Raw genomic sequence first — 230686 nt, forward strand, 5'->3', positions numbered from 1 at the left:
GTCTGTGCCATAGAGTTCGTCGAGGGCACTCGCCATGCGCCCACCAGCACTGTCGAGGGTTTCGGGTTCGGCGCCGAGAATCAACCGCCAGCGCATCGCCGGGGTGAACCGCAGGTCGGCCAGGCCCAAGGCCGCCAGCCTAGCCCTCGCTGCCACGTCGGCCCGGGCGTTCGCCTCTATCTGCTCCGGCGCTATCATCAGGGTTGCGTCGATCCGCCCCACCTGGGCTGACAACCGGTCGAGGAATTGTTCCCGCTCTGCGGGGGCCACCGTATCGAAGGCGCCCCGCAGCGTGGGGAGGGCCTGCACAAACATGGAATCGGACAGGGACGACACCCGGTCGACAATTCCGTCCATGATGGGGTGGTCGTACCAGAGCCCGCGGGAAGCGGCCAGGAACCCAACCAGTCGACGGTAGCTAGTTTGCCGCGCCTGGCTGCCAGCAGTGTCGATCCAGCTGCCCACGAAGGCTGCGGAATGCTCGTCAGGCATGATGGCGCACGCCGCACCTTGCATGAGCGGTGAACCGTCAACCTTGACCTTATGAATCGCCGCCTGAATACTCACGGAATGGGTTTCCATGAGTCCCGCGGCAAACCCCAGCATGCGGGCGTGTTCCAGTTCGTCGGAGCCGGCAATGCCGGCGATTTCTCGCACCACAACCCCGCCGAGGATTTCGCTCACCTTGGTGCAATAGTCACGGGTGCTATCCCGCAACAGCTTGGCGGCCGGCTCCCGGCCCCCGGCAACCCCGATGAGAATGTCGATGGCGTTAATGGCATCCTGGAAATTCAGCCGGGCAACCAGGGTGTTTTCCACTAATTGGGTGGCCTCGCAAAGCGCATCGTCAGCCCCGATGCTTGCGGCCTTGCGGAGCACGTCGATCGTGCTGGCTGGGTCGCCTGCCGCGGTGGCCAGGTCGGCGGCCAGCATGGTTTTGGCTGCTTGGGCCAGGTTGACTCCCCAGGCGGCCCGCATGCCCAGGGTGGCGGCAGTGCTGGAATCAAACGTGCAGGTCGCCGAGTAGGAGCGGGATTCGAATCCTCGATTCATTCCGGTTACCCGATCCCGTTCATAGGGCACATCCAGGACGGCGAGCTGCGCTAACACCAGGTGTCGTTCAAAATCCTTGCCGCCCTTAAAGGGGTCGATTTGTTTGGTGATGGTTGCGGTGCGTTCCTTGGACGGCAGGCCGAGCTCGGCGAGTTTCGCCCGAACTTGTTGCTCTAGTACCGGCACGGGTGCGTCCGGGGGAAGGTCACCGGTCACATCGCCCACCATGACTTTTTGCAGCGCTTGGGCGACGATGCGCCCCCGGCCGGTGACGGATCCGTAAGAGAATACCGTGTTGAGGGCCTCAAGCACTTCCCGCCTGCCGGGATTGGGCAGGCCACGCAGGCGGGCGAGGTCGTGGGCGCAGCGGATGGCTTCGGCGATTTCCCCGGTGCCGGCGGGTTCGCCCTGGGTGCGGCATTCCCGCGCCACGTCCACAATGACATCGTTAATAAGATCCGTCACCCCGGCCGAGGTGATGCCGAGCATGCGTTGCTGCCAGTAGGGGTCCCTAATGCCGGAGGCGTACCCCGACCGGGAATCCAATTGGGCAAAACTATAGCGGACGAGTGACATGTTCACCGGGGAGACGGTGGCGGGCACCTCAGGCTCGCCGTCCAAAAGCCCAAGGCAGTGGTAGGAGCCCACTACCACCAGGGTTTTCTCCCCCAGTTCGGCAAGCCGCGCCCGCATGTGTGCCTCTCGGCGCGCATGGTAGGGGTCAACGTCCGGTTTGGCCAGGCGGGTACCTACCCCGACGGCGAGGGCGGCCCGGCGGACGTCTTGCCAGCGGGCGCCGACGGCGAGGGTTTCAACTTTGGTGTCCCAGGCTTCGGCGCTGACGAGTTTGTCCACGTCAACGGATGGCTGCAGGTCCGTATCGGTGGCGACTGAATCAGCGGCGGCTGGTTCGTCGGGGTCTGTGGGCGGGGGTGCGCCGACCGGCAGGTCGATGAGGTGGATGGGAACATTGTTTCGATGCGCCCAGCGCATGATTGCAAGTTCGGGTGAAAAGTCGGCGAAGGGGTAGAAGCCGAGTTGGGTGTTTTCGGCGGCCACGGCCAGGGCGATGGGCGCCTTGGTGTCGTCGTGGACGATCCATGGGAGCATGGGTTTGGTGTCAGCCGGCATTTCCACGGCGATCGCTTCTGGTTGGAGGGCTTCGGCGGCCTGCACCACGGCATGGGCGCAGGCTGGCGAGTGGTGGCGCACCCCGAAAATGTATTCTTTTTCGACCACTCGTTCGAGTTGGTCGAGGATGTGTTGTTCGGTCATTGGGCCATCACATCTTCCCGACGATCCCAGAGAAGTTGCCAGACCTTCGCATCGGCGCGCTTGATGGCGGGTTCTTCGTCGCGGCGGCGGACGCGGCCGCGTTCGCGGCGGCTGCCGGGGACATTGGCGCGGCGGCGGACGACGGAGTCCCAATAGGCTTGCAGCCGGGTGGCGTCTTTGTCGTCGTCTTTGCGGACTGCGCCGAGCAGGTGCCCGGGAATGAGACTAACGGCAGATTCATTGAGGGGGAAGTAGACGGAGCTTAATGCGATGGAGGAGGAGATGGCGACGGCTTCGGCGGTGGACATGATGCTGCCGGGTTTTTCGACCGCCCAGCCTTCGGTGGTGAGCCCCTGGCGGAGGTCCCGGAAGATGGTGACGAGGGTTTCCACGACCATGGTGTCGACGGTACCTTGGGCTTGTGCTTTGTCGATGGCTTGTTGGGTTTTGGTTTTTACGAGGTTGACTTCTACGTTCCGGTCGGCGATGGGGTCGATGTGTTCGAAATTGAAGCGTCGTTTGAGTGCGGCGCTCATTTCGCTGACGCCTTTGTCCCTAAGGTTGGCGGTAGCGATGACGCAGAATCCTTCGCGGGCGGCTTCGGAGTGTTCGCCGAGTTCGGGTATGGCCATGCGGCGTTCGGAGAGGATGGGGACGAGTGCGTCTTGGATTTCGGGTTGGCATCGGGTGATTTCTTCGATGCGGGCAACTTTGCCGGTGGCCATGGCTTGAAGGACGGGTGATGGGACGAGCGCTTCGGTACTGGGCCCGTGGGCTAGCAGCATGGCATAGTTCCAGCCGTAGCGGAGTTGGTCTTCGGTGGTACCGGCGCTGCCTTGGACGGTGAGTTCGCTGGAGCCGCAGATGGCGGCGGCGAGGAGTTCGGAGAGCATGGATTTTGCGGTGCCGGGTTCGCCTACCAGCATGAGTGCCCGGCTGCCGGCGAGGGTGACGACGCAGCGTTCAACGAGTGCCTGGTCGCCAATGAATTTGGCGGTGATGTCCATTCGGGCTGGTAGTTCGGGGTGTTCGGTTTTGGCGTCTTTGTCTAGTCGGAGTCCAGTTTCGCCGCAGACGAAGGTAACGACGGCGCGGGGGGTAAGCAGCCAGCCTGGGGGCTTGGGCCCTTGGTCGTAGGCGGCGAGGAAGGCTAATTCGGTTGCGTATTGTTCTTCAGCAAGGAGGACTTGGTGTTTGGCGTTCATGGTTTATCAGGGTACAAGAGTGCGTGGACACCTCTGACACCAGATTTAGAACATGAGTGCTATCGCTTTGCGATGTCGACAAGCGTGGGCTGCCAAATACCCAATGTATTTGGCGCGCTTCAATCTGCGAGGTAGACGCGATGAAGCGTTGATTCGCTAAGACTTATTCAGCTGCTGGGAAATGGGGCTTGGCCACCCAGGTTATTAATAACGCATGGCTCTTCTTTAGGAGTTAAGGTGGGCGGCGTGTTTTTCTGATTTGCCGTCTGCTGGTGCAGGGATGGTTTCTAGCGGTTGAATAGGCTTCGGGGTATTGGATTGCTGGGATTTGGGGAGGGGGTGTGTTTTAGGTTCGGGAAGAAGCATTTTGGGGCTGCATATCATCTACGTGATGAATGTCACATCTTTAATATTTTTGGGGTGACGGCGTGTAGTGAATGAAACCTAGTTGATATGGGAATCTTCATACATAAGAAGTCCGATGCTTATTGATAATGCTATAGCAAAGAATGAGCAATGTATGAGTGCCCCGAGAGTTTTATGTAGTTATTTCCTGATGGGAAGCTAGTAACTACGCCAAGGTTGGTTTTAGCTGGCAATGGTGGGTGGTTGGCCTGCTATCTTACTTCATAATATTCTTTGAAACTTTGGTTGAATGACCCGTCCTTGGAGGCTCGTGATGCTGTGCCGGCAGATTATTGTGGTGTACTGCCCTAGATTTTCTTGTGGTTTGACCAGTATGAGTGTTCGAAGGCTTTTGGGGTAAACACCACTCTTTCTGATTATTTTTCTTTCCTTATTTATCTTAATTTTTCTCTTTCAAACATTAAAGGTGCGTTGTTATGCCTGTTTTGCCGTTGAAGCCGTTTCTTCTCTATCAGCAAAATGAGTTCAGGATTGGCGGGAACCCGGCTGAGGTGTTCGAATTCGCCCGTAGGTGGCGGGTGTTTGCCGAAAACGCTCTTACTACAGCCGCGTCACTCAGGATGATTAATGATGGTGGGTTTTTGGGTGATGAGGGCGATAGGTATCGGGAGCTGATCCATGGTGAGTTTCCGAAGCACCTGACGATCACGGGTGAGGCCCATGGTGGGGTAAGCACAGCCGTGACCAAATACGCGGAAGCGCTCACTACGGCGCAAACCCAGATGAATGCCCTGACAGCCACTGCTGCGATAGATCACACCGCGGTACAAACCGCAGTCACGAACTATAACCTGTGCGAAGCAAACATGATCCGGGCTGCTGCTACGGCGAAACTAGCTACTGCTACAGCGGTGGCGACAGCTGCGGTGCCGGGCGTGAATGCTGTCACAGCGAGTACCGCCACGGCAGCCCAGTCAGAACTGGCCGCGGCCCAAGCAGCGTTCGAAGCAGCCAAGGCAGAACACCTGCGGGCGACTACTGTGTTTGATGCGGATGTTGCTAAGGGTGCGGGGATTAAGGCCACGCTCAGTACCGAGGTGCAGGCCACGGTTACTGCGATTAGGTCGCAGGCCAGGAAACGGTTTGAGGAGAACCCGAATTGGGTGGAGGAAAAATGGGAGGCATTCAAAGACTGGGTATCGAAGCATGCAGATCTGTTGCGTGATATTTCGAATGCTCTGCAGTCTATTGGTGGTCTGCTAGTATCAAGTCCGATTTTCGGGATGCCGTTAAAAACCCTAGGGTTGGAATTAAAGGGGTTGTTATGTTTGACGGGGAATTGTTCGTGGCAAGAGTTTGCTTCGGATATGACTACTTTCCTGCCTAGAGGGAAAATACTCGATGCGTTAAAGGGGACAAGACCGGGGAAAGCGCTGTCTGAGGCGTTAGGGGCGGCGAAAGAGAAGTTGGGGCTGAATGGGCCGAAAAACCTGTGTCGGGGAAATGAGTGCAAACTCCCCGGTATGGAGCCGGTGGATATGGCAACAGGGGCCATGATTGATTCCGCCACCGATATCCATATTGGTGGCATGTTGCCGATGGTGGTGGCTAGGAACACGGATTCTGGTATGGATACGAGTAGGGTGTTTGGCCCTGGGTGGAATACGACGTTGGATTGCCGGATCGAAATCCTCCCAGGCCAAATCCTGATGATGACACCGGATGGTGCGCTCCTGGAGTTTCCGCCCGCCCCAGTGGACGGGGGTCCGAGGTGGGAGATGCGGGCCGCCCGTGGCGACTGTGTTTCGTGGACGGGGCGTACCGGGTGCGTAACATCCAAAAAGGCGTTACTTATGTGTTTGGTGTAGCAGGTAGTGAAGCACAAGGCGGGGAGCCGTGTTACCGGCCCGAGGGCCCCGTGCCGGATTATACGATCACAGGGGACGCCCCAAAGAATTACGTGTACTGCCTGGATGAGGAAACCGGGGAGGTGATCCGCAGGGAACGAACCATCGAGGATGAATCACATGATAATGCGGTAGATGAAGACCATAGTGATGGTGTAGCGGATAAAACTCATGCTCATGGCAGGGACAATTCCACCTCTGATACCCATGATTCTGCTGACGATCAGGTTAATTCCACTAACCCCCAGAATGATTCCGATACCAATGCTGATGCTGGTGGTCCTGGTGTGTGGGAGGCGTCAAACTCGTTCGTGAACATGCTATCCCCTGGTTCGGTAGCTGACACGTTTAACCTGGGTGTTGAGGTTCAATTATCCACGGTTATTCATCATTCTGGTGCGTGGATCGAATACAACTACGAACAAGAAACCGGCCACCTGGTTACAATGCGCCGAAGTGACGGCACCGTGTTGGAATTCAAATGGCACAACCGGATCAGCAGGCTGTTATCCATCTGGGTCAAGAACGAGGAAACCCACCCAGGAGAGGAGCCCTTCCGGCTGGCATCCTATAATTATGATGGTAAGGGCCGCCTACTGAAAGTCATCAACTCCGCTGCTGGGGCACTACGGTATTTTTATGATGATGAGCATAGGCCTACTCGGTGGACGGATAGGAACGGGCACTCCTACCACTACCGATTCGACGACCAGGGCCGGGTTATTGCCCAGGTAGGCACTGGGGGCATGTTCCCCAACGTAGCTGTCTGGTTAAAAGATACTGGTGATGACGCCCCAGAAGACGGCACAGTGTGCGTCGCCTTAGAATGCGCGGGTAAGTTCCACGGTAACCCGGCAGAAATCGGCGACACATGCATCAACGAATACTTCGACCGGCTGGGCAAACTGCCATTAGCGAATCTTCTGCGGGAGAAAGGCCTTCAAGGCGTTGGGCTTACCGGCCGGGGTAGGACAAGCACCAGGGATGATAAGCCATGGGCTCTTCCCGAGGAGCTTTTGCGTGACGAGTTTCTAGGGGATATTCGGCCCACGGTGTACCGGTCGACACCGGCTGGTGATGTGTGGCGGATCATCACCCCGGAAGGCGTGGTGACCGATCGGGAATACGACCAGCACCACCAAATTGTGAAAGAAATCTCGAACACTGGGGTGGTGACCACCATCGGCCGGGACGAATACGGGACCATCACCCGCATTGATTATGGTGACGGAACCACAGAAACTATCACCCCTGGTGCGTGGGGCGAACCTCTGCAAATCACCAGCCGGGATGGGCTTACCACCGAATACGAAGTAGATGCCGCCGGCATGGTCACCAGCATCACCGACCCATTAGGAGTGGTGACTCGGTTTGAATACGACTGGCGGGCAACAGGTATCGTACCTCAAGCCACGATCACCCCCAGCGGATTGGTACGCAGTATGGAGTGCGATAACGCCGGTCGGCCCGTAGCTTCCACCGATCCCGCAGGCAGAAGATCATCCGTCACGAGGGATGTGCGCGGGTTGGTGACAGAGGTGATCGACCCCGTAGGAAACGTAACCACGATCGAGTACTCGCCCGAAGGGTGGGTGACCAGGGTTGTGAACCCTGATGGGAGTTGGCGGTCCGGCACCTATGACGGGGAAGGAAACCTTACCCAAACCATGAACGAGACTGGCGCTACCACTACAACCCGATACACCGTGTTCGACAAAGTAAGTAGCGTCACCTTGCCGAATGGTGGCATCACACGGTATGTGTATAACACGCAGATGGAGCCCATCATGGTGACGAACGCGGATGGGCACACCTGGCAGCTGCACTATGACCTAGACGGCTCCATTATTAAAGAGGTGGACTACAACGGCCTTATCACCCAGTCACACACCACCCCGGACGGGCAACGGTTAGACACTATTACCGGTGCGGGGACTGTGACCACCATGTTTGACCCCTATGGTCGTATGACAGAAACCTTTGATGATCAGGGAAACACTACAACCTACCAGCGGGATGCGTTAGGGAAAATCACGAAGGTCACGAACCAGTGGTGTACCACGGATTACTCCTATGACGAGTACGGCAGGTCGCTGACGGAGACCACTACCTTGTATTCGGGTGAATCGCACACCATGGCATTCACCTACGGGAGGTTAGGCGGCGTGGAAGCGATCACCCACATGCTCCCGGACGGGAAACAGGTGTTGGAAACCCCCATATTTGATGATGAGGGTGTGCTGCGGAACAGCACCTACACGCTAGGAAACACAGAGGTAGCATCCTTATCGTTCGGTGTGGACGATACGGGCAGGCGCTCCTGGGCGCACGTGGGTTCTCTTGTTCGGTCGTTTGATTATGACCAAAACAGCCGCCTGGTTAGGGACCAAGTGCATGCTCTCACACCAGAAAACAACAGCAGTAATAATAGTCATGGGGTTGGTCCTGTCAATACTGCCACTGGCTTGAATGATGCTGGATCTGCTGGTTCTTCCCAGCATCAGGATGAGTACCATGCTGTGGGTGTGATCGACCGGGTATTCACATGGCGTGCCGATGATGTCATCACCCAGATCACGGACCGGATTCGGGGTGTGGAAACCTCCTATGACGTAGACCCAATGGGCAGAGTCACACGCGTTACCCACCAACAAGCCGGTGGCACTGCCACGCAGAACATGCCCCAGACCCGGGAGAAACGTGCAGGAAGGGAGGAGTCGTATTCGTACAGTCAGGCTGGTGTGCTCACGAAACTCCACCCGGATACTGCTACTAGGTGGGCGGATGATGTGGATACCTATGGTGGCACCATGCCCCACCAAGTAGGCCGCACCAAATTCACCTACGATAAAGCGGGCAGGGTGACCCAGACGGTGACGAAGCGGTTGTCGAAGAAACCCTTGGTGAAGCATTTCTACTATGACAATGGTACCCAACCCGTAGGCTACGAAGACTCCGATCACCCAGGAGTAGGCTGGCGATATTTGTACGATGGGCTATGCCGTAGGGTTGGGAAAGAACAAATCAACACCACAACAGGTGAAGTCACAAGCCGGGTCATGTTCCTACACGAAGGCGACGTGCTCTTCGGCGAATACCATGCGGTCAACACCATGAACCCACACATGGTAGGCAGTGCTGTATTATGGCCTACCGACCCTGGTACCGGGGAGATCCTAGGCCAGATCACCATCAACACCACTGGTTCCATGACCGGTCAAGATGGTGGGAATGGTTATTATCCTGGTGGGAATGGTGGCAGCACGGGTGCTGATAATAGTGCCGATGATCCCTACTACCAGCACAACAATCCTCATGGTGGTTATAGCGATGGTCTTTATCACCACGATGATTCCACTACTGGTGATGGTGCTGGTGGTGTGTTGGGGTGGCCGCAGCAGCGTGTGGATGCGGTGTTTTACTCCATGGTGTGTGACCTCGCTGGTGCCCCGAAGGAACTCATCGACCCTATGACAGGTGAGGTGGTTGGCTATGCCACTTACACCTTGTTCGGGAAACGGCATTGGGCAGGGATGGTGAGCACACCGTTGTTGTTTACCGGCCAGTACGAAGACACCGAGTCAGGGTGGGTGTATAACCGGTTCCGTTACTATGATCCGCATGCTGGGGTGTATAATGCTCAAGACCCACTCGGACTACTCGCCAACCTTGGTACGACACAAGGATACGTCACCAACCCCGTTATCTGGGTTGACGTTCTCGGGCTTCAATCATGCGAGAATAACAGGGAGAATAATGAGCTGTGGGAGAAACTTGAGAGGGAGCGGGGACAGCACGATGGAACCGTTCCCATGGACCACATTGTTGGCGGTAGGGTCAGAGATAATGTGGTTTCTGGATACCATTCTTTCGAAAAGCGAACTGAAGTAGCAAACATGATCAAAAATAGAGAAGCAGAACTCCCGCCTGGTGGTAAAACATTTTTCCCTGAGTTTAAGGATGGTGATGAAGGGCTGAAGGAATGGCTTAGTGGTGATGGTGGTGCTAATAAAGGGGTGGTTGATGACATTATTTTCCATCCTGACCGGGTTGAACCTAACGGACGTTGGGGTACTGTTTTATATAAAAAGGTCACCCTACCTGAAAATGCCATCGTACCTGAAGAATTCAAACCTAACTCCGGATCAAGAACAGTGGAGTTAGCTGTCTATATTGGTAAGGCTCGTACAATTCCTGAGAGTCAACTGCAGCCGGGTCAACTGCAGCCTACTTTTAAAATCAACAGTGTGTTTCCAGTCCAAGGTGACGGTGTTACAGAAGTGCTGGCAGATGGTACAATTGCAAACAGAGGATTTCCTTTAAAAGATCTAGGTGATGGTAATGGCTAAAAGTTTGTCTCAGCGAGTTGCTGATGAAGCCCGTCCACCTGCGGTGTTGGGGCGGTATCCAGGGATGCGTGATTATTATACTGAGGTGCTTTTGGATGACTTAGTAGAGTCCGGTGCATGGCTTGATCTGGAACTTAAAAGGCCGTTTTTGGCTACATGGGTGAATGATGAGGATTTTGACAATCCTGATTGGGAAGATCCTATTATTGGTCGCACTCAGAAGAATGTGCGTAAGTTCGCAGCAATGGACCCGGTAGTTGATTTGGAATCGCTACGAGGAATGAAGGTGAAAGTCTTTTACGATGATTAACACAGCCCAGGGTTGTGTGATAAGTTAACGAACTACTCCCTGTTAGTGAGACTCATGGATAATGAGTAACTAACAGGGGGTTATTGCTATGTTGATTAACTCATTAGACGACGCCCGCAGAGTTGTAGCCGCATCAGAGAGTTTGAATCTTTGTATGGCGAAGTTGAATAAGTGGGGGTTTGAGTCGTCGACACAGTTTTATGTGGTGGCGATTCCTGGCCAGGCTAATCCAAAGTCCACCAATATTGTTAATAAGAGTGACGGTAAAATATATGCCAGTCCAGTTGCAGATTATAAGATGTTTGACTAGTTTGGCCATGATGGTATGCAAGTAGTAGAGAGCATACTAAGTAGGAGCAAGAAGGCATTGTTCTATGAGTGGTCACGCACAATGTTAGAAACACAACCACCATACCCAGAAAAAGACTAGCCGTCCCATACCCCGAAGCTTATTCAGGCATATTTATGGGCGTAATCGCAATGATGAAGCTTATTCAGTCACTGGGGAAATGTGGCTTGTTGGTGGTTGGTAGAACATTATCTTGCATATCACATTAATCGCCCGGATGATTATGTTTCGGGGAGTCTGCAGGGATGGATAGTGTCCGCTAGATCTTCAGGTGGGCAATGGATCATTGAAGCTTATTCAATCATTAACGCATGGACGAGCATTTCAACGGCTTCAGGGGTCGTGTGGTCGATGAACAGGGAGGCGTCACCGCCGAGTGTGGCGATGGCTGTCATGTCTGTTTCAGACAGTTCGAAGTCGAAAATGTCGAGGTTTTCGGCCATGCGTTCGGGGCGAACGGACTTGGGGATGACGATGATGCCACGTTGAATGAACCACCGGAGCACCACCTGCGCCGTGGTTTTGCCGTATTGGTCGCCAATTTTCGTCAAGACCGCATTGGTGAATAGTTGGTTTCGCCCTTCGGCGAAGGGACCCCACGATTCCAGGATGGTGCCGTGCTTGGCCAGGAATTGTTGCTCCTCAGTGCGCTGCAGGAAGGGGTGGGTTTCTACCTGGTTGACTGCAGGCACGATCTGGTTGTGGAGCACCAAGTCCAGGTAGCGATCAGGCGCAAAGTTAGAGACGCCGATCGCGCGGGCGCCGCCTTCGGCATAGATTTTTTCGAGGGTGCGCCACGAACCATAGACGTCACCGTAGGGTTGGTGAATGAGATAAAGGTCGATGTAGTCCAGGCCTAGTTTTGTGCGGGATCGTTCGAAGCCGCGGCGGGCGCCGTCGTCACCGGCGTCGCTGATCCACAGTTTAGTGGTGACGAAGATCTCGTTTCGGGGGATGCCGCTGCTGGCGATGGCGCGGCCGACGGCTTCTTCGTTGAAGTATGCTGCGGCGGTGTCAATGTGACGGTAACCTGCAGCGAGGGCGTCGCTGACAACGCGTTCCGTTTCCGCGGGATCTACTTGGTACACCCCGAATCCTAATTGGGGAATCTCTACGTTATTATTAAGGGAAATTTGTGGGATGGCCACTGTTGCTCCTTGGGTTGGGCACAAAAACAAATATCAGACCGGTGGTCTTTATCCTAGGGTAACAGAGGTAGTATGTTAGTGAGGTTTCAGGAGGGATTGTGCCGGAGAGTTTTCGCCGCGCCCACACCGATGAGCAGCGCAAAATCCGTTCGGAAGTAATTTTAGACACAACGCGCCGCATGCTGGCGACCACGCGGGTTCCTGATCTTTCGCTCAATGCGATTGCCCGCGAGGTTGGCTTGGCCAAGTCGAATGTGCTCCGCTACTTCCACTCCCGTGAAGCAATCCTGCTCTCATTGTTGACGACGGAATATACCACCTGGGTCACCAATGTCACGGCCGCCGCCAATGACTGCACGAGCCCGGAAGCGTTGGCCGCGGTGCTCGCCCAGAAGGCTTGCGCCCAACCGCTCTTCCCCCCGTTGCTGAGTGAACTCACAAATACCCTGGAGCATAACATCACCGTTGATGATGTGGTGAATTTTAAAACACAGATCCTGCACCAGGTGAAGACTTTAACGGATTTTGTGCATGAAACCTGTCCTGAGCTTTCGGAATGCCCCGACCTTCCGCTCATTGCCGGCATCCATGCCCACATTTGCTACGCCTGGGGTGTGGGGCACCCCGCCCCCACTCTCGTGCAAGCCTCCGCAACGAACAGTGCCATCCCTTCGCATGCGGGGCAGCAGGAGGATATCATGCGGGAACTCATGACGGCCCACCTTCAGGGGCTCAGCGCCCCACCCACACACCGGGATGGGGCGAACTAGGCAACCCCTGGTTATTCGTCGGCGGCGTCGGCAACCTCGGTAGCTTCGGCGGCATCAAGGTCATTCGCGTCATCCGCATCGTCGGCGGCCTCCACGGTGCCGGTCGCAAGCAACTGGACGAACCCGGCCTCGTCCAGGATCGTGAGCCCCAGATCGCGGGCTTTCTGTTCCTTCGAACCGGCCTTCTCCCCCACCACCACATAGTCGGTTTTCTTTGACACCGACCCGGAGGCCTTGCCACCCCGGGAAATAATGGCCTCCTTGGCGGAATCGCGGGTGAAGCCCTCCAGGCTGCCGGTCACCACCACGGTCAGGCCAGCCAGCACCTGCTCCGGCCGATCCGAGGCATCGTCCTCCACGGTGACGCCGCTTTTCGCCCACTGGTCCACAATGTCGCAATGCCACTGGACCTCAAACCAGTCCTTGAAGCTTTGCGCCATGACCAGGCCCACCCCCTCGGTTTCGGCAATGTCTTCCACCGTGGCCGCCCGCAGCGCATCGAGACTCCGGTACCGGGACGCTAACGCCCGGGAAGCGGTGTTGCCCACCATGCGGATGGACAACGAGGCCATCACCCGCCATAAATCCGTGTGCTTGGCGGTCTCTAAATTCTTCAACAGTTTTTTGCCGGTGGCGTTGAGCGTGCCCTTCTTCGTCGTGTAAATGCTGGTGCGCAATAGGTCCGCCTCGGTCAGATTGAACAGTCCTCCCTCATCCACCAGCACCCCGGAACGCACCAGGTCTTCAGCAGCCTTCTCCCCCAACGCCTCAATGTCGAACCGGCCCCGATCAGCCAGGTATTTGATGCGGGCGGCCACCTGCGCCGGGCATTTCTGCGAGTTAGGGCACCGCCAGTCCACGTCCCCTTCCCGCTGGGGGGCGAGCTTGGTGCCGCAGCTGGGGCAGTTTTCGGGGAACACGTATTCGCGTTCGGTGCCGTCGCGGCGCTCCACGACCGGACCCAACACCTCGGGGATGATCTCCCCGGCCTTGCGGATCACCACGGTGTCGCCAATGAGCACACCTTTGCGTTTCACCTCGGTTTGATTGTGCAGGGTGGCGAGCTCCACAATACTGCCGGCCACCGACACCGGTTCCATGACCGCGTACGGCGTGACCCGTCCGGTACGACCCACGCCCTCGTGAATGTCCAGCAGCTTGGTTTGGACCTCCTCTGGCGGATATTTGTAGGCAATGGCCCAACGGGGCGCCCGGGAGGTGGCGCCGAGTTGCCGCTGCTCGGCAATGCTGTCCACCTTCACCACCAGGCCATCCATTTCGCACACCGCATCGCCCCGATGCTTCTCCCAGTAGGCGACCTGCTTATGCACCTCGTCAATGGTTTTCACCAGCTTGGTGTAGTCGCTCACGGGCAGGCCCCACGCGGCCAACGCCTCGTAGGCATGGTATTGGGATGCGGGGGTGAACCCTTCGGTGGCCCCAATGCCGTGGCAGAGCATGCGCAGTTTCCGGCGGCGCACGGCCTCCACGTCTTTTTGACGCAGCGAGCCCGCCGCGGCATTACGGGGGTTAGCAAAGGGCTTACCGCCATCCTTCTGGCGTTGCTCGTTGACCTCGGCGAAATCCTCCACTGCGATAAACACCTCACCGCGCACCTCTAACAGGTCGGGAATGGGAAACTCCTCGGTGGCGGTAAGTGTATGCGGCACATCCTGGATGACCTTGGCGTTTTCGGTCACATCTTCGCCGATGCGTCCATCGCCGCGGGTGGCTGCGCGTTCCAGCACCCCGTTACGATACACGAGGGCCAACGACAGGCCGTCAATCTTGAGTTCGGTCACGTACTCCGGGGCGTCGACCCGCTGCAACCACTCGTCGAGCTCCTCCTCGTCGAATACGTTATCGAGACTGAGCATGCGTTCCAGGTGCTCCACATTCTCGAACGATGATTCGACCGGGGCACCAACTTGCTGGGTGGGGCTATCCGGGGTGGCGAGCTCCGGGTGATCCGCCTCTAATGCCTCTAACTTTTTGAATAATGCATCAAATTCCGCATCAGTGATTTCGGGAGTTTGATTGTAATAGAGCTCCCGGTGCCGGGTCACCTCGGAGGCAAGACGCTGCCATTCCTGGTGAATTTCCTGCGTATCCGTCGTTTCTGCTGGGGTATTAGTCATAGTGATGAGTTTAACCACCACGATTGACACACATCCACCATCCACCCGTCGTAAGTCGAACTTATTTTCTAAATTTTTGGTGTGTGATCGTTGACGCTACCCTCATGTCCGCTGCGTGTTTTAAGGTGGTAAGCAATCAACCGATCACTCAGCTAGGACCATGTTCATGGATAGTCTCACCCAGCCTTTCAACCCACTCAAGGTTTTAAGCTTCGATTTAGAAACCACATCAGCGAACCCGTTCGAAGCCCGCATTGTCACCTCCGCCCTCGTACACATTGACTCCGGCGGAGCCCACCCCCAAGAATTTCTTGCCGACCCGGGCGTTCCCATCCCCGAGGCCGCCACCAAGGTGCATGGTATTACCACGGAATATGCTCGGGAGCACGGCAGCCCCCACGCGGATGTGCTTGCAGAAACCATCGCCGCAATCAGAAAAGCGTGGACGGATGGGTACACACTCATCGTATATAACGCATCATACGATTTAACGGTGCTGCATTCGCTGGAGCCGGGGTTTCTGATAACCGGACCGGTCTATGACCCATATGTGATGGATAAACTCCTCGACCCCTACCGACGTGGTAAGCGGACCCTCACCGCATTATGCGAGGAATACCAGGTGCGATTAGAGAACGCACACGAGGCAACTAGTGACGCCCTAGCCGCGGCGCGGATCGCGTGGAAGCAGGCCAAGAAACGATTCGCGTCACAAATCAGCCCCCAAACCATGGAGCAGCTCATGGAGTTTCAGGCGGTGGGCTACTACCGGTCGCAGAATGATTTCAAGAAATATTTACTCGGCCGGGGCAAGGACGCGAGCGACGTGAATACCGCCTGGCCGCTGCAAACCCCCTAACTTGCTTGACGACGCCCAAAGGAGCCAACCCCCACCAGGGAAAACCCGGTGGGGTAAAGGCTTTTGGCATTTCATTCGGCTGCCGAAAAACGTGATCCAATTTCCCAAACAGCGGAGGGAAGTAAACAACACTCCAACAATTCACAATCTATTGATGCAGCCATTTCCAGAAGACCCTGGAAACCCCTGCTAAATTGATAGAAACGACTCGACACAGAGATCTAATCCGTCATGTGATCGAACGATCATAGCCCATTTAAAAAGTGGTAGATCTTATGTATCCCTTGCAGACCCCCAGAAACAAGGCCATTCAGACGATCACATAATACGAAGAATAATGTTCGTCAACCACCACCCGAACCCTATTTTCCCAGCAACTGAATAAGCTTCAGTTAAGAAGATATTTTATTCATCATCTGCTTTTAGTTGCATTGATGATTCTGTTGAATCTTCAGTTTCAGAAGCAGAAGAGAGATCTCGATTGTCTTTGATAGGAGAAGTAGAAGAATTAATTTTGGGACGTACAACTCTTACCCAAAATTCTCTGGCACATGCACCAATAAAAAGGCCAGCTCCGGCTGTCAAGGCAAGCGCACCCACATCCCAACCATTATCAGTCTCATCATCTGAGACGATCTGAAGATTCTCTACCATTTTAGACAATGTTCCATCACTACGACGGGAACCACCTGAACCTAAACTGCTGTTTGTGATCAAAACTCCATCATTATCAAGTTTTGGTATGGAACCTGAGACCCTCCAAAAATCATCGCTTGACATAGATCAAACCTCCACTTTCATTTAACTTAAAACTTGCTTACCGATAATACTTCAATTATTTAGTATCGAGATAACTTGGACGAGAATAACCTAAATTTGTGTGCCCTCATAGGGGGTAGATGGCGCATATTTGAAAGTTAAGTGGGACTTAGTCAAAATCTCAGATTAAGGACCCATCCTTTAGGAAAATGATTATAACACATAACAGTTATTGCTTATCTCATCATTAAATTATCTCTATTATCCGGGGAGCCTACTAAGTTACTAGAGAATATGATCAAATTCCCAAGGTTATTAAGACACATACTTTTCTCTGAAAACCAAAGAAAAACAAGGTAAATGACAAACTTTCAGTCATTCACTGCCTACCGAATCAGTCTCCATTGTTCGTGGCTCCGGTTCGTGAGCGTTTTCCGGCGTGGGCTTGGTGATTATCCAGTCAATATTGATGGAGCTTTCAGCATTACCCAGCAGATCACAAAGGCAATCGCTGCCCTCATATTATACGGTCCAGGACATAAAGCTCCCTCGCTTCAGTACATCCCCTCTGAAAAGATGGCACTTCGATCACCCATCTTTTCACTTCTTGGCGACATACGCCGCATAGGCATTCATTGCGTTCTGTAAACATTAGGGCTGTGGTGTGTTAGAGAATCACTCCACCCCAATACTCCTTCACGCCTACCACATTTAAAGATCCCCCACGTCCCGCACCAGGATTTCATCCGCCACCCGGGCGCACGCCAGCGCCCGAGCCACCGAAACCAGATCGCCGGAGGTGAACTCCCGGGCGTTCGTCACATCCACCAGCTCCGGGATTATGGCGCGATCCATGCGAAGCTCGTCGAAAAGCTGTGCGATTTTTATGGCCACATCGCGGGCATCATCAACGTCATCACCCAGCGTCACGCAACCCAGGGAAACCCCGATGCCCGCATCCAACGTGGCCGCGCAACCATCGAGAAGTTCGCTGCCCACCAGCGCGGATTGGGGCACGATAATGGCGTCGGGCTGCGCGATGCGGGCCACGTCGAAAAGCGGGCGGGAACCGCTCCCGAGGAGACGCCGCCCCGGCAGGGATTCGAACACATAATGCAACCGCTCCCCCAGTTCTTTTACCGGGATTGGCCGCAACACATCAAAATCGTTCGTGCCCGCTATCTCACCACGGTTCAGGGCGGCCAAGAGCGGCTCGTTGACCTGGATGTTCACCTCGCCGTGAAACCTGCGCCGCAGCCGGGACGCATGCTCGGCCAGGCCATAGGTCACGATCTCGGTGAGGTCGTGCAGCGCGCCGGGATCCGTCACCGCCAAATGCCCATTAGACAGCTCCACCTGGGCGGCCAAGCTCCACGGACCCAACGCCGCCACCTGCACCGTAAAACCCGACGAACCCCATTCGGCCTCCAACAGGTCAAGGTCCCGCTCCGCCTGATCCCACAGCCGCCGGGTTATGAGCTGCGGCCTAGCCTCAAACCGCCAACTTCGGGGGCCGGCAGCCACCGGCGCATCCGGCAATAACGCGCACGTGGCACCAACCGCATCAGACATGATGCCCCGGGCCGGCAACCGCGGAATCGCCCGCACATCACCGGTCTCGCCGGCAATCACATCCGCCGCGGCCACCATGTCCGTCCCCGGCATCACCCCCAGCGCAAACGCAACCATCAGACGCTCGCCGTGCCGCAGATCGTCCCGGACCCCAACACGATGTCACCGCCCGGGTCCGGCAGATACAGCACCGCGGCCTGGCCCCGCGCCACACCCTGGAGCGCTTTCTTCAGCTCCAGGCGCATGAAATCCGCCTCCCGATCCACCGTCACATGGCAGGGAACCACCGACCCGTGCGCCCGAACCTGCACGTCCGCATCAAAACTGCCATCCATCATTGGGTGCAGGTACTTCAACCGGTCCGCCTCAATCACCCCCACCGACAAGTCCCGGCGCGACCCAACGGTCACCGTGCCGGTTTGGGCGTTGATGTCCGTCACATAGCGGGGCTGGCCATCGGCGGCGGGTTGTTTGATGTCGAGTCCTTTGCGCTGCCCAATGGTGTAGTTCCAGGCGCCGTCGTGTTCCCGGAGTTTGTTTCCTTCGGTGTCGACGATCATGCCCGGCCGGAGCCCGATGCGTTCGCCGAGGAAGGCTTGGGTGTTTCCGTCGGGGATGAAGCAAATGTCGTAGGAGTCGGGTTTTTTAGCGACGGAGAAGCCCATGGCTGCGGCTTCTTCCCGGATTTTGGGTTTGATGGTGTCGCCGACGGGGAACATGCAGTGGGCGATTTCGTGGTGGCCTAGGACACCCAACACGTAGGATTGGTCTTTGTTGGGGTCGACGCCGCGGCGAAGGTAGCCGTCGCCGCCGTCGGCTGGTTGGGTGAGTCGAGCGTAGTGGCCGGTGACTACAGCGTCGAAGCCGAGGGCGATCCCCCGCTCCAGGAGGGCTGCGAATTTGATTTTTTCGTTGCAGCGGAGGCAGGGGTTGGGGGTTTCGCCGCGGGCGTAGGAGTCGACGAAGTCGTCGATGACGTCGGTTTTGAACCGGTCGGAGAAGTCCCACACGTAGAAGGGGATGCCGAGTTTGTCGCAGACGCGGCGGGCGTCGGCGGAGTCTTCGAGGGAGCAGCAGCCGCGGGAGGATTCGCGGACGGCTTGGGGGTCTTGGCTGAGTGCCAGGTGGACGCCGACGACGTCGTGGCCGGCTTTGACTGCGCGGGCGGCGGCTACTGCGGAGTCGACGCCGCCGCTCATTGCTGCGAGGACTCGCATGGGTGGTGCCTTTCTGTTGTTGGTGGCTTAGGTTAACTCGGGGTTAGAAATTGCATCGTAATATATTTGCACATGGGTAGGAAACGGCGAAATGCGAACACAGGTTCAAACAGTTCTCGGGCGGGTTCTATTCCCGGCGCATCGGTTGGTACTGGTCGGGGCGCTAGTCGGGGTGGGGGTTCGGTGGCGGGTCCGGTTGCTGGGCGGTATGTGACGTCGACGGGTGAGGTGGAGTTGCGGCCGGACCCGTATGTGGCTGATGGGTGGGAGGTGTTTGTCAATGGGGTGCCGTCGAGTCATATTTCGGCGGATCCGTTGCGGTTGGAGTATGAGTATATGCGGTGGATTGCTGCTGGTTGTGAGGCGGTTATTGATTCGCGTTTGGATGCTTCCAGGTTGCGGGTGACGCATTTGGGTGGTGGGGCGTGTTCGTTGGCGAGGTATTTTGCAGCCAGGTATCCGTCGGCGCGGCAGACGGTGGTGGAGATTGATGCGGAGTTGGCGCGGTTGGTGCGGGAGTGGTTTGATTTGCCGCGGGCTCCCCGGTTGAAGATTCGGGTGGGGGATGCGCGGGCGGTGGCGGATGGGTTTCGTCCTGGGAGTCGGGATGTGGTGATTCGTGATGTGTTTGTGGGGGCGGTGACTCCCCGGCCGGTGACGACGATGGAGTTTTTGGCCGCGGTGCGGCGTGGGTTGGGGCCGTCGGGGTTGTATGTGGCGAATTGTGGGGATCATGCGGATTTGCGGTTGGCGCGGTCGGAGTTGCGGACCATGGCTACGGTGTTTGCGCGGGTGGGGGTGATTGCGGATCCGCCGATGTTAAAGGGGCGTCGTTATGGCAATATTGTGTTGTTGGCGTCGGATGGTGGGTTGCCGGTAATGGGTGATGGGGTGTCTGCGCAGCTTACGAAACAGTTATTGGCTGGTGCGGTGCCGGCGCAGTATCGGGATGATGCGTGGACGCGGGCGTTTATGGCGGCTGGGGGCAGGGTGCGTTACGACGACCCGGGGGTGGGTTTATGTCATGAGTTGTAATGTCTAATGCAGCGCGGGCGATAGGGAAACTGATTGAGTTAATGGAATCTTTGTGAAGTTATCAGCCTCGGTTATTGGCCATGTGTTGCGGGGGTATTTCCGCTTACACCATATTCGCCGTTGAGGTTGGGTGCGCTACACCCGTTAGTGATCGAAACCTTAAGCGATCCCGGTGTTTTGGTTAATGATTTGGTAATGTTTTTGACTGATTAACTTCGCTTTGGCATTCGGGTGTTTTACCTCGGAAAGGGATTTTTATGAGAAATCTAGCATCATGCGTAGCATTGTGCACGGCATTGGCGATGCCGTTGGTGGTGACCCCAGCGGTATCGGCGCAGCAGACCAGCGCGGCACCGTCTTCGGCGGCCGCTGCTGCATCAACGTCTGCTGCGGCGCCAGCGTCGGCTGAGCCTTCTGCGGCGGCCACGTCGGCAGCGAAAGCGGCGGAGGAGCAGGGGTCGAATGGTTCCTCGTTGAGTTCGGATAGCGGGTTGCAGCCCAATACTAACGCTACTCCGGGGGCTAATTTCACCGGCCAGAAGTCGCAGATTGAGGAGAACCCCTCTTGGATTCTTTCCGAGAACAAGTTTGCGGATAAGGCGTGGGCTGGGGATTTGGATCGGTATTCTAAGTACACGGATTCCCAGGGTCGTAAACGGGTGGTGGCTATGGCTGCTACTTCCCCGTCGATGAATAATGCCAAGATTCCGTTGGGGATTATTCGGGCGAAGGATGCGAACCGCCCCACCATGTATTTGCTCAATGGTGCCGGTGGTGGCGAGCAGTCGACGAACTGGATGACGTTTGATTCGGCTATCCGGTTCTATCTGGATCGTAACGTGAATGTGGTGGTGCCGATGCGTGGTGCCTTCACTTACTATATTGACTGGTATGACAAGAAGGGTGCCAAGGGCGAGGCCTATATTGATGGCCCCCAGAACTGGGAGACCTTCCTGACGAAGGAGCTGGCGGAGCCGATCGAACAGACGTTGGGCAGCAATGGTCAGCGCGGCATTGTGGGCTTGTCGATGTCGGCCACTTCTTCGCTGTTGTTGGCTGCCCGTAACCCCGGGTTCTACAAGGCTGTGGGCTCGTATTCGGGTTGCGCATCTACGTCGCGTCCGATCCCGTACATGTTTGCTTCGATCACGTTGCAGCGTGAGGGTATTTCCCCGCGGCAGGTGTTTGGGCCCATGGGTGGCTCCTATAACACGGAGCATGATGCGTTGGTGAAGGCTGAGGGTCTGCGGGGTTCCGCTATCTATGTGTCGAACGCTACCGGTTTGATGTCGCAGAATGAGACGTTCAATAAGTTGCGGAAGGAAGGCGCCGAAAGCGCTGCCGCCGCTAATACCTCTTCTGACATTGTGGTGCAGGGTGGCCTGATTGAGGGCGCCACGAACGCTTGTACCCATGATTTGCGGGCAAAGCTGAATGGTTTGAACATTCCGGCGGACTACAAGTTCCGTAACACTGGTGTGCACACCTGGTACTACTGGTTGGATGATATGCGGGAGTCTTGGCCGACCTTCGCCCGTGGCTTCGGGTTGGAGAACGAGTTGGCTTCGGTGCCGGATAAGTCCAACTATCCGGATCCCCAGAAATAATTGAAGACAGCAATATTCCCCGCGAGACTTTTTGTCTGGCGGGGAATATTTTTGGTTGGGTTATGATGCCATGCCGGCGCGTTGGGCCATGGTGACCGCTTTGGCCAGGTGGTTGATTAAATATTCGACGTCTTCTTCGGTGGTGGTGTAGCCGAGGGTGAGTCGGAGTGTGCCCCGCGCTAGTTTTTCGTCTACTCCCTGGGCCAGCAGCACCCGTGATGCCCGGTTGACGCCGTTGGCGCAGGCGGAGCCGGTGGATGCGGCGATGCCGGCGGCGTCGAGCATCATGATGAGGCTGTCGCCTTCGGCGTTGGGGAAGCTGACGTTGAGGTGTGTGGGGAGCGCGAATTCGGCGGGGGTGTTGATGCGCGCGCCGGGAATGGTGGTTACGGCGTCGATAAGCTGCTGTTTGAGCTTTGCGACGCGTTGTGCTTCGGCCGCCATGTCGGCGCAGGCTTCTTCCAGTGCCGCGGCCAACCCCACGGCGCCGGCCACGTTCACGGTGCCGGAGCGAATGCCGCGTTCTTGTCCCCCACCGTGGATCAGGGGGTGTGGCGCCGGGGAGCGTTTGGCCAGGAGCAGGCCCACGCCGCGGGGGCCGCCGAATTTGTGGCCGGATGCCGCCAGCGTTGTGGCCCCGAGCTCGTGGAAGTTCACCGGGAGTTTCCCCACCACCTGGACCGCGTCCACGTGTACTGGGGTGCCGGTGGCGTCCGCCCGGGCAATCACATCAGGCAGGGGTTGGATGGCCCCGGTTTCGTTATTCGCCCACATGCATGCCACGACCGCGGCGGGGGTTTCGAGGAAATTGTCGGGGTCGTGGACGAAGCCTTCCGGGGTGACCGGCATGACGTCGAGTTGGGCGCCTTGGTCGGCGAGGTAGCGGGCGGTTTCGTAGATGGCGGCGTGCTCAATTGCGGTGCTCACCACCCGGTTGTGTTGTTCTTTCCGGGCCTGCCACTGCCCCACCAGGGCAATGTTGTCGGATTCGGTGCCGGAGGCGGTGAATATCACTTCGATGGGTTCGCACCCCAGGAGGGATGCGACGAGTTCCCGGGCGTCTTCTAATACTCGGCGGGATTTACGCCCCACCTGGTATTGGCCGGCCGGGTTGAGTAGTCTACTGGCGTTCAGCCATGCCTCGCGGGCGACGGGCCGCATCATTGTTGTTGCGGCATGATCAAAATAGCGCATGGTCGCGGTGGTTGTTATTTCCGTTTTGCCAATTCCTCCACTATGAGGGGCACTATTTCGTGCAGGTCACCCACCACACCTAGGTCGGCAATGTGGAAGAATGGGGCATCATCATCGTTGTTGATGACAATGATTTTTTTGGCGGTTTGCATGCCTGATGTGTGTTGGATGGCGCCGGAAACCCCCAGGCCAATATACACGTCGGGGCTGACAGTCACGCCGGTTTGACCAATCTGGTAGATCGGATCGTACCAGCCCAGGTCCACAACATCGCGGGTGGCGCCGACGGCACCGCCGAGCGCGTCGGCGAGGGCTTCGACTTCGGTGTGGAAGTTCTCTTCCGAATCCACGCCCCGGCCGCCGGCCACCACAACCTTGGCGTTGGTCAAATCCGGCCGGTCTCCCTTGACCGCCGGCACGAACTTGGTGACGGTCACGTCTTTCTCCGAGGCTGCCGGCAGTTCGAATGTGCTGACCACACCGGCCCCCGGGTGGGTTTCGCCGGCACCTCGGTGGCGCCGTGCCGCATGGTGTAGATGGGGCTGCTGCCGCCCACCGCGGTGGACACTTCGATGGCGTCGCCGAAAATGCTCATGAGGGCGGTGAGGTCGCTATTGACCTGCACCACGTCGCACAGCACCCCGGAGGCGAGGCGGGCGGCCAACCGGCCGGCGATTTCGTTGCCGGTCACGCCCGCACCCACCAGGATGGGCCCGGGGGCGCCGGCCGCAAGCATGGAGAGCGCGTCGGCGGCGGGCAGCACGACCCGCTGGGCGGTATCGGCCCCGACGGCGGCAACGATGGCGTCCGCGCCCAGGGCGGCCAGTTGGGACACCAATGGCTCGTGGGCACCTGCCGCACCAACAACCACGGCCGTCACGGATTCGAACACCTTTGCGGCGGTAATGAGTTCCCCGGTGATGGGAAGTACCTGGTCGCCATCATATTCGACCAGAACATATGCGGTAGACATAATGTGGGTTTCTCCTAACTACTTCTGATCGGAAATGAGCTTTTCGGCCACTAAATAATCCACGATTCGGGTCGCCGCGGCGGCCGGCTCGTCCCGGATGATTTCCCCCTGGGTGCGGACCGGCCGGGTCACGGCCGCAGTCACCGCGGTGGAGGCGTACCCCAACCCCACCTGCTGCGGGTCCACCCCAATATCCGCCAACTCCAGCTGGCGGATCTCCGCCTTCTTCGCCGCCATGATGCCCTTAAAATTCGGGAATCGGGGCTTATCCGCCTGGTCGGTCACCGACACAATGGCCGGCAGTGGGGCCTCAATGTTGAAATGCCCTTCGGCGGTCTCCCGCACCCCCTTGACCACACCGCTTTCAATACTCACCGAATTGCAAGCAGTCAGCGCTGGCTGATTCCGGTACTCCGCCAGCACCCCGGTCAATGCGCCAGTGCCAGCGTCGGAAGACGCCACCCCGGAAATAATCAGAGACACGTCGGGGATCTGCTGTAGCGCATTGGTGAGCGCCCAGGCGGTACCAAGGATGTCGGATCCGGCGAGCGCGTCGTCGATAAGCAAAACCGCATCGTCGGCCCCCATGGCCAAGGCTTTGCGCAATGCTTCCTCAGAACCTGCAGGGCCGGCGCTTAACGCAACCACCGTGAATTCTGGATTAGCTTCCCGAAGCCGCAGCGCCTGCTCCACCGCGAATTCATTAATTTCATCAATAACATTATCCGCGGCCTCCCGATCCAGGGTAAAATCCGCCGTCAGGCTTTTCGTCGACCAGGTATCCGGCACGTTCTTAACCAGCACCACAATTGCCGGCATGGGCAGTCACTCACCTTTCGTAATAAATTGTTTCTGTGCAGAGTTTAGCGGAGAACCAGCACTAACCTATCACTAACCGCTGACGCAACACCCAATTCTTGAGGATTTTAGTCACATCACGCTGCCGAAACACCCCATTCGAACACGGTTATTTATGCATGCAATAAATTCCGGCCGCACCAAACCACACCACGCCGCATCATGGTATGGGCTGGCCCGCAGGCGGCTCCCCCACCACCCGGGCTTCGCACACCAATGCCACCCCGGACCGGCCGATCCGCGTACACACCACCGCCATTGGCCGCGACCCGGAAAGCCGTAGCTTCTGCCGCAGCCGATCCGGGTCCACATCCACGCCCCGCACTAAAATCTCCACCGACCCGCAATCATGGCCCCGCAGCACCGACCGTAGCTTCTTCAACGGCACCGTCTCAAGATAGGGGAACCCGCTCATACCCGCCGGAATCCGATCACCCGTGAGGTAAGCAATCCGCTCATCCAAGAGCCACAGGTTTTCCCTATGAGCGTAGTGGCGCACCAGCCCGGCGCGAATGACCGCCCCATCGGGGTCGATGATGTAGGTGCCGGGCTCCCCCACCAAGGTGTCGGCCCCGGGATCGTCACGGTCGGTGAGGATGTCCATGGTGCCGTCGCGGATGATGACAGCTTCGCGGTGGAGTCCGTCGGCGAGCGCCGGGCTGTACAGGCAGGCTTCTTTCACCCCACCATCGACGCTGACGAGGCTGACCAGGCCGTCCCAGCCGGTGAAGTCGATGCCGGGGGCGCATTTGATGGCCATGGAAGTGCGCGGGTAGGTGGCGATGATAGTGGCAAGCGGTGGGAGGAGTTCGTCGGGGTTGGTGATGCGTCGCCCCTGGTGGCGGCGGGCGGGGTCGGCGATAATGGCGTCGGCGGCGCCGGGGATGGTTGCGGGGTGCCTGGCGTCGGCGACGTAGAAACCCCAGACGGGTTGGGGTTTGTTCGCAGCGTTCGCTGTGGGAAAGGTGGCGCCGAGGTTGTGGCGGGCCATGATGACTCGTGACGGATCGAGGTCGCTGCCGAAGTATTGGATGCCGGCGGCGACCAGTGCGTGGCCTTCAGTGCCGATAGAGCAGGTGATGTCGTGGATGCGGGCGCCCGGGCCCAGGGTGCGGGCGAGGCGGGCTGCTCGCACGCGGGCGACAGGGAGTGGGGTTGCTTGTTGGGCGGATTCGTGGCAGACGATCCAGTCGGCGGGGAGCTGTTTCCGGGCGGCGGTGTGGCGGGCGCGGCCGAGTTCCATGGCTGCACGACCGTATTCGCCCAGGTGTTCGCGTAGGTAGGTGGCGTCGGTGAGGGCGTCGCGGGGAGCGAAGCTGCGGGTTGCCAGGTGACAGGTGATGTCCGCGTTGTGGGCGATGAGGTAGTGGACTTCGTCGATGCTGTAGCTCACGGTGGTGGTGTGATGATGGGGGGTTAAAAGCGTTTTGGTGGGGTGTAGGTGAAGAATTCTTGGTAGCGGGGGTCGTGGATGGGGTCGCCTAGTACTGGGTCCATGCTGGGGTTTTGGAGGGTGTCGAGGAGGGATTTGACGGTGGTGTGTTCGCTGAGGAAGAGCATGTGGGCCCAGGTGGGTATGACGAGGCGAAGCAGGCCGGCGCGCCACCCGTCGAGGATGAGAGATGGGGGGAACCAGCCGGTGGAAGATACTTCGATGGAGTCGTCGTCATCGGGTTCTTGGTCGTGGGGCAGGGCGGCAACAAACGAATAGAGATCGAACTGGTGTTTGTCCGTTTCGGGGCTGACCCAGCGGGAACAAGGGGTGAGGAGGTCGGTGCGGGCGACGAGGTTGTTTTGCAGCAGCAACTGCGAGAAGGACAGGCAGTGGGATTCGAGCGCGAGCCGGTCGTCGTGGAATGGGGTGGCGTCGGCAACGAGGCGGCCATCGGCGTGGGAGGCTAAGAGGGTGCCGGATTCTTCGAAGAGTTCCCGGCAGGCGCCGAGGATGAGGGCGCGGGCGCGGAACCTGTCGGTTTTCAGGCGTTTCGCCCATACGCTGAGGCTGGGCCCGTACCAGGTGGGGTCGGTTTCAAAAATGTCGTGGGTGAGGGGTTCGAACACGAGTGGGGCGTTGGATTTGCCGGTTTGGGGTTGGGCAAGGGTGAAATCACGGGGGTCGACGCCGCCGCCGGGAAACACCGTGGCCTTGGGGAACGTGGGCATGGAGGAGACACGTTCCTGCACGTAGACTTCGAGACCATAGGCGCCGTCTCTCACTAGGAGGACGGTGACGGCGAGTTTATTGCCGCGATACCCCTCGACGAATCGTGCCACTTGTGTTTCGACCTCCCGATCATGTTTTTACCAGCATACCTAACCCAGGTGAGGGTTTGTTATGGGCATGATAGTTGTCATGATTCGGTGGGTTTGTTTCATCGACCACGCTTTCCGGCCAGCCACACCGCCGGCACATGATACCGCCGATGCGCCGGGTCGGCGGCCAGCAAGCCAAGTATCGGTCACCGCAGCTACCATGGCTGGCCAGTTGGCCGGCTACCGGTGGGCGAAGAATCGGCCGCCCACGTGATCGACCTGGATGGGCTGGTGGAAGGCGGCATTGAGGTTATCGCTGGTCAGCACCTGGTCGATGGGGCCGGTGGTAACAATGCCGCCCTGGTCGAGCAGGAGGGCGTGGGTGAAACCGGTGGGGATTTCTTCCACATGGTGGGTGACCATGACCAGGGTGGGGGCATCCGGGTCGGTTGCCAGTTCCCCAAGGTAGGCAACGAGGTCTTCCCGGCCGCCCAGGTCCATGCCGGCGCTGGGCTCGTCGAGAAGCAACAGTTCGGGGTTGGCCATGAGGGACCTAGCGATGAGGACTCGTTTGCGTTCGCCTTCGCTGAGGGTTCCCCAGGTGCGGTCGGAAAGATGGTCGGCGCCCACCTGGGTGAGCATGCCGGCGGCCCGATCCAGGTCTTCGGAATCGTATTCTTCCCGCCACCGACCCAAAATGGCGTATCCTGCGGAAACCACCAGGTCAATGACTTTTTCGCCGGTGGGGATGCGACTGGCAACCGCACTGGAGCACATGCCAATAGCCGCCCTGAGGTCGCGCATGTCGGTGCGGCCGATGCGTTCGCCTAATAGCCAGATGGTGCCGGTGGAGGGGAATTCCTCGGCGGCGGCGAGTCGCATGAGGGTGGTTTTGCCGGCACCGTTGGGTCCGACGATGATCCAGCGCTGCCCAGCAGCCACCTGCCATGTGATGTGGGAAACAAGCGGGCGTTGATTGCGGATTAAGGAAACATCGTCAAATTGGATCAAAATATCAGGTTGCGGGGGTGTTAGTTCATTGGTGGGGGTTGAATTATTCATAGCATCCATCTTGTCGTAAGAATTTTTTTGCTGTGGAACTGACACAAGTTAACTACGCTAGTAAGGGCGTAGAAAAACTTTATACCCCTGTTGGCTCCCCCATGGTTCCCCCATGTGCGGGCATCATGTTGATAAAACGTGAATGGAAACACATTTCGCCGGGGCGTAGCAACAGGCATACTGGACTTAAAAGTTTTGAATGCAACACAAGTAAATAATGTGTAAAACCATATCCCCCTACTCATACAAAGGAAGCGTCAGTATTGTGACTGGAAGACTCGCTATTGAAGACGTTCGCCCGCAACTTTCTGCCGGTACCTACCCGTCGAAAGCGGTGGTTGGTGAACTTGTGCCGGTCAGCGCGCAGGTATGGCGGGAAGGCCATGATGCCATTTCCGCCACTCTCACCATCACGGGGCCTAAAGATTCGCAGATTGCGGCGTCACCACTGCATATCACCATGCATCAGGATGAGTTCAATGAGGATCTTGTGCATGCGTTTTTCATCCCGGATGTCATGGGGACCTGGACATTCCAGGTTGATGCGTGGAGTGATCCTATGCGCACGTGGCGGCATGCGGTCACGAAGAAGATTGAGGCGGGGCAGTCGGAAGAAGAGCTCGCTAACGATCTAATACATGGTGCGGATCTGTTTGATAAGGCCGCCAAGGGGGTTCCCGATAAGTCGCAGCGCAAGGTGTTGCAGGCTATTGCTAAAGAGCTGCGCACCCATAAGGAGCAGCTGCGGACCCGGGTAGCGCCGGCACTGTCGGAAACCACGTTGAGCATTTTGGCGGAGCACCCGCTGCGGGAGTTACTGACTACGGGACAGCCAAATGCGGTGTTGGTGGAGCGCCGGGATGCGTTGGTGAATTCCTGGTATGAGTTGTTCCCCCGGTCGACGGGTGGGGTGGATGCGGATGGGAATCCGATCCATGGCACGTTTGAGACCACGGCACGGGCATTGAACCGGGTGGCGAAGATGGGGTTTGATACGGTGTATTTCCCGCCGATTCACCCGATCGGTGAGGTGCATCGGAAGGGGAAGAATAACTCGCTCGTGCCGGAGCCTGATGATGTGGGATCCCCGTGGGCTGTGGGTTCGGCCCAGGGTGGGCATGATACCGTGCACCCACAGTTGGGGACGATTGATGATTTTAAAACCCTGTTGCAGTATGCGAAGAAGCTGGGGTTGGAGGTTGCGATTGATTTGGCGTTGCAGGCGGCACCGGATCACCCGTGGGCGGTAGAGCATCGGGATTTCTTCACGTCGCAGCCAGATGGCACGATCGCGTATGCGGAGAATCCGCCAAAGAAATACCAGGATATTTATCCGCTAAATTTTGATAATAATCCCACGGAGATCTATGCGGAGATCTACAAGATGGTGATGTTCTGGGTGGAGATAGGAGTGACCACGTTCCGGGTGGATAACCCGCACACGAAGCCAGCAAATTTCTGGCAGTGGTTGATCTCCAAGGTGCATGAGACGAACCCGGATATTATTTTCTTGGCGGAGGCGTTTACCCGCCCGGCGCGGCTGTATGGGTTGGCGAAGGTGGGGTTCTCCCAGTCGTACACGTATTTCACGTGGAAGACTTCGAAGTACGAACTGACCCAGTTCGCCGAGGAGATTGCGGCGATGAGTGATGTGTGCCGGCCGAATCTGTTTGTGAACACGCCGGATATTTTGCACGCATCCTTGCAGTATGGTGGGCGCGCTATTTTCGCCATTCGGGCGGCGCTAGCTGCCACAATGTCGCCGCTATGGGGCGTGTATTCGGGCTATGAGCTGTTTGAGAATCAGGCGGTTGCCCCGGATTCGGAAGAGTATTTGGATTCGGAGAAATACCAGCTGCGGCCCCGGGATTTCGAAGCAGCGCTGAATAATGGTGATTCTTTGGAGCCATATATTGCAACGTTGAACAAGATCCGGCGGGAGCATCCGGCGTTGCAGCAGTTGCGGCAGATTCATTTCCACTACGCCCCGAACGACAACATCATTGCGTACAGCAAGGTGGATCCGGTGACCGGTGATGCGATTTTGGTGGTGGTCAATTTGGATCCGCACCACGACCAGGAGACGGTGCTGGAGTTGGATATGTCACAAATTGGGCAGTCGCCGGATGCGTCGTTTACGGCCCATGATCTTGTGACCGGCCGGGACTTCCCGTGGTATGCCCGGACGTTTGTCCGGCTCAGCCCGTGGGGTGATGTGGCCCATATTTTGCAATTGCCGAAGGTTGAGGGCGCAGCGTTAGCGAAGATCCGCGAGCGGGCTGTCAACGACTATCGCGCCTAATTTTGAGCTTTTCGACGCTAGGACGGCGTCGAAAAGCTCAATAAGCGGTGTATCTCACGTAAATTTTTCGTCCAAAATATGTGGTGGCTACGGTAGCGTGAAGGGTGAAGCGTGGCCAAAACATACCGAATTTTTTCTATTAGAGAGGCTTGGTTACATGAGCTCCCCTATCACTGACCCGAACCACCCGTTGTATTTCAACGACCACAATCGGGCCCTGCTAACCCAATGCCGGCATTATGATCCGCATTCGATCTATGGCTGGCACCCCATGGAAGAAGGCGGCGCGGTGTTCCGCACCCGCCAGTTAAACGCTAAAAAAGTGGAACTTATCACACCCGATGGTGGCAGCATTGAGCTGGAGCCGTTGGGGGATGATATTTTCGGCACGGTTTTGACCGGCGAGAACACCGGTGGTGGCCATAAACTCCGCATCACCTGGAATAATGACATCACTACCGAAACGTATGACCCCTACAGCTTCTGGCCCACCCTGGGCGAGTTGGACATGTACCTGATTCGTGAGGGCCGGCATGAGCGCCTGTGGGACGTATTAGGGTCGCATGTGTGCGAGATCGAGACCGATAATTTCGGCCCGGTGAAGGGCACGCGTTTTGCGGTGTGGGCGCCGAACGCCGCGGGTGTGGCGGTTATTGGTGATTTCTGCGGTTGGAACCCGAACCAGTTCCCCATGCGCAGCCTGGGGAGCTCCGGTATTTGGGAGATCTTCATCCCCGGCGTGGGCGAGGGTGAGGTGTATAAATATGCCATCCACACGCAGGAGGGGTGGCGGTTGGACAAGGCTGACCCGTTGGCCCGCCGCACCGAGGTTCCGCCCCGCACCGGCTCCATTGTGACCGAGTCGCACTACGAGTGGCAGGACAAGGAGTGGCTGGAGAAGCGGGACAAGGCACAGCACGATGTGGAGCCCATGAGCATCTACGAGGTGCATTTGGGATCGTGGCGAGACGACCTGGGCTATAAGGAGCTTGCCACCGAACTGGTGGCGTATGTGAAGGAGATGGGCTATACGCACGTCGAATTCCTCCCCGTTGCCGAGCATCCGTTCGGTGGTTCGTGGGGTTATCAGGTTACCGGCTACTACTCCCCCACCGCCCGCTGGGGCACCCCCGATGAACTGCGTGAGCTTGTCGACGCGTTCCACGCGGAAGGCATTGGCGTCATCATGGACTGGGTGCCCGCCCACTTCCCGAAGGATGATTTCGCGCTGGGCCGGTTCGACGGCCGGGCTGTCTATGAGCACCCCGACTGGCGGCGGGGCGAGCAGAAAGACTGGGGCACCTATGTGTTCGACTTCGGCCGCAATGAGGTGCGTAACTTCCTGGTGGCCAACGCCCTCTACTGGCTGGAAGAATTCCACATGGATGGCCTGCGGGTGGATGCTGTGGCATCCATGCTGTACCTCGACTATTCCCGTGAAGACGGCGAATGGTTGCCTAACCAGTATGGTGGGCGGGAAAACCTGGATGCGGTGCAGTTCCTCCAGGAAATGAACGCCACCGTACATAAGTATCATGAGGGTGTGCTCACCATTGCGGAGGAGTCTACCTCCTGGCCGGGTGTGACCGCCCCCACCGAATACAACGGTTTGGGCTTCAACCTGAAGTGGAACATGGGGTGGATGAACGACACCCTGGAATATTATTCCAAGGATCCGGTCTACCGCCGCTACCACCACAACGAAATCACCTTCGCCATGGTGTACGCCTACTCGGAGCACTATATTCTGCCGTTCAGCCACGACGAGGTGGTGCACGGCAAGGGCTCCTTGTGGGAGCGTATGCCGGGCGATACCTGGAACAAGGCTGCGGGGCTGCGGACCCTCTATGCGTTCATGTATGCGCATCCGGGCAAGAAGCTCCTCTTCCAAGGCCAGGAATTCGGCCAGGTGATGGAGTGGAACGAAAGCCGACCCGTCGAATGGGGCAATCTGACCGGCTGGGAGGGCGAATTCCATGTGGGTATTTCCCAACTGGTGAAGGATTTGAACACTCTCTACCAAGAGAATCCGGCCCTGTTCACCCAGGACAATACGCCGGATGGTTTCGCCTGGACCAAGTCGGATGATGCGGAGAATAATATTTTGTCCTTCGTCCGCTATGGTTCCGACGGGGAGAAACTGTTGTGCGTGTTCAACCTGGGTGGCACCTCCCAACTGTCTTACAAGCTGGGGGTTCCTGAATCCGGTTTCTGGAAGTGCATCATGAACACGGATCTTGCCACCTATGAGGGTGCGGATAACAAGCTGGAGCAGGAAGTTGCTGCCTGGGATACCGGGTGGGATGGTTACGATCATTCCATCACCCTGCACATCCCGGCCATGAGCGCCCAATACTACCGCTGGGAAAATAGCTAGCCACAGGGTAGAATAAGTTCTTGACGCCGCTCCCGCCGTTCGACCACGATGGTGGGGGCGGTTGTCGTTAGGAAAAAAGGGGCACGTGACCTGCGGCGTCGATAAGCACTAGCAGCGTTTTGTGATCGCCGAATAGTTCGGGTAGGTGTCAAAGTCCACCGACACATTGCTCACGTCCGCTTTCCACCCCACGGCCTCTAGGGGGAAAAACAGGGGGATGGCCGGCAATTCTTCTAACAGCACCCCGTGTGCTTTCTCGTAATCCTTGACCGCGGCCGCCGGGTTTGTCGCCTTGTCGGCCTGCTTTAATAACTCGTCCACCTGGTCGTTGGAGTATTCCGTATCGTTCGACGCCCCATCGGTGGCGAAATTGGGCTCCAGGTAGCTGCGCACAGACGGGTAGTCGGCCTTCCACCCGGTGCGATATGCCCCGTCGAATCGGACGGTGCGGAAGTCATAGCGGAACCGGGCGAAATCCGCCCCTGCCACCGGAAACGATTGAATCCCTAAATTTCTACGCAGTTGATCCGCCACCGCCGTCGCCCACCGTTGGTTGTCGGAAATGTCGAAGGAAAAATGCACCGGCACCTGGTCGGTAAACACACCATATGTGGCATCGGCCTGCGCCCACAGTTCTTTCGCTTTCTTCACGTTCAGGCTCAGCACCTCCCGCTGTTTCGCACTGGTATTCGACCCTGGTACTTTTGGTGGCACGAACCCGGTTGCTGGCGCATACGAGCCCCCCAACTCGGTTCTCGCAATGCTCTCCCGGTCGATCGCCATGGATAGTGCCCGCCGGCGCAGCACCCCCTCTTCCCCGGTAAAATGGGGTGTTTGGGCGTGGATACTCAATTCGATCACGGACGCGCTGGGCTGCACGATCGCCCGATCGCCCAGGTCTTTCCGGTAGTTTTGGAAACCCGTGGGGGAAAACGCATCCACCATGTCGAGATCGCCCGCAAGCAGATCCTCGTAGGGTTTGGTACCCCGGCTGTACATGCTGAGCTGCACCCCATCGTTGACAGCCGCCCGGGGCCCCTGGTAGTGGGGGTTTTTCACCAGCGTGAGGGAATGCTGCGTCACCCACGATTCCAACACATATGGGCCGGAACTGACCGGCTGCTTCGCATAGTTTTTCGGCGGTTTCTTCTCCAATGCCACCGCGGGCAGGGGGCTAAACGCCGGGTGGGAAAGCCGCATCACAAAATCCGACAGCGGATTTTCCAACTCTATGGTGAACGTGGTGGGGTTTTCCACCTTCAGCCCCCGCAGCGGGGTGACCGCTTCCGCATCGTCGTGGTAGCCCACAATGGGGCTAAGCAAGTAGGAGTTGGCGTTCTTTTCAGCCACCACTTTATTCCAGGCGTCCACGAAGCTGGTGGCGGTCATGGGGGACCCGTCGGAAAACACCAGGTTGGGCCGCAGTGTGACCCGGTACAGGGTGGGTTTTATCTGTTTGATCTCTTGCGCTAAATCGTTCCGAATCTTATTGGAGCTATCCACATACACCAGGCCGGAATAGATCATTTTAGCGACCCGCAGGTTGGCGCCGCTTTGGCTAGTTCCCGGCAGCAGGGCTTCCCCCGGCTCGTCCCCGTTGGCATGAATAATGCAGCGTTGCGACGAGGCTGCGGAGGAAGTGCATGCGCTCAAGCCCAATGTGGCAAGGGTGCTGATGGCGATGCCGAGAGCGACAAGTGTGGTGGAGGTTTTCTGCATGGTGGTGTTAAAACAGGGCGCTGGCTAATTTTCCGCGAGCGGCCAGCACTCGGGGGTCGGTGGGGTCAAAAAGGGCGAAGAGTTCTAAAAGCCGATCCCGAATTTCGGGTTTCCGATCGGGCGCCGCCGCCATGAGCGCCAGCAGCCGGTCGAAAGCAGACTCGGCGTCACCAGCTGCGGCCTCCGCGTCGGCGGCGGCAAACCCCGCCGCCACATCCGTGAGATTGGCGTTAGCCTCCGCGATCGGGTCGGTGTCACCAGCATCAGTAAGCCGGCCGAGCAGGCGGGCATTATCGCGGGCGGCCCGGGCGGCGGCGTTCTTGGGGTCCTGGGCCAAAATCCCCTCGTACACACTGATGGCGGTGGCATAGTCACCTTCGGCCATGGCCTTCTCGGCGGGAATGAACCGTGGATCCTCAGGCTCCGCCGCCTCATTGTCGGCCGCCCCCGCCAACTCCTCGGCGGGAATACCGGTAAGCTGCCCAGCCACAGCATCTTTCACCGCGGCAACCCACTGGGTGAGGGCTTCTTTCGGTTGGCCGCCAGCGAAGTTAGCGATAGGCTGGCCGGCGGCAATGGCCACCACGGTGGGCAGCCCCTGCACCCCAAACATGCGGGCAATATCGGGGGTAGCATCAGCGTCGGCATACCGGAATACAAACGAATAATGACCGGCCTCGGCCAGGTCGGTGAAGTCGGCGCGTAACCGGTTGGAGTCCTCGCTGCGGGGGGTGCCAATCAACACAATGACCGGCACCTGGGCGGAACGCTTCAGCAGCTCATCCTCCACATTCTCCATGGTTAACGTGAGGGCAGCGGCCACACCCGTTCGGGTGCCTCCCGGGTTGCCGGCACCCCCCTGGGCGGCCTGGGCGCGGGCCTCCGCTTTGGCCTTCACCTCACCCAAATCGATCGCCCCGGCAATGAACCTATGGGGGGTGTTAGGAGTAGTCATGCTTCGTCAACCTCGTTTCTGCAATTCGCATCATGGACACCACACCACACTAAAGGGGCAGTTTACCGCTAAACCCCGGCGCATGCGTGGTTATTTTCGGCCACCCCCACCGCCTCGGCGTCGACAAGCTTGCATGCTAGCTGTCAGACTCAGCCAAGTGCCGCTCCACAGATTCTACCTTTGCGCGGAGCTGTCCGGTATACCCGGGGCGAATATCGGCCTTAAGCACCAACCCCACCCGCGGCGACACGGCAAGCACCGCCTCGGTGGCGCACTTCACCACGGACATGACCTCGTCCCACTCGCCCTCGATGAGGGTAAACATGGCATTGGTTTCGTTCGGCAGGCCGGATTCCCGCACAATTTTAATGGCGGCCGCAACAGCCTCACTCATCTCAGCCTGGGCGTTAGGAACTTCGGTGGGGGCAACGGAAAACGCAACAATCATAGTTCCCTATCCTAACCACGTCAGAAAAGCTCACACATTCGCCCCCATTTGGTGCCGACTGAGGTTACGATGATAGATATGAGTAATGATATTTCCGCCATTGACATCCCCCACGAGCTAGTTATTTGCCTGGACCATGTGGGTATCGCAGTCCCGGATCTGGATGCCGCAGTCGAGTTTTACCGCAGCGCTTTCGGGTGGGTGAACCATCATCAGGAAACCAACGAAGAGCAGGGTGTGACCGAGGCCATGATCGGCCCGAAGCACCTGAAGGAAACCGACGGCATGATCCAACTGTTGGCCCCGCTCAACGAGAACTCCACCATCGCTAAATTCATTGATAAAAAAGGCCCCGGCCTGCAACAAATGTGCCTGCGCACCTCCGACATTGAGGCACTCAGCAAGCACCTGACCGAGCAGGGTGTCCGACTGCTCTACCCCGCCCCGAAGGTGGGCACCGGTGGGGCAAAAATTAACTTTGTACACCCGAAAGACGCCGGCGGGGTGCTCCTGGAACTGACCCAGCCCGCCTAACGACGCTTAACGACGCTCCCAGCAGGCCTTATGCCAGTGGCGGCGGTCCTCAGCACCGCGGCCGGCATCCTTAGGCCATGCAACAATATGTGCCACGCCCGGGGGAATGTTCTGATTACACCCCGGGCATACGTATGTCTTCACCGCGGCATGCGACCCCATGGTTCGCACTAAATAAATTTCCCCCCGAGTCCAGGCCGGACCTTCCATCTCAAGCATGCCCATGAGCCCCGACCCGTCCGGTGGGAGCCGCCGCAGCGTGTCATCTAACCGCCGATTCTTCCTACCCATGAGCCTTAAAACAACCGCAATTCGTCCGATTCGATCCCGCGCAGCGCATCATAGTCAAGCACCACGCACCGTATACCCCGATCCTCAGCAAGGGTGCGGGCCTGCGGTTTGATTTCCTGGGCGGCAAAAACACCGGCCACCGGGGCCAGGATCGAATCCCGATTCAACAACTCCAGATAGCGGGTGAGCTGCTCCACCCCGTCTATACCACCCCGGCGTTTCACCTCTACCGCCACGCTGCCGCCACACTCGTCCTTGCATAAAATATCAACCGGTCCAATGGCAGTAGGATACTCCCTACGCACCAAGGTGTAACCCTCGCCCAAGGTGTCAATGTGCTCGGCCAATAGCTCCTGCAGGTGGGCCTCCACGCCGTCTTTCACCAGCCCTGGATCGTCCCCCAGCCGGTACGACAGGTCGGAATGCACCACCTCAAGGGTGATACGCAACTGCTCGCCCTTTTTATTTTCCACCACCCAATAGGCGGCATCGTCAGAATCCTCATCAATGGTTTCCGTTAGCGTGCACGGTGGGGTCATCCAATTCAATGGTTTATATGCGCGGTCATCGGCGTGAACGGACACCGAACCATCGGCTTTGACCAACAAAAGTCGGTCCGCCGAAGGCAGGTGGGCTTCCAGGCGGCCGACATAATCAACAGAGCAACGAGCAATAACTAGGCGCATGATGACTTAGACTAGTCGAAACTTAAGGGTAGGGGGCAAGGCTCGCATGGTAATTTTTATTACTCTCCGCCATCTAGATGTGCCGCATACGCCGCCGCGCCTCGCTGGGGCTCATCTTATCTAGGCGGGCATTGGGAGCGGATTCGATCCAGGACACAAAGGCCATGGTGGCGTGCTTGGACATTTGTGCCTCATAATCCTTGCCTTCATGCCGGAATTTCACGATGGGTGTGCCATCAAACAGGAAAGACGCCTCTTCCTCCGTGTAATCCCGCTGACCGTCTAAGGTGAGGTGGGATCGGTGGAAAATGACGTCTGGGAAGGGGCTGAGTGACCGGAATTGGTAGAATTTCAGCTCATTATTGGATTCGTATCGGAGGATGCCATTGCGCCAGCCATGGTTTCCCACCGCTGGTAATCGTCGTAAAGTCACATTATTGCCATTGGAGCGGAGGGTGAAAAATCGGTACGCCCCGAGGAGCACTAGGACCAAACAAAACGCCACTATAATAGCCATGAATGTGTAATACATCTTCGTACCTCATAACTCCCTTATAAGTTTCAGTCTTGCTGTAGGCTCTCACCATTGTTCTTATCTAAAACACAGAAAATGGGGTTAGTTCGGTATTCTACCCCCTAGGGGGAATTTCAGAAAATTTATCACCCTGTTACCATTTCGAGACCAACTAAAAGATTGCCCCCACGACGCAAAAGACGCCACCGGCCCCACCAGCAGCGAAGAATCACTCTCCCACTTCTGGAGGGGCCAATGGCGTAATATTTATGCGGTTATCAGGATTGCGAACTACGACGTATCGCCATGAGTTCTGCGGCACCCCGAGCATGCAGGCTTTCGTCATCGGTGTCCAGCATCGCCTGGGCGGCATCGGCATCCACCTCATCCGCCCACACCGCGTATTCGGCCAACACCGTGACCTTGTCCTTAGCAACGGACAAAAACCCGCCCTGAACCGCGGCCACCAGGGCATTGCCCTCGATGGGTCGGATAATCACGGCGCCGCTGTCACCGAGTTCGGCAAGCATGGGTTCATGGCCCGGGAGCACGCCGATCTCGCCTTCCGTGGTTTGTGCCACCACAATGCTGGCCTCACCACGCCACATCATGCGTTCCACCGACACCAATTCCACAGTAACGCTAGCCATGGCACTCCCCTACTTCTCGGTCAGCTTCTTATACGCAGCTTCCACGTCTTCGAGGCCACCCAAACCATTAAACGCCTGCTCCGGGTAGTGATCGAAATCACCATTACAGATGCGTTCGAAGGCATCAATGGTTTCCGACAGGGGCACATACGAGCCAGGAATACCGGTGAACTTCTCGGCAACGAAGAAGTTCTGGCCTAAGAACCGCTCCAGCCGACGGGCCCGCTGCACGGTAATCTTGTCCTCTTCCGACAACTCGTCCATACCCAAGATGGCGATGATGTCCTGGAGTTCCTTATTCTTTTGCAGAATATTAATCACCCGCTGCGCCACCTCATAGTGCCGCTCACCCACAATGCCGGGTTCGAGAATCCGGGACGTCGAGGTCAGCGGGTTCACGGCCGGATAGATGCCCTTGGAGGCAATGCCACGGTCCAATTCGGTGGTGGCATCCAGGTGAGCGAAGGTGGTAGCCGGCGCCGGGTCGGTGTAGTCGTCGGCGGGCACGTACACGGCCTGCAGCGAGGTAATCGACTTGCCTCGGGTGGAGGTAATGCGCTCTTGGAGCACACCCATTTCATCGGCCAGGGTGGGTTGGTAGCCCACGGCGGAGGGCATGCGGCCCAGCAGGGTGGACACCTCGGAGCCGGCCTGAGTGAACCGGAAGATGTTGTCGATGAATAACAACACGTCCTGGTGCTGCACATCCCGGAAATATTCGGCCATGGTCAGGCCGGACAGGGCTATGCGCATACGCACTCCCGGCGGCTCATCCATTTGGCCGAACACCAACGCGGTGTCCTGCAGCACGCCCATTTCTTCCATTTCGAGGAAGAGGTCGGTGCCCTCACGGGTGCGTTCGCCCACGCCAGCGAACACGGAGGTGCCGGAGAATTCCCGGGCGATACGGGTAATCATTTCCTGAATGAGCACGGTCTTGCCCACGCCAGCGCCGCCGAACAGGCCAATCTTGCCGCCCTTCACATAGGGGGTGAGCAGGTCGATGACCTTAATGCCGGTTTCCAGGATTTCGGTTTTGCCCTCCAACTGGTCGAATGGGGGCGGGTCGCGGTGGATGCCCCACTGTTCGCCGTCCCGACCAAGGCCGGGTTCGTCCAGGCAATCGCCCAGGGCGTTGAACACGTGGCCTTTCACCACATCGCCGACGGGCACGGAGATGGGGCGGCCAGAGTCGGTCACCACGGCACCCCGCACCAGGCCGTCGGTGGGCGCCATGGAGATGGTGCGCACCAGGTTATCGCCTAGGTGCTGGGCCACCTCAAGGGTAATGGTTTTTGCGACTGCTTCGAGGGTGATCTCGACAGTCAGCGCGTTATACAGTGCCGGCAGCTCGCCGCGCGGGAATTCCACGTCGACGACCGGACCAATGACGCGCACGACACGGCCGGCGACGGACGCCTGCTTCGTGTTCTGCTCTGGAAGAGCTGTGGTCATAATCTAGTCACTTTCTCCGCTTTCGGCGAGCGCGCCAGCGCCACCGACAATCTCGGTAATTTCCTGAGTAATCTGGGCCTGACGTGCCTGGTTGGCAATCCGGGAGAGGTCTTTCACCAATTCCGTGGCGTTATCGGTTGCCGACTTCATGGCGTTACGCCGGGAAGCCGACTCCGAGGCCGCCGCCTCCAAAAACATGGCAAACAGGCTGCGCGACACGTATTTGGGCAATAATGACGCAATCAGGGTATCGGCATCCGGTTCAAATTCGTAATCGGGTTCCGCATCGCTGCTGCTGGAGGCATCAAGGTAGTCCTCACCTTTCGGCAACTCTTCGGATTCGATCACGGGTTCGATTGGTAGCAATTGGTGTACTCGGGGGGTTTGGGTCAGCATGGATTCGAATTCGGTGTACACAACATGCACAGAATCGAAGCCTTGTACTGCTTTCCCCTCCGGGCCGGTCAGCCCAGGCCGATATTTGGCGGTGCCTTCACTGCTGGCGAGGAAACCATCAATGAGGTGCCGGCGCACATTATGGGTATCTTTCCACGAGGGGTCTTGAGAGAACCCGGACCATGAACCAACAAAGGGTTCGCTGCGGAAATTATAGTATCCCACACCCTTATTGCCGGAAACGTAGCGAACTACCTCATATCCGTGGTCTTCGAGGTTTTTCTCCAGCTCGGCTGCCTTTTTGAAAATGTTGTAGTTATAGCCACCGCACATGCCTCGGTCGCTGGAAATCACCAGCACCGCGGCCCGTTTTGCGTTTTCCCGTTCCCGCAGCATGGGGTGATCGAGAGAACTTGCCGACGCCAGTCGTTCCATCACATTGTGGATCTCGGTGGCGTACGGTTCGGCTGCTTCCACCTTGGCTTGTGCCTTAGTGATACGTGAGGTGGCAATGAGCTCTTGGGCCTTGGTGATCTTTTTGGTGGAATTCACCGATCGGATCCGGCTGCGTAGCTCGCGCAAACTAGCCATGGGTCACCCGCATCCTTCCGTGGTGTTGCTGGGTAAGAAGCATCGACATCATGTTCTTACTTCTTCACCTTGAGAGTTTGCTTCTTAATCTCATCCTCGGACAAGGCATCCACGTCAAGGTCGTGGACAACCGGGGTGCCGTCAGTGGTTTGGAAGCTGTGCTTAAACTCCTCGGTCTTTTCCACCAGAGTGTTCTGCGATTCTTCGGATAGCGGCTGACCGCCCTTGATTTGTTCGAACACTTCCGGGGCCTCAGCCTGCAAGTAATCCTGCAATTCAAATTCGAAGCGGCGGATGTCTACCACGGGCACGTTATCGAAGTGACCTTCGCTGGCCAACCAAATGGAGATGATTTGGTGCTCCACGGTTTGCGGGGAGTTTTCGGCCTGCTTGAGCAGTTCCACCAGGCGGGCACCGCGGTCCAGCTGGGCTTTCGACGCGGGGTCCAGGTCAGAGGCGAAGGTGGCGAAGGCTTCCAGGTCACGGTAGGCGGCCAGGTCCAGACGGAGCGAGCCGGACACCTTCTTCATGCCCTTGGTTTGGGCAGCACCGCCCACACGGGAAACGGACACACCAACGTTAATGGCGGGACGCACACCCTGGTTGAACAGGTCGGATTCCAGGAACACCTGACCGTCGGTGATAGAGATCACGTTGGTCGGGATGAAGGCGGACACGTCGTTGGCCTTGGTTTCAATGATGGGCAAAGCGGTCATGGAACCACCACCCATATCGTCGGAAAGCTTGGCGGCACGTTCCAGCAGGCGGGAGTGCAGGTAGAACACGTCACCGGGGTATGCTTCCCGGCCCGGCGGGCGACGCAGCAGCAGGGAGATAGCACGGTAGGCTTCGGCCTGCTTGGTCAGATCATCATAGATGACCAGCACGTGATATCCCTGGTACATCCAGTGTTGGCCGAGTGCCGCACCGGCGAAGGGGGCCAGCCATTTAAAGCCGGCGGAGTCGGATGCGGGGGCCGCCACGATGGTAGTGTATTCCAGGGCGCCATGATCTTCTAGGGTTTTCCGCACTGCGGCGACGGTGGAACCCTTTTGGCCGATGGCAACATAGATGCAGCGAACCTGCTTGGTTTTATCACCGCTTTCCCAGTTGGCCTTTTGGTTCAAAATGGTGTCGATACACACGGCGGTTTTGCCGGTCTTACGGTCACCAATGATAAGTTGGCGCTGACCCCGGCCAATGGGGGTCATAGCGTCGATGGCTTTAATGCCGGTTTGCATCGGCTCGCCCACGGGCTTACGCTGCAACACCGATGGTGCTTGGAGTTCCAGCACCCGGTCTTCTTCAGCCTCAATGGCACCCAAACCATCAATGGGCTGCCCCAGTGGGTTAATGACGCGGCCGAGGAATTTATCGCCGACCGGGATGGAGAGGACTTCCCCGGTTCGTTTGACCTCGTCGCCTTCTTTGAGGGTTTCGTAGTTACCTAAAATCACAACGCCGACGCGATCCGTGTCCAAGTTTTGCGCGACGCCAATAACCCCACCGGGGAACTCAAGTAGCTCATTTGCCATGACTGATGGGAGCCCAGACACCTGGGCGATGCCATCAGCCGTGGAAAGGACCACGCCGACCTCCTCACGGGAGGCCTCCGCGGAGTAGCTTGAAGTGTAGTTCGCAATCGCGCTACGGATCTCATCGGAGGAGATCGTAAGCTCCGCCATGTTCTTCCTGCTCTCGGTTGTTTCTTCCAGCAATTTCTTCTAGTTAATGTATGGTTCGTGTATTACACGAGTTGGGCGCGCAGTCGGGCGATTTTACCCGAAGTGCTGCCATCAATGACTTCATAACCGACTCGAATAATTGCACCACCAATGAGGCTGGGATCAACCTCGGTGTGCAAACTCATCGGATACGCGTAAATGCCTTCCAGCTTGGTGGCCAGTGTCTGGTGTTGTGCTTTTGTTAAAGCATTTGCCGAGGTTACAACTGCTACCTTGTGGCCGCGAAGTGCGGCGGCATACTCCGATAGGGCATTCACATCGTCGATGGCATTACGTTCAGGGCGGCCAATGACTTGCAGTGCTAAGGCTTCCGTTACCGCGGTCACCTTGCCGTACAGCACTTTTGCCAGCAGATCTCGCTTTGCGACGGGATCCGCACTCTGGTCGTCAAGCAGTAGGCTCAATTCTGGTTGTTTGAGTAGCAACCGGGACAGGCGAAAGAGTTCTTCTTCTACCTGCTCTAATTGGCCTTGGTGCTCGGCGGCCCGCAATAGTGCTCGTCGTCCCAGCGTCACCAGTCCGGTGCGCATTTCCTTCGGAGTCGACCACACCTGGCGAGCTGCCATAATGAGCAGCTCTAAGGTGTACTGGGACACTTTTCCGGCAAACACAGCAGAGACAACTTCTGCGCGCTGTTCTTCAGCCAGAGAGGCTTCGGCAATGGTGATGCGTAATGCCCGATCCCCATCGAGAAGCTCAACGACGTCAAACAGCTCAGCGCCAGTCTGTGCGGCTACGGCAACTGGCTTTTCCTTATTTTTCGACGTGGTGTCGAAATACTCGGAAACAGTTTCCAGCGCTTCGCGGCTTGCTGCGTGCATGTATGCCTACTTTCCTGCTGACTTAGCAGAGATGGAATCAAGGTCGTCGAGGAACCGATCAATACTGCCGGAGCGTTTCACGTTCTCTGACAATTGTTCCCCAACCAGAGCCTCAGCAAGACTGATGGCGTTCTGCCCCATCTCACGACGCAACTCCGCCACAACCAGCTCGCGCTGGGCAGCCAGGTGCTTTTCGCCATTTTCGATAATGCGTGCACTCTCTTCAGTTGCTTTTGCCTTCATCTCGGCTTCAATCTGCTTGCCCTTTTCTTGGGCGGCTTCGCGGATTTCGGCGGCTTCGATGCGGGCGTCGGCAAGCTTTTTGTTGTACTTTTCGAGCACAGCCTTGGCTTCATTTTGAGCTTTTTCGGCGTTTTCAATGCCACTCTTAATGAGCTCTTCTCGCTCGGCAAGTGTTTTCAAGAAACTTGGGAGCACCAGTTTCCAGAACAAAAGTCCAACAACTAAGAGTACGACGATGGACCAACCAATATCGTAGGTCGTCGGCAATAGCGGGTTAATCGCACCACTGCTACTGCCTTCGGCCAGATAACTGATCATATTCGTCATGAATCTCGTACTTTCGTGTAGTGGCAGTAAAGGTGGTTTACGTGAACATGTAACCAGCGGCCAGGCTGATTAGGGCGAGTGCCTCAACGAAAGCGATACCCAAGAACATGGTGGTACGCAGCGTACCGGCCATTTCCGGCTGCCGTGCCATACCTTCGAGCGCCTTACCGACTATGATGCCAATGCCGATGCCGGGGCCAATGGCGGCCAGACCATAGCCGATAGTTGCGATATTGCCGTGCGTAGCGGATTCAGCGGCTTGCGCAAGGATCAGTTCATTCATGAGAATGTATTTCCCTTCTAAAGTGCCCCTAAGCATTAAGGGCGATGAGTGTGTGAGTTTTTGAGGTTAGTGTTCGTCCGCATGCAGCGATAAATCGATATACACGGCCACCAGCAGGGCAAAAATATACGCTTGGAGGAAAATCACCAGACACTCAAAGAGTGTGAATGCAATACCTGCCGCCAAGGTGACTGCAGATAATGCCGTCCAACCATTCAGTTGCCAGAAGAACAGGTTGGTTGCGCTAAACAGCAACACCAGAATGATGTGCCCAACCAGCATATTGGACAACAAACGGATAGTCAGCGTAGCGGGACGCAGAATAAAGGTGGAAAGAAATTCCAGCGGAATAACAAGCAGATGGAGAGCCACCGGAAGGTTGGGAATAACCACCGAACTCTTCATGTACTTAAAAAAGCCATACCGCTTTACACCTGCATAGATGAAGGCGATATACCCAAACAAAGCCAAAATTAATGGCATACCAGCACGCGCATTGGAGGAAATGTTTAGGAATGGAATGACCGAAGAGGAATTGAGGAATAAGACAAGGAAGAAAGTGGGCACCAAAACGGCGAGGAATCGGCGGCCTTCCTTCTTACCGAGAATTTCTTCCGCAATATGAATTCGGACAAAGTCGAGCATGATCTCCGCGACGTTTTGTAAACCACTAGGAATAATCTTGGGTTTACGCATCGCCACGACGAAGAAAGTGATCATAATCGCAGCCACCAACAACCGGACCAACATAATACGGTCGAGGGAAAACCAGCCACCGGTAATGGTGTCTTCCCAAATGAATTCGTTGGCCGATTCACCCGGGAAAAACTCCCCTATTGAGGGTGCGTGAAACTCCCCCTCCAAGGATAATGTTGTAACGCTCAGCGTTCTCTCCCGTGTTCGGGCCGCAAGAATTCTAATGAAAGATTCTCACGGTGCGATGGATGTCTGTAAACTCACTGCAACCACCACGGACTCCGTCGCACATCAGCATGGCGGCCACAGGGGATTATGCTTGGAATACCCCTTGATAGGAAGCAGATATTCCTGATGAACCCACCGATTAGAATAGCAGCATAAATCCGATATTTCCCACATAATCCCCGATAAAAATCACCCCCACGATACTCACCCCACATGAACAGGCACGAACCCTAAAAAGTGACCTGGGACACAGGTAAAAACGGGGGTGATTGACTACCCCCGTTTTTTGAACTATTCACCTCAATTTTCGGCCATAACCACCCCGGGCAACCAGCCAAAGATGACTTGATCGCTACCCCATAGGGCCATAAACTTACCTTGCAATTGTGTTACAAAACCGTAATCAATTCCCTACATCACCCATCATCGCCACCCCCCTTATTCCCCACCCATTAGGGGTTAGCCTTTCGATGGAGTAGAAATTTGCTGAATGAAAATTGTCGACTCTTCCCCCACAAGTATAGTGAATGCGCCATGCTTTCATTCCCGCCCCAATCCAGAATTTAGAGCATTTGATACAGTCCGATTACGCGAATAATTGGTGGTTGCAGGCCTGCAGCTTTGGGCGTCGTCAAGCATTAATAATGCATAATTACCACATTTATGCAGATAAATATGTCACGCGGGACGTCATCACTCCGTACGCTTCGGTTACCAACACCACAATGAGCGTCATCAGCAAGGTGACGAAAAATGCCGCATGCGAGTAAAACTCCAGGTCCCGGATCAGCACAAGTACCAGGAACACCACAATGATCTTCAGCAGCCACGTGCCAAGCACCACCGCCCCAGTGGTTGTCGGCGTAGTTGATGCGGTAAACAACATGCTCACCACCGTCACCAGAAGGAATCCCCCAGCCATGGCGGCACCGATGAGTACCCCCCATATTCCCGGTAGCCCTTGGTAACCACCCCAGCTCATGAGCGAGATGATGGTCACCACCAGCAGGGCGAACGAACCCAGCCGCAATGCACGCACTAGTGGACGTCGGTGATCATCGAAATCATGCTGGTCACGTTCTTGTAGCCCTAAATCATTTTTGCTAGTCACAAACGGCAATCCTACCCAACCCCAGGGTATTCGTTGAAACCGATCGTGCCCCACCATAATTTCTACGAGGTTTCCGGAGCCTCATCTAAAGTTTCCTCACCACCCGGCATATTACGGTTCGACTTGTCATAATGTGGTGCATCATGGTTAGCCACCCTATGCGTCGCACTAGGCCGCGTCACCTCGCGGTTTACCGTCTCACCGGCTACCACAGCATGGTTCGCCACCCCGGAATCCATAGTCTCAAGAGCCGCCGGCCCGGAATCCACCACCTCGTGAGCCACCGGAACTTCCGGGGCCGTCGAAACCTCCGGGGGTGGTTTCTCCCGGTGAAGTATGTGAGGTCGGTGGCTAATCACCCGCCTGGGCCGCGGCGGCAACTCTGCCCTGGCCCGCTTCACCGGCCCGCGGGTGGCCAAGGTAGCGAAAATCAACGCCACCACAAGGCCGATGGTAGCCCACAGCGGCGGAACCATGGAATACGCAACCGCCCCCACGGCCACCACAAACACCCATGTGTACAGCAGCAACACCACATTCCGGTGCGAATGCCCCAACGTTAAAAGCCGATGGTGCAGGTGTTTTTTATCCGCGCTAAACGGCGATTGCCCTTTACGCACCCGACGCACCACCGCCATCACCAGGTCCAGCAGCGGTATCGCCACCGCCGCGAGCACCACAATGATGGGCGATAATAACGCCACCATGTCCACCGCCCCATACAGCCCCATGTTGATTTTGCCGCTCGCCGATGTTGATGCCGCAGCCAGCAGAAACCCGATGAGCATGGAGCCGGAGTCACCCATGAAAATCCGGGACGGCTCAAAATTATGTGGTAGGAAGCCGGCACACACGCCCACCAATCCTGCCGCGATGATCGCCGGCGGGTATGCGGACACCATGCCACCCTGATCGTGCAAAATCGTGAGCGAAAACAGGAGAATCGACCCGCCGGCAATCATGCCCAGACCGGCCGCTAACCCATCGAGTCCGTCCACAAAGTTAATGGCGTTAATCAAGGTCACGGTGAACAGCACCGTAATCACCACCGACCAGAATTGGTCGAGCAGCACCGTGGTGCCATCGCCGAAGGGTATATAAAGCAGCGTCCAGTTCAGCCCCAACATGCTCATGATGAGCGCACCCAAGAGTTGGCCGATGATCTTCGTGAGGGCGTCGAGCTCCCACAGGTCGTCGATAGCGCCCAGCATGACGATGATGACCGCACCACCGACAACCGCGTTCATTTCCGGGGTGATGGGTTGAAAACCGCGGGTGAGGGCCGGCAATTGGTCGGCCAGGAACACTGCCCCAATGAACCCGGTAAACATGGCCACCCCACCCATGCGAGGCTTGGGGATGGTGTGAACGTCACGGTCGCGGATTTCGGTCATCCAATTTGACCGGACCATGAGATACCGAATGACCCCGGTGGTGAGGTACGCCAGCGACAAGGCCACCAGCAGCACAAGTCCGAGTTCCCGGAGGGGGACGCCTGCACCCGCACCCATTTAGCGCGAATTCTCCGGTGTGCGGGCTGCTGGGGTGAGGGTTTCCGGGGCAACGCCAAGCACGTCGGCGATGCGGGTGGCGGGGATGGCACCCTCGCGCAAGAGCCGTGGTTGGTCGCCGGAAACATCAATGATGGAGGATGCCACCCCCACCGAGGTTTCCCCACCGTCAAGGTAAACGTTGACCTTATCGCCCAATTGTTCCTCCGCCATGGCCGCGGTTGTTGCCGGGGGCTGACCGGAAATGTTCGCGCTAGACACCGCCATGGGACCGGTTTCGCGCAATAATTCGATGGCGACGGGGTGGAGTGGCATGCGCAGCATGACCGTGCCGCGGGTGTCCCCCAGGTTCCACATCAGCGAGGGGGCTTGCGGCACCACGATTGAAAGACCACCGGGCCAGAAGGCCTCGATGAGGGTGCGAAGCTGGTCATTATAGGAATGCACCAGGCCCCGGGCGGTATCCCAACTGCCGACCAGCACCGGCACGGGCATATCCGGGCCCCGATCTTTGGCGGCCAACAGCCGGGCCACCGCGTCGTTGTCGAAGGCGTCGCACCCTAACCCATAGAGGGTGTCGGTGGGAAGTACCACGAGGCGGCCAGATTTCACGGCGCCCACGGCGGCCTTAATGCCCAGGCTACGAATTTCTCCGGTATCAGTGCAGCTATAGATCCTGCTCACAGTAGGTTTCCTTATGTCACATCGTGGTGGTTATGGTCTTCGCTTTCGCGGCTATAATTCTCACAGCTTAGTCCGTACTGTCACAAATCGCCGTCACAAACCGGGGTTGCCCCGCCCAATCCTGGTGCTGCGTTACCTGGCGCAGCCCCGCTTCTGCCACGAGCTTTACGACGTCCGGCCCGGTGGTGTCGTCGTGTTCGCAAGCGAACACTCCCCCCGGCGCGAGGAGGCGCCGGGCTGTGGGAATGAGCCGGGTGATGACGTCCATTCCGGTGTCGCCGCCGAAGACTGCCATGGGCGGGTCGGCATAAACCTCTGGTTGGAGGTCGGTGGTGTGGGGTACGTAGGGCGGGTTGGTGACTACCGCCGTCGCTTTCCCGTTCAGGTGTTCGAGTAGGGTGGGGTTGGTGGCGTCGCCGGCAATGATGGTGACGCCGAGGGGGTCGAGGTTGGTGTGGGTGTAGGTGAGTGCTTCTGGGGAGAGTTCTACCGCGTAAATGTTGGCGTCGGGGCGGGCGTGGGCGAGGTAGTCGGCGATGGCGCCGGAGCCGGTGCAGAGGTCGATGATGAGCGGGTTGGGGGTGTTGCCAAGGTGGGTGGCGACCCAGTCGGCGAGTTGTTCGGTTTCGGGTCGGGGGATGAATACTCCGGGTCCGACGGTGAGGGTGAGGGGGCCGAAGGGGGCGGTGCCGAGGATGTGTTGGAGGGGTTCTCGGTGGGCGCGCCGGCTGATGAGTTCGGCATAGTCGTGGTGGAAGGTGGCGGGGAGGTCGGTTGGTGACATGAGCCGCACGGTGAGTGGGTCGGTGCCGATGAGGTGGGCGGCGAGTGTGTGGGCGTCGTGACGTGGGGAGGCCACGCCGGCTGCTGCCAGGGTGGCCTCCGCTACGCGCAGTATTTCGTGCACGTGTGTGAACCTGTTCTTATTCGGCTTCGAGTCGGGCGGCACGTTCCGCGGTTCGGAGCGCGGTGAAGAGGTCTTCCATGTCGCCGTTGAGCACGGAGTCGAGGTTGTTTGCCTTGAATCCGATGCGGTGATCGGAGATCCGGTTTTCCGGCCAGTTGTAGGTGCGGATTCGTTCGGATCGGTCGAGGGTGCGGATTTGGGCTGCTCGACCTTGGGCGGCTTCGGCTTCGGCTTGTTCTTCCGCTAGTGCCTGGAGTCGGGCGGCCAGCACTTGCAAGGCGCGGGCCTTGTTTTGGATCTGGGATCGCTCTTTTTGGCAGGTGACGACGATGCCGGTGGGCAGGTGAGTGATGCGGACCGCGGAGTCAGTGGTATTGACGCCTTGGCCGCCTTTGCCGGAGGATCGGTAAACGTCGACACGGATGTCTTTGTCGTCGATTTCGACGGCGGCGATTTCGTCGGGTTCGGGGTAGACGAGAACACCGGCGGCGGAGGTTTGGATTCGGCCTTGGGATTCGGTGACGGGTACGCGTTGGACTCGGTGTACGCCGCCTTCGAATTTGAAGACGCTCCAGGCGCCGTCGCGGGACGGTTGTTTGGAGCGGATGGATAAGGTCATGTCTTTGACTCCGCCCAGGTCGGATTCGGATAGACCAAGCACTTCGGTGCTGAATCCGTGTTTGTCGGCGTAGCGTTGGTACATGCGTACGAGTTCACCGGCGAAGAGGGCTGCTTCTTCCCCGCCGGCGCCGGCTTTGATTTCCATGACGATGTCGTCACCGTCGTGGGGGTCGCGGGGGGCGAGGAGGTCGGCGAGTTTTTCTTCGAGTTCGACTACTTCGCCGGCGAGGCGGTCGGCTTCGGGGGCGAATTCGGAGTCTTCGTAGGCCATTTCTTTGGCGTCGGCAAGGTCGGCGCGGGCCTGTTCCAGGGCAGTGTTCACCTTCATGATGGGCTGCAGTTCCGAATACCGTTTCGATAGTTTTCGAAACAGTGCTTGGTCCCCCACGGTTTCCGGATCGGACATTTGGGCTTCGATGCCTTGGTATTCCGAAACGATGTCGTCTACTGCCGAAACCTGATGAGATTGGCTAGCCATCGTGTTTTTTAGTCCTCCCCATTGCTCATGAAGGCTCGCTGTGCCGCCACTTGGGCGAGGAATTCCCCGTTGGTCTTGTACTTTTTGAGCTGCGCGATCAATGTGTCGATGGCTTGTTGGTTATCAAGCACGGACAGGATGCCGCGGAGTTTGTGCATGACCCGGGCTTCTTCGGGGGCGAGCAGTAGTTCGTCTTTGCGGGTGCCGGATGGTCCGATGTCTACTGCGGGGAAGACGCGCCGTTCCGCGATTTTGCGGTCGAGTTTGAGTTCGGCGTTGCCGGTGCCTTTGAATTCTTCGAAGATCACGGTGTCACCGGCGGAGCCGGTTTCGACCATGGCGGTGGCGATGATTGTGAGCGATCCACCGTTTTCGATGTTTCGGGCGGCACCGAGGAATCGTTTCGGCGGGTAGAGGGCGTTGGAGTCGACACCACCGGAGAGGATTCGGCCGGATGCGGGGGATGAGTTGTTGTAGGCGCGACCCAATCGGGTGATGGAGTCGAGGAGCACTACTACGTCTTGTCCTTGTTCCACCAGGCGTTTTGCTCGTTCGATGGCGAGTTCGGCCACGGCGGTGTGTTCTGCCGGTGGGCGGTCGAATGTGGAGGCGATGACTTCGCCTTTGACGCTGCGCTGCATGTCGGTGACTTCTTCGGGTCGTTCGTCAACAAGCACAACCATGAGGTAGCATTCGGGCCGGTTGGTGGCGATGGCGTTGGCAATGTTTTGCAAAATTGTGGTTTTGCCGGCCTTCGGGGGAGATACGATGAGTGCGCGTTGACCTTTACCAATGGGCATAATGAGGTCGATTACGCGGGTGGTGAGGATACCAGGTTCGGTTTCCAACCGGATGCGTTGGTTGGGGTAAAGCGGGGTGAGTTTGTTGAACTCGGGCCGGTTTTTAGCTTCCTCGACGGTCATGCCGTTGACAGAGTCGACTCGGGCCAGGGGGTTGTATTTTTGCCGGTTGCGGCCCCGATTGTTGTTGTACCGGTCGTTGGTGTCGGTCATGCGGACGGAGCCGGTGATGGCGTCACCGGAGCGGAGACCGAGGCGGCGCACCATTTGACTATTGACGTAGACGTCGGCGGGGCCGGCGTGGTAGCCGGAGGTGCGAACGAATGCCACGTTGTTGTCGACCACGTCGAGGATGCCGGCGACGACTTGGAGTTGATCGTCGCGGTTGTCTCGGCTGTTTTGGTTATCCCGGTTGTCGTTGCGATTGTCGTTGTCGTAGTTATCGTTGTCTCGGTCACGGCCGCGTCGGTTACGGCGGCCGCGTCGGCCCCGGCGGTCGTCGTCCCGATCGTTACGATCATTGCGATCGTTTCGGTCGTAGCGTTGACTTCGATCGTTACGGTCTGTCCGGTCGCTGCCCCGGTCGAAACGGTCGTGGTTGTCGCCGGAATCAGCCTCGGTGTCGGCGTCGCCGCTGGTGGTTGCGTTGTCACTGGTGTTGGCATCATCAGTGTCGGTTCGGGAATGTTGCCGCCGTTCGTTGCGATCGCCCCGGTTTTCGCGTTCTTCCCGGCGGGCCCGGTTGCGTCGGGCCCGGCGTTGGGCGGAGCGGGATTCGTAGCGGGTCTCCCCCTCGGTGTCACCATCATGGGTGTCTTCCGATGTGGTGTTGGTGTCTGCTGTGTCGTCGCCGGCCCGGCCATCACCTGGGTGTTCGGTCCGGACGGCGCGGCGCCGGCGGGGTTTATGGTCTTCCGAGGCCTCAAGCGCGTTGTCCGCTTCTGCCGCTGGGGCGTCGTCGACAGGCTTGGTGTCTTTCCGACGTGGGGTGCGGGTTTGCCGGGGCTTTGCGGCGTTGGCGTCGGCCGCCGGTGCGGGACTGTCGCCGGAAGCGTTGGTGATGGCGGCGATGAGCGCCCCTTTGCGCAGGGCGGATACGCCTTTAAGTCCGAGGTCGGCTGCGAGTTTGCGCAGCTCGGGTAGACGCATTGCAGCGAGATTTCGCGGTGCGCCGTTATCTGTTGTGGTCACAGATGTCCTTTCATTTGCTTCACCAGCTGGTTTGGTGCGCTGTATCGTCGAAGAGTGGCGGCAGTGTTTGTTTTAGGGCGTGCCAGTAACGATGTGGCTAAAGCTGGAAGCTCCCATGTGTATTTTTAGGTCATTGGTCGTGTGGGTACACGGCCGTCCGCGGCTTGGGGCGGAAAGGTGTTTCCACCCAAGCGTCATGAACTTCCTGGGTTTTCCGGTGGCCCGGTGAGCGGTTGGCTAGCGCCGTTGTGTCGGCCGGTGGGCAGGTGGGCGCTCACCAGCAGGGTACGCAGAAAACTTTTGTGAACGCGTTGTCGTTCTTTTTCACGGACTTTCTCCACCGGGCGGCGGACCGCTTATAGGCAAGCGGGGCTGGGGCGGAGCGGGATTATGTCGAGCATACGCCGTATGTGTAGTTAAAGAACGGCAAGTGATTGCGTAGGAACGTTCTGGCTAATAGTGTAGCGCACCTTAAACCGCAGGTAAAAAGTGCCTGGTTTTCGTTGGGGTATTTTCAGTATTTATGCTGTGTTAGCGGCGGGTTTGGTGGGTGGTCACGTTGTGGTTATTGGGATTTTTACTAGAGTTTGTAGCATGCTTTCGACGATGCAGGATTTACCGCTGAATCTTTCGCGGATTCTCACTTATGGGGCCACGGTGTTTGCCGATTGTAAGGTAACCACGTGGGAGTCAGGGGCGATGCAGGAAACAACGTTTGCGGAAATCGCGGCGCGGGCTGCGGCATTGGCGCATGCGCTGCATGGGTTGGGGATCACCGGCGACCAACGGGTAGCAACGCTCATGTTTAACTGTGCGGAACATGTGGAGACATTCTTTGCGGTGGCGTGCAAGGGAGCAGTGTTTAACCCGCTCAATAAGCAATTAATGAACGACCAGATTGCGCACATTATCAACCATGCGGAAGACGAAGTGATCATTTGCGACCAGCGGTTGGCGAAACAATTGGGGGCGATTTTAGCGCTGGGCTGCCCGACGGTGAAAACCGTGGTGTTTATTGGGCGGGCCGATATTTCCGCCGCGGCACGGTTCATTCCGGACCCAATCACCTGCGTGTCGTACGAAACCCTCCTCGACGGGCAGTCGACGGTCTACCATTGGCCGGTACTGGAGGAAACCACGGCGGCGGCATTATGCTATTCAACAGGCACAACCGGCGCACCCAAGGGGGTGGCGTATTCGCACCGGTCCATATATTTACAGGTGTTAAGCCTGCGGACCACGGATTCCATGGCGATTGAGACTGGCCAGTCGTTTCTTTGTTGCGTGCCGATTTATCACGTGTTGAGCTGGTTTGTGCCCATTGCCGCATTCATGTCGGGGGCACCCCTGGTGTTCCCCGGCGCGGACGTGTCCCCGGAGGGGTTGGCGAGCCTGATTGCTGCATGCCACCCGCGGGTGGCCCATGGGGTGCCGACGATTTGGATTCAGCTCATGGTGCACTATATGCGCACTCCCCCGGAGCGCATGAGTTTGCAGGAGATTTTTTCAGGCGGTTCGGCGGTGCCGCCGATTCTCATGAAGTTATGGGAGGAGCGTTATGGTGTGGATATTGTGCACGTGTGGGGCATGACGGAGACGTCCGCGGTGGGCACGGTGGCGCGCCCCCCGGCGGGGGTTTCGGGGAAGACGCGCCGGGCGTACCAGATTAGCCAGGGCCGGTTTCCGGCGTCGATAGAGTATCGGGTGGTCAATGATGGGGAGATTGTGGCGCAGTCGGACCGGAACCAGGGGGAAATCCAGGTGCGGGGTAATTGGGTAACCGGGTCGTATTATCATTCGCCGGCGCAGGATGGTGCGGGCGCGGCCGCGGTGTTTCGGGGGGCAGAGATTAATGATGAGGAGGTTATTGAGGAGCATTTTACGGCGGATGGGTGGCTGCACACTGGGGATGTGGGTTCGGTGTCGGCGGATGGGTATTTGACGATTCATGATCGGGCCCGGGATGTGATTCGGTCTGGTGGGGAGTGGATTTATTCGGCATTGTTGGAGAATGAGATCATGGCGGCGAAGCCGGTAGTGGAGTGCGCGGTTATTGGTTACCCCGATAAGAAATGGGGTGAGCGGCCGTTGGCGGTGACGGTGGTGGCGGATGGCGTGCCGCGTGATCGAGACACGGCGGAGCAGTTGCGGGATCATTTGCGGGAGAGTTTTCCGTCGTGGATGCTGCCGGAGTATTGGACGTTTGTGGATTCGATTGATAAAACGTCGGTGGGTAAGTTCGACAAGATTGATTTGCGTCAGCATTTAGCAAATGGTGAGTATTCGGTGATTGCGCTGGTGGGGCCGGGTCAGTCGACGTAGAATCGTCGACAAGCACTTCAATTCGTTAATGTTTAGGTATTATGCGCAGTCGACTTCCATTTCCTACGTTACGGACCGCACCCACCGAATTTTTTGAAGAAAAACGCGATGATCTTGGGGTGTGGCGGCTTCAGGATACGTTCGGCCGGGTCGCCCGGGACCTCAGGGTGTCGCTCACTGACCGGTGTAATCTTCGCTGCACTTATTGCATGCCTGCCGACGGCCTGGAGTGGATTCCCCGCCCCAACACGCTTGACGACGACGAAACGATTCGACTCATCACCCTTGCGGTGACCATGCTTGGTATCCGGCAGGTGCGGTTCACCGGTGGGGAGCCGCTGCTTCGGCGGGGTCTGGAATCCATTATTGCCGCTACCGCCGCGCTCACCGCCGACACGGGTGAGCCTGTGACAACCGCGCTGACCACGAATGGTTTGGGCCTGGATAAAAGCGCCGCCAAATTGAAGGCGGCCGGGCTGCACCGGGTCAATATTTCCCTCGATACTCTCGACGCCGACCAGTATGCCGCCCTCACCCGGCGGGATCGGCACCGTGATGTGCTGGCCGGCATCGACGCTGCCCTTGCGGCCGGGTTGACGCCGGTGAAAATCAACGCGGTCATTATGCCTGGTGTGAACGAGACCGCCATTCTTCCGCTGGCCGAATATTGTCTCGACAGGGGGCTGCAACTGCGGTTTATTGAGCACATGCCGTTAGGGCCGCGGGATAGTTGGGATCGGAAGACGCTGGTCACCGCCGAGGATATTATCCGCCGGCTCCGGGACCGATTTACGCTGGTTGCGTCGTCGAAGCCGCGGGGGGCGGCACCGGCCCAACTGTGGGATGTGACCGGGACTACCGCGTCCGGGCCGGTGAGTGGGCAGATTGGGGTGATTGCCGCGGTCACGCACCCGTTCTGTGGAGATTGCGACCGTACCCGGCTCACCACGGACGGGATGATTCGGAGCTGCTTGTTTTCGCATGAGGAGACGTCGCTGCGAGACATGATGCGCGCGGGAGCATCGGATGCGGAGCTCGCGGCATCTTGGGTGCGCGCAATGTGGCGGAAAAAGGCTGGTCATGGTATTAATGATCCGCGATTTGTGCAGCCGAGTCGCACCATGTCCGCCATTGGTGGCTAACATCAAAAAAGAGCAATCATCAACCCGGTGGTTGGAACGCCTACAACCACCCCACACCATATGTTATAGGGAGATTTTATGGCACAGGATCATTCGTGCGACCATCATGGTGTTCCGTTTCGGAGCCTATCCGACCACCTGGCGGCGGTACTTGCGGTGGGGAAGCCCACCGCCACCCGGACCGTGGCGACCGAGGAGTCGGCGGGGCTGGTTCTTGCCGCGGATGCCCGGGCGAATCTGCCGGTGCCGCCATTTTCCAACTCGGCCATGGACGGGTTTTTAGTGCGGGCGGCCGACCTGCCGGCGGGTGATAGCCCGTGGGAGTTGCCGGTCAGTGGGGATATTCCCGCAGGTCAAACCCCGGTTGATGTGGCGCCGGGGACTGCGGTGCGCATCATGACGGGCGCCCCCACGCCGGTGAACACAGAGGGGCTCATGGTGGTGCCGGTGGAGGACACTAATGTTCCGGCCGGCGCGGTGGCCCTACCGGATAAGGTCGTGATAACCACCGCACACCATGATCGCACACATATTCGACACCGGGGGGAGAATTGTCAGGTGGGCGACATCATTGCCCACACCGGGACGGTGATCGACGCGGGGGTGATCGCTTCCCTGCTGTCCACCGGGGTGACCTCGGTGGAAGCTTATGATCGGCCGACGGTCGCGGTGATTTCCGCGGGTGACGAGCTGGTGGCGTCGGTCGATTCGGTGGATCAGCTGCGCCCGGGAACGATCCCGGATTCGAACCGGCCGATGCTGGCGGAACTGCTGCGGGAGCAGGGGGTTGCGAAGGTCCGGTCGGTGGTGGTGAACGATAATGCGGCCACGTTCCGCAAGCAGCTTGATGCGTTGAGCCGGGAATGCGACCTGGTGGTGACGTCGGGCGGGGTGTCGGCGGGCGCGTTCGACGTTGTGAAGGAAGCACTGACGAACCCTGCCGCCTCGGGCGCGACGGACATGTGGTTTGGGCCGGTACAAATCCAGCCGGGGAAACCGCAGGGCCTGGGCCGGGTGAATGGCACACCCGTGATCTGCCTGCCGGGAAACCCGGTGAGTTCGTTCGTGTGTTTCTACCTTTTTGTCATGCCGCTGGTCCGGGTGCTGTCGGGCATTCCCCCGCAGGCTGCAGCGCAGCAGGCTCGGCTCATGCTGCCCTCCCACGATCACATCAAGGCGCCCAAGGGTCGGGACCTGTTCATTCCCTGCGCAATCGATTGGACGGAGGGTGATGTGCACCCGGTCATTCCCGGCGGCATGGGGTCGCATTTCGTCGCGTCGCTGGTGGGGATTTCCGCCATCATTCACCTGCCGCTGGACCATGGGAAAACCCAGCCCGGCGACCTGGTACCCGTAATATTGTTGAAGGTTTAGCTCATGAAGTTTACGCATTTGACCGAATCCGGTGCCGCCCACATGGTGGATGTGTCGGCGAAGCAGCCCACAGTGCGCACGGCAACCGCCCGCGGAGAGGTGGCATGTTCCCCCCAGGTGCTGGCCGCGCTGCGAGATGGGACGGTCCCCAAGGGGGACGTGCTGGCGGTGGCCCGGGTGGCGGGCATTGCCGCAGCGAAAAAAGTGCCGGACCTGCTGCCATTGGCGCACACCATCGGGGTGCACGGCTGCCAGGTTGACCTGGAGATTTGCAAGGACCATGTGACTATTAGCGCCACGGTCACCACAGCGGATCGCACCGGCGTGGAAATGGAGGCGCTGACCGCGGTGACGGTGGCCGCGCTGACGGTCATCGACATGGTCAAGGGGGTGGACCGGTCGGCGGTGATTCGCCGCTGCGGCATCACGGCGAAATCGGGGGGCCGGTCGGGCGACTGGTCCCGGGAGCTGCCCTAACCAATGGAGAAGGCAGCGCCGAAACTTGCCGCCATCGTGTTGGCGGGCGGCCGGAGCACCCGCATGGGCCGCGACAAGGCGCAGGTGGTGGCGCATGGGGAGCGCCTGATTGACCGGCTGCTACGCCAACTGCCCCCGCGGGTGCTGCCGGTGGTGGTCAGCCCGGCCGCACTGGGGGTTTCCTGCCCGGTGGTGTGCGAGGATCCGCCGCATTCGGGCCCGGTGGCGGGCGTGGCCACCGGTGTTGCGTGGATTGCGCACACTCATCCCACAATCTCACTCGTGACGGTGCTGGCGGTGGACGCCCCGGATTCGCCGCTCCTCATTCCGCAGCTTGCCGACGCCCTCCGGCAGGCCGGCCCACAAACGGATGCGGTGGCGGTGCTGGCAGACGGCTATATTCAACCCCTGGGAGTGTTGTGGCGGCTCGCCGCCCTCCATGCGGCATTAGCACGGGTGGGCGATTTCACCAAGGCACCGCTGAAGCGACTCCTGCGGGGGGCAAACATCGTCACCATCACCCCCACAGGCGGAATTGAACGGGACTATGACACCCCCGAGGAACTCCAAAACCTACCCCCGGCCGTGCCGATCGTACCCGCCGGCGAGACTCAATAGTCCGGTGACGCCGGCATCGGTGAGAATGCTCCACGCGCGCTGGGACCGCACCCCGGACTGGCAGAAGAGGACCGCCCCGTCGGGAACCCCGGCCGTGCAGCCGGCCTCCAGGTCCGAAAGGGGAACATTGATCGCCCCCGGCAGGGTGCCGCGCCGGTATTCGTCCGCCTCCCGCACGTCGATAAGCACCCCGGTGGGCGTGTCGGTGATGGGCACCCGCAGGCTGTGGCGGGGCGGTTCGGCGACGACGCGGGCGGCAACATCGGGGTCAGCGACGAGGGGAATGTACTCCCACCTGCCGGAAAGCCCATCATAGTAGCCGATGGTGCCGCGCAGGGGGTCGCCGATGCCGGCGATGAGTTTCAGGGTTTCCATGGCCATGGCGCTGCCCACCACCCCCACGATGGGCCCAAGCACCCCGGCGTGGGCGCAGGACGGCACGGCGCCGGGGAGCGGCGGGGTGGGGAACGCATCCTCGTAGATGGGCCCATGACCTGCGTGGAACACGGAGAGTTGCGCCTCGTATCCGAGAATGGACGCCCACACGTGGGGAATCCCCAGCCGGGCGCAGCGGGCGGAGATCACGTAGCGAATGTCGGTGGTGTCGGTGCCATCAACCACCACATCCACGCCGGCGAACAGGCGCTCGGATTCCTCCCAGGTGAGCCGGCCATTGTGAGTACGAATGCGCACCTCGGGGTTCAGGTCGGCCAGCACCTGGCGGGCGGATTCCACCTTGGGGCGGCCCACCTGACTGGTGGTGTGAATGACTTGGCGGTGCAGATTGCTCACGTCCACGGTGTCGTCGTCGATGATGGTGATGGTGCCCACTCCGGCGGCGGCCAGGTAGAGCAGGGCTGGGGAGCCTAGGCCGCCAGCGCCGACACAGCACACGTGCGCGTCGGCAAGCCGTTGCTGCTGTTCCGGCCCGAAACCGGGGAGGCTGAGCTGGCGAGCATACCGGGCATTCCCGTGCGAGGTCGGCATTTAATCCACACCCACCCACTGGATGCTGCCATCCGTTAGCTCCTGTTCTTTCCACAGCGGCACGGTGGCTTTCACCAGGTCAGCCAGGTCTGCGGCGGCGGCGAAGGCGTCCTGGCGGTGGGCGGCGGCGGCAATCACGACAAAGGCGACGTCCCCGATGGCCAGCGGCCCCACCCGGTGCGCAACCCACACCCTAGCTCGCTCGTGTTTTCGAATTATTTTCATTGCGGCCTCCCGAATGGCGTCGGCCGCGGTGGGGTGCGCGGTGTAGGTGAGGCGGCGCACCTGCTGACCGCCATCATGGTTGCGCACTACCCCATCGAAGGTGACGACCGCCCCCATGGCATCAGTGCTGACCTGGGGCCGGGCCGAGGCCGCCAGGTCTTCGAGGGGTGTTTCGGTAATGATGGCGTCGATGACCACACCCGTGTGGGCGGCAACGTAATCGGGATCCGGTGAGGCGTTAATGGACATGGGTTCCTTCCAGCATTCCAACGAGCGAATCAATGATGGGGTCGAGCACTTTAATGCCGTCCCGGCAGGCGGACACGGAGCCAGGCAGCGCCATCACGAACGTGCGCCCCACCGTACCGGCAATGGCCCGGGAGCACACGGCGAGCGGAGTGGCGTGCAGCCCGGTCTGCCAGAATTGCATGGCAATGCCGGGCAATTGCTTGGTGAGGTATTTGGCGAGTTCGTCCACGGTTCTATCGTCGTCGCTGAGGCCCGTGCCGCCGGTAGTGAGTACAACCTGCGGCAACGACGCAATATCACCGAACAGTTGTGCGAAATGGTTGGGGATGTCGGCGTCCGCCACGATCACGGGTTCCGGGGTGTCGAAGCTCCGGCTGGTCAGCCATGTGGCCAGCGTTTTTCCCGACTCGTCTTCGTAGACGCCTTGGGCCGCGCGGGTGGATGCCACAATGACCAGCCCCCGGCGCGGCGCGGCGGCCTGGTTGTGGTAGTCGTCGTAGTCGTTGTGGTCGGCGGGGTGGTCGTGTTTGCCCATGATGGTTGTCTTTCTTCAGTTGTGAGTGGTTGGTGCGAAGATTAGTTATACACCAAGGTTGCGCATATGGTGGTGCATAATAAGTGCCATGGATATTCATTATTTCGCTGCGGCACGGGCGGCCCGCGGGTTGGCGCACGAACGCATTACCACTACGGCCGCGACACTTGCCGAGCTTGTCGACGAGTTGGGGCGCCTGCCGGGCGCGGGCACGACGGATTCGGGGTTGTCGTTGGCCCAGGTGTTGTCCCGGTGTAGTTTTTTAGTGGATGGCCGGCACGCCAATATGGATACCGCGATTAGTGCGGCCGAGCGGGTGGATGTATTGCCGCCCTTCGCCGGCGGTTAATAGCTAAAACCTCTTTGCTAATTTTACGCAATCGGAGTAAAACCTATCGAGCCAGGCTTTCCCATACGTTATCCAAGAGGGGGCAGATGACGTCCAGAACGTCAGTGACTCCGCCGACGGAGCTGGGGGCGTTGATAATGAGGGCGGCGTCGGCGTTTCGGCTGGTGAGGCCAACATAGCCGCGGGAAAGGCCGGCGAGCTTGGTGGATTGCAGACCCTGGACCAGGATGTGACGTTCGAGGCCCTCCAGTCGGGTGTCGATAAATTCCAGGGCCGCCTCTGGCGTGCGGTTCCGGGGTTTAAGCCCGGTTCCGCCAGCGGTGAGGATCACGCGGGCCCCATCGGCCAGGGCTTGGCGAATCGCCTCAGAGACCGTATCAAAGCCTTCGGGAATAGTTACGGCACTTGCTACCGGCGCGCCGGCTGCCGCCAACCTTTCCCCCACAATAGGGGTGATCTTATCTTGCTTTTCGCCGTTTGATACACGGTCGGACACCAAAATGAACGCACTATGCATTGCTGCACTCCTGTTACTTTCTATAATATTTGAGCAATTCTACATTTCATGAGCCCTGCTTAACGAGTTTTTTGCCCTTAATAGGCCCATGATAGTAGAAAAATATCATTGTGGTTGAATGACCCAAATTTTACCATGAAGAAATTACCGAAAAACCAGACTTTCTAGCTTTTACACGGTAAAATCTACAGAAAAGACGAAGCGTCACATGACATCTTCGTGTTTTACCCCCATTCACAAGCCATGATATATCCCCCTTCATCACTATTTGAGTTTTGATAAGAACACCCTACAACCACCTACAAGGAGCGTTACATGACTTCCCTTGATACATCTGGGAAGGTTATTCAGGGCTGGGATCCCGAAACCCCAGAAAACTGGGACAAAAAAATAGCCTGGCAAACCTTGATCATCACCACCGCGATCTTATTCTTGGCGTTCGCCACGTGGTACCTTGTGTCAGCCATCGCCCCCATGCTGAATCGCATTGGTTTTCATTTCTCCAAGGGGCAGTTATATTGGATCGCCTCAATCTCTGGGCTTTCCGGCGGGCTTTTCCGTCTCATCTTCATGTTCTTGCCACCTATCGTTGGCACCCGGAAACTTGTTTCCATTTCTTCTTTCCTGTTTGTCATCCCCATGCTGGGATGGTTCATGGCCGTGCAAGACACCAGTACCCCGTTCTGGTGGTTCATGGTCCTTTCGTTCATCGGCGGTATCGGCGGCGGCGTGTTCTCCGGATTCATGCCCTCTACCGGGTATTTCTTCCCCAAACGCATGGCCGGCACCGCCCTGGGTATCCAGGCCGGTATCGGTAACTTCGGTGTTTCCTTTATCCAATTGGTTGCGCCCATGATTATGGGCGTCAGCCTTTTGGGTTTGGGTGCCTTCGCCCCCCAGAAAACCAGCGAAGGGCTGGTGTGGGTGCATTCCGTTGCCGCGGTCCTCATCCCGTGGGCTATTGTCTTGGGTATTGTCGGCTGGATCATGCTCAAGGACGTGCCTATTAAGGCGAATTTCCGGCAACAAATCGACATCTTTGGCAATAAAAACACCTGGATTCTGACCATTATTTACCTCATGACCTTTGGTGCGTTTTCCGGGTTTGCCGCCCAGCTTGCCCTGCTGATTAACAATACTTTCGGTGTGGATTCCCCGTTCAAGGATGAGTACATTAATCTTCCCCGCGGCGCAGCCTACGCGTTCTTAGGCCCACTGATTTCGGCACTAGTTCGGGCCGCCTGGGGTCCATTATGTGACAAGTTTGGTGGGGCGATCTGGACGTTTATTTCCGGGGTGGGCATGACGGTCTTTACCGCCATTGCCGCACTGTTCCTCAAGCCGTCCGACCCGAATGAGTTCAACTGGTTCTTGGCCGCCATGCTCATCATGTTCTTCTTTACCGGCATAGGGAACGCGGGCACATTCAAGCAAATGCCCATGATTCTCCCCCGTCGACAAGCAGGCGGCGTGATCGGCTGGACCAGTGCGATCGCCGCTTTCGGCCCGTTCATTGTCGGCGTGCTGCTCTCTGCCATGGCCCCCACCACATTCTTCTGGGGTTGCGTCGTGTTCTTCGCCTTCGCTACCGCACTGACCTGGATTTATTACGCCCGGCCCGGTGCGCCATTCCCCGGTTAATCTCTGGTTATTTCAGCAAGCCACTTACAGCCCAGTGCTGGCCGGTTCCCGGCCGGCACGCTGACGATAACCAGCTTTTAACTTCATAGTCGTTATAACAGAAAGGTCAACGTACCGTGACAATGACTGACTCACCACGCACGGACAACGTCAATCCCTTATTTAAACTCGGTAGTTTTGTGCGCCGCGGCACCACCGGTAAGGAAGGTCAGCAGATTTTCCTTCAGGGTGGCCGGCAGGCGGATGTGTTTTACCGGGATCGTTGGGCGTTCGACAAAGTAGTGCGATCCACCCACGGCGTGAACTGCACCGGCTCGTGCTCCTGGAAGGTGTACGTCAAAGACGGCGTCATCACCTGGGAGTCACAGGCGGTGGATTACCCCACGACCGGCCCGGACATGCCCGATTATGAGCCCCGCGGCTGCCCCCGCGGCGCATCGTTCTCCTGGTACACCTACTCCCCCACCCGGATTCGGCACCCCTACGCCCGTGGCGTGCTGGTGGACATGTTCCGGGAGGCCAAAAAGCGTCTGGGCGACCCGGTGCTGGCTTGGCGGGACATTGTGGAGGACCCGAAGAAACGCAACGCCTACGTGTCGCAGCGCGGCAAGGGCGGGCTGATTCGGATCCCCTATGATGAGGCCATCGAAATGGCGGCGGCGGCACACGTGTACACGCTGCGCCAATACGGTCCGGACCGCATCGCCGGGTTCACCGTGATTCCCGCCATGTCGCAGGTTTCCTACGGTGCGGGCACAAGGTTCCTACAGCTCATCGGGGGCGTGGCCCTATCCTTCTATGACTGGTACGCGGACCTGCCGCCGGCATCGCCACAAACATTCGGCGACCAAACTGACGTGCCGGAATCCGGTGACTGGTTTAACTCCTCATACCTGATTATGTGGGGTTCGAACATTCCGGTGACCCGTACCCCGGACGCCCACTTCATGGCGGAGTCTCGCTACAGTGGCACGAAGGTTGTGGTGGTGTCCCCGGACTTTGCGGACAACACCAAGTTTGCCGACGAGTGGTGCCGCCTGGCTCCCGGCACTGATGGGGCGTTGGCCATGGCCATGGGGCATGTGATCTTATCGAAATTCCATGTGGGCGAGAAGGAACCGTTCTTCCTGGACTATATGCGGCGGTTCACGGACGCCCCGTTCCTCATCACTTTGGATGATCGGGGCGATGGCACCTACACCCCAGGCAAGTTCCTCACCGCGTCGAATGTCTCCGACCCGGCGCTGAAGAACAGTCCCAATGCCACCCACCGGCTGCTGATGATGCAGAAGGACGGCACGATTGTGGACCCGGGCGGCACCCTGGCTGACCGCTACGGTGAAGAGGGTGTGGGCAAGTGGAACCTGAACCTGGATAATGTGGATCCGATCATGTCGGTGGCTGAAGCCGGGGCGGAGGAATCCGTGGAATTGCTCTTGCCGCGGTTCGACCTGGCGGACTATAAGGGTAATAAGGAAGGCTCCGTGGGGGCGGGGATCGTGCACCGTGGCGTGCCGATCATGCACTACGATGGGCACCTGGTCACCACGGTGTTCGACGTGATGCTGGCGCACTATGGGGTGAACCGGGAGGAGCTCAATCTGCCAGGCTCCTGGCCGAAGGACTTCAACGATCCCGACGAGGTGGGCACGCCAGCCTGGCAGGAAGAGCTGACCGGGGTGCCGGCGGCACAGGCCATCCGTATCGCCACGGAGTTCGCTCGCAACGCCATTGATTCGAAGGGTCGTTCGCAGATCATCATGGGTGCGGGCGTGAACCACTATTTCCACGCGGACTCCACCTACCGGACGTTCCTGGCGTTGACCAGCATGTGCGGCACCCAGGGGGTGAATGGCGGCGGTTGGGCCCACTATGTAGGCCAGGAGAAGTTGCGGGCCATGAACGGGTGGGCGCAGTATGCGTTTGCCACGGACTGGTCGCGGCCGCCGCGGCAAATGATTACCACCGGGTTCTATTACCTCACCACGGACCAGTGGCGGTATGACAATACGAAGGCTGCCCGCATGGCCAGCCCGTTGGCGAATCGCGGCACCGTGGGGAATAAGTCCACGGCGGATACCCTGATTGAGGCCATGAAGCGGGGCTGGATGCCAAGCTACCCGCAGTTCGACCGTAACCCATTGGTCATTACGCAGGAAGCAAAGGACAAGGGTGTTCCGGTTGCAGAATACATTGTGGATGAGTTGACGAATGGTAATTTGCATTTTGCCTGCGAAGACCCGGATAATCCGGTCAACTATCCCCGGATTTTATTGAACTGGCGTACGAACCTATTGGGGTCGTCGGCGAAGGGTACGGAGTTTTTCCTCCGCCACATGCTCGGCATTGATTCCGATGCGACGACGGACGAGATCAAGCCGGAGGAGCGCCCGGAGTCGATCAAGTGGCGTGACGAGGCGCCCCAGGGCAAGCTGGATTTGATGCTCACCACGGATTTCCGTAACACGTCGACAACGTTGAGCTCGGACATTGTGCTGCCCGCAGCAACCTGGTACGAGAAGCACGACATGTCGTCGACGGACATGCACCCCTACCTGCACTCATTCAATGCGGCGATTAATCCGCCGTGGGAGGCCCGCACCGATTTTGAGGTATTCCGGGACCTGTCGGCGAAGCTGTCGGAGTTGGCCGTCGCGTGGCTGGGCGCCCAACAGGATGTGGTGGCCGCACCGCTGGGGCATGACTCCCCGGACGAGTTGAACATGCCGAACGGTATCGTGCCGAACCTGGATGAGACCGGGCTGATCCCGGGTAAAACCATGGCGAAGCTGGTGCCGGTGGATCGGGATTACACGAAGGTGTATGAGAAGTGGATGCACCTCGGTCCGCTGTCGGCGAAGCTGGGCACAGGGGTGCACGGCACACCGTTTAACGTCGAAAAGCAGGTGGAGGAGCTGCGGAGCATCAATGGGGAGTCCATGACGGAGTCCGCCGGGATGCGGCCAAACCTGGATACGGCAACGAAGGCGATCGACATGATTTTGCGCATGTCGGGCGTGTCCAACGGTGAGGTTGCGGTCAATGGGTTCACCAACCAGGCGAAACGCACCGGCAACGAGAAGCTGCTAGAGCTTGTCGACGACGTTGCGGGCGTTCGCATCAACTGGGACATGATTAAGGAGCGTCCCGCCGAAGTCATCACCTCACCCGAGTGGACTGGTGTGAAGAAGGGCGGGCGGCGCTATACCGCATTCTCGCTCAATGTTGAATACAACCGGCCGTTTAACACGCTGTCCGGCCGCATGCACTACTACCTGGATCACGACTGGTTCATGGACTATGGCGAGTCGTTGCCCATGTTCCGGCCGCCGTTCGACCATTTCCATATCAATGGGGAACACGCCCCGGGGTTGACCCTGCAAGGCGAAAACGGCAACCCAGAGGTAACCGTACGGTATTTGACCACGCATAATAAGTGGTCAATCCACTCACAGTACTACGACAACCTGCATGTGCTTTCCATTTCCCGCGGCGGCCAGGTGATCTGGATGTCCGACAAGGATGCCGAAAAGATCGGGGTCAAGGACAACGAATGGATCGAAGCATATAACCGCAATGGTGTGGTGTCGGCGCGGGCCATTGTGTCCCACCGTATCCCCGAGGGCACGGTGTTTATGAATCACGCCCAAGAGCGCACCGCCGGCACCCCCATCAACGAGTTCACCGGGCGGCGCGGCGGCACCCATAACTCCCTCACCCGCATCATGATTAAGCCCATCCACGTTGCCGGTGGTTATGGGCATCTCACCTATGGTTTCAACTACATCGGCCCAACCGGTAACAACCGGGACGAGGTCACCCGCATTCGGCGGCGTTCCCAGGAGGTTCGTTACTCATGAAAGTCATGGCTCAAATCGCAATGATTATGAACCTGGACAAGTGCATCGGCTGTCACACCTGCTCGGTGACCTGTAAGCAGGCGTGGACCAACCGTGAAGGCACGGAATACATTTGGTTCAATAATGTGGAAACCCGCCCCGGTGTGGGCTACCCCTATGGTTGGGAAGACCAGGACAAGTGGAAGGGTGGGTGGACGCTCACCAAGTCCGGGAAGCTCATCCCCCGGTCCGGTGGCCGGTTAAAGAAGCTCGCCACCATTTTCCACAACCCGAATCTGCCCACCATCGAAGACTATTACGAGCCGTGGACCTACGAGTACGAAAAGGTGCTTTCGGCGCCGGCGGGGCAGAAAACCCAGCCCACGGCCCGACCGGTGTCGCAGCTGGATGGCAAACCCATCGATACGATCTCGTGGTCTTCCAACTGGGACGATAACCTGGGTGGCAGTGGCGCCACCATGGATGACGACCCGGTGCTGAAAACCATGAACACGCAGGTGAAGAAGCAGATTGAGGACAGCTTCATGTTCTACCTGCCCCGCATTTGCGAGCACTGTTTGAACCCCACCTGCGTGTCATCGTGCCCGTCGGGGGCCATGTATAAGCGCACCGAGGACGGCATTGTGCTCGTGGATCAGGACCGGTGCCGCGGGTGGCGCATGTGCGTGTCCGGCTGCCCCTACAAGAAGGTGTATTTCAACCACAAGACCGGCAAGGCGGAAAAGTGCACCTTATGCTACCCACGCCTCGAAGTGGGCCAGCCGACCGTGTGTTCGGAAACCTGCGTGGGCCGGCTGCGGTATTTGGGTGTGGTGCTTTACGACGCCGACAAGGTGGCCGAGGCGGCCGCCACCAAGGATGAGCACGCGCTCTTCCAGGCCCAAAAGGATCTGATTCTCAACCCGCACGACCCGCGGGTGGTGGCTGCGGCCGAGGCGGAAAACATTCCGCACTCGTGGATTGATGCCGCCCAAAACTCCCCGATTTGGGATCTCATCTTCAAATATGAGGTGGCGGTGCCGCTGCACCCGGAGTACCGGACCCTGCCCATGGTGTGGTACATTCCGCCGCTGTCCCCCATTGTTGAGGCGGTGACCAGCACCGGTAACGATGGGGAGGACCATAAGATTCTCCTGTCGGCGATTTCGAACATGCGCATCCCTTTGGATTACCTGGCCGGCTTGTTCACCGCTGGCGACCCGGTGCCGGTGGAGAAGGTGCTGCGGCGGCTGGCCGCCATGCGCTCCTACATGCGGGATATTAACTTGGGCAACGAGCCACAGGAGGAAATCGCCCAGGCCGTGGGCATGACCGGCGAGGACATGCGCAGCATGCATCGCCTGTTGGCCATCGCTAAATACGATGACCGGTATGTGATCCCCACCGCCTCCCCGGAGACGCCGCGGGGCATTGCGTCCCTGCCGTCGTTTAATGGGGTGGATCCCTCGGCCACCGTGGCCGAATTCCACGGCCTGGGCGAGGGCGCCCCCGAGGCCTGCCACGCCGGTGTGGGTGCCGGGGGTGGCAGCGGGACGATCAGCCTGGCGTCGTGGACGCCGGGCGAGGTGCCGCGCTCCATGTTCCCGAAGTCAAGCTCAGCCTCATCGGAGACCGCATCATCATGAAACCCGGAGACCGCAGCCACACTGGAGTGATCCCCGCCCCCACCGAGCCAATCGCCATGTCGGAAGCGCAGCGTCGGGCCCTGTTTATGATGGCGTCCGTGCTGTTGGACTACCCGGATGACGGGTGGGAGCACAAACTCCGGGTGGTGCACGAGCAGGCGGCAACGCTGCCGGCAGGCGTCGAAAAGCTCCTGCAACCATTCTTCGCGTTCGCCTATCAACAGGGGCAGCGGGGTTTGGAGGAACACTATGTGAGCACTTTCGACCAACGCCGCCGCTGCTCGCTCTTCCTCACCTATTACGCGGTGGGAGACACCCGACAGCGTGGGGCGGCGATCTGGGCGTTTAAGGAAGCGCTGGAATCCATGAGTTTCACCATGCAGCGCGACGAACTGCCGGACCACCTGTGCGTGGTGTTAGAGGCCGCCGCCTTGGCCGACGACCAGTCGCACAGCATGGCCTGCGGCATGCTTTCCGCACACCGGGACGGCATCGAGGTGCTCCGCACCGCACTGGAGCACGCCGGGTCACCGTACGCCGGCATTGTCACGGCGATCTGCGCGGCACTGCCGCCGATTGACGATGCTACCCGGGAGAACTTTTTAGAACTTATCCGCAGCGGCCCACCCGCTGAAGTGGTGGGAATCGAATCGCCGCTCCCCTTCCCCACCTCACAACCCGGCTATTAGGCCGGATACCTTGAAGGACTAATCATGAGCTCACTGCAAATTTTCTTGTGGGTCGCCTTCCCCTGGTTGGCTGTCGTCGCCTGCGTCGTCGGCGTCGTCTGGCGGTGGCGCACCGACCAGTTCGGCTGGACCACCCACTCCTCACAAATTTACGAGTCGAAACTGCTACGCCTCTCGTCGCCGCTTTTCCACTACGGCATGCTGTTTGTCTTCGTTGGGCATCTCATGGGTTTGGCGTTCCCGAAGGAATTCACCCGGGCCGTTGGGTTGGACGATCATACGTACCACCTGGTTGCCACGATCCCCGGCACGATTGCCGGCATCGCCGCGGTCCTCGGGCTGATCGGACTCATTTACCGAAGGTTTGTCAACCGCACGGTGCGGATGCACACTTCTCGGTCCGATAAGGTCATGTACCTGCTGCTCACCCTGGCCATCATGTCCGGGTTTATCGCCACCGTGTCCACCCAGGTGTTTGGCGGTCCGCATGGCTATGACTATCGGGAAACGATCTCCCCGTGGCTGCGGGAACTGTTTATCCTCAACCCCATGCCGGAGCTGATGGAGGAAGTCCCGTGGCAGTTCAAGCTGCATGTTTTCTCCGGGTTCCTGCTGCTGGCGGTGTGGCCAGCAACCCGACTAGTGCACGCGCTCTCCGCGCCGGTGGGATATGTGACCCGCCCCTATGTGGTGTACCGGTCCCGGGATATCCGTACCCAACCGACCCGGCAGCACACCGCATGGGAGCCGGTGCGCACCAATAAGCACCAGCCTGCGGAGGAAGCCCGCTGGTCAGGAGCATAGTTTCAGAAACCGTATCGAGGGAAATTTCAGGTGGGATTAAGGCTTAATTCCAGATTAATAACAACCTGCATAACAGCTTAACTTCCACCTGCTACCCCCGTATTATGGGTAATTGAACCGATACAGCTCCCCTCATGTGGGGTTATTCCCGGGGAGCCTCGGGCATATTGCCATGGAAAAATTCTGATCTTCTACCTGGTCAAGAAAGGACCTCTCACGATCATGAAGAAATTCTTCGTTGCCGTCACCGCAGCCGTATCTTGCGTTGCACTTTTAACTAGCTGTGCGCAATCGAGCACATCGTCGCGGCACGCTAAGGCGGCAGCCAGCCGCTCGGCCGCAGCCAGCAAATCAGCTGCTGCAAGCAAGTCCGCCCAGGCCAGCGGTGACGTGACCAAGGTTTCCGCCCCCTCCCTCACCCTGTTTGCCGCCGCCTCCACCCGGGTGATCAACGACGAACTCCAGGCACTGCCGGAGTTGGCAGACACCAAGATAACGTTCAACAATGATGGTTCCCCTTCCTTGGTGCAACAGATCGAAGATGGTGGTCCGGCGGACGTGCTGGTCGCCGCTGACGAGAAGAACATGCAGAAAGCCGTGGATGGCGGCCTGGTTGACACCCCCGTAACGTTGGCTACGAACTCCATGGTGTTGGTAGTTCCGAAGGATAACCCAAAGAAAATTAAGTCTTGGGACGATTTCGTGAAGACCAAGAACTCCGCCACGGTGGTCACCTGCGACCTGGATGTTCCCTGCGGTAACGTGGCTGACCAGGTGCTGAAGGAAAATAAGGTTGAGGTGGAGCCCGCATCCCTGGAGACCTCCGTGTCCAACGTGTTGGGCAAGGTAACCTCGGGTGAGGCCGACGCCGGCTTCGTGTACGCCACTGATGCCGCAGCCGCCGGCGATGCGGTGACCACCATTGAAATCCCGAACGCTCAGAAGCACCGCAATAAGATTCTGGCCGCAGTGGTGAAGTCCTCCACTCAGCAGGAAGGTGCCAAGCAGCTCGTTGACCTGCTGAAGTCGCAGAAGGTTGCCGAATTGTGGAAGACCCACGGTTTTGAGTCAGCCTCTTAGGAGTTTTCCGCACTCTTCCGCACCGCTAGCACGCCCCATCACCATCCCGGGTGTGCTAGCGGTGTTGGCGTTTTTCGGGTGCGCGTTTTTACTCCTACCTTTGGCAGCCCTGGCAACCCGCGTCTCCTGGGACACTCTGGGCAACACGCTGCTGGAGCCAGCCACCCAAACGCTACTAGACATCACCCTGCGGTCGGCGCTGTACGCCACGATCATCACGGTGCTCATTGGCGTGCCCATGGCCATCATGCTGCAACGATTGCGTCGAGGCTCGCAACTGGTGCGCGTCCTTATCCTCCTGCCGTTGGCCATGCCGCCGGTGGTGGCCGGGTTGTCGCTCACGGCACTGTTGGGGCGGCGGGGAATCACTGCCCCCATCCTCAACGCTCTTGAGTTGCAATTCGCGTTCGCGTTCGCCGGCGTGGTGGTGGCGCACATATTTATCGCACTGCCCTTTGTGGTCATCACGGTGGATGCGGCGCTACGCCAGATCGACCGGGAGGTGTTCGACTCGGCCGCGGGCATTGGCATGTCCCCGTGGCAGGTGTTGTGGCGGATCACGCTGCCCACCCTGAGATCTGCGATCGTGACTGGCACCGGCCTGGCGTTTGTTCGCTCCCTCGGCGAGTTCGGCACCACCCTCACTTTCGCTGGTTCGCTGCCGGGCACGACCCGCACCATGCCGATTGGCATTTATCTGGCTCGGGAAACCGACCCCACCGATGCCTATAATCTTGCGGCAATCCTGATTCTTTTGGCGCTCCTGGTGCTCCTGTCCACGGGTATTTTCGCTATGCGACGCATTCCCAAACCGGTGGCCCGCACCATCACGGACCTCGACACTGACGCGCTGCGTGACCTTTGTGCCCCCACCCACCCGGCGCCGGACATCACCATCAACGGCGTCACCTTCCGCTCCGGTCAGGTGACCGCCCTGGTGGGACCAAATGGGTCCGGCAAAACCACGCTCTTGGGCCGAATCGGCGGCCGCCTCACCGGCGGGCAGGTGGTTTTGGGTGATGCAGATGTGAGCGCGCTCCCGCCCCACCGGCGGGGCGTGGTGGTGGTCACCCAGCAGCCTGGGCTGCCGCCATTTGCCACTGTGGCCCAGGCGCTCACCATGGTCACGAGGGATTCGGACCGCAGCCGGCGGCTCCTTGCGGCATCCGGCCTGCAGGAATTGGCGGGGGTCCGCTGTGACAGGCTCTCCGGCGGGCAGGCCGCCCAGGTGGCGTTGGTCCGGGGGTTGGCGGCCAGGCCTGCCGTCCTGCTGCTGGATGAGCCGCTGGCGGCCGTGGATAGCGCGGCCGCCCACCGGTGGCGCACCCTGCTGCGGGCCATCACCCCGGGGCGCACCACCATCTTGGTGAGCCACGATCCCCTCGAAGTGGCGTCGATAAGTAAGAACATTGCGGTGCTCGACCGGGGCGAGGTGACCGCGCACGACGACGCTTCCACGATTTTCCGCATTCCCCCGAACCCGTTCGTGGCCACTTTTACCGGACGGAATCGGCTCATGGGAACCGTGCACACCACCGGTAAGGAGTTTGTCACCCTGCATCTTGATGACGTCGACCACCCCAGCCCTATCACTGTCACGGGGATTCCCGACGGGCCGCTGTGTGAGGGCGACCAGGCGATCGCGGTCGTCGAACCGTTATCGCTCACACTGCAACTGCCCGAACAGGTGAGCGAAGAATCGGCGCGGAACCATTGGCCTGGACGGATTACCAGCATCGAGGCTCATTATAATTCCGGCGTGGGCACCAACGTCATCGTCGACGTGGGCGGCACCCCGGTGTTATGCCTGGTAACAGCGCAATCCGTGACGGATCTGCACCTTGATGTGGGTTCCGAGGTTATTATTTCTGCGAAGGCGCTCAACGTTATGATTTTTCCACAACTATAATTTCCTAGATAGCCCAAATGAAAAATGTGACGCTTGTAGGTGAATATTATGACTGTCCCCGATGCGGTTTCGAACCTTTTTGTGGAATCGCTCAAACTTAGCGCCAAACAACGTACAGTTCTCGATGTCATTCACGAGCATCCGCGGGGCATCACCGCCGCTAGAATCGCCACGATCATGGGCACCACTGTCAATACGTTGCGTGGGCATCTCGATGAATTACTCGCCCAGGAGGCCATCCGCGCCGAGGCGCCCAACGTGGGGAGCCGCGGCCGTCCCGCCCTCGTCTATTATTCGCGGGTGCCGGATAACCGTGCTATCGCCTTGGAATACATCACCTTGGTGCGGGTTTTTGCCCAATATTTATTGGAAACCACCGACGACCCGCGGGCTGTCGCCTACGATATTGGCCGTACCTGGGCGAGGGAAATATCCACGGAGCCATGCGACGAATCAGAACTCTTGGTTCGGCTGGCCCAAATGGGTTTCGACCCGGTCCCCGTCGAGGAGCCGCACAACCTGGCAGACACCCAACTGGCCGCGCCACCAGTTGAACAGTCGAATGTGCCTCATTCTGAGGCACCAGGGACGGCAGAAGCGTCAGATGGGACCGCCACAAGCCACCCCGACCATGCTTGCCGCCCGATCATTGAATTACGGTCCTGCCCATTTCTGCACCCGGACAAGGACACTCCCGCCACCGTATGTGACATTCACATGGGTATGCTTGCCGCCCGAAAGGGCCCCGACGGACGGGGTTTCACACTCACGCCGCATCATGGTGATGTCCTCTGTCATGTGACGGTCATCAATGAACACGTAACCGCCACAGACATCGGTGATTCCCCACCATATGGTGATAAAACCCAGTGATATTGGTGCCTGCAATTTGCGAATTTTTGCTGCAGAGAACGGTAAGATAAAATCCGGCCATTCAGGGTCACTCGATTCGGAGAAAAATCACCGATGACCACTGATAACACACCGCCAGTTTTTCTTTATCTGCACCGTTTCGATTGAGAGGTCTCATGCTGATAGAAGTCCCTCCCATTCACGACACTGGGAAGGGCGCCGGCCGTGTCCTTACCATGTCGTCTATAGCGTTTACCCTCATGTTTGCCGTATGGCTCATGTTCGGTATTCTTGGCGTTCCCATTCAAAAGGAACTAGCGCTCACCGATGAACAACTATCGTGGATTTCCGCGCTAGCAGTGTTGAATGGCTCCATGTGGCGACTACCGGCCGGTATCCTCACCGACCGCATTGGTGGCCGCAAGATCACCATTGTAGTGCTCTTCCTCACCGCCATCCCAGCATTCCTGGTTTCCCAGGCCAATAGCTACATCACGGTACTAGCACTTGCTTTCCTTGTTGGTTTCGCCGGTAACCTTTTCTCTGTGGGGACGGCCTGGAACTCTGCCTGGTTCGGGAAGGAGCGTCAAGGCCTGGCATTGGGGATTTTCGGCGCCGGCAATGTGGGCGCGTCAGTCACGAAGTTTATTGGCCCACCACTGATCGCCGCCACCGCCGGCGCTACCTACGCTTTTGGTATTCAGGGTGGGTGGCGACTCATTCCTGTCATCTACGCCGTGCTCCTTATTATCGTGGGCATTCTCACCCTCATCATCGTGCCCAAGGATGACCGGGCGCCGGGTACATCCAAGCCAATTTCGGAAATGCTGCAACCGCTACGACACATTCGCGTCTGGCGGTTCTCACTCTATTATGTGACCGTCTTCGGCGCCTATGTGGCGCTTTCCGCCTGGTTGCCAAAATATTACGTGGATAATTTTGATGTGAGTCTCACCACCGCAGGCCTGTTGACGGCCACCTATATTTTCCCGGCATCCCTGTTGCGGCCCTTGGGCGGCTGGATGTCGGATCGGTGGGGTGCGCGAAGGGTCATGTATGCCACCTTTGGGATCATGCTGGTTGCCAGTGGGATTCTCACCATGCCCGATGGTCATATCACCATTTATCACCCGGATGGCAGTGAATCCGATCTCATGTTCTATGAGATTTCGTTGCCGTTCTTCGTGCTCCTTGTGTTTATTTTGGGCTGCGCCATGGGTTTCGGTAAGGCCGCCGTCTATAAGCATATACCCGACTATTTCCCGGACAATGTGGGGTCCGTGGGCGGCCTGGTAGGCATGCTCGGTGGCCTGGGTGGTTTTATCCTGCCGCCGCTTTTCGCATACACCAAAACCTGGTCTGGTTTCCCCAGCTCCACGTTCTTCTGCATCTTTGTGTTGGTAGCGATTTCCTTCGCATGGATGCATCTGACGGTGTATCGCTTGATGCACAAGGCAACCCCGAAACTGGCTCGGGAAATTGAGGAGCCCGTCACAGTATAAGCCATCACATTACCGGAAAATCATGCACCATAATGGCGGAGCCGAACAACCAAAATAATCATGTGTGTCACATGTAGGTTCAGTGTGTTCCAGGCTTCGCTGTGGTCAGCAGCATGATTTTATCTATCCGCTGCCGTTATTATGGCGGATATTAAAATCGTAAGGTTTCCTAACTTATTAGTGGCGCTATAGTTTATTGGCGCCACTTTTAGAAATTGTGTATGGTCTGTGAAGTAACTGGACAATCACGCCACATAGATATTCCGCTATCAACCTTGTTTTGCTCCCAGCCGTACCATTGCCAGGAAAGCCATCACCCCGCTTATGATCCATCCGCCCCGCCCTCGCCCAGTGACTGAGCTGTTTCCCGAGTCGCTGCGACTCAGCCCTAAACAGCGCGCAGTACTCGATGCCCTCGATGAGTTTCCCAATGGCGCCAAGGTGGGTGAGATAGCCAAAGCTCTTGGCATGCATACTAACACCGCCCGTGGGCATTTGGAGGAGTTGGTGGCCATGGAGGCGGTCTTTGCGGTTGCAGCACCCACCACCGGCCGGGGTCGCCCACAGTTAATCTATAAGCTACGGATCCCAAATAATAAAACTATCGCCGACCAATACCTGGCCTTGATTAATATCATGGCCCAGCACCTGGAAGACAGCGCCGGCAGCCATGCCAAGCAATTAGCGCAGCAGATTGGGCGGGAGGCCGGGGCGCGGCTTATCGACGAGGGGTTCAGCTCCGCCAATATCCAAGAGGCGGTGGATGCCCTGTGCAAGCACCTGCGGGATATGGGTTTCGACCCGGAAGTCATTCCCACCACCACGAACTCCCGCAAGAAGCGGGTCGACGTGTGCATGCATTCCTGCCCATTTGTGAGCAAGGATGGAGAGCTGAAAGATTTCGTGTGCGATGTGCATCAGGGCATGATGCAACACCATAAAGACCTCTCCCCACTGCACATTGACCTACAGCCGCTCCTAGCCGACGGTAAGTGCATGGTGTCGATTTCGGAGGTCGACGAAGATGAATCGATCAACGATAAACAGTGAGATGTTCACCGGTTAACTTTCGCTAAAGTCAGTGGTCAGACCATGTTTTAGCGGTTTTTCGGCTAGCATGAAGGCACGGGGATGCGGCCGCCTGTGCCCACAAGAATCACCATGATGAATCGGCGCATGCGCACCTATCGTCCCCCACCCTCAGATGATAGGAATCACCATCATGACTACTCGTGACGTCACATCGGCCTCCCGAAACCTACTAATTATCTACTGGGTTATCTCCGCGTTCTGCTCCTACCAGCTTGGGATAGCACTCCGAGTCACCACGAAGCTTGTAGGCTTTGCGACGTTTTATCTGGGCTTCATGTCCCTCGTGCATGTCCCAATCCTCATGGCAGCGTCCCTAGGGTTGTGCATCTTTCCAAAGCACACCCCACACATCTGGCGGCAAATCCGCATCCCCACCATCCTCATCTGGATCATTGTCACCCTAGAGGTGTGGCTTATGGATGATGGTGACGCAGCCCGTGATTACCCTAACCCGCTCACATCCCTGGTCAATAGGCACATAGGGGGCGACCGAGAAGTAACGTATCTCTTGGTAGCCGGCGTGTTCTTCATCATTGCCGCCGCATGCTATGCCAGGATCCTTGTCATCGGCATGCAGACGCGGTCACGCACCGACGCAGAAACACAGGATACTCCCCCGCCACCTCGTACGCAGCAATCCGGTATTTGCCCCTGGCCCATAGGAAGCAGGACAGGGAAAACAGCGCCACGAGACGAACGAATTCCCAGCATCCTGTCATGGATGGGATTATCCTTCATGGTGCCATTAGGGATCATGCTGCGGTTTGGCGCCATGTCGGGGGCAGAAAAAATCGCATGGCCGCTGCTGGAAAGTTTCATAATGTATTTCACGACCTTCCCCCTGCTGCTTCTCGGCTTTGTCTTCCTTGTATACCCCAAAGATCAACCACCATTTTTGCAGGCTAAGGTGCCATTTATCGGTTTTTGGATCATGGCGACGCTGACGATGAGCATGTGGATGTTCCCACGGATCGCTATTATCCATGCCACCCATGCCCAAACCGAGTCCTTCGATCGCACCGCCATGTCCCTAGCGGTCATCGCGCTGGGGTTTTGGCTCTGGCTGTTAGGCACGGGGGGATCGCTACGCGATGATCGCACTCCACCTGACTAGGCGTCGACAAGCAAATAAATGTTGCATGAATTAGGGCTGACAGCACATACTCAGAAAAACCTGAGCGGTCGATGAATAATGCGTAACCAGCTTCCATTAACCGCCGGCCAAACAGCCTACAATCAATAACCAGGGTTTTTAACCGTTATCGAGCACCCACCGGGAAGATTGATCTGGCTGAGTGAAATTCAAAACCATACTGCCATGGGCAACCCGGATAGGATCTGAAGCATTGACGCAGAAATCAATGGCATCCCGCTTATATTCATAAGCTGTCCCTTTACCCTGAGTCACTGTCACGAGAGTATTCGAGCCTTCCTTCGGCGGCTCTATATCTCCACTCACATACCGGTTCAGTTTCTGTTTATCAGCCCCCGGGCATACCAATAAATAAGTATTGGCATTGGTGTTAAACACCGACTCAAGGGTGAGCGAGGTTTTCTCCGCCCGCTGACTCAAATATTGCTGCAATGGGTCACGGCCGCTGAACGCCCACACCACAAGGCCTATCAGCAGCACCACTATAACCACCACGGCCACAAGTATTTTCTTTATCATTTGTTCACAACCACCTTCACTGGTTCCGCCACATCGAGATGATGCACAGTCAACCCGGCCTCCCGCGCCTCACCCAAAATGGCCTCATCAATAGGTTCGGTCGATAACACCATGACGGTGGGGCCCGCACCGGATAAATATGCAGCATAGCCGCGATTCCGCAACCGATTCACCCATTCAGCAGTGATTGGCAACACATCCGCCCGGTAGGGTTGGTGCAGCCGGTCCCGAGTGCCCTCCCACAATAATTCCGGGTGGTGTTGCAACGCCACCGTCATCACCGCACAGCGGGACACATTAAACCGGGCATCCAAGTGGGTCACATCCGACGGCAGCACCCGCCGCACCGCCTCGGTGGAGGCGTGAAAATTCGGCACCAACGCGGTTGCAAGAATATTCGGGTGAACTGGGATTCCTACCGCCTTGTACTGCGGTTCCGTCCGACCATCGACGGGAATCTCCGTCCACGACACCACCGCACCCCCCAATACAGAGGCGGCGGCATTATCCGGGTGCCCCTCAAACGCGGACGAAAGCTGCACCACTTGTGCATCATCGAGTGGAAAACCGCACAGTCCATTGGCTGCTGCCACCCCAGCCACCGCCGCAGCTGCCGACGAACCCAAACCCCGGGACTGCGGAATCACATTATGGCACACCACCCGCAACCCCGGCGCGATAGCGTCGCAGGCTTTCAGGCCGGCGCGAAGTGCCTTGACCACCAGGTGGGAGCCGTCGAGTGGGAGTTCGCCGTGGCCTTCGCCGAAGACTTCGACTTCAAGACCGGAAGAAATCACTTCGACTTCCACGGTGTCGTAGAGGGCGAGGGCGAGGCCAAGCGTATCGAAGCCGGGCCCGAGATTGGCGGACGAGGCGGGGACGGTGACGGTCACTTTGGTACCAACGGGCAGTTCAGTGGGCATGGTGGGGTCCTTATTGTTGTGAGCTCTGAGTGGTTGCCGGTGTTATTCGCCGACCATGCGGATAACCGAGTTGACCTTAATGACGGATGGGGCGTCCTTGAGGGTTTCGACGGTGGCGGCCAGGTCGGATTCCTTAGCTTCGTGGGTCATGACCAGAAGTCGGGCGTTCTTTTCAGTGCCTTCTTCCTGGCGGACGGTACGGAGCGAAATGCCGTGGGCAGCAAAGATTTTGGTGAGTTCGGCAAGCACCCCGATGATGTCAACGACGGTCATGTCGATGTGGAATCGGGTGGGGACGTCACCGAAGTTGGCGATGGGCAGGTTGGCGTAGGTGGATTCGCCGGGGGCGCGGCCGCCGAATACTTTGTTCCGGCCGGCGCCCACAATGTCGCCGAGGACGGCGGATGCGGTGGGGTTCCCGCCGGCACCATTGCCGTAGAACATGAGCCGGCCGGCGGCTTCGGCTTCGACGAAGATAGCGTTGAAGCTTTTGTGCACGTTGGCCAGGGGATGGTTGCGGGGCACGAGGGTGGGGTGGACGCGGGCGGCGATGGATTCGTGCCCGGCCTCGTCCTTGAGTCGGTCGCAGATTGCGAGGAGCTTAATGGTGTAGCCCGCGGCCTTCGCGGCCTGAATGTCGTGGGCGGTGATATTCGTGATGCCTTCGCAGTGCACGTCATCGGCGGTGACGCGGGTGTGGAAGGCGAGGGATGCAAGGATGGCGGCTTTGGATGCGGCGTCGTAGCCTTCCACATCGGCGGTGGGGTCGGCTTCGGCATAGCCGAGTCGGGTAGCCTCGGCGAGCATGTCGTCGTAGGATGCCCCGGTGGAGTCCATGGCGTCGAGGATGAAGTTGGTGGTGCCGTTGACGATGCCGGCGACGGATTGGACCTGATCACCGGCAAGTGAGCGGCGGAGCGGCCCAACAACGGGAATGGCTGCGGCGACGGCGGCTTCGAAGTAGAGGTCGACGCCGGCCTGGTCGGCGGCTTCGGCGAGTTCGGCGGAGTGGGCCGCGACGAGGGCCTTGTTGGCGGTGACAACGGATTTGCCGCTGCGGAGGGCGCTGAGCACGAGTTCGCGCGGGTAGTCGATGCCGCCGATGACTTCGACCACGAGGTCTACGTCGTCGCGTTTAATGAGGCTGCGGGCGTCGTCGGTGAGAAGCCCCAGTTCGTCGGCAAGGGTGCCAACGTGTTTTTCCTTGTTAGACACGGCCACGCCACGGACTTCGAGGGGGCCACCGGTGCGGTGGGCGAATTCGTCGGCGTTTTCCACCATGAGGCGGAGCACTTGGGAGCCGACGGTGCCGTAACCGAGGATAGCAATGCCGACGGTGGATCCTGCGCCTTTGCCGGGGTTGAAAGTGGTGGGGGTCATGGTTTTGTGCTCCTTGATGGGTTGTGGTTGGTTGTGCTTTGCGACGCCGGCCTGGTCGGGGGTTAGGCTTCGAGGTTGAAGAAGTCTTCGAGGGTTTCGCGGCGGACCATGAGGTGGGCTTTATCGTCGGCGGCGCCGACGCTGACGATGGCGGGCCGCATCATCATGTTGTAGCGGCTGGACATGGAGTAGCAGTAGGCGCCGGTGGCGGCGAGGGCCACGATGTCACCTGGGCGAATGTCCTCGGGGAGGTTACGGTCGTTGATGAGGATATCGCCGGATTCGCAGTGGGAGCCGACGACACGGGTTGGGATGAGTGGGGCGTCGGTGCTGCGGTTGACGAGTCGGATGTCGTATTCGGCGCCGTAGAGGGCGGGCCGAATATTATCGCCCATGCCGCCGTCGACGCTGATGTAGCGGCGGGTTTTGCCGCCGTCAATGGTGACGTCTTTGACGGTGCCAACGGTGTAGACGGTGACGGTGCTGGGTCCGGCGATGGCCCGGCCGGGTTCCACCTTGATAAACGGCATGGTCAGGTGGAGTCGTTCGGCGTAGGTGTTGACTCGTTGCAGGAGGTCGGTGGAGACGGCTTCGACGTCGAGGGGTTGTTCACCCTCAACGTAGGCGATGCCGTAGCCGCCACCAAGGTTGAGGATGTTGAACTCCTCCCCTACCTCGCATTCTTCGATGATGGTGCGGTAGAGCTTGAGGATGCGTTCCGCGGCCAGGGAGAAGCCTTCAGCGTCGAACACTTGGGAGCCAACGTGGCAGTGGAGGCCGATGAGCCTGAGATTGGGGAGTTCGACGACGCGCCGGGCAGCTTTGAGGGCAGAGCCGGAGGCGAGAGAGAAGCCGAATTTTTGGTCTTCGTGGGCGGTGGAGATGAATTCGTGGGTGTGGGCGTCGATGCCGGGTTTGACGCGGATGAGGACGTCTTGGGTTTGGCCGAGTTCCGCGGCAATAGTGTTGAGGTCTTCGATTTCTTGGTGGGAGTCGAGAATGACGAAGCCGACGCCTTTGCTGACGCAGTCGCGGAGGAAGGCTGCGTCTTTGTTATTGCCGTGGGCGGCGATGCGTTCGGCGGGGAATCCGGCGTGGAGGGCGACGAGGAGTTCGCCGTGTGAGGCGATGTCGAGGGAGAGGCCTTCTTCGTTGACCCATTGGACGATGCGGGAGGTCATGAAGGCTTTGGATGCGTAGTGGACGTGTTCGGGGCCGCCGAAGGCGCGGGCCATGTCGCGGCAGCGGGAGCGGAAGTCGATTTCGTCGACAACCATGACCGGGGTGCCGTATTCTTTGGCGATGCTGGGCAGGCTAACGCCGGCGATGCTAACACCACCATCGCGCATGGCGGTGCGGGGCCAGACTGCGGCGGGGAGTTTGTTGAAGGTTGGAGCGTTGAAGTCAGGTGTGTGGGTCATGTGGGTTCTCTCGTTACATTTGTTCCGGCGCGGTGACGCCGAGGAGGCCGAGGGCATTGGCGATGACTTGGCGGGTGGCGGTGGCCAGCGCCAGGCGGGCGGTGTGGATGGGTTGGGCTTGCTCGCCTGCCTTGGGCAGGATTTGGCAGGTGTCGTAGAAGCGGTGGAAGGTGCCGGCGAGTTCTTCGATGTAGCGGGCGATGCGGTGGGGTTCGCGGAGTTCGGCGGCGGCTTTGACCACGGTGGGGTATTCGCCGAGGGTGCGGATGAGTGTGCCTTCGTGGTCTTCGGTAAGCAGTGACAGGTCGGGGTTGTCTACAGTCACGCCGACGGCAGCGGCTTTCTTGGCCAGGGAGCACAGGCGGGCGTGGGCGTATTGCACGTAGTAAACGGGGTTTTCGTTGGATTGGTTGGCCCACAGGGTGAGGTCGATGTCGAGGGTGGAGTCGACGGAGGACCGCACGAGGGAGTAGCGGGCGGCATCAATGCCGATGGCTTCGACCAGATCGTCGAGGGTGATGATGGTACCGGCACGTTTGGACATGCGGACGGCTTCACCATCGCGGACCAGGTTGACGAGTTGGCCGATGAGGACTTCCACGTTGTTGGGGTTATATCCCATGGCTGCTGCGGCGGCGCGCAGGCGGGAAATGTAGCCGTGGTGGTCAGCGCCGAGCATGTAGATGGAGCGGGTATGGCCGCGTTCGAATTTGTTTGCGACGTATGCGATATCGCCAGCGATGTAGGCAGCATCCCCGTCGGATTTGATGACGACCCGGTCCTTGTCGTCGCCGTAGTTGGTGCTGCGCAGCCACCAGGCGCCGTTGCTGAAGTACAGGTTGCCGTTTTCTTTGAGCTTGTCGACGGCGCGGTCGACGGCGCCGGATTCAAAGAGGGAGTTCTCGTGGAAGTACACGTCGAAGTCGACGCCGAATTCGTGGAGGGTGGCCTTGATGTGATCGAACATGAGTTCAACACCGAGGGCGCGGAAGGTTTCGCGCATGTCGGGTTCGGATTGCTGGAGCACCCCGGGTTCTTGGGCCACGATATTGGCGGCGATTTCGGAGATGTAGTCGCCACCGTAGCCGTCTTCGGGGACGGGTTGGCCTTTGGCGGCGGCAATGAGGGAGTTGGTGAACCGGTCGATTTGGCGGCCGTGATCGTTGAAGTAATATTCGCGGGTCACGTCAGCGCCGCAGGCTGCGAGAATTCGGCCGAGGGAGTCGCCCACGGCGGCCCACCGGGTGCTGCCGAGGTGGACAGGTCCGGTCGGGTTGGCGGAGACGAATTCCAAGTTGATGCGTTCCCCGCTGTAGAGGCTGTTGTGCCCGTAGGTGGTGCCGGCAGCAAGGATGTCGGCCACGATTTGGCCCTGGGCGGCGGCGGCCAGTCGGATGTTAATGAATCCGGGGCCGGCGATGTCGACGGTGGCGATCTCGTCGTGCGCCGACAGGGCGTCGACAAGCAGGCCGGCGAGTTCGCGCGGATTCATTCCTACCTTCTTGGCAATCTGGAGCGCCAGGTTGGTGGCGTAGTCGCCGTGCTCGGGATTGCGAGGGCGTTCCACGACTACTTGCTCGGGCAGGGCGGTCACGTCCAGCTGTCGATCGGCAAGTATCTTGTGGGCCTCAGTGTTGATGAGGTGGGAAAGATCCGATGGTGTCATAACGCAACAGTGTAACCGATGAAAAAGCCAGAAAATAATATGTGTCGAGCATTCTTATCGGGACGGTTGCGTATCTTCACACTCAACCCGTAATGTGAATTGAGTAACTTTTACGCCACTGGGCGACCATACCGACAAAGATCTAGAATGATGAGGTCCAAATTAATCACCTATCAACACACTGAATAATTGTTAACCCCTCACCTATATATGTCACGAACATTTTGTTTTAAGGAGTTGCGATGGACACATTTCAACCAGTGACTGACTCCGTTGGCGAGAGCCTCGGACTTTCAGCACTCGTCGCATGCGTTCCACTGCTGGCGTTTTTCATCATGCTCATCGGGGTGAAAGCCCGTGCCCATGTTTCCGCCGCTGTGGCGTTGGCTGCCGGCATTCTTGTTGCGGTTCTTGGTTTCCATATGCCTATTGAGCTGTCTGTCATGTCCGCGTTCCGCGGTGGCGCCTTCGGTTTGGTGCCGATCGTGTGGGTGATCGTGATGGCCATCTGGTTCTACCAGATCACGGTTGCCTCGGGAAGGTTCGAAGACCTGCGCCGGACCTTCGATAAGCTGGGCAACGGTGACGTGCGCGTCCAAACCATTTTGATTGCGTTCTGCTTCGGTGGCCTGTTGGAGGCCTTGGCCGGTTTCGGCGCCCCGGTGGCGATCACCGCCACCATGATTTTGGCGCTGGGCGTCAAACCGCTCAAGGCCGCCACTGTGGTGTTGTTGGCCAATACCGCCCCGGTGGCGTTCGGTGCGGTGGCCACCCCGATCATTACGGCTGGCGAGGTCGGCGGCCGTAGTGCGGAGCAAACCGCGAACATTGCTGCCATCGTCGGTATGCAAACCCCCATCATTGCCATGTTTATTCCGGCAATTCTGCTGTTCATCCTGGACGGCTGGAAGGGCGTGAAGGCCGCCTGGGCCCCGGCATTCGTCATCGGCATTAGCTTCGCTATCGCCAAGTACATCACGGCTAACTTCTTCGTCTACCAGCTCACCGACGTGATCGCTTGTATCGTGTCGCTGGGTGTGGCTTTCGCATTCCTCCAGCGGTGGCAGCCGAAGGATGTCGAGGAAATGCGGGAACGCATGGATCTGCCACCGGCCCCTACCTCCGAGGATCTGCCTCGGCAACGCGTATGGATGGCAATGCTCCCCTACGCCATTGTGACCGTGATCTTCGGTGTTGCCAACGTTGGTGCCGTCAGCACCGCCTTGAAGTCCCTCACGGTGAAGATCCCGTGGCCGCTGTTGCACGACCGGCTACTCAACACCGCGGGCGCCCCGAACGCCTCGTCGGGCACCTATTCGGTGGCGGTACTGCACAACCCGGGTACGCTGCTGTTGATTTCCGGGCTGATTGTGGCACTCGTGTACTCCAAGTATTCGGAGAACGGGAAGTACTCGCTGACCGCTAACCAGGCGTGGAAGGAGCTCACCGGCACGTTCTACCGGATGCGGTGGTCGATTTTGACGATCGTGTTGGTGCTGGGTCTCGCCTATGTCATGAACGACTCCGGCCAGACCATTGCGATTGGCCAGTTCGTGGCTTCCCTGGGTGGCCTGTACACCTTCCTGGCACCGATGCTGGGCTGGGTGGGCACCGCCGTGACCGGTTCGGACACGTCCGCTAACGCCCTGTTCAGTAAGATGCAGGTCACCGCGGCTGAGCAGGCCGGTATTAACCCGGATCTGATGCTGGCCGCCAACACCACCGGTGGCGTGGTGGGCAAGATGGTGTCCCCGCAGTCGCTGGCTATTGCCGCTACCGCCGTGGAGATGGAGGGCAAGGAGTCCGACATCTTCAAGGCTGTGGTGGGCTGGTCGTTCGCCTTCGTGCTCTTCGTGTGCTGCCTGGTCTACCTGGAGGCCACGGTACTGTCGTTCACGGTTCCGATCATCCCCTAAAATCCGGCTCTAGAGACGACCACAAGTTGTCTCTTGACGCTCTCACTCCAACCACGGATTCACCCCATATGGGTGGGTCCGTGGTTATATTTTTCACAATTGACCCCCACAAAATGTCACCATGGCTCCCCCCGAAATCCCATAACCCCACATGAGAGGGATGTGGGGATTTTCGCAACACTAGTGTTTTTTATATAAGTGCAGCTTGTGGCTAAATTTTCGGGGGATTTCGGGGTAAATTAGATACTAAGTTTGGCACGTGATGCTTCATCACTGTTTGGTTTCACTTGCTTTTCGGGTGCTGCACATTTGCTTGCTGTAGCCGTCGAAAAGCGATCGCTCGGACACCAGCCGCCGAACATTAGCTCACAAACTCACCCTTACCAGGAGCTTCAATCTGATGAAAATTGCGCTCTTTTCCACCTGCATCGGTGACGCGATGTTCCCCGATGCGTCCAAAGCCACGGCACTGCTCCTCGCGCGACTTGGCCACGACGTGGTCTACCCCAAGCAGCAAACATGCTGCGGACAGATGCACGTGAATACCGGTTACCAAAAGGAAGCCGTCGGCCAGATTAAAAGCTACGTCGAGGCATTCTCTGACCCCAGCATCGACTATGTGGTCGCCCCCTCCGGCTCGTGCGTCGGCGCGGTCCGCGAGCAACACGAGCGTGTCGCCACCCGTTACGGCACCCCGGCGCTTGTCGACGGCGCCAAGACCACGGCCAAGAAAACCCTCGACCTGCCGGAATTCTTGATCGATATTGCCGGGGTCGAAAACGTGGGAGCATTCTTCCCCCACAAGGTCACCTACCACCCCTCCTGCCATGGTCTGCGGTTTATCAAGCTTGGTGATCGCCCCTATCGGCTGCTCCGCAACGTTGAGGGCATCGAACTGTTAGAACTGCCCAATAAGGAAGAATGCTGCGGCTTCGGCGGCACCTTCGCGCTCAAGAACGCCGAAACCTCCGCCGCCATGGTGTCGGACAAGTCCCGCAATATCGAGTCCACCGGCACCGAATATGTCACCGGCGGCGACTCCTCCTGCCTCATGAACATTGCCGGCTCGCTGTCCCGCCAACATGTGGGCATTCGCGCCATTCACCTTGCGGAAATCCTCGCATCGACCAAAGAACATCCCTGGACCCCCACCTCAGCTGCTTACACCAAGGAGGCAATGCTGTGACCCCTATCATGCTCGGCACCCCTACCATGCCGCCGCGGGCATCCGACATTTCTAACCTGCGGGGCGACAAAACCTTCCCGCACACCGCCCACGATGGGCTCAATAACGTTACCCAGCGCCGTAACCTCACTAAGGCCACCACCACCATCCGTAACAAGCGGCAGCGTGTGATCGACGAGATCGACGACTGGGAGGATCTGCGCGAGGCAGGTTCCACCACCAAACGGTATGTGATGGCCCACCTGCCAGAGCTGTTGGAACAGTTCGAAGCCGCCGTCACCGCCCGCGGTGGGCACGTGCACTGGGCCCGCAACGCCGAAGAAGCCGGCAAGATCGTCACCGAACTGGTGCAGGCCACTGGGGAAAAGAAAGTGGTCAAGATCAAGTCGATGGCCACCCAGGAAATCGCCCTGAACGAGCAGCTGGAAAAGGTGGGCATTTTCGCCCAGGAGACCGACCTTGCGGAGCTCATTGTGCAGCTGGGTGAGGACAAGCCGTCCCACATTCTCGTGCCGGCCATTCACCGGAACCGGGCTGAGATCCGCAGCATCTTCCTCAAGAAGATGCCTCACGTGGATGATTCCATTTCCTCCGAGCCCGCCGAACTGGCCGAGGCTTCCCGCATGTACCTACGGAAGCAGTTCATGGAGGCCAAGGTTGCCATTTCGGGCGCTAACTTCGGTATCGCCGAAACCGGGCACGTCACGATTGTGGAGTCCGAAGGTAACGGCCGCATGTGTCTGACCCTGCCGGAAACCCTCATCAGCGTGATGGGTATCGAAAAGATTCTCCCCACCTTCCGGGACTACGAGGTGTTCCTGCAACTGCTGCCGCGTTCCTCTACCGGCGAGCGCATGAACCCCTACACCTCCCTGTGGTCGGGCGTAACCGAGAACGACGGCCCGAAGAATTTCCACATTGTGCTGGTGGATAATGGCCGCACCGCCGCCATGTCCGACGAGATCGGCCGGGAGGCCTTGAAGTGCATCCGCTGCTCCGCCTGCCTCAATGTGTGCCCCGTGTACGAGCGGGCCGGCGGCCACGCCTACGGTTCCACCTACCCTGGCCCGATCGGCGCTATCCTCACCCCACAGCTCACGGGCATTAATGACGCCCACGACCCCAACGGCTACCTGCCTTACGCATCCTCCCTCTGCGGCCGATGCAACGAGGTGTGCCCGGTGAAGATTCCGATCACCGATGCCCTGCTGGAATTACGGCACAAGAAGGTGAAGGAACACAAGCCGGTGGTTGAGGGTGCATTGCTGGCCAGCATGCAGCTCATGTGGTCGAATCCGCGACTGTGGAATTCGGCAGCCCACCTGGTGTTCATGGGTCGCCTCCTGGGCGGCACGAAGGGCAAGATCACCCACCTGCCGAGCTTCCTGGCTGGGTGGACGGATGTGCGCGACACTTCGGTGCCACCGAAGAAATCGTTCCGCCAGTGGTTCGACTCCAATGAGGCCGCCGCGCTCTTAGCGCGGGCGAAGGCGGAGGGACTGCCAAAGAATAATATTCCTACCAAAGCCGACTCTGATGCCGCTGACGCTGCCAAGGAGGAGAAGAAATAATGGACGCCAAGACCGAAATCCTCACGCGCATCCGTAACGCACATCAGCTATCGAACATGCCCACGGATGTGGAGATCGTCCGCACCTACAACACGAACAAGACCGAGGAGTATTCCCGGGAGCAGCTCAAGGAAATCCTCATTGAGCGTCTTGAAGACTACAAGGCGATTGTGCATGAGACCAGCGTGAAGAAGCTGCCGCAAACCATCGCTGACGTGCTCAAGGAGCGCGGCGCGAAGGAGGTTCGCTACGCCGAGGGGTTGGACAAGAAACTGTTTTCGGCCTTCACTGGTAACGCCACCCCGGATGATCGCAGCACCGACCCGCGGCTGCTCAACGATGTTGATGCGGTGGTCACTGATTCGCACGTGTCGTCGGCCCAGACGGGCACGATCTGCCTGGAGTCGAATCCTCTGTGTGGGCGCCGCGCGTTGACGCTGGTGCCGGACTGCCATGTGGTTATTGTGCGCATGGAGAACGTGGTGTATGGGGTGCCGGAGATGATCGGCCGCCTGGGGCATGAGAAGCCGGTCACCATGATTTCCGGCCCGTCGGCCACGTCGGATATTGAGCTCAACCGTGTGGAGGGTGTGCACGGCCCCCGCACGCTCATTTGCCTCATCGTCGACTAACCGGCCTGCGCCGACCCGTGTGCCCGCCTAGGCGGGCCAGCCTGGGCACCAGCGTGTGCCATGCGGCTTGGGGCTAGGCGGCCTGCCCACGCACACCGCACGTACCTGCCGCCCAGCTGCGCAACTGCCCGTCTGCTAGCCTGCCGGCCTTGCCCAGCTAGCGGCGCCGGCACAGATACAGCAATCATGTAGCGCTGGGCACAGGCACCCACGCAGCATCGGTACCGCACTGGCGTCATGTGACACCGTGATGGCGTTGGCAAAGCCCGCGGCCAGCTGGTGGTAATGATGGCATGGCACGTATGAGGCGACGACATAACAGCGAAAACTCCCCGGATGGGAAGGTAATAATTATTACCCCCTCTGGGGAGTTTTTCTTTCCGCAGAAAAGCTCATCCACTAACCTGAATATATAGATATCTAATTCTAAAATACTGATGAGTATTTATGATGAGTTTTACAAGGGAGTAGTCATATCTCATGGGAACTTTGAGGCACACCATACGGCGCGTCATGAGTGTTGTGACCGCAACAACTTTACTGCCGGTCATGATGCCGCTTACCGCCCAAGCCCAGGCACAAACCGCGGCAGCCCCGATCACGTGGGAGAACTGCCCGGCGGAGAAACTCGACCGGCCCGGCGCGCGCTGCGGGCACATTGAGGTGCCGGAAAACTACGCGAATCCGGGTGGTAAGAAAATCACCGTGGGGTTTATCCAATTCCCGAACGCGAACGCCGAGGTAGTGTTTACCAACCCCGGCGGCCCGGGTGGGGGCGTGTACGACTGGTTGGGGAAGAAGAACGGGACCCGGCTGCCGCAGGAGCTTTTCTCCCAGTTTGAGGTGGTGGGGGTGCAGCCCCGCGGTTTGGTGGGGTCCACGCCGATGGACTGCCCGGCAAACCCGGGGTCAAATCCAGTTGATGAGTTCACAAACCCGGGTAGCGCATTACGGTCCCGATGCGAGTCGAAGCAGCCGGGGTATGCGGACCAAATCACCACGGAGAACACCGCCCGGGACTGGGAGGAGGTGCGGAAATCGTTGAAGCGGGAAACCATTAATATTTATGGTTTGTCGTATGGCACGATCCTGGGGTCGAGTTATGCCAGCCTGTTCCCGAATCGGGTGAAGCATACAGTGTTGGATTCGGGTATTGATCCAACATTGCAGTGGTCGGAGATTATGGCCCGCCAGGAGCCGGCGTATCGGGATGTGTTGCACCAGTTCTTCGGCTATGTGGCGCAGAATGACGCGAAGTACCATTTGGGGACGACTCCCTATGCGGTGTACCGGAAGTGGGCGTATGCGGTCAAGGCCCAGTCCGGGGTGACGCCGTCGGTTGAGCCGCCGAAGGCCACGGCCGCGGATTTGCCGGCGGGCACGCAGGGCGCTGGTCAGGCAGGTGTGGATGCGATGAATTCGGTGGAGCCGGGTCGGGCCCAGGCGGAGAATGTGGGCACCCAGTTGACCGCTGGCGGCAAGTCGCAGCAGAGCTCGTTCTTGATGCTGTACACGCACGCTTTCCTGCCGATGGCGTATAAGTGGGATACGATCGCCCGGGCGATTGCGAACCCGAAGTTGGCTGAGGATGATTTGAAGAGCCTCGGCGAGCTGGATGTGAATGATGCGAAGCTCAAGGCCGCCACCGCGTCGCTGCAGATGCAGCAGACGATGATGTGTAATGAGTCGGTGACGGCGCCGCGGGCGAATGAGATTCCGCGGGCGTACTGGACCATGTTTGTGAGCAAGGATCCGTTTGCTACGGGCCAGCTGTTGCACGGTTCGGGTTTGGCCTGCCAGGGTGCGAAGCGGGTGACGCCTGGGGTGAAGTTGGATGGTTCCGCGTTGAAGGTGAAACCGCTGGAGATTCAGGGCCGGCAGGATCCGCAAACCCCGTATGGTAATTTCTCCCACATGCAGGCCGCTATGCAGTCCACCCTGGTGACGGTGAATGGTCCTGGTCACGGCCATTTCGGTTACGATAATAAGGCTGTGGACAAGCTGGTTTTGAACTATTTGCGCACCGGTAAAGCCACTGCCGGCGAGGTGCCGGGTTATTTCGGGTAGCCCCCGCTGCCCCTGCTTGATGGCCCGAATTCGTTTTTGGGCCGGCAGGTGCTAAACTGTCAAAGCGTTGCCGAAGATGTGGTTGAGGCAACGTGGGTCTCCGTAGCTCAGTGGATAGAGCATTGGTTTCCGGTACCAAAGGTCGCAGGTTCGAATCCTGTCGGGGACACGATTTCAGCTGGGTTGTATTATTGCAACCCAGTTTTTTGCGCTTTACGACGCCTAAAGTGGGGGCATTGGGGGTTAATGGATATTATGTGTGTCTGTTCTTTGCTATAACCGCAGACCATGATTGTTAAAACCGCGATCCATACACTATAAAAGCGTATTCCCCACCCATAACCCGGGAAATCCACGAAAATATCTACACCCTGGCTATAAAAATGCGGTTTCGTAGATTCCTATGCCTACAAACCGACCTAGATGCCCCATTTGTACAGGCCGCATGAAAAAACGGCACCACTCACTAAAGGAACCACCCGATGGTGGTATACCAACCCAACATGCGGAACCAGTACCACCCTACACCGCCCCGATGTCACTTTAACCCACGACTTCCAACTCTTTCACCACTACGCCACCAACACACTCCTGCTCACCCACTACACTCAAAAACGCCACTGCTTAATTAAAACCCTCACCCGACGCTTCGCTACATTCTGGCTGATCCCAATACCTATCACCACTCAACCCACCCGTGTGTACGACCAAATCTTCATCGATGGCACTTACCTCAACGGTGGCTGCTTACTCATCGCAGCTACCACAAATGCATCCTGTAGCCTGGCACTGGGCGAGAAAAGAAACCACTACTGCCTATACCCGCCTAATACAACAAACTCACCCCACCACTATGCGTAGCCCTCGACGGCGGGCACCGTGCTTACAGCACGATTAAACACTGCTGATCACAGGCCATGATTCAACGCTGTCTCGTTCATGCTCAACGCGTAGTATGCCGCTACGCTACCAGTACACCACGTACCACGGCAGGCGTAACAATCTACGCTTTGGCCAAGCAATTCACCCGTATCCACACCCCAGACCAAGCCACAACATGGATACTCAACCTCCACGAATTCGGACAAATCTACCAAGAATTTTTGAATGAGAAAACACTACTTCCCTTGAACCGGCGCGCAACCACTAAAACCTGGGAATACACCCACCCACGAGTCCGAAAAACCTACCACTCATTACTGCATCTAGCCCGTAAAACTGGCTTTTTACCTACCTCACTCCACCTACTACCACTATCAATCCTGACGGGTGAAAAGCTACGACCAACACCTTAGAAGGAGGTATTAACGCTCAAGTTAAACTCCATACCCACGTCCACCGAGGGCTCACAGCCGAACATCAACGCACAGTTATCGATTGGTGGTTACACCAACACACGCAACTGCCTGATAATCCGTTAACTATTGCTAGGCAATGGAACTTCGGTTACGACTTACTCGCTAAAGCCACGGTCTTGACTCAACCAGACCGACCCAGCAACCGGGCGGCCAGCTCTCTACGATAACACCATCCCAACCGAGTACTCACACTCGATTGGGATACGTAAAAACACCCATAACTAACCCCAACACACCACAAAGACACACATAATGCCCATTAACCCGCATTGGACTAGTCCTACGAGACAACAATCCTAACGCGTTGTGTGTTTATAACTGTTTGCCTTGGTCGTTGTCGTCATCGTTATCATCCGGGTTACCAAAGGGATCATCCCCATCCCCATAAGACTCCCCATCATCATTCTCATCAGGATTATCAAACACCTCATAATCGTCTTCATCATACGTAGTTTTCTCACTCGAAGACTGCCCCGAGGATTCCTGTGCCCCCTTTTTCTTTTCCTCTTCTGGCGACTTTCTACTCTTCTTATATTCCTCAGACAAAACATCACCAACCGTTACACCATTCACAAAACCCCCACCAAGCACGTAGTCCCCCCGCATCTCCCGTAACTTCTCAGGCAAATCCCCCACCCTAGACTTATTATCCCACACCCCCAAACCAGCCTCTTCGTCCCCCGGCACCCACATTTGCGGAGACCTCGCAAACGTCCGCAACTCCTTCCGATATGTGTTTTCTCTCCGGTGCGGCTCCATATGATGAAAACACGGATCCAACCATCTTGATACACGCCCAAACACCTTCTCCAACGAATGCACCACCGAGCAATGCTGAATCAACTGCCGCTGCTCAAACCCCTTCCTCTTACGAGTATCCTCAGGCTTCTCCCCTTGAGGGGGCCGTACTCTGTCGGCTACAATATCCTCATTCTGCTGGGCAGCACCCTCAAGCTCTTTTAATTCTTTTGGAGTGAGAAACATTTGCGTATACGGCCAGTTACTATCCGGCCTATGCCCAAATATTTTATTCAAAGGGTTATGAAGATTTTCCATGTATTTTAGGCCACGCTGAATGGTATCCGGACTGATCGGGAGATGAGAGGCCATAATCATTAAATCCCCCAAATCCTTCCACCGAGATGTCTCTCGATATTTCCCAATCGCCAAGTCCCCTAAATTCCTTAAATTCTTCCATCGAGACGTGTCTTCTCTTTGGTCATTGAGGGGGAATAATGCTGCAATTTTCCCGGCAATATATTTCCCCGGATCAATAAGCTTGATAGTGGTTGATGCCCGAGACGAGATAAGCGAATCCTGGACTGTTAACGCTTCGGTATCATCGTATTCCTCGGGAACCCCTCGGATCGCATCCATCTTAATCTGGACGTATTCTTTATCACCATCAAGCACCTGGATAGTATAGGTGTCACCGTTTCGGCTTCTCGTGTTCTCTGCTTTGAGAACTTTGTAAGTGAATAGGTCGTCTTCATCCTGTGAGAGGGTTTCCTCAAGCAGGCGTGTCATCTTATCACGTTTGATGGAGGTAATAATATCAAGGTCCCTGGAAATCCGGCACCCCGGCACCCGAAACAACAGGGAAGTACCCCCACTGATAACAACCCTGCCTAAATGTTTCTTCCCGTCAGAAGGTTGGTCAGCGTAATGCGAGAGCTGCACCGCAAGATGTTGAGACAACACCTGCTTCTTAATATCATCATCAAGTATTCTAACAGCTCTTTTATTCTTGGGTTGGTATTGCTCAGGGATGCTCGCTTTTATCTGCCTGACGATTTGGTTAGCGTTATATGGCATAACTATCACCAGTCATCATCGTCATCGTCGTAGTCTTTGTTGGTGTTAGGGTAGGGGCTGGCGTATTCGCTGAGGAAATGGTCGAGGACTTCTTTGCCGGTTCGGGGTTTCCTTCCGTTTTTATCAGTCCATGTCCCCGCACAGACTTCTAACACCTCGGCGAGTTCCTCCCACGAGCAGCCATAGTAATGTGCGTCGAGGGTGGCATCAGCAGCGTATTCAAAATCATCAGTAGTCATGAGGTATTTCCGCAACGCGGGCAGAATATTCTCTGTTGGAATATCATCAACCAGAGACCAATCTGTAGGCTGAATATTATCATCAACAATAAACTCGTCTGTAACCCCTTCCTCAATATTGGCATAAGGCATAAGCTCTGGTGGGGTGATGATACAGGCTGGGTCACCACTGCCGATCCGGCCGATTCCCCGGATTTGAAGCGCTTCACTGCTCGCCACATAAGGCATGGGGTTCCGCCGTTCCGGGGGAATAGCGGGAAAGGCTAAAAGCCACAACCAATAAGAACTGTCATTTGGCGAATGCCCACTGAGTTGGGTATAGAAACCATTGTTGGAATCCAAGAAACCGCCTTCAATAATAAACCCGGTGTCGCGTGCTTCTTGGATTTCTTCCTCAGAAAGTTGAGACCGGAGAAGGAATCCCCGTTGTTGAGCTGCTAAATCTCGATAACTCATAATACCCTTTCATAATGACTTCTGGATAGAGGGTTATTCACATATCCATGTTTTTCTATAGATAACTACGAAGTGTTACAGATAACTCATATCATGTCAACGGTCGATGAACATTAGGGGGTAACACCATGATTATCTTATCTACCAGCATGTTTATGATTCTATCGAACAGCCACTTAACAAAAGATTAACACAAAATAAACTTTATAAGAAACTAGTTTTAGGAAGCTTGTTCAGGCGTTTTTAAATAGGGCCCTCACTACCCGGTAACTGATCACTCCCGAAAACATAGGAAAACGAGGCCGGTAGTGTACTTATAGTAAGTGTGAACAAAAATAAAATACTCTATCGACCCCGCGCACCGCTGATCCTAGCACACTCACCACAGATAATCTCCTCACCCTAGCGAACATCATCACCACATCAAACATCCCACACCACCATCCACCAAGCCTCGGGGTGTTCACTAGTGTGCAGGTCACCATGCTCTACCTGCAAGAAAACCTAAGGCAACAAACCCTAGCTGGTATTTTTAGCACGTCCCAACCCACTATCTCCAGGGCGATCAATACTGTATTGAACATCCTTAACATAGTGCTCCCACCCCCACCACAACCCAAAGACCTTAGGCCTCAACGGCTATACGTGTTAGACGACACTCTCGTGCCCTGCTGGTGGTGGAAAGAAACAAGAAGCCTCTATAGCGGGAAACACCACAAAGCGGGCTATAACCTTCAAGTTTTAGCAGACCAGGCTGGTGAAATATTCTATATTTCACCATCGCTACCAGGATCAACACATGACATCACAGCTATACGACACACCGGCCTATTCAACCACATGCCATCGTGGCATTGCACCGTGGACAAAAGATATATCGGGTTAGGGTGTAATACGCCTTTTAAGAGAAGACCAGGCAAGCCCTTGCTGGACTGACAGAAACGGTTTAAGACAGGTATCAACCAGATCCGCTATGTAGTGGAACGGTCTATCGCCCACCTCAAAACCTGGTGAATACTATCCATCCCCTGCTGTCTCCCCCAAAACACAACCATCCGAGCAATCAACGTGATTCGCCGGTTGCTTCATTACGAAGATTGACGACTGGGCACTTAACTTTTACAGTGCCTCGAAAAGTTAAGTAGAGATCGCTTTCTGCAACATTGCTATCTAAAGTGTTAGCTGGGGTGGCAATTGCCACCCCAGCTAATCCGAAAAACGCCATGGCTGAGCCAATAATAGCTGCACATACCAAGCGAAAAGGTTCTCTCATGATACAGGACTCCTTTGAAAGAGAACCGAAAGAGAATGCAAATGATGGAACAAAAACTTGTAGAAGAGGTACACCTGTACTGTTCCCCATTGGAGCTTGAAGAATTTATTCAGCACTTTTGCAGTTCGTTTATTCAAAAGTTTGATGAAATAGCAGATCTGTCTACTTTTTCTGTGGAAAAAGAGTCGGATGACTACGATTTGTCTAGCGAAAACACAGGTAAAAGTAACTTTGAAGATCGCCAAAATTATGTTTTAAAGCAGAAATTTACCTGCATGATTCATGAAAAAGACGGTGAACCCTGCGAAGAAGACCTAGATCTGATAAGCGATAGAATATTTGAAGTCGTTAAGCAAAGCATTGGCAGTATCCCTTACTTCAGCTTCCTTGGTTTTGAAGATAATTCTGATGAAGACAATCAACCGTCATAGTCGTATCCCTTACCAATCTAGTAGAGGTATTAGAACACATCGACGTCGCAAGGCACATTCAAGCCTGGCACCACAAAGATTTTCTCCACGGTCTAATAAAAGAATCAGTTCCCCCAGCGTCATTCGCTGATCTGCTGAGCATGTCCACGGTGGAAAGGATGTAGCCCCCCACTCCCCCACACCCGCCATACATGGAAAGGATGGGTCGCGGCATGGTGCCTTACGACCCATCGGGGTTAATAAACGTCATGGTTTCTTTGTGATGAGGCTAGCGAATAAACCACCACCTAACAGTCAAAGAGTGGACTTTCTGGATGCATCCACTGCCCATAATAGTCCCGTTTGCTGGGGTCGGCAAGAAAAATCTTGCACCCAACAAAGGCTGTTGGTGTGCAAGATTTTTATAGTAACCGCACTCGCAAATAGCGGACGCCCCGCCTTGCGGGTTCTTGACAACGCTTTACGACGTCGCCAGTGGTGGCGTGGCAGGACCATGCCTCCCCACCACAAGAATAAATTATAGCACAATAGCTACTTATGGTTTTGGGTTAATGATAGCGGAAGCCCGGACCGCATCTTATGCAAGGCGCAGTCCGGGCTTCCGGCTTCTCTTCAGTTTGGTTGTATGAGACAAGAGGACTGCTCATGTCAACAACCAATCCTTATATTAATCCGAACCCTAGTTCGGAGGCATAATGATCCAGGCCAGCACGTATAACACCCACTGCGGTCCGGGGAGCAGGAAGCTACTTCCAACGAATAAGATCCGAAGTAGCGTCACATCCCACCCGTAGGTGTCGGCGATTCCTTGGAACACGCCGCCCACCCACTTATTGATGGTGTTACGGTGAAGCCGGCGTTGCAGCATAGGCGCGGGGTATGTCATGATGGGCCTCCTTCAAATATCTCTGGGTGGTTCCGGGCTTAATAGCCGATCCCTTTGGGGATGATGGCCCAGGCAATGAAGTAGAAAATACATTGCGCGCCGGGCAGCACCAGGCAACTGAGCACGAAGAGGAGCCGCAACAGGTTGACGCTGATGTCGAACTTATTGGCGATTCCCGCGAGGACGCCGCCGAACCAGTTATTGGTCATGTCCCGCACCAGGGGGCGTTCCATAGGCAGTACCGGCATTGACGAAGCCGGATCCATGTACCCCAACCCAGTAGCATAGGTGGGCTGATCCACCACACCATACATGCCATAGGTGGTGCCGGAGAGCGGGTCGGTGGCAACTGTCGTTTCCGTGATGGGCGGCAGGTTCACCTGGGTGTCAGCGGCAGCGGTGGCGTTGTAGTTGGGGTAGCTCATGGGAATCGACCTTTCTGAAAAATTTGTTGGTTGCTGTTTCTGTTTCCTATTGTTCCGGTTTACCTGCGTTGATGCATCAGGGATACCCCCGATCTTTTCCCTGAAAGTATTTCCCTGGGATTTTGCCAGGAAAACCCAGGGTTTTCCCTGGTAACCCCCTGAGGGCTTCGTTCTTGCTTTCCCCCGTGAAGCTAGCAAGCATCCTCCCAACGGCTGATGGCCTCCACCGTAGGTACTAGTTTCTTGCTAGTCCCACAGGTTGATCGAGGATGTGTCGTAAGAATTTTGATACCGGCTCTAGCAGGTCCGGGTCGAGGTTATTGAATATGACGTCTCGCACCGATTCCACGTGTGAGGGGGCTGCGTTGCGGATGCGGCGGTCTCCTTCGTCGGTAAGCTCTATTATCACTCCCCGACCGTCACCTATACAGCGGCGCTTGGTGAGCAATCCCCGCTTTTGCATGCGGCTCACCTGGTGTGATGCTCGGCTGCGGTCCCAATTGAGTATATTACACAGGTCACGGAGCCGTATTTCTTTCTCGGGGCTTTCGGACAGGTTGACGAGGACCGCAAACTCCGCGCTAGTGAGATTATGATCGTCTTGCAATACGGTTTCTATATGATGATTGACTTTCCTCGATGCGGCAAGTAGCAGTCGCCAAAATTTTTGTTCATCATCGCTAAGCCAATTCGGATTCTTCATGGTTACCTATTAAACAGGATAACGCTATATTTTTGCGTCATCCAGTATCTTTTTTGCCAAATCGTTAGAAAATTTCTCGTTACTATATCACTATCCCACCATATTGTTGATGTATCAATCATTTGGTGGGGCGTGTCGACCATGTGCCAAACGACAGCACCGACTCCCCCACCATCAAGCGAGAATCCCGGCGTTAGTCGTCGAAAAGCTGCAGGCCACGCAGGGGCCGTTCCACCCGACCGGACACCGCGGCATAGCGCTCCGGGGCGCACGTCAACACGAACACCTGACGTTGCTTGCCCATTTCGGCAAACACCGCCCCCATCGCCATGAGCCGCCGGGCATCACTCGACCCCAACACGTCGTCGAAGAACACCGGCACCTGGGCGTCGCTGACCAGGCTGGCGATCGCAAACCGCGTGAGGATCTCCAACTGCTCCTGCGCCCCACCCGAGAGCTGGCGCACATTCATGTGCTCCCCCACCGCGCTGACCCGCTGTGTCAGCTTCAACGTGTCGTCCAACACAAACTGCACACCCGACCCAAACACCGGCTGGGCCAGCCTAGATAGTTCGTCAACAAACGGCTGAGCGTACCTCGCGTGCGCCGCCCGCTGGTGCCGCACCACCGTCTCATACAGCAGCTTTGCCGCCTGCGCCCTGCGGGTTTCCGCAGCCAGGCGCCGCTCGGCGGAAATCTTCTCCGCCTGAAGCCGATCGTGATCCTCGGCGGCGCCGACGCTCGCCTCAATATAGCTACGATGCTCGGCGATGCTGGTGGCGGCGTCCCGAACATGGTTCTCCAAATACTCAACATGCGCCTGGGCCGCCTCGTAGAGCTGCTTCTTCGCGATGGGAGCGGCCTGTTTCAGCTGCTCCGCAATTTCGTCGCGGGCGGCGGTCACCTCATCCAACGCGGCGCGCTCGGTGACGCAGTCGGCCCGCAGCTCGTCAAGACTCGGGGAATCGACAACCCGTTCGAGTTGCTCGGTGGTGACCCGGGCGGCCTCCCGGGCATCCGCAAGCACCGCCTCATGCACCGCAAGCGCCTGGGCGGCCGGCCGGTCAGCAAGACTCACCAGGGCGACGTCAGCTTGTTCCCGATCCGCCACCGCCGCGGCAAGCGCCTGGCTCGCCGAGGTCACCGCGGCCTCCGCCTCAGCCAGGGTAACGTCAACCTCTACGGGTTCGGCGTCAAGCGCCGCATCCAGCTCATCCAGGCTCAACTCCCCCAGAAGCACATCGTGCTGGGTGGCGAGCAGCTTCAGTGTGGACTGCGCCTCGGTGTAGGCGGTCCGGGCCGCCCGGGCCTCAGCGAGGGTCGCAAACCCATGCTTGGCAATGAGATCAGCCAAGTCCGCCTCCGCCTGGGCCACCGCATCGTGGGTTTCGGTGTCCCCGGCGCCAGGGGTGATGGTGATGGTGACGTCCCCGACGGTCAGGGTAGTGGTGTCGGCGACCACATGTTCGAATTCCGCGTCCGCGGGCTCCCCGTTGAGGGTGAGTTTCGTGGCCGCCGGCGCCTGCACCGCGAGCTTGGGGGCCCGCAGCTCGTGGGTGTGCCGGGCCAGGCGCACCGCGGATTCGGCCGTCTCGTACTGGGTGACGGTCGCCGCGGCCACCTTGGGGACGGCAACCAGTGTGCGGCGTTGGGCGGCAATATCGTCGAGGGCGCGGCGCAGTTTTTCCAGCTCGGCTCGCCGCTGTTGGCTGGCTGCCGCGTCGCGGGTGGCGGTGGCTGCCCGCACCGCGTCGTGGGCTTGCTTTTCCGCGGCCACGGCTGCAGCGCGCGCGGCGGTGAGCGTTGCGCTGCGCTCGTCCTCCGCCTCGGCGGCCTGGCGCAGGTCAACCAGGGCGGCTTCGAGCTTGTCGACGCGCTCCCGGCCGGCCCGTTCGTTTTCTACGAGCTCCAGGCGTTTCGCCAAGGCGGCCTCGGCGGCCTGGAGTCGCACCCGGGCCAGTTCCTGGTCCCGGTCGAGTTGTTCGGCCTGGTGCTGAATCTGCCGGGCAGCCTCGTAATCCTCGTGGCAGGCGTCCCGGATCTCCCGCAGCCCCGGCAGTTCGCGTTCGGCCGCCACCCGGGCCGTGGCGATGCGCTCGACCTCCGCAACATGGTGGCGCAGCTCCTCAAGCCGGCTGGCGGCGTCTTGGGCGGCCTGGGTGGCGGCCGCCACCCGATCATGGTGGGCCTGGAACTGCTTGGTGGGCTTTCCTCGCTGCGTGTAATACTTGTGGTATTCGCCGATGATGCGGGCCAGGAGCGGCCCGGCCTCCGCGTCCCGGGTTTGAGTGTGACCACCATCCCCGATGCCGCTCACCCCGCTGGCTTCCGCCAGGGCCTGCGTGAGGGAGGTAATGCCCCCCAACACCAGCGGGTGCACCATGCTGCCCTGCCGGTTATACAGGGCGGTAAACAGGGTTTGGTCAACATGCTTGTGAAAGAATTCTTCGAAACGCTGTTCGGCATCACCACCGGTGTAGCTGCCGTCACCCGAAATGGTGAGCTCGGCCCTGGGGGTTTTCAACCACTGCTTGAATAGTCGAACATTCTTTCCCCCCAGGGTGAGGTTCACGGTCACCTGCGGGCCGACGTCGCTGCCCAGGGGTTGGGTGTCTTTCACTGCCTGAGCCCGGGACGAATGCTTGGTGTGCAGCACCTGGGCTATGGCCTCTAGGACGGTGGATTTGCCCTGCTCGTTATCGCCATGGATGACGAAAACTCCATGGTCGGGAATGTTGGACCATCGAAGATGCCGGATGGTTTTGAAATCTCTAATTTCAATATCGGTGATCAGCATCGTTGGTTACACCTCGTTATGGAGTTGGAACAGCAGGTTGAGGGCGTCGGAGGCAACCGGGTCAGTATCGGTGGCCAGCTCCTGGGCGGCGGCCAAGACGAAGCCGGAAAGATCCAGGTCCGCAATGTCCACGTCGGTGGCCGCAGTGGTGAGATTCATGGTTCGAGTGCGGGGATAGAGGTGGGCGAACAGGGGCCGCAGGCGGGCAAGTTCCGCCTCCAGGTGTTGGCGGGTGGCGAGGTCTACCGCGCCCACCAGGGAGTATTTAATAACGGTCCGGTCCTTGCGCGGGTAGGCGTCCAATTGGGTGATGAAGTCACGCACGTCATCAAGGCTGTTGACGTCGGCGCTGATGGCGTCGAACCGCCACGTGCCGATCTGGGTTTCGGTCACCGTCACCTCGGCCTGGGCCGCCGCAGACTTGGCAATGTCCACGATGAGCGCCTTACCGGAATTATTTTCCCCCTGACCGCTGGGCAGCTCTCTAAAGGCGGTAACCTCGGGGGCACCGGAGAACCAGATGGCGCCGGTGTCGCTAAGGCTCATGGCGGAGTGGGTGTCCCCCAGGGCCAGGTAGTCGATGGTGCCGCCGCGGATGGCGGTCTCCACCGTGTCCCGGTCGATGATGTCCATGCGAATGTCGTTGCTGCGGTTATCGAGCTGGCCGTGCCCCACGACGATTCGGATGGTGGCGGCCGGCTCCAGGTCGGCAATGGCATTGGATACCAGGTCGCAGCTGGGGGTTTTGCTGTGCCAAGGGGCGCCGATGAGCTCCACGCCGGGGGCGACCTCGATGGGGGTGCTGTCGGTGAACACATGAATCCTGGGGTGGGATTCGGCGCGGTAGAAAATGCTGTCGGCGGTCAGCGGATCGTGGTTACCGGGGAGCAGGTACACGTCAACAGGGAGGGCCGCCAAGGCGGCAAGGGCACGCTCCCGGGTCTTGGTGAAGATGGAATTATGTTCGAATACATCGCCAGCAACGATAATGAAATCACACTGGTATTCGATGGCTTTTTCTCCGAGGCGAGTGATGGCCTCGACGCGGGCGGCGTCGAAAAGCGCCTGAGCATCTTCGGTTTCCTGTAGAAACCAGCGGGTCATGCCTAGTTGCAGATCGGAAGTGTGAAGAAATCGGGTAGTCAGCGCGGTCATTATCACCCTATGTTTCGTGCGTAAGATTGTAGTACAAGTCTTCGATGTCAGATACGGCGCATAGTTCATCCACGCTGGTGTACGAAATGGTCCGCATGGCCTTGTGGAGGAGTTCTTCGTCCGAGTCGGCAAGAGCAGACTGGGTTTTCAGCTGGGGAATCTCCGGCAGAGGGCCGCCGTTCCAAAACCGGTCAGTGGCCGCGGCAATGGCCTCGGGCGACGGCGCCTCCGCCTGCGGTTTCTGCCTCGCCCCCGACGCCCCAGCAGGTACAGATGTTTCGGGCTCCGCCCCTGCCGACCCTGCCGGCTTCGGCAGCCGCATATCGGCCAAGTTCAGACCCCGCAGCTGAAACACCAGCCCCGGGTCGGCCGCCACCCGGTCCGCAGCCGCCATCATGGTCGCCACAACGTGCTTACACACCTTCGCCTTGTCCGGGCAATCGCAGTAATACCGCGCCTTATAGGGGTGGCCGCCAAATAAAATCTTAAGCATGTCCGGCGAAAACTGCCCGGACCGCACCGCCTGAATCCCGCCATCGAGCTGGGAAATCAAGTCCGGCAGCCGCGCCAACTGCGGGTCGGTGCGGGGCGGGAACATGATGGCCACCGAAAACGGCTGCGGCTGGGAACCAATAACCTTCGCGGTAATAGATCCCGGCACAAACTCCAGGTTCATCACGTGGCCGCCCTGATAGTAGCCTCGCCCCCGGCTCATCCTGCCATTATCCGATTGGGTGAATGCCAGATCGGTGAGCCAGTCAGCGGCCGTACTGCGGGTCCCCTTGGCCGTCGCCCGCGCCCTCGTGGTCTTCCGCCGCGGCTTATAGGAGGGCGCATCCGGGTCAGTAAATGTGTCACGGCCGGCGACAGGCGTATAATCCCGTGCCCCAAAATTCACGTAGATGACGTTGCCTACCTGGGGCGACCTACGCGACGACCTACGCTCTTTCCCATCGAATGCCACTTATTCCATCTCCCGATAACTCAGCAATGTGGCCAGCTCCGCGTCGGAAAGCTCCGTCAACCAGCCCTCACCCTGGGCGATCATGGCCGCCGCCAGCTCGGACTTGCCCGAAATAATGTCGTGAATCCGCTCCTCGACCGTGCCTGCCGTAATCAGCTTATACACAAACACGTTTTTGTCCTGCCCAATGCGGTACGCCCGGTCCGTCGCCTGGTTTTCCACCGCGGGATTCCACCACCGGTCCATGTGCACCACGATGTTTGCCGCGGTGAGGTTGAGGCCGGTGCCGCCCGCCTTGAGCGACAACACCATTGCCGGCGCCCCATCCGGCGCCTGAAATTGTTGCACCATTATATCCCGCCCGCTTTTGCTCACCCCGCCGTGGAGAAACGGGATTTTCTGCCCATAATAGTCGGAGAGATAAGGGGTGAGCATGTCCCCAAACGCCTTGTATTGGGTGAAAATGAGTACCTTTTCGCCGTGGTCGCGGGCGTTCTCCACAATTTGCATAAGTTCTTCCACCTTGCCAGAGCGGTGATGGTTCCCCCGCAACATGGGGGATCCGTCGCCGAGGAAATGCGCCGGGTGATTACAAATCTGTTTGATTTTGGTCAGTGACGCGAGCACCAGGCCGCGCCGCCCTATGCCTTCGGCCTGTTCCAGCTGGGTGGTGAGATCATTCACGTATGCGGTGTAGAGGGCGGCTTGTTCCTTGGTGAGGTCCACGGTGATGACGGTTTCGGTTTTTTCGGGGAAGTCCCCAATGATGGCCGGGTCGGATTTGAGCCGGCGCAATATAAACGGCGCGGTAAGGTTGCGCAATTGTTCCTGTTTTTTCTCATCCCCAGTGACTTCGATGGGTTTAGAGAAGTGGTGTTTGAAAAATGAGACGGAGCCGAGGATGCCGGGGTTGCAGAAGTCCAGGATGGCGCGCAGCTCCAGCAGGCGGTTTTCCACCGGGGTGCCGGTGAGCGCCATGCGGTGGTCGGCTGGCAGGGAGCGGACGGCCTTGGAGATTTTGGTGCTGGAGTTTTTGATGTGTTGGGCTTCGTCGAGGGTGACGCGATGCCAGTGTTGCTGCCCCAGGAGTTGGTAGTCGCGGCTGGCAACACCGTAGCTGGTAATCACAATGTCGTAGTCGGTGACGGTGCCGAGAAATTCTTGGTCTTTTTTGCGTTCGGTGCCGTGGTGGACCAGGATTTTCAGGTGAGGGGTGAATTTTTTCGCCTCGCGCGCCCAGTTGCCGACCACGCTGGTGGGGGCGATAACCAACGACGGCCCCACCTTTCCCACCTGCCCCGCAGATTCCGCTGTGGTTGGTTCGCGTTCGGAGCTGTCGCGTTCGGCGGCTTCGAGGGCGAGGAGTTGCAGGGTTTTACCCAACCCCATGTCGTCGGCGAGCACGGCGCCGAGGCCTTGGCGGGCCATCCAATACATCCAGTCCACGCCGCGGCGCTGGTATTCGCGCAGGCTGGCAGTCACGTTGGCGGGGATGGGGATGCGCCGGGGGGCGGGGAGTTCGTGCCTGATGGCGCCGCCGATGAGGCTGACCTGCCAGTCGTGTCCGGTGACCGCGATCGGGTCGGTGGTTTCGGCGGTGAGGTTGAGTTCCCGCAGCTCCTTGAGGCTGATTTCGCCGCTGCTTGGGTTATCGAGCGCCGCGGTGAGTTCCTCGATTGTGTGTTCGATTTCTGCGGTGTCGTCGCCGGCGGTTTTCGCGGCGGCGAGTAGTTGTTTGGCCTGCTTGAGTTGGTTCATGATCGAGCCTGTCGACGACTTACGCAGCTGCTCCATGTACTGGGAGATCGAACGAATGGACGCGGCGTCGGCGAGAACCCATTCTCCCCGCAGGTTAATCAGGCCGGATTTGGCTGCCACCAGGTCGGACATTTCTTTGTCCGTCAGGTCTATATCGCCGATGGACACCCGCCAGTCGAAGGCCACGATGTGGTCGAGGCCAAGTTGGGGGGCGGCGGTGGCTTCCTCGTCGTCGCGCAGATGCATGTGGGCGGTAACGGCTTGGCGGCGCCACATCCTGGGCAGCATCACGATAATGCCGCGCTCCCGGAGCCGGGGAACCGCATCATTGATGAATGAGAGAAGCTCGTCGGTGGTGAGGTACACGTCCCAATCCCCGGCGTTGTCGGCGTTACGAAGCACCGCCACCAGGGGCGAGTCGGGGTCGGGCCGGTCGGGATTGAGGTAGGGCGTGATGAGTTGGGCCTCGCGCCGCAGGGCGGTGATGCGGCGATTGGTGGCGTGGTCGAAGTTGGCAGGATGGATGGGCATGGGGGCATCCATCCCGGATCGCACCTGGACGCGAACAGGCCATATGGGCTGGGGGTTGCTGCCACCTGCCGGTTCGAAGTCGGGGCTCGGGTCGGGTTCCTCGATCATGAGCACGAGTTGGACGTCGATGGCAGCGATGGAATCGCGCCATTTATTGAGCGCGGAAACCAAAGGAGCGCCGCCCCGGCGCAGGGGGTTACTTTCGACAAGGGCGGCGGCGAAATCGTGCCAGGGGGTGGGTCGGGGTCTATGATATTCGGCGCTGATGAGGGAGTTGACGATCCAGTGGAGCAGTTCGTCAACGATATCTTCGACTATGGTGGGACCGCCGTTGATGGTGATGACGCCGGGGGCAGCTTTGGTCATGCTCACCAGCCAGCCGCGTTCGCCTAACCCGGCGGCGAGTTGCCAGGTGGGATACCATTGTCGCTCGAAAAAGCCGAGCTTGATGGTGACGCGGCCGGCCCGGGCGAAGGCGGTGAGCCCCCGGTACATGTGGGCGAGCCAGAGGAGGTCGGGGGCGAGGGTGGCGCGTTGCTCTGGGGTGGCCTGCGGCGAGCCTGCGGGATCATCCGTGCCCTTGGCGTCGTCGACAATGGCGGCAATGGCGGCGAGCACGGGCACCGCCTGTTCGGGGGTACAAGCAATGGTAGGTACGGGTAACTTGCGTTCTCTGCCTTTGGGAGTCATGAGGTGCATATCGACTCGGTGACGGTATCGTTTTCCGACGATAAGATCTTCGATCACCGGGGGAAAAGTGCCCGGGATAATTCCGCTACCAGTAACGATTTTATGCCCGTCTACTTGCTCAATCCACAAATGCAGGCCTGACTGTTTCTGCCAGAATCCGTGAATCAGATGTGTCACTGTGCCCATGTTTTTACAATACCTAACTCACCAACCCAACCATTTATACCCCCATTTGGGTGTGTTAAACACAATATTTTTCTACCCAAAAATTGACATTATAGGTTAAAGTGTGACCCACACTACCGAAATAGTTACGGAGAGACCATCGATGAGTGAACATACATGGAATGTTATAGCCATCATCATCTACATGTCGGTCATGCTCGGTATCGGATACTGGAGCTATCGCCAAACCGACGAATATGAAGACTACGTTCTAGCAGGCCGGGGGCTGAACCCCTTCGTGGCGGCGCTATCAGCCGGCGCCGCCGACATGTCCGGCTGGCTACTCATGGGCCTGCCCGGCGCGCTCTTCGTGTCAGGCATGTCCGAGCTGTGGATTGCCGTGGGGCTCTTAGCGGGCGCCTGGGCAAACTGGACCTATGTGGCGCCTAGGTTGCGCTCTTATTCGGAGGTGGCCGACGATTCGGTCACTATCCCATCGTTCTTTGAAAACCGCCTGGGTGATAAGTCGCGGACAATTAGATTGGTGAGTTCGATCATCATTGTCGTGTTCTTCACCTTCTATGTGTCGTCGGGCATGGTGGCCGGCGGTAAATACTTCGAATCCACGTTCGGCGGGGATTATCTCACGGGCATGCTCGTCGTGGCATTCATTACCGTGACCTACACCTTTATCGGCGGGTTCTTGGCGGTGTCGTACACGGACGCGGTGCAAGGCATGATTATGTTCTGCTCCTTGATCATTGTGCCGGTGATGGCGCTGTTGTATCTGGATGATCCGTCGTCAATATGGACGTGGGCAACGTCGAATTCGTATGGGCCGCACGCGGACGGGAACCCCCAGTATTTCTCGTTGATTAGCGGCATTTCGGCGGCAACAATTATTGGCAATCTGGCGTGGGGGTTGGGGTATTTCGGCCAGCCACATATTATCGTGCGGTTCATGGCGTTGCGCACGCCGAAAGATGCCCGAACCGGCCGGATGATCGGCATGAGCTGGATGTTTATTTCGATCATTGGCGCGGTGTTTATTGCGATCATTGGCACGGCGTTCTTCGGCCAAAACCCGGATTTGGCGATCACGGATACGAGTAAATACGAGTCGGTGTTCTTGGATATGGCCCGGATTTTGTTCCATCCGCTGATTGGTGGCCTGATTTTGACGGCGGTGTTGGCGGCGATCATGTCGACGATTTCGTCGCAGCTTTTGGTATCGTCCACGTCGCTGATTGAGGATATTTTCAAGATCGTGAAGAAGAAGCATCCTAGCCAGGATGTGATGATTAACCTGTCGCGTACCGCGGTGATTGTGGTGTCGGTGGTGGCCGGATTGTTGGCGGTGAACCCCAATAATTCGATCCTGGATTTGGTGGGCTTCGCATGGGCGGGCTTTGGTTCCGCGTTTGGGCCTGCGGTGTTGTTCATGTTGTATTGGAAGCGACTGAATGTGCAGGGCACGTTGGCGGGCATGATTGCCGGGGCCGTGGTGTGCGGCGTGTGGGGCAATACCGGGCTCAAGGATGTGGTCTACGAGATGGTGCCGGGCGTGATTGCGGCCACCGTCATCACGTATGTTGTGACGATTATGACCAAGCCCCCGAGCGAGGAGGTTGTGGCTGGTTTCGAACACGCGGTTGAGCGGGAGAAGGAGTTTTTAGCAAAAGCCTAACATTTTGCTTGTCGACGCCCTGTCGGTGGTTGTTCTTTCGTCTCGTAGTCGTAGAGCGCCACCCGCAGGGCGTCCATCATGCTTGTGGTGTCGGCGTGTGGCTTGCTGCGGGCCGCCTGCCGTAGCGCCCGGCTGCGGCTCCGGGACTGCGGGGTGGGGTCATCGAAGTGGACCGTGACGCCGGGCCAGGCGAGTTCGATGGCGTGTTTCAGGTGGGGGCTTTCGGGGCAGAAGATGGTGGGGATGGTGGTAACACCCCGCAAGCGGAGTTGGGTGCCGATATCTTCCCACACGTGGTCGGTGTCTGGCCATAGTCCCAGGGCTTGTTCGGTGCCGGTCTTGTCTATCCCGATGATGATGAATATACGCTGGTAGGAGTCGGCTATTTTCACGGTGATGGTGTCGACGACGAGCCGGGTGTAGCCGCCGCCCAGGTATCGGCGGTGCCACCGGTTGCTGGCGTTGGGGGACGCGGTTGGTGGGGGCGTTGCTGCCACCGGTTGTGGCATCTCTTCTTCTGGTTCGCTGGGCTCGTAAGGATCCGAGATGAGCTTGATCGCAAGCACCACACAAAGGATGAACACGGGGAACAGCAGGATGTTATCCCTACCCATAACGGCCACGGAGGCGCCACAGACCCACCCGGTAAGGGGTTTCGCCAGGAGGCACCACATGTAGGTTCGTGCCCCTAGGTGCAGGGAGGTCAGCAAGATGATGATGGCCGGCACCATGATGATTCCCCTGGCGAATCCGTCGAAGCATATGAATCCCACTGCCCCAAGGTAGAGGGCAAAGGCCACCCCGGGCCACATGAACGCCATGGTGGTTCCGATCACGCATCGGAGGACCAGTATTGCGGCGAGGGGAAAGACCCACATTGTGGTTGTGACGATGGGGAATCCCAGCATCGATGGTGTGGTGGTGGGTGGCGCGATCATGATATGGATGGTGCCGATGGCGGCCAACGCCCAAGCGAGTGCCAGGTCTTGCCACTGGTTGCGGGATTTGCGCAGCACAAACATGATGACCGCGATGGCCACTAGGAGGGACCAGGGCAGAAGAATGTCGTTGAAGAGATATGTCATTATTTCCCTCGCATGTCGCGGCGTCGAAAAGCTATTCGACGCTTGATGTGAGCCGGTGAGGGTATGTTTCCGCCCACTGGTTCATGAGTGGTTTCCAGCCGGTGCCGATGGTGATTTGGTAGGTTGCCTCGTGGTAGTACAGCTTCCGGCGCAGATATGTGGCCAGCTTGTCGCTGATGTTTGTATTGCTGTAGCAGACGTCTCTCATCGCGTGGATGACGGCGTTATGCCGGTCGTTCACGCGAACCATTTCCGCCTCCGACGACGAGACGTTCGGCATGATGCGATCGCACACGTGTTTCCACATGTCGTAGTGGTCAATGTCGAAGATTTCTATGGTGGCGTGCGGCCACAGGTCAGCGATGCACGACAGTGAGTCGGACGAGGCGGCGCAGCACAGCATGATCGGATCCCGCAGGCCACGGCGGGTGAGATTGGCGTGGATCTGCTGCCAGGACAGCTGGTTGCCTAGCCCATCGCTCACCCATACTCCCAGCGTGTACATGGTGCCGGCGGTGTCTATGCCGGTTATGATGCCCGCCCCTACCCCACCCTGGCGGAAGAATTGTTGTAATGGATGAACCCACAGTGTGGTTTCCTCGATGAGGAGCACGGGGTAGCAGGAATCCACGGGTCGATTCCACCACTGGTCGATGAGTTGCCGTTCCTTGGTAGCTTCTTCGCTCGGCCGTTCCATCACGGCATCGGGGTCCAGGAGCCGCACGGGATTAACGAATGCCACCATGACTCCGGCAATCAGCAGCCACGGATGTATTGTGTCGTAGCAGACGAGCCCGGCCAGGACCAGGCATGCCGCCCACGTCCCACGCAGCAGCATGGCCGCTTTGGCGGGCTGGCACCCCAGCGACAGCCACAAGGCAGCCAGGCTGATCACCGCAACCGTCGCCGCCGGTGATCCCGGGACGAAGTAGGCGCAATACATGCTGGCGCCGAGCAGCCCGGCCGCCAGGCTAACGCCAGACCACAGCATGGTGGCGCGACTCTTGCGACGCTGGGTGCCGAACACCACCACCGAGAGGACGGCAATCTCTGTCGCATAGTCACCGGTGGGCCGGCTGATGGCTACTACAGCTAGGCCAAGACTGAGCATGATGCCCGGCCGTACGGTGATGCGGGGCGAATACCGCCAGTGGTGGGCCGATAACACCATGCTTACGGTCGCCAGCGTGAACAGCCAGGTGGCGTCGCCTGCGGCGCCTCGGCAGTAAAAATGGTAGACGCCTATGAGGAAATATCCGAGCGACCAGGAGATTCCGGGCCAAAATATGCTATTCCGGCCCCGCACTAGGGCAACCGCGTGGTAGACGAAGATGATTCCGCCGGTGATGGCAACTAAAACCACCATGTTTGTCTGGCATTGCCACATCACAAAGATGCCTATGAGCATCATGACCGGAAAATACAGAACTGACGGCAACCATTTTTCTATGGGTTGTGCCACGGGAAATCACTCCAGGTTGGTGTTGGGTCGTCTTATGCCTAGTGAAAGCCTCCCCAGACTAGTTTTGTTCCCTGAAGTTGTAGGACCTCTGAAGTCTTCTCCCCTGTCCGGGGTGAAAACCCGCCCTTGGCGACGTGACCCCATGTCACGATGGCACATACGGCTGCAACCCCAAGCCCACCCCTCCCCCGTTTAGGGGTATTAACGGGCAATAGTTTCCACACCTGCCACCCATAATCCTTGCTCCCCAGTCCCATTGGGCATGCGAATCATACGACCTGTTTTCTCCGCCACCGGACTACTCATCACCGCAACCATCATCATGTGCCTCACCCTTTTACCCATCGGCTGCGAGCGGCGCAGCCCCAACATGACCACGCTCGCCCAAGTGCCGCAACGCCGCACCGTGGTGGGGTATGAGCGAACGGAATTCGGCGCCGGATGGGGTTCAAGCACGACCCGACCGGGATGTTCGGTGCGCGACGACATGCTGCGAACGCAGCTGACCGTGCTAACGGAATCCGACCGGTGCAAGCCGATTGCGCAGGGGATTTGCCCCTACTCGGGCCGAGTCATCAGCAGCGATCCCGCCATGGCGGCTGGGGAGCCGATCGAACTGGATCACATCTTTCCCCTGTCGGCAGCCTGGGACATGGGGGCGTACGCCTGGCCGATGGCGAAACGGTTGGCGTTCGCCAACGATCCGGCCAACCTGGTGGCCGTGGCCAAGGCCGAAAATCAGGCCAAGTCGGATTCTCTACCATCGGAATGGTTACCATCGGATAGTTCGCAGCGATGCTGGTATGTCAATCAATTGGCAGATATTGCTGTGACGTACGGGTTGGCGGTGTCGGCGGCAGATGCTGCCGTGATGCGTCACCAATGCCCCATGGGTTAATGTTTATACCTATTGTTCCACAATCTACAAAAAGGAAGTTGATATCAATATGATTATGGGTCCGCTCCTGACCATCGTCCACGTTCTCGCCGCCGTTCTGCTGCTCGGGCCGGTTACCGTCGCAGTCTCTCAATTCCAGGTGCAGGCGGTCAAAGCCTACGAAGGTGACACCGCCGCCGGGGGCGCCGCCCGCGTGCTCTACCGCATCACCCAAACCTACGGCATACTCTCCCTCCTGGTGCCCCTCGTGGGTTTTGCCATCATGTTCACCGGCGACTACTGGCACGAAGGCAGATTCCACACATCCCTGCTGCTGTCCATCATTGGCTGGGCCCTCCTGCTGTTTGTCATCATGCCCCGCCAGAAAACCATGATGGGTGCGCTCCGGCTCCTCCCCGAAGACGAACTCACACACGATTTTCAGGTTACCGACTGGAAAAAAGCCAAGTCGCAGCTGGCAATGTTCGGCGGAATCTTCTCGCTCCTCTGGGTCGTCACCGCAATACTCATGATGCTCCCCCGAATCATGGGGTAATTCGCGCGCGTTGCGACGTCGACAAGCGAGAAGCGATACGCAAGAACCCACGCCCGTTTCTTAACCCAAATGAGGGGAATATAAGACTAAGTTAACGTTTCTTCATCCTAAATTCATCTCTAATTCATAACAATGGGGCATAATAATTAAGGTACACCCGGGGGTTTCGTAATTTGATCCAGCTTTCCTCTGTGTGACATGGTGCAACCAGGTGACGTCGAAACGAACACATCGCCCCCGACTTCACTGCGGAAACACAATTTTGTGATAATTTTGTTACCTACGTATTTTTGGGAGCTTTTACGATCATGCCTTTTGCATCAAAACGATTCGCCCCGATCTTTGGCGTCGTCACACTCCTCATCTTAGTTGCCCTCGCCGGCTCAGCATTATCTAACTCAAAACGACCGCCAAATATTGGGCAAGCTGCCGCATCCGTTGAGCTTTCCGAACCCTCCGAACCCCAGGCAAACGCTGAAGCAGCCGCCGTTGCCGAACCCACCAGCGCCAGCGCCACCCCCACCCCAGCAGCTCCCGAAACCCAGCAACCCGCGGCAACCAACAATGGTGGTGGCGCCGCAGCCCCCGCCGTACCCCCCGCAGGCAACCCCAATCAGGGGTCCAATCCGCAATTGCAAATCCCTGGTGTTCCGCAAATTCCCCTGCCAGGAGGCTTACCTAATATTGTGATCCCCAACCCCCCACTGAATTATCACGATCTCAATATTAACTTGGGGTAATCATGGCTCGACACCTTTCCACCCCCAACACCACGGTGCTGTCTTCTCGGCTGCCGACCGGGCTCCCCTCCCGGCTCTCCCCCAATGCCAAGGTGCTCAAATCCATCAGATCCCGCATGATTGCCTGGATCATGCTTGTCGTCTTCACCGCGCTATCCTCGGTCCTCTACCTCACCGACGCGGTACGCCGCGGTGAAATCCACGACTCTGCCAATAATGCGGTGGAACAGGAAATCTCCGAATTCAACTCCTTTGTCAAAGACTCCCCCACCAGCTACACCAATGCCCGCCAATTAATCGAAGCCTACCTCACCCAAGAGCTCCCCCAGGGTGACCAAATCCTCCTCGGCGTCTACAAAGGCCGCATAGTACAACAAAGCGTCGACAAAGAAAAACTCACCAACCTACCCAAAGAGCAACGGGACCAGCTCTTAAAAGACATGTTCACCGGACCCAACAACTCCGGGATCACCAACAACATGCATTGGGCACGAGTCGAAATCACCACCCCCGGCCAGGACAAACCCGACTATTTCGCCACTGTGGTTTTCACCGACGACCTGTACCGCAACCTCACCACCCAGACTCAGCTGCTCACAACCTTAGGGCTGGTGGTCATGCTTATAGCCGTGATTATCGCCTGGCTCATCGCTAACCAGATTATTAACCCCATTAGGACCCTCCGCAATATTGCCAACCAAATCACCGACTCCGACCTCACCTCCCGCGTCCCCGTCGATGGCGAAGACGAAATCGCCGACCTGGCCGGCACTTTCAACCGAATGCTTGATCGAATCGACACCGCCTATAAGGCGCAGCGGCAATTCGTCGACGACGCCGGCCACGAGCTCCGCACCCCCATTACTGTCATCCGTGGCCACCTAGAACTCCTCGACACCGCCACCCACGATCAGCGGGAACGCAGCGTCAAACTGTGTATGGACGAACTCGACCGCATGACCCGCATGGTTAACGACCTATTAACCCTCGCCATTGCCGACGCGGACGGCCCCAGCTTCCTCCACATGCAACCCATCGACCTCACCGAACTCACGATCGATATTGAAGACAAGGCCGACATGGTCTCCGGTGGCCGGGCCAAGGTCACCGAAATCGCCGAAGGTTTTGTGTTAGCGGACGCGCAGCGCATCACCGAGGCTATTCTGGAATTAACCCGCAACGCAGTGAAATACACCAATGATGATTCCCCTATCATCATTGGATCCACCAATAAAGACGGTCAGGTTGGTTTCAGCGTCCGAGATTTCGGCCCCGGTATTGATAGTGCAACCCAAGAGATTCTCTTCCACCGATTCAATCGGGGCGAACAATCCCCCTCCTCCGACCAAGTACCGAAGAAAGGCGCTGGACTGGGTCTTTCCATTGTCAAAGTGATCGCCGAAGCACACGGCGGGCACGCTTGGGTAGACTCGACACCAGGCCTAGGCTCGACGTTTGGTATCACTTTCCCTGCAACTATTCCCCCAATCCAATCAGAAATCATTGATATTTATAAGGAGTATTAAATGAGCCGTATCTTAATCGCTGAGGATGATAATGGGATTGCAGAGTTCATTGCCCGAGGCCTAGAATCCGCAGGCTATTCCTGTGACGTGACCGACAATGGCCCCGTGGCTTTCGGCATGGCTAGGTCCGGCGCCTACCAGCTCATGATACTTGACCTGGGCCTCCCCAATATGGATGGCACCGACATTCTCGAACAGTTACGATCGTTGGGCACCACCTTGCCCATCATTGTGCTCACGGCCCGCACCGCCTTGGAGGACCGGCTGCGCACCCTAGAGGGGGGTGCCAACGACTACATGCCCAAGCCGTTCCAGTTCGCTGAGCTGCTGGCCCGGGTGCGGCTGCGCCTGGCCGAAAGCAACCCGGACATGAATGGGGCGAACAGCACCCAGATTCACCATAACGGCATGGTGCTGGATTTACGGGCCCATAGGGTGCTTATCGACGACAAATGGCGGGACCTCTCCCGTAGGGAACTGGGTCTGTTAGAGACCCTCATGCGGCATCCCCGGCAGATTCTTTCCCGGAGCCAATTGCTCAGCCAGGTGTGGGGGATGGACTTCGATCCGGGTTCGAACGTGGTGGATGTGTATATCCGCAGCCTGCGGAAGAAAATCGGCGCCGACAAGGTGGAGACGGTTCGGGGGTCCGGCTACCGGCTCAAATAGGATCTTCCGCCACCCGCTACCTGCCCCAAGACATAACACGGCCCACCACGCACCCGTATTGGTGAAAACCACTGGGTGTGTGGTGGGCCAACTATGTGTCACATGACTGGTGTGGGGTTAATCCCGCCAGTCGCGGTCGCCCCGATCACGGTTGTAGCCGCCCCGATCACGATCACCCCGGTCGCCGCGATCCCCGCGGTCACCCCGGTTATAGCCGCCGCGACGATCGTTCCAGTCGCCCCGGTCCCGGTTTCGGCCACCGTTACCCCGGTCGCGGTTGTAGCCGCCCCGACCGCCGCGATCCCCGCGATCATCCCAATCACGGTCGCCTCGATCGCCCCGGTTGTAGCCGCCGCGGCCCCGGCCGCCGGTGTCTTTCTCAATGTGAATCAGCTGGCCGGAAATGCGGGTGTCCCGCAGGTTATCAAACACCGACTTCGGCAACCCCTTGGGCAGTTCCACCAGGGTGAAGTCCGAACCGATGGTGATGCGACCAAAGTCCTTGTTGGACAGGCCACCCTCGTTTGCCAAGGCACCGACGATGGCGCCCGGGCGCACATGCTGCCGCTTGCCCACGGCCAACCGGTAGGTTTCCATGTCTTGGCTGCCCCGGTCGAACCGACCCCGGCCGCCCCGATCCCCACGATCGCCCCGGTTGTAGCCGCCGCGACGATCATCCCGGTCCCGGTCGAACCGATCATAGCCCCGGTCGCCGCGATCGTTTCGGTCGCGGTCTCGCCGATTGCGGCGCTTCTCCACCGGCGGCTCCGTCATCAGGAATTCGTCACCGGCCCGGGCCTGGGTGGCCAGGGCTGCGGCAATGTCTTCCAGCGGCACGTCGTGCTGCTCCGAATAGGCCTTGACCAGGTTACGGAACACCGCCACCTGGGTGTTTTCCAAAGATTCGGTGATGGAGTCCGCGAACTTGGCCTTGCGGGACTCATTGACCTCGTCGACGGTGGGCAATTCCATTTCCTGCAGGGGCGCATTGGTGGCCCGCTCAATATTCCGCAGGAAGCGGCGCTCCCGGGGGGTGACGAACAAAATCGCCTCACCGCTCCGACCGGCACGTCCAGTGCGGCCAATGCGGTGCACATAGGATTCCGTGTCGGAAGGAATGTCGTAGTTCAACACGTGGGAGATGCGTTCCACGTCCAGGCCGCGGGCGGCCACATCGGTGGCCACGAGAATATCGAGACGGCCATCCTTCAGCTGTTCAACGGTGCGTTCGCGCTGCTGCTGGGCGATATCGCCGTTGATGGCGGCCGCGTTGAAACCGCGGGCGCGCAGCTTCTCGGCCAATTCCTCGGTTTCGAATTTGGTGCGCACAAACATAATCATGGCCTCAAATTCGGTGACTTCGAGAATGCGGGTGAGCGCGTCCAGCTTATTGCGGTGGGCCACATTCAAGAACCGCTGGGTGATATTGGTGTTGGTGCGGGTTTCGGACTTGACCTGAATCTCGTGCGGGTCATTCATGTACTGCTTCGACAACCGGCGAATCCCGCTGGGCATGGTTGCGGAGAACAGTGCGACTTGTTTGTCTTCCGGGGTGTCCGCGAGGATGCGTTCCACGTCTTCCTGGAAGCCCATGTTGAGCATTTCGTCGGCCTCGTCAAGGACGAGGAACCGCAGTTCGGAAATGTCGAGGGAGCCTTTCTCCAGGTGGTCGATGACCCGCCCGGGGGTGCCCACGACGATTTGGGCGCCGCGGCGCAGCCCGGAAAGCTGAATGCCGTAGGCCTGGCCACCATAGATAGGCAGGACGGAAATATCGCCGTCGAGGTGGTCGACAAAAACCTGGAAGGAGTCGGCAACCTGGAGGGCTAGTTCCCGGGTGGGGGCGAGGATGAGTGCTTGGGGATGGCGGATGTCGGCGTCGATAAGCGACAAAATGGGCAGCGCGAATGCTGCGGTTTTGCCGGTGCCGGTTTGGGCCAGGCCGAGCACATCATGCCCGTCGAGGAGGACGGGGATGGTTTGGGCTTGGATGGGTGACGGGGTTTCAAACCCCACATTTTCTACTGCTTTGACTACAGGCTTGGGAAGGCCCAGCGTATCAAAGCTGGTGCCTGGGGTTTCTTCTGAGTCATTTTCATCAAAGTCGGTGGCCTCAGAAGTGTCCGCAACCCTGGAGTCGTCGCCACCCGGTTCCTCGACAACCACTTCGTCGAGGGTGATGGGATTGGGCGTGACTTCCTGCGAAGTTTCCTGAGATTCCGACACTACATTATTCTCATCCGGCTCGAAAGCGCTGCCGGTAGCGTCATCGGTAATACTCATTGCAGCACCACAGTACGCCATTTTGTGGCTAATAGCGAACCAGCACGACGCGTGTCTTATCAGATGTGATTTATCCTGGTGAGCTTTTCGACGGTGGGCAGGTCGGCGGGCGCCCAATCAAGTCCGGCAAGGTGCTGCGGGACCCGCCAGGCGATGGCCTGATGCTCCAGGGCCTGGGGCTCACCGGATTCTATGGTGCAGCGGTAGGTGCTGAGCGCAATATTATTGTGAATGGTTGTGGTGATTTTATCGCCGACGGTGATGACGCAGCCGAGTTCTTCACGGATTTCCCGTTTGAGGGCCTGCTTTGGGGTTTCACCGTTTTCGATTTTGCCGCCAGGGAATTCCCACATGTGGGTGTCGGCGCGCTGGGCTGCCAGAATCCGGCCGTCGCGGGTAATGACGGCACCAACAACCTCCGTGAGCTGGGTATCACCCAGATCGGATGGCCGGTGGAGGGTTTCCTTGGCCCGCAGCCAGGTTGCGAGGGCAACAAGGATGACGGCCCCGGCAATGAGGAATGCGTGTTTGTAACCGTATTGCTGCACCACCCAGCCGATAACCAGGGGCCCGAGAATGGTGCCGCAGTCGCCGGCCATTTGGAAGGCCGCCAGGGTTTTCCCACCGTTGCGATCGGAACCAATGATGTCGGCGAGGGCGGCCTGGATGGGCGGGTTGCTGAGCCCGGCCCCGAGGCCGGCAAAGGCGGAGAACACAACGAGAACCCCAAAGCTATGGGTGAACCCGAAACTGGCGGTGAAGACCATCGCCACGAGAAGCCCACAATAAATGGGGGGTTTGCGCCCAATGGCGTCGGCAACGCGCCCGGAGAATTGCAAGGCGATGGCGTTGCCCACGGCATAGGCGGAGAGCACGTAGCCGGCAATGGTGCCACCGTGGGTGAAGGTGGCCTCGACGAAAAGCGGGACCACGGCGACGCGCACCCCAAAATTCACCCACCCATTGGCGAACGAGGTCACGATAATGGCCCGATAGGTGGGGTGGCGAAGCGCCTCCATAACCCCCAATTCCAGCCGGGTGTCCTGGGATTGTGCCACACGGCTGCCAATATGTTTGGGCATAGACAGCCACACGACGAGGGAAGCCAAGGCCAGAAACAGCCCATAGATGAGGAATGGCCAGCGGAACCCCAAGACCGAGAGGAGCGACCCCAAGGCGGGGCCGAACACGGAGCCGAAGAGGAACCCGGAGGCATAGGCACCGGAGCAGCGGCCCCGGATGGTGGGCGGGGCAAGCCGCACGATGAGCCCCATGGCGGACACGGTAAACATGGTGGACCCAAACCCGGCAAGCCCCCGCAGGAGCACAAGATGCCAATACTCTTGGGCGGCGGCGATGAGCCCGGTGGTGACGGCAACGATGAGCAGACCGGTGATATACACCCAGCGGGCACCGAGTTTGTCAACAAGTTTGCCACCGGCGGGGGCGAACACTAGCCTAGTGAAGCTGAACGCGGAGATGACGGCGCCGGCCGCAACCGCACCGACACCGAAGCTGGTGGCAAGCTGCGGGAGGATGGGGGAAATGAATCCGTAGCCTAGGGCAATGATGAAGGCGGCAATCACCAAGATCCAGATTTCTCTGGGGATTCTCTCTGCCGGGCGGGCGGTTGGGTCACTGTTGGTAGTCATCGGTTTCTAGCGTAGACCTTGCCTAAGGAAAATCCGTAAAAAACCAACGGTCACCGAACATATTTTCGTATGCTTGGGTAGGGTGTCCGGGGCAGGTTTTAGGGTGGTAACCATGATGATGCACCAGGATTTTCCCGAATTACTTCCTGCGCCTTTCGATCCCGACACCATGGCGGATCGGGCCGTGACCCAGCATCCGCAGACCATTTCGGCATTGGGTTCGGTGATGCGTCATCCTCGTTCGCTATCGCGTCCGGCGGCAACGTGGCGGCCGCCGACCAAGAAACTCCCGGCGCTGACCGGCCGAAGGCGGTTGAATGCCACGATTTCCCGGCATCGGGTGGGCCCAGCGGTACAGCGAAAGTTGTACACGCCGGATAATCCGTGGGTTGCCGCCTACCTGGTGTTTCTGCGAATATCCGCCCCCGATGGGCGGTGGGTGGATCCGGGGGTTGCCCAGGGTTGGGTGCGGGCATTGGTGGGGTCGGATTATGTCGAATGCGTGCACGAATTGCCGCGAGAGTCAACGCCGACGTATGTGTGGGTGGTTGATGGTTCGTTTTTGCCGATTGCGTCACCGGCCGAATTGGTTACGCCAGCGCCAGTTCCCGCACGGTAGCGTATTGTGAGACTTCCGCCATCAGGGTGGGATCGTGGCAGGTCATGATGATCGCCGGCGGTCGGTTCCCGTGAAGATGGTGGTGTATAAGCCGGTGGAGCTGGGTGCGACCCGGGTAGTCTAGCCCTACGTCGGGTTCATCCAGCAACACCACATCAGTTCCCTGGTTGAATACCTTTTCGACCTGCGCGAGTCGCAGCATGGTGGGGGTGAGGTCGAGCGGGTGGGTTTCGAGGTCGATGCTGGCCAGGGCCCCGGCCGGTTCGCCGCCGATGAAGTCGCGGAGGGTGGTTTCGGTTACCTGGTCGCAGGCGCGTTGGGTTTGCAGGCTTATCGACGCCGGTTGCGGCGTGAGCGCCAGGGTGTGGAGGAGGGTGGTTTTCCCCACCCCGTTGGGGCCCCGGAGCCAACAGATTTCGCCGCGTTCGAGGCGTAAATGCAGTGGTGGCGTGGTGAATCCGGGTTCGGTGGGGGTGGTGAATTGCCACCAGCGCCGGCGGGGTGGTTCGCGCCGGCCGGCGACGTCACCCAGGTCGATGATGTCCCCAGTGGGGGCGCATGGTGGCAGTTGTGGGGGTGGGTGATGTCCGGTGTAGGGAACCATGGTGCCGTCGCGGAGTTCGAAGCAGCCAAAGTGGTGATCGATGGGTGGCAGGCTGTGGGCGACGGCAATGATATCCCCCGGATAACGATCTAAAATGTCGCACACTTGTTTGCATGATGTGGTGTCGAGGCCGGCCCAGGGGTCGTCGAGAATGAGGGTGTCTGCTTGGAGCACCAGCACGCTGGCCAATGCCACCCGGCGGGTTTGGCCGCCGGAGAGCCTGGTGGGGTGGGCTTCCGCCAAGTCCATGAGGTTCAAATCGGTGAGAATTGCGGTCACCTGGTCGAGCATGATGTCGGGATGGATGCCGCGTTGTTCCAGGCCGAAGGCGACTTCTTCGATGACGGTGTCGCGGAGGTAGGTGAGGTGGCAGGTGGCGTCGGCCCCCAGGTAGGCGACCTGACCCCGCGGGGCGGCGTCGACAAGCTCGCTGGCCCACGATGAGAGGCCGTCACCGATGACGAGGTGGCGTTTCATACGATAATCACCAAAGTGATGGCAGCCAGGGGCAAAAGTATTCGAACAAGTTTTTGTATTGTGCTGTCGGGTGGTGGTCGCAGCACGGTGCGGCGGCCGGGGAGTTCCAGGCCCATGGTGGTCATGGCGGCGGCGCGCTGCCCACCGTGGTAGAGCACTTGCACGAGCACTGGTATGACCAGGTTGCCGGGGTGTGGGGTGCGGCCGGCGAGTCGGCAGGCGTCGCGCATGCGCCGGGTGATGTCGTGGGCTTGGGGCAGGAATTGGATGGCGGAGCCCAGGATGAAGCTCATGCTGTGGTGGATGCGAGCGGTTTGGAGGGCCTTGACCAGCTCAGGGATGCGGACAGCCGTGAGCGCGGCCAACAGTGCTGCGATGAGCGCGGCGAATCGGAGGCTCAACTGCCCGGCGGTCACCAGCCCGTCCCGGTAGGTTGCGGCGAAGGGCACGTAGATGAGCAGCATGGACAGGCCGGTGGGGAGGCTGAGGGCCAAGGTGGTGGCGATGAGCGAGAGGTTACGGGTGGTTGCCGTGCCCACGACCAGTGCCGCAATCATCACGGTGGCGGACACCCACGGATTATTCAGCCCTAACACGATGATCCAGGCGGTGAACCCGCACACGATGCTGGTCAGGGGGTTAAGTGCGCGCATGGAAGCTCGCTAGGGTTTTCTTCGGCAGGGATCGGATTGCCACATGGACGATAATCATGACCAGTGCCTTGTCGAGCGGGTCGGACACGAGTGATTGGGCGGTGACGGATCCGATGAGGGAGTTTCCCATTTCCCGGAATAATGACACGAGGGCGCCTGTGCCCACGCCGGCGGTTCCGCCATAGACGAACGCGGCGACGGGGGCTGCCAGCATGCCGGAGATGACGCCGAGCACCACCCCGGCCGTGATGGTGAGGGGAATGTTCCGCAGCATCCCCTTGGCAATCATGACCCCGGACAGCAGCCCGACCATGGCGGATACCGCTGCGAAAGGGAGGGCCGCGGGGTTGAAAAGCCCCCAGACGATGCTGCTGAGGGTGCCGGTGGCCAGGCCGGCGATGGGCCCGGCGAGTCCCGCCACCAGGACGGTGCCCACCGAGTCAAGGTAGAGGGGGATGCCCACGGAACCGACGATTTGGCCGATCACAATGTTGAGCACCAGGGCGGCGGGGATGATGGCGATCGTGCGGGCGGGCAGGATCGGCAGACTGGCTGACAGCAACAGGATCGCGCCGAGCACGTAGCCGCCCAGGGTGATGAGTGCGGGGCTGGACCCGCCAACGGATTCCCAATCGGTGGGGCGGGTAAAAACCAGATAAAACCAGGTTCCGAAGATGACGGCAACGCCTACTGTGGCGCGGATACGTTGGGCGGTGGTGAGTGCGGGCATGGGGGTATCACGTCCTGTTAAGTGGGCATGCGAAACTAAACCCCTATGTCACCTCGGAGTTGTTCCCATCCTAAAGCATGGGTGGCGTCGACGCCAAAAGTTTAAGACTGCGGAAAAACTCCGCCCAGGCCTGCTGCGGGTCCACGCCGGTCACCAGCTTGACGACGGGTTTTCGGCCGGGTTGGCCGGTGGTTTCCGCCAACCAGTGCCCCTTGAAGTCGGCCACGGTGGTACCGCGCAGCAGGGGTGAGGTGGTTTCCACGTCGACGGCCACGGTGGCGGTGGCATAGTCGACAGTGCCCAGGGCCACCATGGTGGTGATGAGGTCGTGGATTTGGGCCTGGTAGCCCTCCCCCATGACCTGGTGGAATTCGAAATAGAATCGCAGCAAATCCGGCAGAACATCAGCCAGTGGGTGGTGTGCGGCGGCAAGAATATCGCACGCGGCATCCAGCAGGTCGGGTGAGAACAGCATGCTTTCCGTCACGGGCTGGGAGCGCACCCCCAGGGGGCAGACGGTGATGGGAATGGTGGTGTGAAATACCTCGGCGGCGGCGTGGGGGTCGACCCACGTGTTCCACTCCGCGGTGGGGGTGGTATTGCCGGGGTACAGGTAGGCGCCGCCCATGAGGTAAATGCGCTGGTGGGCGGGGTGGTCACGCAGGTAGGTGGCCAGGTTTGTGGCCGGCCCGGTGATAATCAGGGTGGCGTCCCGGTTGGCGCGCCACAGGTCGTCCCACCCGGTGTCGGCGGCGGGCACACCCATGGGAACCGTGTCGGGCCGCTCCCCCGGAGTCACCGATATCGTGTCCGTGCTGGTCTCTGGGGGAATCACATAGCCCAGGCCGTGCGGCCCGTGGGTTTCCGGGGTGGTGACCAGCGGCACCACCAGTGGCGTCGGTACGCCCGCCGCCACCGGCACATTCGGTAGGCCGCAGAGTCGTAAAATGTGGGCGCTATTGAAGGCGGTTTGGGTGGCGTCGACATTGCCGGCGGTGGTGGTGACCGCTCGAAGCTGCACCTCCCCCGCGGCCGCAAGGCCGGCCAGGTAGATGAGCGCCAGGGCATCATCAATGCCGGCATCGCAGTCGATAAGAACCGGGTGGCTGTTATTCTTCCTCGTCGTCATCTTCGTCATCGTCGTCGAAGAAGAATTCGTCGTCATCATCCTTGCCGAAAAGGTCGTACACATCCGGCTCGTCATCATCATCGTCGTCGAGGGGCACCAATTGCTCCGCCCAGGATTCGGCCTGATCTGCCGCCAACGACAGGACGTCGAAAAGCTTATCGAAGTCGGTGAAGGAACCCAGGTCCAGGGTTTCGGTACAGGTTTCCAGGATACTGCTGGCGTATTCCTCGATTTTGGCGTTGACCTCCCTCATGCTGAGCTTCCGCACCTCCCCCATGGCCGAAAAATGCCGTTCCGCCTCCATCATGTGGCTCTCAAACTCGGGGTCGACGGCATCAAACTGCACCTTTGCCGTGGGAATGCCCTCGACAATCTCAATCGTCACCGTCACACTGGTGTTATCACCCAGCGAGGCGGATACCCGATTTTCTTCCTCATGATCCTGCACAAACTCCAGGTCAGCTATGCGCTCATCGGTACCATCCAATAAATCCCCCAACAAGGTCACCACCTGGTCGGTGGCAATATGCGACGCCACGGCCTGCACCGCGTCGGGCACCGAAAACGCCACGGACACCAGCACCGCCTCGAAATCCGCATCCCAATCATCGTCCGCGGTGGCAATATACACGTTTGCCGCCGGCACGAGGGGGTCAATTTCCACGAACTGTATCTCCACCTCTGAGGTGATAGGCACAAAAAGCGTATCTCCTTGAACCCGGGATTCGATTCCGTCGGCATCCAACGCGGTGGCAATTTCCTCAAAGAAGGTCATGACGACACTCATCCTCAAAAAATCATGTGATTACTGTGGTTATGGTTACACAGCGTGGTAACCCCTAGTGCACACACTAACCTACTTCGCCACCCCTTGGGGCTAATACTGAGAAGCAGCCGCAATAATCCCAGCTATCCGCTTCTTTTTCGGCACGTGCGGACAGGGGGCACAATATCCCGCATCATCCCCATGAAAAACCATGCAACAGCTGCTGCGATGCACCACCAAATAGTCCGGCTCCACATCCCCCGGCCGCACCGGCACCACCTGGTCGTCGCAAACCTGTTCAAACCTTAATGGGGGGAGGCGAACGTCCGCAACCTGCTGCAACCCTTGGTGTATCTCCGACGCCACCGCGATGGCCCGGTCCTGCTCAAAATGCTCATTACCGGCTCCCACCGCCGGCTGCACCATCCCGTCCGCCACCACCGCCCACAACGGTGCCGGCCGCACCTTCGCCACCCGGCACAACGTTGCGATAATTGGCGCGAAACTTTCCCCCGCATGCCTGCCCGATGCCACATAGCTTTCTGCCCGCTGGCCCGGCCGAAACCCAAACCAATACCCCTCCCCCTCGTCCCGCTGAAACACCAACCCGGAGGACAAATCCAGGTCGGGAATCTCCTCGGTGAGCACCATTGCCACCACCGATGGTGCCACCACCGACCAGGTCAGTGAAAACAACCACATGTGCGCCCCAAAACGATCCTCGTGCAGCTTATAGGTTTGCCGACCCGTGGCAATTCCCCGCCGCACCACCTGATCGCTGGCCAGCATTTCGGCCGACAGCGCCGCCCCCAGCGACTCATCCACGCAGGGCGCATACTGTGGCTGGCCTGCCACCGCCCGGGCGATCGCCCGATCCACGGCGTGGGAAACATTGGTGGGGCTCATAGGTGAATCCTCCTCACGAATTGTTCGAGCAAAACCGACAAACACGACACTGGTAGCACTGCCACTGTCCTATCCGCCGGTTTCTGCATAATCCCAGTCTACGGGCATCCGCAGGCGGATTACTCGGTTTCTAATAACTTTGCCATCACCTCGGGGCGGCCCTTCCCCCACTCCACCATGCTGTAGTTCTCCCACGCCACCCGCCGGGCCGCGCCGGGGTCGTACACCACATAGGCGGTGGTGTCGAACACCTTGGTGGCCCGGCCGGGCAGGGTATCGCTGGGCATGCGATATTGCGGCCAATCGGTTTCCGGGGTGGTGGCCACCCCGGTTCCTGCCGCAGCGGTGGCGGTGTTGTTCGGGTTGCCGGTGTGAATGAAGCTGGCCCAGTAGCTTTGCATTTGGTCCCGCAGCGTATGGAGCTCCTCCCACCCGCCGAGCTTATTAATGGCGGCGGCTTTGGAGCCATCCAGGTCACCAAAAACCGGACTGAGTTCGGCGGTGTGGGAGGCCCCAATGCCCAGCCATCGGAGGGCTGCGGGCGCATAGTCGAATCTGTACATCCAGGTGGGGGCGGAGAGGCTGTGGGCGGAGGCGGCGATCACGCTGGGTGCCCAAAACACCGAATCGGTGAGCAGTTCGGCATAGTCATTGCGGGAGGCAGCGTTGTTGTAGAACCGGAGAATGGTGTCGGCGCCGTGCGGGTCGTAGCCTTCCAGCATGGTGCGGGCCCGCTGCGCCCGCTTCTTCGACCTGAAATAGAATGTTTTTGCGAATGCCACTTCGTCGATATTGGTGCCGATCATGAGGGGGATTTTGTGTTGCTCCCCGGCGCGGAATGTGGTGATGGGGTGGTCGCGGATGAGGTCACCGTCGACGATGGCGCCGAAGCAGGCATTGAGGTTGAGGAGTTCCCCGCTGCGCCATAGCATGGATTGACCAGCATTAATGAGGGTTTCGGGGCTGAGTTCCCGCAGTTCGTCCAGGGTGGGATTGGTGAGTCCGGCGCGGGTGACGAGTTCGTTGCACCAGAAGGCGGCTTGGGCGGCCGAGTGGACGGCGGCGACGGGGGCGGATTGGGCGATGGCCCGGTGGAAGAGGCCACGTGCTGCGGGAACACACATGAGGGTGATGACGCTGGCGCCGCCGGCGGATTCGCCCATGAGGGTGATATTGGTGGGGTCGCCACCGAAGCTGGCGATGTTGTCTTTGACCCAGTGGAGGGCGAGGAGTTGGTCGAGGACGGCGGGGTTGGGGACGCAGTCGTCGCCGAAGCTGGAGAAGTCAAGGTAGCCGAGGGCGCCGAGCCGGAAGTTTAGGGAGACATAGACCACGTCCATGGCTTGGACGAGGTAGTGGCCGCGGAGGACTTGTTGGTGGCTGGATCCGTAGATGAAGGAGCCGCCGTGGAGGTAGACGACGACGGGGAGGGTGCGGTCGTCGTCGGGGCGGACAATGTCGAGGTTGAGGCAGTCTTCGCTGCCGCGGATGCGGTCGCTGGGGGTGAGGGAGGGTTGGGCGGCGATGGCACCGTATTCGGTGCAGTCTTTGATGCCGTCCCATCGTGGTGCCGGGCGGGGGGCGCGGAATCGGTGGTTGCCGGCGGTGGTGTCGCCGTAGGGGACGCCGCGCCAGGTGCGGAGGGGCCCGGGGATGGTGAGTCTAAGGCCGCAGATAGTGCCGGCGGTGGTGGTGATTATGAGGTCGTCGGCGACCTTGTTGCGGGGTGTGTGATTGGGGGTTTTGACGCTGGTGTCCGCCGCGCGTGTGGGTTCCGCAGGGTCGCCTGTCGAAGCATTGGTGGGATGGGGGCCGAGGGGGTACCGCATATTTCACTAGAGTAGGTGACATGGTGAATTACGTCGACCGGGATACGGTTTTGTGCATTTCTTTGGCTGCTCGCCCTTCGAATCATGGGGTGCGGTTTCATAATTGGCTTTATGACAAGTTGGGGTTGAATTATTTATATAAGGCGGTGGCGCCGACGGATATTGCGCAGGCTGTGGCGGGTATTCGGGGTTTGGGTATTCGGGGAGCGGGGGTGTCGATGCCGTATAAGCAGGCGGTGATTCCGCTTGTCGACGAGTTACACCCTTCGGCGGCCCGGATCGAGGCGGTGAATACCATTGTCAATACGGATGGGCGATTGGTTGGGTACAACACAGACTATGTGGCGGTGGCGGACTTGTTGCGGGAGCACGAGGTGGATCCGGGCCTGCCGGTGGTGGTACGGGGGTCGGGCGGCATGGCGAATGCCGTGGTGGCCGCCATCGCGGATCATGGCATGACCGGCACGGTGGTGGCACGGAATGCGGCGACCGGCCAGTCATTGGCCTCGCGGTATGGGTGGTCGTATTCGGATGCGGTGCCGGCCGGGGACTTGGGGTTGGTGGTGAATGTGACCCCGTTGGGTATGGCTGGGGCGGATGCGGATGTGCAGTCGTTTAGCGATGCGGAGATTCAGCGTGCCCAGGTGGTGTTTGATGTGGTGGCGTTTCCGGTGGAGACCCCGTTGATTCGGGCGGCCACTCGGCTGGGGATACCGGTGATTACTGGTGGGGAGGTTATCAGCAGGCAGGCTGCGGCACAGTTTGAGCTCTATACCGGGGTGCGGCCAACGCCGGAGGATGTGGCCGCCGCGGAGGAGTACGCATCGGCATAGAACCAGCACATATGGGGAGGTAAGAGGAATAAGGGGTAAGGTTTTTACGCCCTGAGCGAATCGGTGTGCACCTGGCGGCCTCCACCGTTTAAAGTTGAGCACTACCAGTCATAATTGATGAAAAGGTAGGTGCGAAACCTAATGTTTAAGTCTCGGTCGAAGTCGCAGGATTCCTCGAATGCGGTTGTGGTGACCGATTATGTTCATTCGGATCCGGAAGCGTTGATGCAGGAGTCCGGGTTGGTGGCCAGGTGGTTGGTGACCGGTTTAGATAAGGCGGCGAAGCTGCAGCACAAGACGATTATAAAGTATGTGGATCGGCTGAAGGAGAAGAATCCACAGGCCACCCCGGCCGAGATTCAGGCGAAGTTGGATAAGCATTTCCTGTTGACGATCACCGGCACCGGCGCAGGCGCGGGTGTGACAGCGGCGATTCCGGCGGTGGGGTTTGTGACAGGGGCTGCCGCGGTCGGGGTGGAGTCGTTGGCGTTTTTGGATGCGGCAACGTCTTATGCGGTTGCCTCCGCATATTTGCGGGGGGTGGATATCAGCAACCCGGAGCGTCGTAAATCGATTGTGTTGTTGTCGGTGGTGGGTTCAGAGGGCACGCCGTTGGCGACTGCCACGATGGGGACGGATTCGACGATTGCGCTGCTCACTAGGGCTTCGACACCGAAGTTGAGCGATTTGAATAAGAAAATGTTCAACTTCGCCATGAAGCGCATCAGTAAATCCATTCGACTTGCGTGGTTGGGTAAGCTCATGCCGTTGGGGATTGGTGCCGTGCTAGGATCCGTTGCTAACCGTAAGATTGGCAATAATTTGATCGATCATGTGGCCGAAACCTTAGGGCCGCTTCCCACGAGTTTTTAGTTTTTCAAACCTGTATGCATGTTTCTTCGACGCTGCGGCAGCTGTGGCGGACCGCACGGAAAACCCCCGTCACCGTGGCCTTGGCGTTGATATCCACGCTGATGGTCACGCTGTGTGACATCATCATTCCACTTATCACCGCCACCGCGATTGATAGCGCCACCGCGGCCGACGGCGGTCATTCCGCCGGTGGGGTGTCGATCACTACCGTTGTGGTGTTGCTGGTGGTGGCGGCGCTTGTGCGCTACCTGTTTCAGTTCGGTCGGCGCTACACGGCCGGCCGGTTATCGAACACTGTGCAGCACCAGTTGCGGGTGGAGATATTGCGCAGCCTGCAGCGTCTCGACGGCCCGGGGCAGGATCGGTTACGGACCGGGCAGGTGGTATCCCGGTCGATTTCTGACCTGAATTTGACGCAGGCCATGGTGGCCATGATGCCGCTGATCGTGGGCCATGTGCTCAAGATCGTTATCACGTTGGGGGTGATGTTGTGGATTTCCCCGCTGCTCACCCTGATTGCGGTGGTGTTGTTGCCCCTGTTGGCGTGGCTCACGATGATGTCCCGCCCCACCTTGTTTGCGGCGACGTGGGCCGCTCAGCAGGCCGTCGCGGACCTGTCGACTCACGTGGAGGAGACCGTCAGCGGCATTCGGGTGGTGAAGGCCTTCGTCCAGGAATCCCGGGAGGTGGCGACGCTGCGGAACGCCGCCCGGGTGGTGTATGCGCAAATGATGCGGGCCGCCCGGTTGACTGCCCGCTACCGGCCATTGGTGCAGCAAATACCGAATATATCTCTGGTGCTCAGCATTGGGGTGGGTGGCTTTCTGGTGTTGCACGGCGACATGAGCATTGGCGTGTTTGTGGCCACGAGCGTGTACATGGTGTCGCTTACCGCGGTGGTGTCCATGGTGGCGGGCATGCTGGTGCAGCTACAGCTCGGCATGTCGTCCGCCGCACGGGTGTTCGATCTCATAAATATCCAGCCTGACACTACCACCCCACCGAATCCCGAGCCAGTACCGGATGGGCCGCTCGGCATTGAAGTGTCGGGGGTGGATTTCACCACCAACGATCAACGCGTGTTATCGCAGTGCACCATGGCGGTATCGCCCGGGGAAACCCTGGTTATCGTGGGTCCAGCCGCCGCCGGGAAAACGATGCTCGTGCAACTATTATGCGGCTTCTACCAGCCCGATTCCGGCAGCATTTCACTTGTCGACGCCGCGGGCCGCCGCACCGACTACCACAGCCTGGATCTCGCCAACCTGCGGCAGGCTGTCGCATGCGTGTTCGATGAGCCGTTTCTGTATTCCGCCACTATCCGCGACAACATTGATATGGGCCGTGGCCTCACGGACGATGACATTTGGGCAGCCGCCCGCCACGCCGCCATAGACCGCACAATCGCCGACCTTCCGAACGGCCTCGACACCACTGTGGGCGAGGGTGGCCTTACGCTTTCCGGCGGCCAACGCCAACGCATCGCCCTGGCGCGGGCACTGGCCGGCAACCCGCGCATCCTCATTCTCGACGACGCCACCTCCGCCATCGACGCCAGCACCGAACGCACCATTTTCCACAACCTCACCTGTCACTTTGCCGACACCACCGTCATCGCCATCGCCCACCGGCACTCCACCCTCGACATCGCCGACCGGATAGGGCTCATGGAAGACGGCGCCCTCACCGCCACCGGTGACCTGGCCACCATGCGCCAAAATCACCGATTCAGCCACCTCATGGACCTGAACTTTCCCTCGGCGGCCCCCGCGGGCGACCCTATCCCCTTCGACGATGGCCCTACGGAGCCCGGCGTCGATAAGCTGTGGCCCACGGTCGCCACCATGGACGCACGGCTCACCATGTCACGGACCGCCATGCGCACCGCCGCCGCCATGGCCGGCGCGAACCCGGCTGCCGGCGGCCGGGGCACCACACGTGGCAACATGGCCTCAACCACCATGCCCGCCACCAAGGAACTCCTGGCCCGCGTCGACCGACTACCGCCCGCCACCGCAACCCCCAAAACCATCACCCACTCCCCCACCGCAAAGGTGACCGCCGGCTCACTGTTTTACTCCGTGCGATGGCTATTGGTCCTCGTCGTCGGCCTCTTCACCGCAAGCGTGCTCACCGGGCTGATCATCCCATCCCTCATCCGCCACGCCATCGACCGCGGTGTCGCCCTGGGAGACGAAACCACCATGTGGCGCGTCACCCTGGTCGGCCTTGGCGTTGTGCTCATCACCTGGGCGCTCACCGTCGCCACCACCATTTTCACCTCCCTCACCGGGGAACGCCTGCTCTACGATCTCCGCATCCGTTCGTACACGCATTTGATGCGCCTACCCATGCGCTATTTTGAGGCTACCAACACCGGCACCATCATGACCCGCATGACCACCGACATTGATGCCCTCAATGGTTTCCTGCAATCCGGGTTCACCTCCGCGGTCGTGGCCATCACCACTCTTGTCGGCATTCTCATACTGCTCGCCGTCACCAGCATCCCGCTGTCGCTCATCGCCCTGGTTGGCGTGCCCGTTATCGCCGCGGGCACGGTGGTGTTTCGGCGTGTCTCCACCCGGCTCTACGCCCGGGCCCGGGAGGAGATCAGCGAGGTCAACGCTCTATTTCATGAAGCCATCGCTGGGCTGCGCACCACCCAAATGCATGGAATGGCGGACAAAAACCTGCACCGCTTCACCCAGGTTGCCGCCCGCTACCGAACCACCCGCATTCACACGCAAACCGCGGTGGCCATCTACTTCCCGGGCATCAACGCGGTGAGCGAACTGATTTCCGCGGCGGTCCTCGCCGTGGGCGTCAGCTTGGTGGCCCAGGGGCACCTCCCCACCGGCGTGCTGGTGGCGTTTCTGCTGTACCTAGATCGGCTCTACACCCCCATCCAGCATTTAAGTCAGGTGTTCGACTCCTACGGGCAGGCGCAGGTGGGGTTCCGTCGTATCTCCGCCCTCCTCGCCGAACCCACCGAGCAGGCCAAACCGATAGAGTCCAACCCCGAAAACACGAACGCCGCAGTCGACGCCCGTGGACCTATCCGATTCGACCGTGTCGGCTTCTCTTACCCCGGCGCCGCCCAACCGGCCCTGCGCACCGTGACATTCGATATCGCGCCGGGCAGCACGGTGGCAGTCGTTGGCCCCACCGGCGCCGGCAAATCCACGATCGTCAAATTAATTGAACGATTCTATGAACCAACCGAGGGGGTCATCCGCGCAAACACCACAAACATCAAGGATTTACCTATGAATGAGTGGCGTTCTGCCGTGGGTTTCGTCCCCCAGGAAGCTCATCTGTTTACCGGAACCATCGCTGAGAACATTGCCTACGGCCGCCCCACAGCCAGCCAGGAGGAGATCACCGATGCTGCCCGCCGGGTGGGGGCACTGCACGCTATCGCCGCCATCCCCGGCGGGTTCAACGCCCGGATCGGCGAACGGGGCCGGGGGCTTTCCTCAGGACAGCGGCAGCTTGTGGCCTTGGCCCGGGCGGAAATGATTCACCCCCAATTGCTGCTTTTAGATGAAGCAACCGCCACCCTGGATCCGGCCACGGAAAAAACCATTGTGGCGGCGAGCAACCGGGTGACCCAGGCCCGAACCGCCGTGGTGGTAGCACATCGACTTGCCACGGCGAGGCGGGCGGATCTGATTTTAGTAGTGTCCGATGGCGTCATTGTGGAATCAGGCACACACGAATTATTACTTTCTTTTGGGGGTAGCTATGCCACAATGTGGCAGGGTAAGACGCCCTAAATTCGCAGCGTATTCTTTCAGTGTGAAATGCAACATACTGAATCCAGATTTTACTTTAGAATCAATTACAGCTGACGGGTACGAAACCGTTAGCCTAGATTGAGCTAGTACAACGAGTGAATATTGAAACAAGACTGTCGCAAAGAAATGAGGCGAGCACTTGCCGTGAGCAATGCGAGTACTTTCGGGCAAAATCAATGGTTGGTTGATGAAATGTTCCAGCAGTTCCAAAGGGATCCCCAGTCGGTAGATCCCGAGTGGCGGGAGCTTTTCGAGACCACCGGCACGCCAAGCAAACCTACTACATCTAATACCAATCCCTTCAAGCAACAGCAACCACCGGTCACGCCCCGCCAAACGCAGGCCCAGCAGACCGCCAATCAGCCCAGTCTGGCCAGTTCGGTGCAGCAGCTGGACCCCAAGGAGGTCGCAACCAAGGCCGATCATCTTCATATTGACGAGGCGAATAAGGAAGAAAAGCGGGAGGAAGAAGCTAAGAAGCTCCAGCAATCCCCCTTGGGTCGCGTCGCAAAGCTACCAAGTCCCGGCGAGAAAACCCTCAAGGGCGTGTATAAAGCCATCGCTAAAAACATGGATGAGTCGCTGGAGATTCCCACGGCCACCTCGGTCCGGGACATGCCGGTCAAACTCATGTTCGAGAACCGGGCGATTATTAATGAGCATATGCAGCGCACGCACGGTGGTAAGGTGTCGTTTACACATATCATCGGCTATGCGCTGGTCAAGGCGCTGATGGCTCACCCGGATCTGAATAATCATTATGACGTGATAAACGGCAAGCCGACAGTCATCACTCCGGAGCATATTAATCTGGGGTTAGCGATCGACCTGCCGCAAAAGGACGGCACCCGTGCGCTCGTGGTGGCAGCCATTAAGGAGTGCGAGACCCTCGACTTTAAGACGTTTGTCGAAAAATATGAGGACATCGTGCGCCGGAGCCGGAAGAACCAGCTCACGCTGGATGATTTCGCTGGTGTTACGGTCTCTCTCACGAACCCGGGTGGCATCGGTACCCGCCACTCGGTGCCGCGGCTCACTAAGGGGCAGGGCACGATCATTGGTGTGGGTGCCATGGATTATCCGGCGGAATTTGCCGGGGCTTCGCAGGACCGACTGGCCGAGCTGGGCGTGGGCAAACTGGTCACGATCACATCCACATACGATCACCGGATTATTCAGGGAGCGGAATCCGGCGAGTTTTTACGCACCCTGAGCCAACTCTTCGTTGACGATGCGTTTTGGGATGAATTATTTGCTGACATGCACATCCCCTACACGCCCATGCGCTGGTCGCAGGATTTACCGAACACCGGTTTAGACAAAAACACCCGGGTCATGCAGCTCATTCAGGCATACCGGTCCCGCGGCCACCTCATTGCCGATGTCAACCCACTCCACTGGGTCCAGCCGGGCATGCCGGTCCCCGAACACTCCGACCTCAACATTGAGTCTCATGGCCTCACGATTTGGGACCTGGACCGTCGCTTCCACGTGGGTGGCTTTGTGGGCCGCGAAACCATGACTCTGCGTGAGGTGTTAACGAAACTCCGCAATGCCTACACGCACAAGGTAGGTTCGGAATACACCCATATTCTGGACCGGGACGAACGCACCTGGCTGCAGAATCGCCTGGAAGACGGCATGCCCAAGCCCACCCCGGCGGAGCAAAAATTCATTATGCAGCAGCTGAACTCCGCAGAGGCGTTCGAAACCTTCCTGCAAACCAAGTACGTGGGCCAAAAACGGTTCTCGCTGGAAGGTGCCGAGTCGCTCATTCCACTCATGGACTCCGCTATCGACACCGCCGCAGGTCAGGGCCTGGACGAGGTGGTTATCGGCATGCCGCACCGGGGCCGGTTGAATGTGCTCTTTAATATTGTGGCGAAACCATTGGCCACGATCTTTAACGAGTTCGAAGGCCACATTGAGCCCAAGGCAGCCGGCGGTTCGGGCGACGTGAAATACCACCTGGGTTCCGAGGGCACGCACCTGCAGATGTTCGGCGATGGTGAAATCAAGGTGACGCTCACCGCGAACCCGTCGCACCTGGAGGCAGTCAACCCGGTCATGGAGGGCATCGCCCGCGCCAAGCAAGACATGCTGGACAAGGGCAAGAGTGGATACACGGTCATGCCGCTATTGCTGCACGGTGATGCCGCATTCGCCGGCCTGGGTATCGTTCCCGAAACCATTAACCTAGCACAATTGCGGGGCTATACCGTGGGCGGCACCGTACACATTGTGGTGAACAACCAAATCGGCTTTACCACTACCCCCGATTCGGGGCGTTCGAGCCACTATGCAACGGACTTAGCAAAGGCATTTGGCTGCCCCGTCTTCCATGTCAATGGCGACGATCCCGAAGCCGTCGTATGGGTTGGCAAACTCGCTACCGAGTATCGGCGGCGGTTCGGCAAGGACGTCTTTATCGACATGATCGCCTACCGACGCCGCGGGCACAACGAAGCCGACGACCCATCAATGACCCAGCCCAAGATGTATGAGCTTATCGACGGCCGCAAGACCGTTCGTGAACAGTACACCGAGGACCTCCTTGGCCGTGGCGACCTGACCAAGGAAGACGCCGAAAAGATCGCCCGCGACTTCCACGACCAGATGGAATCGGTGTTCAACGAGATCAAGAACTCGGAGAAAAAGGCCTTTACCCAGCAGGAAGGCATCACCGCCGCCCAGGAAATCCCGCATGGCCTCAAGACCAATATCACCCGGGAAGAGCTGCAAGAAATCGGCCAGGCCTACGCCACCCCGCCGGAGGGCTTCACCTTCCACCCGCGGGTGGCACCTGTTGCGAAGAAACGCCTGGAGTCCGTCACCCAGGGCGGCATCGACTGGGGTTGGGGCGAGCTCATTGCCTTCTCCTCTCTGGCAAACCAGGGCAAACTGGTGCGGCTGGCCGGCGAAGACTCCCGGCGCGGCACATTCACCCAACGGCACGCCGTCGTCTACGACTCCCACACAGGCGAAGAATTTAATAGCCTTAACGAATTAGCGGAGGCGCACGGTAACGGCGGCAAACTGCTGGTTTATAACTCTGCCCTAACAGAATATGCGGGTATGGGTTTTGAATACGGTTATTCGGTGGGGAACCAGGATGCCGTGGTGGCGTGGGAGGCCCAGTTTGGTGACTTCGCCAATGGCGCCCAAACCATCATCGACGAATATGTGGCCTCTGGGGAAACCAAGTGGGGTCAGAAGTCTTCCCTGATTCTGCTGCTCCCCCATGGTTATGAGGGCCAGGGCCCGGATCACTCGTCGGCCCGGATTGAACGGTATCTGCAAATGTGCGCCGAGGGCAGCATGACGGTGGCGCAGCCCACCACCCCGGCGAACTATTTCCACCTGCTGCGACGACACGCCTTGGGTAATTTGAAGCGGCCGCTGGTAGTGTTCACCCCGAAGTCAATGCTGCGCATGAAGACGGCCACGAGTTCGGTGGCGGAGTTCACCGAGGTGACGAAGTTCCAGTCGGTTATGAATGATCCGCGGTTTGTGGACCATAAGGGCACGGTTGTGGGCGACCCGAACAAGGTGAAGACCATCATGCTGGTGTCCGGCAAGTTGTATTACGAACTGGCCAAACGTGCAGAGAAGGATCACCGGGATGATGTGGCCATCATCCGCCTGGAGATGTTGTATCCGTTGCCGTTTAATCGGCTGCGGGAGGCGTTTGCGGTCTATCCGAATGCGACGGAGATTCGGTTCTGCCAGGATGAGCCGGCAAACCAGGGCCCGTGGACGTTTGTGAATGAGCATTTGCCGAATTTCATCCCGGATTTGTTGCCGTTGAAGCGGGTATCGCGTCGGGCCCAGGCGTCGACGGCAACCGGGTTGTCGAAGGTGCATGCCGTGGAGCAGGCGGTCTTGCTGGATGAGGCATTTGCCCAGTGAGGGCCCACGGTGTTGCAGCCGCAATCTGTGCTGCGACCCGAGCCGCCACAGCAGCATCGGCGGTTGCTTGATCTCACTGGTCAGCGGCCAAATGGTGCGCAGCCGATGCCGGGAATGTCTGAGGCATCCCGGTGGTGGCTGATGATTACGCGCCTGGTGCGGGGGCAGTAATTTCCCGAAGGCTTGTCGATGTTTCCCTTGGGGGCGTCGGCAAGCCTTATTCTTTTTGCCTAATGTGTTTGGCGCATAACCCATTGATAATGGGTGTTTTCTTTCCAACATGTGGGTAGGGTGAGGGTAAAAGTGCCTATTGCCTATTGGAAATCTGTGTGAGAAACCATGATTGCCGACATATTTCGGATTCTCGGCGCACTTTACTGGGTGCCCGCCTACCAGCGGGGATATTATGCCCGGGAATGGTACTGGTTATTCCGCGCCGCCCATAGTGATGGGGAGCGGGCGCAGGTAGCGGCAAACGCTGTGATGATGGCGCATAAGCTGTGCCCCCTGGATCCTCGGGTAAGACGGGAGCGTTGTCGGAAGAACCGTATCCTGTTTCGGACTTATGCTGCGGCGATGCTATTTTTCATTAGCATAGGCGGGCTCATGCCGATTGAAGAATCCATAGAACTGCTCTTATTCCTTATCCCGTGTATGTTACCGCCCCTGATCTTGATGGGATTTCTTCTCTACAGTGACCGGCACCGTCGAGGCTATCAAGGCATGGTGACAAATGGTGTTGGCGGGACGATATGTTTTGAAGTCGCATGGTGTGGGGTGATGGGTGACATCAATCCGTGGCTGTCAAAGATTCCCGACATGATTTATATAGCCATTGCACTGGTTATTTATGTGTGCCCGGTGTTTTTGGTGTTGTTCATAATAAGCGCCGCACAAAATTTTGGACCCCAACCACCCGCATGTCAGGATCCACCGTTCCCACCAATCCCGTCATTCGCACCCCTGCCGCCGAAGACACCGCAGGTGCCGCCGGGGCATTAGGAGTTTTGTTTCTTGCCGTCAACGGGGTCTTTTTGTTGGTTTTTATTCACGAATTGGACACTGTTGTCGTCGAGGAATTGGGACACGACCTCGCTGGGGTTTTTTCCTTCCCGGCTTTTCTCCACCAGCTTCTCTAGTTTTTCGGTAGTGAGAATGCCCGATACCACGTTGAGGGCGCCGCGTTCATCCCGGTCCAAGACCGGGTTGCGGTAAATCGGGATGATGTGTTGGGGAATGTCGGATTCTTCTTCCGCGCAGCCTAGGGCGTTGGCCGGGTCGGTGCCGTTAAGGTTGCCACCCAGCGACCCCATGACGGCCTGGTACACCTCCTCCCGGCGGTCACCGGAGTTAATGTCTACTTTTTTGGTGGTGTCGGAGTATTTTTTCTCCAACTGCCGAGCCTTGTCACCATTGATGTAGTGCAGGATTCGGCCGGCGCAGGAAATATAAATGTCGGCGTTGCCCTGCCGAAGGCGTTCAATGCTGTGCTTCACCCCCAGGCTTTCCATGTTGATAACCGCGGGCCGACCATGCCGATCCAGGCCCTGTTTATAGAGTTCGCCGAGCACCACCTGTTCCATCGAATTGGCACGGACAGCGATTTCTACGATTTTTTCGCTGTCGGTGAACGTGTCGGCGGTGGGTTCGAATCGTTCGAGGTTGGTATAGCTTATGAAGATGAGGAGCAAAACCAAGGTGGGGACGGTGATTTTCAGGATGGTGCTACGCATGGTGGGTTCTGGCTCCTAGGAAACGAATATGTCAGCGCCTCATATTCTAATGCCCGGCGGCGATGAACTCGCTAATCAGGTCGCGGGCTTGCGGGGCTGAGTGGGGGTCACACAACACGTCGTAACGCCCGGCAACGATGTGGGTGGCGGAGGAGAAATCGCGGCGGCCGCCCTGCATGGCGTAGGAAACGCTGGCGGTGACGACGGAAAACACTATGCCCATGCCCACACCAAGAATGATGGAGCCCAGCCAATTGGTGCCGTCCATGATTCCTAACAGCAGGCCGAAGAATAACCCCAACCAACTGCCGGAGACAACACCGTTGAGAATCACCCGGGGCCAGGTGAGTCTGCCGGTCACCCGTTCGACTTCCATGAGATCGAGCCCCACAATGGTTATGTTGGACACGTCGAATTGTTTATCGGAAAGCATATCTACCGCGGCCTGGGCTTTATCATATGTGCTAAACGAGCCGACGGGCCAGCCTGCGGGGCGGGGGCGGGATTCTGCTGGTTGTGGGGGCATTGCACTATCCTTTCCATCATTATGGTGGTGGGTGGGGGTAAATTTTTCGTTTCAGGTTTATGGGGTTTACTTTGTGTAACGTTACTGCGATAGCGGTTGTTCCCTGAGGATAATGCGCAAAAACACCGATTGAAAAGTTTGCTACCGGCTGCGTTACACTCTACAACTATGAGTGAAGTGACTCGGGTGTACGCGGGACGGCTTGCGGGCATGGTGGTGCGGGGGCCGGAAACAGATGTGATCGGCCGGGTGCGTGACGTGGTGGTGAATGTGCGGCCGGCCGGGCATCAATCCCGCGTGTTGGGGCTGGTGGTGGAGATGACGAATAAGCGCCGCATTTTCCTGCCCATGCTGCGTATCGCCTCTATCGACCCACACGAAATCATGCTGGTGTCGGGGTCGGTTTCGTTGCGGGCGTTTAAACCCCGCACCGGTGAGCTCACGATCATGGGGGACATTATCGGGGCGAAGGTGCAGGTGGATGACCCGGATTTACCGAAAATCCATGCGAAACCCGTCGAGGTGGCCGACATTGAGATTGAGCGCACCCGCACCCGCGATTGGGCGATCAGTGCGGTGGCGGTCATTAGCGAGCGGGCAAAATTCGGCCGCCGCACCGAAATACTCATCGCATCGTGGAGGCATGTGCATGGCATCACCGCCGCCGGGGTGGGGATTTCCGACGCTGCCGCCGAGCTGCTCGCCGAGTTCGAAGACATGCGGCCCGCCGACGTTGCCACCGCTTTATACGAGCTTCCCGAATCGCAGCGGCATAGTGTTGCCAGCGAGCTTGACGACGAGCGCCTCGCGGACATTCTTCAAGAAATGAGCGAGGACCGTCAGGCGGAACTGTTAGACACCTTAGGTATTGAGCGGGCCGCCGAGATTTTGGAGGAAATGGACCCGGATGATGCCGCCGACCTACTGTTCGAACTCGACGATCAGAAAGCCGACGTGCTGCTAGAGCTCATGGACCCGGAAGAGTCCGCCCCGGTGCGGCGGCTCATGAGCTTCAGCCCGGACACGGTGGGGGCGCTCATGACCACCGAACCGCTCATTTTGGATGCGCAAACCACCGTTGCCGAGGCGTTGGCGCACGCCGCCAACCCGGATCTGCCCACGTCACTGGCTTCTATGGTGTTTGTGGCCCGGCCGCCTACAGCCACCCCAACCGGCAAGTTTTTAGGATGCGTGCATTTGCAGAAACTCCTGCGGGTGCCGCCATCAACCCTGGTGTCGGCCGCCCTCGACCCGGAACTACCCCCACTCTATGCTGATGATTCCCAGGAAACCGCGGCCCGGTATTTCGCTACTTATAATCTAGTGTGTGGCCCGGTCATTGATAATGATGGGCATTTATTGGGTGCGGTGGCGGTGGATGATCTCCTCGATCACCTGCTGCCTGATGATTGGCGTGATACCGGCATCCGACCGCGCGGCGAAGAAAAATAAGGAATGAGCGACGGCACGTCCCCAAAAAATGTGAGGAGGAGACGCATATGGCTGATCTCGACACCCCCCGGCTCAGCGGTAAGAAAACCTATTTCCGGATTGACGACGACACTGTGGGCGCCTACGCGGAAAAGGTGGCCCGGTTTTTCGGAACTGGCCGCTATCTCATGTGGCAAACCGTGTTCGTGACCGTGTGGGTGGTATTAAACCTGGGCGCCACCTGGTGGAAGTGGGATCCTTACCCGTTTATTCTGCTGAATTTGGCGTTTTCCACCCAGGCCGCCTACGCCGCCCCCCTGATTCTGCTGGCCCAAAACCGGCAGGAAGACCGGGACCGTATTTCGCTGAACGAGGATCGCCGACGGGCGTTCGAAACCAAGTCCAATACAGAGTTCATCACCAGGGAACTCACCGGCCTACGGCTGGCCGTGGGTGAGGTTGTCACCCGGGATTATTTACGCCACGAACTGGATGATCTGCGCACCATGATGGAACGCATTGAGGCCAAGATCGCCGACGAAGCGGCGGCCCGCACCGCCGCCCGTCACTATGCAGGGGAGGCAGCCCACGAGGATTTGCGCGATCCGGCACGGGGCCGATCACCGGAATAATATTCGCCACCATGGTGATGGTTTTCCCACGGAGCTTTCGTGGCGGCACCCCACGGACTAGAGTTGGTCGGTGATGACTACCACAATCACTGAATCAGATGTTCGTAAGGCCCTCTCCCGGGTGGAAGACCCCGAGATCGGCAAACCTATCACCGAACTGAACATGGTGAAATCCATTAACATTACCGGCACCGATGTTGCCGTGGAAATATACCTCACCATTGCGGGCTGCCCCATGAAAAACACCCTGGTGACCAACACCCGGGCCGCGGTGGCGGACATTGCGGGGGTAGGTGAGGTCACGGTCACTACCGATGTGATGACCGATGAACAGCGCCGGGAGCTGCGGCAATCCCTGCGCGGCGGGGTGGCGGAGCCGGTGATTCCGTTCGCCCAGCCGGCTTCCACCACCCGGGTGTATGCCATTGCTTCGGGCAAGGGTGGGGTGGGGAAATCCTCCATGACAGTCAACCTGGCGACGGCGTTTGCGCAGAAAGGCCTGTCGGTGGGGATTGTGGACGCCGATATTTATGGGCATTCCATCCCGGGCATGCTGGGGTCCGAGGACCGGCCGCATTCGGTGGACGATATGATTATGCCGCCGCAGGCACACGGGATTAAGCACATTTCTATCGGCCAGTTTGTGGATGGGAATGCGCCGGTGGTGTGGCGGGGCCCCATGCTGCACCGCGCCATCCAACAGTTTTTGGGTGACGTATTTTGGGGAGATTTGGATATTCTGCTATTGGATTTGCCGCCGGGAACGGGCGATATTGCGATTTCGGTGGCGCAGCTGGTGCCTAATGCAGAGCTGTTAATCATCACCACGCCGCAGGCCGCAGCCTCGGAGGTGGCGGAGCGGGCTGGCACGATCAGTATTCAAACGAAACAGCGCGTAGCCGGCGTGATTGAGAACATGTCCGCTATGGTGTTGCCGGATGGGAGCGTGCTGGAGGTGTTTGGTTCCGGGGGCGGCCAGGTGGTTGCGGAGCGGATCAGCACCCTGACTGGAACGAAGGTGCCGCTGTTGGGGTCGATTCCATTGGACCCCAACCTGCGGGCGAATGGGGATGCGGGCCGGCCGATTGTATTGGCAGACCCTGACTCCCCCACCAGCCAGGCAATCATGCAGGTGGCGGACAAGCTGGTGGTGCGGAAGGAATCGTTGGCGGGGAAATCCTTAAATTTGGGTGTTAGGTAACATCATCCCAGTTGAAGTTGCGGTTTTTCGGCCCACCGGCGGGCGGCTGGTTATCAGTGGTCGCAGGTGGGGTGGGCTGATCCGTGGGTTTGGTTTTCGGGTCAAGCATATCCATCACCTCGGGGTCGTCGTCGAAAAGCACCTTGCCGAGCGCCGCCTTGGGGCCCATCGCACGTATTGAGGTGATTTGGCTGATGGGTTTTTGAAACTCGGCAAGGTCAGCACTGAGATCGTCAAATTCCCCATTGAGTTCTTTTTTGGCGTTATTAATGGCCTTTCGGGCCGCGAAAATAGCGGCCCGTACATCTTGGATAACCCCAGGTAGACGCTCTGGGCCGATAACGATCAGGCCGATGATCAAAATAAAAAAGATCTCTGACCAACCAACGGAATCAAACACACAACTACTTTATACTAATTGCTATTTGCCCCGGTTTATGCGACGTAATCCTCGCGCTATACCATCCAGTTTTGCTATGAAACTTTCCGACGCCCGGGGTATGTCTTCCGCGCATGGCCCGTCGGGGCAGGATTGGGCTATCCCCATGAGCCGCTGCCGGAGATCCGATGGCATTTCCACTTTTGCCGTATTGGATTCTTTCAACCGTTTCGAAGCGTGCCGTTGCCGTTCGACTTCTTCCCGGCATTCCAGGCAGTGCACCAGGTGGATTTTTGCCCGATGCATGGCCAAGGGCGAAAGTTCCCCATCCGCATAGGCGGCAACAGCCTCGGGGTTTAGGTGATCGGTGGTAGCAAAATTTCCCACTATGGCGGTCACTTCGATGAACATTGAAGGCTGAATTCTACGCGCCTTAGGGGTGCTAGGAGTCTTGCGGCTATGGCTGCCTTGGCCGTTATGACTGGTGCGAGGTTCACGTGCAAAATCCGTCACTGCTCACCTCTTCTCTGAATCAATTACTTACGGTCTACCAACTACAACGAACACCAGATTATGAAAGTTCCTCACTGTCAATCCGTTGCAGTTTCATTACCGACCATTGTAGAAGATTTTCCACCACCAACTTGGGTAGGGGTGGTGAGAAAAAACCAGGCCCCCAGCCTACGCATAGTGCGCGGACCAGGGGCGGTAAATCCGGGGTAAGTTTTATTGCATGCTACCGGTATTGGGGGATCAGCAGTTTAGCGTCATTGTCGACTTCTGCCTTGGCTTCCAGGGCGGCCCGTAGTTGGGATCGACCCCGGTGGATTCGGGAACGCACGGTCCCCATTTTTACCCCCAAGGTGTCAGCGATTTCGTCGTAGCTCATCCCCATCACATCGCACAGCACCACGGCTACTTTGAAATCGGGGGCGAGCGAGTCTAGGGCCTCCTGCAACGCTGGGTCCAGGTTCGCTTCGGTGTAGACCTGCTCGGGGGTCATGTCGGTGCCGGGCACCCGTTCATAATCCTCCGGGAGGGATTCCATGGAAATTTTCGAACGGTGCCGCACCATGTCGAGGAAGAGGTTTGTGGTAATGCGATGCAGCCAGCCTTCGAACGTGCCTGGTTGGTAGTTTTTAATGGAGCGGAATACCCGCATAAAAGTTTCTTGGGTGAGGTCTTCGGCGTCATGCTGGTTGCCGGAAAGCCGGTAAGCCAAACGGTAGACACTGTCGGCGTGTTGAGCAACAATGTCGCCCCAACTGGGCATGTCACCAACGCCAGCATCAAACGCTGCTGTCCCCTGCAAATCCTGACCTTCCAAGGTGTCATCCTCGTGGTCGAAGGCTTCATGCGGGAAGTCTTGAGCGGTTGATTTCTGTCTCATGTCCTTGATTGTGCCGTATCCAACTTCTGATTTCCAGCAAGGAGCCTGTGAGTTTCCTGTCAATCATTTCCCCTTAGGAAGAATTAATGAATTAATTTTTATGGCTTATCCTGCTGTATTAGGTTTATATTTCTCGCGCTATAAGCTTAATGGTTTTATCCTGGAAAAACAACAGCAACATCCGTCACGTTATTATGAGGATTTTTCCGGTTTGCAACAGCGATTATTGGTTTTTCCTCACAAGTTTTTCCCGATGGAACCATGCGGAATGACGCCACGACCGGTTTTCACCCCCGTTTTTCGCCATGGCGTTCTAAGCTGGAACCGTGACTGACGAACTTCGCTTTTATCTAGAATCAACTACCGAACTCGACCCCACTTTGGAACAAGCATACGAAGACGCGCACGAGTTTGGATTACCAGTCCCGGATATTGTCACGGGTCGCCTGCTCACTACTTTGACGGCTGCCACTCAGGCGCAGGCGGCAATAGCGATTACGCCGGCGGCAAATGTGGTGGGGCTATATTTGTTGGCGGGCTTAGGCACCAATGGCATTTTAACGTGCGTGGCTCCTGAACCGGAACATCAACGGTTCGCCCGGCAGGCGTTTCGGTCCGCGGGCTATTCGCCGAGTCGCATCCGGTTTCTACCATCCCGGCCGTTAGATGTCATGGGTAGGTTAGCGTCACACTCCTACCAGCTTATTTATGCGGAGATTTCCCCGGTCGATTTAAAGGCGCTGGTGAATACCGCACTGCCCTTGCTCACCACCGGTGGTTCCATTATTTTGCCCGACGTGCTTTTTAGCGGCGCACTTATCGACGAGTTCCGCGCCACCCGGGACATGATCGCCGCCCGGGAGGCTGACGAATATATTTGTGCCCTGGAGGGGGTGTATGTAACTCGCCTACCACTGGGATCGGGAATGACGATTATTACGAAGCTGGCGTAACCAAACGTTCCGTGTCCACCCCAGCGGTTAAGGTGACAACCATGACGAACACAAACACCGTAAATGCCCTACCCGATATCCTGGAGCTGCCGGAACCTTTGGCAAACCAAGTGGGTGAAGAGTACACCAATGACGCCCGCGAATACGTGTGGCTCCAAATCGTACGCGGCGAAGATGATGTGAAAGAACTCGTGGAAGATTTCATCGACGGCTACGAACTTGAACCTTCCGCAGACACGAGCACCATCGTGACCGAATTCATCACCCACACCATGGCGATCCGACGGCAGCAGATTGCCGCACTCAAGGAGGCTGGGTTTTCCGGGAAAAGCAACCTGACGTTAGCTTTTGAAAAGCTTCAACAACAGGGGGTGTTGGCGCTAGAAGACTTCGGCTGCTGCAATAATTGTGGGCATACTGAAGCCACCGGGCTCATGAACGAGGAATCTGACCGGTGGCAGGCCTACGTATTTTTCCACGAGCAGGACACCGAACGTTTGATCGAAACTGGGGAAACCTGCCTACGATTCTACTGCAACTATCGGCACATTTGTTCAGATGAGGAGTGGCAAAAACTCGACCGCGCGCAGAAAGAAGCCCGGTTGGATAAGCAGCTACAAGAATTATTCGTCACCATCCTCGTCCCCACGTTTGCGGAATATGGCATGACCGTGGAGTGGAATGGTGACGTGCAAAGCTGCATGATGCTCAAGAACGCGTTTTTCTTCCGGGATCTCTAAGCGGCGTTTCCGGCCGGAAGGTAACGTCGACAAGCAAAATCGGTGCAACCATCATGGCTGCACCGACAAATTTTTTATTCCACTACGGAATTCTTACCAACAACAACCACGCCACCGGGGCTCAGGGAGAACCGATCGGCGTCACGTTCCTTGTCGACACCAATCAGGGCACCATCGCGGACCACGACATTCTTGTCCAAGATGGCGTGGCGCACAATAGCGCCCTTGCCGATACGCACACCAGGCATAAGCACGGAGCCTTCAACCGTGGCACCTTCCTCCACCATGACATCCGTCGACACCACGGAATTACGCACCGTGGATGCAGAAATGATGGAGCCTTGGGCGACCATGGAGGACTGGGCGATACCGCCCTGCACAAACTTAGCGGGCGGGAGCTCACCCAAGTCGGTGGAGCGGATAGGCCACTGCTGGTTGTACAGGTTGAAGATGGGGTGCACGGAAATCAGGTCCATGTGTGCCTCGTAGAAGGCGTCAATGGTACCGACGTCGCGCCAATAACCCTTATCGCGCTCGGTGGAGCCGGGCACATCGTTATTGGAGAAGTCATAGACGTGGGCCTGGCCCTTGGCCACGAAATACGGGATGATGTCACCGCCCATGTCATGGGTGGAATCCGGGGTCTTCTCGTCTTCCTTCAGGGCCTCGATGAGGTCCTTGGTGGTAAACACATAGTTGCCCATGGAGGCGTAGGTCACATCAGGATCGTCCGGGGTGCCGGGCGGATCGGCGGGCTTCTCCAGGAACTCGGTGATGTTCCCATCGGCATCGGATTGAATGCACCCAAACGCACCGGCTTCGGACCGGGGAATGCGGATGCCTGCCACGGACACGGCCTTGCCGGAGGCAATATGCTCGGCAACCATTTGCTCGGGATCCATTCGGTACACGTGATCGGCACCGAACACAATCACATAGTCGGGCTTCTCATCATCAATCAGGTTGAGGGATTGCAGAAGCGCATCGGCAGAACCCAAATACCAGTGCTTGCCTAGCCGCTGCTGGGCTGGCACCGAGGCAATATATTGCGAGGTAGGCCCGGAGAACTGCCATGCCTGAGAAATATGCCGGTCGAGGGAGTGGGATTTATATTGCGTGAGCACACAAATCTTGAGGTAGCCGGCATTGACCAGGTTGGATAGCACAAAGTCAATGAGCCGGTACACGCCGCCGAATGGCACTGCTGGTTTTGCTCGGTCTTCGGTGAGTGGGAATAACCGTTTGCCCTCACCGCCGGCAAGTACGATCGCTAAGACATTATTTTGACTCTTCACATCCCCTAATTTATCCAAAAATGTGAGACATTGACCTAATAAAAGAATAAATGCGACGAATACCACGCACATTTATTAACTTGAGCGGCTACATTTTAAGTTATGCGAGTTGCAATGATGACAAAAGAGTATCCGCCCGAGATTTACGGCGGAGCCGGCGTACATGTGACTGAACTCACACGATATATGCGGGATATCGTGCCGGTCGACGTCCACTGCATGGGCGCCCCCCGCGACGAAAAAGACGTCTATGTTCATGGCGTCGATGAAGCACTCAAAGACGCCAATCCGGCCATTAAAACCCTCTCAACCGGGTTACGCATGGCAAATGCAGCAAAAGGTGCCAGCGTGGTACACACCCACACCTGGTATACCGGCCTGGGCGGGCATCTGGCTGGCCTGCTACATGGCATCCCCCATGTGGCTACCGCCCACTCTCTGGAGCCGGATCGCCCATGGAAGCGGGAACAGCTAGGTGGCGGCTATGACGTGTCTTCTTGGTCCGAAAAGAACGCCATGGAATACGCCGATGCGGTGATTGCCGTGTCCGCGCAAATGAAAAAAGCCGTGCTGGATGCCTACCCCCGAATTGAGCCAGATAAGGTGCATGTGGTGCTCAATGGCATCGACACCGAACTATGGCAGCCCCGCCCCACCTTTGACGAGGCAGAACACTCGGTGCTCAAGGAATTGGGCATAGATCCCAACCGTCCGATCGTGGCGTTCGTGGGCCGCATCACCCGCCAAAAGGGGGTAGAGCATTTGGTGAAGGCCGCCCGGTATTTTGATAAAGACGTGCAGCTGGTCCTGTGCGCTGGCGCCCCGGACACCCCGGAAATCGCAGCCCGCACCACCAAGCTGGTGGAGGAATTGCAGGCCGAGCGCGATGGCATCGTTTGGGTGCAGGAGATGCTGCCCAAGGATAAGATCCAGGAAATCCTCACGGCCGCCGACGCATTCGTGTGCCCCTCCATCTATGAGCCGCTGGGCATTGTGAACCTTGAGGCCATGGCGTGCGGCACCGCGGTGGTCGCCTCCGACGTGGGCGGCATTCCCGAGGTGGTTGTGGACGGCACCACCGGCGTGTTGGTGCACTATGACGAATCCGACCCGGAAGCATTCGAACACGATATCGCCGAGCAGGTCAATAAGGTGGTGCACGACCAGGAGCTGGCGAAGAAGTTCGGCGTGGCCGGCCGGGAACGTGCCGTGACCGAATTCTCGTGGGCAAATATTGCGCAACAAACCGTGGACATCTACAAATCGCTGATGTAGTTTCCCCACTTCAAATCGTTCAAGCGCCGACCAGACGCCGTGCTGGTTGGCGCTTTTGCGGTGCACGATTTTGGTTTTCCCACTACTCTCGGGAATAACCGTGATCTACATCATTTCAGCAATTTCCGTGTGAGGAGACTTCATCCCCCATGACGCACCGTCCTGAACTTCATGTCACCCCCGGAACCGGGGTTCTCCGCGCCCCCGCTGCTGCGCTTTTCGACGGCACCATCTGGCACGTATTCCACCAGTTCCAACCCCGCACCACCGAGGGCTCCCGGTGGGCGCACCAGTATTCTGACGGTTCCCCATTTTCCTTCGAAGAATGCGATGATGTGCTGGCCCCCGAGGGGGATGAACTTGAAATCCGGGCCGGCTCAGTCACCGCCACCGATAATGAAGTCAACCTGTATTTCACCTCGGTGACGGAAACTGGGCGCAGTATTCATTTGGCCGAGGTGCCGGATATTGCCGCCACTGTCGAAAATGTGAACGATGACCCCACCGCCTTGGATCCGCATGTGCGACGGGTGGGGGAAATTTTGGGCGATATCAATGGTGGGCGCTGGTTCCGCTCCCCCTGTGTGGTCCCGGATTGGCGGGACCACACGGATCGTGACTGTGGGCATTCGGGGTGGATCATGTTGGCGGTTCGGGGTCATCGGGATGCCCCCGAGGTGGTGGTGTGCACGTCACCGGATGGGGTGCACTGGTCCCTGCTCGGGCCGCTCGAACTGGTGGGCGATACCGGGTTACAGGGAGAGCGCATGGTCGCGCCCCGCATTATGCGGCTGCACGACGAGGTCAAAGACAAAGTATGTGATGTGCTGCTTATCACTTTGGAGCGGGACGGCATTGACGCCTCAGGATATCTGATTGGCTCCCTGGTGGGGACCCAGTTTCGCGTCGATAAGCCGTTCCGCCGTATTGACCACGGTCATGATTTCACCCGCCCCCGCAACACCAACTTCGTCTCCCGTTCGAATAATATTGCGGCTCATTATCGGGATGCTTACCTGTTTGGGCTCATGAATGGCGTGGGCCGTCTTGACGACGCTTACCAGCACGAGAGCTATCTGGCGGAGGGGTGGGCGAATTGTTTAAGTCTCCCCCGCCGTGTCACATTGCAGGACGGGATTTTGTACCAAACCCCGGCGCGGGGCCTGATTTCCGCCATTGAGGAGTCCGATCATGCGCTCATGCTTACGAGCATTTTTGAGGTGCCGCCGGGGGATGCCATCACGGTGGAGTTGACCGATTCGTGTGGTCAAGTGGCTGCCACAATTACACATTATGGGGACCGGCTGGAGTTGGACCGGTCGATGAATACGTATCATCAGGGTGATGAGGTGGCGGTGGCACCACTGGGTGAGGGGGACACAGACACGATCACGGTCATTGCTGACGGTTCCACGGTGGAGGTGTTTGCCGATGGTGGGCAGGTGGCCATGGCCAGCCGAGTGTATTTCAACGGCCAATGCGAGGAGTTTCATTTGCACCACACGCCTGGGGTGACGGTATTGCACACGAATGTGATTGCCCCTACCATGTCTGGGTTTTATCATCTCGACGATGTGGATGAGGGCATTATCCGCTAGGATCCATTAGGCCGCGGGGTCGCTGATGCGGCTAAGAAATAGGGGTGTGCCGGTCGCCACATCACCAATGACCAGGTAGAAGGGTCGGTCGGCGATGATGTCGATGGGTTGTTCCGGAATCGTGCCGGGGGCAGCTCCAGCCAGGCCGCCGACTTCGGTAACCGCGCTGGCCACGGTTCCTTCCTCGTCCACTAGCATGATGGCTTGCTGTACCGCTTGTGTGATGTCGACGGGGTTCACATTGGTCATGGTTGGCAGGTCGATGGTCCCAGCAAGGCCTAGGTATTGGAGGAAGGGGATGAGGTCTTTTTTGGTGGTGAGCCGGAGTTTGGGCAGCCCCACCCGCACGAGTCCGGTGGTTTCGTTTGGCCGGCAGAGTTGGGATACGGCTTGCTTGAGCATCGTGGGGGTTACTTGCCCCGGGTCGGCGTCGGGGATGAGGACAAAGGCGGCAAGCTGCCCGTCGGTGTAGTCCAGGCGTACTCCCCGCCACCCGTCGGACACCGTGTAGGGGGCGGTGATGCGGGAGAGCCACATCATGTCGACCATGATGGTTTCCCCGGTGGTTTTGGTGAATCGGCTTTGGCGCGTCTTGTTGATGCTGAAGCGTTCGCGCCATCTGGCGGCGAAGGTGATGGCATTTTGCAGCACAAAGTTGATGTCGCCCCTGGTGACATCGATGCCGGATTTGTTCACCAGGCCGGCGGTGCTTTTGGTTACCCAGTCGTCGAGGTTCTCTTGGGTGATTGCGCCGGTTTCTATCGGCACGTCCCACCCGGCGATTGTGTCGCGGTATGCCGGTTTGATGGGGACTTCCGGTGTGACAAGGAGCCTGGCTACCGCGGCGATCACGGGAATGTCTTGGGGCGTGGTGGCGGGCGGTCCGGCCCATGGATGCCACATCGTCCATGCCGGCTGTAATTGTTTCGGGTCGATTTTGGTGGTGCCGTTGGCTGCACCTTCGGCGATGACGCCAGCAGCAGCGGCCGCCCCAACTGGGCTGACGACCGTGTTGGGTTTTGCGGGGAGATTGTCGGATCCCGCTGTGGTGTTGGGGCTGCCGAGCAGGGAAAACCCGATGGTCATGAGGTCGGATTGGTCGCCGTCGATGGGGGTGAAGTCCCCGTTGAGGGCGTCGTCGGCAAGCACTATGGGCGGCTCGGGTGGTTCAGGCGTGTTGGTTGGGGTCGGGAAGCTAAAGGTTGGGGTCATGGTGGTGGTTGTTGGGGTTTTGGAGGTGGTGCAGGTGGCCAGGCCGGGGGTGAGCGCGAATAGGGCGAGGAATCGGCGGCGGTTCATGGTTTTAGCTTAACGACGATGGGTGGCGTGCCTCCTCTGATGTTTTCTTGCCGCTACCCCGTCTGACCTCGGATTACTGTGGTTCACATTGGGTTATGCCATCTTTGGGTCACCGATGTGGCTGAGGAACAGGGGTGTTCCTGTTTCCACGTCGCCGACGATGAAGTAGAAGGGCCGGTTGGCAATAATTTCGATGGGTTTTTCTGTATAGAAGGAAACGCCCGTTTCCATGCCCCCGCTGGTCACCGCGCTCACCACGGTTCCCCGCTCGTCCACCACGATGATGGCCTGTTGCATGGCCTGGGTGAGCATGACGGGCGGATCTGTCATTGCTTTTAGCTGCGTATTCGTTTCCAGGCCGATGCAGTCGAACAGTTCGAAGAGTTTTTTCTCCGAGGTCGCTGTGAACCTGGGGAGTTCCACAGCGACGCGACCCATGGTTTCGTTCGGCCGGCAGAGTTGCGTTACTGCCTGCCGCAGCGTCGTGAGCGGCACTTGTTCCATGTCGTCATCGGGGATGAGGACGAAGGCGGCGAGTTCCCCGTCGGTGTAGTCCAGGCGTACTCCACGCCACCCATCGGACACCGTGTAGGGGGCATGGCGGACGGAACCCATCATTTCAACCCGGGTTACGGTGCCATCGGCCCGGGTGAAGTCATCGTCTAGTACGCCGCCTCGTCGAAAGTCTTCCTGCCATTTGGCAGCAAAGGTGATGGCGTTTTGCAACACGAGTTTCATTTCCGGTGTGACCTTGATTCCGGATTGTTGAATTAGGTTGGCGGTGTTGATTCGCGCCCATTCGTCAAGGTTCTCTTGGGTAATTGCCTCAATTTCGATCGACACGTCCCACCCGGCGATTGCCTCATGGTATGCCGGTTTGATGGAGAATTCCGGGTCGACAAAAAGTTGGGCTTTCGTCGCAATCACCGGGTTTTTCTTCGGATGTCTGGTCGGTGGCCCCGCCCACCGCCGCCACATTGTCCACGCCGGTTGCAGCGATTTCAGGTCGATGATCGGCTCGTCGCTGCTGCCTTCAGCAATGACGCCGGCGGCGGCAGCTACCCCGACCGGGCTCACCACCGTATTGGCGGAATCGGGGTCATCGAGCAGAAACAGCCCGATGTCCAACAGATCGGCCTGATTCTCTTCAGTGAGGGCAGCGCTGTGGATTGAAGAATCATTGGAAGAAGTCATAATTACCCTTTGGTTGGGTCGCCAACATAGCTAAAAAACAGGGGTGTGGCGGTTTTTGCGTCGCCGACGATGAAGTAGAACGGCCGGTCGGCAATGATGGTGATGTCTCCGTTCATTGGTGTCGCCATCGATTCCATGCCGACCTCGGTGACGGCACCGGCCACTGTGCCTTCTTCATCCACAATGATGAAGGCCTGCTGCACCGCCTGGACGATATTGGTGGGTAGGTCGGTCATTTTTGTCAGTTTTACTTTCTCCCCCAGGCCAACATGGTTGAAAAACCCCTTGAGGTCCTTGCTGGTTGTAAACCTGAATTTGGGAAGGCCAACTTTTAAAATGGCGGTCTGTTCCTGTGCGGTCACCAGGCGGGATAATGCCTGCCGCAGCTTTGTTGGGGTCACCTCCCCCATGTCATCATCGGGGATGAGGATGAAGGCGGAAAGTTCCTTATCGGTGTAGTCCAGTCGCACTCCCTGCCACCCATCGGACGCAATATAAGGGCCATGATGCTGAAAGAGCCACATCATGTCGACCCGAGTAATGGTGCCGTCAGCTTTGGTGAAGTCGTATTTAATCGTGTCGTCTGCCTTGAAGGGGACCAGCCACTTGGCAGCGAAGATGATAGCGTTTTGGAGCACCAGCTTCATGTCCGGGGTGACGGTGAGCCCGGATCCTTTCACCAATCCGCCGGTATTGGTTCGCACCCAGCTATCAAGATTGCCTTTTGTCACCTTGCCGGTTTCTATCGGCACATCCCACCCAGTGATCGTGTCACTGTATTCCGGTTTGATGGGAATTTTCGGGTCGACAAGCAGCCTCGCTGCTGCGGAAATCACCGGCACAGCCCCTGGCTTATTGGTGGGCTCCCCGGCCCACTTGCGCCACATTGTCCATGCCGGTTGCAGTCGTTTCGGGTCGATCGTTACTTTGCTGGTGGCGCCCTCGGCGATGACGCCGGCGGCGGCAGCCGCCCCCACCGGACTCACTACCCTATTGGGGGAACTCTGCTGGTCGCTACCTTGGCCCTGGCCCCTGGCCAGGTCGGTGCTGCCCAGCAGGGAAAGCCCGATGGTCAGCAGATCGGATTGGTCTTCTCCCTCGACGGGAGTGAAGGAATCATCCAGCTGCGCCTCCGCCCGGGTGCAGGCCGTCACCAATAGTGGTGCCGCGATGGCGGAAAGGCCAAGCAGGCAGAGGAAACGTCGACGATTTAGGGGGTTTCGGCTCAGACTCATGCCCCAAGCCTAGTAATCCTGGTGGACCCTCCGCAGTCGAGTGACCGAAGCCCGGGCGGTCACCTGCATGGTATCCGGCAGGGTGGCGATGCGTTCCGCCAGAATGTCGGGGTGAATGTGCCTGGCCGAGGGACTCATGCCGATCTGGGTGGCAATGGATTGTTGGTCTAGATTCATGACGAATTCGATAGTGGTGGAGTCGGCCACAGGCACCAAATGTTCGGCGGCCTGGGCGATCATCCGGTCGAGTTTGCCTTCTTCAATGTCGGCGATGCCGAGGGGCCGACGCAGCTCCGCAAGGTGCCCGTGGTTGGGGGTGACCACAATGACCTCACCCTGGGGTTTGAGGATGCGGGCGAATTCGGCAGCGTTACGGGGGGCGAACACCACGGCGATGGCATCCACACTGGCATCCCGAATGGGCAGACGGGACCACACGTCGGCCACCACGGCACCAACCCTGGGGTGGCAGACGGCCAGGAGCTCCGCGGCGTGGGTGGACACGTCAATGCCGATGCCGCGGGCGCCGGCCACGGAATCGAGCACGTGGGACAGGTAATAGCCGGTACCGGCACCCACCTCGGTAATCACGGGTTGGGCATCATCCGGCAACCCAATATCGTCGAACAGGTCTTCTATAGTGGTGGAGACGGCTTCGACGAATGGGGCGAAATGCCCATGCGATAGAAATGTCTCCCGGGCGGTAATCATCGACAGGTCATCGCCGCTATACCGCAACCCATTATCTCCAGCAAGCGTGATATATCCCGCCGGGGCAACGTCGTAAACATGCCCGGATTCGGAAATCAATTGGGTGAAATCATCATTACCGGTGAGTGCGGTGCCATCAATGGGATCAGCAAGAACGTCAATAATATCTTTAATCATGAATTATATTCCTTATTTTTGGGTCTGCTCACTAAAAAATGGGCTCGCCTCACACAAAGACGAACCCATATCACATACGGAACGTGAGACAATGAGACCTGGTTATTCTTGCGTTAAAAGGTGCCTAAGCCTCAGCAACAGCGGTGAGTAATTGGCCCAACTCCGCAGCCTCCGCCTTATTTAGCTCAATGACTAATCGCCCACCACCATCCGTGGGGATGCGCATCACAATTTTCCGGCTTTCGATGACCGCTTCCATTGGGCCGTTACCGGTTCGGGGCTTCATAGCAGCCATGGGCACTTCACCATTCCCTATGTCGACAGTTTTCTACGCGGACCCCACTATCGGGAGCCCACAGCGTTGTTTCTATCTTAGCCCGATTACCAGGTGAATAACCTAATATGCAGGGTAATAAAAAAGCCATTTTCTCCAGCATCGCCGCCACCACACGTCGCAAAGCAACCAGGTAGCACGCAATTTAGCAAACCTACTGTGGGGTTGAATTAATCTCCGCGACCTGCTTGCGCAACTGAGCAATCTCCGTCAATAACGCATCAATCACCACATCCACCTGATCCTGCCGATACCCACGCAGCACCGTAGCGAACTTAATTTCGTCAAGGTTATTGTCCTTAATCGCCGCAAGATTCGCAGCATTCACATTCACCGTATTGTCCATAGGGGGTACCTGCTCGCCACGACCGAAGACACTAGCAAAAATGGCAAAAAATACCACGCCAAACAGGCCCATGAGCACAATGAGCACAATCCACGACAGCATAGCGCCTCGATCGACCTTTCATAAAAACCAAAACTAACACCTTGACCCTAGCATTTTTGGAGCGTTACGACGCCGCTACGTCCGCTCCCGCATCGACTGGTGCACCGCCATAATATGCGCCACCGCCTCATCCACGCTATCGGTCAATAAGAATAATTCTAGATCATCAGCAGCAATCATCCCCTCCGCCACCAGGCGATCCGTCAACCACTGCACCAACGGCTGCCAAAAATCCACCCCCATCAGCACAATGGGATAATTCGTCACCTTGCCGGTCTGCACCATGCACAACACCTCAAACAGCTCATCCAACGTGCCAAAACCACCCGGCAAACACACAAACGCCTGCGAATACTTCAAAAACATGGTCTTCCGCGCAAAGAAATACCGAAAATTCACCCCCAAATCCACATACTCGTTGATCCCCTGCTCCTTCGGCAGCTCAATGCCCAATCCCACCGACAAGCCATCGGCCTCCTGCGCGCCCCGATTCGCCGACTCCATCACACCCGGGCCACCACCCGTAATCACCGCATACTGCGACTCCACCAGCTTCCGGCCCAACGTACGACCCAACTCATAGTAGGGGCTCCCCACCGGATGGCGAGCCGACCCGAACACCGTCACCGCTGGCGGCAACTCATGCAACGCATCAAACCCGGTCACAAACTCCGACTGAATCCGCAGCACCCGCCACGGATCCGCATGATTCCAATCATGGTCCGCCTCATGCTCCAATAGCCGCTGATCGTATGTGGACCGGACCGGCTTATCCGACTGCCGCACTAACACCGGCCCCCGCAACAAACGCTTTTTCTCATGGTTCTGCTTCCTATTCATCGGTTTCTCCCGCCTGTAGATAGGTCATCAACGTGTCAAACACCGACGTAATCATCCATATCGGACACTGTTCATCCTTCTTATGACAATACGCCGGATCCCCCGGACCGAAATTCACCGCCGGAATCCCCAACTCGCTAAACCGAGCCACATCAGTCCATCCATATTTTGCCCGAACCTGACCCCCAGTCGCCGCAACCAGCCGGCGCACCACCGGCAAATCCAGCCCCGGCCGCGCCCCCGGCACAATATCATCAATCTCGTACTCCACCCCTTCCGGCAGATCCAACACCGCCAACATGTGGGCCAGAGCCTCCTCCTGAGTACGGTTCGGGGCAAACCGGAAATTCACAAACAGCCACGCCTCGTCAGGAATCGTGTTGGTGGCCACCCCGGATTCGCAATGCACAATATTCAGGCCCTCGTGATACCGGCAGCCGTCGACAAGCACCTCCTGCGCCTCATATGCCGCAATATTGCTGATAACCGGCGCGAGGGCATGCATCGCATTCTTCCCCAACCACGAACGGGCCGAATGCGCCCGCACCCCATGCGCCGTCACCCGCAACCGAATCGACCCCTGGCATCCTGCCTCAATAATCGCCCCCGACGGCTCCCCCAATAACGCCACATCCCCCAGCAACCAGTCAGGATGCGCCCCATGAATCAACCCCAAACCATTAAACCGGGCCGCAACCTCCTCCCCCTCGTAACACACTAGCGTGAGATCGTAAGCCAGCGCCGGATCATTCGCCAACCGGGCAAACACGGCCAAATACACCGCCAAACCCGACTTCATATCCACCGTGCCACATCCAAATAATGTGTCCTCATCCTGGTCATTCACCCCCCGCGCACAAGGAACATTCTCCGCAATGGGAACTGTATCTATGTGCCCAGCCAACACTACCCGCTGCGGCAAACCACGCTGCGTGCGCACCACCAGCGAATTTTCATGACGCAACACCTCCACCCCAGGAATCAACCGCAACGCCCGCTCCAGCATATCCGCCAACGGCCGCTCCTCATGCGACACCGACGGCACATCCACCAACGCAGCCGTCAATGAAACCGGATCCAGAGTAAAAAGATCAATCATGCACTACACCATACCTGCCACACCCAACCGGCACACCGACTACCGCACCACAAACACGCCATAAGCCAAACCTTAAAATCAAACATGTTACCTATAAAAAATAACGACTTTTGGGGGTAAATACTGGGTAATTCCCCAAAAGAAGAGACAAAACTCACCCCCACGCCAACTCACCGCAAAATCACCCGCCATACCTGCACCTCCACCGCAGATAATCCCATTCAGACCCACCAACACCCCTCATAATGCCCCCTACTCCCTCACCCGGAACCCCCAAACATGATTCACAGATTTCTAAAAATGTCAAGAGTTATAGCTAAAATAATGGCATGACAGTAATCGGCGCACAGGCGATTGGTATTGCCAATATCGCAATGGACGGGTCCGTCTTAGACACCTGGTACCCCTATCCAGAATTAATCACCAACACCTCTGACCCATCCGGAACCGAACGACTCGGTGCCCAGGACCTGCCGATCAAACTCCTCAACCTCATCAAAATCGACCAAGACCGCATGGTCGAACAAGTCGCGGTACGCACCACCATCGCCGACCTTTCCAAACCGCCCACCGATGCCCACGACGTCTACCTGCGACTCCACCTCCTCTCCCACCGACTCGTCAAACCCACCACCATCAACATGGACGACGCAGTCGAACGCCTCACCATTACCGTCTGGACCAACAAAGGCCCCTGCCTCCCTGACAATTTCGAACACATGCGCGCCGCACTCCGCTCCCGCGGCCTCATCCATGTCTATGGCATCGACTCGCTCCCCAGAATGGTCGACTATGTGGTGCCCGCCGGCGTACAAATCACCGAAGCCGAACGGGTCCGCCTCGGCGCTTACCTCGCACCAGGCACCCGGGTCATACGGGAAGGCTTCGTCTCCCACAATGCCGGCACCCTAGGCCCCGGCCGGGTTGAGGGTCGTATCGCATCTGGCACCGTGGTAGGAACCAATATTGACCTGGGAATTTCTGCCTCGCTGGTGTCGATGAAACCAGCCCCCTTACATGTAGGCAATAACTGTTCCCTCGGGGTTTCCGCCGCGGTCATCGGCCTGAATCTGGGCGATAACGTGCACGTTGGCAATAATATTGTGCTAGATCCCACCACACCGCTCCTATTCGCGGACAGTGAGGAGATTCATCTGGCTGGGGAGATTGATGGCCAATCTAACTGGCTCATCCAAATGGAAAAGCATTCCGTAGAGCCGGTGGCCCGGCGCCTTACCGACCACGACGCCAAATTCATGCTGCGGAACCCACCTGTCAGCGACTACACCTACTAGTTTTCCTTACAGCCCTGGGCATTATCGGCGCATCACCACTTGTCATCCCCGCGTGATCGGTGTGTGATGCGACAAAAACATAACCGAGCGGGCACACAACAGGTCAAGAAGTGTCCGCTACGCTACGGTTGGTCGCGCCGTACCAGTGCTGCGCCGGCTGCGCACACTCTCATGGAACGCCACCTGCACCGGGCCTGTCCGAACCAGGCTGCTCAAACCAACACAACACCACCACTCACCGACCCCACAAGCCCCCACGGCCCTCACCGCCAACAACTCCACCCACGCCCCGCGAACCAGGCATGACCTCAAGCATGACCCTGGTATCAATAAAGCTAAGCGTTGGTCGTGTCGTACGGTAGTGCGGTTTTCCGCCCAGCCGCATTCGTTAGGTTTTTCGAATAGATTTTTGCCATTCTGAGCAATATCATTGCGCAGATTTTCGTATTTTGCGAAGGTTTAGACCGTTTCACCCTACTTTACCCCCTGTAAGGGGATAAAGTCGTAGCATGACCGAATCAACCGCAAATAATCCGACCCCCCGGGTAACCCCGACTGGGGCCGATAATCATCAGGGCGGCGACGCGACCGGGGTTGGGGGATCTTCGCAATCCGAGCCGCAACAGCAGTCGACTCATTCGCCCACGGTGTCCACTACCAAACTCGGTAGGGGGCTGAAAACCCGCCATTTGACCATGATGGGTCTCGGGTCGGCCATTGGTGCCGGGCTGTTCTTATCTACCGGCGTGGGCATCCATATTGCGGGCCCGGCGGTGATTCTCGGCTATGTGTTGGCCGGCATTATTGTGCTGCTGATTATGCAGATGCTTGGGGAGATGGCGGCGGCTCGGCCGAATTCCGGGTCGTTCTCGGTGTATGCAGAGCAGGCATTGGGGCATTGGGCTGGGTTTTCGCTCGGGTGGTTGTATTGGTTCATGCTCACCATGGTGATGGGGGCGGAGATGACCGGTGCCGCCGGCATCATGGGTCAGTGGTTTGGTATTGATCCGTGGATTCCCGCGTTGGTGTGTGTGACGTTTTTCGCCGTGGTGAATTTAGCGAATGTGCAAGGGTTTGGCGAGTTCGAGTTTTGGTTCGCATTCGTCAAGGTCGCGGTTATTCTTTTCTTCCTCATCGTGGGAATATTATTAATCTTTGGGCTCTTGCCGGACACGGAATTCGTTGGTGCCCACAATCTTACGAACGGCAGTTTCATGCCGAATGGTATCCCAGGTGTGGCCGCCGGGTTGTTGGCGGTGGCGTTCGCGTTTGGCGGCATTGAGATTGTGACGATTGCGGCTGCGGAGTCGGAGAACCCGTCGTCGGCAATTGCCACGGCGGTGCGGTCGGTTATTTGGCGGATTTCGCTGTTTTATTTGGGTTCGGTGACGATCATTATTTTCCTCATGCCCTACGACATGATTGGTGGGGCGAAGACCGCGGCGGAGTCACCGTTCACCATTATTTTGGGGATGGCGCACATCCCGTATGTGGTGGGGTTCATGGAACTGATTATCGTGTTGGCCCTGTTGTCGGCGTTTAATGCCCAGATTTATGGCACGTCACGGCTGGTGTATTCGTTTGCGAAGCGCCACGATGCGCCGCAGGTGTTTGCGAAGACGAATAAGAATAAGGTGCCGACGAATTCGGTGCTATTGAGCATGTTTTTCGCGTTCGTGTCGGTGGGGTTGCAGTATTGGAATCCGCCCGGGCTGTTGGCGTTTTTATTGAATGCGGTGGGTGGCTGCATGATTACGTTGTGGATCATGGTTGCGGTGACATGGTTGCGCCTACATCCAGTGTTGGTGGCAGGTGAGGAAATCACGACGGTGCGGATGCCGGGGTATCCGTGGACGGCGATTGTGTGTCTCCTGTTATTGGGCGGGTTGGTGTTATTGATGCTTTCCGATGCCGCATCCCGATCGCAGGTGATATCGGTGGCTATGGTGTTTGGGTTTGCGTCCCTCATGAGTTTTGTAGCGAAACGTTTCCATCCGAGTACCCGAAACCTTGAGTCGTAGCGGTGCGCATGCGGCTTTGACAAGCATCACAATTAGTGCAGTACACTCGGTTGTCATGACTTCTGCTTTTGCTACTGGCCTGGCCACGATTCATTCCAATGACACCGTTCTTGATGTTTGGTTCCCTGACCCCAAGCTTTCCGACGATGCGCGCGAGTCGGGGACCGAGTTTCCCGATAAGGTGCCCGCCGAGTTGCATCCGCTCACCCATATTGATGCGGCACGCGAAACCCGGCGGGAGGTGGTGTACACGCAGATCGCTTCGCTTGACGACGCCCCACAGGATGCGTTTGATGCCTATCTGCGGCTGCATTTGTTGTCGCATCGACTGGTCAAGCCGCACGGATTAAACCTTGACGGCGTGTTTGGGCTATTGGCAAATGTGGTGTGGACGAATCATGGCCCGTGTTTGCCTGCCGGTTTTGAGGCCACCCGGGCGAAGCTGCAAACCCGGGGGCCGGTTGTGGTGTATGGGGTGGATAAGTTCCCACGCATGGTGGATTATGTGATGCCGACCGGGGTACGGATTGGTGACGCAGATCGGGTGCGGTTGGGGGCACATCTTGCGGAGGGGACGACCGTGATGCATGAGGGGTTTGTGAATTTTAATGCCGGCACTTTGGGCAATTCCATGGTGGAGGGCCGGATTTCCGCCGGCGTGGTGGTCGATGATGGCACTGATATTGGTGGCGGCGCCTCGATCATGGGAACCTTGTCGGGTGGCGGCAAGGAGGTTATTTCGTTGGGGAAGCGCTGCTTGTTGGGGGCGAACTCCGGCTGCGGGATTTCGTTGGGAGATGATTGCGTGGTGGAGGCTGGCCTGTATGTGACGGCTGGGACGAAGTTGACGGTGCGGGGTTCGGTTGCCGAGGCCTTGGGCTTGCAGGATGGGGACACCGCGAAGGCGGTGGAGTTGTCGGGGGCAAGCAATGTGCTGTACCGGCGGCATTCGGTGACCGGCGCGGTGGAGGCCACCAATTGGAAGTCTGCCGCAGTGGCGCTCAATGATGCTTTGCATGCCAATAACTAGGCCGGCCACCGCCTAGCCTCTAATCCCGCCTAGAAGGCCAGTAGTTTCGCTACTTGGTCGTGGTTGGTGGGTTCGTCGCCGATGTCGGGGGTGGTTTCCGCGTCGTGGGCGGCGGCCCAGAGGGCAAGGAGCTGCCCGTTGGTCAGCATGTGGTTCAGGGTTTCCAGCTCGGCGCGAATGAATTGCACTCCGTTGGAGCGACCGGTGTTGAAGCGGCCCATTCGGGAGCCGAGGGAGGTGTCTAACCAGATGAGTTCCCGATCCACCAGGTCCACGATAAAGGGGATGGCAGAGGTGGATTTCACATGTACATTCATGGCGGTTTCCACGGTGCGGGGTTCGAAAATCTCCCCCGCCATTGCCTGACTGCGGACCATGATTCCTGCCACATTGTCGATATCGTCGAATTTGTCTCCGGAAAAGCTGATGAGCTGCGGGATTGCGTACCGCACGGTTGGTAGTTCCTGCCAAATCGTGTCCTTGATGTCAACGAATTCGCAGGCGCCGTCGGGGAGGGGCGCATAGGTGATGTCGCCGGAGTGCAGCACGGAGTTTTTCAGCCGGTTGCTGGACAGGTTGGTGTAATCGAGGTAGCCCAATTGTTCCATGAGGAGCGCGTCGGCGAAGCACACACCAAGATCGACGTCGTGCCCATACCAGTGGACGAATAGCCGCATGATGCTGCCGTCGCCAAGCGGGAGCCGCTGGCCGCGGGCGAGAGCGAGTTTACTTGTCGACGCTTCCCGCCGCACCAATTCCACGGGCACCGTGGAGCCGACGGGGACGGGCCCTGTGGGTGCGGGTGCGGCGCGTAACCGTTGGCGCATGGCTGCCCTAAGGGTGTCGAGTACCGCGGATTTCAGCCACGATTCCACTGGTGGGTTGTTGGTTTCTTTGAGTACGTTCCGGCCGCGGATTCGGAAGACTTTTAGTGGCGCGTCCCGGTTGCTGATGCCGTTGTAGCAGGAGATGAGGGTGGTGAGCCGGGCTTTCGGGGCTGCCTCTGCCAAGGCGCTGAGCAGGGCATCTGCGGAGGGTTTTTTGCTGCGGGAGAGCCGCATGAGGTGGTCGACGCGCCGAAGCAGGTTGCCCGGGTTGGTGGCTAATAACCGGACGGCGGCAGGAACGTCGTTACGCAGCAGGGCGGCCTCCACTTGGGAGTTGAAGGTGCGGTGGGCGGTTTTGCCGAAGATGATTGTCAGGTGGGTGTGGACTTCCGCAGCCTGCGGCAGTTCGAATGGGTGGACGGGGCGGAGGGCTCGGCGCCATAGTTTTTTGTGGCGCATCACCATGTCAAGGTTGGTGTTATCGGTGAATCGGGCCAGGGCCCGGAGAATACTGCGTCGTTGCGGCCGGGGGATGCTGCGCATGTCCAGGCGAAATTCGGCACTACTGAGCAGGTCGACGGCCCGGTCTGGTTCTTTGCAATAGGCGGCCAGTACGGTGCGGAGCACGTCGGTTGCGGTGCGAGCCAGGGCCAGTCCGGTATCGAGTCGTTCATGCGGGTGGGGAATCTCGCAGAGGGCTACGGCAAAGTTATCTCCGCTGGTAAAACCGGTGGTGGCCATGAGTTCGGGCACGTTGATACCCAGCTCTGCGATGACGTCATGGAGGAATTCCCGGTCGGCGGGACTGAGTGCTACCGCCTTGGCCCATTCATCCTGCACTAATTGTGGGGTGAGTTCAACGAGGGTGAGCCGCCGGAAATTTTGGGTCCAATCGGTGTGGACCAGCTTGGTACGTTCGAAGGTTTTTTCGATATCGGGGCGCCATCGGCCATAGGTGAGGTAGTGATAGATTTGAGTGAGAAACAGCTCAATGTCCGGCATGGTGGCAACCTGCTCGGGGAAACCAGGAAACATGGGTTGCCAGGTTCGATTGGCGCCGATGGTGGTGCCTGCTTGAGTAATGAGATTGACGAGTTCTTCGAGGGAAAGTTGTTGTAGTTCTTGCGGGTCTGCGATGAATCCCACGGTGAGGAGTTCCGCCAGGGCGGTGTGGGCTTGCGCCGCGGTAACCCCATCGGTAGTGGTGTGGGTTTGGGGGATGATGCCGCGTCGCAGCATCGCCGGGGTAATCATGTCGGTGCTCCAAAGAGAAAGCCGACCTCACCAGCGCTGGCTGAGGTCGGCTATGACGTGTAAGGACGAGGATAGTAAAACCTGTGGTTTTAAAGGAACGAAGAAGTAACAGGCTTTTGTGTGCCTCGCCAGCATTCTAGTATGCCCCAGAATACTATACATGTCAAAAACCTTATATAACCCACCCCCGAATGCGCTGAGCGGCGAGGATAATGAAACCCGTGGTACTCCCCTAAAGTATGAAGAAGTAACGAGCTTCTGGGTGCCTCGCCGTACTTATAAGTGTACACGCATTATTTATGTGCCGCGTAGGGTTCTGTATGAATAATCACTTTGGGAGTGCGGGGTTTCCGGAACGCCCAAAGCTTATTGATAATGAAGTTCACCGGCATAGACACCAGAATGGCAATGGCACTGGCGTAATACAGCTTGGTGCGCAGCCCAGTGGAGTCGTCGAAAACATCCGAAGGCAGGGCAATCGGCGAGGTGGGGTTCATAAGCAGCGTGGTAACCACCAGGCTCACCAGAAACGCCAGGACACCCGTGGTGAGGAAGGCAATATATCCCCGAAACCAGCCCACTGCGGAGGATTTAAAGGTCCACATGCGATTTAGTTGATAGTTCCAGGTGTTAGCAACCAGGAAGGCGATGGTCACAAAGATGTGGTACCAGCGGATATTGAAGCTGGTACCCAGGAGATTCATGAAGACGTCGTTTTGGTGAAGCCCAAATCCCCATTCAGCAATTTTTTTGCTGAGGTACATGGCGAAGAGATTGACAAAAACGCCAGAACCACCCACCATGCCAAATTGAATAAACTGGCCAAGGCTATTACGTCCTTGATGATTACTATTCGCCAACGCGGATCTCCCTGAACTCATGGGGCATAACTTTTATGAGCTTACCCGGTAGTGCAGCGCATTAAATACATGGGGGGATAATCGGACAACGCAGCACGTCGAAAAGCGCAGCCAATTTTAGCATTATGGCTATTTCATTAATTGGTACGAAAATTATAGATTAGCTCATGTGATGGGGTGACACAGCTGCTGCAACATCAGTTACAAACATCCATACTCATAGCGCCACCCCCATATGGTGTAACTAGCGGGTCGAGAACCCCCTAGGTATCTGAAGACCATAGCGACGCAACTCCGCTATAGAGTTTTTATCACCTTTGCTATCAGATGGTGTGAGCGGGAATGTTATGGGGTGAGCTAGATGCCCAGTACCGGTATTCCAATTTTTCGGTGGGGTAAATCTAGGGTGTCCGCGGCGAGTGACGTCGACGTTCCAACCTTGCCGCTCGGCTATCTTTTGCAGTTTCCGTAGTCGAGCGGGAATTCGTGGTCTAGCGATCGTAATCAACTCCTTTCACCTCTTTCGGTGAGTGAATGAATAGGTAGGGAGTGCACTAAGGCTCTGCCACAACAGTAGTGGCAGAGCCTTAAATCAACCTTGAACCATAGTTGGGTTTTGCTTATTGTCCAGCAAAAATAGCAGAGGATGTATTACTTTACCGCGTTATCTTCGGCTTTACTCGAAAGTAGTAAAAATGCAGCCATAAAAATACCCCCTTATCCCACTTTCTGCTACAGAATCACACTCCCCAAATTGGGGTTATTGCGGTATTGCAAATCCCCATAACAGGGGGCCTGATAAATTACTTCTTTGCTAACCGACGCACACATTTGTCAATGTTTTCATCAGTTTCTGTCAATGCCAATCGCACAAATGTACGTGATGTTGGCCCATAGAATTCGCCCGGCGCCACTAAAATCCCCCGCTCAGCAAACCAATCCACAGTTGCCCAACAATCCTCATCCCGGGTTACCCACAGGTATAGGCCACCCTCAGAATTCACCACGGTGAAGCCGGCCTCAATGACCGCCTTGAGTAGTCGCACGCGACGCTGCGCATACCGTAGCCGCTGTAATGCTTCTTGGTCATCATCCTGCAGCGCCGCCACGAACGCGGCCTGGATCGGGTAGGGAACCATTAATCCGGCATGCTTCCGCAGCTCGGTCAGCTCCGCAATGATTGCGGGATCGCCAGCGAGGAAGCCGACACGATAGCTGGCCAGATTAGATGTTTTTGACAGGGAGTGGATGGCCAATAGGTTTCGGTGATCCCCCGTGGTTACTTCTGGGGATAGGATGGATTGAGCTTCGCCTTCCCACACTAACCCCAGGTAGCATTCATCGCTGGCGACGATCACGTCATGATCCCGAGCCCAGTCGATGACTTTGCGCAGGTGTGCCGCATCGAGGATTTTCCCGGTAGGGTTGGCGGGGGAATTAAGGAATATCAGGTCGATATCATCCGGGTTGATGCTCTCTTCGTCGAGTTCCCATGGGGCATCGCTGCGCACGGGGGTGGCACCAGCCAACAGGACCCCCACCTCGTAGGTGGGGTAGGCGATTTCCGGAATGATGACGGTACCACGGCAGCCTAGGAGGGTGGGAAGCCAGGCGATAGCTTCTTTTGTACCGATGACGGGCAGCACCGCGGTCGTTTCATCATTGCGGGGAATATGGTAGCGACGTTCCAGGGAAGCGACTATGGCGTCGCGGAGCGCGGCCGTGCCAATGGTTTGGGGATAACCCGGGTAGGCGCCGGCCTCGGCGAGGGCCAATTGGATGCCGGGGGCGACCGCATCCACGGGGGAGCCGACGGAAAGGTTCACCAGTCCGTCGGGGTGGGCGCCAGCTTTGCGTTTTGCGGGCTCTAGGAGATTCCAGGGGAAATCCGGGAGAGTACTGCTTAATGTGATTCGTGCCATAATGGCTTTAGGGTATCACTTGGATGATTCCGGGCGATAGTCTGCGCCAGCGCCAGCCGCGGTTTTATGGCCGCTATGCTTCGTCATGCGTGACGATGGTCTACGCCTGCGGGGGCAGGTCTGCGATCAAGGGCACGTCGAAGTCTTGGGGGCCTAATTGTTGTGCCCCACCCGGCGAACCGAGATCGTCGAAAAAGGCGGCGTTGGCGTCGATGTAATCAATCCACTCGTCGGGAACATCATCTTCGTAGAAAATGGCTTCGACCGGACAAGCAGGTTCGCAGGCACCGCAGTCCACACATTCATCGGGGTGAATGTAGAGGCTGCGCTGACCCTCATAGATGCAGTCGACGGGGCATTCTTCGACGCAGGCTCGGTCCATGACATCAACGCAGGGCTGTGCGATAACGTACGTCATTGGTGTGTTACTTCTCCATGGTGGGGTCGGGTAAAAATTGGCGGTCAGTCACCCGGAGCTGGGTGAGAACTCCTTCGTGACCATGTATGTATTTTTTCCGGGTATTTTCATTAATACTCGGTATGAGTGACTGACCTATTATGTCACTTTTTGACAAATAGTGGCCAACTTCCACCTAGGGCCCCGGCCACCATAAGTAATATACTGCGGATATTCGAACCGATGAGTTGGTCGCCGGTGAATGAAAATGTGAATGCGATGAGTATAATCCCGCCCAACCACACCCATAGGGGGATGAGTGCCAGATAGGGGTTTTTCGTCCAGAGCAGCGCGGTTCTGGTGAGCACCATATTGAAACAGAACGCGATGGGAATGGTGTAGGGTACTGCCACCCCGAACATCCAGGTTCCCAGGTAGATGACCTCTAGGAACATGCTGATAATGGCGCCTAGGCAGAGCCAGGCCATGCCGGCGACGGCCTCACCCCGGGTGGCGGTGCGATAGAGTCGCTGCACCGCCGGTTGCTGCTTTGGTGCTTGCTGCGGGGTAGCGGATTGTGGGGTTGCCGGCGGGGGTGTGTCCGGGGTTGGGGCCGACGGTTCGGTATCGGTCACGACCCCGCGCCTCCCCTATGGTCGTCGGCCCCGGCTTCTCCATCAGTGGTATCACCGGCACCGTTACTGCTGCGGCCGGCTTCGAGTTCGCCGGCGACCAGCGCCTCGATGGTGTTCCGGGTGGACACGTTGACTACCGTGCCGATTTGGTAGTGCTCGAACCGGAGCAGCGGCTGGGTAATCAGGTTGGAGAGGGCAAAGACGAAGGGGGCTTTTTCTGGGTCGATGATGGGGGCAAAGGCTGCCACTGGGTTGGTGTCGTTGATACTGCCATCGGCGATCCATAGTTGGGTGGCATGCGCTTTCATGGCCTGCACTTTTGCTGCCAGGGCCGCGTCGGAAAGCCGCACCTCAATGTCCGAGGAGGTAACACAGGCGATTTCGTTTGGTTGCGGCATGCGCCATCCGGCGGTGGTGGGGGCGGTAATCACGGCAACGCCTTCGTCGAATCGCCGCCGGTCGGTCACGGCCCACAGGATGGGGGTGACTAGGTTGCGTTGTTCCACGGCCCTATGGGTGATTTCGTGCGCCTTGATGTGGTCGGGGTGCCCGTATCCGCCGTCCGGCCCGTAGGTGATAATCAGGTGCGGTGGGTGGGTGAGGAAGATGCTTTTGAGCTGTTCCACGGCCTCGTCACCGGCGTTCGTGAAGGCTCGGGGGTGCTGGTTTGCCGGGTCACCGGCCATACCCGAGTCGCGCCAGCAGCCTGCGCCGCCTAAAAATGTGCCGCGAACCCCGAGGGTTTTCAAGGATTTTTGCAGCTCACGGATGCGGAATCCGCCGAGCTGGTCGGCTTTGTCGGCGACCAGGTTAGCGTAGGGTTCACCAATGACTTCGCCTTGCTCGCCCAAGGTGCAGGTCACAACGAGCACGTTGGCGCCGCGCATGGCCAGGTCGGAAAGCATGCCGCCGGTCCAGATTGCTTCGTCGTCGGGGTGAGCGTGTACTGCTATGACATTGACGCCGTTCAGGTTTTTCATAAGGGTCCGTTTCGTTGTGGGATGTGTATGGTTGTGTGGTTGCCACTTAGTGGTGGCACCTGTTCTTTACTAGTTTTTGCTGTGCCAGGTGTCAACGGTGGCGTAGCCACGCGGCCATTGGTTCAGGTCTGGGTCCGGTCCGGTCACGCCGGTTCCTAGGACTTCCAGTCGGGTGTCGATGGCAATGACGGTGCGTAGGGCTTCGTCGGTTTCGAGGTGAGCCAGGTGTTCGGTGAGTTCATCTTCGGTTTTTTTGCCGGTGAGATACTCGTTAATGAGTATTTGGGTGTCGGCCTGGCAAAACCCGGAACGATTCGACCCTAACAATCCAATGTTAGGGCATGCATAACTGTCGGCAAGATTTGCCCCACTTTTGGCCACGACCGCATCGACTTGACCGCGGGGAATGAGGGTTTGCATGAGTTCATTTGTGTCCGCGCTTTTCATGGTGACGCGCACACCGTGCCGAATGAGCGAGTTCACGAGGGTTTTTGCGGCGCTGGCGACCACAGGGTCGGAGGGGTCCACACCAATGATGAGGGGACGGTTGAGGGTTTGCAGGCCGATGGGGTCGGTGGTGTTTTCGGGGGTTTCGCCGGTGCCGGTCGCGCCGGTTTCGCCGGTGACGGTTGGTTCGGCTGCCTCGGTTGTGGTTTCTAGTGACATGCTGCTTCCCGTGATGGTGCCACCAGGTTTGTCCACGAGAGTGAGGTCAGTTCGGCGGTTATAGGCGATGCGGGTGATGAGTCCCGGATCAATAATGGATCGAAGTTCTTTGCGGAGTGGCTTAGGAAGGTGGCTGTTCGCCACGATTTCGAGCCCATATTTGTCGGTTTCGGTGCGCACTTGGGTGCCGGGCACGAGCGAATATGCTTCCTTGGAGGTTTCGGTGGGGGTCACATCCATGAAGCTGATCTGCCCGTTTTGAATGAGTTCGATGCCTTGGTCGGTGCTGCGAATCTCCCTGAAGTTCAGGTTTTCCACCAGCGCGGGCTCTTTGCCCCAAAACCGATCGTTGCGGTTGAGCGTAATAAGCCCCCGGTTCCGGTCGTAGCTTTTCATGGTGAATTTTCCGGCGGACACGGGAATCGTGGAGCTAAGGGCGGTGGCGAAGCTCACGCCGCGGAGCACGTGACTGGGGAGGATATGGTCGAACAAGGTGCGCCATTCGGCAATGTCTTTATTGAAATCCACTTCGATGGTTTTCCCACCGCCACTCGAACGTATGTCCGTAATAGCCCAATAGCCGGCGGGGTTGAGCGTACCGGGGGTGTTAAGCATAGAACTCCACAGGTATTCGAAATCCGCCACGGTAATCGGCGTGCCGTCGCTCCATTGCGCGCCGGAGGCCAGCCGGTAGCGCACGGTTTTCACGGGTGCGGGTTTGTCGGTTTCCGCGTCATTACTATCTGCTGGCTTCGCGGTGGTGCTTGTCGACGTCGGCCGGGCGGCCGATACGCTTTGCGACGTATGCCCCTCCGGGTGCTGAGCATTCGTGACGGAGACAACCTCACCATTACGATTGAGTTCCTCCACCATAACCACCAGGTCGGTGTTGAGCCGCCCATCCACAAAAATACTGGGCAGAGTGAGCCGAGCCAGGGTTTGGATGAACCTGGAGTCGTCAGCAAGCAGGTGCGGGTTGAATCCGGAATGCACCGGGTCAATCCCCAGGGCCAGTTCTTTGGCCTGTTTGCGGGGAGTGGTGGTTGTGGTGGTGGGCTGCGTGGCCTCGTTATTGGATTCTTCGATCGGGGCGGGGCCGGGTGATGCGGCACAGCTGGCGAGGGTGCCGATTACGCACACCGCTACCACCGATAGGAGTGAGGCGCATCGCAGTTTTGTCATAGGGACTAGTGTACTTCCCTACCCCACGGGTTATTTATTGCGGGCCTTTTCTTTGGAACGAGCCCGGGCCCGATCGGTGGCGTTCAGCAGAACCTTCCGCACCCGCAGCGAGTTGGGGGTGACTTCCACGCATTCGTCCTGGCCGCAGAATTCCATGGCCTCGTCCAGAGACAACACATGTGCCTTGGCGAGGGTGACAGTCGCGTCCGCGGTAGCCGAACGCATGTTCGTCAGCTTCTTTTCCTTGGTGATATTGATGTCCATGTCTTCATCACGGTTATTGGCACCAACAACCATGCCCTCGTACACTTCCATGCCCGGCTCGACAAAGAAATTTCCCCGGTCGGCGAGCTGCTGGAGGGCATAGGCCGTGACCTGGCCGGACCGGTCGGCCACGAGCGACCCCGAGGCACGATCCTTGATCTCACCGGCCCAGGGGCGAGATTCAATCGAATAGGAGTTCGCAATGCCGGAGCCGCGGGTTTCGGTAAGGAAGGTGGTGCGGAACCCGATGAGACCGCGAGCGGGAACGTCGAATTCCATGCGCACCCAATCGCCGGACAGGTTGGTCATGGAGGTCATGATGCCCTTGCGGTTGGCCATGAGTTGGGTGACGGCACCCTGGTGTTCGGCGGGGGTGTCGATGACCATGTGGTCGAAGGGCTCATACACGTGGCCGTCCACCGTGTGAGTCACCACCTGGGGCTTGCCGACGGTCAATTCGAATCCCTCCCGACGCATGGTTTCCACCAGAACGGACAGGGCCATCTCGCCACGTCCTTGCACTTCCCACGCATCGGGCCGCTCGGTGGGCAGCACCCGGATGGATACGTTACCGATGAGTTCCTGGTCGAGGCGCGCCTTGACCACGCGGGCGGTGAGCTTATCGCCGCCCCCCTTGCCGGCCAGGGGGGAGGTGTTCACGCCGATGGTCATGGAGATGGCCGGCTCGTCCACGGTGATGCGCGGCAGGGCAACGGGGTTTTCCACATCGGCGAGAGTGTCGCCGATCATGATGTTGTCGATGCCGGAGATCGCCGCAATGTCGCCAGCGACCATAGCTTCGGAGGTGGATTCCCGGTCCACGCCAACAGTGCGAAGCAGTTCGGCAATCTTCACGTTTTTAATGTGCTGGTTGCCCTCGTCGTCGTAGTGAATCCACGCAACCTGTTGGCCTTTTTTCAGGGTGCCGGCGTGGATACGCACCAGGGCGATGCGTCCCAGAAAGGAAGAAGAGTCCAGGTTGGTGACATGCGCCTGGAGGGGGGCGTCGATGGTGGCGGACGGCTCGGGCAGTACCTCGTGGATGACGTCGAAAAGCGCCTGAAGATCGGCGGCGTCAGGAACGTTGCCATTGCCCGGATTTTCGGTGGACGCCTTGCCTTCCCGGCCGGAGGCGTAAAGAACCGGCAGGTCGAGGAGGGTTTCGGCGGCGGCCGCGGCCTCGGGGTCGTCCAGCGCGGAAGCCAATTCGAGGAGGAGGTCTTGGGATTCCTCCACCACCTCGTCGATGCGGGCGTCGGGGCGGTCGGTCTTATTCACCACGATAATGACGGGCATTTTGGCAGCCAGGGCCTTGCCCAACACGAACCGGGTTTGTGGCAATGGCCCCTCGGAGGCGTCGACAAGCAATACCACGCCGTCGACCATGGAGAGCCCGCGTTCAACTTCGCCACCAAAATCGGCGTGGCCAGGAGTGTCAATGACGTTAATAATGAGGTCATTGCCGTCCTTGCCTAGCCCCTTGCGGCGAATGGCGGTGTTTTTTGCGAGGATCGTAATGCCTTTTTCTTTCTCTAGATCACCGGAGTCCATGACGCGATCAGCAACTTCCCCGTGGTCACCAAAGACGCCGGACTGTTCCAGCATGGCGTTCACGAGGGTGGTTTTACCATGGTCGACGTGCGCGACGATGGCGACATTACGAAACTCTGGATGAGACAACGAGTGCTCCTAGGGGGAAGAAAATGAAAACGAAACAACCTTACTCCACCACATGGGGGTAGCGCACATTCGACACTTATGGGTGAGGTGTTAAACACGTCTTTCCGCAATGTCGCCCCAGATCTCACCAAGAAGCTGCACATCTGATATTTAGCTTTTTACCTGCATTTTTTAGCTTTTTACCAACCTCTCTTCAGCAAGATCTTTCATCGCTCTCATTTTCGGGTTTTACCTGTGATTTTGCTTGAATTACAGCAGTGTAATGCTGATTTTTCTCTAACCCGGTCTTGACTTTCTGTCAGCTAATATTACTGTGATTACTGAAACGCAAGTGACTAATGATGCAATTGTGATTGGAGTGATTTATGGTTTTCCTTCTTAAAACCTTTCTCAACGAGTACACTCCCTTGGTGTACGAAAGGTCACAATGCGCCTTTAGCACTCGTTATTCAACGTTTTATCAATCCAAACCACCACACCCCTCAACGTGAAAGGTTGCCACTGTGCTACCAGCGCTTTCTCGCCGCGCCCGGCGCGCACTTGTTGGTGCGCTCACCGCAATTACCCTGACTGTGAGCGGAGCCACCGCGGCCTCCGCGGAAACCCCCCAAGAATTGGCTAAAAAGAAAGAAGAAGAAACCAAGATTGCCCTAACCGCGGCCATGGCCATTGGTGCCGGCAATCCCCTACCGGCAATGCCGATTTCGCTCATGGCCGGCCCCAAGGATTTCATGCCCGTAGACAATCTCGGCCGACCAAAGAAAGAGATTCTCGACCAGGCCCGTAACTTTGCTAACTCCACCCCAATGCCGGATCAGATCCGTGGCGCCATTCTCGCCGGCATAATGTTCTGGGAAGGCGGCGGCAAGTCGGAAATCAAGCTGCCGGAAGGCGCCGCCCCCAGGTTCAAACAGTTCTATTGGCCGTCGATTGCTTCGAAGTGCATTAATGCCCAGTCCGATGCCATTGGTTCGGGCATTGCCGTACCCGGGCCCACCGTCATCCCCGTACCGGGCGCCAAGGAAGGGGAAACCGCCTTCCTGTTTACCGCCCTGGGAACCGGCAAGCTCAATAAGACCGACATGAAGGTGTATTGGTTCAATCTCAATACTTTCAAGAGTGGTGTTGCACCCCTCGGGGGTAATGGTATTAATCCCGAAGGCCCAGCTACTGTGAGTGGCAATGCCCCCACTGGGAAGGGAAATGTCATTGCTGTAATGGATGGGTCAATCGACACGATAGAGAAAGAAAGTAATGCCCACTGCTCGTTTATTCCAACGGCCGCTTTCTTTGAGGTGAACTAATGACAAATCTACATCCAGTGAAGGAAGAAACCTTTAACCTGAAGGCCAATACGAATATTGACCCCAAAGGCTTCCTGCGCCGGGTAGATACCTATCGGGAAACCGAATTCGGGTTATACATGGCGCGTGGTGCCGACCACCCGAATTTTGGTTATCTAGAGAGCTGGCTTCTGCCAGAACTAGGACTACGCGCTAATATTTTTCACTACCGTGATGGGGTGACCGAGCGGGAAGATATCTACATTGATGTGGTGGAGATTTCCGTGGAAAATGACGTGTGGACTACCCGGGACCTGTATGTAGATTTGATTTGGAATAACGGGAATGGTGTGGAGGTTGTCGACATTGATGAGCTTGCCGCTGCCACATCAGCAGGGTTGATTTCGGCCGAAGACGCAGAGCGCGCCATTGAGGTGACATTGGCTGCGGTGGAAGGAATTACTCGCCACAACGATAGCCCAGCCCAGTGGTTGAAGTCACAGGGCATCACCATTGATTGGGCGAAGAACGTTACTTTGGTGCCGGTTCCATAACTTCATCCGCCTTGTGTGTTTATAACAGCGTCACCGGTCATGTCTCCGCCGTGTGGCGCTGTTATTTGTTTGTCTCGCCGATTCAGCGTGACGAGAAAGTTCATGTCCAGAATTTTTAGAGAATGTTATAGGTATGGGTTCTACTGTTACGATTTACCATAATGCGGATTGTTCCAAGTCCCGCGCCGCATTGGCGTATTTGGCTGAGCATGCACCGGATCGTGAGGTGATTGTGGTGAATTATCTCGACACCCCACCAAGCAAAAGCAAACTTGCTGAGCTCATCCGGCGGGGTGGTATGGGGGCACACGATCTGATTCGCACTGGCGAAGCCTGGTACCGCAAATTAGCATTAGACGAGACCATGAGCGACGATGACTTATGTGCCGCCATGGCTCAGCACCCAATACTTATCCAACGTCCCATTATTGAAACTGATAGTGGCGTGGTCATAGCCCGCCCCATAACAAAGATCGCGGAGGTCTTATAACCCCATGTTGAACTGGATGAAAAAGGCTGCGGTTGCCGCAGCGATTGCGATAGCTTCCTCAACCATAGTGGCACCGCCGGCGGGTGCTATCGCTGGCGGCCGCGTGAATAATGCCGACAGCCTGGCATTGCTTATTTTGGGTGGGTCGCAATGCTCCGGCACGGTTATCGCTCCCGAATGGGTGGTGACCGCAAAGCACTGTGTTCACCAGGGGAATTCCGCGATCTTCATTAAGAAGGAAAATTATTACCCCAAAGAGGCGGTGTTACACCCCAAGAACGATTTGGCGTTGATTCGCCTGGATCGTCCGACAAGCGCCACCCCCACGCCATTAGCAACCTCGCATTTGCAGCCGCAGGAGCGGGCAACTGTTGCGGGTTGGGGCGGTGACGAGCTCACGGGTGCGCTCATGGCCGACGCGGTGGTGCAGCGGCGGGTGCATAATCTGCCCGATCCGCTGGCTGGGGTGACGGTGATCGAGTCCCAGATTGAGCGGGGGCGAATCCAATTGGGTGATTCCGGCGGCCCGCTTTTCGACGACCAAGGGAAGCTGGCTGGTGTGCAGTCCGCAGCCGCCGGCCCGGGGACGGTGGCGTTCCACGTGCCGGTGACGGAAAATGTGGAGTGGATTTCCCGACATGCAGGCATCCCCCAGCCGCAGGTGACGGATCAGCCCAGTGATGATGTGGATGCTGCGAAGTATCCGACGGTAGTGCCACAACCGCGGATCCCGGTGACCGGCAGCTCAGTGTTGGAGTCGGTGCTGAATTATGGCCTGGATCTGCGGTCTATCCCCATCCCCATGTCCAGCTAGTTTTTGATGATTCGGTAATACAGTGGGGTGGAATCCCACCCGAATTTCACCTGTGACACCTGGGTGGAGTACCCACCCACGGCGTTATTATTCCACAATGGGATGGACGGTAAGTCCCGAAATAATACCTCCTCGGCCTGATGGTAGTAGCTGATCGCGGCCGCGGAGGTTTTTGCTTTGTCACCGGCGGCCACAAGGTTGTCAAACTCTTCCGAGGTGTAGTCGCCATTATTGGCGCTGCCACCAGTGGCGAATGAGGTGACCAGGAAGTTACTGATGAGGGGGTAGTCGGCCTGCCAGCCGGCGCGAAACGAGCAGCCAATGGTGTGGCGGGTGATGTCATTCCGTAGGGCCTTGTAGTTAGGATAGGGTTTCCCGACCGCATCGATGCCCAGGTTGTCTTTGAGTTGTTCAACCACGGCATCCACCCAGGCTCGGTGCCCACTGTCGGCGTTATAGGCGATGGCGAATTCGCCAATGTAGGGGGAAATAGCATTCGCCTGGTCCCAGAGTTCCTTGGCTTTGGTGGGATTGTAGCGCAGCACCTGGTGTCCGGGGATGCTAGCGGAATATCCCTTGACGATGGGGGCGGTGAAATCGACCGCCGGGGTGTACACGTTGTTGTAAATGGTGGTGGTGATTGCTTTCCGGTTGATGGCCATGGAGATTGCTTGGCGGCGCAGGTTTCCCTCTTCCCCGCTGAAATATTCCAGCTTTTGGGGGATGGTGATGAATTGGTTGACGGCGGTGGGTTGGTTAATCGCCCGATCCCCCAGGACGGCTTCGAACGTCGAAAAGGCGTTCGGCGGCATGGTTTCTAAAATATCTAATTTGTTGGTCAGAAGATCCTGGTATGCCTGCTCGGCTGTGGGGTAAATCATGAACCGCAGCCCATCATTTCGGCTTTTCCGGGGTCCATCGTAATGGTCGTTGGTCAACACCCGGATTTCTTTATCGTGTGTCCAATCCGCCAGCGTGTAGGGCCCATTGCCGACGGGGTGTTCGCCGAAGGCTGCCATGTTCTCGAACGCCACATCGGGCAGTGGGTAAAACGCAACATGTCCCAGCCGGTCGGGGAAATCTGCCAAGGGTTCGGCCAGTTCAATGGTGAAGGTGGTGTCGTTGACGATTTTTACTCCGGTGAGCGAGCCACTGCCGTCCGCGGTATACCCTTTGATCGGTTTGAAATAATTACTCAGGGACTGTTCATGGGTAACCGCATAATTCCAGGCTTTCACAAAATTATGGGCCTTCACCTCAGTACCGTCGGCGAATCTGGTTTTCCGCAGCGTCACCGTGTAGGTGCGGTCGCCGTCGAAGTCAATGGATTTGGCCACATCATTATGGGTTTTGCCGTCGGCGTCGTAATACACCAGGCCGGCGAACAAGGCGGTGATGACTTTCGTGCCGCCGGTTTCATTGGTGTCGGCTGGCAGGAGTGGGTTTTGTGGCTCAGCACCCCACACGGTGATGAGCTTGCGGGAAACCTCGTCTTCGCCGTTTCGGCGCACCGCCGTATTACAGCCCGTGAGCACTAGGGCGGCAATGGTAATGGTGGCAAGGATGGTCGCCACAGTGCGGATCTGATGATGTATCGGCATGACGCATTGACCTCCAGCAACGTAACGCGTTACTCCACATAGTATGTGATGAAGTCGTAGGCGCGGCGCACAACCTGCCCGGCATCCAACCCAGTGGTGTCAATCCATAGCGTGGGGACGAGGTCACCCAGACCCTGAGACTGCACAGCATAGTGGCGTTTTTCCTGCTCAGCCCACATTTCCCAGTAGGGTTCATAATAGGGGTCGCGCCGCATAGCCCGCCGGTAGCGGGTTGTGGCTTCGCCGGTGAGCATGATCGCCGCCACCTGGTGATCGCTTATCGACGCGGCCCGCAGCGTTTCAGCGGTGACCGCGCCCGCGCCCTCGATGATCTTCGCACCCGGCGGGACCGGCACCCACTCCCCTGCCCGATCATTCGCCCAATCCCACCGGTAGTAGCCGGGATCGGTGGTTTTGAGCACGCTGGCGGCAATGATGTCGGACCCCGCGGCAAGCCCAGACCAGCCGGGATAAAAATCATCCATATGAATCACGGGCAGCCACAGCAGGATCCCCAGGCGAGTGGCCAGGGTGGTTTTACCGGAGCCGGAGGGGCCATCGACCAGCACAATCATGGTGTTTCAGGCCCCCAGGAACCGGAACGAGCCGCACCACACCGCAATGATGATGGACATGGCCCCGGCGACAGCGCACGCCACCACCAGCAGGGTTTCCGCCCGCCCCCACCGGGATTCCCGCGCCCACGTGCGGGACACATCCTTCCCGAAACCCCGGGCCTCCATGGCGGTGGCCAGCTTCGTGCCCCGGCGCAGGGCCAAAACCAGCAGGCCAAACGTCATGGTCAAGGCCCGCCGAACCCGATTATGCCCGTCAAGCCCCCGCACCCGGCGGGCCCGCCGCATCGCCTCCCAGTCGCGCTGAAACAAGCTCACAAGCCGGGCGCCGGCCACCGTCCCAATGACAAACCTGGGTGGAAACTTGAGGATCTGGCTGAGCCCATCCCCCAGCTCGGTGGGGTCGATGGTGCCGAGCAGCACAATGACGGGCAGGCCCACGGCCAAAACCCGCACCATGATGGCAGCAGCCAACCCCAACGAATTATCGGTCACGTGTGCGAAGGCAACCGAGAAATATTCCCGGCCCTCGGGCCGGCCATACAACGCCATGGAAATACCCGACACCGGTGCTATCAGCACAATCGGCAGGCCACGGCGGAACAGCACCCGGTAGCTCACCCCCAGAATTGGGGCGCCGATGATCGTGCACGCGAGCGAAACCAGGGCGGACACCAGGTCGATACTCACCAACAGCGGGGTCGTAAACACCAAGAGCGCAATGACCCGGGCAACCGGGTTAACAGCCTGAAGATTCATGCTCACCCCCGGAAACAGTCCTGGTCATGGCTCGGGTGTGGTCGGCCATGGCATGGTAAAATAACTCATCGTGGGTGACCGACACCACGGTCACCCCGTCATCGGTGAGTCCCCGCAACAACTGCACCAATTCAATAAACGTGGTGCGATCCTGGCCGAAAGTGGGCTCGTCGAGAAACACCACCCGCGGCGTATTAATAAGCGTTGTGGCCACGCTCAGGCGACGTTTTTGGCCACCAGACAGGCTAAACGGATTCGCCTCCGCCAACTGTTCCAACCGCAATTGGGCCAGAATCTCCCCGGCCCGCTGTCGAACCGTGCCCTCCGGCAGCCCCAACACCTTGGTGGACACCAAAAGCTCCTCCAGCACCGTGCGGGCCACAAACTGATGTTCGGGATCCTGAAACACATACCCCATGCGCCGGGCCAGATCCCGGGACCTCCACTTATAGGGGTCCCCGCCCAACCCGGCGGCAATGTCGGGGTGCACCCCAACCGTGCCGGCGTGAGTGGGCAGCAACCCGCACATGCTGAGCAGCAGCGTCGACTTCCCCACCCCGTTCGGGCCGGTAATCACCGTCGACGCCCCCCGGGAAATCGACCAGGTAATCGGCACCATTCCCGGCAGCGGCTGCCGCCACCCGGTCACAACATCGTGCAGTTCAATGGCACTTTCCCCAGAGCCTGCCGCGTGCCCACCAGGCTCGAACACCGGATCGTGCCCGGGCATCCAGATGCCCGCGCGGGCGAGACTGTCACCGTAGTCGGCAATGATCCGGCCGATAGGGGCGTCGACAAGCAATTGGCGTTCCCCCAACACCATGCACCGATCAACCACCCCCTGCCAGGTAGCAACCCGGTGCTCAACAATGATCACGGTCGCACCGGTCTCCGCGGCCACCCGGGTGACGGCACGCACCACCTCCTGCACCCCGGCAGGATCCAGGTTCGCAGTCGGCTCATCCAGCACAATGATGTCCGCCCCCATCGCCAACACGCCGGCAAGCGCTAACCGCTGCTTCTGGCCCCCGGATAATTCCGCGGTCGGATGATCCAACGGCAGATCCAACCCCACCAGCTCCAGACCACGGCGCACCCGGCGCCATGTTTCTTCCCGGGAAACCCCCAGGTTTTCGCAGCCAAACGCCACGTCATCGCCGACCCGGGAAGCAATCACCTGCGAATCCGGGTCCTGCAACACCATGCCCACCACACCCGACACGGTGAGTTCCCCAGAGAAATCGCCGTCGTCACTGCCAAGCACCCCGGCGATGGCTGCCAAGAGCGTTGACTTGCCGGAACCCGACGCCCCTAAAAGCAGCAGTTTTTCGCCCCGGTCCACGGTAAAATCCAGGTCGGAAAAGGCGGGGTTCTTCCGACTGGCATGCCGGTACCCAAAGCCTCGCGCAGTAATGATTGCCATGGTGTTACCTCACACCCAACCCCACGCGGGTTAGGCGTCCACCACGGCGCGTCGTTCCCGGCCGACCGCAAACCGGTCCAGCGCCCCGGTGCGGGCCAGGGAAATCACTAGGAAATACCCCACCCCACCAGCTAAAACCGCGCCGGACACCAGTAGGGAACCCAGGTACATGGTGTTGTATGCCATGCCCTTCGCGGCGTTGCCGGAGATAAACAGTTCCAGCACGAACGCCCCCACGGCGGACCCCATGCCGGCCAGCACCGAGGTGACGAGCCCGAATTTCCGGTAGACGAAAACCGCGAAAATAAGCTCCGCGCCCAAGCCTTGGGCCAGGCCGGAGTACACGGTTTCAATGCCCCACTGGTTGCCGATGCCGGCGGAAACACAGGCGGCCACCACCTCGACGAAAATAGCGGCGCCGGGCTTGCGGATGACCAGGCCACCGACGACGCCCCCGAGGAGCCACATGCCGGTGGCGATGCCGCCCAGGCCGGGGGTGACGGCGTTGGCGGCGGTGTACCAGGCGTAGCCCACGCTGTTCCACACCCAGAAAATAAGGCCGATGGCGACCGCGAACACCGCGGCGATGATGATGTCGATGACTCGCCACGCCAGCAGTGGGCGGGCCGGATTGGAACTGATGGTATTGGCCATGTTCATGATCTCTTTCTTCCTAGCGCCGGTATGACCCGGATCAGGTTCAACGATTCGACGCACCATGTTTTGCGTCATCTCAGCCCACCTACATCAGGGGTGAACACTCGTGTATTTTTAAGCAGAATATAAAACGAATCTGCGTAATGCAAGCCTTATCGGGGGTGGATCGCCGGGTGGCTCGTTTTTCGGCATGCCCAGTTGACCACCGCCGGAGCCCTCGTGTCCGCCGCTACCCGAACCGCTATGCGAACGATACGTGACCGGTTAGTGAGCGACCGGATGGGCCTCGATGGCCTCCACCACCAGCCGATGGAGCGGTGCCACCACCCCGGCGCGGCCGGCCATGCGGCAGATGGCCCCCACCTGGGCGTCTAATTCGTTGGGATTGCCGGCCACAATGTCGCGTTGCATGGAGCTGGTGCTGGCGGGGTCCTGGATGTCGATGAACGCCATGGTGTCGGCCACAATGGTTGCGGGCAGTGCCACCTGGTTGGCCTGAGCCACGTGGGCGGCCTCGGTGATGAGTGCACGCAAGCTGTCCCGGTAGGTGGTGCGGAGCACGCCGATGGGTTGGTTCATGAGGGCCCCGAGGGCGCCGAAGGTGGTGACGAAGAGCGCCTTGGCCCACACGTCGGCGAGGATATCGTCCCGAATGGCCGGAGTGATAGGGGTTTTCGATAAGATTTCGGCGAGTTGGGCGGTAAGATCCCGGGTAGCTGGGTGGAGGCTGCCGAAGGTGAGGGTTTGAATATTACCGTCGTGGCAGGTAATTCCGGGGGCTAGTCTGGTGAGGAAGCTGCGTACGACACCCGGGATGACGTGTTCGGGCCCGTATTTTTCTACGGCCAGGTGTGGCATTTCCACGGAGTTTTGCGTGGTCAGGATGGTGGTTGTGGCGGGAAGTTCAGGCAGGTCTACGGGGCCTAGGGTTTTGGTGGCGAAAATGACGAGGTCGGCGTCGTCGGGGATGGTGTGGGCGACGTGGGCGTCGATGCGCAGGGTACCATCGGGGCCACGTAATTCCATGGGTGATTGGCTGAGCCAATCAAATGTGGCGCCTCGGGCGATAAAGGTGACATCGGTGCCGGCTCGGGACAGGTGCACACCAAGCCAGGTTCCGACGGCCCCGGCACCGTATACTACAATCTTCATAATTTCTACTGTAAGTGAGGTTTCATTATGCCCAGTGGTCTTGCCGCATTGCTTGACGACGTGGCCCTGATTGCCAAAGCCGCCTCTGCCAGTGTTGATGATGTGGCTGCTGCCGCGGCCCGCACGTCGGCCAAGGCCGCCGGTGTGGTGATCGACGATACGGCCGTCACCCCACGGTTTGTGGCGGGTGTGACGCCGGCGCGGGAGTTGCCGATTATTTTCCGCATCGCCAAGGGCTCGGTGGTGAATAAGATCGCCATTATTTTGCCCATCTGTTTGTTATTGAATGCCTTGGCGCCGTGGGCGCTCACACCGCTGTTGATGTTAGGCGGCCTGTACCTGTCGTTTGAGGGTGCGGAGAAGGTGTGGGAGTTTTTCTCTGGTCATAATGAGGATGCGGAGGAAAAGGCCGCGGCGAAGGATGAGAATACGTTGGTGCGGGGTGCGATCACCACGGATTTAATTTTGTCCGCAGAGATCATGGTGATTTCGCTGAATGAGGTGGCCACCAAGAGTTTTTGGATGCAGCTTGTGGTGCTGATCGTGGTGGCCTTTGTGGTGACTGCCATGGTGTATGGCGCGGTCGCGGTGTTGGTGAAGATGGATGATGTGGGGTTGAAGCTGTCCGCGGGGGAGAACGCGTTTCGAAAGAGGTTGGGCCATGGGTTGGTGACTGCCATGCCGAAGGTGCTGCACACGATTTCTATCATTGGCATGTTTGCCATGTTGTGGGTGGGGGGCCATATTCTGCTGGTGGGGGCTAATGAATTGGGGTGGTATGCCCCTTATGAGTTGGTGCACGGGTGGGCTCATCACGTGGCGCACCTGGGCGGGTTTGTGGAATGGCTGGTGGAAACGCTGTGTTCGCTGGTGATTGGCCTGGCCGTAGGGACGATCGTTGTGGTAGTGCTGCATTTCACGCCTCGCCGTAAGGCGAAAGCCCCCGAGGGTGCGCATGACGCCGAGGGGAAACCTGCGACCTCTGACGAATAGGCGGCAGGTATTTGTCAGGCGTCCACCCCCGCGGTGTTGTCGGGCAACATGGTCTGAGCTGCAAGGATCGCACGTCTGGGATTGGGGGGCGCAAGTTTTTAGCTACGGGAGTTTTACCGGACTTTCGCTGAATTAAGCTAAAAGGAGTAATGGCATAATCGGCGAAAGGGTAAGACTATGATGCGGCCGGCGCGGCGACGATTCGGGAAGATAGTGACAACGCTGCTGCTTCTCCCCTATTTGAGTGGTTGTGCCATTCCGTTTGCCCAGCAGTTCACCACCGGCGCTGGGGGTGTGTCTCCTTCGACCACGGTTGCTGCTCCCACCGCCACGACTTCGGCTGATGATGTGTCGGCCGGTGCGGCGGGGGGCTCGTCGAAAAGTTCGAAGAAGTCTAGTGCCGGCGGGGAGGAAGACGATGATCTTGTTGAGGATCCCAAATATTATTCTGCGTGCACGTTCCAGCACCGCAGCAAGGATGGGTTGCCGGAGGGGGAGAAAAAACCGGTTTCGGAGGCTGGTTCAGCCGATTATCCGGTGATGAAATTCCTGGGCTTGGCCCGCACAGTGCAGGGGGACACGTTTGTGTTCATCAAGTTCAAGCCGCCGATCACGAACTCCCGGGAGACAAGTTTTACTATTTATCCGAATCAGGAGCGTAAGGAGTTCATGCAGATTCGGGTGGCGCGGGATGCGGTTACGAGCACAACCTATGGGCGCGATAACCCGAACGACCTGTCCAATCGGGAGACCGGTAGCAAGGAAGCATATTTTGCTAGGGATCAGATTAACGATCCACGGTACAGCGGTAATGATGTGATTTTGGCGCGGATTGATAAGAAATATTCTCGCTCGTATCGGTTGGAGTCAGTGCTGACCATGGAGACCGATACGACGGTTTCGGAGTGTGCGTATAATCCCGACGATCCAAATAATAAGGCTTCGTAGGGGCGGTATCGTGCGTGGCTATTGCAGGTTTTTGAAATAGCGGGCGACTGGCCACCGCTGATAGCCTGCCGCTTCGTAGGTGTGTCGGGCGGGTGCGTGCCCCGGGTCGCCGCCGGTTTCGACCATCATCATGGTCATGCCGGCTGCCCGGGCCCGGTCGTGGCTGTGGTCCATGAGGGCGTGGCCGATGCCGCGGCGTTGAAATTGTGGGTCGACGGCCAGAATATACACCTCACCCATGGAGTCTTCTGGGTGGATTCGGGTGCAGACCCAGCCCGCTAGCTGCGGGGTTTCCGAACCGTTCTGACCTTGCAGCATTGCCACATCCACGGTGTGTGGTTCGTTGTCGAGGATCTTCCCCAGGTCGCTCAGCTGCCGTTTCTGCCATTCCTCCGGGTAGAACGCACCATAAACGAAACCGGGCACTGCGGCTTTGAGCTGCGGAAACACCGGCTCCCAGGCGCGTAGCGCTAGGTCGAGGGCGGCCTGACGCATTGGTGGTTCGTAGGGGATAATGTTCATGTTGGTTGTTTCCGTTCTGTTTTTGCTTGTCGACGCGCGACGCTAGCGATCATTGTCTAACGTATCGACTACCTTGTGCTTCTCGATCCGCAAAAGCGATCATGCGCCACAGTGATTCAATCCTATTTCCAGCAGCTGAATGAGCTTCCCTGTGAGTTCATCATCGTATATATGGTTCAATAACGTATACCTTCATTCCTCGTAGCGACTCTAAATCGACTACTGGGTCCATTGCTGCGAATTTCCGCACATTCTTCTGAGTAAGACCAATAATAGGGTCCTCCCAATCAGGATTATCAAAATCCCTATCATTAACCCACAAAGCCAAAAACGGTATCTTTAACTCCAGGTCAAGCCACGCACCAGACTCCACCAAATCATCCAAAAGTACCTCAGTAAAATAATCACGCATCCCTGGATACCGCCCCAACACTGCAGGTGGACGGGCTTCGTCAGCAACCCGCTGAAACAAACCTTTCGCCATGACCATCACCAACTGGATTCTCTGGAGGAAATTCTTTAGGTACCAGACTACCCATCTGGTAGCGCTTTCGAATGCCATTCCGGTTCACCTCTGGTCTCATGGCATATCCCATGGCCGTTCTCCCCCACCCGAACCTATAATAGGTACCACCTATCTTATGGCATTGACCCCGACGTTATTGGAGAACATATGGTTCCGGAATTAGTCCTTGCCGACCGCGTGCTTGCCCTGCATGACCAGTTGCTGACCGAGAAAGACATCCATGCGTTTCTTCTGGATACCGCCAAGTTTTTAGGGGGAAAACCGATAGAGATGTATGGTCCGGGGATCCGGTTTCGGTGGCTTATCGGCGACCGGATCATCGAAATGCGGGTGGGCATGCGAGGCGGCCAGCACTTGCTCACGGTACGGTCGTTTGACCGTAAACTCATCATGGATACCTATGAGTATTCGTCGTTAAATCAGTGGCTGCCGGACCTATGCCCGCCGCTTTACCTCTGGTCGGCATTGCTCGGCCCGGCACCAAAAAATGGTTGGTGGTGGCCGGGGTTTCCGGTGGTCACAACGTGGGATATTTTTGCGGTCACCATTGGCCGCATGCTGCAACACCTGCCGACCGATATTGCGCTAACCCCACCGAAATGGCGGGTTGGACTAGCCTACTTGTGGAATATTGGTGCGATCCCCTCCGGTTTTGGTGGAGTATGTGTGAGTGGTGAACGGGATGGTCTTGGTATTGATGCCGGTGCGGTCGGGATGAATCTGCTCATTCCCCGCACGCATTTGGATGCAGGGCTCGTGAACGTGACCGATGTGATCGCCGGCATGACACCCGGTCACTTGCTGTCGGGGGTGGAACATTTCGACGTTGAGGGGTTTGATTCGTGCCCCGTCACACCTGGCTATGACGGTCCTCAGGCGACCGGGGTGCCGCGACCTGGCATCACCCTCGACGAATTGCGGGCAATTATTATGACGGAGGTTCCGCCCGCCACGCCAGCACCATTGTCGCCCCTTGGCACTATGCCGCCCCAGATTGCGCTCACGATTCCGCAGGCCATCGACGCTATTGTCGACGCGGTCACTCACGAACGTTTCGAAACAATCCAGGTGTCAAAATCTCCCCAGGTAGGCGTCGACTCGCTCCAGGTCATCGACTACGCCCGGCAGCTTTGCGACGCCCTCACGGACCGATTCGGCTTCCCAATCGGTTTGGCGGCCAGTAGCGACCACCACTTCATGCGCATCTTTCAGATTGGTGGCGTTGGGGTGCAGGTGACCAATGCCCGTGATGAGGTAGCGGTCGTTATTAACCAGCTTGATACCATCTTGAGGGAAACGTATTGCTAGCAAGCATAGAGGTGATTAGCCATCCGATTCATCGAGTGCAAGATAGTCCGCATCGGATACGGGTTCGCACCATTCGGTTGAGGTGCCGGTGCCTGGGATTTCGAACGCAAGGTGACTAAACCACGAATCGCTAGCAGCCCCATGCCAATGCTTCACGTTGGCGGGAATCTCCACGATATCCCCTGGTTTCAGGGCGCGGGGCGCTTCGCCCCACGCCTGATACCAACCTTGCCCACCCATACAGATGAGAACCTGTCCACCACCGGATTCCGCATGGTGAATGTGCCAATTATTGCGGCATCCTGGTTCGAAAGTGACATTGAAAATAGTGATGGGATCCCCATCATGCGACAACTTGTTGAGGTAGGATTTCCCGGTGAAATACTCGGCGTAGGCTTCGTTAAGCTCGCCAAGGCCGAAGAGACCGCCATATGATCCGGGGCCTACTTGCTCATTGCCAATGGTCTCGCTTTCTACTATGCGATCTCCGACGACCATACCAGCATCGGCGTCGGCAGCAATCCTACTGTCGTCAAAATACACGTCCTTGGCCATACGGAAAGCAGCCCACGCATTGGGCCAACCGGCGTAAAACGCCAGTTGGGTGAGGATTTCCACCATTTCTTCCCGGGTAACGCCGTTTTCCCGGGCGGCAGCTAAATGGTGTTGTAGTGACGTGTCGACGATTCCCTTCCCGATGAGGGCGCTAATCGTCACGATCGACCGCATTTTCGCCGACAGCTCGGCCTCCCGAGACCACACTTCGCCAAAGAGGACGTCGTCGTTCAGCGCCGCGAATTGTGGGGCAAATTCGCCCAGGATATTACGACCAGCGGTTTGCTTTGCCATGATTGTTCTCCCATCATAAAAAGTCAGCTTCTACGTTACACTGCTTTATGATGTGGGCGTATATGGCATAGCCGTCACGATGAACAACATTGAGAGATACAAAACCGCCGATCGTCGTGGCGCGATCGGCGGCGTTGAGGCTGGTTGTTGGCCTGGGCTGTTATGCGCTGATTTCGACCAATCGGGCGATGAGCCGGTCGCTGTGCTTGGCTGCCAGGTCCGCGTCGGTGAGCGCACCGTAGGAGTACACGGGTTCCTGCCATTCCATACCGGTGAGAGCTGCGGTTTCCTGGAATGCCGGCATGAAGTCGGGCAAGTCGTGAGCCATCTTCTCGTGATAGACGTCCGCACCAGAACCTGCGGTGAAGGACAGCAGGAGTTTCTTACCGTGCAGGGCGGTACCACTGCTGCCATAGGCGAACCCGTATTCGAGGACGTCTTCGATCCACTTCTTCAACAGGGAGGGAACGTTATACCAGTAGATGGGGAATTGCAGAACAATGATATCGGCGTCGACCAGGGCTTCTTGTTCAGCCTTGGCATCGATGTTGAAGTCGGGGTACAGCTCGTCGAGACGGCGAACCTCAAGGATGTCACCATTGAACTTGTCTTCGAGACTCTCCAAAATGGCAGCATTCATGTTGGACCGATCGAGATGCGGGTGACCGGAAATAACGAGAATCTTACTCATGCATTTTTCCTTATATATCGATGTTTTCTGTAACCGGTAGTGCCAACGTGTCTGTCGTCGACACCACCATATGGTCAGGGCCACCCATGATAGCAATTTCTTCGGGTTGATGTGTGCACCATTCCGTAACCGGTTGGAGTCTTACACTTCCATGCCGGTGAACTAGACAACGCCTACGACCTACGTGTTTCATTCTCCGCTTGACGACACCCTGGGTTTGATACGGCAGCCGCCACCTTCGGGCGCCGCAAAGCATGGCGATAATTATTGCGCGCAACCTACTAGTAAGCGCTGCTCAAGGGCATTGTTTGCCGTCACCGAAGTTTCCACGTGTCTTCAAGGAGTCCGATTAACTCGATGTGACGTCGCATGACAACGTTCGGTGTCCACTTGGTTTCTTGCAGGACCCCGGTCGTGAGGGCGAAAACGGACACACCATTTTTCAGGAAATAACTCTTCTTCTTGTAATCAAAATCGTAGTTCCTGGCCCGACTGTTCTTGCTCTTATTGAGGAGCACCAAATTCCCCAGCCGATGGGTCCACCACGCCCGTTCGCCATCGCTAAACCACTCCAGCCACTGGCTACCTTCCTTGGGATTTTGCGGCAACACGTGCTCGATGCTGATGGTTTTGTGATCGTAGGAAACCCCGGGGTCGTCGGCCAGAATCGAATCGAGGCGTAGCAACACATACTTAGGCAACGCTGTCGATGAGGACGAATAGATTTCGCTATCCAACTGCTCCCGGGTGGCCTTCTTCTCATCCTCGCTAAGCTCAAACTCGGTGCTGCGCAGCCCATGCCCGGCAATGAGCTGCTTCAAAAGCGCCATATAGCGGGTCAGTCGCACATTCCGATACAACCGCCGCACCAGCATGCTTGCGGCCAGCCGCTCCAATTTTTCAAAAAACGCATTGAGGAACTTTGGGTCATCATCGTGTTCTTTCAACGCCCACAGGGCCACGGGACGCCAATCGTTATTATTCAACTGGCTGAGCCGCTTCAGCCAATTATTCACGCTCTCCCACAGGGGGCCGCCATGAAAATCCTGGGCGCGCAACCGCACATCGGCTTGAGCATACGGTTCCAGCACCTCATCAATAAAGGCCTCCCCCTGCCATTTACTAAGAATCTGCTCGGGGAATTCGGATAGCAGATTCCGGGTGGCATGAGCCTGGGTGAGAATCGCACGTATGTACACGAATAGCGTGCCAAACTCTTCCCGGCCAAGCTCCTGTTCCAGGTTCTCCCACCGATCCGCATATTCGCGGCGGGAGCTTTCCGAGATCTCGCCGATCACCTGCGACTTGAAAATATCCGAAGGTAGTAGCGGTAAACCACGCGCATTCATCACATTAAAAATCCGGTATGCACTATTAAGGTCGGGCGTACTCACCACAACCAGCATGGTTCTATCGCGCAACATTTTATACAGGTTCGCCAGATCATTGCGCGTCCAATCGAATAATTGTTCCCGTAGTGCTTTGACGTTATCGCGGATTGCCCGCTGCGATTCCGTCACCGCAAGGTTATTGCTCAACCGAACAACATCTTCCGTGGCATCGCTTTTTTGCACATATTGGTAGAAGAATTCGATGTCCCGCCGCCGCAGGGTGAGACGCGGCTTGGCTGGTTTCTCTTCCCACTCCACCGCGGGCTTTTCGACGCGCTCATGGATGTCCTTGCGCAGGCTGGGATCCTCCACAATGTCCCGTAATACCGCCAGCAACAGGGTCAGGGTCACGAGTCGTTGTTGCCCGTCAATCACCTCGGCGCGTGGCGATTGCGCATCCTTCACCAACACAATGGAGCCCAAAAAGTATGGTTCATCCAGGTCACGCTCCAAGGCTTCCTGCAAATCCACAAGCAGTTGCACCGCATGCTCCACACCCCAGGTGTAGGGCCGCTGGTACTCCGGAATGACGAATTCGTATTCATCGGTGAAGAGTTTGTCCAGGTTGATCTCAACTGCCGCAATTGGTTGCAATGGTACTGTCGTGCCCATTCTTCTCACTCACTGTTGCTACTAGTGGTTTCATAATCCCCCATATACTAGGCGATATTCAGACACCGGGAAAACTGCGGTTTCATCTCTTACGATCCGGTATTTTTGCGTCTAACTTGCCTATCATCACCGCATCCTCATGCACCCTCAATGCCCACAGGTTCCCTTCAATAACCTAAAAAGGCTGTTCAGACGTTATATATTAATGTTTGCAAGCAATATAGAACCTGCATACTATTAGGAATATGAACGCTTATCCGATTGAGATTTCGCAGCTCAGCAAGGATTTCGGGAAAACCCGGGTACTCAACAACGTCAACCTCACCGTCGCCCATGGCACAGTCCACGGATTCCTCGGACCCAACGGCGCCGGCAAATCCACCACCATCCGCTGCCTCCTCGGACTCATCCACCCCACCACCGGAACCCTCCGCATCAATAACACTGACCCCACCAAAACCACCATCCACAACGTCGCCTATGTCCCCGGCGATGTGGAACTCTTCCCTAACCTCACCGGCAACCAAGTCCTCGACACCCTCGCCAAACTCCGACCCACCAGTGACAACAAGAAAAAACGCGCCGAATACATTGAACGATTCAAACTCGACCCCACCAAAAAAATCCGCACCTACTCCAAAGGCAACCGGCAAAAAGTCATGCTCATCGCCGCCTTCGCCGCGAACGTCGATATCCTCGTCCTCGACGAACCCACCTCCGGACTCGACCCACTCATCGAACAAACATTCATCAACATTGTTCGAGAACGCCGCAACGAAGGAGCAGCAATCCTACTGTCTAGCCACATCCTGTCCGAAGTCCAAGAACTCGCCGATGACATCAGCATCATCCGAAACGGCACCATCGTCGAATCCGGATCCTTGAAACAACTCGCCCACATCCGCGGCGTCCGAATCCGTGCCACCAACCCGGACTACGACCACATCCATGAACAAGACAGCGTCAACCCCACCCTCCAACACCTCATCGACCAAGGCGCATCAAACATCACCATCACCCCCGCCAGCCTCGAAGAACTCTTCCTCGAATTCTACCAAGACGGACAAGGCAACCAGGGCGGGCAGGGCCAAACCCACGGTAACCAAGGCCAACAACAAGGAGGGGCCAGCCGTGCTTAACCTCATCCAAATCCACCTGCGTACCCACCGCTTCTTCCTCCTCGCCTGGCTCACACCACTCACCTTATTCTTTGCGTCCATGCCCAGTGCCTATAGCAATAGCTACACAGATGCAGAATCGCTGGCCAAAGTACAGGAACAGATGAGTAATTCATTCGGCCTGGTAGTGATCTACGGGAAAATCCCGGAACCGTTCAACTACGCCACCTGGGCTGTTTGGGAAACCACTAGCTGGGGATTCATCCTTGCCGCAATCATGGGCCTATTGCTGGGGTCCAGCGTGTCCCGGGGTTTGGAGGAAAGCGGCCAGGCGGAACTGCTGCAATCTAATGGCCTCTCCGCCGGAGTACTTCGCCGCGCCGCACTCACCGTCACCATCCTCACCAGCGTCTTGTGGGGCGTGCTGGTGGCAGTCAGCCTCTGGGCAAATGCCGGGATTTCCAATGATTTTACTGCTAATGGCAGCCTTCTCACCGGATACTCCGCTTTCCTCCTCACCTGCTTCTTTGGCCTGCTGGCCATCATTGCCGGGGAAGCGTTCGGTTCGGTACGCGCGGCCCGGCAGGCTTCCTTCCTGGCGATACTCATCACGTTTAGCACGCGGGTTATCGCCGACGTGTACGACCACCCTTGGCTACATTGGCTCACGCCCTTTGGCTGGGTCAAAGTAGTAAAACCATATCAACATGACGGAAACCAATGGTTGCCCACAATAATATTCACCGCAGTCCTCCTGCTCATGTCCATTCCTATTATTGTGGTCAACCGGGATCTGCATTCCCAATGGGTGCGGCTGCGGTCCCGCAAATACCGCGCCGCCGGCTGGGGCCCATGGTCGCTGTGGTGGCGACTCCAGGGACCCGTCATCGTATGGTGGGCTGTTGCCATCATTTTTACTTCCACCGGATTTTTCGCAATGACCGGGGAAATGAACAGCGTATTTGAAAACTCCCCCGGAACAGCAGAGCTAGCGGCACAAATGGTGCCAGATTTGCAGAATGCGTATGCCTACATGTCCGGAATCGTCGTGGGTCTTATCGTGTGCTGCATGACGATCCAACTAGTGCTCGCCGGGCACAAAGCGGAAAAGCAAGGATTAGTCACGCTCATTCTTACTACCGAGCAACGCCGCCCCATGCTTTTTCTCCAAAACTTCCTCTACACGATGATTGCCACCATCATGACCCTAATCCCCGCGGCCTTTCTCTCTGCATACGCTGCCATCGCTGATTCCCACGTTTCTGACGATCAGTTCAGTACCGTGGTGTGGGCAATCATTGACCTGATCGCACCAGCGGTAGCATGCTGCGGTATTTCGGCATTATGCTTGGCGATTCGGACCAGCATCATCGCATGGCTGGTAGTGGCCACCTCAGGTTTCTTGTCGTTCTTCGGGTCGTTGCTAAAACTGGATAAGTGGGTGTTGGATTTGTCGGTGTTTGCGTGGGCTCCGCATACGGTGGATCATTATCGTGGCGCGATTGTGCTGTTAGCGATTGGGCTAGGTTCCTTGCTAGCGGGCACCGTGATTTTCGCTAAACGAGACATCGTGGCGTAGAGAGTAAAAAGCTTATTTGGTAGTGATCCTAAGGATTGCCCAAAAATACACCAACACCTTAACCTCCAAATCGCACATCAGATGATCTTATATCTATTTCACTGGTACCCTAGGAAAGAACAACTGATCGACTATGGGTATGAGGTGGTTCCGTGACGCAGCTTCCGCCGTCGCAAAGCATCGACGATGACTACACGTTCCGGCTACTGGGGGTCCTCACCGCGGCCGGGCGCGAAACCGCCGAAGGGTGGAGCGAGATAGGATTGCTTATCAATTTCGACCCCAACACGTACGAACTGCGCACATTCAGCAACGTTGTGTGGCGCGGCCAGCACTATGATTCCTGGATTACCGATGCACTGCAAAACGAGCTGATAAACACGGCACTCGGTTGGCTTAAAGCGCTTTACGACGCCGGGTATCCGCTCTGGACCTCCATGTTTCTGGGAATAAATTCCGATAAGTATTTCTTATGGGAACCCAGCTATGAGGCAGATTTCGGCCCGTGGCGAGTTGATTTGGAGGGCGACAACTGGCCTGCAGTGGCGGCCGGGCTGCGGAAGATGGGAACAGATACGCAATGAGCCAAGAAGAACAACAAAAGCGAAATGACGATGCGTGGACTGAAATCTGCGCCGCCATAAGCTCGCCAGAAGTGGAGCTATTAGAGCTGCTCATAAAGGATGATAGTGGTGATCTTAATGAAGCAGTCGAATACCTGTTTGGCACAGCTGTGCATCAAGGAACGCTGTACGACATCACCTTACCTGTCCTGCGATTCTGCATTCGCATGCTTGACCAGTTCAGTCCTGAGGCAACGGAGTGGGTGGTGGTATGGATCCAATTGGTTGGGAGCATTATCCGGGACGTTCCCGAAGATCCATACGCGATACAGTTGCACAAGGAGAACGCTTCCGTGGTGGAAGCCTTGCTTGCGCTCGACGCCAAGAAAGGTGGCGAATACTATACGCGGGCTTTAGGAGCATGGGCCTGGTATTTTGACGCAGAAGATGAGCTAGCCTACAGGGTTCGTGCCCGGCTCCGGGGATATCCAGTCGATGGTGGCACTGTTGCCGCGTTAGGGGCCTGGGGCGGAGACACCAGCGCCTACCTCACCAGCGATGACCTGGGCGTACGAACAGCTGCCGCTTTTCATGACCGCAGCGAGGCGGGGACAGCTGCGCTAATAGAAGTATTATCCGACCCGAAAACTGAAGACGTCTGGGAGCAAATTATCGAACCAGATGGGCGGATTGATGATGTGGTGGAAGAACTGGTTGCCCGCGATCTTAGCGGGATTGCTGAGGCAGAGCGCACGCGTCTGGAATCTCTGCCTGTATTCTGCCTCTCCATCTACTACCAGCCGTGGAAACCTTTCCTGCAACTCATTAACATAGGAAATGGCAATGGGGTATTGAATACGGAAGCAACCGCACGATTCCTGGGCGCTGTGGTAGACGATGACAGTCTCTGGTACAACGACCCGTACACAACTGACGCGCTCAAAAAAGCCGGACTGCCTTCCAGTAGGAAGGAGTTGCGGAAATTGGTAAAGAGCATGAAGGACTAGCCTGCCCAGGTTCTTCTCCCCCACATCCGCTACCCGCCCACGATGACGCGCCGCGTGAGCCCTCGCCGCCCGGCGGGGATGCCCACGGTCCAGGCGGATTTGTTGCGTATGAGCAGGTTGTCTAGTCATTGCTTTCCGATGCGCTGCAAACTGATAACCACGACACTTAGTTGGCTTAAAGCGCTTTACGACACCGGGTATCCGCTCTGGACCTCCATGTTCCCGGGGATAAATTCCGATACACGCTTCTTACAGGGCCCAGCGACACAGAAGATTTCGGCCCCTGGCAAATTGGGTGGGAAGGCAATAACTAGCCTTTGGCAACGGCTGGGTTCCAGACGATAGCTGACTAAAATATTCCTCATTACCCTTGAACTCGACCCCGAACATGATCCCGAGCTCGCATTCGAAGCGCCATTCTAACCTCATCATAAATAGTGGTTGAAGTTTGTTCCGCAGTCTCAACTGATGCCACTAAAGCATACTTAATCTCTTCTTTTTTGCGAAGATGCTGCGCATCATCCATGCATTCAACATGAATAGAGAAAGCATCTCCCTCTGCAAAAGTCATGGCACGAGTTCCTTCAATTATTTCATGCTGAAGGCTGCCTTTTTTTACCATATTAGGCTCCGCCTCAGAACGCTTAGCCGTTTTCGTACCATCTTCCTTATATTCAAAATATACTTTTGAACCACGATATTGATTAAGCGTACCGACTGTTGGCGCTGCAAATGCAAGTGTAACTGTAAAGCGATGCCATTCTGCTTTGGAACGAAGCGACAGGGGCAATGGAAGACTGTAAGTATGCCGTTGATCTTTAGTAATGCTTCCGCCTGCAATCACCACTGCTCTATTCCTTGCCGAAAAACCTAAGCGGCTAGGATCAAGACAACCATAGCCCAGAAGTGCAGTTAATTGTTTTCGAATTTGTCCTTTGGGTAGATCAAGATCTTTACCAAGATCTTTTTTCCATTCTCCCCAGCTGCTGGCATGTACCAAAAGAGCACGGACAAGGAGGGGATGATATAGGGCATCGGGTAAATTATTCTCCGAATTTCCTTCTTCTAAAATATCGAAAAGCTTGCTAGCTTCATGTGTTACTAAAGCAGCAGCATTACTCGTTCCAATGCAAAACTTTGTGCCATTGATTGCGCCTCCTCGACTAGGAACGGCGGCACGCACCCCTGGCCCGACTACAGAGGAATCTGCAATCTCTAAAACAATATTTCCTTGCTGTTCTGGTGTTATTACTGGGCGTTTATACACCACACGTCCACCCATATAATACAAATCTGGTTTAATGGATCGATTGATACCAGGCCCTCGCCCACTATAGTGTGCGGGAAAATTAGCACGATTGACATCTAAAACGGTATCCGGGACCTTAATAGCATCTGCCTTATCATTATGTGTAGCACCTATAGTTAAGACATTGATGGCATCACCTGGCGAAAGAATTCCCAACAACAAGGAATTATTAAAGGTTGCTTGAACTGCTGCAGTTCGCGCAGATTCAATATTGCTCAGGGCCTCAACAGGGATCGTGATCGGAATTTCATTATGGTTACCAGCACTCACGATAAATAATAAATTATAATTAACTGCAAGCCAATCAAGCACTCTTCCGCCGGGACTCATCCTGCGAGTAAGCACACGGGCTGGGTCACCAATAGACAGATTAATAATACGTACGCTAGGCGCCACGGCCTCACTATCTCCATCGCCCTCCATAATCCTTCTAACTGCTCTAATTAACAGATCAGGAAATAAAACATTGGAGATTACCTGTTCTGTGCAACCAATGCCTTCTACAGACTCCATAATTGGACGTACATAAAGAGGCCTATCCAATGGGGAATCAGGCTTATTTAAATCCCCATGGATAATTAGTGACGCCATCTCAGTACCATGCTGACGCTTTATTACCGGATAATGATTTTCAAGATCATCGGGATCATCTATTATTAATCGTCCTCGGAGAGCACCATGATTCGAAACAGGCAATCCATCAAGCAACGCAACCCTTGGCTTTCCTTGAATTCGCTCCCCCTCATTAAGAGCAATGCCTTTTATTAGATCATCATCAGCGATTGAATCATTATCTTGCCACCCAAGAGCCATTGGCCTATATGGGCTAACAAACATGATCTCATCAACTGTCAATAGTTGTACAGATTCAGCACCTTCAGCTAAAAACAATTCCACTTGCTGTATTGGCAACTCAACTAAAAGCGCATGGTAGTTAATTTCTGGGATTAGGGCTCTGCTGATGACTTTTCCAGCCACATTCGATACATTATTCCTAACAATCTCTTCAGCTTTAATCTGCTTGATTTTATCTTGTCGATACCATAATTCCACTTCAACTTGAACAAAACTCTGGGAGTTTCCAATTACTTCAAGTCGTTCTTTCCATTCCTCATAGAGACCTGTTTCTTGAATCCGATCTTGTGGGCCCCAATGTCTAATAGCAACAAGTTGTTGAAACATTTCTTTGAATTTATAAAGCCCACGATCCAATGTCACCTTTGGATCCGACTTCCATTTTTCAAAAAGCTGCAAGAGCTCCTCAATAGCCGCCATGTTGGACATTACGAGATACAAGGAATGTGATACCAGCTTGTCAGTTTTGTTTCCTTCCTCATCCTTTAAATAAAAATCGTCATCTGGTTCCGTATCATCACCTACGAATTCAGATAGGAATTCGAGTCCCTCAATCTTGTTGATGGCATTGCAAAAATCTTTGACGCTACCAGCGAGGTCAAACACAATAACTAAATTTGGATCGACTTCATCCGGGATACCAACCCCCATTTTTGCCCGCTGAGCCTCAAAAGTTGCAACTAGCTTACGAAATTGCGGTTCAATCCGACTTACTTGACGACTTGAATTTGGCGTGACCAAATTCGGAAACCCTTTTTTCCGTTTACGTTCTCCCACTATTGCGGGCCCAAAGGCAAGAAGTGGTCTTGATTCACTGGTCATTGTGTCACCTGTTCACGGCGATGCTCAATACGTTCTCGTGCAATACGACGCATATTAGCATCTGGAGATTCCAAAATTGCACGACGGCGAACGTCCAAGGCAAATTCTTCTAGTTCAGCAAAGCTAGCACCAGCAAGTTTATCAGCTAGAGTTCGTGGCGTGTACCCAAGATCTCCACCAAATCGAGAGGCAAGTTTTTCCAAAAACCTGACAGCCTGCGCACGTGTAGGCGTCGCAAGTTTAACCTTAATTTGGAAGCGCCGCCATGCTGCACGATCCAACAATTCGCTGTGATTAGTCGCCCCGATAAAAATGACATGCGCCGGAAGTCGATCGATCTGCAGCAAAAAGGTCGATACTACGCGCTTGATTTCGCCTGTTTCATGCTCATCAGAGCGTTCTTTCGCAATGGTATCAAGTTCATCAAAGAACAACACGCACCGACGAGTCCGCACAAATTCGAATGCATCATCCAAGCGAGCCGCAGTTTCACCAAGAAAACTAGAGATAATATTTTCGTACCGAATAACATAAAGTGGCAGCATCAATTCAGCCGCAATCACTTCAGCTATAGTTGTCTTTCCATTACCTGGTGGACCTGATAGCAGCAGTCGATTCCGAGGCTCAATACCATAGCTACGAAGCAGATCACCACGTTGTTGCTCCTCGATAAGCTCAGTCACCACACGACGTGGAATGGGCGCCAATTCCATATCATTTAGCCGCCGCTCGGGGGTGACCTTATAAACGAGATCATGCACTGTAGCAGTGCGATCATCACTCATGCCCTGGCTACTTTGCCCTGTTGTGGTAATAATTTCAGATAATCGATCAGCAAGAAGATGATGCTGTTTAGCCCGCTCCTCTGCGATTACCGACTCGACGAGAACTTTGAAACGCTCCCGGTCACCTTGTTTTTCTGCTGTTACAAGGTCCAGAAGCAGGTCAGCACGTGCCACAATCCCTGCCTCCTTCAAATAGATATTCCACTTAACTCTCGTGTGAGTTTACCGACAAGCACGTAATTTTACTGGTAAGCCGCACTATAACACCCCCGTAAGACATTTTTCTAGCAGCTACTTTGCCACTTCAATTTCCTGGCTCTTGGCTCTCCCCCCACATCCGCTACCCGCCCACGATGACGCGCCGCGTGAGCCCTCGCCGCCCAGCGCGGATGCCCACGGTCCAGGCGGATTTGTTGCGTATGAGCAAGTTGTCTAGTTCGTCAGCACTGGCGTCGGGCAGGCGGGCGAGGAGATAATCTGCCACTTGGAGGCCGTCGGCCTGGTTGTGCAGGATGTACATTGCGGTGGCTATGTGTTGGCGGCCCATCCGGGAATTGTTGCCGGAGCCCATGCCCCACACGCGGTAGTCGTCGAGGGGGACGCTGAGTTCTCGACAGAGCGTTTCCATCAGGGTGTTGTTGAGGGCAATGGTGTAGCCGCGGTGACCTGCGGATTGCCGATGTTCGGTGAGGGCGGCTTGGATCCATTCCCAGAGGGCGGACGCCATTTGTTTGGGAACGCCTTCATATAGGGCTTTGCAGGTGACGTACTTTGTGGAGTTGGTTTCTAGCGGTCGCCAGATTTCGTCCATGAGTCACCCTGCCATCTTGTCGCTTCCGTACTTTGGCTTCACTCCCACCCTACCTGTTGCGAGTGGCGGATGAGTGCTTTTGTCGCCTGATGGTGTCGCGGCGTGGCGCGGGTGGGGCCTGTTAGGTTTAAAGCAGGAGTTGCATGGCTGCTTGTTCCTGCTTCGCCAAGGATTTCAGCAGTTCTGATGCTTGCTCAACGTAGGTTCGGTCACCGGTTGCGCCGACTTGTTCGAATAGCGCGATCACCTGGGACCAATCGTGCGCAATGTTTACGAAGGCGTTGTGGGCCGCCTTGATGTTCTCCGCCCCGGTGAGCTGGTGGGCTTCCTGCAAGAAATCCCGGTACATGTTGCGGAAGAGGGCCCCACCGGTGCCGGCACGCTCCATGAGCATGGCGGTGGTGGCAAACTCTTCCTGCACATTATTGGAGGTATCATACCAGCGCAGGATTTCCCGACTGGTTTTCTCGATACCCTTATAGCACAGGTTTTTAATGGGTGGGTTGAGGTAGGTCGCAGCATTCTTGCGGATCGCAGTGGTGACTGTCTCCGCAAGGGTTTCGCGGGTCATAGGCTGCGGGTGCTCGGGGTCGATCGCCAGGGTGAAGTACCGGTTTCGTGACGACATAGGCCCTTTCTCATTGCGGGCCAGGGCCAGGCTTTCCAGGGACGTTACGACGGTCGTGCCTTGCTGCTGCGTGTCCACCAGAAACGCCTGGTGGTCGTCGTATCCGCGAATGGCAACATAATGGCCGGCAAAGTGGGTGGGTTGCGAGAAATATTCCAGATGATAGCAGTCCAGCTTCAGGCCGACCACGTGGCCAGCGTCGAGAAGCTCTTTGACCATCCGCCACGCTTTGGCCTGCGAGGTTGTTTCCTTAACCGTGAGCAGTAGACCAAGGTTTGTGGCAATGTTTTCGGTGATAAGGTCTGGTTTTATGCGACCGCCAAGGAAGGGAAAGTCCATGGTTTTCATTTTCCATATGGTGTAGGCCAGCCCCTCCCCCAGGCCGAAGAGCATGGGTTCGCTCAGGTGTATGCCGAGCTGCCCCAGCAGGGTTCCCACGGTGGTGGTTTCGCAGTGTTGACCCACGAATGGTTGCGTGTCGATCATCACGATTCTTGCTTTCCTTCCGATTGCGCAATTTCGGCTAGTCCGCGCGCCACTAAACGTTGGCGTGCGACTACCGCCGACGTTAGCAAGCGGGGCGGACATGAAACGTGGCGGGGCACTGCGAGTTGCGAAGGTTGGGGGTGTCACCTGAAGGTTGCGGTAGACTGCGGTGTGGTCACCATGGAGCAGCGAAGGACGTAAGGAACATATAAATTGCCGCAGAAAACTAATCGGGCAGCCGCGAACGTTAAAGTGCACGGCCAGCACTACACGCCCCCAGAGCTTGCGGAGTTTCTTGCCGATCATATTGTCGCCGCTGCAGATCTGGATAGGCCAGAGTTGACCATTATTGATCCTGCTTGTGGCGATGGAGAACTCCTGGTTGCGGTTGCACGTTCGCTGAAAGATGCTGGTTATCTGGGCATTCTTAAGCTCATCGGTTACGACATTGATGCTGCCGCGGTCGAACAGGCACGTGCGAGGCTGCGTGACGTCAACCGCGACGCACAGGTAATTCAGGGGGATTTTCTTCTGCATCAACGGAATCTGCCAACACATTCGGTGGATATTATCATCACGAATCCACCCTATGTTCGAACACAAAACTTGGGCCATGAGACGGCACAACTCCTAGCCGAAGAATTCCATCTCACTGGTCGGGTTGATCTCACGCATCCTTTTGTTGCTGCTAGTTCCCGGCTGCTTACGGCACATGGCACGTTGGGGTTGTTGTGTTCGAACCGGTTCCTGACTACCCTGGCCGGCGAGAATATTCGCCGCACTTTCATGGCCGGTGACCTGCATATTGCCGAGCTCTACGATCTTGGCGACACAAAGCTGTTCCAGGCCGCGGTACTTCCCGCCATTGTCATTGCCACTCGCACCGCTTTACGACGCGAACCCCCACGGTTTGTCAGCGCCTATCACACCCCAACCAGCAGTTCCACCACTAATCTGGGGCTTTTCGACGCTCTGGATACCCCCACCAGCAACGTTGCAGCCCATAACGGCAAGCTTTACGACGTCCGGGTCGGCACCCTCCGCATGCCCGATGACACGAAAACACCGTGGCGGCTTTCCGACCCTGCTGCAGATGAGTGGCTTGCCACAATCAATACTGCAACCTGGCGATCTTTCGGCGATGTGGCCAAAATCCGGGTTGGTATCAAAACCACTGCGGACAATGTGTTTTTAGCCAATGATTGGGAGCACCGCGCACCTTTAGTGGAGGCGGATTTGTTGCACCCACTCATCACTCAGCACAATATCACCCCCTGGGCCATCTCACCGCATCTTACTATGCGGGTTTTATACCCTTATGACCTCACCTCGGAGAAGCGACGTGTTCTCAATATTGATAACTGGCCCGGCGCGAAATCATACCTGTTGCAGCATTATGACCAGTTGAGTGGTCGCGCCTATGTGGTCAAGAGTGGGCGTGAATGGTACGAAATTTGGGTGCCGCAACGGCCAGCATTGTGGGCGGCGCCGAAGATTGTGTTCCCTGATATTAGTGACACTCCGCGTTTCGCGTTAGACACGTCGGGGGCAATTGTGAATGGGAATTGTTATTGGATTTCCCTGGCGGATATTGGTGATGAGGATATTGCGTATTTGATGCTTGCCGTGGCGAATTCTTCGCTGGGGGTGCGGTATTACGATGAGGTGTGTGGGAATCGCTTGTATTCGGGGAAGCGCCGGTGGATCACCCAATACATTAACCGGCTGCCTCTGCCCTGCCCCGACACGGATGCGTCACGTGAGCTAATCGCCTTGGCGAAGCGGCTCGTGACAGGGAGGAACGCTACGGGAAGCAAGGATGATGCTGTTGGGCGGTTGGATGAGCTTGTTGAGAGGGCGTTTACGGAATCTTCAAAACAAAATGAACTGGATAGTAAGGATACGACTGCCCCATTGATGCTTTTCTAGCCAGAGAACCAGGAAGTAGGCAGACGTAACTGCAATTTTTTATTTGTAGTAAGTCCACCAAATTGACGATGTTCTTGAAAGAAATCAGCACCTGTGACAACAACCACGTGAGTGATCGTAAAACTACTGTTATGTCGATCTGCGTAAAAAATTACATACCGTACATCTCGACCTGAAAACATTCCGTTCGTCGATGCGAGTGGTGTATTAGAATTTGGTAGTTCTAAGCCTAAATCAACTGTTCGAGCAAGTTGTAGCTTAACTTCAATGAGCTGAGATAAAATATCGGGAAATTGCCCATTATCTGCAAATTCAACCATGCCTAATTGTTTGCATACTTCTTGGTGAATTACTGCTCCACGATTTCGTTCTTGGACAACTCCTGGATCTTCAAAATCACGCCCAACGATTGGAAGCACCCGACGATAAACTTCCTCAATAGTTAATACCTTGCCAACCTCTGGTTGATTAGTAGGCAACCCTAATATTGCCTCATCAGATGGCTTAAGTGTTTCAGTGAAATACGCTGTGTCTGAAGTCGATACAAGCAAAGAATCGTAGTTTTCACTGCGTCGTGATGCTTGATATTTCGAGGTAAGAGTACCCGTATAGTCATAGTGCGCAAGGTCTGCGCCAGTAATTACTCGCACATTGGTGATACTTTTATCATCAAGAATGAGAATGACGTATCGTCTTGCCGTATCAATCTCTTCATTCCAAATCTGTAGATTAGTTGATTGCTGTGCATAAACATCAATCAATGGATGTGGCAATCGTGGGCTTACCCGCTTAAAAGATCGTGGCGCTTGGTATCCCAGGGCTTCGCAAACAAGTGTTTTAGCAATACGTGATCGTGTTCTTACTGCGAGTCCTGCTAAATCAGTGCGTCCTATAAGCTGCTTTTTCAGCAGAGCTTCTAGCTGGACTACCGTAAAGAAATCATCAGATTCAACATTGGTTGGCGAGTCATAGACACTAACCCCTCTTTGTTGAATAATGGCTCGGACCTTTTGTGCCTCTCGCAATAAATTATCTTGCTCCATCTGAGCTCCAATATTTCTGGTTGCAGTTGTCAACAAACAGAATAACGCTTTTGTAGCGCTTGAATTGAATGGCAAGCCCTATTGGCGCAAAATTTCGTAAGTCAAAGGTGAGGTATATCAGGCTTATGGTACACCTCAATAAACTTCAACACCTCAGGATCTGACTCCATACCTACCAATCTATTTGTTCAGCATATGCGATCAGACTGGCAACAAGCATCATCACTTGGATGCAATTTTCCTTATTATATTGGTCTACTGAAACAGCATGAACACTCGCATGACGCGAATAACGATCATTAGGAATAGAGTCTCCTCTACTCGCCCAAAACTGCTCATGTGCATGCCAGATCGGTAGCCATACGAGTGCATCTCGGATCTCCATAGCTTTTATTTCATCTGGAACACTAGCACTCCGTTGGTGTCCAATGATTTTTCTTCGATTTTCTTGATCTGGATAAAAGTAGGAGATTAATGTGTCTAAAATGACTGTAAATAAAGCTTGCGCGGCATAATAATGACCAGCATGCATTGTGGCAATGCCATCTTCAATGAAACCACGTAGGTCATTAATTACTGTATTCCTTGCTTGTTTGAGTATCGCAGCACAATCCACAACAAGAGACTGGCAGAATTCGCCTAATATTTGCCGTCTTCCTTGACGATCTTTTGCTTCTAGTAATTTCAGCACAGCATCACGATCCCGCGGTATAGCATAAAGAGGGATCCCTTCTTGCTCTATGAATTCACGGAAGTCACTAGTTTTAATTTTGTCTGTGCATTCTTGTAAATTAGATGGTAATTGAGCGATATTGGAATCATCAAAATCCTCAAGAAGCTGATGAAGAACCTCCTGTAGATTCTTTACAGCTTCCCCACAATTACCAATAATTGCTTTTCTCAATGGCTCAAGATCAAAAACTTGAGTTTGCGACAGAAATGAGTCATGTATTGCTCTTGACCCCAAAAAAGGAGGAGTACTTAAAATAAGCTTTTCCGGAAACTGGCCATTAACCTTAGTCGATAATAATTCACCATATGGCCCAAAGAGCACTTCCATATTTTTATTGTTCTGCATTCGGGTTACCTCAGCTAGCTTTTCAGCTGGCATAGATAACCTGCCAATAATCTTATTTGATAATAATTCACTATATGACTTACCGAGTGCTTCCACATATTTATTGATCTGCATAGAAAACAAGCCCTCCTACTTAAGTGTCCTTTCAAACCTTGTCAGCGTTGACTTTACTCCAGCGCTGGTAGGCAATTGTTGCGGCTAGCACCAGGATGCCGCCTACCCAGAAATGCGGCATCCACAGGAATATCCGCCACCAACCGTAACGTGAGAGCGATTCCCCCGCCAGGAGCTTTATGATTCCCGGCGCGGAACCGACCACCCCATAGGCCATGAGCAGGACCCCCGAGACCCAGCCAAAGGCCAGCCGCAGCCAGCGAGGCACCCTAATAGTGTCCGGGTATAGGAGGGCGCACCCGAAGACGACAAAACCCAGCTTCACCAGCCCAGAGATGAATACAACAACAACGAACCAGGTGGGTCGTTCCTGGGCCAGCCGCAGCCCATCTCCTTGAAGGACCGTGTCGACCAACCATGGGGAGCCCAACGCCCAGGATAGGCTGATGCTGCCGAAGAAGCCCCACCATAGCATCATGGTGATAGCTAACGCCCGCGGCCACCCTGGCATTTCGACCCCTCTCTTTATCAAAACAGTTTACTTCTTCTTCCCCCCAGACGCACGCCCTGATTTGAATTCGACTACGTCCCCGTCGGCCATGACATATTCTTTGCCTTCTTGCCGTACCTTGCCGGCGGCGCGGGCGGCGGCCATAGAGCCGGCGGCGTCGAGATCGTCGAAGGACACGATTTCGGCTTTGATGAAGGCCTGTTCGAAATCGGTGTGGATCACGCCGGCAGCCTTGGGGGCGGTGTCGCCCTGGTGGATGGTCCAGGCGCGAGCTTCTTTGGGGCCGGCGGTGAGGTAGGTTTGCAGGCCCAGGGTGTTAAAACCCGCCTTGGCGAGCGAGTGGAGGCCGGGTTCGGTTTGGCCGATGGATTCGAGGAGTTCCTGCGCTTCGTCGTCGTCAAGCTCTAGCAGTTCGGCCTCGGTTTTGGCGTCGAGGAACACGCAGTCGGCGGGGGCCACCAGGTCGCGGAGCTCTTGCTTTTTGGCTTCGTCGGTCAGGACTGCTTCGTCGGAATTGAACACATACAGGAATGGTTTGGCGGTCATGAGGTGCAGGTCGCGGACGAGCGCCAGGTCGATTTCGCCGGAGCGGGCGGCGCTATAGAGGGTACGGCCGTCCTCCAGGATAGTTTGCGCGGTTTTGGTTGCGGCCACTGTGTCGGCAAGCTCTTTGTTTTTCCGAGCTTCTTTCTCCAGTCGCGGCAGGGCTTTTTCGATGGTTTGCAGGTCGGCGAGAATCAGTTCGGTATTGATGGTATCAATGTCGCTGGTGGGGTTGACTTTGCCGTCCACGTGGATGACGTTTTCGTCGGCGAAGGCCCGAACAACCTGGCAGATGGCGTCGGCTTCCCGAATGTTGGCGAGAAAGGCGTTACCGCGGCCCTCACCGTGGGAAGCGCCCTTCACGATGCCGGCAATATCGACAAAGGAAACAGTGGCGGGCAGGATTCGTTCGGAGGAGAAAATTTCGGCGAGCCGCGCAAGGCGGGCGTCAGGCAGTTCGACCAGCCCAATATTGGGGTCGATGGTGGCAAAGGGATAGTTGGCGGCCAAGACATCGCTACGGGTCAGGGCGTTAAAAAGAGTTGATTTGCCAACGTTGGGCAGTCCGACGATTCCTAGGGTTAAGCTCACGGGCACAAATTTTATCACGCTTATTGGCGCCCACCCACGGCGACGGTCGTCGACAAGCAATGCACCCATTTGGAGCTAACTATCTATTGCCACAGATTCACTAACAGGGGTAGTTTAGGGGCAAAGCTATTCTCATAAAGTGGGACAGAGTTTCCATTTTTTGGGACAGAGTGACTAGAATCAGCACGATATCCCGCAAGGGAGTCCTGGCACAAAATTACTGGAAAGGGTGTCTCATGACACAAGAAGCTGCTCCCACCCAACGGAGAGAGGTCTTTTCGACCCGTTGGGTATTTGTGCTTGCCGCTATCGGTTCCGCAGTGGGGTTAGGCAATATTTGGCGCTTCCCCTACGTGGCCTTCGAAAACGGCGGTGGCGCATTCCTCATTCCTTATCTCATTGCCCTGCTCACCGCCGGCATTCCCCTGCTCTTTCTCGACTATGCGATGGGGCACCGGTATCGCGGGTCTGCGCCGCTCATCTTCCGACGGTTTAAGAAATGGTCAGAACCCGCCGGCTGGATCCAGGTGGGAATCTGCTTCTTCATCACCATTTACTACGCAGCAATCATTGCCTGGGCAGCCCTCTACACCATCAAATCTATCACCCTAGCCTGGGGTGACCAGCCGGAACAATATTTCCAGAAAGAATTCCTCCACCAGGACGCCACCCATGTGCTGTCCACCGAATTCGTGTGGCCCATCTTTATCGCCCTTGCCGTCGTGTGGATCGCCTCGATCATCGTGCTTGCCATGGGTGTGGATTCGGGCATCGGGAAGGCATCGAAGATCTTTATGCCCATTCTGACCGTGCTCTTCGTCATTGTGGTGATTCGTGCCCTGTTCCTGGAGGGCTCCGCCGACGGCTTGAACGCCTTCTTCACGCCCAACTGGTCGGCACTTTCCAACCCATCGGTGTGGGTCGCCGCATACGGGCAGATTTTCTACTCGCTGTCGGTGAGTTTCGGCATCATGATGACCTACGCCTCCTATCTCAAGCCACGTACCAACCTGACCGGTACCGGCATGGTGACCGCGTTCGCTAACTCCTCGTTCGAAGTGTTGGCAGGCATCGGCGTGTTCTCGGCACTGGGGTTCATGGCGGCCCAAAGCGGCACCACCGTGAAAGATGCGGCCTCCAGCGGCATCGGCCTGGCGTTTATCGCCTTCCCCACCATCATTAATGAGATGCCGGGTGGCGCCATTTTCGGTGTGCTGTTTTTCGGCTCGCTCACCATCGCCGGCTTCACCTCGTTGTTCTCCCTGTTCGAGGTCGTGGTGTCGGCCGTGCGCGACAAGCTGAATCTGCCGCGGAAGCAAACCGCCATCACCATGGGTGTCATCATGGCGATCTTGTCGCTGGCACTCTTCGCCAATACCGGCGGCATCGTCAACCTCGACATCATGGACAAGTTCACCAATAACGTTGGCATCGTGTCCATCGCCCTCATCCTGATCGTGATCCTGGACTGGGTACTGCGCCGCATCGACGAATTCTCCACCCACCTCAACATGGTGTCGTCCTTCCGGGTGGGCACCATGTGGCGGATTTGCGTGGTCAATATCACCACCCTGGTGCTGGGCTTCACCCTGTTCCAAGAACTATTCGGCCTGCTCAAGGAGCCATACGGTGGCTACACCACGACCCAGGTGGGCATCTATGGTTGGGGCGTGCTCGTCATTATCCTGGTGGCAGCGGCCATCCTCACCACAATGAAATGGCCCGAGGGCGTGCCGCTTGACGGCCCGCCCGGCTCGGACTTCGGCGTCGACCCCGAGGTGGAACGGGTACCGAAGATCCCGCAGCAATACAAGCATGACGAACGGCCCCGGATCGCCGGCTTTGCTATCGAGCAGTACACAGACGAGGAGTTGCACTCATGACCGGCATCGCAATCACCATGATGATTATGTTCATGATCGTCATTTGGGGTGGACTGGCAGCCACGCTGGTGCATTTACAACGCCACCCCGACGAACAATCCGGCCACTTTGGCACGCACCCGCTCACCACGGATGAGGTGCTCATCGCCCAGGAAATCCGCGACGACGTGTAACGCAGAACCCAACCAGGCGCCCGGGTGGCCCCGCCACCCGGTTATGACCGCCGTAATCAACGCCCATGCGATGGGCCTGGGCACCGTGGGGGCGTCGATAAGCGACCGGCCACCACGGACCCTGGCGATGATATGAATAAGCGACACCGAAATAAATGTGGCATAAATCAATGTAATTAATAATAGATCGCCAAGATGCTCCATATTTGCAGCCCCAATTGGTACCCCCAATCCAAAAACCATCGCACCAACCAGCACAATCCCATATAGTGGAATTGAATAGCGCCCCATCTAGTCACTGCCATTAACAATCCAATGGCCAATTACTCCTTTCGTGGGGGTTAAATTTACGCAATATTGCCCCCACCAGCATGGCTGCAAACTTGTTACACACCCGAGGTTGACCCCATTTGGTGAATTTTTTGCCACAATGTAGTGATGTGAGTGAGTACCAGTCGACGACCCCGGAAACCATACCGGAAATGCCCGAGCAGTTAGATGCCGCGCAATTCTTTGAGCAATTACAACCGGAGGATCCCGTCGCCCACATCGACCGTGCCGAAATCATCGGCAACGGCATTAAACACCTTGCCTCATGGTGCCTACGCCTGCTGATTATTGCCGCCGCCGCTTTCGTCATCTGGCACATCCTCAGCCAAGTGTGGCGCGGGGGCCTGCCCATCGTCCTGGCCATCATTGTGTGCACCGTGCTGTGGCCGCCGGTGGCCTGGCTCCGCAAACACGGCATCCCCGCCGGTCTGGCCGCCATGATCGCTATCCTGGGTTCCTTTGGCGGCTTCGGCTTCCTCATCTGGCTGATCGCCCCCTCGGTAGTCAACCAGTCACAAACCCTCTATTTCCAGGCTTTCGAAGGGGTGCAGCGCCTGCAACTCTGGCTTCAGGGGCCACCCATGAACCTCGACCCCAGTGACCTGGACGACCGCATCGACACCGCTGCCCAATGGCTGCAATCCAAAGCGGGCTCTATCGCATCGGAAGTATTTTCCGGCCTCGGCATTGCCAGCTCGGTCATGGTCACCATGCTCGTAGTGCTGGTGCTCACGTTTTTCTTCCTCAAGGACGGCGATAAATTCCTGCCCTGGCTGCGCGGCATGGTGGGGCAACGCGCCGGCTGGCACCTCACCGAACTGCTGACCCGCGGCTGGATCACCCTCAGCGGTTTTATCCGGGCCCAGGCGCTCGTGTCGCTGGTGGACGCCGTCTTCATCGGATCGGGCCTTATCATCCTCGGCGTGCCCTTAGCGCTAGCGCTGGCGGTCCTCACGTTTATCACCGGGTTCATTCCCATCGTGGGGGCGTTCATCGCCGGCACCCTATCGGTAACGGTGGCCCTGGTCTCCCTGGGCGTGACCGAGGCCGTCATCACGCTCATCATTGTGCTCCTGGTGCAGCAGCTCGAAGGCAATATTCTCTCACCGCTGCTGCAGTCCAAAGCCGTCAACCTGCACCCGGTGGTGGTGCTGATCTCCGTGACGGTTGGCGGCTCGCTCTTTAATATTGCTGGCGCATTCCTGGCCGTACCGTTTGCCGCCATGGCCGCCGTGCTCTTCCGTTACCTCCACGACATGACCGCCCTGCGCGCCGGCGAAAAAACCGCCGCCCAAATTCGCTTTGCGACGACCGCAGGTTCGCTCAGTGGCATGCAAAACGAGGCCGTAGCAAAACGCCTCCTGGCGGCCCGGCAGGCCTATATCCGCAACGACGAGGCCGCCAAGCAAGCGGAAGCGGAGGCACAGGCCGCCGAAGACACCGCCAATAATTCATTGGAAAAACCGACCACTGTATCCAAAGTACAGCATATTGGGGGGTTAGCATTCTCCACAATAACCCGCATAGGCAAAGCCGGCATAGCAGCAGTCAAAGCGTTCTACCGGACCTAAAATATGGTAACTACCAGGTGAATCTTACCTAGTTTCCCGACAGATCTGATACCTACCACATGGTTAAAGAGAATCGGGAAAACCCCAGTTAAGTCCTAGTTGTCTATTAAGTCAAAGCAAAGATTATGCTGAAAATCCGGTGTGGCTCGTGGTGCGCCGAATCCCGCTTTTCATGATAAATCGGTAACATGAATATTCGTGTCTAATGTCTCCGAGAAAAACCGCAGCCGCTCATCTGGCGCGAAGTTTTTTGGCATCCCATTATGGATGTCACTCGCGGTGCTCTGCGGCGGGTTATTGGTGGGGTCGCTCATCAGCCTGGCCAGCGGCAAACTCGGATTGCCATTCGTCCTTTGTTTTATTATTGGTGTTGTTTTTTCCGTCCTGCTCACCGAACCACGATCCCTGTTTCTTTCGGTTGTGAGCATACCCATTTTCTTCTCGATCGCGGCCGGCGCCACCGGCTGGTTCCTCAACCAGCAGATCAGTAGGCCCAACGGATCCGGGGGCATATCAAAAACCCAGATCCTCTCGGCCATCTATCCCCTGCTGCAACAGTTCCCAGTGATGGCCATAGCCACCATCGGCGCCGGCATCATCGCGTATCTCCGATGGCACCTTGTCACCCGCTATGTGCAGCAATCAGAGAAGAAAGCAGCCGAGGACCGCCGGCGAGATACCGAGACTCAGAAGCGCGCCATGAAGCAGGCGAATCGGGTGCGGACGGCCGCGCATAACACTGCCGAACCAGCCGACGAACCAGAGCAGACCAGCGGCCCTGCCCATCCCCCCAGCACGGGCAGCATCACGGTGGCGGAACTCATTAAACGGAATCAACGAGCCGCCCAAAAGGGCCAACGGCGCCGGGCGGAGCCGCCAAAACCAGCGACACCAGCCTCGGCAAAACCTGCGCCCGCGCAGGCGGCGGCGCGCTCCCCAGAGGACGACCCGGCCACCCCAGAGAAACCACGCCGCACACCCGCCACCCCCAGGGGCCAACAACCCCGCACTCCCCGCCAAACCACCAACGCCACCGGTCAGGCCACAACCTCCCGCCACAATCCACGTCAGACTTCTTCCCGGCAGGTCCCACCGCAACGGCAGACCCAGCAGCCGCAACGGTCGGCGACTCCTCAACCACAACGCCAAAACCCGCCGCAACGACAGGCCGCGAGGCGCGCAACGCCACAACAGCGACCGGTCCGCCCCGCCACTGCAGCCCGGGGTGGACAACAACCGCCCCAATCCGATGCCCGGCAATCCCGACCCGGCAATAATCTCACCGCCCGCCAGGGAAACCCCCGGCAGCAACAACGCAGCCAAGCCGCCAGTCAGTCCGGGAGTGGGCAGCATAGCAGCGGCCAGCAGCCCCGGCAACAACAATCACGGATGCAGCGCAACCAGCAAGCCACCCCGCAGGCGTCACGTCAACAATCCAGCCGTCAACAACCCAGCTCGCGTTCCGCCCACGCCAGCAATCGGCCGGCAGGCACGCCTCGCTCCTCAGCGGCAAGTGGTACCCATTCGGCGGCTTCCCAGGCTTCCCAGACCAGCACCGGGCGGCGCACCGCCCGTCAGGCTGGGCATCAGGCCAATCGCCAGTCGACCCAACAGCCACAGAAACGCACCCAACGTACCCAGCGCACCGGGCAGCCAGCCCAGCGCCGGGCTGCAACCCCCAACCAACCCGCGAGTCGTCGGGCCGCTACCACGAGCAATGGGTCCCGAAGCAGTCGACAGGATCGACAAAACCCACGGCAGGATCATCACGATCCACAAAAATCCACGGGTAGCACCCCACCCAAGCCCAGGGTGCGCCGCCGCCGGGCACTCAACGATGACCTATATAGCTGACACATCCAATCGCCGGTTTGTTCTATCCTTTAAGAGAACTTAACCACTACGACGATTGGATGAGCCAGTGAGCGAAGAATTAGCCGTACCTTCCAGCAACGAACCAGACATTCCCCGCACCCGCATTAGGTCACAACAACGAGACGCCCTCGTGTACGGCCTCAATCTTGCCCTGGACGATGGGCAATTAGATTACGAGGAAACCCAAAAACGCGCCACCATTGCTAACCGCGCCACCTATATGGATGAGGTCATGCCGCTACTGAGTGACCTCAACTTCGGCCGGAATCTTCCGGCCACCACAAACCCACAAATCCTGGATGTGCTGACCCAAGCCCAACAGCAGGGTCTCACCGAAATTGCCGCAATTGACGCAGCAACCACCGCGATGACGCAGCCCCAAAACCAGGCACTCACCAACTACTCAAATGCCTCTAAAAGCACCGCATCAATAGCAATATTCAGTGGTTCATCGAAGCGGGGACCCTGGTTGGTGGGTCCCAAGCACAATGTATTTGGCGCCTTTGGCGGAGTCCATATTGACCTACGGCAGGCTCAATTAGCAGGGCCGGTCACCACGATCAGAACAGCCATGTGTTTCGGTGGTGTCAACATTAAAGTGCCGGAAAATTATCGCATCATCGAAAGTGTTTTCCCCCTATTTGGCGGTGTCTCTATCACTGACGGGAAGGGGGTTACCTTAAAACTCTCAGACCTTCCTCCGGATGCTCCGGTCATTGATCTTCGGGGGATAATGGCCTTCGGCGGTTTGGAAATCAAACGGGTGCCAATAAACAAATAGCAACAAGATTGCTACCCCCATGCTGGGGTTCTGGCCCGAGCGTGCATAGCGGAATGGGCGCACACGGATGCAGCTTCATGTTCGAAATCGCCCATCCTACGGCCGGGTTGCCGCAATCGCATTATTACTGCCAGCACCAACGGAATGTGCCCGGAACTGTCTGCCTCATCGATTCTGACGACTCCCCAGAATCCGCCAACCCGGCTCGCACCGGTATTAAGCAACATGGCCTAGTGTCCCATGGTCGCCATCTGGGGTTATCCCACCACCAATGGTCCCCACAGAATATGGGTAACAATCCGGTATTATCCACCCAACAAACACATGTGGATAAACTGCTAATAGCCGTGGGCGATCTCGATTCGGTGGTAATATCCCCGCCACCACCGATTCGAATATTTTTTCGATATTGGTCGCGGCGCGTCAAGATAAAGACCCCCTCCCACCACGAGGTTTATGACGCACACGGGTGGGCGTCGAAAAGCTTCTTAGGACTTCGCGCGGGGCGGACGCAGCTCACGAGGAAGCGCAAATACCGTCTTTTCCGTGACCGTCGTCACCTCCTCCACCGAGGTGAACCCGCGCTCGGCCAGCCACTCCAGCACCCCATTCACCAGGATTTCCGGCACCGACGCACCCGACGTCACCCCAATGGTCGAAACCCCATCAAGCCACGACTCGTCAATCTGGTGAGCGTAATCCACCAGGTAGGACCGCTTCGCCCCCGCCTGCAACGCCACCTCAACCAGCCGTTTCGAATTCGACGAATTCCGCGACCCCACCACGATCACCAGGTCGGCGTTTTCCGAAATCACCTTCACCGCCCCCTGCCGATTCTGCGTGGCATAGCAAATGTCGTCACTCGGCGGATCTTGCAGCTGCGGGAACCGGTTATGCAGCTCCGTGACGATCTCCATCGTCTCATCCACCGACAATGTGGTCTGCGACAACCACACCAGGTTCTCCACCTCGTGCAGGAACTCCGGCAGCTTCGCCACACCCGCCACCCCATCAACCAGGTGCGTTACCTCCGGTGCCTCCCCCGCCGTGCCTTCCACTTCCTCATGCCCCTCATGCCCCACCAATAAAATGTGGTACCCGTGCTTCGCAAACCGTTTCGCCTCGTTATGTACCTTTGTCACCAGCGGGCAAGTGGCGTCCAGGGTTTTCAGCGACAGCTTTGCCGCCTCCGCATGCACCGCCGGACTCACCCCATGGGCGGAAAAAATCACATGCGCCCCCTCCGGCACCTCATCGGTCTCCTGCACAAAAATCGCACCCCGCTCCGTGAGCGTCTCCACCACATACCGGTTGTGCACAATCTCCTTGCGGACATAGACCGGCGCACCATACTTTTCTAGCGCCCGCTCCACGGTTTCCACCGCCCTGTCCACCCCCGCGCAGTATCCTCGGGGGGCAGCAACAAGAACTTTTTTCGTCTTCGTCATTGTCGCCGGCGCATCGGCCGCATCAGTCGCATCAACATCGGTGGCAGAAACAGGAGAAACGGGGGAAGTCATGAGCTACAGCTTAAACTACTTTACAGATACACCAAACACCCGCATCCCAACGGCTCATTTACAAGGAAAACCATGGCAAACCACACCACGCCGGAAACCGCCTGGCCCGTCCGCGAGCTCAATTCCAAGGTCAAAGGCTGGATCGAACGGCTCGGCTACGTCTGGGTGGAAGGACAAATCACCCAATACAAGGCAAATAACCGGTGGAAATTCTCCTACCTCACCCTCCGCGACCCAGAAATCGAAGCCAGCATCCAAATCACCTGCAATACCACGCTGCTGACCAGCGCCGACAATCCCATCGCCCAGGGCGACCGTGTTGTGGTCTACGGCAAACCATCCTTCTATGAAGGCCGCGGCTCGTTCTCCCTATGGGTGACCGAGATTCGACCGGTGGGCATTGGCGCCATGCTGGCCCGCATCGAACAGCTCCGACGCAGACTCGCCACCGAAGGGCTTTTCGACGACTCCCGCAAACACCCCCTCCCCTTCCTGCCCAATAATATTGGGCTCATCACCGGGCGCGGCTCCGCCGCCGAACGCGACGTGCTCTCCGTCTCTCAAGGTCGCTGGCCCGACGTCCAGTTCACCATTATCAACACCACGGTCCAGGGGGCCCGGGCCGTGCCAGAAATCATTGCGGCCCTCACCGAACTCGACGCCAACCCCGACGTTGATGTGATTATCATTGCCCGCGGCGGCGGTTCCGTCGAAGACCTCCTCCCGTTCTCGGAGGAAGCCCTGCAATACGCGGTCGCCGAATGCCGCACCCCGGTGGTGTCCGCCATCGGCCACGAACCCGACAATCCCATTCTCGACAATGTTGCCGACCTGCGGGCCGCCACCCCCACCGACGCCGCCAAACGTGTTGTGCCGGACGTCCTGGCGGAGCTGCAACAAGTCCGGGAGCTTCGCGGTCGGGCCGCCGCGGCCCTCCGGGGTTGGGTGTCCCGCGAACAGCAACAACTCACGGCCATTCGTTCCCGACCGGTGCTCAACGATCCGCTCACCGGCCTGCGACAACGCTGGATCGACGTGCACCAACACATCACCGCGGCACGGCGGGAAATCCAGCACCTGCTCACGACCGAAACCAACCAGGTGACGGCCCTGCGCACCCAGGTGGCCACTCTGGGCCCGGCGGCCACCCTGGCCCGCGGCTACGCTGTTGTTCAGGTGGTGCCCCGGGATGGCCGCCCCGCCGAGGTGGTCATGAGCATTGACCAATCACCGCCAGGCAGCCAACTGCGCATCCGGGTGGGTGACGGCTCCATCACCGCAGCCGCCATGCAAACCACACCCGCCGACTAGCCGCCGACCGGCCGGTGTTCGGCCCGGGGTGCTTCGGCAAGGCCCAGCTGCCTTCAGCAAGACCCAACCTAGACACTGGCTGGTATCCCGCATCATCACGAATCGGGCGTGCGAGAATGATACGCGGAATCAGCTCGTGGGAACGGATTTGCCGGAAACCGCATGCCCACTCACCCACCCCTGGCACCGCACCCCGCAACCACCCCTCACCATCAACAAACGTCTCATCACTATATTTTTAAGGAGTAACCACCATGAGCAGCACCACTGTTTTCGGTCAAGGTACCGGCGATAACGCTTTCGACCCGGTTGAAAGCCTCAACTACGAGCAGGCCCGCGATGAACTCATCGAGGTCGTGCGCATCCTCGAACTGGGCCAAATGGGTTTGGATGAATCCCTCAAATATTGGGAACGCGGGGAAGCGTTGGCAAAACGCTGCGAGGAGCATTTGGCCGGGGCAGCGCGCCGGGTGGAGGCCGCCCTCCAAGGCACGACCAAAACCACCGACAGTGACGGCAATGCCAGCAATGCCGGCAACACGCATGCAGAAACTACCGAAGCCCCCGAGAACGCCAGCATCACCAGCGACAATGGTACCGCTGGGACAAAGAGCGCCTATAACGCACCCGAAACCGCTGCGAGCCCCAAGCATGGTAGTGCCTATGGTGGCGGTTACGGCGGAGCCCCACGCCACGACGCACTATAACCTCGGAGACCGCCAGAGCTAGCGTTCCACCGGGATCGGGTCGGCCGCTATGGTGCGGGTGAGCAGGTCATTGAATTGATCATCCGTGGCGGCACCGGTCACGATCAGCCGCACATCCCCAAGATCCACCACCCGCACGGCACGGGTGTCCCAGTCAGTGCCGGTGTACACCATGACGGTGTGGCCGGCTAGATCATAGGTTGAGGTCTGTTCCCGCACATGCTCATCCAGATTTTCGACCGCTTGTTCGACCGGAACGTCGGTTTGGGTGAGCTGCGCATAGCCGTTGTTACCAATGACCCATCCCACGATGGGCGCGGGTTTGCCGGCCACCGCGCCCCGGCGCGCAGAGTTGGGGGTCCAATCGTCGGGAACCTGGGGGAGCCGGATGGGGAAGCTGGAGGCGCGGGCTTCGAGATTGAAGAAGGTTGCGGCGTCGACTTTCACGACCGGCGTGTTTTGGGGGGTGTTGCGGCCGTAGCTGCACATTCCGGTGAAGGCGACGGATGCGATCATGACGGCGAGAATAGCGGCAAGTGAGTAGATGATGTCTCGGCCGCTTTGGAAGATTTTGGGTTTTTCGTCGGTCACGGCGTTCAGTATGGCATGAATGGGTGGGTTTTCCGGCATGCTTGATCATGCTGTGGCGCCGGGAGGGCGTCGATAGGTTTTGGCGTCTCACCATGTCATACGCGCCATGATTACCACCCGTGTGCGCGGCAAGACCAAAATTTTTCCGAGCATAAATTTGGCATCTTTGGGTTTCGGTCGCCTAAAATCCCGGATTTTACCCTAATTCGGGTGAGAGTTTTTCCCACAAGTCGGGATGGAAATGGAAGAATGAAAGGCGGGATTTTTTATCACTTTTCCCACTGATTTTATGCCATATTTTTTGGCGCTCACTTTTGATTATGAAGGAGTCTGTGACCCCATGTCACCATCTCGTCCTGGTATTCCTGATCGTAACTTGGCTCTTGAATTGGTTCGCGTCACCGAGGCCGCCGCACTGGCTTCCGGCCGGTGGGTGGGCCGCGGTAAGAAAAATGAGGGTGATGGTGCCGCAGTCGATGCAATGCGCACCTTGATTAATTCGGTTCAAATGAATGGTGTCGTGGTGATTGGTGAAGGGGAGAAAGACCAGGCACCGATGCTGTTTAATGGTGAGCGTGTGGGTACCGGTGAGGGCGCCGAGGTGGATATTGCGGTGGACCCGATTGATGGTACGACGCTCATGGCCGAGGGTCGCCCGAATGCGATTTCGGTGCTGGCTGCCGCCGAGCGGGGTTCAATGTTTGACCCGTCGGCGGTTTTTTATATGAAGAAGATTGCGGTGGGCCCAGATGCTGTGGGTTGTATCGATATTACGGCGCCGGTGTCGCATAACATTCAGGCGGTGGCGAAGGCAAAGGGGATTACGCCCTCGGATGTGACGGTGGTGGTGTTGGATCGGCCCAGGCATGCCGAGTTGATTCAGGATGTGCGGGATTCGGGCGCGAAGGTGCGACTGATTCGGGATGGTGACGTGGCTGGTGCAGTGGCCGCGGCACAGGACACCAACTCGGTGGACATCATGATGGGCGTGGGGGGCACTCCTGAGGGCATTATTGCGGCGTGTGCCATGAAGTGTATGGGTGGTGAGATTCAGGGAATTTTGGCACCGAAGGATGCTGCCGAGGCGGAAAAGGCCCAGGCTGCTGGCCATGATTTGGGTAAGGTTTTAACCACGGATGACCTGGTTACTTCGAATAATTGTTTCTTCGTGGCCACGGGTGTGACCAATGGTGACATGTTGCGGGGCGTGTCGTATCGCGCGAATGGTGCAACCACCCGGTCGCTGGTGATGCGGTCGCGGTCGGGCACGATTCGGTACATCGAGTCGGTGCATAAGTTAGCGAAGTTACAGGAGTATGCGGTGGTGGATTATTCGCCGAAGCCATAAGGGTTTTTCGCTTGTCGACGCCCAGGGTGTGGCGTAGCTCTCGGGGATTGTGCCCCACCCCGAGAGTGATTTTTGGTACATACTTTAAGGGGTAGTGTTTTCGGCACTCAACCGATAGTTATAGCTTTCTATTTTTGTAAGGTGGTCTTTTTATGACTGAATATCGCATCGAACACGACACCATGGGTGAGGTCAAGGTCCCGGTTGATGCCCTATGGCGGGCGCAAACCCAGCGGGCAGTGGAGAACTTCCCGATTTCCGGTCGGGGGTTGCAGCCCGCCCAGATTCGGGCCATGGGGTTGTTGAAGGCTGCGTGCGCCCAGGTGAATAAGGACCGGGGTTTACTTACCGATGAGCAGGCGGATGCCATTATTGCGGCCGCGAAGGAGATCGCGGACGGTAAACATGATGCCGAGTTCCCCATTGATGTGTTCCAGACTGGTTCGGGCACGTCTTCGAACATGAACACCAATGAGGTCATTGCGTCGATCGCTAAGGCCAATGGTGTTGAGGTGCACCCCAACGATCATGTAAATATGGGCCAGTCGTCGAACGATACGTTCCCGACCGCCACCCACATTGCCGCCACCGAGGCTGCCGTGACCGTGCTCATTCCAGCATTGAAGGTGCTGCATGATTCGTTGGCTGCGAAGGCCAAGGAGTGGGAGCATGTGGTGAAGTCGGGCCGCACTCACTTGATGGATGCGGTGCCGGTGACGTTGGGCCAGGAGTTTAGCGGTTATGCCCGGCAGATTGCCGCCGGTATTGAGCGAGTCGAGGCCACATTGCCGCGCCTTGGTGAGGTGCCGATCGGTGGTACCGCGGTGGGTACGGGTCTGAATACCCCGGCTGATTTCGGCGCTAAGGTTGTGGCCGAGCTGGTGAAGCTCACCAATGTCACGGAGTTAAAGGAGTGCGTGAATCATTTCGAGGCTCAGGCGAACCGGGATGGGTTGGTGGAGTTTTCCGGGGCGATGCGCACGGTGGCAGTGTCGTTGAATAAGATTGCCAACGATATTCGGTGGATGGGTTCGGGCCCGCTGACCGGCCTGGGCGAAATTCACCTGCCGGATTTGCAGCCGGGTTCGTCGATCATGCCGGGTAAGGTGAATCCGGTGCTGTGCGAGACCGCCACCCAGGTTGCGGCACAGGTGATTGGTAATGATACTGCCGTGGCGTTTGCTGGTTCCCAGGGGCAGTTCGAATTGAATGTGTTCATCCCGGTGATGGCCCGGAACGTGCTGGAGTCGGCAACGCTGTTGGCCAATACTGCCCGGGTGTTTGCCGCGAAGCTGGTGGATGGCATTGAGCCGAATGAGAAGCGGATGCGCACGCTAGCCGAGTCGTCCCCGTCCATCGTGACCCCGTTGAATTCGGCGATCGGCTACGAGAATGCCGCCAAGGTAGCTAAGACCGCATTGAAGGAGGGTAAGACCATCCGGCAGACCGTTATCGACCTGGGGTTTGTTGATGGTGAGAAGCTGACTGAGGCGGAGTTGGATAAGCGTCTTGACGTGTTGGCCATGGCGAACACGGATCGGGACAAGTAGTCGCTTCGACTAGCTGTCGCCCTGCCGATAGGTTACGGCGTGTTACCGTGACCTGCGGGGGCCGCCGCGTCGTCGACCAGGTTTTCGACCCGCGAGTTTTTTCGCCCGGTTTTTGGTTGTGGTTTTTACCGATTTCCGGGCGGGTTGACCCGCGGGTTTCGCATTGGCATGTTGGCTGCCCCGGGTTGATTGTGGGGTGCGGCCCTTGGCGATGCCCACGAAGTCTTGGATGGCTTCGCTGTCGTCGGTTTTCCGCCACACCAGGGCAATGGTAGTGGACGGGTAGGTGGGGTTGTGGTATTCCCGGTGGACGATTTTCTTCCCACTCAGCAGTTTGAGCACCGGCCGGGGAGCGATGACCACTCCCACGCCGGCCGCCACCACGCCCAGGTGTTCCCGGATGGCGGGAATGTCACTGCTGCCCTGGTAGTGAATGAGCTCACCAACAATATCTTTTTCGCCCACCTGTTCGAGCAGCGTGAGGGTGTGGTCGACCGGCAGCGCGATCCCCGGTTGCTCGTTGTAAAGCCGCACCACATGCATTTCGTCGGTGACCCGCGCATCCGGCAGCCGCACAAGCGCCACATCGACATCCCCGCTCAGTAGCTGCGCCAAAGCATCGTCGCTGGCCACGGTGCGCAGTCCCCCATGATCGGTGCGGTCGGTAAACCGCCGAAACCACTTATCGGGTTCGGTGCCGGTAATAAAGCTTAAGCTCAACATGACTTTTAATGTTACTGTTGTGACCGTGAATGAAGAATCTGTACGTCAGCCGTCCGGCACAGCCATGAAGCCGCAGACCGCCGCGAAAAAGCTGGGCATCTACCTGCCCGCCGCGCCAGAGGAGTTCCAGGCCACCGCGATCACCCACGCAGAGCTTGCGAAACTCCACACCGACCCGCCCGAATGGTTGCAAACTTTGCGACGCACGGGCCCGCACCCCCGGCCCGTCGTAGCGCAAAAACTCGGCATCACCATTGCCGCCCTCAAACGCAACGGCATGGACAAGCCGCTCACCACCGCCGAAATCAAGGCGCTGCTGGAAAACCAGCCGGATTGGTTGCGGGAGGCCCGCACCGCCCACGCCGAAAATCGCACCGCCGCTAGCGAAGAAACCGATTAAGATTCACCGGTGGCGCCGGGGACCGGGTCACAGTGTGTGCGTCATGGATCGTCACCACCGGCGTCCACCCATGGAGCGCATTGCCAACCGCGCACGGCAATCGGCGCAGCTCCTTGACGCTGACCGCGCCGGACACCACCCGGATTCCGGCCGCCCGCACCCCCGCTATGGTGCGCCGCCACGTCACCGACGGCAGCACCCCCGCGTCCGCCGTCACCAGGTGGTCCCCCACCCACGCGACCAGCGCCCCCGTCGTGGTCTCAATGGCATCGCCGGTGGCTGCGGCCAGTAGTAGCGCATCGTCCGCCCCCTGCCGCACGGCCTCCGCCCGCATATCCGTCAGCACCGGCAAATCCCACCCCTTGATTTCCGGGCGTTCCCGCGGATCCGACCCTGCCGGCACCCACAACCTGGTAGCCACCCGGCGCGCCGGGGCCGGCCGCACCCAAAGATACACCTCGCACGGCCCGCCTCGATCCACCGCGTGGCATTCCAGGCGGGGAAACCACTCCCCCACCTGCGGCAAACAGGCCCGCACCATGGACTCTAGTTCCGCGGCCGAAACCCCCAGGGGGACAAAACCCGACACAGACCGCACGAACCGGTCAATATGCAACCCCAGCCCCGACACCACTCCGTCAACCAGCAGAAACGAGTCGATCACATTATGGTCCGGCGGCGCCGGCAGCAGGGGCACACTCGGCACCGGCACGAACCCTGCAGCACCCAGGCGGTAGCCCTCAGGCATCACCGATCACCAACCCACCTGTTATCCGGTCGGGAAATCCTGGTTGGTGAGGTCCAGCAGCGGCACCGTCTTCGTCATGATCTCCTGGTATTCGGTCTCCGGGTCCGACAGGGCCAAAATCGCGCCCCCCACCCCATACGACAGCGAATCACCATCAACAATGATTGAGCGGATCACCATGGACAAGTCCATGGCCCCATCAACCCCGAAATACCCCAACGCGCCCGAGTAGATACCCCGAGCCTCCCCTTCGATCGCATCAATGATCTGCATCGTCCTGATCTTCGGCGCCCCCGTCATGGACCCGCCCGGGAAGCTGGAGCGGATGAGATCCACCCGGGTCTTGTCGCCCCGCAGCTCCGCAGTGACCGTGCTAATTAATTGGTGTACCGTCGAAAACGTCTCAACTTCGAACATTGGTTCGGCGCGGACGGTGCCGGGTTGGGCCACGTGCGCTAAGTCATTGCGAACCAAATCGACGATCATCAGGTTCTCCGCCCGATCCTTAGGGTTCGTTGCTAAATCCTCCCGCAGCAGCTCATCCTCCTCCGCGGTCTCCCCCCGAACCCGGGTCCCTTTGATCGGCCGCGACTCAATCATGCCCGCGGCATCCACCCGCAAAAACCGTTCCGGCGACGTCGACATGACCGCGACATCCCCAAACCGCAGCAACGCCCCAAACGGGCTGGGATTCTCCTCCCGCAGCTGCAAATATGATGACACCACGTCAATATTGCCCCGGGCCGTAATCTTATTGGTCAAGCAAATCTCATAGCTGTCGCCGGCATAAATCCGGTCGATGCACTCGTTGATGTCCGACAAATATTGGTCGTAGCCGGCTCGGGCCTTCAGCTTTGTTACCCGCATGGGGTGCTCCCGCCGCTTGAGCCGCTTCCGTGGTGAACAAATCGCCTCCACGGCCTCGGCCACCCACTGCATCTGCTCCTGGTTGCTCGGCTCATCCGCCCCCGTGAGCCACATCAAATGCACCTGGTTCTGGTGGTGATCCACCGCAACCGCCCGATCCGCAAACAGCAATGACATGTCCGGGTATGGTGATGTGTGTGCCCGATCCGCCCCGCACTCCGCTTTGAGCTCATAGCCGAGATACCCCACCCACCCCAGCTTGAACCCTAAATCCAGGTGGTCGAGGGCGCTGGTGTCCCCCACATGCGTGTTGAGCACCCACTCTAATTGGTCGAGCACGTCCCCCCGACCCACGTTGTGCATCATTGTCATCGCATACGGTCCCGTGGTGTCCCCCAGGTAGCTCACCCGCCCATCCGCATGGTCATTATCGCTGGCATCCAGCCAGAAACTCGTGTAGGAGCGGGCAAACAGATTGCGGTAGATTGTGGCCGTGTTCACTGACTTGTCAATGGTGAGCACATTCGCGTGCCATTTCGGGGTTGGTTTCGGCGGGGCTGGCACTTTGGGGGCTTGCCGCAGCTGGAAGCTCACGCCGCCGCGGCGGGCGGCCATGCCGAGGAAGTTTTGGAGGAGTCGGTGTCCGTCGAAACCGCCAACGGATTCTGGGTGAAACTGCACCCCCCATTGTGGTAGCTCCTTGTGGGCCATGGCCATGGGGATGCCGTCAATGGTTCTAGCGGTCACCACCAGGGAGTCGGGTATTGGTTCAGCAATGAGTGAATGATAGCGGACCACTTCCAGGGGGCTGGGGAGGCCGGCGAATAGGCCAACACCGTCGTGGTAGACCCACACGGTTTGGCCGTGCACGGGTTCGGGGGCATAGTCGGTACCGCCACCCCACGCCTGGGCGAGAGCTTGGTGCCCGAGGCATACGCCCAGCATAGGGACGTCGGCAAGCTTGATGATGTTGAGGGTGTTGCCGATGTCCACCGGGTTGTCCGCCCTGCCGGGGCCGGGGGAAAAGATCACTGCATCAAAGCTGGCGATGAATTCAATGCTGAGTTTTTCGTCATGGTTGACCACTGTGGGGCGTTGGCCAACCAGGTCCTCTAGGTAAGAAACCAGGTTGAAAGTGAACGAATCCTGGTGATCAATGACTAAGATGCGCACAAACCCAAAGGTTAGACGATGAATGGGTGAGTAGCAAAGATTTTTCGGGTTTTATATCAGGCGCCAGTCTTCCAATCCGTCGTAGAGCGGGAAAGCGTCGGCCAGTTTCGCAACCCGGGCCTGCAAATCTGGTACCGCCGTGGCGTTGGTGAGGGCTTCGGCAATGATGTCGGCGACTTCGGTGAAGGCGGCAGCGTCGAAACCGCGGGTGGCCAGCGCGGGTGTGCCGATGCGCAGCCCGGAGGTCACCATCGGTGGCCGGGGGTCGAAGGGCACGGCATTGCGGTTGACGGTGATGCCCACCTCGTGCAGTAGGTCTTCGGCTTGTTTACCGTCGAGTTGCGAGTTCCGCAGGTCGACGAGGGCCAGGTGCACATCGGTCCCGCCGGTGAGCACGCCAATGCCGGCGGCCTGGCAGTCGGCTGCGGTGAGCCGCTCCGCCAGGATGTGGGCGCCGTCGAGGGTGCGCTGCTGGCGCTGCCTAAACTGGTCGGTGGCGGCAATCTTCATGGCCACGGCCTTGGCGGCAATGGCGTGCATGAGCGGACCACCCTGCTGGCCGGGGAAGACCGCGGAGTTAATGGCCTTAGCGTATTCCTGCTTGGCGAGGATCATGCCGGAGCGGGGCCCGCCCAGGGTTTTATGCACGGTGGTCGACACGACATCGGCGTGCGGGATGGGGCTGGGGTGCAGGCCGGCGGCGACTAGGCCGGCGAAGTGGGCCATGTCCACCCACAGTTTCGCCCCCACCTCGTCGGCGATGGCGCGGAAGGCCGCAAAATCCTGGTGGCGCGGGTAGGCGGACCAGCCGGCGATAATCACCTGCGGCCGTTCGGCCAGGGCCTGCTCCCGCACTCGGTCCATGTCGATACGGAAGGTGGTGGGGTCTACTTCGTAGGCGACCACCTGGTAGAGCTTCCCGGAAAAGTTCAGGCGCATACCGTGGGTGAGGTGGCCGCCGTGGGCGAGGGACAGGCCCATGATTTTATCGCCCGGGTTGGCGAGCGCCATGAGCACGGCAGCATTGGCTTGGGCGCCGGCGTGCGGCTGCACATTGGCAAATTCGGCGCCGAAGAGGGCTTTCGCACGGTCGCGGGCCAGGTTTTCTACTATGTCGGAGTTTTCGCAGCCACCATAGTAGCGGCGGCCCGGGTAGCCCTCGGCGTATTTATTGGTGAAAACGGAGCCCTGGGCTTGGAGAACGCTGCGGGGCACGAAATTTTCCGAGGCAATCATTTCCAGGGTGGCGCGTTGGCGACCTAGTTCGCCGGCGATTGCTGCCGCCACATCCGGGTCAAATTCTGCTAGTGGCTGGTATTGGATGTCGTCTGTCACGGTCAATCGCGCTCCAATCATGCGGTTTTCGATTGTGGAAGGTTTAAGAATAGTTTAATGGATCACGCTGCGCGTTACCGGCTAATATTGCGTGGGTTGATAAGCGGCAGGGTGGGTTTCCTGGGATAGCTCCTCATGAGGTTCTTTGTGTCCCGCCACGAGCTGTTGGCAGAATAAGTGATATGACCCGCCCTAATGTTTCCAGCCCCTATCTAGATTTTGATAGGCGCGCCTGGAGTGGACTCCGTAATTCTTTCCCGCAAGTGCTCACGGAGGATGATCTGGAAAAGATTCGAGGCATTGGGGAATCCATTGATTTGGCCGAGGTTGCCGACGTTTATTTGCCGCTCAGCCGGTTGATTCACTTGCAGATTCAGGCGCGGCAGGAGCTGACCGCAACAACTGAAACGTTTTTGGGCGAAAACCCGCAGCATGTACCGTTTGTGATTGGGGTGGCGGGTTCGGTGGCGGTGGGAAAATCCACCACGGCCCGCCTCTTGCAGGTGTTATTGCAGCGGTGGCCCAGCCATCCGCATGTGGATTTGGTCACAACCGACGGGTTTCTGTACCCCGGCGCGCAGCTGCGGAAGCGGGGGCTCATGAGCCGGAAGGGGTTTCCGGAAAGCTACGATCAGCGGGCATTGTTGCGGTTTGTGACGGATGTGAAATCGGGCAGGCCGAATGTGCAGGCGCCGGTGTATTCGCACACACTCTACGACCGGGTGCCGAACGAGTTTATTACGGTGAACCGGCCGGACATTCTCATCGTTGAGGGGTTGAATGTGTTGCAAACCGGCCCTACCCTGGTGATTTCTGATTTGTTTGATTTTTCGGTGTATGTGGATGCGCGCACGGAAGATATTGAGCGTTGGTATATTGAGCGGTTTTTGGAGTTGCGCGCCACCGCGTTCCGGGAGCCGGATGCGCATTTTTCCCATTACGCCCAGTTGCCGGATAGCGCGGCGGCGCAGAAGGCGCGGCATATTTGGCAGACGATTAATCTGCCGAACCTGGTGGAGAATATTCTCCCCACGCGGGTGCGGGCATCGTTGGTGTTGACGAAGCGTTCCGACCATTCGGTGCAGCGGGTGCGCATGCGCAAGCTTTGATCGTTGGCTGCCGCTTTGCGACGCCCAATGGTGGGATCAGCCCGCAGTAACCCAGGACACGATGGGGTCAAGGTAGCTGAAGTCAATGCCGTCGATGTCTTTGTTATAGCCCGCCACCAGGGCTTGTTCGGCGGGGGATTTTCCGGGTTTCAGTTTCAGCGCGGTAACGATCGAGGTGAGGATGGCCTTGTGACCGGGTTGCACAGTGGAATAGTTGAGCCGGCCGGGAACGTAAAACCTGGTGCAGGTGTCCGGCACCATGGAGCACATTTGGTCTTTGGCCTTGGCAGATTCAATGGGGGTCATGCCCACCGCGACGGCGGCAATGTTTCGCCCGAGGGGTGATTCGGTGCTGATGCGGGTGGCAAGTTTGGCCGCGGGGATGACCGGTCCGTGAACATAGCTGAAAATCACCACGGGTTTGTCGTCGACAGGCACCGGACGGTCAGCGTCGAATGCTTGTGCGGATATGTCTTGCATGGTGAGGAGTTCGGCAAGTTTTTCCGCATATTCTTTCGACGAGGAGTAGATGGATTGGTACCGAATATGGGCGTCCATAACTGTCCTTACTACGGTTGGGGATTATTTTCCGAATCGGCGGGAGCGCTTGGAGTATTCGCGCAGTGCCCGCAGGAAATCGAGGCGGCGGAAGGCCGGCCAGTAGGTGTCGGTGAACCAAATTTCCGAGTAGGCCGACTGCCACAGAAGGAAGCCGGATAATCGTTGTTCTCCCGACGTGCGAATGACCAGGTCCGGGTCGGGTTGCCCGGAGGTGTAGAGGTGGGAGGCGATGGCTTCGGCGCTGACTTTTTCCACAAGTTCCGTGGTGGTGGTGCCCTCGCGCGCCTCGCTGGCGATGAAGTCGCGGACCGCGTCCACGATTTCTTGCCGCCCCCCGTAGCCCACAGCAACGTTGACGGTCACACCAGTGTTGGTTTTGGTTTGTTCGGAGGATACGCTGAGCCGGTGGGATATGTGTTCGGGCAGCAGGTTGAGGTGCCCGACGAGTCGCACGCGACAGTTTCGGTGCGGGGCGGAGAGTTCGGCAACAACGTCACAGATGATGTCGAGCAGGAGTTGAAGTTCTTCGGCGTCACGCCCCAGGTTTTCGGTGGAGAGCAGGTAAATGGTAACCAATTCCACATCGGTGTCGGCGCACCAGGAGACAAGTTCCCCAATTTTTTTCGCACCCACCCGATGCCCGTGGCTGACGTCGATAAACCCGGCTTCCCTCGCCCATCGACGGTTGCCGTCGCACATGATTGCGACGTGTTCGGGTCGTTTGGCGCCGGAGATTTCCCGCAGCAATCGCCGCTCGTAGAGGGGATATAGTAACGCCGGCAGAATGGGGGGAATCATACTCACTTCGGTTTTACTCTTTTCGTGCGGATGGTGGATTGCGAATGTTAGCCAAAAACCAGCTAAGAATAGCTTAGAACCAGCCGAGCTTTCGTTGGTCTAACACCCCGGCCTCCGCCATGGCCGCGTCGAGTTTTTCCGCATCGAATGGGTCGATCCCGTGGGTTTCGGCGAAGAGTCGCCGCCGATTCATGCGGCTATAGCGGCGGTGAAACGCCCACCCGAGGAACAGCACCGCGGCGAGCAGTGCCACGATCACAAACCAGCCGATGGGTGAGGCTTTACCAAATTCCGACCCCACCGGGCCGGCACCTTGTTGCGCTACTAGTAGGACCGATTTGACGACCACGACATCCTCCAACGTTTACCTTGTAAAGTAGTCACTCTGCACTTTAGCAGAAGCCCATCATTCCAGCCCAGCGAGTAAATCGGTCTCGGGGAAGGTGGTTTTCACCCGGGTTTTGGCCAGTTCGAATTCTTCCGTGGGCCACATTTTTTGTTGCACTTCCACCGGGGTGCCGAAGAATGTGCCGGCCGGGTCGATTTGGGTGGCGTGGGCGCGCAGGGCCTGGTCGCGTTGTTCGAAATAGTCGGCGGCATTCACCTGGGTGGTGACCCGCAGCATGATGTCGCCCTGGTGGGCTTTCCACCGTTGCAGAATATCCCCGTAGGGGCTGGGCTTGCCTTCTTTGATGAGGAGGTCGTGGAATAGTTGCAGGCGTTGGCGGATGAATCCGTGCGTGTAGTACAGCTTGAGGGGCTCCCACGGTTCGCCGAGTTCCGGGTGGTAGGTTGGGTCCCCGGCCAGGTCCCAGGCGAGCATGGATACTTCGTGGACTTTGAGGTGATCGGGGTGGGGGTAGCCGCCGTTTTCGTCGTAGGTGATGATGACTTCGGGGCGGAATTCCCGGATGACCTGCACGACTTTCTGGGTGACCTCGTCGGTGTCGGCGAGGGCGAAGCTGCCTTTCGGGAGAGGCGGCAGCGGGTCGCCTTGCGGCAGGCCGGAATCAATATAGCCGAGCCATTTGTGTTCCACGCCGAGTGCCGCGACGGCTGCGGCCATTTCTTCGGCCCGGATGGCCTTGATGTTTTCCTTCACGCCAGGCGTGTCGATGAGGGCAGGGTTGAGAATATCGCCGCGTTCCCCACCGGTGCAGGTGAGCACCATGACCCGGTTGCCTTCGTCGGCATAACGGGCCATGGTAGCTGCGCCTTTGCTGGACTCGTCGTCGGGGTGGGCGTGGATGGCGAGGATTCGTCGTTGCGTCACGTGGGTCTTCCTTGAGGTTGATCATAAATGGTAGGTGGTATCGGTTAAGATGTTTATACTTAACAGACAACCATGCTGGGCATTATTCTATTCCGCACACTTCTGTGTCTGTCACTTCGTTCTGCACCGCTTTGACTCGTAAAGAAGTAATCATGACTAACCGTTCAAGATACCATGGGCACACCGCCCAACCACAGTCCACTATCAGCAGTAAAATCGTGGCGGTGTTTGCGTTGATGCTGGTCATTGCGTTTGCGGTGGCGTTGGCGAAGTATTTGCAGACCAGCGAGAACCAGACCACGAACGTCACCTTCGCCAGCTCCGAGCGTATAAGCGATAATTCGCTACGGGTGTGGGTGGATGTGAAGCGGAAGAATGTGGATACGCCCGCCTATTGCATTGTGACGGCGCTAAATTATGACATGGCGGAGGTGGGCCGCCGCGAGGTGTATATTTCCCCTGGTGGGGAGAATCTGCAACGGTTGCAGTTGGATATTACTACGCGGGAACCAGCGGTGGCGGGGGGCGCGTATGGTTGCGGGGAGACGATCCCGTTTTATTTAGACCAGACTGAGGAGCAGGTTGGTGCCCTGCCTGCGACCAGCGGGTAATGCGCCGGCGCCGGTGACTGGTTGTGGTAAGATTCGGCGTCGATAAGCGATAAGCCCACGAGTTTTAAGGTATAGCAACATATTATGGTGGAGAATCAGAAGCAGTATATCACCCCGGAAAGCAAGGCTAAGCTGGAGGAAGAGCTCAATGCCTTGATTGCGCACCGCCCGGTGGTGGCGGCGGAAATCAACGAGCGGCGTGAGGAAGGCGACCTGAAGGAAAACGCCGGCTATGATGCGGCGCGGGAGATGCAGGACCAGGAAGAGGCCCGCATCAAACATATTTCCGAAATTTTGGCGAATTCCACCACCGAACGGTCGGGCATTATTGAGGGCGTGGCCCATGTTGGTTCCGTGGTGCATGTGTACTATAACGGCAAGCCGGAGAATAAGGAGACGTTCCTTATTGGTACTCGTGCCGCAGCCTCCGACAATAAGGATTTGGAGACCTATTCCGAGCAGTCTCCGCTGGGTGCGGCAATCCTGGGCGCCCACGAGGGGGAAACCCGCGAATACACCGCCCCGAACGGTAAGGTTATTTCCGTTACCGTGGTTTCTGCCGAGCCGTATGATTCGGTGAAGGCCGCCACGCTGCGCAATAAGAAGCTGTAACAAGGCGCAAGAAAAACCCGGCTGGTTGATCTACCTAGCCGGGTTTTTGCTTGTCGACGCCTCCGGGGGCGCCTACCTACAGGTTTGGAGGAGTTACCTTGATTGGAAGTAGCTCAGCAGGCGCAGGATTTCGGTGTACAGCCATACCAGGGTGACCGCCAGGCCCATGGCCACACCCCAGGAGTAGCGGGCGGGGGCGCCTTCGCGGATCAGCTGCTCGGCCACATCGAAGTCGGAGATGAAGCTGAGTGCCGCCAACACGATGCACACCAGGGAGAAGGCGATGGCGATCGGGCCGCCGTCCCGCAGCGGGTTGAAGCCGAAGAACATGGCACCCACCATGTTGCCGAGCATGAGCACGAGCACACCGATCAGGGCACCGGTCATGATGCGGTTAAACCGGGGGGTGACTTTGACGGCACCGGTCTTATACACGTACAGCATGCCGAGGAATACGCCCAGGGTGCCGATGATGGCCTCCCCGATGAGCAGGCCCGCGTTTTGCTTCCCCACGATGAAACCGGAGAGTACAACGGAAATGCCGCCAACGAACAGGCCTTCGAAGGCCGCGTAGGTCAGGGTGATGGCCTTGGAACCGTATTTCTTACCGAAGGTGCCCACCAGGACGGTAACAAGCCCACCGATGGCACCAATCAGGGTCAACAGCAGTGACAGCTTGACGTTGACAAATGCGGCAATGCCGAAGTTCACCGCGGCCAGGGCGATAATGACGCCGAGGGTGATCCCCGTGTTGGTCACCACATCGTCCACGGTCATGGGCCGCTCGGCCTGTAGTGGTTGTTGCGGCGCACCGTACTGACCGTAGGGGTCGTGGGCTTGCTGCTGATAGCCGCCGTAATAGTTGGTGGTGCGGACTTCTGAGAGTGATTTCAGCACCGGGTTATTGCTACTACGCATGGTTGAAGAAACACTGTCCTTTCTGGTCAAGTTTTATTACGCTCCCCCACCCGATCACGTGGGGTGGGGTAAAGCCACTATGTTTAAAAATTGTTTACGTTTTTATGTGTTCATAGTGTTTAACGTAACAGTGGCGATTTTAGTTCCCGCGCTCACATTTTCAACGGTAAACCAGAATTTGTAGCATAACTGTTATGTGCGTAATGCGCATGTTAGACGGTAGGAATGAGGTCCTTTTCGGCAAGTTTCCGTTCGGTCTCTTCAAGCGCGGCAAACGGTGTGGTCATCTCGCACATGCCGAACACTAATGCCCAATCCACCGTCCCGTTGCGTTCATCAAAGTTGACCGGTACCGGCAGCGCAATGGAGCCGGCCGCGATGTCGAGGCGGGTGTCGGTCCCGGCGGGAATGGTGACGGTTTCTCCCGCACCCATGAATCGGCAATAGCCGGCGGTGGTGACGGTGGCCGTGCCCCGGTAGATCCACAGCACCTGGTCGGTTTCAGCCCGAGCAAACGTCGTCAACGGGGGTATTTGCGGAGCTACCCCCGCTGCCCCCATGCCGACGGCGCCCGTGGTGAACGAGGACGGCGTGGTACCGGTATGCCGTTTAAACGCCCTAGTCAGGCTGCTGGTGGCGTCGAATCCCACCATGGATGCCACATTGGTGATGGTGAATTGGTGCGACAACAGGTCGGCGGCGACAGACACCCGATAAGCGGCCCGCCATTCGCTGAAGGTGTAGTCGGTGGTGGCCTGGAATTGGCGTTGCAGGGTTCGGGAGCTCACATGCTGCCGCTTAGCGAAGTCAATGAGCGAGGTCGGGTCGGCCGGGTTCGCCTGCAATTGCTTTGCGACGGCCAACGCTGCGGGGGCGGTGGGCATTTTCGGGGGCTTGGCCCGGTCGTCGAAAAGCTTCATGATATCGGCGCTCAGTTCGGATTCCCCCAGCATGCTGCGGGAATATTCGCTAATCATACGGTCGGACCACACCTGCCCCAAGTGCATGCGGCGGGTAGCGCCGGTGATTTTCATCCCGGGGAAGCTAATGGGGATAACTACCCCCGTGGCACCCCTGT

The 230686-nt window shown here is 57.7% G+C and carries 198 protein-coding genes, 1 tRNA gene, 4 pseudogenes and 1 riboswitch (2 of these 204 only partly in view); of the genes and pseudogenes, 86 read left to right on the top strand and 117 right to left on the bottom strand.

Features of this window, described 5'->3' with window-relative positions; genetic code table 11:
* Both HBA49_RS06965 and HBA49_RS06970 read right to left on the bottom strand, forming a co-directional pair.
* Nucleotides 1–2328, bottom strand: partial view of a DUF5682 family protein gene (locus tag HBA49_RS06965; protein WP_005527031.1) — the 5' portion only. It extends 996 nt beyond the left edge of the window; only the first 2328 of its 3324 coding nucleotides appear in the window; its start codon is at nucleotides 2326–2328; its stop codon lies beyond the left edge, outside the window.
* Nucleotides 2325–3533, bottom strand: a complete 1209-nt coding sequence (locus HBA49_RS06970; protein WP_005527222.1) for an ATP-binding protein — start codon at nucleotides 3531–3533, stop codon at nucleotides 2325–2327. The genes HBA49_RS06965 and HBA49_RS06970 overlap by 4 nt, the downstream gene beginning before the upstream one ends.
* Nucleotides 3534–4375: 842 nt before the next feature.
* Between HBA49_RS06970 and HBA49_RS12985 the strand changes: the two genes are divergently transcribed.
* From HBA49_RS12985 to HBA49_RS06980, 3 genes are read left to right on the top strand one after another with little or no spacing between them, the layout of a single operon-like run.
* Nucleotides 4376–5767 carry a DUF6531 domain-containing protein gene (locus tag HBA49_RS12985; protein ID WP_005527236.1) on the top strand — a complete coding sequence of 464 codons (1392 nt, stop codon included), beginning with the start codon at nucleotides 4376–4378 and terminating at the stop codon, nucleotides 5765–5767.
* Nucleotides 5707–10155 carry an RHS repeat-associated core domain-containing protein gene (locus HBA49_RS06975; protein WP_279633409.1) on the top strand — a complete coding sequence of 1483 codons (4449 nt, stop codon included), beginning with the start codon at nucleotides 5707–5709 and terminating at the stop codon, nucleotides 10153–10155. Before HBA49_RS12985 ends, HBA49_RS06975 begins: the two co-directional genes overlap by 61 nt.
* On the top strand, nucleotides 10148–10465 hold the full coding sequence (locus HBA49_RS06980) for a hypothetical protein (protein WP_040432238.1): 318 nt from the start codon (nucleotides 10148–10150) through the stop codon (nucleotides 10463–10465). The genes HBA49_RS06975 and HBA49_RS06980 overlap by 8 nt, the downstream gene beginning before the upstream one ends.
* 642 nt (nucleotides 10466–11107) lie before the next feature.
* On the opposite strand, the gene HBA49_RS06985 is transcribed toward HBA49_RS06980, so the two are convergent.
* Nucleotides 11108–11962, bottom strand: a complete 855-nt coding sequence (locus HBA49_RS06985; RefSeq protein WP_005527358.1) for an aldo/keto reductase — start codon at nucleotides 11960–11962, stop codon at nucleotides 11108–11110.
* Between the two features lie 98 nt (nucleotides 11963–12060).
* On the opposite strand from HBA49_RS06985, the gene HBA49_RS06990 reads away from it, so the two are divergent.
* Nucleotides 12061–12732 (top strand): TetR/AcrR family transcriptional regulator, encoded by a 672-nt coding sequence (locus tag HBA49_RS06990; protein WP_005527445.1) that lies wholly within the window; start codon nucleotides 12061–12063, stop codon nucleotides 12730–12732.
* Nucleotides 12733–12743: 11 nt separating this feature from the next.
* Here HBA49_RS06990 and ligA read toward each other — a convergent pair whose 3' ends face one another.
* Nucleotides 12744–14870, bottom strand: coding sequence for an NAD-dependent DNA ligase LigA (gene ligA, locus HBA49_RS06995; protein ID WP_040432323.1), 2127 nt, complete (start codon nucleotides 14868–14870; stop codon nucleotides 12744–12746).
* Nucleotides 14871–15036: 166 nt separating this feature from the next.
* On the opposite strand from ligA, the gene HBA49_RS07000 reads away from it, so the two are divergent.
* The gene (locus tag HBA49_RS07000) at nucleotides 15037–15729 is read left to right on the top strand and encodes a 3'-5' exonuclease (RefSeq protein WP_005527497.1); all 693 of its coding nucleotides are present in this window, start codon (nucleotides 15037–15039) and stop codon (nucleotides 15727–15729) included.
* A 405-nt stretch (nucleotides 15730–16134) separates the two neighbouring features.
* On the opposite strand, the gene HBA49_RS07005 is transcribed toward HBA49_RS07000, so the two are convergent.
* The 3 genes from HBA49_RS07005 to mnmA form a co-directional block, all read right to left on the bottom strand.
* Nucleotides 16135–16509, bottom strand: coding sequence for a hypothetical protein (locus tag HBA49_RS07005; protein WP_225865997.1), 375 nt, complete (start codon nucleotides 16507–16509; stop codon nucleotides 16135–16137).
* A gap of 690 nt (nucleotides 16510–17199) precedes the next feature.
* A complete protein-coding gene (locus tag HBA49_RS07010; protein ID WP_005527266.1) occupies nucleotides 17200–18177 on the bottom strand; it encodes a uroporphyrinogen decarboxylase/cobalamine-independent methonine synthase family protein in 978 nt (325 codons plus the stop codon).
* A complete protein-coding gene (gene mnmA, locus HBA49_RS07015; RefSeq protein WP_005527532.1) occupies nucleotides 18177–19277 on the bottom strand; it encodes a tRNA 2-thiouridine(34) synthase MnmA in 1101 nt (366 codons plus the stop codon). The genes HBA49_RS07010 and mnmA overlap by 1 nt, the downstream gene beginning before the upstream one ends.
* A 183-nt stretch (nucleotides 19278–19460) precedes the next feature.
* Here mnmA and HBA49_RS07020 point away from each other — a divergent pair, with 183 nt between their 5' ends.
* Nucleotides 19461–20312, top strand: coding sequence for a spermidine synthase (locus HBA49_RS07020; protein WP_005526999.1), 852 nt, complete (start codon nucleotides 19461–19463; stop codon nucleotides 20310–20312).
* 257 nt (nucleotides 20313–20569) lie between these two features.
* Nucleotides 20570–21919, top strand: coding sequence for an alpha/beta hydrolase (locus HBA49_RS07025; protein ID WP_005527104.1), 1350 nt, complete (start codon nucleotides 20570–20572; stop codon nucleotides 21917–21919).
* 60 nt (nucleotides 21920–21979) lie between these two features.
* On the opposite strand, the gene HBA49_RS07030 is transcribed toward HBA49_RS07025, so the two are convergent.
* The 5 genes and pseudogenes from HBA49_RS07030 to HBA49_RS07050 all read right to left on the bottom strand — a co-directional run bounded on the left by HBA49_RS07030 (nucleotide 21980) and on the right by HBA49_RS07050 (nucleotide 27218).
* The gene (locus HBA49_RS07030) at nucleotides 21980–23113 is read right to left on the bottom strand and encodes a cysteine desulfurase family protein (RefSeq protein WP_005527003.1); all 1134 of its coding nucleotides are present in this window, start codon (nucleotides 23111–23113) and stop codon (nucleotides 21980–21982) included.
* A gap of 14 nt (nucleotides 23114–23127) precedes the next feature.
* A pseudogene (locus HBA49_RS07035) lies at nucleotides 23128–24086 on the bottom strand (electron transfer flavoprotein subunit alpha/FixB family protein).
* Nucleotides 24087–24104: 18 nt separating this feature from the next.
* Nucleotides 24105–24905 (bottom strand): electron transfer flavoprotein subunit beta/FixA family protein, encoded by an 801-nt coding sequence (locus HBA49_RS07040; protein ID WP_005527176.1) that lies wholly within the window; start codon nucleotides 24903–24905, stop codon nucleotides 24105–24107.
* A gap of 199 nt (nucleotides 24906–25104) precedes the next feature.
* Nucleotides 25105–26337 carry a THUMP-like domain-containing protein gene (locus HBA49_RS07045; RefSeq protein ID WP_005527331.1) on the bottom strand — a complete coding sequence of 411 codons (1233 nt, stop codon included), beginning with the start codon at nucleotides 26335–26337 and terminating at the stop codon, nucleotides 25105–25107.
* A gap of 23 nt (nucleotides 26338–26360) precedes the next feature.
* Nucleotides 26361–27218 (bottom strand): NUDIX hydrolase, encoded by an 858-nt coding sequence (locus HBA49_RS07050; RefSeq protein ID WP_005523214.1) that lies wholly within the window; start codon nucleotides 27216–27218, stop codon nucleotides 26361–26363.
* 61 nt (nucleotides 27219–27279) lie between these two features.
* On the opposite strand from HBA49_RS07050, the gene HBA49_RS07055 reads away from it, so the two are divergent.
* Nucleotides 27280–27471: a hypothetical protein gene (locus HBA49_RS07055; RefSeq protein ID WP_005527261.1), complete on the top strand. Its 192-nt coding sequence runs from the start codon at nucleotides 27280–27282 to the stop codon at nucleotides 27469–27471.
* Here HBA49_RS07055 and HBA49_RS07060 read toward each other — a convergent pair.
* Nucleotides 27438–28268, bottom strand: coding sequence for an ABC transporter ATP-binding protein (locus tag HBA49_RS07060; RefSeq protein ID WP_040432240.1), 831 nt, complete (start codon nucleotides 28266–28268; stop codon nucleotides 27438–27440). The two genes, HBA49_RS07055 and HBA49_RS07060, sit on opposite strands and share 34 nt — an antisense overlap.
* A 256-nt stretch (nucleotides 28269–28524) precedes the next feature.
* Here HBA49_RS07060 and HBA49_RS07065 point away from each other — a divergent pair, with 256 nt between their 5' ends.
* Nucleotides 28525–30561, top strand: a complete 2037-nt coding sequence (locus HBA49_RS07065) for a maltotransferase domain-containing protein (protein WP_005527412.1) — start codon at nucleotides 28525–28527, stop codon at nucleotides 30559–30561.
* A gap of 157 nt (nucleotides 30562–30718) precedes the next feature.
* Nucleotides 30719–32938 (top strand): 1,4-alpha-glucan branching protein GlgB, encoded by a 2220-nt coding sequence (glgB, locus tag HBA49_RS07070; RefSeq protein WP_338080826.1) that lies wholly within the window; start codon nucleotides 30719–30721, stop codon nucleotides 32936–32938.
* 108 nt (nucleotides 32939–33046) lie between these two features.
* On the opposite strand, the gene HBA49_RS07075 is transcribed toward glgB, so the two are convergent.
* From HBA49_RS07075 to HBA49_RS07085, 3 genes are all read right to left on the bottom strand, one after another.
* A complete protein-coding gene (locus HBA49_RS07075; RefSeq protein WP_005527272.1) occupies nucleotides 33047–34657 on the bottom strand; it encodes a peptide ABC transporter substrate-binding protein in 1611 nt (536 codons plus the stop codon).
* A gap of 7 nt (nucleotides 34658–34664) precedes the next feature.
* Nucleotides 34665–35612 (bottom strand): tetratricopeptide repeat protein, encoded by a 948-nt coding sequence (locus HBA49_RS07080; RefSeq protein WP_005527300.1) that lies wholly within the window; start codon nucleotides 35610–35612, stop codon nucleotides 34665–34667.
* Between the two features lie 136 nt (nucleotides 35613–35748).
* Complete coding sequence (locus tag HBA49_RS07085) at nucleotides 35749–36060, bottom strand: MTH1187 family thiamine-binding protein (protein WP_005527456.1); 312 nt, start codon at nucleotides 36058–36060, stop codon at nucleotides 35749–35751.
* 78 nt (nucleotides 36061–36138) lie between these two features.
* On the opposite strand from HBA49_RS07085, the gene mce reads away from it, so the two are divergent.
* The gene (mce, locus tag HBA49_RS07090) at nucleotides 36139–36594 is read left to right on the top strand and encodes a methylmalonyl-CoA epimerase (protein ID WP_005527116.1); all 456 of its coding nucleotides are present in this window, start codon (nucleotides 36139–36141) and stop codon (nucleotides 36592–36594) included.
* Nucleotides 36595–36600: 6 nt separating this feature from the next.
* On the opposite strand, the gene HBA49_RS07095 is transcribed toward mce, so the two are convergent.
* The 17 genes and pseudogenes from HBA49_RS07095 to rho form a co-directional block, all read right to left on the bottom strand.
* Nucleotides 36601–36885 carry a hypothetical protein gene (locus tag HBA49_RS07095; protein WP_081455704.1) on the bottom strand — a complete coding sequence of 95 codons (285 nt, stop codon included), beginning with the start codon at nucleotides 36883–36885 and terminating at the stop codon, nucleotides 36601–36603.
* Between the two features lie 5 nt (nucleotides 36886–36890).
* The gene (gene nucS / locus HBA49_RS07100) at nucleotides 36891–37571 is read right to left on the bottom strand and encodes an endonuclease NucS (RefSeq protein WP_005523227.1); all 681 of its coding nucleotides are present in this window, start codon (nucleotides 37569–37571) and stop codon (nucleotides 36891–36893) included.
* A gap of 73 nt (nucleotides 37572–37644) precedes the next feature.
* The gene (locus HBA49_RS07105; protein WP_225865996.1) at nucleotides 37645–38088 is read right to left on the bottom strand and encodes a DUF2550 domain-containing protein; all 444 of its coding nucleotides are present in this window, start codon (nucleotides 38086–38088) and stop codon (nucleotides 37645–37647) included.
* Between the two features lie 275 nt (nucleotides 38089–38363).
* Nucleotides 38364–38735 carry a F0F1 ATP synthase subunit epsilon gene (locus HBA49_RS07110; protein WP_005523229.1) on the bottom strand — a complete coding sequence of 124 codons (372 nt, stop codon included), beginning with the start codon at nucleotides 38733–38735 and terminating at the stop codon, nucleotides 38364–38366.
* A 9-nt stretch (nucleotides 38736–38744) separates the two neighbouring features.
* Nucleotides 38745–40190 (bottom strand): F0F1 ATP synthase subunit beta, encoded by a 1446-nt coding sequence (gene atpD, locus HBA49_RS07115; RefSeq protein WP_005523230.1) that lies wholly within the window; start codon nucleotides 40188–40190, stop codon nucleotides 38745–38747.
* A 3-nt stretch (nucleotides 40191–40193) separates the two neighbouring features.
* Nucleotides 40194–41177, bottom strand: a complete 984-nt coding sequence (locus HBA49_RS07120; protein ID WP_005523231.1) for a F0F1 ATP synthase subunit gamma — start codon at nucleotides 41175–41177, stop codon at nucleotides 40194–40196.
* A 56-nt stretch (nucleotides 41178–41233) separates the two neighbouring features.
* A complete protein-coding gene (gene atpA, locus HBA49_RS07125; RefSeq protein ID WP_005527387.1) occupies nucleotides 41234–42862 on the bottom strand; it encodes a F0F1 ATP synthase subunit alpha in 1629 nt (542 codons plus the stop codon).
* 62 nt (nucleotides 42863–42924) lie between these two features.
* Nucleotides 42925–43743, bottom strand: coding sequence for a F0F1 ATP synthase subunit delta (locus HBA49_RS07130; RefSeq protein ID WP_005523240.1), 819 nt, complete (start codon nucleotides 43741–43743; stop codon nucleotides 42925–42927).
* 6 nt (nucleotides 43744–43749) lie between these two features.
* Nucleotides 43750–44313 (bottom strand): F0F1 ATP synthase subunit B, encoded by a 564-nt coding sequence (locus tag HBA49_RS07135; protein WP_005523241.1) that lies wholly within the window; start codon nucleotides 44311–44313, stop codon nucleotides 43750–43752.
* 37 nt (nucleotides 44314–44350) lie between these two features.
* Nucleotides 44351–44596, bottom strand: a complete 246-nt coding sequence (locus HBA49_RS07140; RefSeq protein ID WP_005526963.1) for an ATP synthase F0 subunit C — start codon at nucleotides 44594–44596, stop codon at nucleotides 44351–44353.
* Nucleotides 44597–44662: 66 nt separating this feature from the next.
* Complete coding sequence (gene atpB / locus HBA49_RS07145; RefSeq protein WP_005527208.1) at nucleotides 44663–45460, bottom strand: F0F1 ATP synthase subunit A; 798 nt, start codon at nucleotides 45458–45460, stop codon at nucleotides 44663–44665.
* Between the two features lie 721 nt (nucleotides 45461–46181).
* Nucleotides 46182–46688 carry a Cg1360 family ATP-synthase-associated protein gene (locus tag HBA49_RS07150; RefSeq protein WP_005527323.1) on the bottom strand — a complete coding sequence of 169 codons (507 nt, stop codon included), beginning with the start codon at nucleotides 46686–46688 and terminating at the stop codon, nucleotides 46182–46184.
* Nucleotides 46689–46990: 302 nt separating this feature from the next.
* Nucleotides 46991–48142 (bottom strand): annotated as a pseudogene (locus HBA49_RS07155) (MraY family glycosyltransferase); the annotation flags it as partial.
* Nucleotides 48143–48826: an L-threonylcarbamoyladenylate synthase gene (locus HBA49_RS07160; RefSeq protein WP_005527013.1), complete on the bottom strand. Its 684-nt coding sequence runs from the start codon at nucleotides 48824–48826 to the stop codon at nucleotides 48143–48145.
* Nucleotides 48827–48893: 67 nt separating this feature from the next.
* Entirely contained in the window at nucleotides 48894–49733 is an 840-nt protein-coding gene (gene prmC, locus HBA49_RS07165) for a peptide chain release factor N(5)-glutamine methyltransferase (protein WP_005527229.1), read from the bottom strand.
* 16 nt (nucleotides 49734–49749) lie between these two features.
* Complete coding sequence (gene prfA, locus HBA49_RS07170) at nucleotides 49750–50832, bottom strand: peptide chain release factor 1 (RefSeq protein WP_005523250.1); 1083 nt, start codon at nucleotides 50830–50832, stop codon at nucleotides 49750–49752.
* 8 nt (nucleotides 50833–50840) lie between these two features.
* Nucleotides 50841–52823: a transcription termination factor Rho gene (gene rho, locus HBA49_RS07175; protein WP_005527091.1), complete on the bottom strand. Its 1983-nt coding sequence runs from the start codon at nucleotides 52821–52823 to the stop codon at nucleotides 50841–50843.
* 594 nt (nucleotides 52824–53417) lie between these two features.
* Between rho and HBA49_RS07180 the strand changes: the two genes are divergently transcribed.
* From HBA49_RS07180 to mobA, 5 genes are all read left to right on the top strand, one after another.
* Nucleotides 53418–55145, top strand: coding sequence for a long-chain fatty-acid--CoA ligase (locus tag HBA49_RS07180; RefSeq protein WP_040432241.1), 1728 nt, complete (start codon nucleotides 53418–53420; stop codon nucleotides 55143–55145).
* A 41-nt stretch (nucleotides 55146–55186) separates the two neighbouring features.
* Entirely contained in the window at nucleotides 55187–56287 is a 1101-nt protein-coding gene (gene moaA, locus HBA49_RS07185) for a GTP 3',8-cyclase MoaA (protein ID WP_005526942.1), read from the top strand.
* 78 nt (nucleotides 56288–56365) lie between these two features.
* Nucleotides 56366–57661, top strand: a complete 1296-nt coding sequence (locus tag HBA49_RS07190) for a molybdopterin molybdotransferase MoeA (RefSeq protein WP_005527086.1) — start codon at nucleotides 56366–56368, stop codon at nucleotides 57659–57661.
* Nucleotides 57662–57664: 3 nt separating this feature from the next.
* Nucleotides 57665–58138 (top strand): cyclic pyranopterin monophosphate synthase MoaC, encoded by a 474-nt coding sequence (gene moaC / locus HBA49_RS07195; protein ID WP_005526940.1) that lies wholly within the window; start codon nucleotides 57665–57667, stop codon nucleotides 58136–58138.
* A gap of 3 nt (nucleotides 58139–58141) precedes the next feature.
* On the top strand, nucleotides 58142–58756 hold the full coding sequence (mobA, locus tag HBA49_RS07200; RefSeq protein WP_005527371.1) for a molybdenum cofactor guanylyltransferase: 615 nt from the start codon (nucleotides 58142–58144) through the stop codon (nucleotides 58754–58756).
* Here mobA and HBA49_RS07205 read toward each other — a convergent pair.
* The 3 genes from HBA49_RS07205 to HBA49_RS07215 are packed head-to-tail and all read right to left on the bottom strand — an operon-like array spanning nucleotide 58712 to nucleotide 60752.
* Nucleotides 58712–59743 (bottom strand): ThiF family adenylyltransferase, encoded by a 1032-nt coding sequence (locus tag HBA49_RS07205; RefSeq protein WP_005527148.1) that lies wholly within the window; start codon nucleotides 59741–59743, stop codon nucleotides 58712–58714. The genes mobA and HBA49_RS07205 overlap by 45 nt on opposite strands.
* Nucleotides 59744–60217, bottom strand: a complete 474-nt coding sequence (locus HBA49_RS07210; protein WP_005526966.1) for a molybdenum cofactor biosynthesis protein MoaE — start codon at nucleotides 60215–60217, stop codon at nucleotides 59744–59746.
* Nucleotides 60207–60752, bottom strand: a complete 546-nt coding sequence (locus HBA49_RS07215; RefSeq protein WP_005523261.1) for a MogA/MoaB family molybdenum cofactor biosynthesis protein — start codon at nucleotides 60750–60752, stop codon at nucleotides 60207–60209. The genes HBA49_RS07210 and HBA49_RS07215 overlap by 11 nt, the downstream gene beginning before the upstream one ends.
* An 88-nt stretch (nucleotides 60753–60840) precedes the next feature.
* Here HBA49_RS07215 and HBA49_RS07220 point away from each other — a divergent pair, with 88 nt between their 5' ends.
* Nucleotides 60841–61101 (top strand): MoaD/ThiS family protein, encoded by a 261-nt coding sequence (locus tag HBA49_RS07220; protein ID WP_005527096.1) that lies wholly within the window; start codon nucleotides 60841–60843, stop codon nucleotides 61099–61101.
* 43 nt (nucleotides 61102–61144) lie between these two features.
* Here HBA49_RS07220 and HBA49_RS07225 read toward each other — a convergent pair whose 3' ends face one another.
* On the bottom strand, nucleotides 61145–61618 hold the full coding sequence (locus HBA49_RS07225; RefSeq protein WP_005523263.1) for a molybdopterin-binding protein: 474 nt from the start codon (nucleotides 61616–61618) through the stop codon (nucleotides 61145–61147).
* A gap of 315 nt (nucleotides 61619–61933) precedes the next feature.
* On the opposite strand from HBA49_RS07225, the gene HBA49_RS07230 reads away from it, so the two are divergent.
* The 11 genes from HBA49_RS07230 (at nucleotide 61934) to HBA49_RS07280 (ending at nucleotide 77786) form a co-directional block, all read left to right on the top strand.
* Nucleotides 61934–63259, top strand: coding sequence for an MFS transporter (locus tag HBA49_RS07230; RefSeq protein WP_005523264.1), 1326 nt, complete (start codon nucleotides 61934–61936; stop codon nucleotides 63257–63259).
* A gap of 122 nt (nucleotides 63260–63381) precedes the next feature.
* Complete coding sequence (locus HBA49_RS07235; protein WP_040432242.1) at nucleotides 63382–67119, top strand: nitrate reductase subunit alpha; 3738 nt, start codon at nucleotides 63382–63384, stop codon at nucleotides 67117–67119.
* Nucleotides 67116–68744: a nitrate reductase subunit beta gene (gene narH / locus HBA49_RS07240; protein WP_005527134.1), complete on the top strand. Its 1629-nt coding sequence runs from the start codon at nucleotides 67116–67118 to the stop codon at nucleotides 68742–68744. The genes HBA49_RS07235 and narH overlap by 4 nt, the downstream gene beginning before the upstream one ends.
* Nucleotides 68741–69433, top strand: coding sequence for a nitrate reductase molybdenum cofactor assembly chaperone (gene narJ / locus HBA49_RS07245; protein WP_005527377.1), 693 nt, complete (start codon nucleotides 68741–68743; stop codon nucleotides 69431–69433). Before narH ends, narJ begins: the two co-directional genes overlap by 4 nt.
* A 24-nt stretch (nucleotides 69434–69457) precedes the next feature.
* A complete protein-coding gene (gene narI / locus HBA49_RS07250; protein WP_005523272.1) occupies nucleotides 69458–70237 on the top strand; it encodes a respiratory nitrate reductase subunit gamma in 780 nt (259 codons plus the stop codon).
* A 222-nt stretch (nucleotides 70238–70459) separates the two neighbouring features.
* The gene (gene modA / locus HBA49_RS07255; RefSeq protein WP_005527070.1) at nucleotides 70460–71317 is read left to right on the top strand and encodes a molybdate ABC transporter substrate-binding protein; all 858 of its coding nucleotides are present in this window, start codon (nucleotides 70460–70462) and stop codon (nucleotides 71315–71317) included.
* Nucleotides 71301–73226, top strand: coding sequence for a molybdate ABC transporter permease subunit (modB, locus tag HBA49_RS07260; protein ID WP_225865995.1), 1926 nt, complete (start codon nucleotides 71301–71303; stop codon nucleotides 73224–73226). The genes modA and modB overlap by 17 nt, the downstream gene beginning before the upstream one ends.
* A 48-nt stretch (nucleotides 73227–73274) precedes the next feature.
* The gene (locus HBA49_RS07265) at nucleotides 73275–74099 is read left to right on the top strand and encodes a helix-turn-helix domain-containing protein (protein ID WP_005523277.1); all 825 of its coding nucleotides are present in this window, start codon (nucleotides 73275–73277) and stop codon (nucleotides 74097–74099) included.
* A 155-nt stretch (nucleotides 74100–74254) separates the two neighbouring features.
* The gene (locus tag HBA49_RS07270) at nucleotides 74255–75580 is read left to right on the top strand and encodes an MFS transporter (protein WP_005527284.1); all 1326 of its coding nucleotides are present in this window, start codon (nucleotides 74255–74257) and stop codon (nucleotides 75578–75580) included.
* Nucleotides 75581–75904: 324 nt separating this feature from the next.
* Nucleotides 75905–76630, top strand: coding sequence for a helix-turn-helix transcriptional regulator (locus HBA49_RS07275; RefSeq protein WP_040432243.1), 726 nt, complete (start codon nucleotides 75905–75907; stop codon nucleotides 76628–76630).
* 172 nt (nucleotides 76631–76802) lie between these two features.
* Complete coding sequence (locus HBA49_RS07280) at nucleotides 76803–77786, top strand: hypothetical protein (RefSeq protein ID WP_005527546.1); 984 nt, start codon at nucleotides 76803–76805, stop codon at nucleotides 77784–77786.
* Nucleotides 77787–77924: 138 nt separating this feature from the next.
* Here the strand turns inward: HBA49_RS07280 and HBA49_RS07285 are convergent, their stop codons facing one another.
* From HBA49_RS07285 to argS, 5 genes are all read right to left on the bottom strand, one after another.
* Entirely contained in the window at nucleotides 77925–78344 is a 420-nt protein-coding gene (locus HBA49_RS07285) for a hypothetical protein (RefSeq protein ID WP_005527354.1), read from the bottom strand.
* Nucleotides 78341–79267, bottom strand: a complete 927-nt coding sequence (gene thrB / locus HBA49_RS07290; RefSeq protein ID WP_005527061.1) for a homoserine kinase — start codon at nucleotides 79265–79267, stop codon at nucleotides 78341–78343. The genes HBA49_RS07285 and thrB overlap by 4 nt, the downstream gene beginning before the upstream one ends.
* A gap of 42 nt (nucleotides 79268–79309) precedes the next feature.
* On the bottom strand, nucleotides 79310–80647 hold the full coding sequence (locus HBA49_RS07295; protein ID WP_005527109.1) for a homoserine dehydrogenase: 1338 nt from the start codon (nucleotides 80645–80647) through the stop codon (nucleotides 79310–79312).
* Nucleotides 80648–80709: 62 nt separating this feature from the next.
* Complete coding sequence (gene lysA, locus HBA49_RS07300; RefSeq protein ID WP_005527348.1) at nucleotides 80710–82068, bottom strand: diaminopimelate decarboxylase; 1359 nt, start codon at nucleotides 82066–82068, stop codon at nucleotides 80710–80712.
* A 13-nt stretch (nucleotides 82069–82081) separates the two neighbouring features.
* A complete protein-coding gene (gene argS, locus HBA49_RS07305) occupies nucleotides 82082–83734 on the bottom strand; it encodes an arginine--tRNA ligase (protein ID WP_005527422.1) in 1653 nt (550 codons plus the stop codon).
* 242 nt (nucleotides 83735–83976) lie between these two features.
* Here argS and HBA49_RS07310 point away from each other — a divergent pair, with 242 nt between their 5' ends.
* The 7 genes and pseudogenes from HBA49_RS07310 (at nucleotide 83977) to HBA49_RS07340 (ending at nucleotide 92689) form a co-directional block, all read left to right on the top strand.
* Nucleotides 83977–85650: an L-lactate permease gene (locus tag HBA49_RS07310; RefSeq protein WP_005527129.1), complete on the top strand. Its 1674-nt coding sequence runs from the start codon at nucleotides 83977–83979 to the stop codon at nucleotides 85648–85650.
* 400 nt (nucleotides 85651–86050) lie between these two features.
* Nucleotides 86051–86836, top strand: a complete 786-nt coding sequence (locus tag HBA49_RS07315) for a (Fe-S)-binding protein (protein WP_005523308.1) — start codon at nucleotides 86051–86053, stop codon at nucleotides 86834–86836.
* 26 nt (nucleotides 86837–86862) lie between these two features.
* Nucleotides 86863–88407: a LutB/LldF family L-lactate oxidation iron-sulfur protein gene (locus tag HBA49_RS07320; RefSeq protein WP_081455708.1), complete on the top strand. Its 1545-nt coding sequence runs from the start codon at nucleotides 86863–86865 to the stop codon at nucleotides 88405–88407.
* Nucleotides 88407–89039 (top strand): LutC/YkgG family protein, encoded by a 633-nt coding sequence (locus HBA49_RS07325; protein ID WP_005527552.1) that lies wholly within the window; start codon nucleotides 88407–88409, stop codon nucleotides 89037–89039. Before HBA49_RS07320 ends, HBA49_RS07325 begins: the two co-directional genes overlap by 1 nt.
* 480 nt (nucleotides 89040–89519) lie before the next feature.
* Nucleotides 89520–91106, top strand: coding sequence for an alpha/beta fold hydrolase (locus tag HBA49_RS07330; protein ID WP_005527056.1), 1587 nt, complete (start codon nucleotides 89520–89522; stop codon nucleotides 91104–91106).
* A gap of 96 nt (nucleotides 91107–91202) precedes the next feature.
* Nucleotides 91203–91275: transfer RNA gene (locus HBA49_RS07335), tRNA-Arg, on the top strand.
* A 234-nt stretch (nucleotides 91276–91509) separates the two neighbouring features.
* Nucleotides 91510–92689: pseudogene (locus HBA49_RS07340) on the top strand (IS1249 family transposase).
* A gap of 87 nt (nucleotides 92690–92776) precedes the next feature.
* On the opposite strand, the gene HBA49_RS07345 reads toward HBA49_RS07340, so the two are convergent.
* Both HBA49_RS07345 and HBA49_RS07350 read right to left on the bottom strand, forming a co-directional pair.
* Entirely contained in the window at nucleotides 92777–94279 is a 1503-nt protein-coding gene (locus HBA49_RS07345) for a nucleotidyl transferase AbiEii/AbiGii toxin family protein (protein ID WP_005526978.1), read from the bottom strand.
* 5 nt (nucleotides 94280–94284) lie between these two features.
* Nucleotides 94285–94974: a hypothetical protein gene (locus HBA49_RS07350; protein WP_005527287.1), complete on the bottom strand. Its 690-nt coding sequence runs from the start codon at nucleotides 94972–94974 to the stop codon at nucleotides 94285–94287.
* 483 nt (nucleotides 94975–95457) lie between these two features.
* Between HBA49_RS07350 and HBA49_RS12990 the strand changes: the two genes are divergently transcribed.
* Nucleotides 95458–95910 carry a transposase family protein gene (locus HBA49_RS12990; RefSeq protein WP_225865994.1) on the top strand — a complete coding sequence of 151 codons (453 nt, stop codon included), beginning with the start codon at nucleotides 95458–95460 and terminating at the stop codon, nucleotides 95908–95910.
* A 127-nt stretch (nucleotides 95911–96037) separates the two neighbouring features.
* Here HBA49_RS12990 and HBA49_RS07360 read toward each other — a convergent pair whose 3' ends face one another.
* On the bottom strand, nucleotides 96038–96247 hold the full coding sequence (locus HBA49_RS07360; RefSeq protein WP_162019718.1) for a hypothetical protein: 210 nt from the start codon (nucleotides 96245–96247) through the stop codon (nucleotides 96038–96040).
* 41 nt (nucleotides 96248–96288) lie between these two features.
* On the opposite strand from HBA49_RS07360, the gene HBA49_RS07365 reads away from it, so the two are divergent.
* Nucleotides 96289–96678, top strand: a complete 390-nt coding sequence (locus HBA49_RS07365) for a hypothetical protein (protein WP_225865993.1) — start codon at nucleotides 96289–96291, stop codon at nucleotides 96676–96678.
* Between the two features lie 679 nt (nucleotides 96679–97357).
* On the opposite strand, the gene HBA49_RS07370 is transcribed toward HBA49_RS07365, so the two are convergent.
* The 7 genes from HBA49_RS07370 to HBA49_RS07400 all read right to left on the bottom strand — a co-directional run bounded on the left by HBA49_RS07370 (nucleotide 97358) and on the right by HBA49_RS07400 (nucleotide 106773).
* Complete coding sequence (locus tag HBA49_RS07370) at nucleotides 97358–97564, bottom strand: PspC domain-containing protein (protein WP_005527045.1); 207 nt, start codon at nucleotides 97562–97564, stop codon at nucleotides 97358–97360.
* A gap of 38 nt (nucleotides 97565–97602) precedes the next feature.
* Nucleotides 97603–97989, bottom strand: coding sequence for a PspC domain-containing protein (locus HBA49_RS07375; protein ID WP_005523325.1), 387 nt, complete (start codon nucleotides 97987–97989; stop codon nucleotides 97603–97605).
* 235 nt (nucleotides 97990–98224) lie between these two features.
* Complete coding sequence (locus tag HBA49_RS07380) at nucleotides 98225–98692, bottom strand: MarR family winged helix-turn-helix transcriptional regulator (protein WP_005523327.1); 468 nt, start codon at nucleotides 98690–98692, stop codon at nucleotides 98225–98227.
* 193 nt (nucleotides 98693–98885) lie between these two features.
* The gene (locus tag HBA49_RS07385; RefSeq protein WP_005527486.1) at nucleotides 98886–101489 is read right to left on the bottom strand and encodes an AAA family ATPase; all 2604 of its coding nucleotides are present in this window, start codon (nucleotides 101487–101489) and stop codon (nucleotides 98886–98888) included.
* A 6-nt stretch (nucleotides 101490–101495) separates the two neighbouring features.
* Nucleotides 101496–102644 carry a metallophosphoesterase family protein gene (locus HBA49_RS07390; RefSeq protein WP_005526965.1) on the bottom strand — a complete coding sequence of 383 codons (1149 nt, stop codon included), beginning with the start codon at nucleotides 102642–102644 and terminating at the stop codon, nucleotides 101496–101498.
* 7 nt (nucleotides 102645–102651) lie between these two features.
* Nucleotides 102652–103608 carry an SWIM zinc finger family protein gene (locus HBA49_RS07395; RefSeq protein ID WP_005527418.1) on the bottom strand — a complete coding sequence of 319 codons (957 nt, stop codon included), beginning with the start codon at nucleotides 103606–103608 and terminating at the stop codon, nucleotides 102652–102654.
* Nucleotides 103609–106773 (bottom strand): DEAD/DEAH box helicase, encoded by a 3165-nt coding sequence (locus HBA49_RS07400; RefSeq protein ID WP_040432244.1) that lies wholly within the window; start codon nucleotides 106771–106773, stop codon nucleotides 103609–103611.
* A gap of 142 nt (nucleotides 106774–106915) precedes the next feature.
* On the opposite strand from HBA49_RS07400, the gene putP reads away from it, so the two are divergent.
* Entirely contained in the window at nucleotides 106916–108439 is a 1524-nt protein-coding gene (gene putP, locus HBA49_RS07405; protein WP_005527293.1) for a sodium/proline symporter PutP, read from the top strand.
* On the opposite strand, the gene HBA49_RS07410 is transcribed toward putP, so the two are convergent.
* The gene (locus HBA49_RS07410) at nucleotides 108436–109524 is read right to left on the bottom strand and encodes a transposase (RefSeq protein WP_005526975.1); all 1089 of its coding nucleotides are present in this window, start codon (nucleotides 109522–109524) and stop codon (nucleotides 108436–108438) included. The genes putP and HBA49_RS07410 overlap by 4 nt on opposite strands.
* A gap of 31 nt (nucleotides 109525–109555) precedes the next feature.
* A complete protein-coding gene (locus tag HBA49_RS07415) occupies nucleotides 109556–110986 on the bottom strand; it encodes a transposase (RefSeq protein WP_005527079.1) in 1431 nt (476 codons plus the stop codon).
* A gap of 262 nt (nucleotides 110987–111248) precedes the next feature.
* Here HBA49_RS07415 and HBA49_RS07420 point away from each other — a divergent pair, with 262 nt between their 5' ends.
* The 5 genes from HBA49_RS07420 to HBA49_RS07440 all read left to right on the top strand — a co-directional run bounded on the left by HBA49_RS07420 (nucleotide 111249) and on the right by HBA49_RS07440 (nucleotide 115354).
* Nucleotides 111249–111884, top strand: a complete 636-nt coding sequence (locus tag HBA49_RS07420; protein ID WP_050773734.1) for a GmrSD restriction endonuclease domain-containing protein — start codon at nucleotides 111249–111251, stop codon at nucleotides 111882–111884.
* Between the two features lie 55 nt (nucleotides 111885–111939).
* Entirely contained in the window at nucleotides 111940–112419 is a 480-nt protein-coding gene (locus tag HBA49_RS07425) for a hypothetical protein (RefSeq protein ID WP_040432331.1), read from the top strand.
* A 308-nt stretch (nucleotides 112420–112727) separates the two neighbouring features.
* Nucleotides 112728–113159, top strand: coding sequence for a hypothetical protein (locus HBA49_RS07430; RefSeq protein ID WP_005527197.1), 432 nt, complete (start codon nucleotides 112728–112730; stop codon nucleotides 113157–113159).
* A 2-nt stretch (nucleotides 113160–113161) separates the two neighbouring features.
* Entirely contained in the window at nucleotides 113162–114685 is a 1524-nt protein-coding gene (locus tag HBA49_RS07435) for a sensor histidine kinase (protein ID WP_005527135.1), read from the top strand.
* Entirely contained in the window at nucleotides 114686–115354 is a 669-nt protein-coding gene (locus HBA49_RS07440) for a response regulator transcription factor (protein WP_005523353.1), read from the top strand.
* 117 nt (nucleotides 115355–115471) lie between these two features.
* Here HBA49_RS07440 and HBA49_RS07445 read toward each other — a convergent pair whose 3' ends face one another.
* Together HBA49_RS07445 and HBA49_RS07450 are read right to left on the bottom strand one after the other, a co-directional pair.
* On the bottom strand, nucleotides 115472–117637 hold the full coding sequence (locus tag HBA49_RS07445) for a DEAD/DEAH box helicase (protein WP_005527301.1): 2166 nt from the start codon (nucleotides 117635–117637) through the stop codon (nucleotides 115472–115474).
* A gap of 59 nt (nucleotides 117638–117696) precedes the next feature.
* Nucleotides 117697–119289: an MFS transporter gene (locus HBA49_RS07450; RefSeq protein ID WP_005527162.1), complete on the bottom strand. Its 1593-nt coding sequence runs from the start codon at nucleotides 119287–119289 to the stop codon at nucleotides 117697–117699.
* A 112-nt stretch (nucleotides 119290–119401) separates the two neighbouring features.
* Between HBA49_RS07450 and HBA49_RS07455 the strand changes: the two genes are divergently transcribed.
* Nucleotides 119402–119908, top strand: coding sequence for a hypothetical protein (locus HBA49_RS07455; protein WP_040432246.1), 507 nt, complete (start codon nucleotides 119402–119404; stop codon nucleotides 119906–119908).
* On the opposite strand, the gene HBA49_RS07460 is transcribed toward HBA49_RS07455, so the two are convergent.
* The 7 genes from HBA49_RS07460 to HBA49_RS07490 all read right to left on the bottom strand — a co-directional run bounded on the left by HBA49_RS07460 (nucleotide 119880) and on the right by HBA49_RS07490 (nucleotide 127002).
* Nucleotides 119880–120989 carry an ATP-binding cassette domain-containing protein gene (locus HBA49_RS07460; RefSeq protein WP_005526988.1) on the bottom strand — a complete coding sequence of 370 codons (1110 nt, stop codon included), beginning with the start codon at nucleotides 120987–120989 and terminating at the stop codon, nucleotides 119880–119882. The two genes, HBA49_RS07455 and HBA49_RS07460, sit on opposite strands and share 29 nt — an antisense overlap.
* Nucleotides 120986–121642: an energy-coupling factor transporter transmembrane component T family protein gene (locus HBA49_RS07465; RefSeq protein WP_005527282.1), complete on the bottom strand. Its 657-nt coding sequence runs from the start codon at nucleotides 121640–121642 to the stop codon at nucleotides 120986–120988. Before HBA49_RS07465 ends, HBA49_RS07460 begins: the two co-directional genes overlap by 4 nt.
* Nucleotides 121629–122372 (bottom strand): hypothetical protein, encoded by a 744-nt coding sequence (locus HBA49_RS07470; RefSeq protein ID WP_005523359.1) that lies wholly within the window; start codon nucleotides 122370–122372, stop codon nucleotides 121629–121631. Before HBA49_RS07470 ends, HBA49_RS07465 begins: the two co-directional genes overlap by 14 nt.
* Nucleotides 122373–122442: 70 nt before the next feature.
* Complete coding sequence (locus tag HBA49_RS07475) at nucleotides 122443–123501, bottom strand: nucleoside hydrolase (RefSeq protein WP_005526935.1); 1059 nt, start codon at nucleotides 123499–123501, stop codon at nucleotides 122443–122445.
* Nucleotides 123482–124276, bottom strand: coding sequence for a hypothetical protein (locus HBA49_RS07480; RefSeq protein ID WP_005527352.1), 795 nt, complete (start codon nucleotides 124274–124276; stop codon nucleotides 123482–123484). The genes HBA49_RS07475 and HBA49_RS07480 overlap by 20 nt, the downstream gene beginning before the upstream one ends.
* 102 nt (nucleotides 124277–124378) lie before the next feature.
* Nucleotides 124379–125173: a (2Fe-2S)-binding protein gene (locus HBA49_RS13165; RefSeq protein WP_005527466.1), complete on the bottom strand. Its 795-nt coding sequence runs from the start codon at nucleotides 125171–125173 to the stop codon at nucleotides 124379–124381.
* Nucleotides 125174–125292: 119 nt separating this feature from the next.
* Entirely contained in the window at nucleotides 125293–127002 is a 1710-nt protein-coding gene (locus tag HBA49_RS07490) for a carboxylesterase/lipase family protein (RefSeq protein WP_005527060.1), read from the bottom strand.
* Nucleotides 127003–127022: 20 nt separating this feature from the next.
* On the opposite strand from HBA49_RS07490, the gene HBA49_RS07495 reads away from it, so the two are divergent.
* The 6 genes from HBA49_RS07495 (at nucleotide 127023) to HBA49_RS07520 (ending at nucleotide 137419) form a co-directional block, all read left to right on the top strand.
* Nucleotides 127023–127835: a shikimate 5-dehydrogenase gene (locus HBA49_RS07495; RefSeq protein WP_040432248.1), complete on the top strand. Its 813-nt coding sequence runs from the start codon at nucleotides 127023–127025 to the stop codon at nucleotides 127833–127835.
* A 141-nt stretch (nucleotides 127836–127976) separates the two neighbouring features.
* A complete protein-coding gene (locus HBA49_RS07500; RefSeq protein WP_005527307.1) occupies nucleotides 127977–128708 on the top strand; it encodes a membrane protein in 732 nt (243 codons plus the stop codon).
* A 14-nt stretch (nucleotides 128709–128722) separates the two neighbouring features.
* A complete protein-coding gene (locus tag HBA49_RS07505) occupies nucleotides 128723–132487 on the top strand; it encodes an ABC transporter ATP-binding protein (protein ID WP_005527363.1) in 3765 nt (1254 codons plus the stop codon).
* A 213-nt stretch (nucleotides 132488–132700) separates the two neighbouring features.
* Nucleotides 132701–136417 carry a multifunctional oxoglutarate decarboxylase/oxoglutarate dehydrogenase thiamine pyrophosphate-binding subunit/dihydrolipoyllysine-residue succinyltransferase subunit gene (locus HBA49_RS07510; RefSeq protein WP_420888497.1) on the top strand — a complete coding sequence of 1239 codons (3717 nt, stop codon included), beginning with the start codon at nucleotides 132701–132703 and terminating at the stop codon, nucleotides 136415–136417.
* Nucleotides 136418–136426: 9 nt separating this feature from the next.
* Nucleotides 136427–136588 carry a hypothetical protein gene (locus tag HBA49_RS07515; RefSeq protein WP_005527437.1) on the top strand — a complete coding sequence of 54 codons (162 nt, stop codon included), beginning with the start codon at nucleotides 136427–136429 and terminating at the stop codon, nucleotides 136586–136588.
* Between the two features lie 168 nt (nucleotides 136589–136756).
* On the top strand, nucleotides 136757–137419 hold the full coding sequence (locus HBA49_RS07520) for a hypothetical protein (protein WP_005527150.1): 663 nt from the start codon (nucleotides 136757–136759) through the stop codon (nucleotides 137417–137419).
* On the opposite strand, the gene HBA49_RS07525 is transcribed toward HBA49_RS07520, so the two are convergent.
* Both HBA49_RS07525 and HBA49_RS07530 read right to left on the bottom strand, forming a co-directional pair.
* Complete coding sequence (locus HBA49_RS07525) at nucleotides 137416–138150, bottom strand: type 2 periplasmic-binding domain-containing protein (RefSeq protein ID WP_005527168.1); 735 nt, start codon at nucleotides 138148–138150, stop codon at nucleotides 137416–137418. The genes HBA49_RS07520 and HBA49_RS07525 overlap by 4 nt on opposite strands.
* A gap of 46 nt (nucleotides 138151–138196) precedes the next feature.
* Nucleotides 138197–138676: a YflT domain-containing protein gene (locus HBA49_RS07530; RefSeq protein WP_005527463.1), complete on the bottom strand. Its 480-nt coding sequence runs from the start codon at nucleotides 138674–138676 to the stop codon at nucleotides 138197–138199.
* Nucleotides 138677–138844: 168 nt separating this feature from the next.
* Here HBA49_RS07530 and HBA49_RS07535 point away from each other — a divergent pair, with 168 nt between their 5' ends.
* The 3 genes from HBA49_RS07535 to HBA49_RS07545 all read left to right on the top strand — a co-directional run bounded on the left by HBA49_RS07535 (nucleotide 138845) and on the right by HBA49_RS07545 (nucleotide 141940).
* A complete protein-coding gene (locus tag HBA49_RS07535) occupies nucleotides 138845–140128 on the top strand; it encodes a magnesium transporter MgtE N-terminal domain-containing protein (protein WP_040432249.1) in 1284 nt (427 codons plus the stop codon).
* 47 nt (nucleotides 140129–140175) lie between these two features.
* Nucleotides 140176–140739: a DUF1003 domain-containing protein gene (locus HBA49_RS07540; RefSeq protein WP_005523377.1), complete on the top strand. Its 564-nt coding sequence runs from the start codon at nucleotides 140176–140178 to the stop codon at nucleotides 140737–140739.
* 73 nt (nucleotides 140740–140812) lie between these two features.
* Complete coding sequence (locus HBA49_RS07545) at nucleotides 140813–141940, top strand: Mrp/NBP35 family ATP-binding protein (RefSeq protein ID WP_040432251.1); 1128 nt, start codon at nucleotides 140813–140815, stop codon at nucleotides 141938–141940.
* On the opposite strand, the gene tatB is transcribed toward HBA49_RS07545, so the two are convergent.
* From tatB to sigE, 3 genes are all read right to left on the bottom strand, one after another.
* On the bottom strand, nucleotides 141933–142340 hold the full coding sequence (gene tatB / locus HBA49_RS07550; protein WP_005527054.1) for a Sec-independent protein translocase protein TatB: 408 nt from the start codon (nucleotides 142338–142340) through the stop codon (nucleotides 141933–141935). The genes HBA49_RS07545 and tatB overlap by 8 nt on opposite strands.
* A 21-nt stretch (nucleotides 142341–142361) precedes the next feature.
* Nucleotides 142362–142730 (bottom strand): anti-sigma factor family protein, encoded by a 369-nt coding sequence (locus tag HBA49_RS07555; RefSeq protein WP_005523380.1) that lies wholly within the window; start codon nucleotides 142728–142730, stop codon nucleotides 142362–142364.
* Nucleotides 142731–143055: 325 nt separating this feature from the next.
* Nucleotides 143056–143709: an RNA polymerase sigma factor SigE gene (sigE, locus tag HBA49_RS07560; RefSeq protein ID WP_050773735.1), complete on the bottom strand. Its 654-nt coding sequence runs from the start codon at nucleotides 143707–143709 to the stop codon at nucleotides 143056–143058.
* Between sigE and HBA49_RS07565 the strand changes: the two genes are divergently transcribed.
* From HBA49_RS07565 to HBA49_RS07575, 3 genes are read left to right on the top strand one after another with little or no spacing between them, the layout of a single operon-like run.
* Nucleotides 143708–144043: a hypothetical protein gene (locus tag HBA49_RS07565; protein ID WP_146743679.1), complete on the top strand. Its 336-nt coding sequence runs from the start codon at nucleotides 143708–143710 to the stop codon at nucleotides 144041–144043. The genes sigE and HBA49_RS07565 overlap by 2 nt on opposite strands.
* Entirely contained in the window at nucleotides 144036–144662 is a 627-nt protein-coding gene (locus HBA49_RS07570) for an O-methyltransferase (RefSeq protein ID WP_005527427.1), read from the top strand. Before HBA49_RS07565 ends, HBA49_RS07570 begins: the two co-directional genes overlap by 8 nt.
* Before the next feature lie 41 nt (nucleotides 144663–144703).
* On the top strand, nucleotides 144704–145402 hold the full coding sequence (locus tag HBA49_RS07575; RefSeq protein WP_005527032.1) for a DUF6891 domain-containing protein: 699 nt from the start codon (nucleotides 144704–144706) through the stop codon (nucleotides 145400–145402).
* 74 nt (nucleotides 145403–145476) lie between these two features.
* On the opposite strand, the gene glgC is transcribed toward HBA49_RS07575, so the two are convergent.
* Nucleotides 145477–146697 (bottom strand): glucose-1-phosphate adenylyltransferase, encoded by a 1221-nt coding sequence (glgC, locus tag HBA49_RS07580; RefSeq protein WP_172458887.1) that lies wholly within the window; start codon nucleotides 146695–146697, stop codon nucleotides 145477–145479.
* Between the two features lie 102 nt (nucleotides 146698–146799).
* On the opposite strand from glgC, the gene glgA reads away from it, so the two are divergent.
* Nucleotides 146800–147972: a glycogen synthase gene (gene glgA, locus HBA49_RS07585; protein ID WP_005527259.1), complete on the top strand. Its 1173-nt coding sequence runs from the start codon at nucleotides 146800–146802 to the stop codon at nucleotides 147970–147972.
* Nucleotides 147973–148121: 149 nt separating this feature from the next.
* Nucleotides 148122–149570, top strand: coding sequence for a GH32 C-terminal domain-containing protein (locus HBA49_RS07590; RefSeq protein ID WP_005527172.1), 1449 nt, complete (start codon nucleotides 148122–148124; stop codon nucleotides 149568–149570).
* A gap of 6 nt (nucleotides 149571–149576) precedes the next feature.
* On the opposite strand, the gene HBA49_RS07595 is transcribed toward HBA49_RS07590, so the two are convergent.
* The 8 genes from HBA49_RS07595 to dapE form a co-directional block, all read right to left on the bottom strand.
* The gene (locus HBA49_RS07595) at nucleotides 149577–150869 is read right to left on the bottom strand and encodes a serpin family protein (RefSeq protein WP_005527010.1); all 1293 of its coding nucleotides are present in this window, start codon (nucleotides 150867–150869) and stop codon (nucleotides 149577–149579) included.
* Between the two features lie 93 nt (nucleotides 150870–150962).
* Nucleotides 150963–152063: a serpin family protein gene (locus tag HBA49_RS07600; RefSeq protein WP_005527058.1), complete on the bottom strand. Its 1101-nt coding sequence runs from the start codon at nucleotides 152061–152063 to the stop codon at nucleotides 150963–150965.
* A gap of 2 nt (nucleotides 152064–152065) precedes the next feature.
* Nucleotides 152066–153298: a serpin family protein gene (locus HBA49_RS07605; RefSeq protein ID WP_225865992.1), complete on the bottom strand. Its 1233-nt coding sequence runs from the start codon at nucleotides 153296–153298 to the stop codon at nucleotides 152066–152068.
* 9 nt (nucleotides 153299–153307) lie between these two features.
* Nucleotides 153308–154186 (bottom strand): methyltransferase domain-containing protein, encoded by an 879-nt coding sequence (locus HBA49_RS07610; RefSeq protein WP_005527262.1) that lies wholly within the window; start codon nucleotides 154184–154186, stop codon nucleotides 153308–153310.
* 124 nt (nucleotides 154187–154310) lie between these two features.
* Entirely contained in the window at nucleotides 154311–154481 is a 171-nt protein-coding gene (locus tag HBA49_RS07615) for a DUF3117 domain-containing protein (RefSeq protein WP_005523397.1), read from the bottom strand.
* Nucleotides 154482–154674: 193 nt separating this feature from the next.
* Nucleotides 154675–154968, bottom strand: coding sequence for a hypothetical protein (locus HBA49_RS07620; RefSeq protein ID WP_005523399.1), 294 nt, complete (start codon nucleotides 154966–154968; stop codon nucleotides 154675–154677).
* Nucleotides 154969–155043: 75 nt separating this feature from the next.
* Nucleotides 155044–155808 (bottom strand): LOG family protein, encoded by a 765-nt coding sequence (locus HBA49_RS07625; protein WP_005527181.1) that lies wholly within the window; start codon nucleotides 155806–155808, stop codon nucleotides 155044–155046.
* Nucleotides 155801–156907, bottom strand: coding sequence for a succinyl-diaminopimelate desuccinylase (gene dapE / locus HBA49_RS07630; protein ID WP_005527401.1), 1107 nt, complete (start codon nucleotides 156905–156907; stop codon nucleotides 155801–155803). The genes HBA49_RS07625 and dapE overlap by 8 nt, the downstream gene beginning before the upstream one ends.
* Nucleotides 156908–157236: 329 nt before the next feature.
* Between dapE and HBA49_RS07635 the strand changes: the two genes are divergently transcribed.
* The 3 genes from HBA49_RS07635 (at nucleotide 157237) to dapD (ending at nucleotide 161253) form a co-directional block, all read left to right on the top strand.
* On the top strand, nucleotides 157237–158202 hold the full coding sequence (locus HBA49_RS07635; protein ID WP_005526969.1) for a DapH/DapD/GlmU-related protein: 966 nt from the start codon (nucleotides 157237–157239) through the stop codon (nucleotides 158200–158202).
* Between the two features lie 509 nt (nucleotides 158203–158711).
* A complete protein-coding gene (locus tag HBA49_RS07640; RefSeq protein ID WP_005526993.1) occupies nucleotides 158712–160223 on the top strand; it encodes an amino acid permease in 1512 nt (503 codons plus the stop codon).
* Nucleotides 160224–160278: 55 nt separating this feature from the next.
* Nucleotides 160279–161253: a 2,3,4,5-tetrahydropyridine-2,6-dicarboxylate N-succinyltransferase gene (gene dapD, locus HBA49_RS07645; protein ID WP_005527441.1), complete on the top strand. Its 975-nt coding sequence runs from the start codon at nucleotides 160279–160281 to the stop codon at nucleotides 161251–161253.
* Between the two features lie 29 nt (nucleotides 161254–161282).
* Here dapD and HBA49_RS07650 read toward each other — a convergent pair whose 3' ends face one another.
* The 8 genes from HBA49_RS07650 to typA form a co-directional block, all read right to left on the bottom strand.
* Nucleotides 161283–163334 (bottom strand): hypothetical protein, encoded by a 2052-nt coding sequence (locus tag HBA49_RS07650; protein ID WP_005527246.1) that lies wholly within the window; start codon nucleotides 163332–163334, stop codon nucleotides 161283–161285.
* A 293-nt stretch (nucleotides 163335–163627) separates the two neighbouring features.
* Nucleotides 163628–164215, bottom strand: a complete 588-nt coding sequence (locus HBA49_RS07655) for a GtrA family protein (RefSeq protein WP_034996120.1) — start codon at nucleotides 164213–164215, stop codon at nucleotides 163628–163630.
* A gap of 782 nt (nucleotides 164216–164997) precedes the next feature.
* Nucleotides 164998–166116, bottom strand: coding sequence for a succinyldiaminopimelate transaminase (dapC, locus tag HBA49_RS07660; protein WP_005527151.1), 1119 nt, complete (start codon nucleotides 166114–166116; stop codon nucleotides 164998–165000).
* Between the two features lie 100 nt (nucleotides 166117–166216).
* The gene (gene fdxA, locus HBA49_RS07665) at nucleotides 166217–166534 is read right to left on the bottom strand and encodes a ferredoxin (RefSeq protein ID WP_005523419.1); all 318 of its coding nucleotides are present in this window, start codon (nucleotides 166532–166534) and stop codon (nucleotides 166217–166219) included.
* Between the two features lie 143 nt (nucleotides 166535–166677).
* A complete protein-coding gene (locus HBA49_RS07670; protein WP_005527094.1) occupies nucleotides 166678–167148 on the bottom strand; it encodes a hypothetical protein in 471 nt (156 codons plus the stop codon).
* Complete coding sequence (mshB, locus tag HBA49_RS07675; RefSeq protein ID WP_005526946.1) at nucleotides 167145–168128, bottom strand: N-acetyl-1-D-myo-inositol-2-amino-2-deoxy-alpha-D-glucopyranoside deacetylase; 984 nt, start codon at nucleotides 168126–168128, stop codon at nucleotides 167145–167147. Before mshB ends, HBA49_RS07670 begins: the two co-directional genes overlap by 4 nt.
* A 69-nt stretch (nucleotides 168129–168197) precedes the next feature.
* Nucleotides 168198–169976 carry an ABC transporter family substrate-binding protein gene (locus tag HBA49_RS07680; RefSeq protein ID WP_005527396.1) on the bottom strand — a complete coding sequence of 593 codons (1779 nt, stop codon included), beginning with the start codon at nucleotides 169974–169976 and terminating at the stop codon, nucleotides 168198–168200.
* A 30-nt stretch (nucleotides 169977–170006) separates the two neighbouring features.
* Nucleotides 170007–171920, bottom strand: a complete 1914-nt coding sequence (gene typA / locus HBA49_RS07685) for a translational GTPase TypA (RefSeq protein ID WP_005523428.1) — start codon at nucleotides 171918–171920, stop codon at nucleotides 170007–170009.
* Between the two features lie 503 nt (nucleotides 171921–172423).
* Here typA and HBA49_RS07690 point away from each other — a divergent pair.
* From HBA49_RS07690 to HBA49_RS07705, 4 genes are all read left to right on the top strand, one after another.
* A complete protein-coding gene (locus tag HBA49_RS07690; protein ID WP_005527090.1) occupies nucleotides 172424–173224 on the top strand; it encodes an Rv1157c family protein in 801 nt (266 codons plus the stop codon).
* Nucleotides 173224–173757 carry a ribonuclease FAU-1 family protein gene (locus tag HBA49_RS07695; RefSeq protein WP_005523449.1) on the top strand — a complete coding sequence of 178 codons (534 nt, stop codon included), beginning with the start codon at nucleotides 173224–173226 and terminating at the stop codon, nucleotides 173755–173757. Before HBA49_RS07690 ends, HBA49_RS07695 begins: the two co-directional genes overlap by 1 nt.
* A 133-nt stretch (nucleotides 173758–173890) precedes the next feature.
* A complete protein-coding gene (gene arsC, locus HBA49_RS07700; RefSeq protein WP_005523452.1) occupies nucleotides 173891–174247 on the top strand; it encodes an arsenate reductase (glutaredoxin) in 357 nt (118 codons plus the stop codon).
* A gap of 4 nt (nucleotides 174248–174251) precedes the next feature.
* Nucleotides 174252–175061 (top strand): trypsin-like serine protease, encoded by an 810-nt coding sequence (locus HBA49_RS07705; protein WP_005523454.1) that lies wholly within the window; start codon nucleotides 174252–174254, stop codon nucleotides 175059–175061.
* On the opposite strand, the gene HBA49_RS07710 is transcribed toward HBA49_RS07705, so the two are convergent.
* The 6 genes from HBA49_RS07710 to HBA49_RS07735 form a co-directional block, all read right to left on the bottom strand.
* Entirely contained in the window at nucleotides 175058–176662 is a 1605-nt protein-coding gene (locus HBA49_RS07710; RefSeq protein WP_005527353.1) for a peptide ABC transporter substrate-binding protein, read from the bottom strand. The two genes, HBA49_RS07705 and HBA49_RS07710, sit on opposite strands and share 4 nt — an antisense overlap.
* A 29-nt stretch (nucleotides 176663–176691) precedes the next feature.
* Nucleotides 176692–177237: a nucleoside/nucleotide kinase family protein gene (locus tag HBA49_RS07715; protein WP_005527280.1), complete on the bottom strand. Its 546-nt coding sequence runs from the start codon at nucleotides 177235–177237 to the stop codon at nucleotides 176692–176694.
* 6 nt (nucleotides 177238–177243) lie between these two features.
* Entirely contained in the window at nucleotides 177244–177996 is a 753-nt protein-coding gene (locus HBA49_RS07720) for an energy-coupling factor transporter transmembrane component T family protein (RefSeq protein WP_005527242.1), read from the bottom strand.
* Nucleotides 177977–179419 carry an ABC transporter ATP-binding protein gene (locus tag HBA49_RS07725; protein WP_005527411.1) on the bottom strand — a complete coding sequence of 481 codons (1443 nt, stop codon included), beginning with the start codon at nucleotides 179417–179419 and terminating at the stop codon, nucleotides 177977–177979. The genes HBA49_RS07720 and HBA49_RS07725 overlap by 20 nt, the downstream gene beginning before the upstream one ends.
* A 30-nt stretch (nucleotides 179420–179449) precedes the next feature.
* A complete protein-coding gene (locus tag HBA49_RS07730) occupies nucleotides 179450–180073 on the bottom strand; it encodes an ECF transporter S component (RefSeq protein ID WP_040432341.1) in 624 nt (207 codons plus the stop codon).
* Nucleotides 180073–180194, bottom strand: a riboswitch (TPP riboswitch). Its footprint overlaps the gene before it by 1 nt.
* Nucleotides 180195–180340: 146 nt before the next feature.
* On the bottom strand, nucleotides 180341–181228 hold the full coding sequence (locus HBA49_RS07735) for a 2-dehydropantoate 2-reductase (RefSeq protein ID WP_005527362.1): 888 nt from the start codon (nucleotides 181226–181228) through the stop codon (nucleotides 180341–180343).
* A gap of 27 nt (nucleotides 181229–181255) precedes the next feature.
* Between HBA49_RS07735 and HBA49_RS07740 the strand changes: the two genes are divergently transcribed.
* Both HBA49_RS07740 and HBA49_RS07745 read left to right on the top strand, forming a co-directional pair.
* Nucleotides 181256–182221, top strand: a complete 966-nt coding sequence (locus HBA49_RS07740; protein ID WP_005527048.1) for a DUF808 domain-containing protein — start codon at nucleotides 181256–181258, stop codon at nucleotides 182219–182221.
* A 177-nt stretch (nucleotides 182222–182398) separates the two neighbouring features.
* Nucleotides 182399–183169, top strand: coding sequence for a hypothetical protein (locus tag HBA49_RS07745; protein ID WP_005527187.1), 771 nt, complete (start codon nucleotides 182399–182401; stop codon nucleotides 183167–183169).
* Between the two features lie 18 nt (nucleotides 183170–183187).
* Here the strand turns inward: HBA49_RS07745 and HBA49_RS07750 are convergent, their stop codons facing one another.
* Complete coding sequence (locus tag HBA49_RS07750; RefSeq protein ID WP_005527017.1) at nucleotides 183188–183691, bottom strand: GNAT family N-acetyltransferase; 504 nt, start codon at nucleotides 183689–183691, stop codon at nucleotides 183188–183190.
* Nucleotides 183692–183851: 160 nt separating this feature from the next.
* Nucleotides 183852–184175, bottom strand: a complete 324-nt coding sequence (locus HBA49_RS07755) for a hypothetical protein (RefSeq protein WP_040432343.1) — start codon at nucleotides 184173–184175, stop codon at nucleotides 183852–183854.
* 189 nt (nucleotides 184176–184364) lie between these two features.
* Between HBA49_RS07755 and HBA49_RS07760 the strand changes: the two genes are divergently transcribed.
* Nucleotides 184365–185525, top strand: a complete 1161-nt coding sequence (locus HBA49_RS07760; RefSeq protein WP_005527506.1) for a hypothetical protein — start codon at nucleotides 184365–184367, stop codon at nucleotides 185523–185525.
* Nucleotides 185526–185540: 15 nt separating this feature from the next.
* Here HBA49_RS07760 and HBA49_RS07765 read toward each other — a convergent pair whose 3' ends face one another.
* From HBA49_RS07765 to HBA49_RS07775, 3 genes are all read right to left on the bottom strand, one after another.
* On the bottom strand, nucleotides 185541–186374 hold the full coding sequence (locus HBA49_RS07765) for a carboxymuconolactone decarboxylase family protein (protein WP_005527036.1): 834 nt from the start codon (nucleotides 186372–186374) through the stop codon (nucleotides 185541–185543).
* Between the two features lie 160 nt (nucleotides 186375–186534).
* Nucleotides 186535–187065 carry an NAD(P)H-dependent oxidoreductase gene (locus HBA49_RS07770; RefSeq protein ID WP_005527341.1) on the bottom strand — a complete coding sequence of 177 codons (531 nt, stop codon included), beginning with the start codon at nucleotides 187063–187065 and terminating at the stop codon, nucleotides 186535–186537.
* Nucleotides 187066–187379: 314 nt separating this feature from the next.
* The gene (locus tag HBA49_RS07775) at nucleotides 187380–189068 is read right to left on the bottom strand and encodes a DUF262 domain-containing protein (protein ID WP_005526977.1); all 1689 of its coding nucleotides are present in this window, start codon (nucleotides 189066–189068) and stop codon (nucleotides 187380–187382) included.
* A gap of 245 nt (nucleotides 189069–189313) precedes the next feature.
* Here HBA49_RS07775 and HBA49_RS07780 point away from each other — a divergent pair, with 245 nt between their 5' ends.
* The 4 genes from HBA49_RS07780 to HBA49_RS07795 all read left to right on the top strand — a co-directional run bounded on the left by HBA49_RS07780 (nucleotide 189314) and on the right by HBA49_RS07795 (nucleotide 193335).
* A complete protein-coding gene (locus tag HBA49_RS07780) occupies nucleotides 189314–190207 on the top strand; it encodes an ABC transporter ATP-binding protein (RefSeq protein WP_005527438.1) in 894 nt (297 codons plus the stop codon).
* The gene (locus HBA49_RS07785) at nucleotides 190200–191765 is read left to right on the top strand and encodes a hypothetical protein (protein ID WP_005527285.1); all 1566 of its coding nucleotides are present in this window, start codon (nucleotides 190200–190202) and stop codon (nucleotides 191763–191765) included. Before HBA49_RS07780 ends, HBA49_RS07785 begins: the two co-directional genes overlap by 8 nt.
* Before the next feature lie 152 nt (nucleotides 191766–191917).
* Nucleotides 191918–192349, top strand: a complete 432-nt coding sequence (locus HBA49_RS07790) for a hypothetical protein (RefSeq protein WP_005523491.1) — start codon at nucleotides 191918–191920, stop codon at nucleotides 192347–192349.
* Nucleotides 192346–193335 carry a hypothetical protein gene (locus HBA49_RS07795; protein ID WP_005523493.1) on the top strand — a complete coding sequence of 330 codons (990 nt, stop codon included), beginning with the start codon at nucleotides 192346–192348 and terminating at the stop codon, nucleotides 193333–193335. Before HBA49_RS07790 ends, HBA49_RS07795 begins: the two co-directional genes overlap by 4 nt.
* A 364-nt stretch (nucleotides 193336–193699) precedes the next feature.
* On the opposite strand, the gene HBA49_RS07800 is transcribed toward HBA49_RS07795, so the two are convergent.
* From HBA49_RS07800 to HBA49_RS07815, 4 genes are all read right to left on the bottom strand, one after another.
* Nucleotides 193700–196321, bottom strand: coding sequence for a S8 family peptidase (locus tag HBA49_RS07800; protein WP_005526980.1), 2622 nt, complete (start codon nucleotides 196319–196321; stop codon nucleotides 193700–193702).
* Nucleotides 196318–197280, bottom strand: a complete 963-nt coding sequence (locus HBA49_RS07805) for an AAA family ATPase (RefSeq protein WP_005527332.1) — start codon at nucleotides 197278–197280, stop codon at nucleotides 196318–196320. The genes HBA49_RS07800 and HBA49_RS07805 overlap by 4 nt, the downstream gene beginning before the upstream one ends.
* A gap of 166 nt (nucleotides 197281–197446) precedes the next feature.
* Nucleotides 197447–197917: a hypothetical protein gene (locus HBA49_RS07810; protein ID WP_005523497.1), complete on the bottom strand. Its 471-nt coding sequence runs from the start codon at nucleotides 197915–197917 to the stop codon at nucleotides 197447–197449.
* Between the two features lie 127 nt (nucleotides 197918–198044).
* Entirely contained in the window at nucleotides 198045–199031 is a 987-nt protein-coding gene (locus HBA49_RS07815) for a BtrH N-terminal domain-containing protein (protein WP_005523498.1), read from the bottom strand.
* A gap of 213 nt (nucleotides 199032–199244) precedes the next feature.
* Between HBA49_RS07815 and HBA49_RS07820 the strand changes: the two genes are divergently transcribed.
* Nucleotides 199245–200960, top strand: coding sequence for an N-6 DNA methylase family protein (locus HBA49_RS07820; RefSeq protein WP_005523499.1), 1716 nt, complete (start codon nucleotides 199245–199247; stop codon nucleotides 200958–200960).
* Here HBA49_RS07820 and HBA49_RS07825 read toward each other — a convergent pair.
* The 4 genes from HBA49_RS07825 to ychF form a co-directional block, all read right to left on the bottom strand.
* Entirely contained in the window at nucleotides 200957–202003 is a 1047-nt protein-coding gene (locus tag HBA49_RS07825) for a hypothetical protein (RefSeq protein WP_005523501.1), read from the bottom strand. The two genes, HBA49_RS07820 and HBA49_RS07825, sit on opposite strands and share 4 nt — an antisense overlap.
* A gap of 172 nt (nucleotides 202004–202175) precedes the next feature.
* Entirely contained in the window at nucleotides 202176–203195 is a 1020-nt protein-coding gene (locus tag HBA49_RS07830; RefSeq protein ID WP_005523503.1) for a hypothetical protein, read from the bottom strand.
* A 31-nt stretch (nucleotides 203196–203226) separates the two neighbouring features.
* Nucleotides 203227–203706, bottom strand: a complete 480-nt coding sequence (locus HBA49_RS07835; protein WP_005523504.1) for a DUF3995 domain-containing protein — start codon at nucleotides 203704–203706, stop codon at nucleotides 203227–203229.
* Between the two features lie 27 nt (nucleotides 203707–203733).
* Nucleotides 203734–204840, bottom strand: a complete 1107-nt coding sequence (gene ychF, locus HBA49_RS07840) for a redox-regulated ATPase YchF (RefSeq protein WP_034996250.1) — start codon at nucleotides 204838–204840, stop codon at nucleotides 203734–203736.
* Nucleotides 204841–205076: 236 nt separating this feature from the next.
* On the opposite strand from ychF, the gene HBA49_RS07845 reads away from it, so the two are divergent.
* The 5 genes from HBA49_RS07845 to HBA49_RS07865 all read left to right on the top strand — a co-directional run bounded on the left by HBA49_RS07845 (nucleotide 205077) and on the right by HBA49_RS07865 (nucleotide 211453).
* Complete coding sequence (locus HBA49_RS07845; protein WP_040432256.1) at nucleotides 205077–206723, top strand: sodium-dependent transporter; 1647 nt, start codon at nucleotides 205077–205079, stop codon at nucleotides 206721–206723.
* Nucleotides 206720–206896, top strand: coding sequence for a methionine/alanine import NSS transporter subunit MetS (gene metS, locus HBA49_RS07850; RefSeq protein ID WP_005527178.1), 177 nt, complete (start codon nucleotides 206720–206722; stop codon nucleotides 206894–206896). The genes HBA49_RS07845 and metS overlap by 4 nt, the downstream gene beginning before the upstream one ends.
* A gap of 482 nt (nucleotides 206897–207378) precedes the next feature.
* Complete coding sequence (locus HBA49_RS07855; protein WP_005527484.1) at nucleotides 207379–208797, top strand: AI-2E family transporter; 1419 nt, start codon at nucleotides 207379–207381, stop codon at nucleotides 208795–208797.
* Nucleotides 208798–208995: 198 nt separating this feature from the next.
* Nucleotides 208996–210651: a DUF6542 domain-containing protein gene (locus tag HBA49_RS07860; protein WP_005527000.1), complete on the top strand. Its 1656-nt coding sequence runs from the start codon at nucleotides 208996–208998 to the stop codon at nucleotides 210649–210651.
* Between the two features lie 67 nt (nucleotides 210652–210718).
* Entirely contained in the window at nucleotides 210719–211453 is a 735-nt protein-coding gene (locus HBA49_RS07865) for a DUF1707 SHOCT-like domain-containing protein (protein ID WP_005527175.1), read from the top strand.
* A 488-nt stretch (nucleotides 211454–211941) separates the two neighbouring features.
* Here HBA49_RS07865 and HBA49_RS07870 read toward each other — a convergent pair whose 3' ends face one another.
* Nucleotides 211942–212901 (bottom strand): 4-hydroxy-3-methylbut-2-enyl diphosphate reductase, encoded by a 960-nt coding sequence (locus HBA49_RS07870; RefSeq protein WP_172458888.1) that lies wholly within the window; start codon nucleotides 212899–212901, stop codon nucleotides 211942–211944.
* Between the two features lie 144 nt (nucleotides 212902–213045).
* Here HBA49_RS07870 and xseA point away from each other — a divergent pair, with 144 nt between their 5' ends.
* Complete coding sequence (gene xseA / locus HBA49_RS07875) at nucleotides 213046–214284, top strand: exodeoxyribonuclease VII large subunit (protein ID WP_005527481.1); 1239 nt, start codon at nucleotides 213046–213048, stop codon at nucleotides 214282–214284.
* On the opposite strand, the gene HBA49_RS07880 is transcribed toward xseA, so the two are convergent.
* Nucleotides 214247–214462, bottom strand: a complete 216-nt coding sequence (locus tag HBA49_RS07880) for a hypothetical protein (RefSeq protein WP_146743677.1) — start codon at nucleotides 214460–214462, stop codon at nucleotides 214247–214249. The genes xseA and HBA49_RS07880 overlap by 38 nt on opposite strands.
* Before the next feature lie 76 nt (nucleotides 214463–214538).
* Here HBA49_RS07880 and HBA49_RS13240 point away from each other — a divergent pair.
* Nucleotides 214539–214820: pseudogene (locus HBA49_RS13240) on the top strand (exodeoxyribonuclease VII small subunit); the annotation flags it as partial.
* Between the two features lie 189 nt (nucleotides 214821–215009).
* On the opposite strand, the gene HBA49_RS07890 reads toward HBA49_RS13240, so the two are convergent.
* Entirely contained in the window at nucleotides 215010–215621 is a 612-nt protein-coding gene (locus tag HBA49_RS07890; RefSeq protein WP_005527012.1) for a DUF4245 domain-containing protein, read from the bottom strand.
* Nucleotides 215622–215922: 301 nt separating this feature from the next.
* On the opposite strand from HBA49_RS07890, the gene glpX reads away from it, so the two are divergent.
* Both glpX and HBA49_RS07900 read left to right on the top strand, forming a co-directional pair.
* Nucleotides 215923–216930, top strand: coding sequence for a class II fructose-bisphosphatase (gene glpX, locus HBA49_RS07895; protein ID WP_005527339.1), 1008 nt, complete (start codon nucleotides 215923–215925; stop codon nucleotides 216928–216930).
* A gap of 152 nt (nucleotides 216931–217082) precedes the next feature.
* Nucleotides 217083–218480 (top strand): class II fumarate hydratase, encoded by a 1398-nt coding sequence (locus HBA49_RS07900; protein ID WP_005523544.1) that lies wholly within the window; start codon nucleotides 217083–217085, stop codon nucleotides 218478–218480.
* Between the two features lie 42 nt (nucleotides 218481–218522).
* On the opposite strand, the gene HBA49_RS07905 is transcribed toward HBA49_RS07900, so the two are convergent.
* Nucleotides 218523–219203, bottom strand: a complete 681-nt coding sequence (locus tag HBA49_RS07905) for a LysR family transcriptional regulator substrate-binding protein (protein WP_005527035.1) — start codon at nucleotides 219201–219203, stop codon at nucleotides 218523–218525.
* Between HBA49_RS07905 and HBA49_RS07910 the strand changes: the two genes are divergently transcribed.
* Nucleotides 219202–219603: a DUF5997 family protein gene (locus HBA49_RS07910; protein ID WP_005527102.1), complete on the top strand. Its 402-nt coding sequence runs from the start codon at nucleotides 219202–219204 to the stop codon at nucleotides 219601–219603. The genes HBA49_RS07905 and HBA49_RS07910 overlap by 2 nt on opposite strands.
* On the opposite strand, the gene HBA49_RS07915 is transcribed toward HBA49_RS07910, so the two are convergent.
* From HBA49_RS07915 to glyA, 3 genes are read right to left on the bottom strand one after another with little or no spacing between them, the layout of a single operon-like run.
* A complete protein-coding gene (locus HBA49_RS07915) occupies nucleotides 219584–220351 on the bottom strand; it encodes an aminotransferase class IV (RefSeq protein WP_040432258.1) in 768 nt (255 codons plus the stop codon). The two genes, HBA49_RS07910 and HBA49_RS07915, sit on opposite strands and share 20 nt — an antisense overlap.
* Before the next feature lie 21 nt (nucleotides 220352–220372).
* On the bottom strand, nucleotides 220373–222391 hold the full coding sequence (gene pabB / locus HBA49_RS07920; protein WP_005526979.1) for an aminodeoxychorismate synthase component I: 2019 nt from the start codon (nucleotides 222389–222391) through the stop codon (nucleotides 220373–220375).
* A 51-nt stretch (nucleotides 222392–222442) separates the two neighbouring features.
* Nucleotides 222443–223726, bottom strand: coding sequence for a serine hydroxymethyltransferase (gene glyA, locus HBA49_RS07925; protein WP_005527375.1), 1284 nt, complete (start codon nucleotides 223724–223726; stop codon nucleotides 222443–222445).
* A gap of 182 nt (nucleotides 223727–223908) precedes the next feature.
* Here glyA and coaA point away from each other — a divergent pair, with 182 nt between their 5' ends.
* A complete protein-coding gene (gene coaA, locus HBA49_RS07930) occupies nucleotides 223909–224835 on the top strand; it encodes a type I pantothenate kinase (protein ID WP_005527495.1) in 927 nt (308 codons plus the stop codon).
* 36 nt (nucleotides 224836–224871) lie between these two features.
* Here the strand turns inward: coaA and HBA49_RS07935 are convergent, their stop codons facing one another.
* The 4 genes from HBA49_RS07935 to mca all read right to left on the bottom strand — a co-directional run bounded on the left by HBA49_RS07935 (nucleotide 224872) and on the right by mca (nucleotide 227467).
* Entirely contained in the window at nucleotides 224872–225393 is a 522-nt protein-coding gene (locus HBA49_RS07935; protein ID WP_005526964.1) for an NADPH-dependent FMN reductase family protein, read from the bottom strand.
* 24 nt (nucleotides 225394–225417) lie between these two features.
* Complete coding sequence (locus tag HBA49_RS07940) at nucleotides 225418–226194, bottom strand: isoprenyl transferase (RefSeq protein WP_005527205.1); 777 nt, start codon at nucleotides 226192–226194, stop codon at nucleotides 225418–225420.
* A gap of 73 nt (nucleotides 226195–226267) precedes the next feature.
* Entirely contained in the window at nucleotides 226268–226555 is a 288-nt protein-coding gene (locus tag HBA49_RS07945) for a hypothetical protein (protein ID WP_005527550.1), read from the bottom strand.
* 45 nt (nucleotides 226556–226600) lie between these two features.
* Complete coding sequence (gene mca / locus HBA49_RS07950; protein WP_005523560.1) at nucleotides 226601–227467, bottom strand: mycothiol conjugate amidase Mca; 867 nt, start codon at nucleotides 227465–227467, stop codon at nucleotides 226601–226603.
* A 152-nt stretch (nucleotides 227468–227619) separates the two neighbouring features.
* On the opposite strand from mca, the gene HBA49_RS07955 reads away from it, so the two are divergent.
* Together HBA49_RS07955 and greA are read left to right on the top strand one after the other, a co-directional pair.
* On the top strand, nucleotides 227620–228078 hold the full coding sequence (locus HBA49_RS07955; protein WP_005526984.1) for a DUF4307 domain-containing protein: 459 nt from the start codon (nucleotides 227620–227622) through the stop codon (nucleotides 228076–228078).
* Between the two features lie 84 nt (nucleotides 228079–228162).
* On the top strand, nucleotides 228163–228690 hold the full coding sequence (greA, locus tag HBA49_RS07960) for a transcription elongation factor GreA (protein WP_005523566.1): 528 nt from the start codon (nucleotides 228163–228165) through the stop codon (nucleotides 228688–228690).
* A 93-nt stretch (nucleotides 228691–228783) separates the two neighbouring features.
* Here greA and HBA49_RS07965 read toward each other — a convergent pair whose 3' ends face one another.
* Together HBA49_RS07965 and HBA49_RS07970 are read right to left on the bottom strand one after the other, a co-directional pair.
* Complete coding sequence (locus HBA49_RS07965) at nucleotides 228784–229608, bottom strand: Bax inhibitor-1/YccA family protein (protein ID WP_005527267.1); 825 nt, start codon at nucleotides 229606–229608, stop codon at nucleotides 228784–228786.
* Between the two features lie 212 nt (nucleotides 229609–229820).
* Nucleotides 229821–230686: the 3' portion of an AraC family transcriptional regulator gene (locus HBA49_RS07970; RefSeq protein WP_005527073.1), read on the bottom strand. 166 nt of this gene lie beyond the right edge of the window; 866 of the gene's 1032 nt are visible here — the last part of the coding sequence; its start codon lies off the right edge, out of view; it ends in the stop codon at nucleotides 229821–229823.

Origin of the sequence: Corynebacterium matruchotii, from assembly GCF_011612265.2 — a bacterium.
Lineage (GTDB): Bacteria > Actinomycetota > Actinomycetes > Mycobacteriales > Mycobacteriaceae > Corynebacterium > Corynebacterium matruchotii.

Excerpts from the sequence above, each read along its gene's own strand:
- HBA49_RS06970 (WP_005527222.1), bottom strand. The coding sequence starts at position 3,533 with ATGAACGCCAAACACCAAGTCCTCCTTGCTGAAGAACAATACGCAACC.
- HBA49_RS12985 (WP_005527236.1), top strand. The coding sequence starts at position 4,376 with ATGCCTGTTTTGCCGTTGAAGCCGTTTCTTCTCTATCAGCAAAATGAG.
- HBA49_RS06980 (WP_040432238.1), top strand. The coding sequence starts at position 10,148 with ATGGCTAAAAGTTTGTCTCAGCGAGTTGCTGATGAAGCCCGTCCACCT.
- ligA (WP_040432323.1), bottom strand. The coding sequence starts at position 14,870 with ATGACTAATACCCCAGCAGAAACGACGGATACGCAGGAAATTCACCAG.
- HBA49_RS07000 (WP_005527497.1), top strand. The coding sequence starts at position 15,037 with ATGGATAGTCTCACCCAGCCTTTCAACCCACTCAAGGTTTTAAGCTTC.
- HBA49_RS07005 (WP_225865997.1), bottom strand. The coding sequence starts at position 16,509 with ATGTCAAGCGATGATTTTTGGAGGGTCTCAGGTTCCATACCAAAACTT.
- HBA49_RS07010 (WP_005527266.1), bottom strand. The coding sequence starts at position 18,177 with ATGGTTGCGTTTGCGCTGGGGGTGATGCCGGGGACGGACATGGTGGCC.
- mnmA (WP_005527532.1), bottom strand. The coding sequence starts at position 19,277 with ATGCGAGTCCTCGCAGCAATGAGCGGCGGCGTCGACTCCGCAGTAGCC.
- HBA49_RS07025 (WP_005527104.1), top strand. The coding sequence starts at position 20,570 with ATGAGAAATCTAGCATCATGCGTAGCATTGTGCACGGCATTGGCGATG.
- HBA49_RS07030 (WP_005527003.1), bottom strand. The coding sequence starts at position 23,113 with ATGCGCTATTTTGATCATGCCGCAACAACAATGATGCGGCCCGTCGCC.
- HBA49_RS07040 (WP_005527176.1), bottom strand. The coding sequence starts at position 24,905 with ATGCCGGCAATTGTGGTGCTGGTTAAGAACGTGCCGGATACCTGGTCG.
- HBA49_RS07055 (WP_005527261.1), top strand. The coding sequence starts at position 27,280 with ATGGGCATGATAGTTGTCATGATTCGGTGGGTTTGTTTCATCGACCAC.
- HBA49_RS07060 (WP_040432240.1), bottom strand. The coding sequence starts at position 28,268 with ATGGATGCTATGAATAATTCAACCCCCACCAATGAACTAACACCCCCG.
- glgB (WP_338080826.1), top strand. The coding sequence starts at position 30,719 with ATGAGCTCCCCTATCACTGACCCGAACCACCCGTTGTATTTCAACGAC.
- HBA49_RS07075 (WP_005527272.1), bottom strand. The coding sequence starts at position 34,657 with ATGCAGAAAACCTCCACCACACTTGTCGCTCTCGGCATCGCCATCAGC.
- HBA49_RS07080 (WP_005527300.1), bottom strand. The coding sequence starts at position 35,612 with ATGACTACTCCTAACACCCCCCATAGGTTCATTGCCGGGGCGATCGAT.
- HBA49_RS07085 (WP_005527456.1), bottom strand. The coding sequence starts at position 36,060 with ATGATTGTTGCGTTTTCCGTTGCCCCCACCGAAGTTCCTAACGCCCAG.
- mce (WP_005527116.1), top strand. The coding sequence starts at position 36,139 with ATGAGTAATGATATTTCCGCCATTGACATCCCCCACGAGCTAGTTATT.
- HBA49_RS07095 (WP_081455704.1), bottom strand. The coding sequence starts at position 36,885 with ATGGGTAGGAAGAATCGGCGGTTAGATGACACGCTGCGGCGGCTCCCA.
- nucS (WP_005523227.1), bottom strand. The coding sequence starts at position 37,571 with ATGCGCCTAGTTATTGCTCGTTGCTCTGTTGATTATGTCGGCCGCCTG.
- HBA49_RS07105 (WP_225865996.1), bottom strand. The coding sequence starts at position 38,088 with ATGGCTATTATAGTGGCGTTTTGTTTGGTCCTAGTGCTCCTCGGGGCG.
- HBA49_RS07110 (WP_005523229.1), bottom strand. The coding sequence starts at position 38,735 with ATGGCTAGCGTTACTGTGGAATTGGTGTCGGTGGAACGCATGATGTGG.
- atpD (WP_005523230.1), bottom strand. The coding sequence starts at position 40,190 with ATGACCACAGCTCTTCCAGAGCAGAACACGAAGCAGGCGTCCGTCGCC.
- HBA49_RS07120 (WP_005523231.1), bottom strand. The coding sequence starts at position 41,177 with ATGGCTAGTTTGCGCGAGCTACGCAGCCGGATCCGATCGGTGAATTCC.
- atpA (WP_005527387.1), bottom strand. The coding sequence starts at position 42,862 with ATGGCGGAGCTTACGATCTCCTCCGATGAGATCCGTAGCGCGATTGCG.
- HBA49_RS07130 (WP_005523240.1), bottom strand. The coding sequence starts at position 43,743 with ATGCACGCAGCAAGCCGCGAAGCGCTGGAAACTGTTTCCGAGTATTTC.
- HBA49_RS07135 (WP_005523241.1), bottom strand. The coding sequence starts at position 44,313 with ATGACGAATATGATCAGTTATCTGGCCGAAGGCAGTAGCAGTGGTGCG.
- HBA49_RS07140 (WP_005526963.1), bottom strand. The coding sequence starts at position 44,596 with ATGAATGAACTGATCCTTGCGCAAGCCGCTGAATCCGCTACGCACGGC.
- HBA49_RS07150 (WP_005527323.1), bottom strand. The coding sequence starts at position 46,688 with ATGGTGGGGCACGATCGGTTTCAACGAATACCCTGGGGTTGGGTAGGA.
- prfA (WP_005523250.1), bottom strand. The coding sequence starts at position 50,832 with ATGGCTAGCCAATCTCATCAGGTTTCGGCAGTAGACGACATCGTTTCG.
- HBA49_RS07180 (WP_040432241.1), top strand. The coding sequence starts at position 53,418 with ATGCTTTCGACGATGCAGGATTTACCGCTGAATCTTTCGCGGATTCTC.
- moaA (WP_005526942.1), top strand. The coding sequence starts at position 55,187 with ATGCGCAGTCGACTTCCATTTCCTACGTTACGGACCGCACCCACCGAA.
- HBA49_RS07190 (WP_005527086.1), top strand. The coding sequence starts at position 56,366 with ATGGCACAGGATCATTCGTGCGACCATCATGGTGTTCCGTTTCGGAGC.
- moaC (WP_005526940.1), top strand. The coding sequence starts at position 57,665 with ATGAAGTTTACGCATTTGACCGAATCCGGTGCCGCCCACATGGTGGAT.
- mobA (WP_005527371.1), top strand. The coding sequence starts at position 58,142 with ATGGAGAAGGCAGCGCCGAAACTTGCCGCCATCGTGTTGGCGGGCGGC.
- HBA49_RS07205 (WP_005527148.1), bottom strand. The coding sequence starts at position 59,743 with ATGCCGACCTCGCACGGGAATGCCCGGTATGCTCGCCAGCTCAGCCTC.
- HBA49_RS07210 (WP_005526966.1), bottom strand. The coding sequence starts at position 60,217 with ATGTCCATTAACGCCTCACCGGATCCCGATTACGTTGCCGCCCACACG.
- HBA49_RS07215 (WP_005523261.1), bottom strand. The coding sequence starts at position 60,752 with ATGGGCAAACACGACCACCCCGCCGACCACAACGACTACGACGACTAC.
- HBA49_RS07220 (WP_005527096.1), top strand. The coding sequence starts at position 60,841 with ATGGATATTCATTATTTCGCTGCGGCACGGGCGGCCCGCGGGTTGGCG.
- HBA49_RS07225 (WP_005523263.1), bottom strand. The coding sequence starts at position 61,618 with ATGCATAGTGCGTTCATTTTGGTGTCCGACCGTGTATCAAACGGCGAA.
- HBA49_RS07230 (WP_005523264.1), top strand. The coding sequence starts at position 61,934 with ATGACTTCCCTTGATACATCTGGGAAGGTTATTCAGGGCTGGGATCCC.
- HBA49_RS07235 (WP_040432242.1), top strand. The coding sequence starts at position 63,382 with ATGACTGACTCACCACGCACGGACAACGTCAATCCCTTATTTAAACTC.
- narH (WP_005527134.1), top strand. The coding sequence starts at position 67,116 with ATGAAAGTCATGGCTCAAATCGCAATGATTATGAACCTGGACAAGTGC.
- narJ (WP_005527377.1), top strand. The coding sequence starts at position 68,741 with ATGAAACCCGGAGACCGCAGCCACACTGGAGTGATCCCCGCCCCCACC.
- narI (WP_005523272.1), top strand. The coding sequence starts at position 69,458 with ATGAGCTCACTGCAAATTTTCTTGTGGGTCGCCTTCCCCTGGTTGGCT.
- modA (WP_005527070.1), top strand. The coding sequence starts at position 70,460 with ATGAAGAAATTCTTCGTTGCCGTCACCGCAGCCGTATCTTGCGTTGCA.
- HBA49_RS07265 (WP_005523277.1), top strand. The coding sequence starts at position 73,275 with ATGACTGTCCCCGATGCGGTTTCGAACCTTTTTGTGGAATCGCTCAAA.
- HBA49_RS07270 (WP_005527284.1), top strand. The coding sequence starts at position 74,255 with ATGCTGATAGAAGTCCCTCCCATTCACGACACTGGGAAGGGCGCCGGC.
- HBA49_RS07275 (WP_040432243.1), top strand. The coding sequence starts at position 75,905 with ATGATCCATCCGCCCCGCCCTCGCCCAGTGACTGAGCTGTTTCCCGAG.
- HBA49_RS07280 (WP_005527546.1), top strand. The coding sequence starts at position 76,803 with ATGACTACTCGTGACGTCACATCGGCCTCCCGAAACCTACTAATTATC.
- HBA49_RS07285 (WP_005527354.1), bottom strand. The coding sequence starts at position 78,344 with ATGATAAAGAAAATACTTGTGGCCGTGGTGGTTATAGTGGTGCTGCTG.
- thrB (WP_005527061.1), bottom strand. The coding sequence starts at position 79,267 with ATGCCCACTGAACTGCCCGTTGGTACCAAAGTGACCGTCACCGTCCCC.
- HBA49_RS07295 (WP_005527109.1), bottom strand. The coding sequence starts at position 80,647 with ATGACCCCCACCACTTTCAACCCCGGCAAAGGCGCAGGATCCACCGTC.
- lysA (WP_005527348.1), bottom strand. The coding sequence starts at position 82,068 with ATGACCCACACACCTGACTTCAACGCTCCAACCTTCAACAAACTCCCC.
- argS (WP_005527422.1), bottom strand. The coding sequence starts at position 83,734 with ATGACACCATCGGATCTTTCCCACCTCATCAACACTGAGGCCCACAAG.
- HBA49_RS07310 (WP_005527129.1), top strand. The coding sequence starts at position 83,977 with ATGGACACATTTCAACCAGTGACTGACTCCGTTGGCGAGAGCCTCGGA.
- HBA49_RS07315 (WP_005523308.1), top strand. The coding sequence starts at position 86,051 with ATGAAAATTGCGCTCTTTTCCACCTGCATCGGTGACGCGATGTTCCCC.
- HBA49_RS07320 (WP_081455708.1), top strand. The coding sequence starts at position 86,863 with ATGCCGCCGCGGGCATCCGACATTTCTAACCTGCGGGGCGACAAAACC.
- HBA49_RS07325 (WP_005527552.1), top strand. The coding sequence starts at position 88,407 with ATGGACGCCAAGACCGAAATCCTCACGCGCATCCGTAACGCACATCAG.
- HBA49_RS07330 (WP_005527056.1), top strand. The coding sequence starts at position 89,520 with ATGGGAACTTTGAGGCACACCATACGGCGCGTCATGAGTGTTGTGACC.
- HBA49_RS07345 (WP_005526978.1), bottom strand. The coding sequence starts at position 94,279 with ATGCCATATAACGCTAACCAAATCGTCAGGCAGATAAAAGCGAGCATC.
- HBA49_RS07350 (WP_005527287.1), bottom strand. The coding sequence starts at position 94,974 with ATGAGTTATCGAGATTTAGCAGCTCAACAACGGGGATTCCTTCTCCGG.
- HBA49_RS12990 (WP_225865994.1), top strand. The coding sequence starts at position 95,458 with ATGCTCTACCTGCAAGAAAACCTAAGGCAACAAACCCTAGCTGGTATT.
- HBA49_RS07360 (WP_162019718.1), bottom strand. The coding sequence starts at position 96,247 with ATGAGAGAACCTTTTCGCTTGGTATGTGCAGCTATTATTGGCTCAGCC.
- HBA49_RS07365 (WP_225865993.1), top strand. The coding sequence starts at position 96,289 with ATGATGGAACAAAAACTTGTAGAAGAGGTACACCTGTACTGTTCCCCA.
- HBA49_RS07370 (WP_005527045.1), bottom strand. The coding sequence starts at position 97,564 with ATGACATACCCCGCGCCTATGCTGCAACGCCGGCTTCACCGTAACACC.
- HBA49_RS07375 (WP_005523325.1), bottom strand. The coding sequence starts at position 97,989 with ATGAGCTACCCCAACTACAACGCCACCGCTGCCGCTGACACCCAGGTG.
- HBA49_RS07380 (WP_005523327.1), bottom strand. The coding sequence starts at position 98,692 with ATGAAGAATCCGAATTGGCTTAGCGATGATGAACAAAAATTTTGGCGA.
- HBA49_RS07385 (WP_005527486.1), bottom strand. The coding sequence starts at position 101,489 with ATGCTGATCACCGATATTGAAATTAGAGATTTCAAAACCATCCGGCAT.
- HBA49_RS07390 (WP_005526965.1), bottom strand. The coding sequence starts at position 102,644 with ATGACCGCGCTGACTACCCGATTTCTTCACACTTCCGATCTGCAACTA.
- HBA49_RS07400 (WP_040432244.1), bottom strand. The coding sequence starts at position 106,773 with ATGGGCACAGTGACACATCTGATTCACGGATTCTGGCAGAAACAGTCA.
- putP (WP_005527293.1), top strand. The coding sequence starts at position 106,916 with ATGAGTGAACATACATGGAATGTTATAGCCATCATCATCTACATGTCG.
- HBA49_RS07410 (WP_005526975.1), bottom strand. The coding sequence starts at position 109,524 with ATGACATATCTCTTCAACGACATTCTTCTGCCCTGGTCCCTCCTAGTG.
- HBA49_RS07420 (WP_050773734.1), top strand. The coding sequence starts at position 111,249 with ATGCGAATCATACGACCTGTTTTCTCCGCCACCGGACTACTCATCACC.
- HBA49_RS07425 (WP_040432331.1), top strand. The coding sequence starts at position 111,940 with ATGGGTCCGCTCCTGACCATCGTCCACGTTCTCGCCGCCGTTCTGCTG.
- HBA49_RS07430 (WP_005527197.1), top strand. The coding sequence starts at position 112,728 with ATGCCTTTTGCATCAAAACGATTCGCCCCGATCTTTGGCGTCGTCACA.
- HBA49_RS07435 (WP_005527135.1), top strand. The coding sequence starts at position 113,162 with ATGGCTCGACACCTTTCCACCCCCAACACCACGGTGCTGTCTTCTCGG.
- HBA49_RS07440 (WP_005523353.1), top strand. The coding sequence starts at position 114,686 with ATGAGCCGTATCTTAATCGCTGAGGATGATAATGGGATTGCAGAGTTC.
- HBA49_RS07445 (WP_005527301.1), bottom strand. The coding sequence starts at position 117,637 with ATGAGTATTACCGATGACGCTACCGGCAGCGCTTTCGAGCCGGATGAG.
- HBA49_RS07450 (WP_005527162.1), bottom strand. The coding sequence starts at position 119,289 with ATGACTACCAACAGTGACCCAACCGCCCGCCCGGCAGAGAGAATCCCC.
- HBA49_RS07455 (WP_040432246.1), top strand. The coding sequence starts at position 119,402 with ATGATGATGCACCAGGATTTTCCCGAATTACTTCCTGCGCCTTTCGAT.
- HBA49_RS07460 (WP_005526988.1), bottom strand. The coding sequence starts at position 120,989 with ATGAAACGCCACCTCGTCATCGGTGACGGCCTCTCATCGTGGGCCAGC.
- HBA49_RS07465 (WP_005527282.1), bottom strand. The coding sequence starts at position 121,642 with ATGCGCGCACTTAACCCCCTGACCAGCATCGTGTGCGGGTTCACCGCC.
- HBA49_RS07470 (WP_005523359.1), bottom strand. The coding sequence starts at position 122,372 with ATGCCCGCACTCACCACCGCCCAACGTATCCGCGCCACAGTAGGCGTT.
- HBA49_RS07475 (WP_005526935.1), bottom strand. The coding sequence starts at position 123,501 with ATGACGACGAGGAAGAATAACAGCCACCCGGTTCTTATCGACTGCGAT.
- HBA49_RS07480 (WP_005527352.1), bottom strand. The coding sequence starts at position 124,276 with ATGACCTTCTTTGAGGAAATTGCCACCGCGTTGGATGCCGACGGAATC.
- HBA49_RS13165 (WP_005527466.1), bottom strand. The coding sequence starts at position 125,173 with ATGAGCCCCACCAATGTTTCCCACGCCGTGGATCGGGCGATCGCCCGG.
- HBA49_RS07490 (WP_005527060.1), bottom strand. The coding sequence starts at position 127,002 with ATGCGGTACCCCCTCGGCCCCCATCCCACCAATGCTTCGACAGGCGAC.
- HBA49_RS07495 (WP_040432248.1), top strand. The coding sequence starts at position 127,023 with ATGGTGAATTACGTCGACCGGGATACGGTTTTGTGCATTTCTTTGGCT.
- HBA49_RS07500 (WP_005527307.1), top strand. The coding sequence starts at position 127,977 with ATGTTTAAGTCTCGGTCGAAGTCGCAGGATTCCTCGAATGCGGTTGTG.
- HBA49_RS07505 (WP_005527363.1), top strand. The coding sequence starts at position 128,723 with ATGCATGTTTCTTCGACGCTGCGGCAGCTGTGGCGGACCGCACGGAAA.
- HBA49_RS07510 (WP_420888497.1), top strand. The coding sequence starts at position 132,701 with ATGTTCCAGCAGTTCCAAAGGGATCCCCAGTCGGTAGATCCCGAGTGG.
- HBA49_RS07520 (WP_005527150.1), top strand. The coding sequence starts at position 136,757 with ATGATTGCCGACATATTTCGGATTCTCGGCGCACTTTACTGGGTGCCC.
- HBA49_RS07525 (WP_005527168.1), bottom strand. The coding sequence starts at position 138,150 with ATGCGTAGCACCATCCTGAAAATCACCGTCCCCACCTTGGTTTTGCTC.
- HBA49_RS07530 (WP_005527463.1), bottom strand. The coding sequence starts at position 138,676 with ATGCCCCCACAACCAGCAGAATCCCGCCCCCGCCCCGCAGGCTGGCCC.
- HBA49_RS07535 (WP_040432249.1), top strand. The coding sequence starts at position 138,845 with ATGAGTGAAGTGACTCGGGTGTACGCGGGACGGCTTGCGGGCATGGTG.
- HBA49_RS07540 (WP_005523377.1), top strand. The coding sequence starts at position 140,176 with ATGGCTGATCTCGACACCCCCCGGCTCAGCGGTAAGAAAACCTATTTC.
- HBA49_RS07545 (WP_040432251.1), top strand. The coding sequence starts at position 140,813 with ATGACTACCACAATCACTGAATCAGATGTTCGTAAGGCCCTCTCCCGG.
- HBA49_RS07555 (WP_005523380.1), bottom strand. The coding sequence starts at position 142,730 with ATGTTCATCGAAGTGACCGCCATAGTGGGAAATTTTGCTACCACCGAT.
- HBA49_RS07565 (WP_146743679.1), top strand. The coding sequence starts at position 143,708 with ATGTCCTTGATTGTGCCGTATCCAACTTCTGATTTCCAGCAAGGAGCC.
- sigE (WP_050773735.1), bottom strand. The coding sequence starts at position 143,709 with ATGAGACAGAAATCAACCGCTCAAGACTTCCCGCATGAAGCCTTCGAC.
- HBA49_RS07575 (WP_005527032.1), top strand. The coding sequence starts at position 144,704 with ATGACGAACACAAACACCGTAAATGCCCTACCCGATATCCTGGAGCTG.
- glgA (WP_005527259.1), top strand. The coding sequence starts at position 146,800 with ATGCGAGTTGCAATGATGACAAAAGAGTATCCGCCCGAGATTTACGGC.
- HBA49_RS07590 (WP_005527172.1), top strand. The coding sequence starts at position 148,122 with ATGACGCACCGTCCTGAACTTCATGTCACCCCCGGAACCGGGGTTCTC.
- HBA49_RS07595 (WP_005527010.1), bottom strand. The coding sequence starts at position 150,869 with ATGAACCGCCGCCGATTCCTCGCCCTATTCGCGCTCACCCCCGGCCTG.
- HBA49_RS07600 (WP_005527058.1), bottom strand. The coding sequence starts at position 152,063 with ATGACTTCTTCCAATGATTCTTCAATCCACAGCGCTGCCCTCACTGAA.
- HBA49_RS07605 (WP_225865992.1), bottom strand. The coding sequence starts at position 153,298 with ATGAGTCTGAGCCGAAACCCCCTAAATCGTCGACGTTTCCTCTGCCTG.
- HBA49_RS07610 (WP_005527262.1), bottom strand. The coding sequence starts at position 154,186 with ATGATTAAAGATATTATTGACGTTCTTGCTGATCCCATTGATGGCACC.
- HBA49_RS07615 (WP_005523397.1), bottom strand. The coding sequence starts at position 154,481 with ATGGCTGCTATGAAGCCCCGAACCGGTAACGGCCCAATGGAAGCGGTC.
- HBA49_RS07620 (WP_005523399.1), bottom strand. The coding sequence starts at position 154,968 with ATGCTGTCGTGGATTGTGCTCATTGTGCTCATGGGCCTGTTTGGCGTG.
- HBA49_RS07625 (WP_005527181.1), bottom strand. The coding sequence starts at position 155,808 with ATGAATAGGAAGCAGAACCATGAGAAAAAGCGTTTGTTGCGGGGGCCG.
- dapE (WP_005527401.1), bottom strand. The coding sequence starts at position 156,907 with ATGATTGATCTTTTTACTCTGGATCCGGTTTCATTGACGGCTGCGTTG.
- HBA49_RS07635 (WP_005526969.1), top strand. The coding sequence starts at position 157,237 with ATGACAGTAATCGGCGCACAGGCGATTGGTATTGCCAATATCGCAATG.
- HBA49_RS07640 (WP_005526993.1), top strand. The coding sequence starts at position 158,712 with ATGACCGAATCAACCGCAAATAATCCGACCCCCCGGGTAACCCCGACT.
- dapD (WP_005527441.1), top strand. The coding sequence starts at position 160,279 with ATGACTTCTGCTTTTGCTACTGGCCTGGCCACGATTCATTCCAATGAC.
- HBA49_RS07650 (WP_005527246.1), bottom strand. The coding sequence starts at position 163,334 with ATGATTACCCCGGCGATGCTGCGACGCGGCATCATCCCCCAAACCCAC.
- HBA49_RS07655 (WP_034996120.1), bottom strand. The coding sequence starts at position 164,215 with ATGAGTTCAGGGAGATCCGCGTTGGCGAATAGTAATCATCAAGGACGT.
- dapC (WP_005527151.1), bottom strand. The coding sequence starts at position 166,116 with ATGGCACGAATCACATTAAGCAGTACTCTCCCGGATTTCCCCTGGAAT.
- fdxA (WP_005523419.1), bottom strand. The coding sequence starts at position 166,534 with ATGACGTACGTTATCGCACAGCCCTGCGTTGATGTCATGGACCGAGCC.
- mshB (WP_005526946.1), bottom strand. The coding sequence starts at position 168,128 with ATGAAAAACCTGAACGGCGTCAATGTCATAGCAGTACACGCTCACCCC.
- HBA49_RS07680 (WP_005527396.1), bottom strand. The coding sequence starts at position 169,976 with ATGACAAAACTGCGATGCGCCTCACTCCTATCGGTGGTAGCGGTGTGC.
- HBA49_RS07695 (WP_005523449.1), top strand. The coding sequence starts at position 173,224 with ATGACAAATCTACATCCAGTGAAGGAAGAAACCTTTAACCTGAAGGCC.
- arsC (WP_005523452.1), top strand. The coding sequence starts at position 173,891 with ATGGGTTCTACTGTTACGATTTACCATAATGCGGATTGTTCCAAGTCC.
- HBA49_RS07705 (WP_005523454.1), top strand. The coding sequence starts at position 174,252 with ATGTTGAACTGGATGAAAAAGGCTGCGGTTGCCGCAGCGATTGCGATA.
- HBA49_RS07710 (WP_005527353.1), bottom strand. The coding sequence starts at position 176,662 with ATGCCGATACATCATCAGATCCGCACTGTGGCGACCATCCTTGCCACC.
- HBA49_RS07715 (WP_005527280.1), bottom strand. The coding sequence starts at position 177,237 with ATGATTGTGCTGGTCGATGGCCCCTCCGGCTCCGGTAAAACCACCCTG.
- HBA49_RS07720 (WP_005527242.1), bottom strand. The coding sequence starts at position 177,996 with ATGAATCTTCAGGCTGTTAACCCGGTTGCCCGGGTCATTGCGCTCTTG.
- HBA49_RS07725 (WP_005527411.1), bottom strand. The coding sequence starts at position 179,419 with ATGGCAATCATTACTGCGCGAGGCTTTGGGTACCGGCATGCCAGTCGG.
- HBA49_RS07730 (WP_040432341.1), bottom strand. The coding sequence starts at position 180,073 with ATGGCCAATACCATCAGTTCCAATCCGGCCCGCCCACTGCTGGCGTGG.
- HBA49_RS07735 (WP_005527362.1), bottom strand. The coding sequence starts at position 181,228 with ATGAAGATTGTAGTATACGGTGCCGGGGCCGTCGGAACCTGGCTTGGT.
- HBA49_RS07740 (WP_005527048.1), top strand. The coding sequence starts at position 181,256 with ATGCCCAGTGGTCTTGCCGCATTGCTTGACGACGTGGCCCTGATTGCC.
- HBA49_RS07745 (WP_005527187.1), top strand. The coding sequence starts at position 182,399 with ATGATGCGGCCGGCGCGGCGACGATTCGGGAAGATAGTGACAACGCTG.
- HBA49_RS07750 (WP_005527017.1), bottom strand. The coding sequence starts at position 183,691 with ATGAACATTATCCCCTACGAACCACCAATGCGTCAGGCCGCCCTCGAC.
- HBA49_RS07755 (WP_040432343.1), bottom strand. The coding sequence starts at position 184,175 with ATGGCGAAAGGTTTGTTTCAGCGGGTTGCTGACGAAGCCCGTCCACCT.
- HBA49_RS07760 (WP_005527506.1), top strand. The coding sequence starts at position 184,365 with ATGGTTCCGGAATTAGTCCTTGCCGACCGCGTGCTTGCCCTGCATGAC.
- HBA49_RS07765 (WP_005527036.1), bottom strand. The coding sequence starts at position 186,374 with ATGGCAAAGCAAACCGCTGGTCGTAATATCCTGGGCGAATTTGCCCCA.
- HBA49_RS07770 (WP_005527341.1), bottom strand. The coding sequence starts at position 187,065 with ATGAGTAAGATTCTCGTTATTTCCGGTCACCCGCATCTCGATCGGTCC.
- HBA49_RS07775 (WP_005526977.1), bottom strand. The coding sequence starts at position 189,068 with ATGGGCACGACAGTACCATTGCAACCAATTGCGGCAGTTGAGATCAAC.
- HBA49_RS07780 (WP_005527438.1), top strand. The coding sequence starts at position 189,314 with ATGAACGCTTATCCGATTGAGATTTCGCAGCTCAGCAAGGATTTCGGG.
- HBA49_RS07795 (WP_005523493.1), top strand. The coding sequence starts at position 192,346 with ATGAGCCAAGAAGAACAACAAAAGCGAAATGACGATGCGTGGACTGAA.
- HBA49_RS07800 (WP_005526980.1), bottom strand. The coding sequence starts at position 196,321 with ATGACCAGTGAATCAAGACCACTTCTTGCCTTTGGGCCCGCAATAGTG.
- HBA49_RS07810 (WP_005523497.1), bottom strand. The coding sequence starts at position 197,917 with ATGGACGAAATCTGGCGACCGCTAGAAACCAACTCCACAAAGTACGTC.
- HBA49_RS07815 (WP_005523498.1), bottom strand. The coding sequence starts at position 199,031 with ATGATCGACACGCAACCATTCGTGGGTCAACACTGCGAAACCACCACC.
- HBA49_RS07825 (WP_005523501.1), bottom strand. The coding sequence starts at position 202,003 with ATGGAGCAAGATAATTTATTGCGAGAGGCACAAAAGGTCCGAGCCATT.
- HBA49_RS07830 (WP_005523503.1), bottom strand. The coding sequence starts at position 203,195 with ATGCAGATCAATAAATATGTGGAAGCACTCGGTAAGTCATATAGTGAA.
- HBA49_RS07835 (WP_005523504.1), bottom strand. The coding sequence starts at position 203,706 with ATGCCAGGGTGGCCGCGGGCGTTAGCTATCACCATGATGCTATGGTGG.
- HBA49_RS07845 (WP_040432256.1), top strand. The coding sequence starts at position 205,077 with ATGACACAAGAAGCTGCTCCCACCCAACGGAGAGAGGTCTTTTCGACC.
- metS (WP_005527178.1), top strand. The coding sequence starts at position 206,720 with ATGACCGGCATCGCAATCACCATGATGATTATGTTCATGATCGTCATT.
- HBA49_RS07855 (WP_005527484.1), top strand. The coding sequence starts at position 207,379 with ATGCCCGAGCAGTTAGATGCCGCGCAATTCTTTGAGCAATTACAACCG.
- HBA49_RS07870 (WP_172458888.1), bottom strand. The coding sequence starts at position 212,901 with ATGACGAAGACGAAAAAAGTTCTTGTTGCTGCCCCCCGAGGATACTGC.
- xseA (WP_005527481.1), top strand. The coding sequence starts at position 213,046 with ATGGCAAACCACACCACGCCGGAAACCGCCTGGCCCGTCCGCGAGCTC.
- HBA49_RS07890 (WP_005527012.1), bottom strand. The coding sequence starts at position 215,621 with ATGCCGGAAAACCCACCCATTCATGCCATACTGAACGCCGTGACCGAC.
- glpX (WP_005527339.1), top strand. The coding sequence starts at position 215,923 with ATGTCACCATCTCGTCCTGGTATTCCTGATCGTAACTTGGCTCTTGAA.
- HBA49_RS07900 (WP_005523544.1), top strand. The coding sequence starts at position 217,083 with ATGACTGAATATCGCATCGAACACGACACCATGGGTGAGGTCAAGGTC.
- HBA49_RS07910 (WP_005527102.1), top strand. The coding sequence starts at position 219,202 with ATGACTTTTAATGTTACTGTTGTGACCGTGAATGAAGAATCTGTACGT.
- HBA49_RS07905 (WP_005527035.1), bottom strand. The coding sequence starts at position 219,203 with ATGTTGAGCTTAAGCTTTATTACCGGCACCGAACCCGATAAGTGGTTT.
- HBA49_RS07915 (WP_040432258.1), bottom strand. The coding sequence starts at position 220,351 with ATGCCTGAGGGCTACCGCCTGGGTGCTGCAGGGTTCGTGCCGGTGCCG.
- coaA (WP_005527495.1), top strand. The coding sequence starts at position 223,909 with ATGACCCGCCCTAATGTTTCCAGCCCCTATCTAGATTTTGATAGGCGC.
- HBA49_RS07935 (WP_005526964.1), bottom strand. The coding sequence starts at position 225,393 with ATGGACGCCCATATTCGGTACCAATCCATCTACTCCTCGTCGAAAGAA.
- HBA49_RS07940 (WP_005527205.1), bottom strand. The coding sequence starts at position 226,194 with ATGATTCCCCCCATTCTGCCGGCGTTACTATATCCCCTCTACGAGCGG.
- HBA49_RS07955 (WP_005526984.1), top strand. The coding sequence starts at position 227,620 with ATGACTAACCGTTCAAGATACCATGGGCACACCGCCCAACCACAGTCC.
- greA (WP_005523566.1), top strand. The coding sequence starts at position 228,163 with ATGGTGGAGAATCAGAAGCAGTATATCACCCCGGAAAGCAAGGCTAAG.
- HBA49_RS07965 (WP_005527267.1), bottom strand. The coding sequence starts at position 229,608 with ATGCGTAGTAGCAATAACCCGGTGCTGAAATCACTCTCAGAAGTCCGC.